The sequence below is a fragment of the Mucilaginibacter kameinonensis genome, assembly GCF_003675385.1.
In the GTDB taxonomy this organism is placed as follows: Bacteria; Bacteroidota; Bacteroidia; order Sphingobacteriales; family Sphingobacteriaceae; genus Mucilaginibacter; species Mucilaginibacter kameinonensis.
Window position 1 is genome coordinate 461372 of record NZ_RCWZ01000004.1, and the last position, 230686, is coordinate 692057.

General features: G+C 45.6%; 180 protein-coding genes (2 of these 180 cut by a window edge). 104 read left to right on the plus strand and 76 right to left on the minus strand.

Going from position 1 to position 230686, the window contains the following annotated elements; all coding sequences use genetic code 11:
- Nucleotides 1-254, minus strand: partial view of a single-stranded DNA-binding protein gene (locus EAH55_RS20145; protein ID WP_121811241.1) — the 5' portion only. Its footprint begins 142 nt before the window's first position; the window shows 254 of its 396 coding nt (coding positions 1-254); it begins with the start codon at nucleotides 252-254; its stop codon lies beyond the left edge, outside the window.
- 639 nt (nucleotides 255-893) lie between these two features.
- Between EAH55_RS20145 and EAH55_RS20150 the strand changes: the two genes are divergently transcribed.
- The 3 genes from EAH55_RS20150 (at nucleotide 894) to EAH55_RS20160 (ending at nucleotide 7975) form a co-directional block, all read left to right on the plus strand.
- On the plus strand, nucleotides 894-1340 hold the full coding sequence (locus EAH55_RS20150) for a hypothetical protein (RefSeq protein WP_121811242.1): 447 nt from the start codon (nucleotides 894-896) through the stop codon (nucleotides 1338-1340).
- A 398-nt stretch (nucleotides 1341-1738) separates the two neighbouring features.
- Nucleotides 1739-4822, plus strand: coding sequence for a CBM35 domain-containing protein (locus EAH55_RS20155; protein WP_121811243.1), 3084 nt, complete (start codon nucleotides 1739-1741; stop codon nucleotides 4820-4822).
- Nucleotides 4823-4921: 99 nt separating this feature from the next.
- Entirely contained in the window at nucleotides 4922-7975 is a 3054-nt protein-coding gene (locus EAH55_RS20160; protein WP_121811244.1) for a lantibiotic dehydratase, read from the plus strand.
- Nucleotides 7976-7979: 4 nt separating this feature from the next.
- Here the strand turns inward: EAH55_RS20160 and EAH55_RS20165 are convergent, their stop codons facing one another.
- Nucleotides 7980-8717, minus strand: coding sequence for a LytR/AlgR family response regulator transcription factor (locus EAH55_RS20165; RefSeq protein WP_121811245.1), 738 nt, complete (start codon nucleotides 8715-8717; stop codon nucleotides 7980-7982).
- Nucleotides 8714-9763 carry a sensor histidine kinase gene (locus EAH55_RS20170; protein WP_121811246.1) on the minus strand — a complete coding sequence of 350 codons (1050 nt, stop codon included), beginning with the start codon at nucleotides 9761-9763 and terminating at the stop codon, nucleotides 8714-8716. The genes EAH55_RS20165 and EAH55_RS20170 overlap by 4 nt, the downstream gene beginning before the upstream one ends.
- Nucleotides 9764-9884: 121 nt before the next feature.
- On the opposite strand from EAH55_RS20170, the gene EAH55_RS31015 reads away from it, so the two are divergent.
- The 3 genes from EAH55_RS31015 (at nucleotide 9885) to EAH55_RS20180 (ending at nucleotide 12253) form a co-directional block, all read left to right on the plus strand.
- Nucleotides 9885-10055: a hypothetical protein gene (locus EAH55_RS31015; protein ID WP_162996972.1), complete on the plus strand. Its 171-nt coding sequence runs from the start codon at nucleotides 9885-9887 to the stop codon at nucleotides 10053-10055.
- A 101-nt stretch (nucleotides 10056-10156) separates the two neighbouring features.
- Complete coding sequence (locus EAH55_RS20175; RefSeq protein ID WP_121811247.1) at nucleotides 10157-11317, plus strand: hypothetical protein; 1161 nt, start codon at nucleotides 10157-10159, stop codon at nucleotides 11315-11317.
- Nucleotides 11318-11419: 102 nt separating this feature from the next.
- Nucleotides 11420-12253 (plus strand): RteC domain-containing protein, encoded by an 834-nt coding sequence (locus EAH55_RS20180; RefSeq protein ID WP_121811248.1) that lies wholly within the window; start codon nucleotides 11420-11422, stop codon nucleotides 12251-12253.
- A gap of 498 nt (nucleotides 12254-12751) precedes the next feature.
- Here EAH55_RS20180 and EAH55_RS20185 read toward each other — a convergent pair whose 3' ends face one another.
- The gene (locus EAH55_RS20185) at nucleotides 12752-13318 is read right to left on the minus strand and encodes an NAD-binding protein (protein ID WP_162996973.1); all 567 of its coding nucleotides are present in this window, start codon (nucleotides 13316-13318) and stop codon (nucleotides 12752-12754) included.
- A gap of 366 nt (nucleotides 13319-13684) precedes the next feature.
- On the opposite strand from EAH55_RS20185, the gene EAH55_RS20190 reads away from it, so the two are divergent.
- Nucleotides 13685-14281: a TetR/AcrR family transcriptional regulator gene (locus EAH55_RS20190; protein WP_121811250.1), complete on the plus strand. Its 597-nt coding sequence runs from the start codon at nucleotides 13685-13687 to the stop codon at nucleotides 14279-14281.
- Between the two features lie 22 nt (nucleotides 14282-14303).
- On the opposite strand, the gene EAH55_RS20195 is transcribed toward EAH55_RS20190, so the two are convergent.
- Together EAH55_RS20195 and EAH55_RS20200 are read right to left on the minus strand one after the other, a co-directional pair.
- Nucleotides 14304-16580: a GH92 family glycosyl hydrolase gene (locus EAH55_RS20195; RefSeq protein WP_121811251.1), complete on the minus strand. Its 2277-nt coding sequence runs from the start codon at nucleotides 16578-16580 to the stop codon at nucleotides 14304-14306.
- A gap of 27 nt (nucleotides 16581-16607) precedes the next feature.
- Entirely contained in the window at nucleotides 16608-17510 is a 903-nt protein-coding gene (locus tag EAH55_RS20200; RefSeq protein WP_121811252.1) for an AraC family transcriptional regulator, read from the minus strand.
- A 670-nt stretch (nucleotides 17511-18180) separates the two neighbouring features.
- On the opposite strand from EAH55_RS20200, the gene EAH55_RS20210 reads away from it, so the two are divergent.
- From EAH55_RS20210 to EAH55_RS20235, 6 genes are all read left to right on the plus strand, one after another.
- Nucleotides 18181-21426 (plus strand): SusC/RagA family TonB-linked outer membrane protein, encoded by a 3246-nt coding sequence (locus tag EAH55_RS20210; RefSeq protein WP_244228271.1) that lies wholly within the window; start codon nucleotides 18181-18183, stop codon nucleotides 21424-21426.
- Between the two features lie 22 nt (nucleotides 21427-21448).
- Nucleotides 21449-23362 (plus strand): RagB/SusD family nutrient uptake outer membrane protein, encoded by a 1914-nt coding sequence (locus tag EAH55_RS20215; RefSeq protein ID WP_121811255.1) that lies wholly within the window; start codon nucleotides 21449-21451, stop codon nucleotides 23360-23362.
- A 17-nt stretch (nucleotides 23363-23379) separates the two neighbouring features.
- Nucleotides 23380-24618, plus strand: a complete 1239-nt coding sequence (locus EAH55_RS20220; protein ID WP_244228273.1) for a DUF4959 domain-containing protein — start codon at nucleotides 23380-23382, stop codon at nucleotides 24616-24618.
- Between the two features lie 20 nt (nucleotides 24619-24638).
- Nucleotides 24639-25850: a DUF4998 domain-containing protein gene (locus EAH55_RS20225; protein WP_121811257.1), complete on the plus strand. Its 1212-nt coding sequence runs from the start codon at nucleotides 24639-24641 to the stop codon at nucleotides 25848-25850.
- A 69-nt stretch (nucleotides 25851-25919) separates the two neighbouring features.
- Nucleotides 25920-27350, plus strand: a complete 1431-nt coding sequence (locus EAH55_RS20230) for an alpha-L-fucosidase (protein WP_162996974.1) — start codon at nucleotides 25920-25922, stop codon at nucleotides 27348-27350.
- 65 nt (nucleotides 27351-27415) lie between these two features.
- A complete protein-coding gene (locus EAH55_RS20235) occupies nucleotides 27416-29728 on the plus strand; it encodes a GH92 family glycosyl hydrolase (RefSeq protein ID WP_121811258.1) in 2313 nt (770 codons plus the stop codon).
- Nucleotides 29729-29886: 158 nt separating this feature from the next.
- On the opposite strand, the gene EAH55_RS20240 is transcribed toward EAH55_RS20235, so the two are convergent.
- A complete protein-coding gene (locus EAH55_RS20240; RefSeq protein WP_162996975.1) occupies nucleotides 29887-32160 on the minus strand; it encodes a tetratricopeptide repeat-containing sensor histidine kinase in 2274 nt (757 codons plus the stop codon).
- 916 nt (nucleotides 32161-33076) lie between these two features.
- Between EAH55_RS20240 and EAH55_RS20250 the strand changes: the two genes are divergently transcribed.
- Nucleotides 33077-33937, plus strand: coding sequence for a sigma-70 family RNA polymerase sigma factor (locus tag EAH55_RS20250; protein ID WP_121811261.1), 861 nt, complete (start codon nucleotides 33077-33079; stop codon nucleotides 33935-33937).
- Nucleotides 33938-34464: 527 nt separating this feature from the next.
- On the opposite strand, the gene EAH55_RS20255 is transcribed toward EAH55_RS20250, so the two are convergent.
- The 19 genes from EAH55_RS20255 to EAH55_RS20345 all read right to left on the minus strand — a co-directional run bounded on the left by EAH55_RS20255 (nucleotide 34465) and on the right by EAH55_RS20345 (nucleotide 65232).
- Complete coding sequence (locus tag EAH55_RS20255) at nucleotides 34465-37254, minus strand: M16 family metallopeptidase (RefSeq protein WP_121811262.1); 2790 nt, start codon at nucleotides 37252-37254, stop codon at nucleotides 34465-34467.
- 18 nt (nucleotides 37255-37272) lie between these two features.
- On the minus strand, nucleotides 37273-38406 hold the full coding sequence (locus tag EAH55_RS20260) for a TlpA disulfide reductase family protein (RefSeq protein ID WP_121811263.1): 1134 nt from the start codon (nucleotides 38404-38406) through the stop codon (nucleotides 37273-37275).
- An 11-nt stretch (nucleotides 38407-38417) separates the two neighbouring features.
- Entirely contained in the window at nucleotides 38418-39791 is a 1374-nt protein-coding gene (locus tag EAH55_RS20265) for a MutS-related protein (RefSeq protein WP_121811264.1), read from the minus strand.
- Nucleotides 39788-41137: a MutS-related protein gene (locus tag EAH55_RS20270; protein WP_121811265.1), complete on the minus strand. Its 1350-nt coding sequence runs from the start codon at nucleotides 41135-41137 to the stop codon at nucleotides 39788-39790. The genes EAH55_RS20265 and EAH55_RS20270 overlap by 4 nt, the downstream gene beginning before the upstream one ends.
- 3 nt (nucleotides 41138-41140) lie before the next feature.
- Entirely contained in the window at nucleotides 41141-43441 is a 2301-nt protein-coding gene (locus EAH55_RS20275) for a Gldg family protein (RefSeq protein ID WP_121811266.1), read from the minus strand.
- A 5-nt stretch (nucleotides 43442-43446) separates the two neighbouring features.
- On the minus strand, nucleotides 43447-44403 hold the full coding sequence (locus tag EAH55_RS20280; protein WP_121811267.1) for an ABC transporter ATP-binding protein: 957 nt from the start codon (nucleotides 44401-44403) through the stop codon (nucleotides 43447-43449).
- A gap of 18 nt (nucleotides 44404-44421) precedes the next feature.
- Nucleotides 44422-45303 carry a hypothetical protein gene (locus EAH55_RS20285; protein WP_121811268.1) on the minus strand — a complete coding sequence of 294 codons (882 nt, stop codon included), beginning with the start codon at nucleotides 45301-45303 and terminating at the stop codon, nucleotides 44422-44424.
- 25 nt (nucleotides 45304-45328) lie between these two features.
- Nucleotides 45329-46840 carry a RagB/SusD family nutrient uptake outer membrane protein gene (locus tag EAH55_RS20290; RefSeq protein ID WP_121811269.1) on the minus strand — a complete coding sequence of 504 codons (1512 nt, stop codon included), beginning with the start codon at nucleotides 46838-46840 and terminating at the stop codon, nucleotides 45329-45331.
- An 11-nt stretch (nucleotides 46841-46851) separates the two neighbouring features.
- Nucleotides 46852-50463, minus strand: coding sequence for a SusC/RagA family TonB-linked outer membrane protein (locus EAH55_RS20295; RefSeq protein WP_162996976.1), 3612 nt, complete (start codon nucleotides 50461-50463; stop codon nucleotides 46852-46854).
- Between the two features lie 339 nt (nucleotides 50464-50802).
- Nucleotides 50803-51969: a FecR family protein gene (locus EAH55_RS20300; RefSeq protein WP_121811271.1), complete on the minus strand. Its 1167-nt coding sequence runs from the start codon at nucleotides 51967-51969 to the stop codon at nucleotides 50803-50805.
- Between the two features lie 141 nt (nucleotides 51970-52110).
- Nucleotides 52111-52686, minus strand: coding sequence for an RNA polymerase sigma factor (locus EAH55_RS20305; RefSeq protein WP_121811272.1), 576 nt, complete (start codon nucleotides 52684-52686; stop codon nucleotides 52111-52113).
- A 482-nt stretch (nucleotides 52687-53168) separates the two neighbouring features.
- Nucleotides 53169-54575 carry an alpha-L-fucosidase gene (locus EAH55_RS20310; protein WP_121811273.1) on the minus strand — a complete coding sequence of 469 codons (1407 nt, stop codon included), beginning with the start codon at nucleotides 54573-54575 and terminating at the stop codon, nucleotides 53169-53171.
- A 66-nt stretch (nucleotides 54576-54641) separates the two neighbouring features.
- Complete coding sequence (locus EAH55_RS20315; protein ID WP_162996977.1) at nucleotides 54642-56264, minus strand: RagB/SusD family nutrient uptake outer membrane protein; 1623 nt, start codon at nucleotides 56262-56264, stop codon at nucleotides 54642-54644.
- A 32-nt stretch (nucleotides 56265-56296) separates the two neighbouring features.
- On the minus strand, nucleotides 56297-59653 hold the full coding sequence (locus tag EAH55_RS20320; RefSeq protein WP_121811275.1) for a TonB-dependent receptor: 3357 nt from the start codon (nucleotides 59651-59653) through the stop codon (nucleotides 56297-56299).
- A gap of 196 nt (nucleotides 59654-59849) precedes the next feature.
- The gene (locus EAH55_RS20325; RefSeq protein WP_121811276.1) at nucleotides 59850-61016 is read right to left on the minus strand and encodes a FecR family protein; all 1167 of its coding nucleotides are present in this window, start codon (nucleotides 61014-61016) and stop codon (nucleotides 59850-59852) included.
- A 71-nt stretch (nucleotides 61017-61087) separates the two neighbouring features.
- Nucleotides 61088-61699, minus strand: coding sequence for an RNA polymerase sigma-70 factor (locus EAH55_RS20330; RefSeq protein ID WP_121811277.1), 612 nt, complete (start codon nucleotides 61697-61699; stop codon nucleotides 61088-61090).
- Nucleotides 61700-62016: 317 nt separating this feature from the next.
- On the minus strand, nucleotides 62017-63687 hold the full coding sequence (locus EAH55_RS20335; protein ID WP_121811278.1) for a protein-disulfide reductase DsbD family protein: 1671 nt from the start codon (nucleotides 63685-63687) through the stop codon (nucleotides 62017-62019).
- 17 nt (nucleotides 63688-63704) lie between these two features.
- Nucleotides 63705-64151: a protein-disulfide reductase DsbD domain-containing protein gene (locus EAH55_RS20340; protein WP_121811279.1), complete on the minus strand. Its 447-nt coding sequence runs from the start codon at nucleotides 64149-64151 to the stop codon at nucleotides 63705-63707.
- A 19-nt stretch (nucleotides 64152-64170) separates the two neighbouring features.
- Nucleotides 64171-65232: a PLP-dependent cysteine synthase family protein gene (locus tag EAH55_RS20345; RefSeq protein ID WP_208644897.1), complete on the minus strand. Its 1062-nt coding sequence runs from the start codon at nucleotides 65230-65232 to the stop codon at nucleotides 64171-64173.
- Nucleotides 65233-65410: 178 nt separating this feature from the next.
- On the opposite strand from EAH55_RS20345, the gene EAH55_RS20350 reads away from it, so the two are divergent.
- Nucleotides 65411-65872 (plus strand): Lrp/AsnC family transcriptional regulator, encoded by a 462-nt coding sequence (locus EAH55_RS20350; protein ID WP_121811281.1) that lies wholly within the window; start codon nucleotides 65411-65413, stop codon nucleotides 65870-65872.
- A gap of 97 nt (nucleotides 65873-65969) precedes the next feature.
- Here EAH55_RS20350 and EAH55_RS20355 read toward each other — a convergent pair whose 3' ends face one another.
- Nucleotides 65970-66548, minus strand: a complete 579-nt coding sequence (locus tag EAH55_RS20355) for a GNAT family N-acetyltransferase (RefSeq protein WP_121811282.1) — start codon at nucleotides 66546-66548, stop codon at nucleotides 65970-65972.
- 150 nt (nucleotides 66549-66698) lie between these two features.
- On the opposite strand from EAH55_RS20355, the gene EAH55_RS20360 reads away from it, so the two are divergent.
- Nucleotides 66699-67637 (plus strand): D-2-hydroxyacid dehydrogenase family protein, encoded by a 939-nt coding sequence (locus EAH55_RS20360; RefSeq protein ID WP_121811283.1) that lies wholly within the window; start codon nucleotides 66699-66701, stop codon nucleotides 67635-67637.
- 139 nt (nucleotides 67638-67776) lie between these two features.
- Here the strand turns inward: EAH55_RS20360 and EAH55_RS20365 are convergent, their stop codons facing one another.
- From EAH55_RS20365 to EAH55_RS20375, 3 genes are all read right to left on the minus strand, one after another.
- Nucleotides 67777-70665 (minus strand): hypothetical protein, encoded by a 2889-nt coding sequence (locus tag EAH55_RS20365; protein WP_162996978.1) that lies wholly within the window; start codon nucleotides 70663-70665, stop codon nucleotides 67777-67779.
- 220 nt (nucleotides 70666-70885) lie between these two features.
- On the minus strand, nucleotides 70886-71851 hold the full coding sequence (locus EAH55_RS20370; RefSeq protein WP_121811285.1) for a hypothetical protein: 966 nt from the start codon (nucleotides 71849-71851) through the stop codon (nucleotides 70886-70888).
- Entirely contained in the window at nucleotides 71848-72108 is a 261-nt protein-coding gene (locus EAH55_RS20375; RefSeq protein WP_121811286.1) for a hypothetical protein, read from the minus strand. Before EAH55_RS20375 ends, EAH55_RS20370 begins: the two co-directional genes overlap by 4 nt.
- A gap of 663 nt (nucleotides 72109-72771) precedes the next feature.
- Here EAH55_RS20375 and EAH55_RS20380 point away from each other — a divergent pair.
- The 15 genes from EAH55_RS20380 to EAH55_RS20450 all read left to right on the plus strand — a co-directional run bounded on the left by EAH55_RS20380 (nucleotide 72772) and on the right by EAH55_RS20450 (nucleotide 85815).
- A complete protein-coding gene (locus EAH55_RS20380; protein ID WP_162996979.1) occupies nucleotides 72772-73350 on the plus strand; it encodes a hypothetical protein in 579 nt (192 codons plus the stop codon).
- A 56-nt stretch (nucleotides 73351-73406) separates the two neighbouring features.
- Nucleotides 73407-73691 carry a DUF4134 domain-containing protein gene (locus EAH55_RS20385; protein WP_121811735.1) on the plus strand — a complete coding sequence of 95 codons (285 nt, stop codon included), beginning with the start codon at nucleotides 73407-73409 and terminating at the stop codon, nucleotides 73689-73691.
- 46 nt (nucleotides 73692-73737) lie between these two features.
- Nucleotides 73738-74052, plus strand: coding sequence for a DUF4133 domain-containing protein (locus tag EAH55_RS20390; RefSeq protein ID WP_121811288.1), 315 nt, complete (start codon nucleotides 73738-73740; stop codon nucleotides 74050-74052).
- Nucleotides 74053-74054: 2 nt separating this feature from the next.
- Nucleotides 74055-76529, plus strand: coding sequence for a TraG family conjugative transposon ATPase (locus EAH55_RS20395; RefSeq protein WP_121811289.1), 2475 nt, complete (start codon nucleotides 74055-74057; stop codon nucleotides 76527-76529).
- Nucleotides 76526-76900: a hypothetical protein gene (locus tag EAH55_RS20400; protein ID WP_162996980.1), complete on the plus strand. Its 375-nt coding sequence runs from the start codon at nucleotides 76526-76528 to the stop codon at nucleotides 76898-76900. Before EAH55_RS20395 ends, EAH55_RS20400 begins: the two co-directional genes overlap by 4 nt.
- A gap of 39 nt (nucleotides 76901-76939) precedes the next feature.
- The gene (locus EAH55_RS20405; RefSeq protein WP_121811291.1) at nucleotides 76940-77623 is read left to right on the plus strand and encodes a conjugal transfer protein TraI; all 684 of its coding nucleotides are present in this window, start codon (nucleotides 76940-76942) and stop codon (nucleotides 77621-77623) included.
- Nucleotides 77610-78302: a hypothetical protein gene (locus tag EAH55_RS20410; RefSeq protein WP_121811292.1), complete on the plus strand. Its 693-nt coding sequence runs from the start codon at nucleotides 77610-77612 to the stop codon at nucleotides 78300-78302. The genes EAH55_RS20405 and EAH55_RS20410 overlap by 14 nt, the downstream gene beginning before the upstream one ends.
- 7 nt (nucleotides 78303-78309) lie before the next feature.
- On the plus strand, nucleotides 78310-78957 hold the full coding sequence (locus EAH55_RS20415; RefSeq protein ID WP_121811293.1) for a TerB family tellurite resistance protein: 648 nt from the start codon (nucleotides 78310-78312) through the stop codon (nucleotides 78955-78957).
- Nucleotides 78958-78971: 14 nt separating this feature from the next.
- Nucleotides 78972-80168, plus strand: a complete 1197-nt coding sequence (gene traJ, locus EAH55_RS20420) for a conjugative transposon protein TraJ (protein WP_121811294.1) — start codon at nucleotides 78972-78974, stop codon at nucleotides 80166-80168.
- 30 nt (nucleotides 80169-80198) lie between these two features.
- Nucleotides 80199-80819 (plus strand): conjugative transposon protein TraK, encoded by a 621-nt coding sequence (gene traK / locus EAH55_RS20425; RefSeq protein WP_121811295.1) that lies wholly within the window; start codon nucleotides 80199-80201, stop codon nucleotides 80817-80819.
- A 1-nt stretch (nucleotide 80820) separates the two neighbouring features.
- A complete protein-coding gene (locus EAH55_RS20430; protein WP_121811296.1) occupies nucleotides 80821-81159 on the plus strand; it encodes a hypothetical protein in 339 nt (112 codons plus the stop codon).
- A gap of 5 nt (nucleotides 81160-81164) precedes the next feature.
- A complete protein-coding gene (traM, locus tag EAH55_RS20435; RefSeq protein ID WP_121811297.1) occupies nucleotides 81165-82280 on the plus strand; it encodes a conjugative transposon protein TraM in 1116 nt (371 codons plus the stop codon).
- Nucleotides 82281-82286: 6 nt separating this feature from the next.
- The gene (locus tag EAH55_RS20440) at nucleotides 82287-83357 is read left to right on the plus strand and encodes a hypothetical protein (RefSeq protein ID WP_121811298.1); all 1071 of its coding nucleotides are present in this window, start codon (nucleotides 82287-82289) and stop codon (nucleotides 83355-83357) included.
- A 9-nt stretch (nucleotides 83358-83366) separates the two neighbouring features.
- On the plus strand, nucleotides 83367-84971 hold the full coding sequence (locus tag EAH55_RS20445) for a hypothetical protein (protein ID WP_121811299.1): 1605 nt from the start codon (nucleotides 83367-83369) through the stop codon (nucleotides 84969-84971).
- 319 nt (nucleotides 84972-85290) lie between these two features.
- Nucleotides 85291-85815, plus strand: coding sequence for a hypothetical protein (locus tag EAH55_RS20450; RefSeq protein WP_121811300.1), 525 nt, complete (start codon nucleotides 85291-85293; stop codon nucleotides 85813-85815).
- Between the two features lie 13 nt (nucleotides 85816-85828).
- Here the strand turns inward: EAH55_RS20450 and EAH55_RS20455 are convergent, their stop codons facing one another.
- On the minus strand, nucleotides 85829-87313 hold the full coding sequence (locus EAH55_RS20455; protein WP_121811301.1) for a restriction endonuclease: 1485 nt from the start codon (nucleotides 87311-87313) through the stop codon (nucleotides 85829-85831).
- A gap of 231 nt (nucleotides 87314-87544) precedes the next feature.
- Here EAH55_RS20455 and EAH55_RS20460 point away from each other — a divergent pair, with 231 nt between their 5' ends.
- From EAH55_RS20460 to EAH55_RS20485, 6 genes are all read left to right on the plus strand, one after another.
- Nucleotides 87545-89389 carry an ATP-dependent nuclease gene (locus EAH55_RS20460; RefSeq protein WP_121811302.1) on the plus strand — a complete coding sequence of 615 codons (1845 nt, stop codon included), beginning with the start codon at nucleotides 87545-87547 and terminating at the stop codon, nucleotides 89387-89389.
- Entirely contained in the window at nucleotides 89373-91331 is a 1959-nt protein-coding gene (locus tag EAH55_RS20465; RefSeq protein WP_121811303.1) for a UvrD-helicase domain-containing protein, read from the plus strand. Before EAH55_RS20460 ends, EAH55_RS20465 begins: the two co-directional genes overlap by 17 nt.
- Before the next feature lie 51 nt (nucleotides 91332-91382).
- Nucleotides 91383-95552, plus strand: coding sequence for an NACHT domain-containing protein (locus EAH55_RS20470; RefSeq protein ID WP_162996981.1), 4170 nt, complete (start codon nucleotides 91383-91385; stop codon nucleotides 95550-95552).
- Between the two features lie 135 nt (nucleotides 95553-95687).
- The gene (locus tag EAH55_RS20475) at nucleotides 95688-96536 is read left to right on the plus strand and encodes a hypothetical protein (RefSeq protein WP_121811305.1); all 849 of its coding nucleotides are present in this window, start codon (nucleotides 95688-95690) and stop codon (nucleotides 96534-96536) included.
- 149 nt (nucleotides 96537-96685) lie between these two features.
- Entirely contained in the window at nucleotides 96686-97537 is an 852-nt protein-coding gene (locus tag EAH55_RS20480) for a restriction endonuclease (protein ID WP_121811306.1), read from the plus strand.
- 31 nt (nucleotides 97538-97568) lie between these two features.
- Nucleotides 97569-98000: a hypothetical protein gene (locus EAH55_RS20485; protein WP_121811307.1), complete on the plus strand. Its 432-nt coding sequence runs from the start codon at nucleotides 97569-97571 to the stop codon at nucleotides 97998-98000.
- A gap of 49 nt (nucleotides 98001-98049) precedes the next feature.
- Here EAH55_RS20485 and EAH55_RS20490 read toward each other — a convergent pair whose 3' ends face one another.
- From EAH55_RS20490 to yhhA, 7 genes are all read right to left on the minus strand, one after another.
- The gene (locus tag EAH55_RS20490; protein WP_121811308.1) at nucleotides 98050-99072 is read right to left on the minus strand and encodes a PIN domain-containing protein; all 1023 of its coding nucleotides are present in this window, start codon (nucleotides 99070-99072) and stop codon (nucleotides 98050-98052) included.
- 66 nt (nucleotides 99073-99138) lie between these two features.
- On the minus strand, nucleotides 99139-99906 hold the full coding sequence (locus EAH55_RS20495; RefSeq protein ID WP_121811309.1) for an HNH endonuclease family protein: 768 nt from the start codon (nucleotides 99904-99906) through the stop codon (nucleotides 99139-99141).
- On the minus strand, nucleotides 99903-101306 hold the full coding sequence (locus tag EAH55_RS20500) for an AAA family ATPase (RefSeq protein ID WP_121811310.1): 1404 nt from the start codon (nucleotides 101304-101306) through the stop codon (nucleotides 99903-99905). The genes EAH55_RS20495 and EAH55_RS20500 overlap by 4 nt, the downstream gene beginning before the upstream one ends.
- A gap of 96 nt (nucleotides 101307-101402) precedes the next feature.
- The gene (locus EAH55_RS20505; RefSeq protein ID WP_121811311.1) at nucleotides 101403-102272 is read right to left on the minus strand and encodes an aKG-HExxH-type peptide beta-hydroxylase; all 870 of its coding nucleotides are present in this window, start codon (nucleotides 102270-102272) and stop codon (nucleotides 101403-101405) included.
- Nucleotides 102272-102871 (minus strand): cyclophane-containing peptide 2OG-Fe(II) oxygenase YhhC, encoded by a 600-nt coding sequence (yhhC, locus tag EAH55_RS20510; protein WP_121811312.1) that lies wholly within the window; start codon nucleotides 102869-102871, stop codon nucleotides 102272-102274. The genes EAH55_RS20505 and yhhC overlap by 1 nt, the downstream gene beginning before the upstream one ends.
- Nucleotides 102855-103985 (minus strand): cyclophane-forming radical SAM/SPASM peptide maturase YhhB, encoded by a 1131-nt coding sequence (yhhB, locus tag EAH55_RS20515; protein WP_121811313.1) that lies wholly within the window; start codon nucleotides 103983-103985, stop codon nucleotides 102855-102857. Before yhhB ends, yhhC begins: the two co-directional genes overlap by 17 nt.
- A gap of 7 nt (nucleotides 103986-103992) precedes the next feature.
- Nucleotides 103993-104181, minus strand: a complete 189-nt coding sequence (yhhA, locus tag EAH55_RS20520; protein WP_121811314.1) for a YhhA family cyclophane-containing RiPP — start codon at nucleotides 104179-104181, stop codon at nucleotides 103993-103995.
- Nucleotides 104182-104507: 326 nt separating this feature from the next.
- On the opposite strand from yhhA, the gene EAH55_RS20530 reads away from it, so the two are divergent.
- Nucleotides 104508-104738: a hypothetical protein gene (locus tag EAH55_RS20530; protein ID WP_162996982.1), complete on the plus strand. Its 231-nt coding sequence runs from the start codon at nucleotides 104508-104510 to the stop codon at nucleotides 104736-104738.
- Nucleotides 104739-104924: 186 nt separating this feature from the next.
- Here the strand turns inward: EAH55_RS20530 and EAH55_RS31020 are convergent, their stop codons facing one another.
- Nucleotides 104925-105065: a hypothetical protein gene (locus EAH55_RS31020; protein WP_162996983.1), complete on the minus strand. Its 141-nt coding sequence runs from the start codon at nucleotides 105063-105065 to the stop codon at nucleotides 104925-104927.
- Nucleotides 105066-105101: 36 nt separating this feature from the next.
- Here EAH55_RS31020 and EAH55_RS20535 point away from each other — a divergent pair, with 36 nt between their 5' ends.
- From EAH55_RS20535 to EAH55_RS20575, 8 genes are all read left to right on the plus strand, one after another.
- Nucleotides 105102-105545 carry a hypothetical protein gene (locus EAH55_RS20535; RefSeq protein ID WP_162996984.1) on the plus strand — a complete coding sequence of 148 codons (444 nt, stop codon included), beginning with the start codon at nucleotides 105102-105104 and terminating at the stop codon, nucleotides 105543-105545.
- Nucleotides 105546-106078: 533 nt separating this feature from the next.
- On the plus strand, nucleotides 106079-106612 hold the full coding sequence (locus EAH55_RS20545; protein WP_121811318.1) for a hypothetical protein: 534 nt from the start codon (nucleotides 106079-106081) through the stop codon (nucleotides 106610-106612).
- The gene (locus EAH55_RS20550) at nucleotides 106566-107402 is read left to right on the plus strand and encodes an SEC-C metal-binding domain-containing protein (protein ID WP_121811319.1); all 837 of its coding nucleotides are present in this window, start codon (nucleotides 106566-106568) and stop codon (nucleotides 107400-107402) included. Before EAH55_RS20545 ends, EAH55_RS20550 begins: the two co-directional genes overlap by 47 nt.
- Nucleotides 107403-107451: 49 nt before the next feature.
- Nucleotides 107452-109182: a DUF262 domain-containing protein gene (locus tag EAH55_RS20555; protein WP_121811320.1), complete on the plus strand. Its 1731-nt coding sequence runs from the start codon at nucleotides 107452-107454 to the stop codon at nucleotides 109180-109182.
- Between the two features lie 4 nt (nucleotides 109183-109186).
- Nucleotides 109187-109912, plus strand: coding sequence for a hypothetical protein (locus EAH55_RS20560; protein ID WP_121811321.1), 726 nt, complete (start codon nucleotides 109187-109189; stop codon nucleotides 109910-109912).
- A complete protein-coding gene (locus EAH55_RS20565; protein WP_121811322.1) occupies nucleotides 109912-110475 on the plus strand; it encodes a hypothetical protein in 564 nt (187 codons plus the stop codon). The genes EAH55_RS20560 and EAH55_RS20565 overlap by 1 nt, the downstream gene beginning before the upstream one ends.
- Before the next feature lie 4 nt (nucleotides 110476-110479).
- Nucleotides 110480-111454 (plus strand): hypothetical protein, encoded by a 975-nt coding sequence (locus tag EAH55_RS20570; RefSeq protein WP_121811323.1) that lies wholly within the window; start codon nucleotides 110480-110482, stop codon nucleotides 111452-111454.
- An 11-nt stretch (nucleotides 111455-111465) separates the two neighbouring features.
- On the plus strand, nucleotides 111466-112308 hold the full coding sequence (locus EAH55_RS20575; RefSeq protein ID WP_121811324.1) for a hypothetical protein: 843 nt from the start codon (nucleotides 111466-111468) through the stop codon (nucleotides 112306-112308).
- 479 nt (nucleotides 112309-112787) lie between these two features.
- Here the strand turns inward: EAH55_RS20575 and EAH55_RS20580 are convergent, their stop codons facing one another.
- The gene (locus tag EAH55_RS20580) at nucleotides 112788-113015 is read right to left on the minus strand and encodes a helix-turn-helix domain-containing protein (protein WP_121811325.1); all 228 of its coding nucleotides are present in this window, start codon (nucleotides 113013-113015) and stop codon (nucleotides 112788-112790) included.
- A 408-nt stretch (nucleotides 113016-113423) separates the two neighbouring features.
- On the opposite strand from EAH55_RS20580, the gene EAH55_RS20585 reads away from it, so the two are divergent.
- From EAH55_RS20585 to EAH55_RS20600, 3 genes are all read left to right on the plus strand, one after another.
- Nucleotides 113424-114005, plus strand: coding sequence for an RNA polymerase sigma-70 factor (locus EAH55_RS20585; protein WP_121811326.1), 582 nt, complete (start codon nucleotides 113424-113426; stop codon nucleotides 114003-114005).
- 842 nt (nucleotides 114006-114847) lie between these two features.
- On the plus strand, nucleotides 114848-116137 hold the full coding sequence (locus tag EAH55_RS20595) for a DNA/RNA non-specific endonuclease (protein WP_162996985.1): 1290 nt from the start codon (nucleotides 114848-114850) through the stop codon (nucleotides 116135-116137).
- A 66-nt stretch (nucleotides 116138-116203) separates the two neighbouring features.
- The gene (locus tag EAH55_RS20600; protein WP_121811329.1) at nucleotides 116204-116491 is read left to right on the plus strand and encodes a hypothetical protein; all 288 of its coding nucleotides are present in this window, start codon (nucleotides 116204-116206) and stop codon (nucleotides 116489-116491) included.
- Between the two features lie 49 nt (nucleotides 116492-116540).
- Here EAH55_RS20600 and EAH55_RS20605 read toward each other — a convergent pair whose 3' ends face one another.
- Nucleotides 116541-117182 (minus strand): hypothetical protein, encoded by a 642-nt coding sequence (locus tag EAH55_RS20605; RefSeq protein WP_121811330.1) that lies wholly within the window; start codon nucleotides 117180-117182, stop codon nucleotides 116541-116543.
- A gap of 228 nt (nucleotides 117183-117410) precedes the next feature.
- On the opposite strand from EAH55_RS20605, the gene EAH55_RS20610 reads away from it, so the two are divergent.
- The 3 genes from EAH55_RS20610 to EAH55_RS20620 are packed head-to-tail and all read left to right on the plus strand — an operon-like array spanning nucleotide 117411 to nucleotide 118901.
- Nucleotides 117411-117911 carry a hypothetical protein gene (locus EAH55_RS20610; RefSeq protein WP_121811331.1) on the plus strand — a complete coding sequence of 167 codons (501 nt, stop codon included), beginning with the start codon at nucleotides 117411-117413 and terminating at the stop codon, nucleotides 117909-117911.
- Nucleotides 117898-118479: a helix-turn-helix domain-containing protein gene (locus EAH55_RS20615; RefSeq protein WP_162996986.1), complete on the plus strand. Its 582-nt coding sequence runs from the start codon at nucleotides 117898-117900 to the stop codon at nucleotides 118477-118479. The genes EAH55_RS20610 and EAH55_RS20615 overlap by 14 nt, the downstream gene beginning before the upstream one ends.
- A gap of 2 nt (nucleotides 118480-118481) precedes the next feature.
- Nucleotides 118482-118901, plus strand: coding sequence for a hypothetical protein (locus EAH55_RS20620; RefSeq protein WP_121811333.1), 420 nt, complete (start codon nucleotides 118482-118484; stop codon nucleotides 118899-118901).
- 598 nt (nucleotides 118902-119499) lie between these two features.
- On the opposite strand, the gene EAH55_RS20630 is transcribed toward EAH55_RS20620, so the two are convergent.
- From EAH55_RS20630 to EAH55_RS31415, 3 genes are all read right to left on the minus strand, one after another.
- The gene (locus EAH55_RS20630) at nucleotides 119500-120978 is read right to left on the minus strand and encodes a catalase (protein ID WP_121811335.1); all 1479 of its coding nucleotides are present in this window, start codon (nucleotides 120976-120978) and stop codon (nucleotides 119500-119502) included.
- Between the two features lie 141 nt (nucleotides 120979-121119).
- Nucleotides 121120-121263, minus strand: coding sequence for a hypothetical protein (locus tag EAH55_RS31025; RefSeq protein ID WP_162996987.1), 144 nt, complete (start codon nucleotides 121261-121263; stop codon nucleotides 121120-121122).
- A 7-nt stretch (nucleotides 121264-121270) separates the two neighbouring features.
- Nucleotides 121271-121393, minus strand: coding sequence for a hypothetical protein (locus EAH55_RS31415; RefSeq protein WP_262707308.1), 123 nt, complete (start codon nucleotides 121391-121393; stop codon nucleotides 121271-121273).
- A gap of 813 nt (nucleotides 121394-122206) precedes the next feature.
- Here EAH55_RS31415 and EAH55_RS20640 point away from each other — a divergent pair.
- Nucleotides 122207-125686: an ABC transporter permease gene (locus EAH55_RS20640; RefSeq protein WP_162996988.1), complete on the plus strand. Its 3480-nt coding sequence runs from the start codon at nucleotides 122207-122209 to the stop codon at nucleotides 125684-125686.
- A gap of 427 nt (nucleotides 125687-126113) precedes the next feature.
- Here EAH55_RS20640 and EAH55_RS20645 read toward each other — a convergent pair whose 3' ends face one another.
- Complete coding sequence (locus EAH55_RS20645; protein ID WP_121811338.1) at nucleotides 126114-126527, minus strand: cysteine peptidase family C39 domain-containing protein; 414 nt, start codon at nucleotides 126525-126527, stop codon at nucleotides 126114-126116.
- A complete protein-coding gene (locus EAH55_RS31420; protein WP_121811339.1) occupies nucleotides 126505-126735 on the minus strand; it encodes a cysteine peptidase family C39 domain-containing protein in 231 nt (76 codons plus the stop codon). The genes EAH55_RS20645 and EAH55_RS31420 overlap by 23 nt, the downstream gene beginning before the upstream one ends.
- Nucleotides 126736-127159: 424 nt before the next feature.
- Here EAH55_RS31420 and EAH55_RS20655 point away from each other — a divergent pair, with 424 nt between their 5' ends.
- The 11 genes from EAH55_RS20655 (at nucleotide 127160) to EAH55_RS20705 (ending at nucleotide 145921) form a co-directional block, all read left to right on the plus strand.
- On the plus strand, nucleotides 127160-128182 hold the full coding sequence (locus EAH55_RS20655; RefSeq protein ID WP_121811340.1) for a sensor histidine kinase: 1023 nt from the start codon (nucleotides 127160-127162) through the stop codon (nucleotides 128180-128182).
- Complete coding sequence (locus tag EAH55_RS20660) at nucleotides 128179-128940, plus strand: LytR/AlgR family response regulator transcription factor (RefSeq protein ID WP_121811341.1); 762 nt, start codon at nucleotides 128179-128181, stop codon at nucleotides 128938-128940. The genes EAH55_RS20655 and EAH55_RS20660 overlap by 4 nt, the downstream gene beginning before the upstream one ends.
- 210 nt (nucleotides 128941-129150) lie before the next feature.
- Nucleotides 129151-130479 carry a TolC family protein gene (locus tag EAH55_RS20665; RefSeq protein WP_121811736.1) on the plus strand — a complete coding sequence of 443 codons (1329 nt, stop codon included), beginning with the start codon at nucleotides 129151-129153 and terminating at the stop codon, nucleotides 130477-130479.
- Between the two features lie 5 nt (nucleotides 130480-130484).
- Nucleotides 130485-131543 carry an efflux RND transporter periplasmic adaptor subunit gene (locus EAH55_RS20670; RefSeq protein ID WP_121811342.1) on the plus strand — a complete coding sequence of 353 codons (1059 nt, stop codon included), beginning with the start codon at nucleotides 130485-130487 and terminating at the stop codon, nucleotides 131541-131543.
- A gap of 140 nt (nucleotides 131544-131683) precedes the next feature.
- Nucleotides 131684-134809 carry an efflux RND transporter permease subunit gene (locus EAH55_RS20675; protein WP_121811343.1) on the plus strand — a complete coding sequence of 1042 codons (3126 nt, stop codon included), beginning with the start codon at nucleotides 131684-131686 and terminating at the stop codon, nucleotides 134807-134809.
- 100 nt (nucleotides 134810-134909) lie between these two features.
- Entirely contained in the window at nucleotides 134910-135929 is a 1020-nt protein-coding gene (locus EAH55_RS20680; protein WP_121811344.1) for a hypothetical protein, read from the plus strand.
- Nucleotides 135930-136775: 846 nt separating this feature from the next.
- A complete protein-coding gene (locus tag EAH55_RS20685) occupies nucleotides 136776-137891 on the plus strand; it encodes a FecR family protein (RefSeq protein ID WP_121811345.1) in 1116 nt (371 codons plus the stop codon).
- Between the two features lie 164 nt (nucleotides 137892-138055).
- Nucleotides 138056-141610 (plus strand): SusC/RagA family TonB-linked outer membrane protein, encoded by a 3555-nt coding sequence (locus EAH55_RS20690; RefSeq protein ID WP_121811346.1) that lies wholly within the window; start codon nucleotides 138056-138058, stop codon nucleotides 141608-141610.
- Nucleotides 141611-141627: 17 nt separating this feature from the next.
- Nucleotides 141628-143004 (plus strand): RagB/SusD family nutrient uptake outer membrane protein, encoded by a 1377-nt coding sequence (locus EAH55_RS20695; RefSeq protein WP_121811347.1) that lies wholly within the window; start codon nucleotides 141628-141630, stop codon nucleotides 143002-143004.
- Nucleotides 143005-143025: 21 nt separating this feature from the next.
- Complete coding sequence (locus EAH55_RS20700) at nucleotides 143026-144540, plus strand: TlpA family protein disulfide reductase (RefSeq protein ID WP_121811348.1); 1515 nt, start codon at nucleotides 143026-143028, stop codon at nucleotides 144538-144540.
- A gap of 157 nt (nucleotides 144541-144697) precedes the next feature.
- Nucleotides 144698-145921, plus strand: a complete 1224-nt coding sequence (locus tag EAH55_RS20705) for an IS4 family transposase (RefSeq protein ID WP_121811349.1) — start codon at nucleotides 144698-144700, stop codon at nucleotides 145919-145921.
- 53 nt (nucleotides 145922-145974) lie between these two features.
- Here the strand turns inward: EAH55_RS20705 and EAH55_RS20710 are convergent, their stop codons facing one another.
- Together EAH55_RS20710 and EAH55_RS20715 are read right to left on the minus strand one after the other, a co-directional pair.
- On the minus strand, nucleotides 145975-146235 hold the full coding sequence (locus EAH55_RS20710; RefSeq protein ID WP_121811350.1) for a hypothetical protein: 261 nt from the start codon (nucleotides 146233-146235) through the stop codon (nucleotides 145975-145977).
- 133 nt (nucleotides 146236-146368) lie between these two features.
- Complete coding sequence (locus EAH55_RS20715) at nucleotides 146369-146833, minus strand: MauE/DoxX family redox-associated membrane protein (RefSeq protein WP_121811351.1); 465 nt, start codon at nucleotides 146831-146833, stop codon at nucleotides 146369-146371.
- 261 nt (nucleotides 146834-147094) lie between these two features.
- On the opposite strand from EAH55_RS20715, the gene EAH55_RS20720 reads away from it, so the two are divergent.
- The gene (locus EAH55_RS20720) at nucleotides 147095-147271 is read left to right on the plus strand and encodes a histone H1 (RefSeq protein WP_121811352.1); all 177 of its coding nucleotides are present in this window, start codon (nucleotides 147095-147097) and stop codon (nucleotides 147269-147271) included.
- A 56-nt stretch (nucleotides 147272-147327) separates the two neighbouring features.
- On the opposite strand, the gene mobC is transcribed toward EAH55_RS20720, so the two are convergent.
- From mobC to EAH55_RS20760, 9 genes are all read right to left on the minus strand, one after another.
- Nucleotides 147328-149265 carry a conjugal transfer protein MobC gene (gene mobC / locus EAH55_RS20725; protein WP_121811353.1) on the minus strand — a complete coding sequence of 646 codons (1938 nt, stop codon included), beginning with the start codon at nucleotides 149263-149265 and terminating at the stop codon, nucleotides 147328-147330.
- Nucleotides 149266-149274: 9 nt separating this feature from the next.
- A complete protein-coding gene (locus EAH55_RS20730) occupies nucleotides 149275-150525 on the minus strand; it encodes a relaxase/mobilization nuclease domain-containing protein (RefSeq protein WP_121811354.1) in 1251 nt (416 codons plus the stop codon).
- Complete coding sequence (locus EAH55_RS20735; protein ID WP_121811355.1) at nucleotides 150492-150902, minus strand: plasmid mobilization protein; 411 nt, start codon at nucleotides 150900-150902, stop codon at nucleotides 150492-150494. Before EAH55_RS20735 ends, EAH55_RS20730 begins: the two co-directional genes overlap by 34 nt.
- A 215-nt stretch (nucleotides 150903-151117) precedes the next feature.
- Nucleotides 151118-151381 (minus strand): hypothetical protein, encoded by a 264-nt coding sequence (locus EAH55_RS20740; RefSeq protein ID WP_121811356.1) that lies wholly within the window; start codon nucleotides 151379-151381, stop codon nucleotides 151118-151120.
- A 195-nt stretch (nucleotides 151382-151576) separates the two neighbouring features.
- Nucleotides 151577-152182, minus strand: a complete 606-nt coding sequence (locus EAH55_RS20745; protein ID WP_121811357.1) for a ParA family protein — start codon at nucleotides 152180-152182, stop codon at nucleotides 151577-151579.
- A 432-nt stretch (nucleotides 152183-152614) separates the two neighbouring features.
- Nucleotides 152615-154168, minus strand: a complete 1554-nt coding sequence (gene pckA, locus EAH55_RS20750) for a phosphoenolpyruvate carboxykinase (ATP) (protein WP_121811737.1) — start codon at nucleotides 154166-154168, stop codon at nucleotides 152615-152617.
- 11 nt (nucleotides 154169-154179) lie between these two features.
- Entirely contained in the window at nucleotides 154180-154317 is a 138-nt protein-coding gene (locus EAH55_RS31030) for a hypothetical protein (RefSeq protein ID WP_162996989.1), read from the minus strand.
- 36 nt (nucleotides 154318-154353) lie between these two features.
- Nucleotides 154354-155211 carry a sigma-70 family RNA polymerase sigma factor gene (locus EAH55_RS20755; protein ID WP_121811358.1) on the minus strand — a complete coding sequence of 286 codons (858 nt, stop codon included), beginning with the start codon at nucleotides 155209-155211 and terminating at the stop codon, nucleotides 154354-154356.
- 3 nt (nucleotides 155212-155214) lie between these two features.
- Entirely contained in the window at nucleotides 155215-156240 is a 1026-nt protein-coding gene (locus EAH55_RS20760) for an NAD-dependent epimerase/dehydratase family protein (protein ID WP_121811359.1), read from the minus strand.
- 427 nt (nucleotides 156241-156667) lie between these two features.
- Between EAH55_RS20760 and fbp the strand changes: the two genes are divergently transcribed.
- The 4 genes from fbp to EAH55_RS20780 all read left to right on the plus strand — a co-directional run bounded on the left by fbp (nucleotide 156668) and on the right by EAH55_RS20780 (nucleotide 161684).
- A complete protein-coding gene (gene fbp, locus EAH55_RS20765; protein ID WP_121811360.1) occupies nucleotides 156668-157684 on the plus strand; it encodes a class 1 fructose-bisphosphatase in 1017 nt (338 codons plus the stop codon).
- Complete coding sequence (locus EAH55_RS20770; protein WP_121811361.1) at nucleotides 157681-158163, plus strand: Lrp/AsnC family transcriptional regulator; 483 nt, start codon at nucleotides 157681-157683, stop codon at nucleotides 158161-158163. The genes fbp and EAH55_RS20770 overlap by 4 nt, the downstream gene beginning before the upstream one ends.
- A gap of 463 nt (nucleotides 158164-158626) precedes the next feature.
- The gene (locus tag EAH55_RS20775; protein ID WP_162996990.1) at nucleotides 158627-160762 is read left to right on the plus strand and encodes a sensor histidine kinase; all 2136 of its coding nucleotides are present in this window, start codon (nucleotides 158627-158629) and stop codon (nucleotides 160760-160762) included.
- Nucleotides 160763-160823: 61 nt separating this feature from the next.
- Nucleotides 160824-161684, plus strand: coding sequence for a universal stress protein (locus tag EAH55_RS20780; protein ID WP_162996991.1), 861 nt, complete (start codon nucleotides 160824-160826; stop codon nucleotides 161682-161684).
- Nucleotides 161685-162188: 504 nt separating this feature from the next.
- On the opposite strand, the gene EAH55_RS20785 is transcribed toward EAH55_RS20780, so the two are convergent.
- Entirely contained in the window at nucleotides 162189-162623 is a 435-nt protein-coding gene (locus EAH55_RS20785; RefSeq protein ID WP_121811738.1) for a DUF983 domain-containing protein, read from the minus strand.
- A 315-nt stretch (nucleotides 162624-162938) separates the two neighbouring features.
- Here EAH55_RS20785 and EAH55_RS20790 point away from each other — a divergent pair, with 315 nt between their 5' ends.
- From EAH55_RS20790 to EAH55_RS20820, 7 genes are all read left to right on the plus strand, one after another.
- The gene (locus EAH55_RS20790) at nucleotides 162939-163526 is read left to right on the plus strand and encodes an RNA polymerase sigma factor (protein ID WP_121811364.1); all 588 of its coding nucleotides are present in this window, start codon (nucleotides 162939-162941) and stop codon (nucleotides 163524-163526) included.
- Nucleotides 163527-163600: 74 nt separating this feature from the next.
- On the plus strand, nucleotides 163601-164704 hold the full coding sequence (locus tag EAH55_RS20795; protein WP_121811365.1) for a FecR family protein: 1104 nt from the start codon (nucleotides 163601-163603) through the stop codon (nucleotides 164702-164704).
- A gap of 334 nt (nucleotides 164705-165038) precedes the next feature.
- Nucleotides 165039-168407 (plus strand): SusC/RagA family TonB-linked outer membrane protein, encoded by a 3369-nt coding sequence (locus EAH55_RS20800; protein ID WP_244228279.1) that lies wholly within the window; start codon nucleotides 165039-165041, stop codon nucleotides 168405-168407.
- 68 nt (nucleotides 168408-168475) lie between these two features.
- A complete protein-coding gene (locus EAH55_RS20805) occupies nucleotides 168476-169801 on the plus strand; it encodes a RagB/SusD family nutrient uptake outer membrane protein (RefSeq protein WP_244228281.1) in 1326 nt (441 codons plus the stop codon).
- Between the two features lie 200 nt (nucleotides 169802-170001).
- The gene (locus tag EAH55_RS20810) at nucleotides 170002-171120 is read left to right on the plus strand and encodes a TlpA disulfide reductase family protein (protein WP_121811368.1); all 1119 of its coding nucleotides are present in this window, start codon (nucleotides 170002-170004) and stop codon (nucleotides 171118-171120) included.
- A gap of 10 nt (nucleotides 171121-171130) precedes the next feature.
- Nucleotides 171131-173923 carry a M16 family metallopeptidase gene (locus EAH55_RS20815; RefSeq protein ID WP_121811369.1) on the plus strand — a complete coding sequence of 931 codons (2793 nt, stop codon included), beginning with the start codon at nucleotides 171131-171133 and terminating at the stop codon, nucleotides 173921-173923.
- 120 nt (nucleotides 173924-174043) lie between these two features.
- Nucleotides 174044-174598 (plus strand): TlpA family protein disulfide reductase, encoded by a 555-nt coding sequence (locus tag EAH55_RS20820; RefSeq protein ID WP_121811370.1) that lies wholly within the window; start codon nucleotides 174044-174046, stop codon nucleotides 174596-174598.
- A gap of 149 nt (nucleotides 174599-174747) precedes the next feature.
- Here the strand turns inward: EAH55_RS20820 and EAH55_RS20825 are convergent, their stop codons facing one another.
- Nucleotides 174748-176016, minus strand: coding sequence for an NAD(P)/FAD-dependent oxidoreductase (locus EAH55_RS20825; RefSeq protein WP_121811371.1), 1269 nt, complete (start codon nucleotides 176014-176016; stop codon nucleotides 174748-174750).
- A 417-nt stretch (nucleotides 176017-176433) separates the two neighbouring features.
- On the opposite strand from EAH55_RS20825, the gene EAH55_RS20830 reads away from it, so the two are divergent.
- Complete coding sequence (locus tag EAH55_RS20830) at nucleotides 176434-177399, plus strand: 3-hydroxyacyl-CoA dehydrogenase NAD-binding domain-containing protein (RefSeq protein ID WP_121811372.1); 966 nt, start codon at nucleotides 176434-176436, stop codon at nucleotides 177397-177399.
- A gap of 90 nt (nucleotides 177400-177489) precedes the next feature.
- On the opposite strand, the gene EAH55_RS20835 is transcribed toward EAH55_RS20830, so the two are convergent.
- The 4 genes from EAH55_RS20835 to EAH55_RS20850 all read right to left on the minus strand — a co-directional run bounded on the left by EAH55_RS20835 (nucleotide 177490) and on the right by EAH55_RS20850 (nucleotide 182699).
- Complete coding sequence (locus EAH55_RS20835) at nucleotides 177490-178995, minus strand: MFS transporter (RefSeq protein ID WP_121811373.1); 1506 nt, start codon at nucleotides 178993-178995, stop codon at nucleotides 177490-177492.
- Nucleotides 178996-179000: 5 nt separating this feature from the next.
- Nucleotides 179001-180071: an HlyD family secretion protein gene (locus tag EAH55_RS20840; protein ID WP_208644898.1), complete on the minus strand. Its 1071-nt coding sequence runs from the start codon at nucleotides 180069-180071 to the stop codon at nucleotides 179001-179003.
- An 8-nt stretch (nucleotides 180072-180079) separates the two neighbouring features.
- Nucleotides 180080-181483, minus strand: coding sequence for a TolC family protein (locus EAH55_RS20845; RefSeq protein ID WP_121811374.1), 1404 nt, complete (start codon nucleotides 181481-181483; stop codon nucleotides 180080-180082).
- Nucleotides 181484-181766: 283 nt separating this feature from the next.
- Nucleotides 181767-182699 (minus strand): sensor histidine kinase, encoded by a 933-nt coding sequence (locus EAH55_RS20850; RefSeq protein WP_162996992.1) that lies wholly within the window; start codon nucleotides 182697-182699, stop codon nucleotides 181767-181769.
- Between the two features lie 792 nt (nucleotides 182700-183491).
- Here EAH55_RS20850 and EAH55_RS20855 point away from each other — a divergent pair.
- Nucleotides 183492-184748, plus strand: coding sequence for an alpha/beta hydrolase-fold protein (locus tag EAH55_RS20855; protein WP_121811376.1), 1257 nt, complete (start codon nucleotides 183492-183494; stop codon nucleotides 184746-184748).
- Between the two features lie 268 nt (nucleotides 184749-185016).
- Nucleotides 185017-186063, plus strand: a complete 1047-nt coding sequence (locus tag EAH55_RS20860; protein WP_121811377.1) for an alpha/beta hydrolase — start codon at nucleotides 185017-185019, stop codon at nucleotides 186061-186063.
- A gap of 214 nt (nucleotides 186064-186277) precedes the next feature.
- On the opposite strand, the gene EAH55_RS20865 is transcribed toward EAH55_RS20860, so the two are convergent.
- A complete protein-coding gene (locus EAH55_RS20865; protein WP_121811378.1) occupies nucleotides 186278-188215 on the minus strand; it encodes a sigma-54 dependent transcriptional regulator in 1938 nt (645 codons plus the stop codon).
- A 17-nt stretch (nucleotides 188216-188232) separates the two neighbouring features.
- Nucleotides 188233-189294, minus strand: coding sequence for a sensor histidine kinase (locus EAH55_RS20870; RefSeq protein WP_121811379.1), 1062 nt, complete (start codon nucleotides 189292-189294; stop codon nucleotides 188233-188235).
- 768 nt (nucleotides 189295-190062) lie between these two features.
- Here EAH55_RS20870 and EAH55_RS20875 point away from each other — a divergent pair.
- From EAH55_RS20875 to EAH55_RS20960, 18 genes are all read left to right on the plus strand, one after another.
- Nucleotides 190063-191991 carry a sigma 54-interacting response regulator gene (locus EAH55_RS20875; protein WP_121811380.1) on the plus strand — a complete coding sequence of 643 codons (1929 nt, stop codon included), beginning with the start codon at nucleotides 190063-190065 and terminating at the stop codon, nucleotides 191989-191991.
- A 55-nt stretch (nucleotides 191992-192046) separates the two neighbouring features.
- Entirely contained in the window at nucleotides 192047-194326 is a 2280-nt protein-coding gene (locus tag EAH55_RS20880; protein ID WP_121811381.1) for a tetratricopeptide repeat-containing sensor histidine kinase, read from the plus strand.
- Between the two features lie 532 nt (nucleotides 194327-194858).
- The gene (locus tag EAH55_RS20885; protein ID WP_162996993.1) at nucleotides 194859-197216 is read left to right on the plus strand and encodes a tetratricopeptide repeat-containing sensor histidine kinase; all 2358 of its coding nucleotides are present in this window, start codon (nucleotides 194859-194861) and stop codon (nucleotides 197214-197216) included.
- Nucleotides 197217-197460: 244 nt separating this feature from the next.
- Nucleotides 197461-198111: an HD domain-containing protein gene (locus EAH55_RS20890; RefSeq protein ID WP_121811383.1), complete on the plus strand. Its 651-nt coding sequence runs from the start codon at nucleotides 197461-197463 to the stop codon at nucleotides 198109-198111.
- A gap of 424 nt (nucleotides 198112-198535) precedes the next feature.
- Nucleotides 198536-200662: a sigma-54 interaction domain-containing protein gene (locus tag EAH55_RS20895; protein ID WP_208644899.1), complete on the plus strand. Its 2127-nt coding sequence runs from the start codon at nucleotides 198536-198538 to the stop codon at nucleotides 200660-200662.
- A gap of 420 nt (nucleotides 200663-201082) precedes the next feature.
- Entirely contained in the window at nucleotides 201083-201838 is a 756-nt protein-coding gene (locus tag EAH55_RS20900; protein ID WP_121811384.1) for an alpha/beta fold hydrolase, read from the plus strand.
- A gap of 432 nt (nucleotides 201839-202270) precedes the next feature.
- Entirely contained in the window at nucleotides 202271-202981 is a 711-nt protein-coding gene (locus EAH55_RS20905) for an alpha/beta fold hydrolase (protein ID WP_162996994.1), read from the plus strand.
- Nucleotides 202982-203025: 44 nt separating this feature from the next.
- On the plus strand, nucleotides 203026-203718 hold the full coding sequence (locus tag EAH55_RS20910) for an alpha/beta hydrolase (RefSeq protein WP_121811386.1): 693 nt from the start codon (nucleotides 203026-203028) through the stop codon (nucleotides 203716-203718).
- A gap of 83 nt (nucleotides 203719-203801) precedes the next feature.
- Complete coding sequence (locus tag EAH55_RS20915) at nucleotides 203802-204602, plus strand: enoyl-CoA hydratase/isomerase family protein (RefSeq protein ID WP_208644900.1); 801 nt, start codon at nucleotides 203802-203804, stop codon at nucleotides 204600-204602.
- A 279-nt stretch (nucleotides 204603-204881) separates the two neighbouring features.
- Complete coding sequence (locus tag EAH55_RS20920; protein ID WP_121811741.1) at nucleotides 204882-205352, plus strand: Dps family protein; 471 nt, start codon at nucleotides 204882-204884, stop codon at nucleotides 205350-205352.
- 110 nt (nucleotides 205353-205462) lie between these two features.
- Nucleotides 205463-206464, plus strand: coding sequence for a type I glyceraldehyde-3-phosphate dehydrogenase (locus EAH55_RS20925; RefSeq protein ID WP_121811388.1), 1002 nt, complete (start codon nucleotides 205463-205465; stop codon nucleotides 206462-206464).
- A 76-nt stretch (nucleotides 206465-206540) separates the two neighbouring features.
- Nucleotides 206541-206837 carry a putative quinol monooxygenase gene (locus EAH55_RS20930; RefSeq protein ID WP_121811389.1) on the plus strand — a complete coding sequence of 99 codons (297 nt, stop codon included), beginning with the start codon at nucleotides 206541-206543 and terminating at the stop codon, nucleotides 206835-206837.
- A gap of 19 nt (nucleotides 206838-206856) precedes the next feature.
- Nucleotides 206857-207609, plus strand: coding sequence for an SDR family oxidoreductase (locus EAH55_RS20935; protein ID WP_121811390.1), 753 nt, complete (start codon nucleotides 206857-206859; stop codon nucleotides 207607-207609).
- A 63-nt stretch (nucleotides 207610-207672) separates the two neighbouring features.
- Nucleotides 207673-208518: an enoyl-CoA hydratase/isomerase family protein gene (locus tag EAH55_RS20940; protein ID WP_121811391.1), complete on the plus strand. Its 846-nt coding sequence runs from the start codon at nucleotides 207673-207675 to the stop codon at nucleotides 208516-208518.
- A gap of 672 nt (nucleotides 208519-209190) precedes the next feature.
- Nucleotides 209191-209769 carry a hypothetical protein gene (locus EAH55_RS20945; protein ID WP_244228282.1) on the plus strand — a complete coding sequence of 193 codons (579 nt, stop codon included), beginning with the start codon at nucleotides 209191-209193 and terminating at the stop codon, nucleotides 209767-209769.
- A 478-nt stretch (nucleotides 209770-210247) separates the two neighbouring features.
- Complete coding sequence (locus EAH55_RS31555; protein ID WP_394339792.1) at nucleotides 210248-210454, plus strand: hypothetical protein; 207 nt, start codon at nucleotides 210248-210250, stop codon at nucleotides 210452-210454.
- 326 nt (nucleotides 210455-210780) lie between these two features.
- Nucleotides 210781-211086, plus strand: coding sequence for a hypothetical protein (locus tag EAH55_RS20955; RefSeq protein WP_121811393.1), 306 nt, complete (start codon nucleotides 210781-210783; stop codon nucleotides 211084-211086).
- Nucleotides 211079-211444, plus strand: a complete 366-nt coding sequence (locus EAH55_RS20960; RefSeq protein WP_121811394.1) for a helix-turn-helix domain-containing protein — start codon at nucleotides 211079-211081, stop codon at nucleotides 211442-211444. Before EAH55_RS20955 ends, EAH55_RS20960 begins: the two co-directional genes overlap by 8 nt.
- Here the strand turns inward: EAH55_RS20960 and EAH55_RS20965 are convergent.
- The 3 genes from EAH55_RS20965 to mnmE all read right to left on the minus strand — a co-directional run bounded on the left by EAH55_RS20965 (nucleotide 211424) and on the right by mnmE (nucleotide 214799).
- Entirely contained in the window at nucleotides 211424-212620 is a 1197-nt protein-coding gene (locus EAH55_RS20965) for a tyrosine-type recombinase/integrase (protein ID WP_244228286.1), read from the minus strand. The two genes, EAH55_RS20960 and EAH55_RS20965, sit on opposite strands and share 21 nt — an antisense overlap.
- Nucleotides 212621-212624: 4 nt before the next feature.
- The gene (locus EAH55_RS20970; protein WP_121811396.1) at nucleotides 212625-213185 is read right to left on the minus strand and encodes a helix-turn-helix domain-containing protein; all 561 of its coding nucleotides are present in this window, start codon (nucleotides 213183-213185) and stop codon (nucleotides 212625-212627) included.
- 246 nt (nucleotides 213186-213431) lie between these two features.
- Nucleotides 213432-214799 (minus strand): tRNA uridine-5-carboxymethylaminomethyl(34) synthesis GTPase MnmE, encoded by a 1368-nt coding sequence (mnmE, locus tag EAH55_RS20975; protein ID WP_121811397.1) that lies wholly within the window; start codon nucleotides 214797-214799, stop codon nucleotides 213432-213434.
- A gap of 227 nt (nucleotides 214800-215026) precedes the next feature.
- Between mnmE and EAH55_RS20980 the strand changes: the two genes are divergently transcribed.
- Together EAH55_RS20980 and EAH55_RS20985 are read left to right on the plus strand one after the other, a co-directional pair.
- On the plus strand, nucleotides 215027-216085 hold the full coding sequence (locus EAH55_RS20980; RefSeq protein ID WP_121811398.1) for a nucleoid-associated protein: 1059 nt from the start codon (nucleotides 215027-215029) through the stop codon (nucleotides 216083-216085).
- An 81-nt stretch (nucleotides 216086-216166) separates the two neighbouring features.
- Nucleotides 216167-216460 carry a hypothetical protein gene (locus tag EAH55_RS20985; protein WP_112569244.1) on the plus strand — a complete coding sequence of 98 codons (294 nt, stop codon included), beginning with the start codon at nucleotides 216167-216169 and terminating at the stop codon, nucleotides 216458-216460.
- A 12-nt stretch (nucleotides 216461-216472) separates the two neighbouring features.
- On the opposite strand, the gene EAH55_RS20990 is transcribed toward EAH55_RS20985, so the two are convergent.
- The 4 genes from EAH55_RS20990 to proS form a co-directional block, all read right to left on the minus strand.
- Complete coding sequence (locus EAH55_RS20990; protein ID WP_244228288.1) at nucleotides 216473-217309, minus strand: TIGR02757 family protein; 837 nt, start codon at nucleotides 217307-217309, stop codon at nucleotides 216473-216475.
- Nucleotides 217310-217327: 18 nt separating this feature from the next.
- The gene (locus EAH55_RS20995) at nucleotides 217328-217735 is read right to left on the minus strand and encodes an SMI1/KNR4 family protein (RefSeq protein ID WP_121811399.1); all 408 of its coding nucleotides are present in this window, start codon (nucleotides 217733-217735) and stop codon (nucleotides 217328-217330) included.
- Between the two features lie 27 nt (nucleotides 217736-217762).
- On the minus strand, nucleotides 217763-218902 hold the full coding sequence (locus tag EAH55_RS21000) for a cystathionine gamma-synthase (RefSeq protein WP_112569242.1): 1140 nt from the start codon (nucleotides 218900-218902) through the stop codon (nucleotides 217763-217765).
- Between the two features lie 144 nt (nucleotides 218903-219046).
- Nucleotides 219047-220519 carry a proline--tRNA ligase gene (proS, locus tag EAH55_RS21005; protein ID WP_121811400.1) on the minus strand — a complete coding sequence of 491 codons (1473 nt, stop codon included), beginning with the start codon at nucleotides 220517-220519 and terminating at the stop codon, nucleotides 219047-219049.
- A gap of 100 nt (nucleotides 220520-220619) precedes the next feature.
- Here proS and EAH55_RS21010 point away from each other — a divergent pair, with 100 nt between their 5' ends.
- The 3 genes from EAH55_RS21010 to EAH55_RS21025 all read left to right on the plus strand — a co-directional run bounded on the left by EAH55_RS21010 (nucleotide 220620) and on the right by EAH55_RS21025 (nucleotide 225146).
- Complete coding sequence (locus EAH55_RS21010) at nucleotides 220620-221567, plus strand: hypothetical protein (protein ID WP_162996944.1); 948 nt, start codon at nucleotides 220620-220622, stop codon at nucleotides 221565-221567.
- A gap of 33 nt (nucleotides 221568-221600) precedes the next feature.
- On the plus strand, nucleotides 221601-223082 hold the full coding sequence (locus EAH55_RS21015) for an OmpP1/FadL family transporter (RefSeq protein ID WP_121811402.1): 1482 nt from the start codon (nucleotides 221601-221603) through the stop codon (nucleotides 223080-223082).
- A gap of 279 nt (nucleotides 223083-223361) precedes the next feature.
- Nucleotides 223362-225146 (plus strand): DUF885 domain-containing protein, encoded by a 1785-nt coding sequence (locus tag EAH55_RS21025; protein WP_121811404.1) that lies wholly within the window; start codon nucleotides 223362-223364, stop codon nucleotides 225144-225146.
- Between the two features lie 201 nt (nucleotides 225147-225347).
- Here the strand turns inward: EAH55_RS21025 and EAH55_RS21030 are convergent, their stop codons facing one another.
- The 3 genes from EAH55_RS21030 to kduI form a co-directional block, all read right to left on the minus strand.
- Nucleotides 225348-226127, minus strand: a complete 780-nt coding sequence (locus EAH55_RS21030; protein ID WP_121811405.1) for a DUF4350 domain-containing protein — start codon at nucleotides 226125-226127, stop codon at nucleotides 225348-225350.
- A gap of 465 nt (nucleotides 226128-226592) precedes the next feature.
- Nucleotides 226593-227408, minus strand: a complete 816-nt coding sequence (locus tag EAH55_RS21035; protein WP_121811406.1) for an SDR family oxidoreductase — start codon at nucleotides 227406-227408, stop codon at nucleotides 226593-226595.
- 31 nt (nucleotides 227409-227439) lie between these two features.
- Nucleotides 227440-228270 carry a 5-dehydro-4-deoxy-D-glucuronate isomerase gene (gene kduI / locus EAH55_RS21040; protein ID WP_244228290.1) on the minus strand — a complete coding sequence of 277 codons (831 nt, stop codon included), beginning with the start codon at nucleotides 228268-228270 and terminating at the stop codon, nucleotides 227440-227442.
- 267 nt (nucleotides 228271-228537) lie between these two features.
- Here kduI and EAH55_RS21045 point away from each other — a divergent pair, with 267 nt between their 5' ends.
- Complete coding sequence (locus EAH55_RS21045; RefSeq protein ID WP_121811408.1) at nucleotides 228538-229152, plus strand: YhcH/YjgK/YiaL family protein; 615 nt, start codon at nucleotides 228538-228540, stop codon at nucleotides 229150-229152.
- 123 nt (nucleotides 229153-229275) lie between these two features.
- On the opposite strand, the gene EAH55_RS21050 is transcribed toward EAH55_RS21045, so the two are convergent.
- A complete protein-coding gene (locus EAH55_RS21050) occupies nucleotides 229276-229794 on the minus strand; it encodes a lipocalin family protein (protein ID WP_121811409.1) in 519 nt (172 codons plus the stop codon).
- 111 nt (nucleotides 229795-229905) lie between these two features.
- Between EAH55_RS21050 and EAH55_RS21055 the strand changes: the two genes are divergently transcribed.
- Nucleotides 229906-230686, plus strand: partial view of an NAD(P)H-binding protein gene (locus EAH55_RS21055; RefSeq protein ID WP_121811410.1) — the 5' portion only. The gene runs 17 nt beyond the window's last position; only the first 781 of its 798 coding nucleotides appear in the window; it begins with the start codon at nucleotides 229906-229908; its stop codon lies off the right edge, out of view.

Here is a 230686-nt window from a genome sequence, read left to right on the forward strand (position 1 = left end):
GCGTTGCCCTCCTTGTCGATCCATGCCCGTGCCCCTACCCGGCCGTACATTTCCACCAGCAGGCCTTTTTTCAGGTATTCGGCTACGCCTGCATTGATCCAGTAGGCGCAATCCACGTAGGTGACCAGTTCCACCCGTTCGCCATCCCTGTTTTTGTAGCTGTCATTGATGGCGATATTGAAATTCACCACTTTTTTGTCCCCTTTAACCTCGCTCACCTGAGCGTCCCCGGTTAACCTTCCTGTCATTTCCATGTGCTTTGGTTTTAAAATGTTTACTATTCCGTTTGCTGATCTTTTTTTGCCCGCCTCCCCGAGAATTTATTTTTCAAAAGAAAAAACGGAAAAAAAGAAAGCCCCAAAGGCGGGCCGGGAATGGCCAAAAGGAAACGGAATAAGTGCCGCAGGCTGAGGCGGCGAAGGAACGGAGCGGCCGAATTATGCCGTAGTCTTTTGGCGGACCTGGAAATATGCTGATGCCCGGGCCAGACCTTAGCTGCCCTTTTTATCCGTTTCGACTGAAAAATAATACAGGACACACCCTGTTCCATTGGAGCCGGAGGCGATCAGGCACCGTTTACAGGAAAGCGTGAAAGATGGGCATTGCTACAGAAAGGCGGGCAAAGGCCAGGCATAAGGGTCCCTCAGTATTATCGCAAAAGGGATAGCAGCGGCATCCCCTGAAAGGGATACAGTGGAGAGCCCGGCCGCAGGCTTTGCCCCTCAGGACAAGGAAGCCAAATTATAAATCGCTGTAACCTCCGGGGCCGCTTTAATTCACCCTGAACCAACATACATGATTTTTAAATCCGTAAAAACCGATCGCCAGACAGTTAAGATGCGGGAGGGCAGCCCAGATTTTGTAACATAGCCGCGAATACTTATTTTTGATAAATGATCATTGAAGAACTGATTCATTTTGACAGGGAGAAATTGAGGTCGGCGGAATCACCGGAAGACAGGTTATTGATGATCAAAGATTTTTTTGCAGGCTTCCCCCCAACCAGCGATGAAAAGCTGGCGTTCATGATCATGGAGTTGAAAACCCGGCAGGCTGAAGAAAGCCCATACAGCTACCGGACGTTCAAGAATCTTCTTTCCGGCTGCCTTCTGCTATCGTTATTTGCCTTAATGCTGTCTTTTTTCCCGACACTCCCGCTTACAGGTATAAAACAGGATCTGCAAAACGCGGTTATCATACAGGTAACGGCCTGGACTATATTGAATGTATATATCCGGTATGCCAGGCAGGCCCGGCCCTATAAAAGGCTGATCCGTACTTTGGAGCTTTATGATGAGGAAAGAGGCGCCTGTCAATACCCCCTTCCCAAATCATCTTAATTAATTGACGGGCCGTCAGGAAACTATGCTGATCTTCCAGGCCGCAACCCTGCCTCATGGAGGTAACCAAAACGGCAGCTGCATCCCCCACCCCGTTTCAGCGCCCAGGGCTAGCCGGAGACCACTCCGGGCACATGGTCGTTTTGTACATCATTTCGTAGCTTTATCCATTTTTTTTAAAAAAATAACGGGTTAGTTTTAACCACTTAGTTACATCGCAGACTGAAATCGCGGTTCCTGCCCTTAAGTTATCACTTTCCAGGTTCTGAATCCGCCGGGACGGGGATCAGGGTAGACTTAACTGTATTCAGGCACAAGTTACCAATTTGAATACCAGGCATTCCTGCGCGTTCACCAGGCGAACCGGGGCTTAAACCAATTATAATAACTCACATACTATGAAACACTGTTACTTTTTCTCAGCGCTTTTGCGTTCCCGCAGCGTCAAACCTGTTATTTTACTATTGTCCGGCATACTGCTCACGGCAGCAAGCAGTTTTGCCCAAACCTGGGTCGAAGCCGAAAGCGGCACCCTTTCAAATGGTGCAGTAGTTCAAAACAATAGTTCGGCATCCGGCGGAAAGCACGTAGGATATCTGGGCGGGACAACAAACGGCACTGTAATTATCCCGGTAACGGTAAGCACCGCAGGTCAATACACCCTATCTGTAAACTATTTCTCAGCAGATCCACGTAACCTTTATGTAACCGTAAACAACGATGCCGCTGTAGTAATCGCATGTAATTCGGGCAGCTGGAGCACGGTTGCTACGGCTACCCTGGTCGTAAACTTACAATCCGGCGCAAACACCGTCAAACTTAATAATAACAACGGGGATTACGCGCCCAATGTTGACAGGATAGGCACCGCGCCCAAATATTACGAATCGGAAGCAGGTACCCTTGCCGGCGGTGCGAACGTACAATCCTGTTCCGCATGCTCCGCCACATCTATTGTGGGGAACCTCGGCACCGGGTCGGTAACCAATACCGTGAATGTGGGCACGGCCGGCAATTATATCCTTACCGTTTATTACGCCACGCAGGATGCCAGGTCGTTTTACGTATCGGTTAACGGGGGGACAGGCAGCGAACTGGCCTGTTTGCCTTCGGGCGGCTGGGCTACTGTGGCATCTGCTACCATACCGGTCAGTTTAAACGCGGGTAATAACACCATCAAATTAGATAATAATGGCTGGTACGCGCCTAATGCTGATAAACTGGGCCTGGCGATCGTTCCCGCGACCATCAAAAACATTAACTTCGGGGGTACTAACCGCATCGAATACAATCTGGCCACAGGCAAATACAATGTTTATTTTAACGGCAGCAAAGTCATCACAGATGCTATAGCCAGGGCGCAATCAAACAATGAACAGTCAAGCCCCAATTATGCAACAAGGACCTATAGTACATCAGCCCTTAACGATGGATTGGGTTCGGGTACCAAACACGTGATTTCCTTATCCGGGAACGGCCTCATCCCCATGCAGCAAACGTTTTACGTTTATAATAACCGCAATTATTTTTATACGGATATTTCACTGAGTGGTACGGGTGCCAACTGTTATTATATGGCCCCGCTGGTATCCACCAATGTGGTTTTGCCCGTCAGCGGTGATAACCGCTTTTTAAAGGTGCCTTTTGATAATGATACCTTCATATCCTATGATGCGCAGGCCCTGAGCGGCGTGAACACGACCAGTAGTGAAGTAACCGCTATTTTTGACAATAACAGCAGGAACGGGATGGTTTTGGGTTCTATTGAGCACAGCGACTGGAAAACGGGGATCAGCGCTGTCGCCTCCGGAACTACCTTATCGCAACTTTCAGTTTTTGGAGGTTTGGCCCAGGAAGCGATCACCCGCGACAAAAAAGGGCACGGGTGGGTTGGCCAGGGCGGGACATATGCCAGATCACCTAAAATGATGGTAGGCTTTTTTAATGACTGGCGCGACGGGATGGAAGAATTCGGCAAATCGAACCGGATAGCTGAACCTCCCTATATCTTTAACTGGACGCAGCCCACGCCTTTTGGCTGGAACAGCTGGGGCTCCATCCAAAGCGGCCTGAACCTGACCAATGCCGAAGCAGTGGTTGATTTTTTTGCCAATAACCTGACAGGGTTCCGCAATGGCAACACCGCATATATTGATCTGGACTCTTATTGGGATAACCTGAACGACACACAGTTAAAGCAATTTGCAGACTACTGTAAATCCAAAGGCCTTAAGCCCGGCGTTTACTGGGCACCATTTGTTGACTGGGGCAAAACAAGCCGGGGAGTAGAAGGCAGCTCCTACAATTATACCGATATATGGGCCAAAGAAAACGGTGCCTACCATGACCTTGACGGGTGCAGGGCCCTGGATCCTACCCATCCGGGCACACAGCAACGCATAGCCTGGATGATAGGCAGGTTTAAAACGGCTGGTTTCCAAATGATCAAGATCGACTTCCTGGGACATGCCGCCATTGAAGCGGACAGCTATTATGACGGATCGGTACATACCGGCATGGAGGCATACCGTAAGGGAATGGAATATTTAACCGATCAGCTGGCCGGGCAAATGCTGGTTTACGCGGCAATATCACCCAATCTGGCGACCGCCCGTTATGCCCACATGCGCCGTATAGCCTGTGACGCGTTTTCTTCCACCAGCGATAGTAAGTATACCTTGAACAGTACCAATTATGGCTGGTGGCAAACCTATATGTACAATTATATCGATGCTGACCACGAGGTCCTGTCAACCGCTACACTGGGCGCAAACCACATGCGGGTAGCATCGGGTGTGATCACCGGCACAGTCATAACCGGCGACAATTTTTCGACTACCGGCCAGTGGACCGGACGTGCGCAAACGCTTTTTCAAAATCAGGACGTATTGGATATCGCGCGCAACGGCGTCGCTTTCCGTCCCGTTGACGGCAATACCGGCACAGGTACAAGCGAATTATTTTCCCGTACGGTTGGCAATTATATGTACCTGGCGGCATTTAACTACGGGACCAGCAGCAAATCCTATTCGGTAAGTTACAGCAGGATAGGTTTACAGAATGGCACCTATACCATGAAAGAACTGTTCGGGGCCACAACTTCAACAATAACAAGTGCCATCGGTTTTACGGTACCTGCCGGCGATGCCGCTATTTACCGCATTTCCTTAGGCGGGAGCTTCGCCGCGGCTGCAAAGCAGGATGCCGGTCAGGCAGTTCAGGGCGATAAACCATCGGCAACAAAACTGATCTGCTATCCTAATCCTGCTACGTCCACCCTGAATGTTGATAACAACTACGATATGGCTACTGTGATGCTGACTGATTTCAATACCGGAGCTACAGTAAAAAAGGCAATGAACGTGAACAGCAAACATTATGAGTTGAATTTAAATGGGTTAAAACCGGGATATTACATTTTAACAGCGACTGACACCAGGAACAAAACGAAAAGTATCAAGATCTACAAAAGACAGGAGTAACACCGGTTAACTATCAAAAACAACCAAACTTTTAACATCATTCCTGAATAGCAGGAACAGAATAATCAGCCCTACAGGTTGCAGGCGATCTTTAGCGTTATGAATTATTATTTTGCAGATACCCTATTACTGCGGATGCCGGCTAAGCACTCATCCGCCTATGATCAGATCGATTTTCAGTCGATACTGGCAGACCCTTTTTTCCGGGCTGCCCTGTACCTGGCAAGCCCGGCGCTTTACGGAAGTTTAAGCCGGAACCGGTCGGACGGAAGCGATCTGAACGAAAAACAAAGGCTGACCATACTCAGATATTTTAACCGCTTCTGTTTCCGGCCAACGCCTTTCGGCCTGTTCTCCAGCGTCTCCGTGATCCGCTGGGGCAGCGAAACCAGGCTTGGGTTTGATGGTTTCAAAGGTTTCAGGGTCATGGTCAACCCGGACCGTGCCTACGTTGCCCGGCTCGGCGCGGTATTGTCGGCAAAATTACCGGAGGGGCAAAACCTGCTGGTGGCCAATCCCACCATATACCGGGCTTTGGATGAATACCGTTTTATAAGGACATTGGTCGATCCGGAAATTATCCACCGGGAATACCTGTTGCAGTCGACTGAGTTCAGCCGGCTGCTGAAAGAGCTCCTCTTTTTTTGCCAAACAGGAAAAACGGTACAGCAGCTTGTGACCATGCTCGAAACTAACGCAGGGTGTTCAGCTGAAGAAGCACGGGATTATGTTGAGTTCCTGAAAGACGCCCAGTTACTGGTCCATGCGCTGAGGGAAAATATCACCGGAGAAAGCTACCTGCAAGTATTGACCCAAAAACTCAAAATGGCCGGTCTTGCCCCATCCGGGAGCTCCATATTTAGTGAAACTTTTAAAATTGCCGGCGATCTTCGGGAAATCAATGAAGCACTTTTTCAGGAAACGAACCATCGCCTTACAGCGTTACTGCCGCGGAATACCGGCCCGGCCCCGCAACAGCACCAGCTGAATGTCATTTTAACCAGGCATATCGACGGAGGAAAACTGGACACGGGTTTGCAGAACGGGATCTCCGACGGTCTTTTCGCACTCAACGCGCTATGTCCGGCCGAAAGGATACCGGAAATGGAACGTTTCATCAAAGGGTTTAAACAGCATTTCGAGGGCAGGTCGGTCCCGTTAATGACCGTACTTGACCCGGAACTCGGTATTGGTTACCAACAACAGGAGACTGAAAAAGATAACCCACTGCTGGAATCCCTGCATATCTATCCCAAATCATCCGAAGGACAACTGATATCGTGGTCCCCGGCCCATCAGTACCTTCTTGACCGGTGGCATACCGGACAGGAAGGTAAAACGGCGGTAATCGACCTGGAAGAAGATGAGTTGTTAAGTATCAGAGAAGCGTCAGCTAAAAACCAGCCCATGGGGCTATCGGTCCTTTTCCGGACCTGGGGAAAAATGATCTACCTGGAAAGCGCGGGCGGCGTCAATGCCCCGGCATTAATCGGCCGTTTTACCGTCACGGATCCTGAAATACGTCAGGCGGCAAGGGAAATGGCCCTGGCGCAGGAAAGAGCCAACCCGCATATCCTGTTCGCCGAGATCCTTCACCTTTCCGGCCCCCACACCGATAACGTCAATCAACGGGAAAATATATGGTCCTGGGACCTGCCCCTGACCGCTTCGTCCACGCAGGGGCCGGCCAGTCAGATCCCGCTTTCGGACGTATTGGTTTCCGTTGAACAGGACCAGGTGGTTCTGCGGTCTGCATCCCGGGGGAAAGCGATTATGCCCAGGCTGACCTCCGCTTATAACCACACGCTGAACAAGCTGCCGCTATTCCGGTTCCTGGCCGATATACCTTACCAATTCGGGCGGTCAGACCTGTCATTGGACCTCCGGCGTTTTTTTCCCGGCCTGAGTTTTTATCCCAGGGTAAAATTCAGGGATACCATATTGTCCGCGGCCACCTGGATCCTGTCCGGACCGGACCTGTCGGAAATCAGGAATGCCCCTAAAGCGGGTTTCTATGCCGCCTTTCAAGCACTGCGTTTAAAAAAAGGACTGCCTGGCACTTTCGCCTTTACCGAAGGAGATCAGCAGCTGGTCATCCATGCGGAAAAGCACGAAGATATCGAGCTTTTTAAAAACATTATCGGGCAGAAGGACCGGGTCCTGGTTAAAGAGTGCTTCACCGAAGCATCTGCCCGCGGGCAGGCAAGGGATTTCGACGGCCGGTATTATACCAGCCAGTTCAACGCCTTTGTCCTGCCTGCCGACCCTGTAAACCTGCCGGCGTTAAAAAAAGATAGTCCTGTGACGGCCAAACAACCGCGCAAATATATACCCGGTTCAGAATGGCTTTACCTCAAAATTTATTCCCCGAAAATCGGGGCAGGAAAACTTTTACTGAGGGTCCTTCCTTTACTGCGGAAACGCTACAGCCATGGACCGATCCGGAAATGGTTCTTTATTCGTTACGAAGACCACGCCCCGCATATCCGCCTGAGGATGCAGATCGATCCTTTGAACGTCACCGAAATTTTGTTTGCCTTCAAGACACAGCTGGAGGACCGGATCCACCATCACGTTTTAAGAGAATACCAGATCGACGTGTATACGCGTGAACTGGAACGCTACAGCGCGGGCGGCATTGAAAATACAGAAACGCATTTCTGGGCAAGCAGCGAGTTGGTGGTTAAATTTCTGAAGCGGCAGGCGAAACAGCCTGCCGCTTCCAATTATCTGCTCGCCCTGGTTTCTGTAACGGAGGTAATCAGGCTCTTTATACCCGGCCCGGAAGAACAGGTTGATTTTTGCTATAGCTCCTACAGAGAGTTCTCGGCAGAATTTACCGGAGAAAATATCCGGGTAGAACTGGACAGGAAATACCGGGAGCTGGCCCCGGACATCCGTACGGCCTGCTCCGGCCATGAATTTTACGATCAGGCCGGGCTCCGGGCCGCTGCCGGCCTGTTTACCAAAAGCCTGCGGCCCCTTCAGCAGGAACTGAACCGCAAAAACGGCGGCACGGCGGCTTTTCTGAAGAGCATCATCCACATGCATATCAACCGCGTGTTTCCCGATAACCAGCGTAAACAGGAAATGGTCACTTATTACCTGCTTTATAAATACCTGCGTTCCGAACTGAAGCGGAAGCAGGTTTAACCGCTTATGGTTTACGGTCAGTTCTGATCAGTTTTCCGTCCATGATATCCAGAAAACGCTTTTTATAATAATCGCCCATGACCAGTTCCTTCTCATTGAGCAGCAGGACGCGGTTCCTTTCGATAACCTTGACATGGTTCATATTCACAATAAAAGAGCGGTGGACGCGGGCAAACAACTGCCGGGGAAGGTAATGCTCAATTTCCCTCATTGTCAGGTAAGTCATATGCTTCTCATTGCCGGCCGTATGGATAATGATATAATTTCCCGCTCCCTCGACATAGATCACGTCCTCCGTTTTTACTTTGACCATCCTTTCCTTCAGCTCGCTCTTGATATTGAAAAATTCGTCCAGTGCCAGTTTATTCCCGCGCCGCGCCTTCTTCATTTTATGTTTAATATTCTGTATAGACCTGTAGAACCGTTCATAATTGATCGGTTTTAAGATGTAATCGTAAGCGGCTTTCTCAAAGGCCTGTAAAGCGTATTCCGGAAAAGCGGTGGTGAATACCACGTTGGTATACAGGTTAACGAGCCCGGCGAGCTCTATGCCGTTCATGCCGCGCATATCGACATCAATAAAGGTGATGTCTGGCGCGCCATCCCTTGTGATTTCCCTCAAAGCGGTTACCGGGCTAAGGGATGAACCGACCAGGTCCAGTTCATCGGTCTGACCGATATACTCCTCCAGCAGCCCGATTGCGTCCGCATCATCATCAACAATATAACAGGTATAACTCATAGAATTATTTTTAAACTGACTATAAACAAACCGTCCCGTTCACCAAAATCAAAGGTAAACCTGCCAGGATAGGCATTAGCTAAGCGCTTCTGCAGGTTTTTAAGGCCCAGGCCACCCTTTTTATAAGGAGAACTTACCCTGATTTTATTGGTAGTTTGAAATGATAATTGATCCTCCACCGCCACAAGGGATATTTTAACAGGCATTTTCCTGTCGCCCAGCTCTCCGTGCTTGATGGCGTTTTCTACCAGCGTGATCAGCAGCAAAGGAATGACCTTTTTACCTGCCAGCCTGCCTTTCCGCCCGAACTGCAGGTAAAAATGTTCCTCCTGACGCAGGCGGCTCAGGTTGATCAGGTTCTCGATCTGTTCTACTTCCCTGCTTAATAAAACCGATTCAGCATCATCTCCCGTTACCAGGGAATAGCGCATCAGTTCCGAAAGCAGCATCACCCCTCTCCCCGCTTTATCAGAAAGCCTGCGGACTGAGGTGTATATAAAGCTTAAAGAATTGAACAGCAGATGCGGACTGATCTGGTTCTGCAGGAATGCGTTCTCAACGGAAATGTATTTATTCTGTAATTCAAGTGCACTGGCGATATTTTTCAATTGTTCCGTCTCCATTTTATGGTTACGGTCCTTAAACCTGATCATATAGCGCATTGCCCAGTAACCGGAGCTGAACCCGATATAAAAAATTTCCCTGAACAGGTTGGCTAAAAAATATGGCTCCCCGAGCAATACGTCAAGGCCTTTTTTCATCCCGGGCATAACGAAATCCAGCGCAGCCTTGCAGATAAAAAACACCGATGCCTCCAGTACGATCAATACGCCCGAAACGATATAAGGCCTGCCGGTCCTGAAAAAGGCATAGTCCAGGACCACATGTGCATGGAAATAAAACAGGCCGATATAGCACAGGTAATAAATGGGAAAATGATACAAAGGCCCGCGCAGGCCCGCTGTAGCGGCAACGGACAATAGCTCATAAAGAATGTAAACAATCCAGCCGACGATGTGGCTGAAAACGATATCCCTGTTCTTCATTTACCTGTTCAGATTGGAACTCCGACAAAATTTCAACTTTCTGCATAGCGCAATTGCCTCCCGGCGTAACAAACTTTACTGTCTTATCCCCGACCGGTAGTTTAGGTCAAAATCAAATGCTATGAAAAACGCCAGGTCAAAAAAACTCAAAAAAAAGATCAGTACAATTTGCGATTACAACAACACCGGTTTACCGGGTAACGGCGGTGACACGACTTCGGGCACAGACACAACTGCCACTTTAACCATCATCACCACGACTATCAATACGGGGTTGATACCCAAAAGATAACAACTTTCAGGAATATTATTAAATATAAATTAAAAAATAATATTAAAATCCTAACCTATAAGCAATTAGATATTCTGATTTAAAACTTAAATTTCGAAACATTGCTTAAGTCTGAATTAATAATACTTGAACAACAGGTCACCGAAATAATAACGGATCATAAACAGCGCAATGGCCTGGCCCCTGGGGAAGAATTTTCCGGCGAGGTAAAGTCCGTTCTCGAAACCTGCACCCGGTTAAAAAAACACTGGATCCAGGATTTGTTCGGACCCGCAAAAGACTATGCGGTCAACCGGTACGTAAAATACCACCAGTCCGGGATTACCCGTTTGTCTGATGCCGTCAGTGAAGCCGCCGGTCTGAAAGATCCGGCATCACTGTCTCTTTACGACGGGGCGCTCGGTGAGTTGCTGAACGGGTTTGAAGACCTGTTGCTCTTTCTTCAAAACAATTGTTATCAGTTTTTTGACAGCGGCTTCAGGATGACTGTTTTTAACGAACGCCGGCAATATAATGATGCTGCCGGGTTTGAAAAGGAATTACGGGCATATAAGGGGCCTGCGATGGAAACCGGGCTTGCCGCCGCTATCGCGGACTCTGTTTCAGGCAAGCTGCAGGGCGCTGCTTGCGAAGGTATATCCTACCGGGACGCGGAACTCCTTACACAGTTGACGCACATAGTCCGGCAACATTTAAACAACGGAAATGAAAATATAGCGGAAAGCCTGCAGGATGCCCTTTACCGTCAAAACCTCAACACCCGGTATTTCTATCATTGGTATACGGGCGCCATTCTCAGTAAAATGGCAGGGGCGGCCGGTAAAAAAGGAAAAGAACAACTGATCATGGAAGAACTGACAAGGTTTTCAGGGGTCTTTGTAAGGCCCGGGAACGCTTTTGAGCCCGGCCTGCCGGCTATAGACCAGCAGGTCGGGGCCTTTTTAAAGGCGCAACTTGGCCACCCGTCGAGGGCTGCAGCACCCGGGGGCTTAAACGGCAACAGCCGCCTGGCGATTGACCTTTCGGTACCCCAGTTTGCCATATTTGTCAGGGTACTTTACCAGTGCGGATGCTTTCCGGTCAGGAACGTTGCTAAAATCGTGCGTTTCTTCACCGCGCATTTCACGACCAAAAAACAATCCGATGTTTCGGCAAAAAGTTTCGCCCGGGCATTTTATGGTATGGACCAGCCCGCGGCAGCTGTCGTCCGGGACATCCTCCGGCGGATGATCGACTACATTGACAAAATTTACTTTCCTTAACCACCTAAAAACCGGAAACTATGGAAAATTGATACAAAGGCTTTGTTAGGTACACCATCCGTTATCTGATGGTGGCAATGCCGGACACCAAAACAGTTCATTATGATTGCGAAATTTTGTGACCGCCTTTTTGCTGATTTAAACAAGGATTTAAACGAGGTAACACTCGAGGAGCACGAGGATATGAGGCGATTGGAAAGATCTGTCCGCTTGTGTTTAAGGTATCTGCAGAAGCTCAAAGATTTCTGCAAAACACACGAGCCGGCAAGCCCGGCGGAGGAGATCAACTTTTTTAAGCACATCAAACCCAAGTTCAAGGCACAGCTGATCTTTTACCAGTCCCTGCTTAATATCGAAAGCCGCAAGCCCGTAGGAAAAGGGGCGACTGTGGCCAAGTATTACCAGAACGAGATCAGGGTGCTGAAACATTTTTTTGAAAGCAACCTCTCCTTTTACCAATACGTCCGTACGCAGGGCTGTTATCTGGATGACTATTATTTTTTACGGGGCACCTACGATATACACCTCGACCCTGACCAGTGTATGATCGATTTTGATCCCGTATTCAGTACAAGCCATGACCATAAGCTGGCGCAGGTCATCGCCCATGAATTGCTGCAACATTACCTCGAACAGGCGCTGCGGACGGTGGGCCGGCGGGAATCCCTGGTACAGGCCGACAACGATTTCCAGGACTTTGACTGGAAGCAAACGAAATGTGCGCTGATCGAACTTATCTACAGCTGGCATGCCACGGAGGCTTTCGGTAAAAAGAGCCTGAAAAGTATCGCCAGGTTCATTGAGCGATCCTTTAATATTTCCCTTGGCAATTTTTATGACACCTACGACTGGTTGTGCGGACGCCCCAGCCCTACGGTTTACATCGATGAAATGAAAGCTGCCTTTTTAATGCGGGTGCAAAAAAAATTAAAATAATAACTGACCAAACGGATCACTAAAGCTCTTGCCCTTACCATCTGACCGTTATAAACCATCCATTTTCAATAGAATATTGCGGCTCCCTTGCCCTACCCGGATGCTTTATCGACAGTTCCGGGAGCTTTCGGTTTGCAGGCCGTACCGGGTGCCATTTTGGTAGCTTAAGCGATCAACGGAAATACCGGCATCACCCTGCCGGGCCTCAGGGGCCATTCATTAAAAGCGCCGGGCACATGCCGCGATTCTGCAGGAGCAGGTGCTGTTTTTACGTCAGCACAAACCGGTTAGAACCGGAACAATCTCCCGGTCCGGGCTACTTACAGTGCATGTGGCTTCTCCGGCCATAAGGCGGAACCAGCGCCCTCGCAAGAAGCCCAAATATAACCACCGGTTGTCCATAAAAAACATTTATCCTGAGGGCAGGACCTTATACCATGTCCCCAATAATGAAACATGGTCACCTTGGCCAACCGGTTTCTTTTCCGGCCGGTCAACCTACGCAGTGTAAGAATTTAAGGAGATCAGAAAGTTCCAATAATTCCGCTCATTGTCCACAAAAGTGATCATTTCAGGGGTTTCGTTTTTTGATAAGTTATCAATTTTCAGTTCAGTGATTACCTCGATATTCATCTTTTTCAATGCAGCCTTCAGTTCCGAATCTATTTTTTCATTTAATTCAGGGATTAAACGCCCTCCGGGCACCGCAATCCAGATCCTCGTATTGAAATTGGTGTAAAAGGTAGCAAGTTCTGCTACCAGTCTTCCGGAACCGATAATCAATATGGATCCGGTTCTTTTTACCCCTGCTCTATTGTCCGTTCCGGCCGGGTCAGCACAAGGGGAATCATGATCAATAAAGTTACCGGAGAGTTTCTCCGCTGTTATGATAAAGACAGCGCTTTTTACGGTCACTTTTTTTTCACCACGCTGAAACTGCAGGGTCTGATTATCAATAAAACGCCCAATCCTGTTGATGCTGTTTTTTTGATGGGAAGTCGGGTCAGAAGGTGCAGGACAGACCTTAATACGGCCCAGTTTATACCCCCGCTGCTTTATTTCCAAAGGGCAATGCAGGTGCGCCGGGGCACCACTGATGAAGAATAAATCGTATATCTCCATAGACCTGTTATATCAGATATATCAATTCGGTTAGACCTGAAATTAAAAAACCATGCCTGCTCTGATCATTGGCGGATGGGTTATTTTCTATTTCTTTATAATTTGTCATAATTGCTTCGGCCACGGGAATCCACTTAAAACCTAACTATATATCGTATATTTGAAAAAAATTAACGATATTTAGTTAAAAAAGACAACAGTCTGTTTTTAATCTTAAGATTAGCGCAGGGCTTTTAATTGATCTGTTTTCCATTGTAAAATTCTTCAATTAACATCAGGCCTATCATACTTTTAACGATCACCGATTGCATGGGTAAGGCTGAAAAGACCAAACAGCATATCATCAATGAAGCTGCCCTCATTTTCAACAGAAAAGGGCTTGCAGATACTACTGTTGAGGACGTTTTAAAGGCTGCCAATGTTGCCAGGGGCTGTCTTTATAACTACTTTGAAACAAAAGAAGCGCTGGCTTTGGAAACGGTTGGCTTTCTTCTCAGAAAAAAAGTTGATAAAAACGCCGAAATTCTCAGCCGTCATAAAACCGCAAAAGAAAACATTCATGCCTACCTTAATTTTTGCAAAAACTCCGCTGATACTTTTATAGCGGGTGGATGTCCGTTATTTAATTTTGCCACGGAATCACACGAGAACAATCCGGCCATTAAAAAACTGATCAAGGACGCTATCGTGGAAACCCAGAAAATGCTTACCGGCGTACTCAGTTCCGGAATCAAATCCGGCGAATTTTCGGCTGACCTGGTCCCCCGTGATTTCGCCATGCGGCTTTACACCATGGTAGAAGGATGTACTGTAGTGTGCCGGGTACTCGAAACCCGTGCCCCGCTGGAAAACGTTGTTAAAAGCATAAAGCTGGAGTTGAATACTTACTGCCTGCCACGCCCCTGATTGTCTGAAACCCCGCAACATATCAACTTTCCTTTCTGCCTGGTTTATCGGATAGCCCCGTCCCCCATAATTTATTGGGCTTGCTCCCCATTATAAACTGCATTTTTCCGCCCGCCCGGATCATTTCATCCGTTATAAACGTGCGGCCATACGGTTTACCGTTCAATTTAACCGACTGAATATAGATATTGTCCTTAGTCCGGTTTGACGTGATCACAAATGTTTTGTGAAATGGCAGGCGGACCGTGGCTTTTGCGAACCCTGGAGAACCAAACATATACACTCCGCTTGCCGGATTAACCGGATAAAAACCTAAACTGCTGAACAGGTACCATGCAGACATCTGGCCGCAGTCCTCATTACCGGCATACCCTTCCGGAGAACTACCATACATTTCTTCAGCTATTTTCGCTGTATAATATTGAGTTTTCCAGGGTTGGCCGGTAAAATCATAAAGATAGGCGATATGATGGCTCGGTTCATTACCATGCGCATATTGCCCGATAAAGCCGGAAGCGTTGTTATTAATTTCGCCCTTGCTTTTAGCTGTAAAGAAAGTATCGAGCCTGGAAACAAAGTTTTCCTCTCCGCCCATCAGATCGACCAGGCCGTTAATATCCTGCGGAACGTACCATAAATATTGCCAGGCATTTCCCTCTGTATAAGGGTTTCCGCCGTTCCCCCCATACTGGAACGGATCAAAAGGGTTAAGCCATTCGCCATGATCATTTCTGGCCCGAAAAAAGCCCGGCCCGGGGTCAAAAAGATTTCGGTAATATTTTGAACGCCCGGAAAAAAAGAGGTAATCTTCCTCCTTACCAAGCTTTTTTGCAAGCCGGGCGACACACCAATCGTCAAACGCAATTTCCAGCGTTAGGGAAACCGATTGGGATTGTCTGTTCTCCGGGACATAACCGTATTTGTTTAAAAGCCGGAATGGTGAACCGGGATGGTCCCGCAGCGAGGAGGCCTTTACCGCGTCGTAAACCTGCATTGCATTGATCCCCGGCAGTCCTTTCATGGCTGCATCGACGAGTACCGGTATGGCATGGTTTCCGATCATACAGTAATTTTCCTGTCCCCAAAGTTGCCATATGGGCAGGTAGCCATAATCTCTATACTGGGATAACATGCTGCTGACGAAGGCTGCCGTCCGTTCCGGCTGTACCAATGTATACAGGGGGTGGGCGGCCCGGAAGGTGTCCCACAAGGAAAACGTACTGTAAAAGCCCCTTGTTGCTTTATGAACGGTGTAGTCGATTGCCGTGTAATCGCCGTTCACATCAGCGTAATTATTAGGCTGGATGAAGGCATGGTAAAGCGCGGTATAAAAGCGCTTTTTCTTTTCACTTTCACCCTCAACGCGAAGTTTGTTGAGTTCAGACTCCCATATGGCATCCGCTTTGGACACGGTGCCTTCAAAGTCCCAGCCCGGGATCTCGGCCATCAAATTCTGCCTGGCGTTTTCGACGCTCACTGTCGAAATCCCGATTTTGGTTAAAAGCCTCGAACCCGCGACATCGTCAAAATGCAATACAGCCCTTAAATCAGTTCCGTTCAGCAGGGATTGATCAATATACTGGTCCCCCCCGTCAAATAAATCGGTCTTCTTGATTTTCCGGTTGAACTCCGCATAAAAATAAATCTTCCTCAATTTTGCCCAGCCGCTGATCACCCGGAACCCGCTGACCGCTTGGTCTCCGATAGCGTGCAGCTGAGCGGCTATGATACGGCAATTAAAAACACCTTTAGGCATGGAATGATCAAGATCCACCACCACTTTCGCGTCCTTTGTTCCGCCGGGGAAAGTGTACCTGTGAAAACCGGAATGCGCCGTAGCCGTCAATTCAACATTGATATTCCAGTCCCGGAGCTTCACCTGATAAATACCAGCCTTCGCGGTTTCTTCTTTATGGGAAAATCTTGAACCGTAACCGCTTGACGGATGCCCGGGGTCTCCTGCCCTGGTTTTTACTTCGCCTAAATAAGGCATAAACAGGATATCGTACAGGTCCGGGGCCCCGGTCCCGCTGAGATGGGTGTGGCTAAACCCGGCGATGTAGTTATCATTGTAGCTATAGCCAGATCCTGTTTCCCAGTTTGGCTCCGCCCTGGTATCGGGGCTTAACTGTACCATACCGAACGGCACGGTGGCACCGGGATAGGTATTGCCGCCTAAACTGCCATGTGCGGCGCCTGTGCCGATAAAAGGGTCGACATAATTTGTTAGTTTTTCGGTCTGCCCGAACGCTGACAGCGCAAGAACAATAGCCGGGACGACCAGAATATTTTTTTTCATGAGGGTTATTTATGGTAAACGTGCAGGTTATGCGCCTGCTTTGGAGGACATTCGGTATTGGCCGGGCGACGAACCGATTAATTGTTTGAATACCCTCGAAAAATAAAAAGGGTCAACATATCCGAGATCCGACGCTACGGTTTTGATTTTATCATTACTCCGGAACAACAACTGGCATGCGCGCTGCATTTTTAACTGATTAAAATAATCAATAGGAGACGAGCCCGTTTCCTTTTTGAACACATAGGCAAAATGGGAAGCAGAGATATGCAGCCGTGCAGACATCTCTTCAACACTTAGTTTTTTATTGATATTCCTTCTCATAAAATTGATCGTTAACGCGATAATATCACGATCAGCTTTTACGCTATCGTTATCATGCTTTTGAGGAAATAAAAGTGTTGCCAACAGGTGGTACAGGCTGAAATTGGCGTTGCAGACCTGCTCAAAACCAAGGCTGCGGTTTAGCGTATCGAACATTTTCTCCCAGAGTTCCAGGCCTTTTTCGTTAAAATGCACAGGCGCGGGCTGGTTCACAGCGTCAAGTTTAAGCGCTTCATTGAAAGCCTGGATAGTGGGCCCCGTAAAATAAAGCCAATGGATGGACCAGGGTGCATCTTTGTCCGCCCAATAATTGATATACTTATCAGTAGCCGGGATCACAATGTACTCGTTCCGGCGCAGTTCGAATTTCCTGTCCCCAAGCACGAGGTGCCCGATCCCCTTAACACAATAAATCAGGATATTATCCCGGCTGCCTGACCTCCATTTCTGACATCCCTGAACAGCTTCCGGGAAGTACCCGATTTCAGTGATATAAATCTTGAATAACTCGGGAGCCATGGCTTTATAACCCTTCAGAAGCTTCCATGGGATTTTAACGGCTTCACGCCTTGCAAAGCCATCGGTTTCTTTTAATTCGCTAAGCATAATCAAAGTTAAATCTATAATTGGTTTTAGACATTACCGTCTATTTTTTAGACAACAATGTCTAAAACAATGCCATTATAGTCTAAATAACAAGCATTTGCAAAATAATTAACATAATTGCAAACCTTTATGATCATTATGCCAATTTCGCATACTTTCAGAATTCAAGGTTATGGCCACCCCTTCTTACCTCCATCTACATCCCTCTGCAGTTGTAAAATGTACACTTAGCGGGGGCCTGAAATGAGCTCCGCCATCCTGCCGGCACCCCAAAATTTTCATCAGCAATGCAGACGAAAAAGTGCAGGGTATCTTAAAAAAAACGGTGACGATTGCTGTTAAAAAATGGCAGGATTATACATTATTTTCCGGGCTTTCTCCATTTTTTCTGCCCCGGCGCGCCTCTACTTTTACAAAACCAATTCTTAAACCTGAAAAGCCTATGATGAAATACATTTACGCTCAACTTTAACGCAACATGGATCCCGGCCCGGAAGGGTTCCCCGGGGATCAAAGTAATTTTTTCGCTGCTTTTACGGAAGGCTGAGGCTTGTATTGCCATAAGATTACCTGACAGGATATTGCACGTCCTCTTGTTTCTTCCGCCAGCCAGTGACTTCTGTTTTACCCACACATTATAAACCACCAGAATAAACATTAACCCCTTTTTATGAGAGAATTCTACAAAATGCTGCGGCACCTGCAGGCGCAGTTATCAAATTGGAAGATGATTAAGACAGTCCCGGTATCTCTCGTGCTGCTGAGCCTGCTTTTTGCCGGACGGGCAGGAGCACAAACGAAGGTCACCGTCGTCGGAGCCGTAGTCGACACCGCTGGCAAGGCTATCATCGGCGCCAATATTTCGCCGGTAAACAAAAAAGGGAACAGCACATCCACGGATGAAAACGGAAAATTCATCCTTGATACAGAAACCGGTGCTGTTCTTAAGGTAAGTTATGTTGGTTTCGTTTCAAAAGAGATAACGATTACCGCCAACCAAAAGAGTTTTAAGATTATCTTAAAAGAAGCGAAAAGCGAATTTGACGAAGTCGTGGTCACCGCTTATAACAGGAAACAGACCCGGGAGGCCCTGGTCGGCTCTGTAACAACGGTCAAGCCGGGCAACCTGAAGATTCCGGCCAGCAACCTGACCAACGCGCTTGCCGGCCAGGTCGCGGGTATTATAGCCTACCAGCCGAGCGGACAGCCCGGCGTTGACAATTCTAATTTTTTCATCCGGGGCGTGACTACATTTGGTTACAAACAAAGCCCGCTGATCCTGATCGACAACGTCGAACTGACTGCGTCCGACCTGGCGCGCCTGAACGTGGACGACATCGAAAGCTTTACTATTTTAAAAGACGCCAGCGCAACGGCCCTTTATGGAGCAAGGGGCGGGAACGGTGTGATCCTGGTAAAAACCAAAGAAGGCAAAGCGGGCAAAGCCCAAATCAATGTGAGGGTGGAAAACTCCTCGTCGCAGTCAGTTAAAAACCTTCAGCTGGCTGATCCGATCACCTATATGAGATTATTTAATGAGGCTACAAGTACCCGTTACCCGCTTAACCCGCTTCCATACACTGAAAATCAGATCATCAACACGCAAAACACCATCAATCACGCACCGGGGAGCAACCCATATGTCTACCCTGCGGTAGACTGGCTGGCCATGCTCTTTAAAAAGCGGACCAGCACGCAACGAGGGGATATGAGTGTACAGGGCGGCGGCGGGGTGGCGCGTTATTACGTTGCGGGGTCCTATGACAATGACAATGGCATCCTGAGGACCGATATCCGGAACAACAATAACAACAATGTGAAATTTCAGAATTATCAGCTCCGGTCCAATGTCAATATCAACCTGACCAATAAAACGGAACTCATCGTGCGCCTGTCCGGCAACTTTAATGAATATAACGGCCCGCGGACAAATGATGCTTCGCTTTCGACCGATCTGTATAACCTGGTCATGCATACCAGTCCCGTTGATTTTCCTGCATATTTCCCTGCCGATTCTGCAAATTTAAAAACTAAGCACATCTTGTTCGGCAACACAGCCGCATCCAGCGGCCTGGGCAATTATAAATATATCAACCCGTATGCGAATTTGCTTTCCGGTCACCAGAATTTCTCCGAATCCAGGATGCTCGCGCAGCTTGAGCTGAACCAGAACCTGGATTTCCTCACCACCGGATTGAATTTCCACGCGATCTTCAGCACCAACCGCTACGCCCGTTTCCAGTCAGAAATGCACTATGACCCGTTTTATTATACCTATGATAACTATGACAAGATAACCAATCAATACACGCTGCACTGGATCAACGACCAACCCGGCCAGGCCAGGGAATACCTGAGTTACTCACCAGGCGCCAGTACGCTGAGCACATTTCTGTACCTGCAGGGCGTTTTGGATTATTCGAGGACCTTTGCGACCAATCATAACATCAGCGCTTCTTTGATCGGGACGCAGCAACAGACCCGGAACGCCAACGCGGGGAGCCTGTTCGACTCCCTCCCCTTCCGCAATGAAACCCTGGCGGGCAGAGCGACTTATTCATACAAAGGCCGCTACTACCTGGAATTCAACTTCGGTTACAACGGTTCAGAGCGCTTCAACGCAAACCACCGATTTGGATTTTTCCCTACCATCGGGGCTTCATGGATCATATCAGACGAGAAATTCTGGGGCGCCCTGTATAATATTTTTGACCGCTTTAAGCTCCGGGGCAGTTACGGACTGGTAGGTAACGACCAGATCGGCAGCCAGCGTTTCTTTTACCTCTCTGATGTCAACCTTAATGGCGGGAACTCGGCAGCTTTCGGGACGAATAACGGCTACTCACATAACGGCGTCAGTATCAATAGCTATGAAAATGATGACGTAACCTGGGAAACGTCCAAACAGACTAACCTGGGTCTTGAATTTACGGTAAAAAAGAAAATAAATGTCATTGCCGAGGTTTACAACAACAACAAATATAATATCCTCCAGAACCGGGGTGTCGTACAGCCGACGCTGGGCCTGGAGGCAGGGATCTCAGCCAACATCGGCAAGGTAAATTCCAAAGGGATAGACATTCAGATCGACGGTTCTCAAAATATCGGAAAGGACTTTTCTTTCGGCTTAAGGGGCAATTTCACCTATTCCAAAAACAAATATACCCAGATTGAGGAACCGCACTGGCTGGAAGCATCCCGGTATTTATTGGGACAACCGCTGAACCGGCAATACGGCTATATCGCTGAAAGGCTTTTTGTTGATGATAATGAAGCGGCAAATTCCCCAAAACAGATTTTTAGCTCAAGCGGCACCCAACCTAAGGGTGGGGATATCAAATACAGGGACCTCAACGGGGATGGTAAAATAGACGGTGCCGACCAAACTTATATTGGTTATCCCACAGTACCTCAGATCGTATACGGCTTCGGCTTAACCACAAGCTACAAGAACTTCGATCTCTCCGGCTTCTTCCAGGGACAGGCCAAGGTGTCTTTTTTCATTGACCCCGCCCGTACCGCACCGTTCATCAAAAGCCCGGATTCCTATTATACCGGGAATACCCAACTGTTAAAGGCTTTTGCAGATGACCATTGGTCTGAGGACAACCAGAACCTGTATGCGCTTTACCCGCGCTTCGGCCCGGACGGGGGCATCATCGAAAACAACAGGCAATCGAGCACCTGGTGGCTGCGCGACGGCAGCTTCCTCAGGCTCAAATCGGTTGAATTCGGTTACTCCCTGCCTGCAAGGATAACCAAAGCGTTAAATGTAAAAAAAGCAAGGATCTATTTCAACGGCCTCAACCTGCTTACCTGGAGCCCATTCAAGCTATGGGACCCGGAACAGGGAGGCAATGCCTTTGCCTACCCGGTTCAAAAGGTATTTAATATTGGTCTGAACGTCAATTTATAGTTAACACAAAAAATTAAAAGAAATGAAATCCAATCATAAATTCATCTTCCTGATCCTGCTGACGGTTTTCTGCCATTCGTGCAAAAAATATCTTGACGTCACTCCCGATAATGTAGGCACCATTGATTATGCGTTCAGAAACAGGAACGAGGCGGAGAATTACCTGTTTACCTGCTATTCACAATTGCAGCGTTATAATCTGCCGCAGTACAATGCAGGTTTCGTTACCTCGTCAGAGATCATCTTCCCCAACAATTTAAGCGACAACTCGAGTATCGATATCACCGGCTTTAACCTGATCAGGGGCTCCCAGAACAGCCAGAACCCGGGACTTAATTTCTGGGACGGCAACAATGGCGGGCAGGCAACTTTCAAGGCCCTGAGGCAATGTAATACCATGCTGGAGAACATAGACAAGCCGGTTGATTTAGGGGCCGCTGAAAAGAAAAGATGGATAGCCGAAGTAAAGTTCCTGAAGGCCTATTATCATTTTTACCTGTTCCGCTTATACGGCCCGATCCCCATCGTGGATAAGAACCTTCCGATCAACGCCTCTACCGAAGAGGTCAAAGTTAAAAGGGCGCCTGTCGATTCGGTTGTCAATTATATGGTCAGGTTACTGGACGAAGCCGCTCCCGACCTTCCGCCTGTTATCCTGAACCAGGCCAAGGAACTGGGCCGGATCACCATGCCGATCGCGCTCGCTGTGAAGGCACAGATACTGGCTACTTCGGCGAGCCCCTTGTTTAACGGGAACCCTGATTATGCGTCCGTTAAAAACAAGGACGGGCAGCCATTGTTCAGCAACACCTATGATGCCGGCAAATGGGACAAAGCGGCGGCGGCATGCCTGGAAGCCATTACTGTTGCCGAAGCCGACGGCGTGAAACTCCACACTTTCCTGCCGCCTGCCAATATCCCGTCCAATCTTACCGACTCCCTTAAAAAAGTGCTGACGATACAGACTTCGGTTACAGAAAAGTGGGATGTAAACACGGAATTGATCTGGGCATTAAACAGCAACTTTGATTATCAAACCTATTGCGGCCCGCGTTTAACGTCCAAGTCTGCCTCTAATATTACCTTCCAGGGAACATTTGCAGTTCCTATTTCAGAGCAGGAATTATTTTACACGGACAAGGGCGTTCCGATTAACGAAGACAAAACCTGGGACTATCAGAACCGGTTTGATATCAGGACCGGCGATGAGGCCAACAGGTTCTACATCGGGAAAGGTTACGAAACCATCAAAGCGCATTTCAACAGGGAACCCAGGTTCTACGCGGATATCGCCTTTGACGGAGGCGTATGGTATGGCAATGGCAACTTCGATCCGGAGGGAGCTTATTACGTACAGGGACGGGGGCCCACTTCGCTGGCCGGGCCGAAAGACAATATCCGGATCAACGTTGCCGGATACTGGCCCAAAAAACTCGTTAATTACTTAACCGTACATGATGACGGCTATACATTGAGCGATTTTCACATGCCGCTCATGCGGCTTGCAGACCTTTATCTTCTGTATGCTGAAACGTTAAATGAACAGGGCAAGCCATTTGCAACCGTAGTGCCTTATCTGGATAAGGTAAGGGAAAGGGCCGGGCTGCCCGGTGTGGTCGAAGCCTGGACCAGCTATTCCAAAAACCCCGATAAATATGCCAGTAAGGACGGTTTGCGTCAAATCATCCACCAGGAACGAAGGATAGAGCTCGCGTTTGAAGGCCAGGCCGGATGGGACCTGCGCCGATGGAAAGAATTACAACAGATCCTGAGCAAGCCCCTTCAGGGCTGGAATGTTTATGAACCCTCGTCCATTAACTATTACCGGCCCCGCACGCTGGTCACGCCGGTATTTAACGTGAGGGATTATTTGTGGCCGATCGCTGCCGACGACCTGATATACAATAACTATCTGGCCCAAAACTTAAACTGGTAACATTTATGCGCTCAATCATGAAGAAAGTTAAAAACATATTACTGTTGCTGTCTTTTTCGATAATGACAGTTATACTATCGTGTAAACGAAATGACGGTTACAATGACCCGGTATCCAAAGACCCGACCAAGCCGGGCGTCGTAAGCAACGTTAAGGTAACCGATTATAACGGCGGTTCATACATCACTTACGATCTGCCGAATTCAGAAAACATCCTGTATGTACTGGCCAGTTATTCCATCAGGAATGGCGTAACCAGAGAAACAAAAGCGTCCTATTACAGTGATACCGTGAACGTCGAAGGTTTTGCCAAAGCGCAGGAATATAATGTTACGCTGTATACGGTCAGCCGCTCCAATGTCAAATCGGACCCGGTGACGGTCAAAGTGCACCCATTGACCCCGGTATACGAGTTAGTCAGACAGGACCTGTCCCTGCAAAGCGATTTCGGCGGCGTCAATGTAAAGTCATTGAACCTGTTTAAAAAAGATATAGGTGTAGTGATCACCGCCTTCAACCAATCAACCCACCAGATGGAAGTCGAGGATCAGCACTATACGAATACGGATACGATTGATTACTCATTACGGGGCTACAGCACCGCCTCCCGCGAATTCGGGGTTTATGTTACCGATAAATTCGGTAACGTCTCCGACACCCTGAAACACACCCTCAGTCCATTGCTGGAGGTGATGCTGGACAAAAGCCTGTTCAGTACTTACCTGTTGCCTTCAGATACACCGATAGGTTATGGATGGGTTACTTCCAATTTATGGGATGGCAGAACAGATGGCAGTTCGGCCGGCTGGCATACCGAGCCCGGCCACACTCCGCCATTCGTGACAACTTTCAACGTAGGCAAGAGTTATAAATTAAGCCGGTTTGTGATCTGGGAACGACCTGACGACGGGCAGATCATTTATTCATTCGCGCATGGGAACCCCAAATTTTTTACGCTCTGGGGATCAAATGCACCGTCTCCAAAGGATGCCAGCCTGCCACTTTCTTCAGCTGTCGGGACCGTGGTGGGCGATTGGATCAATCTGGGGAATTTCCGTTACCCTAATCCGCCCTCAGGGTTACCGCCGATAAGCCATAACGCGGCGGATAATGCCTTTGTACTGGCTGGGGTGAATTTCAATGTTTCCATAGATGACCCCGCGATTCATTTCTTAAGGTTTTCAGTGTCACAAAATTGGGAAAACGGGGACATCGCCCATTTCATGGAAATCTCCCTGTATGGCCAGCCTCAGTAATCATTATTAAAGCAAAGAAAATGAAAAGTATCATCCATGTCTTATCTGGCCTAGCCGGCCTCATCCTGCTGGCAGGCTGCGCGAAGAACAACCTCCAAACCGATTTTAAAAAGTACCTCGGCGATCATGAACTGGTTTATACGGGTGCGGTCGGCAAGGTAATCGTCCAGCCGGGCAACCTTGAAATTGGCTTAAAGTGGAAATCCAGCACTGACCCGAGTATCACCCGGTACATTATCTATTATAACAATAAATCTGATTCCGCCATTGTTGATGTCAGTGCGCCTACCGATTCGATCCGGACCGTAATCAAAGGCCTGTCAGAGTATACGTATTCTTTCACGATTTACTCCGCTGACGCGAAAGGGAACAGGTCGGTGCCCGTGGAGGTCAATAATGCCAAGGTATACGGCCCGGTATATGCCTCCACGCTGCTCAACCGTGGCTATGACGCCGTTAACCCGTATCAGTTGCATGACGACGGGTCCCTGACCCTGAACTTTATTGCACCGGATACCATCAATATCAAAACTGTTATCAACTATACCAACGCAGCCGGGGCGGCCGCGCAGGCTGAACTGCTGCCCGGTGACAACGCCATTACCTTGCCAAGCTATCAGTTGGCCAGCCCGATCACCTACCGTTCGTCATACATTCCTGAACGGGGCGCGATTGATATTTTTTCGGTCGCTGCAGCTGACAACTTTCCCAGAATTTATTCCTATGTACAATGCGATAAGTCCCTGTTTAAGGACGATGCAAAATTACCGAATGATGTGTATGCGGACTATGGCACGAGTTTGAGCAAGCTTTGGGACGGAAGCTCAGGCCCGCAGGCTTACCCTAACATCTTTCATACCAATGACATGCAGCTGCCCCATACATTTACCTTTGATATGGGTAAGATTTATGATAACCTGGGACGGGTCGAAGAAACCGGCAGGGACAGCGAGCATAACCCGATGGATTTTGAAGTGTGGGGTATCGCAGACATCAGCAACGCGGCACCGGTCCTCAAAAGTACGGACCCCGGATGGGGTGCTGAAATGCAGGCAAAAGGCTGGACACTCCTGAAAGAGTGCATCCGGAATGATGACGGCAAACAAGCCGTAAAATTCGATATGACCAGCGGCCCTGTGAACGTACGGTATATCAGGATCAGGGTTATCAAAACCATTGACAACAGCAACCTGAGCAACTGGAGCGAATTAACATTCTGGAATAAGCAATGATCCCAACGTCAGCCGGCGCGGCCGGCTGACGTTTTTTAAATTTCAACCCTACTTAAAACTTTACTATCAATGAACCGCTCTTTTCTGTTACGAATTCCATTTCAACGCCTGCGCGTAATACTGCTGGGTATTTTGTTTTTGAACATGATGCCGGCCAAGGCCCAAAACCGTCCGGAAACGAAGGCCCCGTTATCACTGCTTCAGCAAAAATTTGTTGACCTTCGCTTTGGGATGTTCATCCATTTTAACATTCCGACGTTTGAAAATGCCGACTGGCCGGACCCGGAGGCCCGGGCCTCAGATTTTAACCCTAAAAAACTCGACTGCAGGCAATGGGCAAAGGCGGCCAGATCGGCTAATATGACCTACGGGTGCCTGACCACCAAGCACCACAGCGGCTTTTGCATCTGGGATACCAAAACGACCGGATACAATGTGATGAACAGCCCCTTAAAAAGAGATGTGGTCAAAGAGTATGTTAAGGCATTTCGCGATGAGGGGCTGAAAGTGATGCTCTATTATTCGATTTTAGATACCCATCACCGCTTACGCCCCAATAGTATCCAACCCAGGCATATTGATATGGTCAAAAAGCAAATTACCGAATTACTGACCCATTACGGCCCTATTGAGGCTTTAATCATCGATGGCTGGGACGCGCCCTGGTCGAGGATCTCCTATGATGATATACCGTTCGATGTCATCTATAAACTGGTAAAATCTTTACAGCCGAATTGCCTGCTGATGGATTTAAACGGTGCCAAATACCCTGCGGAAGGATTATACTATACCGATATCAAGACCTACGAAATGGGTGCCGGCCAGCGGATCTCAGCGGAAACAAACAAGATGCCGGCGCTGGCCTGCCTGCCGCTACAGGGCAGCTGGTTTTGGAAAACGGATTTTCCTGCGAACCCTGTGAGGGACGTTAATAAACTGATCGATGAAGTCCTCATCCCCCTCAATAAGGCCAGCTGCAATTTCATTCTAAATGTGGCGCCCAACAGGGACGGCCTGTTTGATGACAACGCCCTTACCGCGTTAAAACAAATCGGGCAGCAATGGAAAAACGACGGGCCTGTTGCGCCGATTGCAGAAACAGGCCCGCCTGTCATATCCCACAACCTTGCGAAACGGGCCCCTGCCAATTCAAGCTGGAGCGACGACTCTAACATCATGGATTTCGGGAACGATGACAATTTCGGGTCATCCTGGTTATCTAACCCGGCCGTAAAAAAGCCCTGGTTCGAGGTCAGTTTAAAGCCGGGCCAGCAATTCAATACGATCGTACTTTTTGAAAACGATCCCCATATCAGGAGATACAAGCTCGAATACCATGACCCAAGCGGATGGAAAACCCTGTTCGAAGGTGAAAATTTAAACAGGTTTAAAATAAACAGGTTTAAAGCCGTGAAGGGAGACAAAGTCAGAATCGATATCGAGAGTTATAACGACCGGCCGACGATCTCGGAAATTGGCATTTATAATAACCCGCTGTAACTATAACCAGCACCAGGTGCCAGCCGCCTGACACAGCCGCCCGGGAGCGGCTTTATTACAGAACTATGAAATACAAACTATCCTGTTTACTGACATCATTGTGTTTATTTGCCGCCTACGTATCAGGCGCCCAATCCCCGGTTGACTATGTCAATCCGTTTATAGGTGCAACAACAGCCAGCGACATTACGGGTAACGGCCTTGGGAAAACCTTCCCGGGGGCCACAACACCTTACGGGCTCGTCCAGGTGAGCCCCAATACGATCACAGGAGGCGACAACGGCTCAGGGTACAGCTACGAACATAACAGTATCGAAGGGTTCGCTTTTACACAGATGAGCGGCGTGGGCTGGTATGGCGACCTGGGTAATTTTCTGGTCATGCCGACAACAGGCAAACTGTATACCTCTGCCGGAAAAATGAACACCCCTGACCAGGGGTACAGATCAGTATACTCAAAAAAAAATGAGTTTGCTAAAGCGGGCTATTACAGCGCGACACTGGACCGGTATCATGTTAAGGCCGAAATGACCGCGGCGCCGCATACCGGGATATTACGGTTTACTTTCCCCGCAAATAAAACATCGAGGATCCAGATAGACCTTGCAAGACGGGTCGGCGGTACGTCAACCCTGCAAAAGGTAACCGTGATCGATGACCACACGATCGGGGGCTGGATGAAATGCACACCGGAAGGTGGCGGTTGGGGCAATGGCGACGGCAAGGCCGATTACACGGTTTATTTTTATGCGCAATTCAGCAAGCCATTAAAGAAATGGGGAGTGTGGAGTGCAGATATTCCGGATGGATGGCCCCGTAAACTGGAAGACGTAAGCAGTGAAAAATATCAGCATTTAATCGCAAACGCCAGGGTAATCCCGGGTACCAGGGAACAGGAAGGCAAGCACCTGGGATTCTATGCCGACTTCGAAACGCGACAGGGCGAGCAGGTTTTGTTCAAAGCGGGGATCTCTCTGGTGAGTACTGCCGGCGCCCGGCTGAACCTGAAAGCAGAAATCCCCGGATGGAACTTTGACGGCGTTTACCGGAATGCCCGCCGCCTCTGGAACGAAGCCTTGTCCAGGATCAGGGTGGAAGGCGGGAGCACTGTACAAAAGAAAATTTTCTATACGGCGATGTACCATACCATGATCGACCCCCGGATTGTAAGTGATGTAGACGGCAGGTACACGGGGGGTGATGGGCATATCTATTCGCCTTCCAATTTTCATAAACGCTCGATATTCAGCGGGTGGGACGTGTTCCGAAGCCAAATGCCGTTGCAAACCCTCATCAATCCGCCCCTGGTCAATGATATGATCAATTCGCTTATCACCCTTGCCGGTGAAAAAAAATCCCCTTACCTCGAACGCTGGGAGTTTCTGAATGCCTACAGCGGCTGTATGCTTGGCAATCCTGCCGTTTCCATGATCACAGATGCTTACGTAAAGGGGATCCGCAATTACAACCTGCCTGAGGCCTATAAATTATGCGTGGGTACCGTGCGTATATTTGGAAATACAGATAAAGGCTATACAAATGAAGACAACAGCATCGCCAAGACACTGGAATATGCTTACGCGGATTGGTGTGTCTCGCGTTTGGCTGAGAACCTGGGGCACCCGGAGGACCACCAAACGTACCTGAAAAGGAGCGGCGATTACCGCAACGTTTTTGACCCGGAAAAACACTGGTTCCGGCCAAGGCTGGAAGACGGCACCTGGGAGGCCTGGCCGCAGGATGGGCGGCTCAGGCAATCTTACGGGTGTATGGAAAGCAACCCTTACCAACAGGGCTGGTTTGTACCACATGATATCAAGGGAATGACCGAACTGATGGGGGGACGGGAGAAAGCTGCCGCCGATTTGGATAGCATGTTCTTAAAGACCCCAGAAAGCATGATCTGGAACAACTATTATAATCATGCCAATGAACCTGTACATCATTTGCCGTTCCTGTTCAACCGGCTTGGCCAGCCCTGGCTCACGCAAAAATGGACAAGGGAGGTTATCAGGCATGCCTACGGCAATTCGGTTGAAGGCCTGGTGGGTAACGAGGATGTCGGGCAGATGTCGGCATGGTATGTATTGGCGGCAAGTGGAATTTATCCGGTTTGCCCCGGGGATACCAGACAGGAGATCAGCAGCCCGCTGTTTGATAAAATTGTTTTCAAACTGGACAACCGCTATTATCGTGGAAAAACGTTCACGATAACTGCTGTTAATAATTCAGAGAAGAACAAATACATTCAAGGCGCGGAGCTGAATGGTAAAATACTGAACAAATGTTATATTGATTTCGACCAGATAACACGCGGCGGGGAACTCAAATTAATGATGGGGCCACGCCCTGCAAAAAACTGGGGGATCCGGAACTAAGCTCTGCCAGGGCCGCCGGCCCCTCCTTTTTTAACAGGCGCGTTATTTTTTATGCTTACCTGATGGGTGGGGCCTTCGTACAAGCCCCACTCCTATCCAGGTCAGGCAAAGCGAACTTCCCAAAAATATCTTTCAGCCTCTTATAAGGGAATAAGGCGCTATGCCGGGCTGCTTATGTAATCCTGATCAATCGCATCTCCGAGTGCAACCTTCACATCATTAAACCCCACACCGATACGCATTCCGTTTGAGCCCTCCATGTCCAGGGTACCCTGTATTTGCCTGACGAGCCCTTTGATCAGGTTCATTCCTAATGAGTTATTGGTTTCTGCCGTCATCACCTCCGGATAACCAACGCCGTCATCAGCAATGGACAGGACGTAATTGTCAGCGGCAACGGCATCCAGGTTTATGCTGATTTTCCCTTTTCCGGTGTCTGGAAAGGCATGCTTTATTGAATTGGTGACGGCTTCGTTAATAATTAGGCCTATAGGTATCGACTTCGCGATATCCAGTTCAACATGCTGAAGTAACAGTTCAAACTTAATGTCTTTAGACGAAATAAAACTATCCTGCAGGTAACTGACCAGTTCCTCAATATAGGCCTTCATATTAATTGTGCGAAGGTTTTCACCCTGGTATAATTTCTGATGGATCAGCGACATGGCCTGTATGCGGGACTGGCTGTTCTGGATCGCATCTACAGCATCTTCGTTTGTCAAAAAGCTTGACTGCCAGTTCAGCAGGCTTATCGTTGTTTGTAAATTATTTTTCACCCGGTGATGAACTTCCCGCAACAGCCATTCTTTTTCCGTTAATAGCTTTTGTTGCCTGTCATTCAATATTTGCAAAGATTCGTTCTGGCTGTTTATTTCCGACTGTTTTAACTGAAGCTTCCGGGCAGTCCGTTTATAAAGCCGGAAGCCGTAATAGGCCAACCCGACGGTCATCAGCAGCAGGAAGCAGACGCAAAACATCAGATTCCGCTGCAGGCTTATCTTTTCATAGTCCGCTTGTTGCAGGGCTTCCTGGCTTTTTAAAAGGGCGATAGACCTTTCCTTTTTTTCCGTTTCGTACTTGACCTCCATTTCTGACATGGCACGAACCTTATTAAGGTTAAAAATCGAATCATTGACCTGCTTATATTTCTGAAACTGGATAATAGCGGCACTGTAATTACCGAAAGCAGAGTCCGTTTTAAACTTAAAGAGATGGATCTGGCGGAGCGCGGAAGGGGTCATGTTTTGCTGCGGGAGCGAAAGCAATACGTTTGTATAATATTGCGCAGTTCTGTACTGCTTAAACTTAAGATAAAATTCAGTTATGCGCTCAAAGGCTGATTCGGTCACCCGATCATCTGAAAACTTAATTACGGTTTTAAGATAATATTTCTCGGCATTTGAAAAATCACCCAGCGCACTGTAGCAGTCCCCATAAACCGTGTTGGCAAAAAACTGTTGCAGGCCCTCATCAGGTCGATGTAAGCGTACGAAACCGTTTAATAAGGCAAGTGCCTCTTTTGGCCTCTTTAAGACGACAAGAACACGGACCAGCCTTGTTTGAACAAAAAACTGATAGTCCGGAGAGGGCGACCTGAAAGTCAGCGCCTTCTTTATATTTTCAAGGCTTTTATCATATTGTCCCAAGTCGAAATAGGTGCCTGCCAACCTGCAATAAAACTCCATTGCCCCGCTCAGGTCACGGTTTTCATTCATGCTTTTTATGGCCTGGATCCTGTAATACAATTCCCTGTATGAGTTCCCATTCAGCCGGTAAACGCCGCCAAGCAAATCGTAGGTATAGGGCAGTTTTTTATAGGGGGTCCTTTTAGATTCAGAAATGACAGCCAATAGTTCCTGCTCCGCAAGGTCGTATTTGCCGCTTTTTAAATCTATATCTGCGATCTCCTTATCTGCGGTCAACTGCTCTTCCGTATGATGCAGTTTTTTGTAAAGTAAACTGGCATGGAAATATGCAGACCGCTGATCGGCCAGTTGTTCCGGGGTAAAGTGCGGCCAAACATCTGCAAACCTCTGCCACGCCTGAGCCTCTTCCCCGATTGCTCCCTCTTGCCGGTAACCGGCAATTGCCTTTAAAAAGAATGTTTTTGCTGTTGCCAGATCGTTGAGTTTACAATAGCTTTCGGCCAACAGTTTCAAACTTTCATTTTCCCATCTGACAGCATATATCTTTTGGCTCAGCCCAAGTGCTCCTTTGATTTTGACCTGTGCGCTGTCAACATCGCGTTTCAGGTCACCGGGCTTTGACAGGTAATACCGGGCGGCATCCAGCTGTTGTTTGATTTTTATGGAATCCTTTATTCTTTGATCAGCCGGTAATGTTCTTAAGGAAGGCCGTGGTATTTCGGTCTGCGAAAATGCGTAAACAGGTAAAATAAAAAATAAAAAACTGACGCGTGATAATCGGACCATATTCATCGGCAACAGATATAAAATCAACTGATCTGCAATCAACTCCTGTTCTTGTTATTTAACAATCCTATATTCTTTTAACCGGCACAAGTGTAAAGCCGGCATTTGCCGGTAAATCTTTTTACATATAATTATCCGATCGCAAAACTGTAACAGGATTTGGTTATTGAATCCACAGCCTCGCTTATCAATACGAAAACAGCTCACTCAAAAAAGCGATTCACATTTGCCCTCCCGGTGTAACCAATTCTGTAAAGCTGTTCCCAACCGGCAATAGAACGATAAAGAATGAACATCTCATTTTTTCAGTTCCTGGTTTACTGTTGATTTTTTGCACAGCGCCGATAGATCAGACAATACCAAAAACAGAACCCATAAATAAATTACTGAAAATCAAATACATATACAGAAACAGAGGCAATTCTTTACTAAATAACATGATTTCACGAAAATCAATGACGGTATTTCGCTGAATGCCCCAATGCAGAAAATAAGTGATCCAATAAGAAGCGAATAAATAAAGTTCAGCAATGATTCGCCACATATAAGACGGGCCATTCAGGTTACCCGGCCAGCTTTCCGTCTTTTCCGAAAGATCATCAAAGGAAAACACCGGCCCAGGGCCCTAGCCTCACAGCCTGTTTATATAAATTCAGGGCCATGATGCTCATCGATAAAACAGCATACTACCGTCTTTTTAAACAAACAGGCAGCGCATCAACGCAAAGGCCCTGGTAACGGGAACGTCTGCCCTGTTTGATTTAAAAACTGCATGTTATTTAGTTGCGAATAAAGGCAAAATCACGATATAACGTTTGATTTAACGCCCAACATTAAAACAACACACTATCAATCAACAATTTACGAAACGGCAAAAAGATTGACTGAAAAGGATAGCAATCCGCTTGAATAAACGATGAAGGAACTAATTATATCACAATCAATCTCAGAGCGACCGGATAAGTCAACTGATCTCTATTTTACAGATATAAAAAAAATTCAAATGATCAGTGGCCAGGACGAAGTTGTTCTGGCGCACCGTATCAAAAATGGGGATGAAAAAGCAGTCATGCAGCTGGTTCGTTCCAACCTGCGGTTTGTGATTTCCGTAGCAAAACAATTTCAGCACCAGGGTGTCTCGCTTGGGGACCTGATCAACGAGGGAAACCTTGGGCTGATCACGGCCGCCAAAAAATTTGATGAAACCAAAGGGTGCAAGTTCATCTCCTACGCTGTCTGGTGGATCCGCCAGGCGATTATTTTTGCCATCGCCGAACAGTCCAGGATGATCCATATTCCATATAACTTTGTGACCCTGAAAAGCAAAGTAGGAAAAGCGGCGCAAAAGCTGGAACAACAGCTTTATCGCCTCCCTTCGTCCTATGAGATCTCCATATTTCTCAATGTGGAGGAAGAAAAAGTGCATGAACTGTACGCTTATGATCGAAAACAATTATATATCGATGCGCCCGTCAGCAGAAACACGGAAACGGCGTTATTGGATACCTTACCTTCCGGGGATTATCTGGCCGATCAGGTAACGATGGAGAGCTGCCTGAAAAAAACGCTCAGGGCAGCGCTCTGCGTATTAAATTCCAGAGACCGGAATATTATTCAGAGTTATTTTGGATTAAACTGTCCTTTTCCTGTGACATTGGAAGATATTGCTGCTCAGTTAGGCTTATCCACTGAACATACGAGACGGATCAAGGATTTCGCACTCGAAAAGCTAAAACGTTCATCATACGGACCTGCCTTAAAGCTGTATCTAACCTGATCCCTGGTTTTCACAACGGTAAAAAACATCAGGCTTCCGGAAAAATAAGTTATGGGTTTCAGCAATTGCCTGGCCGTATTTAAAACCGGTTATTTACCTGGCCCCGTTCTTTAAAGTCACCAGGAAGCCAAAACGTTGATTGTACGGTCTTTTAACAGGCCGTGCAACCAACGTTTTTAACGGGGAAAGATCGTTATGCGTATCCGGAAAAGCTCAGTTTGTCAGGTTCAATCGGATCCCCTGGCCGGACGTTCATCGTGGGATCCCGCTCAACAGGCCTGTAACCTTTGCCGGTCCGCCGTTACTTCACCGAAATGACAGCCGTTCCGGTATGAAATTGGTCCTGTTTTTTGAGTTCCGTCATACCTTTGATCATATTTTAAAACCCTTGCGACATACGTAAGCATTGAGTTCCTTTCCTGAGCTTCTCTTCCGGAAAAAAACGCATTTCAACCAATAATTAAAACACTGGTGATCTATCCGTCACTGCACTTCACACCAGGAAACAGCAAGCCGGCAGGCCTCGTTTACATGCCCGGCTGTTCCGGCATAAGCACTAACCGGATATAATTATCTCCGTTCAGGTATTTTTGCGCCATCGTTTTTATATCGCCGGTAGTCATTCCGGCGATTATATGCTGATACAGGGTAATCTCGTCAAGCGGTGCCGCGTTTTGAATTTGCGCGCTCAGATAACCGACCCAGAATCCGTTGGTCTGTACCTGTGTTTCGATGGTGCGGTGGTCTTCCGCCTTAAATTTATCGAGATTGATCTGAGCCGGGCCGCTTTTCCTGATTTTATCTATTTCGTCAAGCGTCGAGGAGATCAATTTTTCCACATTTTGAGGTGCGCAGCCGAAAGAGATATTCAGGTTAAAACGGGGAGCTGGGTATTTTACGCTTGCAACCTTAACGCCCGGCGAATACACGCCGCTTTCTTCTTCCCTTAACCTTTCATTCAGCCTGATAGCGATAACTTCCTTCAAGGCATCTAATTTGAGGTTATTCTCCATATCGTAATTAAAATCGCCGGAAAAAACCAGGTTAACGGTTGCGCGCTCCTCCGTTCCTTTATAAACGGTAGCGGTTATTTTTCCGGGAGGCGTGGTGATGTGAAGGTCCCTGGCCTGTTCTATCCTTCCATTCGAGGGCAGCGCTCCTAAATACCGCGCCAGCATGGGCCTGACAGAACCTGTATCAATGCTTCCTGTGATAACAAAAGTAAATCCGGAAGCATCCGCAAATCTTTCCCGGTATATTGCAAACGCCCGGTCTAAACTGATCTGATCGAGCTTTTTCTGACTCGGTCCGGTCCTGCGGGGATTATTGCTGCCGAGGATAGCGTTCACCGTATCCGCATAAACCTTTGACGGATCCTCTCCCCTGTTAACCAAGGCTGCTTTAGACCGCGCTATAATCCCCTGAAATTGCAGGGAGTCCTTTCGCGGAGCCGTGAAATAAGCCAAAATTAAACGAAGTGCGGATTCAAAATCAGCAACAGAACTCCCGCCGCTTACACCCTGGGTTCTTTCGTTGATAAAAGGCCGTACATTGATTTGCTTACCTGTTAAATACCGGTTCAGTTCCAAAGTATTGAAATTGCCGGCACCAAAAGATGGAATCAAGTTTGAGGCCGCGGCAGACTGGTATTCAGCGTCGCTGTACAAAGAAGTCCCCCCATCGGAGAACCCGCTGAAAAGGATCTGATCGTTCTTAAAGCTTGTTGGTTTGAGAATTACTTTGACGCCATTACTCAAAGTTAATCTGGTAATATGGAGTTTAAGGTCTTTTTCTTCCTTCACTATTTTTCCGGCGGCCGGCAGCGCACTTAACAATTGATCAGCACTTACAGTTTCCTGATATGCCGGCATGATTTCGCTTTCAGCCTCCCGGACCCATTTCTTAAAAACAGCCTGGGCTGGTACCAAAGCTTTATCTTTTGCCGGGGCGGTGATCAGAACGTCTGTATCGCTACCTTTTGCCTCCATTCCGGCCATCGCATATAAATCAGCCAGCTTGATTCCCGGCAATTCTTTTTGGAGCAATTCATATTCGGCGGCAATACCCGGAGCTGCGGTACCACTTAAAAAATACTGAAGGTATTCCTTCACCAGGCTCTCCGAGGGTGTTTTATCTTTTTCTTTTAACGCGGAGGCCATCCTGCTCATGAAATTGTTTTTTGCCCGGTCCAGCTCGGCTTGTGTGAATCCTGAACGCATCACCCGGGCCTGCTCTTTCCACGCTGCTTTAAACCCGGTTTCCAACTCACCCGGCTTCGCTGTAACGGAAACAGTGTAGCAGTCAAGCCCTCCCAAAAAGGGCTCAATCCCCGCGCTTCCGCGTAAAAAAGGTGGATTCGCCTGACGTTCCAACCCGGAGAAACGGTCCCTGACCATTGTGTTGAAAAGCTCCCTCACGAGGCTTTCCCTGTACTGGCTGGCAGTATGCAGCTGAAGTCCGATCTGCTTATGAATCACTTCGACCGTAGTGGACGTCTGCTCCGGGTCCGTCGCGACAATGAACTGGTTCTTTCCCGTGAGTTTGACCGCATACTTCGTCCGGCTTTGTTCCTTCACGGGGTTTTTCAAATCGCTGAACCTCACCTTAACCGCATTTTCCATGGCGTCAACATTGATGTCGCCGACAATAATGATGGCCTGCAGATCAGGGCGATACCATTCATTGTAAAAATCCCTCAGGGCTTCCGGCTTAAATGTGTTCAGGATCCCGTCGGTCCCGATAGGCAGACGCTGGGCATAACGGGAACCATTTGTCAATAAAGGAAAATAATAAGCCCTCATTCTTTCATCGGCACCTTTTCCCAACCTCTTCTCTTCCAAAACCACCCCGCGTTCCTTATCGATCTCGGCCGGGTCCAGTGTTGCGCCCTGTGCCCAGTCCCGCATAATTTGTAATCCGCGCCCGACTACTACCGGGTCATCGGCAGGCAGCGGCAACTGGTAAACCGTCTCGTCAAAACTGGTATAGGCGTTTAGGTCGGCCCCGAACCGTACACCTGATTTCTGCAGGTAATTAACCAGCTCATTTTTGGGATAATGAACGGTGCCATTGAAACTCATGTGTTCCGTAAAATGTGCAAACCCCCTTTGCTCCTCCGTTTCGAGAATAGATCCAACCTTGTTCGCCAGGTAAAATATGACCCGTTTTCCGGGGTTCTCATTGTGCCTGATATAATAGGTAAACCCATTGGGCAACCTGCCGGTACGCACCGCGGGGTCTAAGGGCAGGTCTTGCGCATGGGCGATACCGCATGCGCCTGCCAGGTAAAGCCAGGCGAAAATATTGCTGATTTTCATAAAATTCGTATCAGGAGGCTAGCGTTTAAATAATGAGGCCAGTTTTTTATTCAACTCATCCCCGCGCAGGTTTTTTCCAATGATTTTACCATTCGGGTCAATCAGGAAATTCTGGGGGATCGCTGTGACGTTGTACAATTTGGCAGCTTCGCTGTTCCAGAATTGTAAATCGGACACCTGGGTCCAGGTCAGGCCATCTGCTTTGATCGCCGCGAGCCAGTCGCTCTTTTTTCCGGGCCTGTCCAGTGAAACCCCTAATACGGTAAAATTTTGGTCTTTATATGCCTGGTAAGCTTTAACAACATTCGGGTTTTCATTTCTGCAGGGCATACACCAGGAAGCCCAGAAATCAAGTAATACATACTTACCTCTGAAACCCGCGAGGGAAACCGGCTGATCATTAACATCATTTAATGTAAAAACGGGCGCCGTTGCACCGATCTCTGTAGCATTTACCGCGGCAAGCGATTTCCCGAGTGATTTCCCGGCCATTGTATTCCTCACGCTCAGGGTAAGTCCGTTGTATAAGGGAAGCACCGTCGCCACATCGATATCCTGTCCGGCTAATTCCGTCAATGCCAGAAGGCTGATATAAGAATCAGGGTTTTGTTTAATAAATTCCCGCTGCAGTGTTTTCCGGTCTCCCATCAGCTTATCTGCCCGCGACTGCAGGTCCCTGATAAAATCCTGGTCCTGTTTTTTTTCCGCAGGGGCTGCAATATACTCGCTGTTAAGCCGGGCAATAGCTTTTTCAGGCACCGCAATAAACTGCTTGTACTTCAGGTTGTCATCATTGAGCCCGGAGCCGCTGATCAACGCTTTTTTTACCGAATCACCCGCAGTCATGTTGATCGTCCCCTTTTCCAGATAGAAGAGGGTAAAATCCGCGGTCCGGTTCAGCTTATTTAATCCGGCTCCCTGGTGATCCAGAATGAGCTGGGCGACCAGCGGATCGGTCAGCGTACCTTTGAATTCAAAATTGCCTTTGACTACAAGTGCCGAGTCCCTGATCACTTTTCCGTCTTGCTTGTAAACGAGGTATGCCTTTTCCGGCGCACTACCTTCCCCGATCTTCGCTTTCAATGTAAAATTGCTTTGGGCCAGCAAAGGGGCCGGCAAAAAAGCGAATGCCGCTAACCATACTTTTTTCATGATGTATCTTCTTATTTAATCTTATTGGTGTTTGTTAATTTTTCAGGGGAGGCATCGGATCGCTGAATTTCATTGATCAGATCGAGAATCCCCTCATTTTCAATGATGGTCATCCCATGCCTGTCTGCTGTGATCCCTTCTTTAAGCCGGTAGCTATATGTAGGCTTTGAAGCCTCCATAACCGTTGGGAGGTAGGCGAATTGGAAATTGGCACACCGGCTACGGAGCTCCTCTCCCACTTCGGTGATATGTGTTGAAATAATAAAAAAGCTATTCCTGTTTTCAGCAAAGGCTTCGCTGATGGCCAGTGTAGCATCGTAGGCATCTTTGACATTGGTGCCTTTGAAAAGCTCATCGAAAATCACCAACAATGTCCTTCCGGCAGCTACATCTTCAGCTACTTTTTTGACCCTGAGTATTTCCGCATAAAAATGGCTGTAGCCAAGCCCGATATTATCGGGGACATTGATCGATGAGTACAGCCCGTCTTTAACTGAAAATACCATTTCATCCGCGGCAACCGGAAATCCCATGTGCGCGAGGTAAAAGGCGATCCCCGCTGCTTTCATCAAGGTGGATTTACCCGCCATATTGGCCCCCGTCAGAAAGACCACGTTAGAACCGGTATCAGATGCCAGCTTATTACCTACTGCATTCCTGATCCCCGGGTGACGAAGTCCGCTGATATGCAGCCTGTTGCTTTCCGAGGGCAGCGCTTCTGGATAACAAAACCCATTTCTTGCTGCGACGGCCGCTACGGCAATGTATACATCCAGCCGGTAGATCAAACTTATCAATTCGGCCATTTGCGCGCTCAGAACGCCGCGGAGCAAACGGTCATACGTGATCAGTTTCGCCAGGGATATCTCCGGGGATATATTATCTTCTTCAATGGCCAACAACAGAGAGTTCCCCAGTATAGCCTTAAATGCCGACAGCGTCTGCGAAAACGGGCCTCCGTCATCGTCCATTCCCCAAATAAAACCCTGAAATTTCCGCAAAGCGGAGACTGTAACTGTCAACGCTTTTTTCAGTGAATCAAAGCTATCGTCTTTTGCTGCTGCCTGGAGTACCTTTTTAACCAGCAAGTTCTTTGAAACCGCCAGGATATTGCGGCTCCCGCCCGAATGAAGGTATTCTTCCATCATGGAAAACTCCTCCTCCTGCACCGGAAAAGAATAGCTCCGGGCAGTAAAGTATTCAAAAATCCCGCTGCGTTCATTAATCTGCGCTTCATTGGTCAAGGGGTTCCGGAACATTTCGTCCAGTAATTTTGCCCCCCCCGGAGTGATGGTTTCATCAAATATCCTGGCAACTGAATTATTTTTATGCCTGCCTGGTATGTTCAGGTCATCAAGCGTCTGTTTATCTGCAAAAGTATTCATGGCTGTTCAGCTTTTGTTTTAGCCTTTCCGAGAATTTCCAGGATGCGCTCATTGTTGATGATCACCATCCCGTGTCTGTCTGAGGTGATCCCGCTTTCTAATTTGTAGGTATATACGGGCCTGCTGCCATCCATTACCGTAGGCAGGTAAACGAAATTGATATTGCTGCAGCGTTCTTTAAGTATTTCTCCCGCCTCGATGATGTGCGTCGAGAGGATAAACGCACAATTTGGCCGTCTGGCAAAAGCGGCTGTCAGCGCAACCGTTCCTTCGCATGCGTCACGGACATTGGTGCCCCTGAAGAGCTCGTCGAAAATAACGAACAGGTTTCTACCGGCAGCGATTTCCTTCGCGATTTTTTTCACACGTAATACTTCAGCATAAAAATGGCTGTTTCCCGACGAAAGGTCATCTGGCAGGTTGATGGTCGTATAAATACCGTCGCGCAAAGCAAACTCCATCTTTAGCGCAGGCACCGGAAAGCCAAGGTGGGCCAGGTAAAGCGCTATGCCGATCGACTTCATGAAGGTAGATTTACCTGCCATATTAGCGCCGGTAAGAAATACGACAGACCCCTCTGGCCCGACACTTAATTTATTGGATACAGGATCGGGCACTTGCGGGTGGAACACACCTTCCAGCAGCAGGTTATTTTGATCTGCTGATAATAGAACGGGGAGTACGAAACGCTGTTCGGTCGCGACCCTGGCCACCGACCGGAAAACATCCAGCCGGTACACCCATTGCAATAAGTTATCAATTTCCTTACGAAATTCAAACCGGAGAAATTGATCTGCGTCCGAGATTTCCTCAAAAGAAAGTGATGACCTGAGCAATCCGGCCCGCAACGGGCCGGACACCGATCTGTCCAACGGACTTAATATTTTCCCCAATTCGCTTTTCAGCACCTCCGGCAGGGCGACTGTGGCTTCATCGGAAATCATTGCCAGGAGATCTTTTATTAAACCCAGGGTTGCCGAGACACCCGCTTTAATATTCCGGTGCCTTGTATCCCCGGCAATAAACGTATATAATTTCCTTTTCAGGCCGAAGGGTTCATCAGGCAACCGGTATCTTTCATCCGTTTCAGCCATATATTGCTCTATCGCGTCAAGTTCACTCCCATGAAAGGGGAAGGAAAAAGGAGCGGCCTGAAAAAATCCCAGCATTGCTATCCGGTAGCGGATAGCGTCCGGATCGTTAAGCGGGTTTAAAAAAACAGCTTCCAGCATCTCCGCCCCTCCACGGGTAGCTGTATGATTGAACATGGTGAATATAGAATTCCCACCCCGTTTACCGATGATATTCAGGTCGTCAAGCGTTTGTTTGTCTGTTTGGAACGCCATTTCTTATTTCCTTTTTCTGCGGATTAATAATACCGTGCCAGAGATCAGCATCAGGCCGGGTATGACAAACAGGTAAATAACCTTCATAAATTTCACCTGAATTGCGGATACCGTTATCAGGTTATCTACCGGTGGCAGGCGCCTGGTATACAGCGGAAATTCGTTGTGCGCAAACCAGCTGAAAACAGCATTCGCAAAATCATAGTTTGCTGTTCTGATATTCGCCTGGTTCAACTCGCCGTTACTCATAAAATCGGCATCGCTGGTAACGATAATACGCTGTTCCTTTTTGCCTATCTTCCTGGTGAGCGCGAGCGCCGTAGGATAAGCACCGGACTGATCGCCGGACTTCGGGTCAAAAGCGAGTGCTGCAGAATCAAGCACCAGTTTCCCGGTGCGGTTCCAGCTCTTCTTTTCAGGAGAAACGAGCAGGGTATCCACTGCAAAACCATTATTCTTATCAAATGCCAAACCGGAAACCGCAGGCATGGATACCGGGATATCGCCTTCATAATCATCTTTCAGCATCGGAGACAGGAGCGCACCGCCTTTTGTGATCTGCGCGGTCACCATATCCGGCGGAAAGTCTTTGCTCGGCTGCACAATGGTTCCTTCCATCAATCGTACGCCCAGCTGTTTTAAAACCTCATTGTTTAATGCTCTCTTGCTGCTTTCGGCCGCGATCATCAGGTTTCCGCCTGCATTGATATAGTTACGCAGCTTCTTCATGCTCACGCTGTCATAACCGGCTCTCCGGTCGGCAATAACAAGCACGGAGAGGTCCTGAGGGATTTCCTGGTCTTTCAGCGCGATGGAATCGATGCTGAAACCACGGTTGATCAGCGAAGACCTGTTTGTTCTTACATTGGTTAATACCTTGTAATCCTTGCTTCCAATTTTATCGATACTCCGTTCATAGCCATCGCTTGCGAACACGATCCTCGGCGGATTGGTCATCAGGCGTTTTAAAGCGGTCGCCACTTCAGTCTCTCCCGGCCAAAAATCGTTATCGTCAAAAACACGCAGGAAGGTTGACTGACCTTTATAGCTGAGCTGCATGACCAGCCGGTTGTGCTCATCCCGCAGGTCAGCCAATTGGTGAACCTCCATCGGGGATTTGAAACGTCCGGGGTCAATCTCCAGGAACCTGGCCTTTTTGTCAAAAATTTCCTTCAGGGATTTTCCCGTGTTCATACCCGTATTAAAGTAGGGGTCAGGAATGGCGTCGTAGTAGTAAACCCATTTTAACCGGATATTTGATTTGAACCGGAGGTAGGGTTCCCAACGGTCCAGTTCCCTGATCCGTTCCTCAGCCGCGGCCCTGCCGTATGTACCGTCAAGCAGGTTGACGTATTCGGTAACCTCAATAGGATCGGCACCGGTTTGCTTCAGCACCTCCTGTGTCTTCTGCTGAAGCGTATTACGTTTAGTGGCGGTGGCATCGTAGTAGCCGATAAATTGCTGCCTGGAGCTGAGGTAGGTCACAGAGATCCCTGAAATTATAATGAAAGCATAACCAGAGATCCTGGCTAACAAACTTCCGGCATCCCTTGCCATGCGGAGTTTAAAAATCGTGAAAGACAGAAAGATGTAAACGATCATCACGAAATAAATAACATCCCTGGTGGTCAGAAACCCTCCGAGCATCTTCACGGTCCTTCCCGGCATCGATAAACTGAAAGTCAAATCCCTCAAAAAATCTTTGTCCTGCCAGAGACTGCCGATATACGACAATAAAGCAAAAACCATAAACGTGGTGACGGCGGCCACGACCTGATAAGTGGTAAGACTGGACATAAAGAGCCCTATGGCAGCATAAGCACAAAGCAGTAAATAAATTCCCAGTAAGGCGGAGAGCAGCTGCATATAACCAAAATGATCAATAGATATCGCGCCACCGATAACAACCAGGGACAACAATCCTATCAGCACCAGATTATAATAGACCATAGCCAGGAATTTACCCAAGACGATCTGCGAGATCGTTAGTGGGGATGAATACAAGAGCTTGATGGTACCACTGCTTGTTTCCCTGCTGATCAGGCTCATGGTCACCAGCGGAATATACAGGTAAAGTGTAGAAAGCAGGTTACTGAAGATGCCCTGCCCATTTTTGGTAAACACGTTGCTGGTCAGGAAAGAGTAGGACATTTTATACCATTCCTGCGAGCGTTGCATACCTTCTATGGCCCCGGTAAAACCATAGGCCACCTGAAAAAACAGCGCGATCATAAGCAACCATGCTATTGGGGAATAAAAAAGCAGGCTCAGTTCCAGACGTGCTATTTGAAGAGTTTTTTTCATAGAAACTATTTGTTTTTATTTTGTTTACCGGATACTTTGGAGAGCTGCGCGAAGGTTTCATTAAGTGAATTTTTTTCTGCCATGATTTCGCTCAGCCGCCAGCCTGACCCCGCACTGGCCAGGACAATTTTTTCCGCTACGGTCTTATCTCCGTTAAAATAGATGCGGGCCTGCTTTTCGGTCAGGAAGTCGACGCGCGCGATACCGGGTATTTCCATCAGGCTGTCGGCTGCGGGGGCCTCTTCCATCGTGACCAGAAGACAATTGGGAGCGATATAGTTGTCGAATGCCTCCATGGTATCAGAAAAGACAATACGCCCGTTTTCAATCATCTTGATATCCTTGCAGAGATATTGCACTTCAGAAAGCATATGGGTAGAAAGGATAACGGCGTGCTCTTCAGCGATATCCCTGATCAGTGCTCTCACTTCGATAATCTGATTGGGGTCTAGACCGTTGGTAGGCTCATCAAGTACGACCAGGCTGGGGCGGTGAATGATGGCCTGCGCAATCCCAACCCTTTGTTTGTAACCGCCGGACAGGTTCCTGATCAATCGTTTACTGATATGGGAGAGGCCACAGCGGCTCTTCGCTTCATCAAGTGCGCCCGGAAGGTTCACCTTTTCAACAGACCTGATCATTGCGCAGTGCGTTAAATATTCATCTACCGTAAGATCGGTATATAACGGTGGCGTTTGTGGCAGAAAACCTATCAATTGTTTGGCTTTTTCCGGTTGTTTCCTGAGATCTATCCCGTTGATATATACATCGCCCTCGGTCTGGGTCAATACGCCGCAGAGAATGTTCATGGTTGTGGATTTTCCGGCTCCGTTAGAGCCCAGTAATCCGGTAATACCATTTTTAACGATTTCTATTTCGATGTCGCGGATGGCCCAATTGGAATTGTAACGGTGCGACAAACCCGTGATCCTGAGAATAGGTTCCTTATTTATAGTGGTCATAAGTCTGTGTTGTACCGTTTATTGCGGTACTGTAAAGTTGATGGTCTTAAAGATTTCGAGGAGGTAAGTGTATTTTTGCATGACAAGCGGATAGCTTTGATATGTTGTCACAAAATCGGAGGACGACAGTGTTAACACCGTGTCCAGGTAAGCCGATAAATCTTCTATGGCTCCGCGCACATCGTAATAAGTAGGCTGTTCGGTGCCGTCGTTCAGCAATCCATAGGTCGGTTTAGGTTTAAAAGGGATGAGCTGTCCGCTTGAAACCCTGCCAAAGGCTGTCTTGCCATAGTAAGCGCTGCTAACTGCATAAAATTTTGCGGTCAGGTTAGGGTCAGCATTGATCTTTGCCGTAAGGATCGTTTTCAGGATATCATTGCGGTATTTTTTTAGTTGTAAGGCATCCATGCTTTTGATTGCAGGTACGTAAGAGATAGCCACCGTATTAAAACCTAAATAGCTGCTTAGCGGCACCCTGACCAATGCCCCGCTGCCGGAAGGATCCGGCGTGAAAGTATAAACCGAATCGGTCAGCAGGATAGAGTATGGCCTTAGAGCCTTACTTAAGTTCGGTACGATCTGTGTTTTTACAAAATCAAGGCCGGCCAGAACATCAGCTTCATTGTGCATATACTTTGCCGTAACCATAGAGTCTATTGTAGTGAGATGGTAACTGAGGTTCAGCTTTTGCAAAGGTGTTTTACTAAGCGTATCACTATACAGTACCGGAAAGCCGGTTTCCTGATAGAACAGGTAAATCTGGTGATCTGCTGCGCTTTGTGGATTATCAAGCCTTGCAAATGGATCTGCGGTTACCGGAGATGCCTGAGGTATGCTTTCTTTTTTACAAGAACACCATACCATCAATGCGGCTATGAGATAAAAGAGGTATTTTTTCATTGTGTCGAATGCTGATTAGGATCGGTTAAAAAGTTCTGTTCTGACGTGCAGGGTTTTGCTTTAATGCCCCCTGGTTAAAAGTAATTGCATCCAGCGGTATGGGAACCAGGTAGTCCGGGTCACCCGGCTGGAGGACGAGACTGGCTTTCAAAAATGGACTTGCACCGTAACTGACGTCTGAATAATTATGAACGATTGTCGTTGTGAAGGGATATGCCGTGTTGACAGCATAACGTTTCAGATCGAACCAGCGATGGCCTTCAAAGCAAAGTTCCCTCCGGCGTTCGTCCCTGACGAAGCTGACCAACTGGGCTCCTGAATAATTTACGGGCACGAAAGTAGATGGATCAAAACGTGATTGACGCAGGGTATTAACTGCGGCATTCGCATCTGCCGTGCGCCCCAGCATGGAAGCAGCTTCCGCCTTGTTCAAATAGGCTTCAGCATTCCGGAGAAAATAGTTGTCCGAGAATATCTCTGTCGGAAACACGTTGTTAGCGCGTGAGCGGTACATTTTTGTATACCGAACCTTCCCGGCTGCATCGGTTTCAAAATACGCGGTACGGCGAAGGTCACTGGTTTCATAAAGGTTCATGAGCGCGGGGCTGGCCTGAAATGATTTGGTGAGCCCATCCCCCATCAGGTAAACCATGGCATTCCCCCCTTCATTAAAAATGGCCTCGGGGTTATCTCTTGAAAAAAAACTGGTCAATGGTTTATAATTGGTAAGGCTGGACAGGGTCGGCCTGCGTGCAATTACTTTATCCGCGGCGGTTATGGCTTCTTCCCATGACTGCATATAGAGGTAAATTCTGCTTTGCAACAGGTTCACAGCGTCGACATTGGCATAATAAATGGATGAAGGGGTTAGTCCTGTAAGGCATTTTTCAGAAGCGTCCAGATCAACGAGCATCTGCTGGTAGACACTGTCGACCGTAGAACGCGTGAAAAATTTATCCTCTACAAACTCCGTTGTTTTCAGGGGCACCCCCATATCCGTTTTAGCGGTTTGTTTATTATAAGCCTGGGCATAAGTGTTTACCAGGTAGAAATAATAATAAGCGCGCAGGAACAACGCCTCGCCCCTGATGCGCTTTAATTGTTCGGGGTTATCATGCAACTGCCCGGCCTGATAAATCATGATATTGGCAGCATTGATTGATTTGTAAACTTTCGGCCAGGTATCATCAACGTAGGGCAGAAATGTTTTGTCGACGCAGGGGTTGGATTGCCAGGTGTAAAACCCGAACACGTCGTCCCTGTTGTCGATATAATAGGGCGCGCTTACAAATTCGGTAATGTCGTCATCCATCGCGTTCAGCCATGGGAAATAAACCGCCGTACCGGATTCTTTAAATGAAGTGCTTGGTGGCGTGGTAAAATGTTTCATATAAACCTCGCCTTGCATCACTTCGTCCATTTTTTGCCAGGTGTCGGCATAGGCCAGGTCCTGCGATTGTTCCTCTAAAAATTTCTTGCACCCGGTTAGTGTAAATGCCATACACCAAATCCCGATATATATAAATGCTTTTCTCATGATCAATTCTTTTAAAATGAAACGTCCAGTGTGATTGAATAGGTAGATCTCGGTGACAATTGTGTATTATCGCCGAAGCCTGCCTGCTCCGGGTCCTGCCCCTCCAACTTTTTGCTTGCCCAGGTATGGACATTGGTAGCTGAAAACATGACCGAAGTCTGCTTGATCCGGAGGCGCCTGGTCAACGCATCGCTCAGGTTATATCTCAGATTAAGCGTTCTGAGTTTCAGGTAATTTCCACTTGCTACCCTGGCGTCTGAATTATCGTACATCTGCCAGATGTTGTCGGCATACTGATAACTTTGCCCTGTTGACCATAGGTTGAGCGTATTGGCATACGCGGCACCGCCGACTAAAGCAGGAATAATTGTATGGGCTTCATCACCCGGTTTGCGCCAGCGGTTTACAAAATCCAGGTTTACATTATTTTCAGGCAGTGGCGCAGAAACCGTAGATGAAACAATGCCGTTCACCGTGTTACTGTATAGTTTCTGAAGCCTGACTTTACTCCCAAGGCTGTAAGTCATATTAAAGCTGAACGAAAACTGTCTGTAACTGAACACGTTCAGAATTCCGCCCTGAACAGTAGGGACCCGGTTACCTGAAGGCACCATTACCTCTTTAACAACTTCATCTAAAGTCATACCCTTGTATTTATCAGCCATCGAGGGATCATTGTTCGCAAAGGTCGGGAGCCCTGTCAGGTGATCCAGTCCGGTAAAATGATAAGAGTAAAAGGTATTACTGGCTTTACCGTCAATGATCTGACTGCCGGTAAGGTAATTATTATAGACGTTAGCGTTAGACTCACCCACATTCTGGCTGTTAACGCTCCTGGCAAGCAGCTTATTGATTACCTGTCCTAATTGCGGATCAATTCGCCAGGTGAAGCCCCCTTTTTTACCATTGGGCCCCAGATTATTGATCGGCGTAAAGCTGAGCGTAACTTCAATACCCCTGTTTTTTACAGTTCCGGAGTTAACTACGTACGATGGAACGCCATTGATATCTGCTACTTCCTTGCTTAAAAAAGCATCACTCGTTGTTTTGTTAAAATAATTTACAGTTCCCTGTACCTTATTGTTGAAAAAACCAAAATCCAGGCCGATATTGACTTCCTTGTTCTTCTCCCATTTCAGGTTCGGATTCGGGTAATATGCGATATTGGAATAATAGGCTTGTGTTATGGGATCTACGGCCCCTTGTTTGATGATCAGGTTGGGCGTTTGATTATCAAGCATATTTCCCTGAAAACCGTAAGATGCTTTCAGGGCCAGCATATTTACTGACTCACTGTTTTTAAAAAAATCCTTATCGATATCCCATCGTCCGGATACAGACCAGGTAGGCAGGAATTTCTCTTTTGCACGGGAACCAAATTTATTGGAAAAGTCCGTCCGTGTATTAAAGTTCACGATATACTTATCGTTAATGGTATAGCTGCTTGAAAAATAAGCAGAGGCCAGGTTCGTCAGTTCATCCCTCACGATATCCATATCACTCAGGTTGGCCCATTGGGCATACGAGGGGTATTTTACCGGATCTATTGCGGCGTAGGTCTCACCACGATCAGGAAGGTACCCCCTCCTGTCTATATTGTAGCCCTTGTAGGTATTGGAAGAAATCTCCCCACCTAGGGTAACATTCAAATTATCCCTGGACGTGGCACCTATCGGGCGATCATAATTTAACTGGCCCCGCACCAAATAAGAATCATTACGCACCTGGTTCGATTTCAATTCCCCGCCAAAAGGCATTAAGCTGGTTGTGGGAGCGGGTGTTCCATATTCGCTTCTTCTGAGGCTGGCTGCATAGAACGTATTTTCCTCGTAAACTGTCTGGTCATTGCTATTGTTGTTGCCGTAAGAAAGCAGCACGGTTCCGTTCAGGTGTGAGCTTACTTTAACATTCAGGTCTGTCAGCAGGTTGATGCCTGAAGTGTTGATCAGGTCCCGGGAATGCTGCATCTCGTTTAAGATGTTAAATTTATAATAGCTCGCCGATGTGGCGCCCGCGCTAAATTTCTGATAGTAGCTTAAACTGCCGTCCTCATTGAAAGCAGGAACAGCACGACTGGTGTTATAAGCGTAAGAAAGTGCATTTACCGACCCGGCCACATAGTCGCTTTTTTGATTGTTGCCACGTAAGGTCATATCCCAGGTCAGGCGAGGTGTAAGGGAAGCGCTCAGCTTGACCAGGGCAGTAAACTGATCAGTTTTGTCCCCCCTGACAGTGCCGCGTTGTGTTGCAGCACCAACAGATGCGTAATAGGTCATTTTATTACTGCCACCCGAAACACTGATGTTGTTTTGCGTGGATATGGCATCTTTTAGTATAGTACCAAACCAATCCGTATTCATAGTTTCCATTTGACTGACCTGGGCCTGAAACTGGTCATACGTGATTTTGCCGGTGTAAAGGTTATTAAGCGCGCCTTCATAGCCTACATAGTTGATGTTACCGCTGTATTCCAGTCCGCTGTTGATAATATCTTTGGAATAATCCACCCGTTGGCGGGAGTTCATCAGGCGGATGTTGTTATCTGTATAGCGTGGCCTTTTGGTTAGTGTGGTTGATTGGTCGAAGTTGATAACCGGTTCGCCTATTTTCCCCTTTTTAGTGGTAATGACGATGACGCCGTTCGCCGCCCGTACACCATACAGCGCGGTGGCCGAAGCGTCTTTAAGTACGTCAATCTGATCGATATCATAGGGTTTAAGTCCCGAGATCGCGTTGCCAAGCCGGTTCACGAAATCCAGGTCATTGATCGTGGACGGGTCAATTCCTACCGGATCGTTCACCACAACCCCATCCACGACCCAGATCGGATCGCGGTTACCGAGAATAGTTGACGTACCCCGGACGCGGATTTTAGGGGATACGCCGATATCTCCGGAATTGTTCAACACAAATAAGCCTGGTATCCTGCCTTCGAGGGCCTGGTCAATTGTAAAGAAAGCCGGGTTGGTGATATCGGCGGCCTTAACAGATGTAATGGCGCTTGTCAGCTTCCTCCGCTCTATTTTTTGATAACCGTTAGTAACCACAACCTCATCGAGACTGGCTACTTTAATTTTCAACCTGACCGTTTTAGGTTCGCGTGTCGCCTGAATTTCTATTGGCTCATACCCGGTAAAAGAAATAACAAGTGTGGCTTTTTCCTCAACATCCAATAAGGTAAAATTGCCTTCTCCATTTGTCAGGACGCCCCGGCTTTTCCCTTTAACGATCACCGTGGCACCTGCAAGCGGGCTGCCGTCTTCGTTTACAACTTTCCCGGTCACCGTAATGACGGCAGGATCAGGAATCTTGGGTGCAGGAACACCTGGTGCCTTTTCCTTGATGATGACGGTCTTGTCATCGATAGTAAAAGTCATTCCTGTGCCGCTGATCAATGCTTTGATAACATCGCTCAACGGCGTGTCCCTAAAATCAATATCAATCAGCTGGCTTGTTTTAAACCGGGAGGTAAATACGATAACATCGTAGCCGGTTTGTTCACTGATTGCCTTGAACACTTTTTCCACTGAAACATTTTTTCCTTTCAGGGTGAGCTTCTGTCCAAATGTCGCGGCGCTGACCTGCATAAGCGCTGCAACCAGAATGAGAACGGTTAGCTTCATGATTAATAGTAATTTATGGGTATAGGCTGGAGGAGCCCACCAATTTCTGGTAGAATTTTTATACATTTACGGGTCTGGTTTAGGCTATATGAAAAGTTGTGAAGCACCTGCATACAGCCAATTAATAAAATATTGGTTACTCAATGTTTTAAACCTGATCAAAGGGCTTCGACCACGAATCGAGGTCCTTTTTTGGGTTTACGGGCCTGTCTAAAAGAAGGAGTCTTTTCTCATCGTTTGTTGCTTTGGTGTTTAAAATCTGTTAATTAAAAAGGGTTATTAAAATATCCGCGCTTCTCGTTTTTGTCCACCTTTACCCTGGTACCAATCATTTTTCGGCTATTGTTTCCTGCTTATAGTGATCGTATTCCCCTCCACTTTGAACCTGACTTTTTCTGTTTTTTCCATGAGCTTCAATATTTTATCGATCCGCTCGTACCTGCTTAGTTTGGCGTATAAGGTTTCTCTCTTCAGGCTTTCATCCTCATAAATAATTTTGGTGTCATACCACCGCGAGAGCCGTTGCATGATGCTGCCCAGATCCTCATTATTAAATAGAAAGTAACCTTCTTTCCAGGCTATAGCGTCGCGGCTATCGACATCATTGACAACAATACCCTTAGCAGATAACATGGATTGCTGGTCGGGACTCAACAGGGTCCGGCTTAATTTTCCGGGCGCAGTGGCGGTATTAATCCTCGGGGAAACCGCAACGCGCCCCTCAAGCAATGTCGTTTTTGTGGTTGCGTCTTCACCATACGCGTCGATATTGAAATGCGTTCCGAGTACCTCAACCTCCTGCATTGAGGTTCGGACCTGAAAAGGATGGTTTTTGTCTTTGGAAACTTCAAAATACCCCTCGCCTTCCAGCTCAACGCTTCTTTTGAGATTCCCGGCAAAACTGGAAGGGAACCTCAGTGAACTTGCGGCATTCAACCAGACTTTGGTGCCATCGGAAAGCTCTACCTGATACATGCCCCCTTTGGGTGTCCGCACAGTTGTAAATAATGTTCCTGAATTTGTCTTTCCGTCTGCTACTGCGGAGTCGCCCAGGGCAGCCCCGTCGTTATAGGCTATGTCACCGGCTTTGATGACTACTCCGGTTTTCTTGCTGCTCAGGTTTATTTTTTTGCCGTTGGCCAGCTCTAAAACAGCAACGTTGCGCCCCGGGCGGATGACGGCGCTATAACCGGGTCGCTGGGGTTTATCCGTGCGGTGTATACTGAAATACAACCAACCCGCACCTGCGACCAATATAACAGCCGCCGCCGAGGCTATTTTTTGCCACAGCACGAACCGCTTCGCGACGGATGGTAAAATTCCGATATGGGCGCTGAGGTTATCCCAGACTTCCAGGTTATCCTCCTGTAGCTCCCGCTCTGTAGGAAAAACTTTACTTTGCTTAAGAAATTCATGGAAATAATATTCAACCAGCTGCTTTTCGTCCTGCGTAGCGGTGCCGTCGATGTATTTCTTTATTAAAACTTCTGCCTGAGATCTGTTCATAGCCCCGAGTTAACATAATTTAAATACATGTCCTTTAACTCGCGGTATTTTCCCGGTTTATTTTAAAATAATTGAAACTTGTTGTTAAATCATCATAATAAGAAAGAAAAAGCAAAAATTTCCGGGGCAATATTCGAAATTTCAGTAAAATAAAAGAAAAGAAAGCATTGAAAAGCCAAGTTTTGGCTTTAAACGGGATGAAGCTTCGCTGATAAGGTTCTGCACAGTTTTTTCCGAAATATTAAGTTCCTCCGCTATTTCCTTATAACTGAAAAACTCCAGTTTACTCATCACAAAAGCGCGGGCCATTTTTGGCGGTAAGGCAGAGATGAGCCTTTCCAGTGTCCTGGCCAGGTCTTTTTCTTCCAGATAGGTCTCCGTGTTGCTGACACCGTTTACCATCGTATTTAAAAATCTTTCCGCGTAACCCGATTTTATTTTTTCACTGGCTGTCTGCTTAAGAAATTTATAGCGCACGGCTGTATAAAGGTAGGCTGAAATCGAAGTCCTGAAATTAGTGGCTGACCGGTTATCCCATAAGGAGATGAAAAGATCCTGAACAATATCTTTGCTGCTATCCCTATCGGCAGTAAGTTTAAAAGCATACACATATAATAAACCGGCGTAACGCTCATAAATCTCAGTAAAGGCATGATGATTATTATCCTTCAGCAGGTCCGATAACTCCAGATCATTTAGTTTACTGTAATTTGCCATGAATCTTTTCTGCTGCCGGGACCCGGTTAAAATGTAGTCTATTTTATTTCTATGATTCCTCCCCTGCCTGACATTTCCGAAACTATCGGAAATGACCAGCTGTGTATGGTACTTTAATTAAATCCGTCCCTGTCCGGGCTGATGGCAGCGGATCACTTGCATAATTGATCAGATGGTTACAGATAAATCGGTCCGACATCATTATGCTGATTTAAACCCTAACCGTTGAAAACCTTTATAAAGTCAGAAAGATAAAAAAAAATGGCGTATTGTTAAAGCATTTGTTAACATCGGTGCAAAAAGTTCATATCATCCTTTGGATCAAACCCCTGATGTACTTCCCCTCAATGTCCGCCTTTATACCTACCCGCTAAGGGGAAAAGAAAAGGGAACACTGATTGAAGTGTTCCCTTAGAAAAACCAGATAAATCATCCGTCAACCCGGAGCAAAGATATCTTTCATCAGATCGCAAGGTCACTATTTATCGCTGATCCGGCTCATTATAAACACCAAACTCTGCAATAGAGGGCGGGGTCTCGTAGCTTTCGATGCTGATCCTTACTTTTTCTGCTTTTACTGCGGCGAAACGGTGTTGTTTAACCCGTTCCTCTTTTTCTCCATGGAACAAGATATTCCATTTATTACCTGTAAAATATTCAAGCTTATATTTTTTGATGTTGGCCTTTCGTTCGAAAATGACCACTTCATTGAAAGTTTGAGGAGACCGGAAATCGACTTCGTACCAAGGATTTTTAATTTCAGGATTAGACTGCCAGGACGACCCGAAATCGTCATCGTTGGCAAAATCCATGATGTTCATATCATCGCTCCAGCTCGAATTGGCTGGCTGATGCTTAGCTAAATTCGAAGCGATGACCGGCGCACCTGTCGGTCTGAAGTCCGCCTTTGAACCATCGCTGTGCCAAAGCCTGCCAATTTCTTTCAACGCTGCTACTGCGTTGTCATCGAACAGGCCATCGCGGTTCGGGGCGACATTTAAAATAAAATTGCAATTCGCTTTATTAAGTGGCAAAAGCGTTTCTTCAACCAGCTTCGCAGGTTCTTTAACCGGCACCGTCAGGAAATCAGTTTTCCAGAACCATGATGATTGCAGCGGAAGGCAGGCCAGCGAAGGCATCTGATTGATGTCTTTGGACATACGCTGACCGGCACCCATTTCATACGTCTTTATATCGGTGTAGTAAAGACCATCCTTAGGGTACTTGGCACCATTGAGGTCCATCAGCACACAATTCGGCTGCAATGACTTAACCAGCTTGTAAATCTGCTCAAACGGAACATCATCATAGGAGATCCTCGACCAGGGTGCATCCCAGCCGTCAATGATGATAGCCTCGATCTGCCCGTAATTGGTAAGCAGCTCTGTCAGTTGTTTTTTTACCATTTCAATATGGGCCGGCTTGATCTCGTTAGGGCGTAATTTATGGTGGGTATCCAAAATAGAATAATACAACATCACTTTCAGACCATTTGCCCGGAAAGCGTCGACGAACTGCCTTACCACATCCTTTTTATAAGGGCTGTGCATCACATTATAATCGGTCGTTTTGGTATCCCAGATACAAAAACCGCTATGATGTTTGGTGGTCAGGCATCCGTAGGTCATGTTTGCGGATTTTGCCGCTTTAGCCCATTGGTCAGCATCAAGTTTTGTCGGGTTGAAAGCTGACGGCGAAGCTTCAGGATCGGGCCAGTCCTGGTTAAAATAGGTCGGTATATTGAAATGGATAAACATACCGAATTTAAGGTCAACGAAAGATTGTTGCAGCTCGCCGAGTGTTTTTTTCGGTGCCTGGGCAAAAGCACCCACGACCAGCAGTTTTAGGATAAGCAGGAAACAGGTGTTTAAAAAGAATCTGATTTTCATTATGGATCTTATTTTGTGTACGAAAGGGCAAAGTAAAGGGCAGCAACAGCCGCTGCCCTTAAATGATTATTTCCAGAGTGGATTCTGCGTCAGTATGCCCTTTGAATCATCTATGGCAAATTGCGGTATAGGCCAAACATAAAACTTAGCATTATTAAAGAAACGTTGCTCGACAACGGTTTTAGGATATTTGTTGATGTGCCCGTTGGCCGTGCTGATATTCGTGATCCCTGCAGAGGCATCAACTGTATAGATTGCGCCCTGCAAAACCTGCTCGCCAATTTTCCATCTCAGCACGTCAAAATAACGCAGCCCTTCTCCTGCCAGTTCGATCCGCCGCTCGTGACGGATGAAATTGCGCATATTGGTTTGGTTCAACGCCAGACCGTTGATGCTGAATGTTTGCGCGATTGTTGGCATACCGGCCCTGGAACGGACCTGGTCAAGGGCTGCTATCACGTCGGCGGCAGGCCCCGCAACCTCATTCTGAGCTTCTGCATAGTTCAGGAGCACCTCCGCGTAGTGAAATGCCTTCCAGTTGTTGACACCGGAACGTACATAATCGTACCTGTCAACATTTTTGCACCATGAATAGCCCGACCTCGATCCCAGGTCACCGCCGATACGGTCGCCCTGGTTATTGAACGGATCGTATTGATTAATATCGGCAAAATAAGGATAAGGGTAAATGTCCCCGGGGCACAATACAGTCTGCCTCAGGCGGGGATCCCTGTTATTATACGGATCTGTAGCCACGAAAGCAGGATCTTTGGTGTAAGGATAATAGCCGTTTTTGCTTTCATAGTCGTTAACCAGTTCAGATGTTGGGTCGAGAATATTTCTTCCGTTCATCAATGCCTGCGATCCCAATATATCACGCAAGCCGTTTTGGTGAACGGAAAGTGTATAGCCAAATGACCAGATATCTTCGGAAGAATAATCCCCATCCTTTTGAAAAAAGTCGAAATAGGTAGGATAAAGCTTGTACAGGTTAAGGTCCATCACCGCTTTAGCAGCCGCAGCAGCGTTCTGATAATCGCCGGCGTACAAATAGATACGTGCTTTTAAAGCCATTGCCGCACCTTTGGTAGCCCTGCCGAGATCAGCACCCGTATAGCTGAGCGGCAGGTCGGCCGCGGCTTCGTCCAGCCAGTCCAATTCTGCCTTCATAATATCGGCTTTCGGTGTTTTGGGAAGATCCGCTTTTGTCGGATCCGTGATCAGGCTATTGACAAAAGGGATATCGCCGTAAAGCGTGGTCATGATGAAATACCGGTAGGCCAGCACGAATTTCACTTCTGCCGTCAGCCTCTTTTTAAGCGCCGGGTCCATACCCGGAACTTTGTCCACATTGGCGAAAAAACTGAAGGCCTGGCGCATCGGTTCATAGCTCCATTCCTTACTGCTGATCGTAGGGTCCTGTGTGCTGTTACCAAAGCGGCGGGTGGTCTGGTCGTTGCTGATGCCATTATCGCTCATCCCTTCGTAATAAACGAAGTTGTCCTGGGGCATATAAGTGTACATCCGGGTGGCGAACATCGTCGCGTCATCTGAAGTCTGCCAATAGGTTTCGTCGGTGATCTGGTTGAGCGGATGCTGATCAAGCAGGCCTTTTTTACATCCTGCCAGCCCCACTGCCATTGCGAAGGCAATGAAAACGGTTATTATCGTATATCTTTTATTTTTCATGATCTTATTTTCAAAATTCATAAACCCAATGATCAGAAGGTTACATTTAAACCAAGGCTGAGATTGCGGACCTGCGGATAGTTTGATCCGTCACCATAATTGGCGATCTCGGGGTCAAGGTTTTTCGGGAAATTCTTACTGGTGATCAGGAACAGATTATCCCCGGTTACAAAGATCCTCGCCGAACCGATTCCCAGTCTTTTGGTCAGCTTCTCCGCGAACGTATAGCCGACCTGCGCGTTTTTAAACCGCATATAGGCAGCTTTAAATAACCACCAGCTGTTGAACTGTCCATTATTGATAGACTGATCTGTACGGAGCACGGGGTAACGCGCATTGGGGTTTGAAGGTGACCAGTAATCCAGCTGCGACTGCAGGATATTGCCGTCCCCGTTAAAGAAGAAAGGCACCTGCGCGCCGCCCTGAACCCGAAGCAGGTTGCTGAATACCCCCTGCATAAGTACAGAAACGTCAAAGCCCTTATAGCTTGCCCCCAGGCTGATGCCATAACGGTAATGCGGGGTTGCCTGGCCAAGGATAACACGGTCATCAGGCGTAATTTTTCCGTCGCCGTTGACGTCTTTGTACTTGATGTCACCCGGGATATCACGCGGGTCCTGTGTGGCATGGTTGGCGATATCATCTTTTGACTGGAACAGCCCTTCAGCCTGCAGGCCGTACCAGATCCAGCGGGACTGCCCGACCAGTAAAGGATTGTCACCCAACTGCTCGGGGGTACCACCGAGGCTCAGGATTTTGTTTCTTGTGTCTGAAAAATTGACCGCAACACGGTAATTCAGCTGACCGATATTATTCTTATAGGCAATATTAAGCTCGAATCCCTGGTTACGCAGGCTGCCCACATTCTGTTGAGGTCCATCTATACCGTAAGATGAAGCAACCTTAGGAACAAGAAGAATACCGGTAGTCTTATCCCTGAACAGGTCAATATTGAAATCCAGGTGCTTGAGCAGCGTCAGGTCCAGACCAAGGTTAACGGTAGTTTTCACCTCCCAGGTAAGGTTTGGATTTGGGGAATTATTATAATAAGTGGTAGTTGAAGCAGCTTTATTGAGCACGTATTTATCCTGCGCAATGGTATTCGCGTACGGATACAGGCCCCCGGCGTTCTGGTTGCCTACCTGGCCCAATGAACCCCTTACTTTCAGAAAATCAACCGTATTCGCCAATGGTTTGAAGAAATCCTCCTCAGAAGCTATCCAACCAGCAGATACGGACGGAAAAAAACCGTATTTCTTATTTTGAAATACCGACGTACCGTCGTAGCGGGCATTGGCTTCAATAAGGTATTTCCCGCTGAAATCGTAATTCACGCGTCCGAACCAGGATCGGATCGCATAAGAGGTTGCGTTGCCGGACACATTGGTCAGGGTGGGATCCGATGAACCGGCATCGATCTGGTCAAGGGAGTTGTTCAGGAAACCGTAACGGGTGATACTGTTGTAGTCATAACGGTCCTGCTCCTGCGAGTAACCCGCCAAAGCTTTAAGGTTATGTTTGCCGAAAGCCTTGTTGTAATTCAAGGTGATCAATGTTGTAGGGTGGGACCTGGAATAATTGGCCTTATAGGCGCTGTTCGGGTTATTATTATAAGATACGATCTGTTCGTCATCATTATACAAAGGATACTTATTATTAAAGCCCGACAGGAAACTGCTCGTGTAATTATAGCCATAAGTGCCGTTCAGTAACAGGTCATCGGTGATCCTGAACTCCGCCAGGAAATTGGTATTGATCGTATTCAGGGTTTCGTTCTGAACCCCGGCTTTCGTCATGATGTCATTGGGCTGGTCGCCTCCGCGGTAAGAACGGTCATGTCCGTCTTTGGTGTAAGGATATTCCGTTACCGGTACGATGTATGACCATTGCAGCGCACTTCCGATACCATAGGAAGGTTGCTGCTTATCTTCTTTCGTTAAAACAGTATTGATACCCAATTTCCATCGTTTTGATACCTGTACGTTCACATTGGCCCTGGTACTGTAACGCTTATAATCCACATTTTTGATCAAACCGCCCTGGTTGAGATAGCCACCCGACACAAAGTAGTCCGCTGTTCCGGACCCTCCTGCAACGCTCAGGTTCTGCTGGTTTTGCAAAGCCTGATTATGCAGAATGTAGGGCAGCCAGTTGGTGCTCGGCAGCTCTCCTGACTTGTATTTCTGCACCAGCTCGGGCGTGAATTTCACCTGCGCCCCGGGGTTATCATTTAGCTGCGCCTGGTTGTACAGGTCTACAAACTGCGGAGCATCGACAAACTTTGGCAACCTTGCCGGGCGCTGATAACCGAATATCGAGCTGTATTGTACAACGGGCTTGCTGTTGAGCTTACCTTTTTTGGTTGTTACCAGTAAAACGCCGCCTGATGCCCTCGCGCCATAAATAGCAGTGGCAGACGCGTCTTTCAGGATACTAACCGATTCGATGTCGTTCGGGTTCAGGTAATCAATGCCGTTGACGGCCATACCGTCAACGATGTACAGCACCGGATTATTTGACAGGGTGCTGTTTCCGCGGATATCAATAGAAGTTGATCCGTAACCCGGATTTCCATCAGTTTGCTGGATGTTCAGGCCTGCCGCTTCACCCTGCAAAATGTTCAGGACGGAAGGAACGGGACGGTTCACTATTTCTTTGCTTGAAACCGTTTCAACCGAGCTCGTAACATTGGCTTTTTGCTGGGTTCCGTAACCTACGACCACAACTTCACTCAGGCTTGCGGATAAGGTGGCCAATGTTACGGTAAGTTCCCGGTGATCGCCGTCAACCGTCAGGGACCGTTCAAAACGGACCGAACCTACCATCGTTACGACAACATAGTAATTACCCTCCGGCACCCCTTCAAACGTAAAATCACCGTTGGCATCGGAAATGGCACCTTTTTCGTAATTTTTACCCTTGATACTGATTGTAGCGCCGGGTAGCGGCTGACCTTTGTCATCAACCACTTTGATATGAAAATTAATGACGCTGAAGATCGAACGGACCTGATCGAACAGCGACGCCCTCTTCCGTTGTACAACAATTGTTTTGTCCGAAATAGTATAGCTAAGTGACAGACCTTCAAACACTTTATCAAGCGCAACATTGAGCGGTGCATTTTCGACCTGTACTGATAGCTTAATGTCAGCAATATCATCCCCATCCTCCCAGAAGAACCGGTAGCCAGTTTCCTTTTGTATTTGTTGAAAGACCTCTGTTATCGGTTTGTTCCTGGCATCAAGCGTTACTTTTTGTGCAAAGCTTTTGGCAGATACTTGTAAGCAGGCGATGGTGATCATTATCATAATGAGTTTCATTACCATCAAAAATTTAAGTACGGTACGTCGTAAATAAAAGACTGGTACCGCACGAATGTTTAAATTCATACTTTTGTACGTTTGGGTTTAATGTGATACATAAAAATCTCTGTCGAATCCTGGCAACTGCCAGTTTAGTAGGGAAGCCCAGACATAGCCGGGGATGGGTTCCAATCACGCCCCGGCTTCTTTTTTTCCCCTCGAATAGTGTGGCATATTATTTTCTCATAGGCTATTACTTATAGGTTTATATTTTATAGGTTGGTTATGGTATCAAGGTAAGCCGGCTGCGGTGATCCGGCCCGGCCGGCTTTTCGACTTTAAAATTCACTTTGCTGATCCTGAGCACATCCAAAACCTGGAGTAAAGTGTAGGACCGTTCTATCGACCCGGAGAATGTCCTGTTTTTGATATCGCCCTGGTAAACGACATCAATATTGTACCAGCGCGACAGCTGCCGCATCAGCGGACGGATCCCGGTGTGGTTAAACACAAAGAGGCCGTCTTTCCAGCCAGCCGCTCCCTCGGCATCCACATTGATAATTTTCAATTTACCGTCCCCGCCTTCAGCCTGCTGTCCGGGAGCGATAGTTACCTGCGCCTGATACCGTTGATTGGATATTCGGACAGATCCTTCCAGGAGCGTTGTGCGCTGTACCTGTTCGTCCGCGTATGCATTGATATTAAAATGGGTGCCGAGTACTTCCACGCGTTCATTGGTGGTGCTGACATCGAAAGGCTTTGCTTTATTTTTTGCGACCTCGAAATAGGCTTCGCCGGTTAGTGCGACCGGCCGTTTATGATCTGAAAAGCGGGATGGAAAAGTCAGTGAGGACATCGCGTTCAGCCAGACTTTGGTGCCGTCCGCGAGTACAACCCGGAATTGCCCGCCAGAGGGCGTGGTCAGTGTATTCATTTCCGAAGCAGCCTGGCCGGTCCCTTTCCCTTCATGGTAACTGATCTCCCCGTTGGCATCCTTAGTAATTTCCAGCCCCTTCTTTAAATATATCCGGCCATTTTTAGCAAGGTTAAGATCAATTCTTTGTCCGCTGGAAAGTGTCAGGACCGCCACATCTTTACCCGGCATCACATCCAGCTTGGAGGACTGTGCTACGTTAAATACGGGCGTCACCCTGAACACAAAAAAGACAGCAGTCATCACCGAAACAACAATAACAGAAACCAGGGCGTTTCGCAATGCCTTCCTGCGGGTCTCCCCTCCATCAGTCCTCTCCCCTGCCGATCTACGTATATTACGAAACATGCCCTCCCTTGCAGCCGCAAGCTGCTCTTTGGTGTACCCGGCTGTAAGTTCAGGATCGCTTTCAAAGGAAGCGTACCAGCGGTCTAACTCACCAATTTCTTCTGGGGAGGCAGTTCCGTTGTTAAATTTCTCGAGCAGGTCTATAATTCTGCGCTGGGCGTCGTTCATTAAGGTGTTTTAACCTAAGTCACTTAACTGCCACGCAGGTGCTAATAAAAAAACATTTTTTTAAAAAAAAATTACAAACGGCTTGCCAGAACGGCAAAAAGACAGACGGCCAGCAGGTCTAACTGGTTCTCACGCAGCTCGCTCCTGAGGTAAGTGAACGCCCGTGTGAGATGTTTTTTAACGGTGCTTACCGAAATCCCCATCCGGTCCGAAATTTCCTGCTGGGACAGGTGTTCAAAACGGCTTAACAGGAAAACTTCCCGGCATTTATCAGGTAATTTAGCGGCGGCCAACCTGACTTTTTCCCGGATTTCTTTCAGGATCATTTCTTCATCCGGCCTCAACGGTGAAATTTGTTTTTGCCGTATGATTTCGTTCAGGTGCGCAAGGTGTACCTGCTGTGACCTGTAGATATTGAACACTTTATACTTGAGGGCCGTTTTAAGCCATGCTTCCAGACTGGTATCAATAACCAGTTCCTGCCGTTTCAGGAAGAGACTGACCATCACTTCCTGGACAACCTCTTCCGCAGCCTCTTTCGACTTCAGGCGCTGATAGGCCGTATCCAATAATTTACGCCAGTAACGATGATAAATTTCTTCAAATGCTGCAAAGTCATCACGTTCGCTTAGCAGCGAAAGCAGCCTTTGGTCGGTAAAGATGGGCAATTGATATTTCCGCATTTGAATTCTGTGCCAACAAATCTAAATCATAATATCCAATTTGAAGGATTTGTTAAATTAAAGTTACAAACCGGATTTTCGTCTGTTGTTTTTTTCATGGCCAACTGGCGGTTAAGGATCTCCGGTAGCTGACCAGTCCGTGCCTAACAGGTATTCCCGGGCTCCCCAAGCGTGAGGCGGACAGGAGCGGCCGGGTCGTTCCCCGGGCGCAGACCGTAAAACAGGAAAAAGCACCCGCTTCAGGAGGTGCTTTTGTTAACTAACTAATAACTGATTTTCAAGAACGATTGAAGACTTGGTGATATCCTGTGTAATAACTAATTGTCAAAAGCCTTTAAACCGCTGCTCAGATAAGCCTGGTAGATACCGGGATCATATTCAGCGCCCCGCGGCTCGGCCAGGGGCGCCTGGGTATCTGGGTTGAGCAGCACATAAAAAGGCTGTGAATTGGAAACGAACCTGCTGGTCTGTAAATAGCTCCATTTATCACCGATAGTTTTGAGTTTCCCTCCTTCGGGGGTAGTTAATTGCTCCGCAGCAGCCAGTTCAGTCTTGTCATCTACATATAGCTGAATAAGCACATACTCCTGCGCCAGTATCTGGTAAACCAGTTTATCCGGCCACACGTTTGCTTCCATTTTGCGGCAGTTTACACAGGCATGCCCGGTAAAGTCGATCATCACCGGTTTATGTACCTTCCTGGCATAGGCCAGCCCCTCGTCATAATCAAAAAACGGATCAAAACCCCGGGGCTTATCGAACAGACCGGCATATTTACGTGGCCCGCCGGTATCCTGCGGCTGCCCCCCGATATTTCCGCCCGGGGCAACTGCCGAAAGATCGAAATCCTGCGTGGCCATCGGGGGCAATAACGCGCTTATCGACTTCAGCGGCGCACCCCATAAGCCGGGCACCATGTACAAGGTAAAGGAAAGCACGGTAATGGCCAGGAACAGACGAGGCACAGAGATCAGTGCCGGCGCACTGTCATGGCTGAACCGGATCTTTCCAAGTAAATAAAAGCCCATCATGGCAAAGGTCACTATCCACAGTACCAGGAAAACTTCCCTGTCAAACAAATGCCAGTGATAGGCAAGGTCGACGTTCGATAAAAACTTGAGCGAAAGCGCGAGCTCCAGGAAGCCCAGTACGACCTTAACGCTGTTTAACCAGCTTCCTGATTTTGGCAGTTTAGTCAGCAAGGCCGGGAACATGGCAAAGACCACGAACGGAATTGCCAGTGCGAAGGAATAACCCAGCATACCTACGGCGGGTCCCAGTAAGGCCCCCGTTGTAGCGGCCTGTACCAGCAGCGTCCCGACAATAGGCCCGGTACAGGAGAACGATACCAGCGCAAGTGTCGCGGCCATGAAGAACAAGCCCGCCATTCCGGATTGATCTGATTTCGCATCCGCGGCATTTACCCAGCGGGACGGCAGCGTGATCTCAAAAGCTCCTAAGAACGATGCCGCGAAAATAACCAGCACAATAAAAAAAGCCATGTTGAATATACCGTTCGTCGCGAGGTTATTGAGGGAGGTTGCCCCGAAGCTGACCGTGATCAGCAGCCCGAGCACTACATAAATAACAATAATGCTTATCCCGTAAACCAGCGCCCTGATCACGCCGCCGCTCTTTTTCTCCGGGCCCTTGGTAAAAAAGCTGATGGTCAGGGGTACCATCGGAAATATGCAGGGCATAAAAAAGGCAGCGCACCCACCGATAAAACCCGACAGGAATATTGCCCATAGCGTCTGATGCTTTTGAGGCGTACCTGCAGCTCCCGGAGCATTACCCGTCTTTTGTTTCCCAGGCGTTTTACTCCCGCCGCCATATCGTGATGTCCCGGTGGCTTTTGCGGCAGGAGTTTTAGTTTCAATAGGGGTAAATTCAATGCCCTTTGCGGATACGGTGTCATGCGCTTTAGCCACAAAGCAAAGTGCAAATGTAAAAACAGTAAAAAGGGTCAATCTTATTTTAAACAACATGTAATCAGACGATATGGTTATTTAACAGGAATACTGAATTCGACTTCATCCGGCGGCAAGCACTTCTGATCGTTGCAGGTCATGTATTCCAGCTTGCCCGTCACTGTTGCCTGACCTGAGCTGAGTTTTATTTTCTGCTGGAATATCACAGCGCTTTCAAAAAAGCTGACATCCATCCCAAACGCTTTCTCCATACGGGTGATCGGTTTAGGTTCAATAGTCCTGCCTGTCAGCATGTAAGCTTTAGACGGCGCGAAAGTAATGGTAGTTTTTACCGGGCCGCCATCTTTTACGAACTGCGAATACACATGCCATCCGGCGTCAATCGTGGCTTTTAAATACACTACCGCTTCCCGGGCATTGATCTTTTTGGCGGCATAGCTCCAGTGTACAGGTTGCAGGATCTGTGCCCGGGTTTGAAAAGAGGCCATTAAAACGACCAGCACAATAAGTAATTTTTTCATATGATGTCTTTGGTTTATTTTATTTAAGCACAGGCCTGTTAAGCCTGCTGATCGGACGATAGGCTTCAAAACTGGTACCGGCAGAGATATAGCCTTCTTTCACCGGTTCGTCCTTAAAGAGGTCTGTACTCAGGTACTTCTTGTTACTGTCTGAAAGGATCGTTACGACCACGGCATCAGGCCCTAAAGTTTCTTTGAGTTTTATAGCGCCGATGATATTCGCCCCTGAAGAAATACCTACGGCCAGCCCCAGCTCCCCGGCGAGCTTCTGCGCCATGATAATGGCATCGCCGTCACAGGACTGCACTACCCAGTCCAGTTCATCAAGTTTCACGATCGCGGGTATAAATTCATCGCTGATGCCCTGGATCCTGTGGCTCCCGACCTTATGCCCCGTAGTCAACGTGGGCGATTCGGCCGGTTCCAGCGGATGGATTTTCATTCCGGGGTTCATGGCCTTCAGGTATTTCCCTGTGCCCATCACCGTGCCTCCTGTCCCCACCCCGGCAACGAAAGCGTCAGGTACAAGCCCGGAATTCTGCAATTGCTGCCATATTTCCGGACCGGTTGTCAATTCATGCGCTTCGGCATTGTATTCGTTTTCAAACTGGCGGGGTAAAAAAAACCTGTCGCTGGCTTCACTCATGGCTTCCGCCAGCCTGATGCTGCCCAGGAACCCTCCCTGGGCCTTACTTACAAGATGAATTTTGGCCCCCATGCTGGTCATGATGTCTTTTCGCTCTTTGCTCAGCCAGTCGGGCATGATAATGATCACCTCGTGGCCAAGCGCCTTACCGATTGCCGAAAAAGCAATCCCGGTATTCCCGGAAGTAGCCTCCACGATCGTGTCGCCGGCCTTTATCCTTCCGAGCCTGTAGGCCTGCATCAGGATATACAGCGCCATCCGGTCTTTCAGGCTGCCGGTAAGGTTATAATGCTCGCATTTTACAAACACTTTACCGGGCTTTCCATGATACAGGTACTGCAGCTCAAGCATGGGGGTATTGCCTACCATGTGCCATAAACTTTCAAACTTTTGTTCAAGTTCGGGGCTCAGGCCATGGCATTCAGACGTGTTCATTGTTTTCAATCATTTACAGCATAAAGTTCAGAATAGCCGATAATAATAACAACGAACCTCTATAAAACCGGAAATTATCCGGAATTTTGGCTTTTTTTTATATATTTTTCTTATCAAGACCATTTTCCGGCCCGGATATTATATATTTTTACAGCTGAAAATCCCCCGTCCGATGAGCATGACTGATTTAGATAATCTGGACCTTGAAATTCTGAGGCTTCTGCAGAAAGACGCCTTGCTGACCAACAAGGAGATCTCTTTTAAAACCCGCAAATCCATCGCGACCATTCATGAAAGGATAAGGCGGTTAAAGGAACAGGGTTATATCGAGCGGTCTGTGGCCATCCTCAACCGCAAAAAGATCAACAAGGGACTGATCGCCTTCAGCCAGGTGCTCCTTAATGACCATACGATAAGTACGCTGGCCAAATTCGAGGAGGACGTCATTAAATTTCCGGAGGTAATGGAGTGTTTTCAGATGACGGGCACCTTTGATTTTATCCTCCGGATAGCGACCAGCGATATGGATGCCTATCACCAGTTTTACAGGCATAAGCTGGCTACCCTGCCTAATATTACCTCCATCCAAAGCTTTTTTGTTTTATCTGAAACCAAAAGCGATACCGCGTATCCGATTTAAACCGGCACCGCTCAAATCAACGGGGACCTGACCGGAAAGCATTTCAGCCCCCCTGCATTACCAGAGAAAAAAGGCGATAACGAACCCTGGATCTTTATTATCCGGCCCGGCGGGCCCCTTCAAGTTCATTGCTCAATTGAGCGAGGTAAAGGTCCTGCAGGCTGTCGAAAGGCCTCTGGTAGGCAAACCCACTATTTTCCAGCGCCCTCCTGGCCGCATGGTTGCTGCGGTTAACCGCAGCGGCGAGCTGCCCGATGCCCCGGCGTTCCAATGCGTTTAAGACCATCGGCAGGATCGAGCTCATCAGCTTCTGGCCGGCAGCTTCCTTCCTCAGGTAAAATTCTATAAAATAAGGATAATGTTCCAGGGTATAATATTCCCTGGACGTGGCCGGAGGGATAATATCAATGATCCCGGTCAGCCGGTGATTGTTTTTTTCAGTAATCAAGTGGACATAGTTCCTGCCGCAATAAAAATTGAGGATGGCTGTTTTCAGCCAGTCCGCCGCGTCAGCGACCGACCTGAGGTGCTTTTCAGGCAGGAAATACAGGGTCTGCCGGTCAGAAAGCAACTGGTGGATCTCCCGGACCAGCAGATCGTGCCGGCCCAGTTCTTCGGGACGAAATGTATGGACTTGCCAATGTTCGAAGTCCAGGCAGATGGGTTCCATCATCATGCGGGCAAAATATTAATCTTATGCCCGCCGCGCAAGATTATTTTTAAACATGCCGCTTGCGCCGGGAACCCTTTTCAACCCGGGAAGCCGCTCATTAAATCTTTAGATTTTCGCCAAAAAAATTAAGTTTGCGACAAAATACCCCCTTCTATGAAAACTCAGATCGCCGTTTTAGATGATTATCAACAAGCTGCATTCAGATTCGCCGACTGGTCCGCCATCCGTGAAAACGCAGACCTGACCGTATTCAGTGACCATATCAGTGACCCGGATGAACTGGTTAACAGGCTGGCGCGATTCGAGGTCCTCTGTGTCATGCGGGAAAGAACGCCCCTGCCGGAACACCTGTTAAAACGGCTGCCCAGGCTCAGACTGATCATTTCGACGGGGATGCGCAATGCGTCCATCGACACCAGAGCAGCTGCTGAACTGGGTATCAGGATCAGCTACACCGGTTACGTAGAAAGCGGCGCACCGGAGCTGACCTGGGCATTGCTGATGGCTTTGTTAAGGCGTATACCCGAAGAATCCAGAAACTTCCGGGAAGGCGGATGGCAGACGACGATCGGCACAGACCTGAAAGGTAAAACGCTGGGCATTGTTGGTTTAGGCAGGATCGGCGCGAAAATGGCCAGGTTTGCCAAAGCTTTTGAAATGAAAGTGATCGCCTGGAGCGAAAACCTTACCGAGGAAAAAGCGCACCGCGCAGGTGCCGAGCTGGTCTCCAAAGAAAGGTTATTCAAAGAAGCGGATATCGTGACTTTGCACCTTGTACTGAGTGACCGGTCGAGGCATACCGTTGGCGAAAAAGAACTGAAGCTGATGAAACCATCGGCTTTCCTGGTCAATACCAGCCGCGGGCCACTGGTAGATGAAACGGCCCTTTTGGCCATCTTGCAATCCGGCGCAATTGCAGGGGCTGCTCTGGATGTATTTGATATTGAACCCTTACCAAATGACCACCCCTTTCGTAGTTTACCTAACGTACTGGCGACTTCCCATATCGGCTATGTAACCGAAGACACTTATAAGGTATTTTACCAGGATACGGTAAAAGAGTTACAGGAATGGCTGAAACCCCATAGGTAACACGGACCGGTACCTACTGAATAAACCTGCCCCTATGTATTACATATATCCATCTCCGTTCCTGCATAACGCTCCGAGCGGATTTACCATAGCAGGCTTCTCTTCATAAGCCTCAGTTCGTGAAGGGAAGCTGCTCAAACTATTTTACCATTTTTCTTTTTACCCTGAAAACCTTAAGTATAGTATCCATTTTTGAAGCAGGTTTAATAGCGTTGTACTGCAAAGCTTCCAACGCGGCATTAGAAATCTGCCAACCCAGAGGCAGTACAGGCCAGAAAGGTTTTTCCTTAAATTTGTACGCTGCCGGCTGAAAACTAAAATAAAAATATCCGTTTCCTGGCTTTGGAAGCCTTCGGTTAATCAGTTCAGCCCTGTCGCTGTTTGCGCTTCCTACGTTGAGGGCTCCCAGGGGAGGACCCAGCGGTTCGTAAAAACTTCTGTCGTAAGCCGGGGATTCTACGTTGGCAATGCTGTTGGGAAGTGAAAGAATATTGATATTTATGTTTCTAAGCGCCTGATGGGTAGCTGCTAACCTCTCCCGTACCCGCTCAAACACTTTAATCACCTGCAAAGACGTTTCACCACCGGAGTTTTCGATGGTGCCGGCATCAGTAAAGTGCCTCCGGTTGTTCCACTTGCCGGTAGGGCTTACATAGGGGAACCTGGCACTCAGGAAACCTGCGGTGCTGAGGCGCAGGTCCCCCCTGCCGGGTATTTCCTGCTCCAGAAAAACAACAGAGGGGAAATCAGCGGTATCCAACGCGACGGGCGCTACGATTCCTTTATTACCGGATATGATGTCATAGGTATTTGAAAATAAAAGCGGCACCTCCGTTTGCCCACCCTTCCACAGGGACCTGAACGGTAACTTCAGGTTAACCGCCGTATCCTGGTTTCGGGTATTCTGCTCCCAATCCATTTCCATCAACCTGCCCCTGTCCGGGATTCCCGACAATCCCAAACCGCCATAAACCATATCCCTGCCCAGCAGGGCGATCACATCGGAGGTCAGATTATCTGTACTGTACAAAGGCCATGACCTGGCTGGATAAAAGAGCGTATCGATCGCAGCATTCTTAAGGTGAGCGTACCGCGAAGCCGTCAGCAACATTAAACCAACAGTGCCGCCGGATGAACCGGAGTACGAAAAGGCGTAATGCTGGAATCCGTATTTATTGGTCATGGCCGTATCCGCACGCATTTCCTGATCCAACCTGCCAAGAACCATAGTTGTCCATATCGTCGCCCTGATCCCCCCGCCGTGCGCATTTACAAAAAACACCGGATAATTCTCATTGTATTTTTTATGATAACTATCAATTTCCGCCTCCCTTGAGATCAGCCAGTTTTCTGTGTATTTGTCCAAAGTAACCATTTGCTTATTACAGGCCGTATCCATATGGTTTGCGTTCCTGCAGTGGGTGGTGTCTGTTAAGACCGCGACACCGTGAAAATTGGTGACGCTCGTTGTTGCTCCGACAAAAGCGATCATCAGCAATAACGTGATCCAGGTCACACCCGTTTTCCTGCCAACGAATATCAGGTAGGTAAAAAACAACAGATAGCCGGCGATCCCAAAAAACACGAATGGCATGGTATAGAACCTGGAACTGTAGATGAAGTTGGCCAGAAAGCCCGGGAAGTTGCAGGCGATAAAAAAAACCAGGCAGGCGAAACCAGTCAGGGTTATGACCGGAGCAACCGGCAAATTTTTGAAAGTATAACTGCAGGTGCGTAAGGTTGTGATGATTAAAAAAAGTACTGAAAAAATAATGAGATCAAGCGCAAGATGAACGATCGCATAAGGCTGGATATTATTTTTATCCATGCCCCATATCAGGACAGGAACGAGCAATACGATCAACGTAATGAAAAACTTCGTCCTATTGATGCGTCCTCCTGAATTCTTATAAAACCGGTCGATCCAGTGGTGCTCCAGCACAATTCTGTAGATCACCAGGATAATGACCAGGATTGCCAGGGGCGGGACACCCGAAAACCAATAATCGATATGATAATTGTCCATTACTTTCAGAATACCGATCGCCGGTATCAGAAATCCTGCCGCACCCAATAAACGGGCGAAATCCACCTGTGGCCTTGGTTTTTTTAAGGCAAGAGGGTTCGCTGCGAAGTCCACCGATTTCAGGAAAAACTGCGCATAATTCATCGGGCCGGTATATTCAAGGATCTTGGGTAAATACCAGCTCAATAAAGCGATAACCGAAGTCGAAAATAAAAATAAAACGACGCCGAATTTATCCGCGTTCAACGAGAGCAGCAGGTCCTGCCCCTGGTCGCTGATATAGAGTACGGCAAAAACGATCAGCAAGGTCAGGACAATCACCCGCCACCTCCAGCCGAGCAGTACCCCTTTTTTCAAAAAATCGGTACTCATTCCAAGCCAGAGCAATGCGAGGCCAAGCCTGACCGATTGCCAGGCAACAACAATCACCACTACTAAGATCAACAACCATTTAATCCGTGCAGGGTAACCGATAGTGCCCGCGTCCGGTAATACCGGATGATGTGGATCCGCATACAGCCGGAGCATCTTTACTGTTCCGAAATCCTCTGCATAATCCAGCAGGCCTGCCAGAACCGTAAAAACCGCAAGCATTATAAATACCCACGCCCACTTTTTATTATAACCTGCAGTCCGGACAAGCCTGGAAAGCATCAGCAATAAGATACCCATATAAAATATGATAAAGCCGTAATCCGCGCTATTTTGCGCTATTACCGTATCCAGGCCCGATATTTTTTGTATCCGGGGGGTATCGGCGTTTTCATAAATCACCAGATTTTTGTACGTGGTACTCCAATCCTTCAATATCCTGTCCCTCTTTAAATTATCAAGATTGGTTTCCCAGGACAAAATCGCCTTGGGTGCATTGGCGGTAATGACCAGATAATTATCTTTTTGCGTCAGCATTGCAGTAGTCAGTAAACCTGCGGCAAATACTAAAAAAAGAGGCCGGAAATTAAATTTGACCCAGTTCAGGAATTTAAGGAATACAGTTTTCATGGCTAAGGTTTCGTTATAATAACGCGATTGCATATATAAATTTCATTCAACACATTCATAGCCAGCAACCAAAGGCACATCTTTCGGTAACTGACTCAGGGGCGGCGGTCTCCTGTTTTCAACTGGGTTGACAGCTATCCTGAAACGCAGCCGGAATGAATTCCCGACTGCTGACAGGTGTCAAACCTCATTCAGAATGATATCTTTACCCTACAGGTATTCAAAATTGAAACTGCATTGACAAACGCCAGAAATGCTGTTCCTTCAAGCCGTTCAGCGGGTCAGAACCGATGTTATAGCTGCCGCCAATGGAAACGGCGGAATCATCAGTACTTACAACGTACAAATTGATCCCTGCTTTAAACAGCTTACTGAAACGTTCCCCGTTATCCGTGCTGTTAACAACGGCATATCTCGCCGAATAGCTTGAAATGAATTCCAGGATCTTTCTCGGTCTGATGACTCTAATCACGGTTTTCCTTACTTTTCTGCCATGTTCCCTGACGGTAATCTCTTTCATTTCCTTACGCTTATTCCATGCAAAAGATGCTGCAATATCCAGCAGAGGCCGGATAAGAGCGCCCCTCGTATGGGTGTCCGATCCCAGGTATTGCTGATATTGTACTTCGACGGAAGGGTCCAGTTGATAAGTATACCTCGCACTATCGAGATAAGCCGGCCTTCCTAAATTAATAATCCCATCTCCATCACGATAGAATGCGAGGTTAAATGTCGCAGTAGCCGAATGTGTAGTATCGATGACGTCTCTGATATACTTCGCATTTGCCGTCATCAGCGGCGTCAGCAAGGTATCCCGCTTAAACTTAAAAACCTTCAGGTTATACCCTATCTGCCAATTATATTGCTTACTGTCTATCGACGTATTCCGGTGAAATTCCCCCACCAGTTTGGAGGTTAGCAGCCCATCACTCAGTTTACCTAAAACTACGGCAGCACCTGCGTCGACCAGCCAGTCGCTCTTACCGTTTCCCGGGAATGAAACAATAACAGATGCAGGGCTTAACTTTCCATCTTCATCCTGAAAGGTCTGCCGCATGGTAAACTTTGAAAAAAAAGGATGGCCAGGAATCGTATCAGCCTTGCTCTTAACCGTATCCCGCCCGGCGGCCAGGCAAAAAAAACCAGAAAGCAACAGATAGACGCTCATGATCATTGCCCTGGTCATGGTACCTGTAATTTATCTTCAACGATTTCAACAACTTCTCCCGCAGTTTTATCCGGATCAAGGTCCCCGTCATCAATACGCTCATCAGCTCCCTGTTCTTTGACATACTGATTTAATTTGCTTTCAAGGGAGCGGCACATGGGGTCATTATAGTTTAATTCCCCAAGCGTCGTACCATCCTCCAGACCTTCGGCACTTCCGGGCAATTTTGAAACTTTAATAATGATCGTTTTTACATCTTTCTCGGTCTGTTCCATGGTTTAAGTTTTTACTTGTTAATTACTGTCAGTGCTGCTAACGATCAAACGAAAAACGATTGCAGCTCTTCCCTGATGCCGGGAAGAAAATCCGGCATGGCAGAACTCAAATCTGTTCGATGCAACTATCGAAGCCTGTAAAGGCTATCGCCAAACTAAGTCTCAGGAAAAAAAAGACAACGCACCAAGTTAATATTCCATTTAAGATTACTAACTGATAATGAGATAAATATAAATATTAAAGTTTGGATAAAAAGAAAATATCTCAAATTAATACCTGGTTAATATTCTAATATTCTCAATCAATCAAACAAGAACTATAGAAAAATATTTTCTTAAATTCTAAATTTTATAACATGAAGTAATTTTCCTAATCAACAACAAACAATGATATCGCGATCAAATTTCCATTCCCTTAGCCCGATATCATTACTAAAAATTGGCTGAATCAACAGGCCTCCTCCTGTAATCAGATCTGCCCGGCATAAATGGAGCGATTCTCCGTGCTGAGCAACGCTCACTGCAAGCTGCACCAGCCGCGTTTTTCGCCACCGTTAAAATAGTCAGGCTCCGACTCGGAGCAACTCGGAGCATTTCGGACAGTTGCTTTGGGAGTTTTGTACTGTCGCCGCAGCAATGGGGCTGCGGTCAAAACTACCGCTTATGTTTCATCAAATCTCATGGGCCGCCTATGGCGCCGGCGTATTACTGACGGCGGCCATCTATTATGCCGTCATCGGGCTGATTTTTTACAAAACCGGATTCCGTAACCTTTTCGACAGGCTCCGGGGCAGAACCCGCTCCAATATCAACCTATCTGCCGGGGACCTTCCTTTACCTGATCACAGTATCGTCGGCCCGACCCGGACTGAGGACGTGGATTATGTGCCCCAGAACGAACTGGTTTTCGGGCCTGCAGAGAGCGCAGACGAAGCCTCGTCATCACCATCACCTTCCGGCACTGCCACAACGGATATTGACCCTCCTGAGGATTATTCCGGGATGATCGCTGAAGTAAAAACATTGGTCAGGGTTGTCAACGAATCCGGGGAACCCAAAGAAAACTTCGAGCTGCTTTTCCGGCTGATCGTCGGAAAATACCCCGAACTGGCCGGCTCGGCGGCGGAACAGCAGGTTAACGACTACATGCTGAACGAAGGCGCAGCAGAACTCCCCTTTCCCCTGAACGAACAGGAACTTAAAACACTATGGTTGAACGAAGATAAACTACAAACCACATGAAAACGAACACCTTAAAATCCATTTCATCGCCACTGATAAAACTGTTCAGGGCAGCAATGGCTCTCATCGGCCTGATCATTCTTTCCATCCGGGAAGCTTCCGCGCAGGACGGTAACGCGGGAATCAACGAGGCAACCACACAGGTGAAAAGCTATTTCGATACGGGCACCAACCTGATGTACGCGATCGGGGCGATCGTAGGCCTTGTGGGGGCGATCAAGGTCTTTAAAAAATGGAATGACGGCGAGCATGACACCGGGAAAGTCGCCTCCAGCTGGTTCGGGAGCTGCATTTTCCTCGTGGTTGTAGCTACGGTGCTGAAATCATTTTTCGGCGTCTGATCGCAGGTATGATATAAAACTGAATTAAAACACTCATCGATTCATTATGGCAATCTATCAGATCAACAAAGGCATTAACCGGCCTATCGAATTCAAAGGGCTGAAAGCCCAGTATATCGGCTATCTCGGCGGGGGCCTGGTTTGCCTGCTGGTACTCTTCGCCGTGCTTTATATAGCCGGTATGCCGGTTTTACTTTGTGTACTCATCATCGTTGCTCTGGGCGGCGCATTGTTTATGCAGGTTTACCGCCTGAGCCACCGTTACGGGGAGTTCGGGCTGATGAAGCGTGCCGCCAGGCGTTACCTGCCCGGGTACCTGAAATTCCGTTCCAGAAAATTATTTTATCATTTATCCCGTTAATCATGGCCATATTCAGCAGCGCAGAACAGGTTTTCCCGATCTTCAAAGTCGAACACGGTTGTATGGTTTCCATGTATGGAGACCTGACCATAGCTTACCAGCTTTTCCTGCCCGAGATCTTCACGCTTTCGGAAGACGATTATGAAACCTACCACCAGGCCTGGATCCGGGCGGTCAGGCTCCTGCCCCGGCACTGTATCCTGCACAAGCAGGACATCTTTGTCCGGAAAACCTATAACGGCGAGCAGGGTCTTCCTGCAAATTTCCTGACGGAAGCAGCGAACAGGCATTTCAGCGGCCGTCCTTTTCGCGGTCATACCTGCTACCTCATGCTGACCCAAAAGGCAGCAGACCGCAAACAGGCCAGTACGGCTTTTTCGGGGATCATGCGCAAGAACATCTCCCCGAAACAGGTCACCGACGAACGGATGCTCCCGGAGTTCCTGGAAAAGGCGGGCCAGTTCGAACGGATCGTGTCCGACAGCGGTTTCTTAAGGCTTGAACGGCTGAACGATGAGCAGATCACCGGCAGCCGCTTAACGGCCGGCCTGCTGGAACAATATTGCTTCCTGACGGGGCCGGACGAAAAACCGGTATTGAAAGATGTGCACCTGAAGGACCGGTTACAGATCGGCGACCAGCACGCCCTTTTGTTTACCCTTGCGGATGCGGAAGACCTGCCGGCCCTGTGCGGCAGCAGGATCAATTATGATCAATACGGTACCGACAAAACAAAATTCCCGGTCGGTTTCGCTACGCAGCTCAACCTGCTGCTGGACTGCAACCACATCTACAACCAGTACCTGTTTACCGGGGATCCCGCGAAAACGCTGAAACAGCTGGAGGCCAGGAAGCTCCGGCTACAGTCCTTGTCCGCTTACAGCAGGGAGAACACCATCGGCCGTGATGCTACGGATGCTTTTCTGAACGAAGCCATCGGCCAGCAGCGCTTACTGGTCAGGGCCCATTTTAATGTACTGGCCTGGACGGACAACAAAGCGGAACTGCAGGACATCAAAAACAGGGTGGGATCTTCCATGGCGCAGATCGGGGCGAGCAGCAGGCTGGAATCCGACGGCGCCGCGCAGATCTGGTGGGCGGGGATACCGGGTAACGCCGCCGATTTCCCGATGAACGATACCTTCGACACTTTCCTTGAGCAGGGCACCTGTTTCCTCAACCTGGAAAGCAATTACCGCAGCGACCCTCCCGGTGAGGGTATCCGTTTCTGCGACCGGCTGAGCAGCAAACCGGTCTTTATCGATCTCTTCGACGCGCCACGGAAAGCCGGGATCACTTCCAACATGGGCATGCTGGTCTGCGGCACCTCCGGTGGCGGAAAAAGTATGACGGTCAACCATATCCTCCGCACGCTTTACGATCAGGGCGCTCATTGCGTGACCGTGGATATCGGCGGCAGTTACAAAGGGCTTTGCAGCCTGGTCGGCGGTTATTATTTCACTTATGAAGAAGACAACCCGATCCGATTCAACCCTTTCTATCTGCCGGAAGGCCAGTTGCTTGATACCGAAAAAAAAGAAACCCTGAAAGCCCTGCTGGTCACCTTGTGGAAACAGGAAAATGAAAGTTTTATACGCAGCGAATATGTCGCCCTATCCAATGCCCTGCAGGGCTATTACCAATACCTGCAGCAGCACCCTGATATTTTCGCCTGCTTTGATAGTTTTTATGATTACCTGGAAAGCGGCTACCGGAAAGCGTTGCGGGAGCAGAAAGTAAAAGACAAGGATTTCGATATCGACAATTTCCTGTACGTACTGCGCCCCTATTACCGGGGCGGCGAATTCGACTACCTGCTGAACGCTGCGGAAAACCTCGACCTGCTGGAGCAGCGCTTCGTGGTGATCGAACTGGATTCGATCAAGGACCATCCCATTCTCTTCCCGGTAGCGACCTTACTAACCATGGAAATGTTCCTCTCCAAAATGCGCAAGTTGAAAGGTGTCCGGAAAGTACTGACCATAGACGAAGCCTGGAAAGCCATTGCCAACTCCGGCATGGCAGGCTTCATCCAGTATGCTTTCAAAACCATGCGGAAGTTCAACGGCATCCCCAATGTGGTCACCCAGGAACTGGACGACCTGATCAGCTCCCCCATTGTCAAAGATGCAATCATCAATAACGCGCATATCAAGATCCTGATGGACATGCGCGGTTTCATGAACAAGTTTGACAAGCTCCAGGACGTACTGGGGATGCCGGATAAAGGAAAAACGCAGGTATTATCGGTCAATAAAGACAACCGGGAGATCTATATCGACCTCGGCGGGCAGGTCATGAAAGTTTTCAAAAACGAACTGTCCCCCGAGGAATACTGGGCGTACACGACCGAGGGCCGGGAGCGGGTGCTGGTGGAGGAATACGCCGAAAAATACGGCAGTGTCGAAAAAGGAATCGAAGCCTTGCTCAGGGACCTGAAAACCAATTCACATAACCCAGTAAAACAACAGACATGAACTATTTAAAATCAGCAGTCCTTGGCTGTATGGCCCTGGCCGTGACCGCCTGTCAATCCACCAGTGACCATACAGTTACTGGCGTTTACGCTACCCGCTACGAAAATGAATACGCTATGGGTAATGACACGATCATTGTCACCGCTTACAACCGATCAGCCCGTACCTACGAAATCGAAAAGCGGACCGGGTACCAGAAGATCCGTCACGGCAAAATCCTGCCAAAGGAATATGCGCACAAAAAGTGGATGGCGCAATATGATCCTGAAAAACAAGTGCTCCAGGAAACCGTATTCGGCAGGCAGCTATTTCTGAACCCTGGCAAAAAAGAACTGACGATGGGCGAAACTCATTACCGGCGCGTGGAGTGATCAAGGGCCAGTCATCATTAAAAAAGGAAGGAGTTCATCATGAAAAAAACGGGAATCATCCTAATCGTAACACTCGGCTTTTCATTGTTTTCGCTGCGACCGGAAAAGGCCCGGGCCCAGATTGCCGCCGCAGATGTCATCAAACTGACAGTGACTAAGGTCATCAAGGCCATCGACCTCAAAGTGCAGCGATTGCAAAACAATACGATCTGGCTTCAGAACGCCCAGAAAGTATTGGAAAACCAGCTATCCAAGCTGAGGCTTTCCGAGATCTCCGGCTGGTCCGGTAATCAGCAGCAGCTATTCAGCGGGTATTACGACGAGCTTTGGAAGATCAAAGCCGGCATTGCTTATTACCAGCGGATCAAAGACCTGACCGCCACCCAGGTGGCCATGGTCGGAGAATACAACAAAGCCTGGTCGCTGCTCCGGCAGGACAACCATTTCAATGCTGGCGAGATCAATCAGATGGAGGCTATTTACAATGGTATCCTTTCCGCCAGTCTCAAAAACCTTGATCAGCTGCTGTTGATCATCAGCAGTGACCGTACGCAGATGACGGATGAACAGCGCCTGGAGCTGATCAACCGGGCTGGCGACCGGCTCGATGAAAATTACAACGACCTGCGCAGGTTCAGTTCAGAAAACAAAATGCTCAGCCTGCAGCGCAGCAGGGACCTGGGTGATACTCAAACTATAAAAGCATTATATGGCATCGATTAAACAGCTCAGGCATAAAGCAGGCAGGCTTGGGCAAAGGGCGCGGGCGCTGCTCCTCTTTTCATTCGTTACCGCTATCGCTTCCGGCATGGCGGCTGAAGCGAAAGCACAGAGCTTCGCGGAATGGTTCCGGCAAAACAGCACGCAAAAAAAGTACCTGCTGCAACAGATCGCCGCGCTTCAGGTTTACGCAGGCTACCTGAAACAAGGCTACAGCGTGGCCCGCGGCGGGCTGGGCTCCATTTCCGGCTCCCTTACTGCTGAAAACCTTTTGCATGGCAGCTACTATAACCGCCTGGCCATTCCGGGACAGGCTGTCAAAGACAACCCGCAGGTTGCCGAGATCCTGGTTTGGCAGCAGGATATCCTCGCATTGCTGGCCAGCACCGGACAGGTCCTGGGTTTAACCCAGGCCGAAAAGGATTATTTATCCGGGGTACGCTCGGCAGTCCTGAAAGACTGCGACCTGCAGCTGACGACGCTCCAGGCGATTATCAGAGACGGGCAAGCGCAGATGAGCGATGCAGAAAGGCTGGCGGGGATCGCCGGAATCCATTCGGCCATGCAGGATAATTACCATTTCGCCGCCTCCTTTTCCGCCCAGGTCAGATCCTACGCCTTGCAACGGGCCCGGGAACATGGCGATGCACTGACAACCAGGGCGCTTTATAATATTAAATGAACCGGTTATGAACAGATCAATAAAAACGCTGGCGCTCGCCTTCATCCTAGCAGCGGCCCTGTTAAAAACAGGAAGGGCAAAAGCCCAGGAGCAGGAAATGCAGCAGCTACTACTGGATATCGAAAAGCTGACGCAGATGAAAAGTATCCTCTCGGACATGAAAACGGGTTACCAGATCTACCAGCAGGGCTACGGGACGATCTCCGCCCTCTCGAAGGGCAATTTCGACCTGCATAACCTTTACCTCAGCGGCCTGCTTGCGGTCAGTCCCGCGGTAAGGAATTACGGCAGGGTAACGGAGATCCTGCTGATGCAGTCCCGACTGGTCAGCGAGTACAAAGAAAAGAGCGGACTGTTCCGAAAAAGCGGCAGTTTCTCCATCAGCGAGCTCAACTACATGGGCACCGTTTACGCCCGGCTTGTCTCCGAAACCCTGAACGACCTGGAGGAACTGACGAACATCGTCACGGCAGGCAAACTGCGGATGTCCGATGCCGAGCGCATCCGGGGAATCGACCGGATCTATTCGGCCAGCTCCGACAAGCTCGGGTTCCTCCGCTCCTTTAATGAACAAGGGATCATACTTTCTCTTCAACGGACGAAGGAGGCCGGCGACACCCGCTCGCTCAAACAACTTTACGGCCTGAACAACTAAAAAACTCCAATCTTATGAAAAATAAACGGACGATTACCGCTTTAGCAGCGGTGGCAGGGATGATCTTTCCCCTGTTTTCCCACGCGGAAGGGCTCGCGGACGATATCCACGGCCTGCAGGGTACGCTCGACGGCGTTTACCAGGACATGCTGCCGCTCTGCGGCCAGCTGATCGGCATAGGCCAGGGCACCGCGGGATTTGGCGCCTTATGGTATATTGCTGCCCGGGTCTACCGGCAGATCGCCAGCGCGGAGCCCATCGACTTTTACCCGTTGCTCCGGCCCTTCGCCCTGGGGCTGGCCATTTTGCTCTTCCCCGTAGTGATCGCGGTCATTAACGGCGTGATGCAGCCAACGGTCAGCGCGACCGGCAGCATGGTACAAAACTCGGACGCGGCCGTCGCACGGCTTCTCCAAGCCAAGGAGGATGCCATCAAAAAGACGAACTCCTGGCAGATGTACCAGGGCGAAGATGGCAGCGGCGACCGGCAGAAATGGTATAAATATACCCATCCCGACGATCAGACCGGCAACAATGAGGGCATGTTCGAGAGTATCGGCAACGATCTCAAATTCGCCATGGCCAAGGCCTCCTATAATTTCCGCAACACGGTCAAACAGTGGATGTCGGAAATCCTCCAGGTCTGCTACGAGGCAGCAGCGCTCTGCATCAACACCATCCGTACTTTCTTCCTCATCGTGCTGGCCATACTGGGTCCGCTCGTCTTCGGGCTGTCCGTCTTCGACGGCTTCCAGCACGCGCTGACCTCCTGGCTGGCCAAATACCTCAACGTATTCCTATGGTTGCCGGTGGCCAATATATTCGGCGCGATCATCGGTAAAGTGCAGGAAAATATGCTGAAGCTGGATATTTCACAGGTGCAGGACACCGGCGATACCTTCTTCAGCTCAACCGATACGGCCTACCTGATCTTCCTGATCATCGGGATCATCGGCTATTTCACGGTCCCCGGCGTGGCCAATTATATCATCAGCCCCGGCGGCAGCCACGGCCTGCTGCATAAGGTCAATACCATGGTCATCAACGCCGGAAATACGACGATCCAGGCCGGTTCAGCTACCGGAGCAAGGATGCAGCAGGGCGCGACCAACCTTGTTAACGCCCCCGGCGATTTTATGAAAGGTTACAACAGCCCAGAACAAGAAGGACAAAAAGGTAATTACGAAGAGAAAAAGCTGTCGGGCCGCTAAGTTATTTATTGACCATCAAACCGAAAGACTATGTTCACCCATCTCAAAAATATCGACACCGCATTCAAACACATCAGGCAGTTCAGCATCTGGCTGACCGTCGCCAACCTGTTGTCAATTCTGTTCTTTATATACAAAAGCGGCCTGGCCGGCGCGGAAGCCCGCAACCGGGTGTATATCCTCCATAACGGAAGACTGCTGGAAGCAGGCGCATCAGAGCGCAGGGCCAACCTCCCGGTGGAACTGCGGGACCATATCAAGAACTTTCATGAAGCATTTTTCGACCTCAGCCCGGACGATAAAGCGATCCAGTCCAATGTGAGCCGGTCGCTCTACCTGGCTGACGAATCGGCCAAGCGGCAATATGACAACCTCCGGGAATCCGGGTATTACAACAACCTGATCTCCGCGAACATCTCGCAGGAACTGACGGTCGACAGCATCAGGCTGGAGGGTAACGACTGGCCATTCACCTTTGCCTGTTATGCCACAGAAAAACTGGTGAGGTCCAGCGGTACAGCCTACCGCCGGCTGGTCACCCGCGGACAGGTAAGGAATATCAGCATCCAGACAGACAACAATCCTCACGGCTTTCTCATTCAGAACTGGGAAATATTATCCAACCGGGACACGACCCTTCAATCACACTGACATGTTCAAGTTCAAAAAGGATACACAAACCGAAACAGTCACCGGGGGCATCGCCGCAGGGATCGCTGACCAGATCCTCAGCCAGCAGCGCCGGATTGCTGCAAAACTGAACAGGTGGGCCGGCCGCTACCGGGCCGACAAACAGAAAAGGTTCTTATGGCTGTTCTGCGCCCTGTTCATGCTCGCCCTGACCACCAGCCTGCTCCTTACCATCCGGATAATCAAGCTGCCCAAACAGGATGGTCACTACCTGCCCGGACACATCGGCCGGGCCTCAGACATCCCGGGCGCAGTTGCGCCCTACCGGCCATTAACCGATTCATCGACTTTAAAAAAATAAACGTTATGGAAAATCAAACCAAGCTGACCAGCCAATCCCCTAACCCTGCCGGGTTGCTGAAAAAAAGAAAGTTTTACCTGGCGGTTCCTGTACTGATCCTGCCTTTCCTCACCATGGCCTTCTGGGCGCTTGGCGGCGGAAAAGATACAGGCAGATCCGCGGCGGCACCATCCAAAGGGCTCAACATGGCCCTGCCATCGGCCCAGTTCAAGGACAAACCCGAAAAAGACAAGATGGCTATTTACCGCTCCGCGGCAAAGGACACATCTTCCGGCGGAAACGGCGTCAGTAAAAGTTTTATCCAGGCGATGGGATTTACCCCAGGGACAGCCGGAACAACGGACAAGGCGAAAACGGCCGTTATCGGCCAGTCTGCATACTCCGCCAGCGCCGACCTGCAATCTGCCCGGATAACCGCCAAACTTGCCCAGATCAACCGGCAACTCAACCAACCGGCCCAGCAAAGCAATTATTCCCCAGCGACACCTGATCCCCAGGTCAGCAGGCTGGACAAAATGATGAAGCGACTGAATACCCCTCCCGCCGAAGACCCGGAAATGAAGCAACTGGATCAGATGCTCAGCAAGATCCAGGCGATCCAGAACCCGGAGCCTGTTAAACCCGCTGTCAGCCCAAAAGAAGAAAACGATTCCGCGTTCAGCGCGATCCCCGCGGTGGTCGACGGGAGACAGAAGGTCATCAACGGCGGCACGGTACGGCTGAAGCTGACCGATACGGTCACGCTGAAAGGGGTTTTACTGCCCAGCGGCCAGCTACTTTTCGGGGCCTGCCAGGTCATCAACCAGCGCCTGCTGCTGCATATCCAGAACATAAGGATCGGCAAAAGTATCCTGCCGACCGACCTGACAGTTTTCAGCCTGGACGGGATGCCGGGCATACCAGCCCCTGAGGCCGAGCTCGGTGAAGCGGCCGGAAGCGGCGCCGGTAACGCTATTGCCGGTATGCAGTTCCTGGGCATGGACCAGTCGCTGGGCACCCAGGCCGCGGCCGGCGGGATAAACGCGGCCAAAGGCCTGTTCAGCAGGAAAGTCAAAAAGATCAGGGTGAAGCTTGAGGACAATTTCGCCGTACTGCTCCGCGACAACACCCATAAAAAATAAAAGTCCATGGAAAAATCCCTGAACCGCGTCCTTGAAGCCTGGAAGAGCTGGGAGGACAAACAGACGCAGATGGAAAAGATTGCCGGCCCCGGCAAGGAGGAAGCCGCCGTGATCCGGCGGTTAAAGCTGGAGCATTTCCAAAAGGCCAGAAATTTGTTAGCCGGAAATTTACGAAAAGATGAACAGCCCTTCCTGCCGCTGATGAACGCAGCCATCAGGAAACTGGAGAAACAGGTCTATCCCAATATCCTGGCCCGGCTGTTCTTCCGGCTGAAGCATGCTTTGTTCGATGCACCCGCGCAGCTCAAAGCCCGTGAAACCGAACGCAGGGAGAACATCGAGAGCCTGAAAGCGGAACTGGTCAAAGCCGGCTTTAAAGATTTCGCGGTCAGACTGGAAGACCGGCTCGACCCGCAATCAGCCAGGCATAGCATAGCGCTGAACAGCCAGCTGGATCAGAACCGCAGCCTGGACGTTAACCTGATCTTTGAAAAAGATGCCAATGACCAGTTTCAATTCAGGGCCATCGCTGCCACTCTCAAAGATCAGCAGGGACAACAACCGGAACGGGCATTTCAGTTCTACATGAACGAATGGCCGGGCCTGAAAGCCGCCCACGTAAAAAACTTGCTGGAAGGGCGCGCTGTCCGGCAGGATTTTACGGATGTCAGCGGCCGGTCGAACAGCCAATGGCTGGAATTACCGGAAACCGGCACCCGGCTTAAAAGATATACCCAGGATTACGGCTACGACCTGGCGAAGGTACTGCATGATCCCCAGTTCGGTCCGCTTCAAAGCCCGAACGGCATGGATTCCCTGATCGGGAAGCTGGAACAGGGGCATATGGTTCCGGTCAAATGGGCCCATGCCAATGGCCAGGAATTAGTTTACATCAAAGCGGACCCGGCCGGAGGCGGCATCAGCATGACCGACAGCATGCAGAAAGCGGTCCGGCCGGAACAACTGAACCAGAAACTGGAAAACCGGCAGGAAAAACAACAGGCAGTCATTAAACATCTCCACCAGCCACAGGAAATCAAACAGCAAAGAAAAAGGAGCCGGGGGATTAACCATTAAATTACAGCCATGGACAGCAGCGTCAATTTTCAGGAATTAAAGGAAGAGCTCAGGGAGCTGGGTTTTTCAGACCCGAGGGTGACCAACCGGGTAGGTGAAATGATCTTCAAACAGGATCATTACGGCTGGGTGATGAGCGACCTGCAGAAACATGGACAGGAGGAATCATACTTTATCTTCGATTTCGGGCGCGGCGACGACGGGCGGCTTAACCTCCTTTATTACGCGGGCCACCTGTCGGTGAACGGGGACCTCGGCAACGAGCGGTTCCAGCATTTCCTGCCCGGTGTCCCAGGGGTGCAGGCACTCCGGCTCCTGGATGAACGTGCCAAATACCCCGAACTCGACTTTAACAGCTGCTATACCCCGCTGAGCCTCAAAGAAGTCAAAATCAGGCTGGAAGCCTTTAAATTACCGGTCCCCCTGGAAAAAAAGCTCCAGCCCATCATGGTCCAACTGACCGAAACTGGTTTTAATGACCCCAATCTATGCAGGGCTCTGCAACAAAAGATCGAAGAACGGCAGGAGCGTTTTTACCTTGAATCGCTTTCACCAAGCGGCCGGCATGACATTCTTTTTACGCTCAATTTTGCGCCTGATACCTCCGGCCAAACCCGCCTGGATAATTACCGCGGCTGTTTCGTATCCCAGGATCCGATTGCCCGGCAAAAGACAGTATCCGAACTTTACCATCCCGCTATCGGTGAGCATTTCGAAGCCGCCGTCAACAAACAACTGGCCACAACACTGCTGGAAACCCGGCCGACCGTAAAACCATCGGGGTATTATTACAATACCCCTCCCCTGACCGATAAACAAGTAACACAACTTTTAAATCAAAATAGTATGAACACACAAAATGTAGAGTTTCTGAAGAACAGCCTGCTGAACCTGGGGTTCGGCGACAAGATCAATGACCTGCTGGAGAAAAAGATCCAGGCAAAAGAACCGGAGTTCGCCCTGCTGACCAGCATGACCTATAACCAGAAAGATGTGGCCTATGCCCTGCACTTCAAGGCCGGAAACGAAGGCGACATGTACTTTTTCAACAAGTTCGATGCCGCCCTAAACAGCAAGCCCGACGAAAAACAAAGTTTCTACATCAATAAAGGCAATGGCATTACGGCCAAAGAAGCCTTTAACCTGATGGAAGGGCGCGCCGTACACAAGACGCTTTTCAATAAAGAGGACGAAAAATACCAGGCCTGGCTGAAACTTGACGACGACAACCTGTCCCCCGGCGGCAATAAGCTCTTCAAGCGCTGGAACGAGAATTATGGCTTCGATGTGGAAAAAGTGCTTTCCGGTAAAGGCATCAAAGAAATGGCGACTGCGGAAGGACAGGAAGCCCTGATCAAATCCTTAAAAAAAGGAAACGCGCAACAGGTCACCGTTGATATCAACGGCAAAGAACAAAAATTCTTCGTAACCGCTAACCCCCAGTTCAAAACCGTGGATGTATTCGATAACAAAATGAAAAAGGTCAAACGGGAGGAACTATTGCAACCGGAACAAAAACAAAGCAACAGCCAAAAACAAGACAACAAACAAAACCAGGGAAAGCAGCAAAAGGAGGAGCTGCCTGCAAAAAAGCAGAAGAGAGTTAAAGTATAAATTCATCACAAGAGACTGTATCATTTGATTTATGATACAGCCTCTTTATTAGAAGTGCGCCCACCTGAACTCGAACCCTGGACCAAAAAATTATGAGCGTAAAATAATATCGTTTCCTTTAGAAGTAAAACCATGTTCATCGGTTTACAAGAGCTAATTTAAACTATCTAGTCCAATGGAAAAGTGATGAAATATGAACCTTCGGTAATCGACAGCCAACTCGATCTTTTTCGACTCACGGCAATCGCATCCACAACCTAGCTGGTATTTTAACGGTCAAAGCTTTCTGCAAAAATCTGATAACATTCATTTTCATATCATGAAAAATATAAAATCGATTGATTCATTACTTGGTGTTAAGCTTGCTGACTGCTACTTTAGAACGCACTTCCCTTTTGATGATGATCAAAAGATTAGATTTAAAATGGGCGTATTCTTAGAAGCCGTTGAGGATCTGGGCCGGCCGAAATTAATACCTCTGGTTAAGGATATCGCTGAAATGCTGATCACAAGCTCAAAAAACAGTGATAAACAAGACGGATTCGATTTAGAAAGGCCTATGAGAACCTTAGCAAGTATTGTTCGCCCATCCGATGAGGACTGGATCTTAAGCAAATTGGGGGAAACTGACTTTGGTCCGGGGCTTGAATTTCCTCAACTTAGGCAGGCAATAGAATGTTTTGCGCGCATCGGAAGCATAAAATCTTTACCATATATACAAAAGGTTGCTATTGAGCATAAAGAAAAAACCTATGTCCCGAATGTATGTCAACTTGCATATGAACAGATCTGTAATCGTGAAAAAACATCGAAGGCAAAGGATATTTTAACGGCCAAACTATAATTAGACTCAGCTCCTATTGAACTTTATCGGCCAAAGTCCCTTCCGAGGGTGGCTTGTTTTCCCAAGGTTCCTGCATGCCAGGAAGTAAAAGCACCGGAATTATTACACTTTTATACCCTTTTGTCATTGGAGCCAAAAATAACCGCTCATTAAAAGATGGCGAGATCAATAGGCGCTCGTTATTTTTTATTTTCAGATTAAGGGTCGTCTCCAGTTCCACAATGCCCAGGGTTTTTAGAAAATATTTATTCAAAGTCTGATTCTTATAATCGCCGGCAAAACGTTCCATCATCTTCTGGAGTAGATACGATCTACCCAGCTCATTCACCTGCTCATCATGCTGTCCCCCTCCCTTCCTCGAATTAACCAAAATAGGATCCGGATGGATTGCTCCTGTCAATGCGGACGGCGACCATTTCATTAAACTAATGTAGTCCGTATAATATGCTTTTTTGATCTTCAGGTCACCCTGTATTTTCATGACCGCTTTGAAAAACCTTTCGTCGATTAGTTCCTGATATTCAGGGGAACCCAGTACCAGCAAAATGACGCTCTCTTTCAGAAACAGTTCAAAAAACCTCAGGGTATGTTTGATCGTGCCATTTCGTAAGTGAGTGCGAAGCGTAAATTTACCGTTTCCGGCCAGGATAATACCAGCATCGGATATTGTCCCAATGGCCTCTCGGATATCTTCTTCAGAGATCTTACCGGTCACCGGCCTTACTTCCTGGATGGATTTCCTGCTGAGCATGTATTTCATGTCAACCGGCCCTTTGGCGACGAGCAAAATCGAAAGCACATATTTAACGACCGAAAGCATGCGCAGGCGTTCGGTCTCTTCGGCGCGCAGATCAACGTAATTGCGATAGACGGTATTTTGCACCACAAGATCTGCCAGCATTTTAGCCGGTCGTGCATCTAATGAACGTCCATCGGCTGAAAATATGGTAAAACTTTCGTCACTGAATACAAGCAGCCAGTAGCAAACTTTCTGGTAGTAAAGTATCTCGCTTTGAATGACCGCCTTCGAAGTCAGGCTTTTTGCTACCATTATCAATTCCGCTACAGGTAAAATATTGTCTTTAGCGCGCAGAGCCCGGAGCAGGTCCTCGCCATCGATGAGCTGAATACCCTCCCCGCAGTTGGACAGATTTTTATAATGCCCATGTACATTGCCGTTAACGCCGTTCAACGCGATAAAACAACCCTGGATATTTTTCGCTTGCCCGTGCTCTTTGGCGTAAAGCTTCCCAAGGAATTTCAGCCAATCAGGGATACCCAAAGGGGTCTTATAAGCTTTACATTCGCAGATCACCTCATGAAAGATAACCTTGGCTACGCCGGGTTGCCGAAACCTCGCGCTGACGTCGATCTCGTCCCCTCCCGCTCCAACTTCGTTGGTAACCACTTTTTCGTATCCGAGATGGCCAAGGATATATTTAGTGAGTTCTTCCAATTGATGGCCCTTATCGTCCGTATTTTTTCCGAGGATGATCATGTCAGGTTTAGCTTATACAGTATATAAAATGTAATATTAAATAAGGGGCTGCGAAAAACCTAAATAATCAATGGCATTCTGCGATGATTAGTCAAAACTGCTAAAAACTGGTTTGATTACACCACAGTTTTTCATTTGGCCGGACGGATAAATGCTTTTCTTATGATGTATAAGGATATGATTTCAAAAAATAAATATCTTTATTCTTGTTTATAGATCTTATCCCTTATTATGTTTTTAGTAAACCTGAAGCTTTGGAATTTCCGAATTTTCGGAAATAACAAACCGTTTGACCTGCTCCGTCCCCACCTGAATCTCACCTTTAATCAAGGTATCAATGTATTAATCGGTGAAAACGATTCCGGGAAAACCGCGATAATCGATGCCATTAAAATCGTTCTAAAGACGCATAGTACAGAATGGATAAGGGTCGAGGAAGAAGATTTTTTCCAGGATTCCGAAAGGTTCAGGATCGAATGTAGGTTTAAAGGCTTCACGGATGACGAGGCCAAATATTTTACGGAATGGCTGGATTGGGAGACTGGCCCAAATGGAGGAGAACCCTACCTGACTGTTTATTATGACGTATCCCGGCGGAACGGCAGGATCATGCCAACGGATATCAAGGCAGGTATAGATGATACGGGCCATGTCATGAATGCAGAAGCAAAGGAGATGCTACGCACGACATACTTGCGCCCGTTGAGGGATGCCAAAAGCGAACTTTCGCCCAAACGTAATTCCAGATTATCCCAGATCCTTTATTCGCACAAAGCCTTTCAAGATAAGAAAAATCACAGGCTGATCACCCTGGCCAAATTACTGAATGAGGAGATCGCTGGCTACTTCAAAGGACAGAGCGCGGACGGTCAAAGCCTTACGTCCGAGAATGACCTACTGGGCAAGGATGTTAAAGAAGTTATAGACGAATACCTGAGGCGGTTTTCTAACAAGTCGACAGAATTTAAAATGACGCGTGCCGAACTCAAAGGTATCCTCGAATCTTTAAGCTTGTTGTTCCAGGATGGCTATAACCTTGGACTAGGTAGCCACAACCTGCTTTGTATCGCCTCAGAGCTACTTCATCTCAAAAAGAACAACTGGGATGGCCTTCGTCTGGGTCTGATCGAAGAGATTGAAGCGCATCTCCATCCCCAGGTACAGTTACAGGTGGTCGAAACACTGAAGGCACATTCCGCCGATATGCAGCTTATCTTTACCACTCACAGCCCAAATATCGGTTCAAAGATTCCCTTGGAAAACCTGATCATCTGCCACGGTGGCAAAGTTTTCCCGCTCCGGAAGGGGACTACCGAACTCGACGACGAAGATTACCAGTTCCTGGAGATATTCCTCGACACGACTAAGGCCAATCTATTTTTCGCCAAGGGGATAATCCTGGTCGAGGGTTGGGCGGAAGAGCTGCTGGTTCCTTCCCTCGCCAAAGCTATCGGAATTGATCTTACAGCCCACGGCGTTGCCATTATCAATGTGGGTAGTACCGCATATCTAAGGTATTCGAAGATCTTTCAAAGGAAAGAGGCCCCGTTGATGGAAATCCCCGTCGCTATCGTTACTGATGTGGATATCAGAACATATGAAAAATCGCAAAAAAAGGATGCCGCCGGTAAACTGGAGCTGGATACTGAGGGAAAGAGCACTTACGTTTACATCAAACGGGATGGTCCGACAGTCGAATCAGAAACCAAAGCCGCGGTTAAACAAAAGGACGAATCATCGGGGATCATTCAGTACTACATCGGTGACAAATGGACCCTGGAATATGCCCTTTACCATTCGGAAGCTTTGCAAGTGTTGTTTAAGGAACTTGCGGAAAAAGTACACAGTAAAACGGACTGGAAAACAGGCTGGGAGGCCAAGCTTGCGGAAAAGCTGATCGAGAAACGGCTTGATAAAACGGAGATCGCCTACCGGCTGGCAAATACGATCAATCAGCACCTCGTCAAAGACCCTGAGCGGCTGCTCTCCCCTTTAAAAGAAATAAACCTCGCCGATAGCGATTCGGATGCTATCGGCTATCTGTTAAAAGCCATTAGACATGCCTCAGGAAATTAAGATCACGGACGAACAGATTAGGCTCTCCGAAGACATTTTACTGCCAGCGTCCCGACATTTTGATAACGAACGGTTGGATTTTATCAAAGATCTGGGAACATTCGACCTGCATGCTGTGCCCGGAAGCGGCAAAACGACAGCTCTGCTTGCCAAGCTGCTTGCCCTGGAGCAACATTTGCCATTTGAGGACGGATCAGGCATCCTCGTTTTATCGCATACCAATGCCGCTGTAGACGAGATCCGAAACAAGATCGGATCCTTGTGTCCTCGTTTGTTCAACTGTCCGAGTTTTGTCGGCACGATCCAAAGTTTCACAGACCTGTTCCTTACGATACCTTATTACAAGATCGTTTACCGGAAAAGACCGGTCAGGATCGATGACGACATTTACCAAGAACACCATCATGTAGATTACGGTTTTCAGAAATGGCTTGATAACCGGCCTGGCGACGGCAAAAAACTTTTGCACGACTATCGCCTGAGAGACGGAGATCAGCTTACATTTAGACGAACCACGGATGCTTTTCCATTCGGGAAGAAAACCAAATCATTCCAAACGATCCTCGCACTCAAAAAGAAGCTAAGAGAAGAGGGTTTCATCTGTTATGACGATGCCTACATCCTCGCCATGGAATACCTCGATAAATTCCCGAGGATGATTAACATTATCAATAAGAGGTTTAAGTATGTCTTCGTTGATGAAATGCAGGACATGGATGCCTATCAGTATGCGCTGTTGGAAGTCCTGTTCTGTCAGGCGCGGGATGTCGGTTACCAGCGGATCGGCGATAAAAATCAATCCATTTACAGCAATGATGATGCGCTGCAAGCCATCTGGGAGGAACGTAGCGTTAAAGAATTTAATGGTAGCCACCGGCTACAGCCCCTGGTTGCGGCGATGGTCGAACCATTGGCCATCAACCCAATCCCCATCAAGGCACAAAAAACGAACGTGGACGGGAGCCCCATCAATATTAACCCTATCCTATTTGTGTATGACAATGATACTATTGAAGAAGTGATCCCTTCGTTTGCTAGAGAGATCAAAAAACTAGCAGACAGCCGACTAATTGACACGCAAACGGAACACACCTTTAAGGCCATTGCCTGGACTACGCAAAAGGATGGCGATGATCGCAACATATTTTGCCTCAACCATTACCACCCCGATTTTTCCAGGGAACAGCAAAAATTACAGATTAATTACCCTTGTCTCGAAAGTTACTTGCATTATTTTACTCCCGGCACAAACAAGCTGGCCTCGATTCGGAAAAGTCTACTGAACGGCCTACTGCGCGTTCTTCGTATCGAAGGTATATCCCACCCACATACCGGGCGAACTTTTTCCAAAAGATCTTTCCTGGATTATTTAAAAATAGAACACCCGGAGTCCGAACCCAGATTTAAACTTTTTGTATTCAAATGTTCTAAGATGGTAGCGGAAGGTCAAATCCCCCAGGCTCTGAGATTTTTCTCCAGAGGAATTGAAGCCTCCCTGCAAAAATTCGGGACGACCATAAAACATTCAAGAGGGTTCATGACCACAAGTCATGAAGGAAAAGCACCAGTCCTGGATACAAGCCCATCTGCCACCACCGTAAATCAATATATCCAGGACGGAATTGTGATCGACGTGGCAACCGTACACTCGATTAAGGGACAGACTCATACCTGTACTCTGTATATGGAAAGCTTTTATCAGGCCAACGTTGGCAAAAAAGGCCAATATGAATCCACCCGGATCGCGGACCAGTTAAAGGGTATCGCAATTGATGAAAAGACACACAAATACATCAAACAGTCCCTGAAAATGGCTTATGTGGGTTTCTCCAGACCTACACATCTCCTGGCATTTGCCATCCACCGTTCGAGATATGACAGCCACTATGCCGGAACGGATATGGTAAAAAAATGGGACGTTAGGGTGGTACATAAAAAATAAAAATATCCCGATCATAAGGGAGGGTTTTACTTCCCCCTTGACAATAAACTGATGAATATTTACCTTACCGTTCGCAGCATTCCTTCTTCAGATCTCATGAAAACCGAAACTAAACCTGAAAACCAACCATTTAAAGAATATTATATTCAACCCATCCTTAATATCGTTGACGAGTTTGCAGATATCAATGATCCGGATGCTTTCAAGCGTTATTTTTACAGACGGGACCTTCCATTCGAGGACCATATTTCCACAATTCTGGAAAGCCGGACCAGTTTTATCATCGGGGAGCCTGGTTATGGGAAAAGCAGGCTTATCCAGGAGCTATGCAAGCATACACCTGGAGATTATGTGCGTTTTGATTGCAGGGACCTTGACCCACAGCAGGGACTTATAGTTGAACAAAACATAAAATACCTTTTTTTTGACGGCCTTGATGAAGTTGCTCCAGTAGCTTTTCTGGGAATACTTGATAGCATCAGGTCGATTATTGCCAGCCGTCCGGATTGTTCGGTTAGTATTGCGTGTCGGACCCATTACCTCGAACGCGCGAAAAGCTATCTCGTTAATTTCAAAGGGGCTAAATATGTACAGGTCACCCCTTTTAACCATACTCAAATCTGGCGATACCTGCTGAACTACTTCAGCAACATAGATATTGCCGATGCTATTTATTACCGGTCCCGCAGTATTTCTGGAACGTCAGTCCTGCAAACACCAAGATATCTGGAGGCATTTGTAAAAGCTGTCCTGAACGAAAATATCAGCCGCGAAGAAATCAGGAACATGGCGACAACCGAGATTTTCGAGCGGGTTATTTATTTCCAGCTCAGGACCGAGCTCAAGAAAGCCAAAGAAAGTGCTGCACCACTGAAAGAGAAAAAGTTCAAGACCACCGTTCGGGAAGTCTTGTCCTATATAAAAGCATCCAATCAACCTAAAGAAAACTCAAACGAGCTTTATATTACGCAACGGGTACTTGAAAAACTGGCCTTCGTAATGGAAGTCTACCAGCGGACCCGGATCACGATGCAGGAACTGGTGACCTTTTTAGATAATACGGAGTCTAACATTAACCTAATATTCCTGCAATACAGCAGCGTGGATAAGTTTATTGAACGCACGCTAAAGAAAACCAATGATACCGTATCCTTTGAGCACAGTTCCTTTCAGGAGTACCTGGCTGCGAAGGAACTGGTACGAATGGGGGACTCTGCACAGGTTATTTACGATCTAATCCTGGAGAAAGACCTACAACTTATTTATCCCAACTGGCTAGACGTTTTGCAGTACGCCATCGAGCTTGATGCAGAAAAAATCGCTGGTGCTTTATGTAATTTCCTGTCAGATAACGTTTCCCGTCAATTTGATGAAAAACTAGTCAATATACTCATGGGACCCGGTATTGAACGGGCCAGTAATATAACCAAAGGCAGACTTTTCAACACCATTTTTAAGCACTACCAGTTAAGCGGCAGGTATTTATACCAGAAAAATGATGCCCTTGCTGTTTTATTTGCCGGGCCGGCAGATATATCCCTTTTGGCTGTCCCGGATTATAAGGACTTCGACACCAATAATATCCGGCAACTGACAAACTTGATCTTAATGATTAGTAGTCTGAATAAAATCGGGGTACTGCCGTCGGAACTTCATGAGTGCTGGAAAACGTTTATCATGGATCATATCCAAAATGGTCAGTTAAAAAACGAATACGAGATCTTATTTTTCGGGCTAGAGCATCTTGAAGCTTTTTCAGAGATCAGGGGGCTGGGCGATTTTATTGTGGGAATGGATGATGGGCATATTGCCGCTTATCTTGATACCCTGTCACGGATCGGACCAGACCAAAGTTTACCCTTTTTCTTAAAAATTGTATCCGGCAGGCCCAACGTAAAGCGCAAAGATCGATTCTTAGATTCCATGAAGACAGAAGCCGGGATCGTCGAAATACTTCAGTTACTCATCAATGATGAGACTGCTCGTTCCAGTATTTTCAATCACCACTCCAGTTCTGTCGAATTTTATTCCTTGCCAGAAAGTATCAGGGAGCTTAAAAGTGATCCCCTTCTTAAACTGATTGAAAAAACGCTTTATGCACTTTCCGGGGATGAAGATTATGTCGACTACCCTAATAACTTGGGGCATCTTATGGAGCGGCTAGTTGCTTATCTCTTGGTTGACAGTAAGAATTTTATGAAGCGGCTGTTACAGCGCCCAAATTTTGAAGAGATTATCCAGGAAACATCTGAGCCCTTTGCTTTAAATATGAGCGAAGCACAATTCAAGTCCCTTTTTCAAGCCCTAAGCAAACAGCGCAGAGGTAATTTCTTATTGACCCGGTTGATCAGTCACTTAAAAGTCACAGGAATTCCTGAAAGAAAAAAACTACTTGATAAACTACGTGCCAGTTACCCAATGTTTTTTCATGAACACAAAGTGTCTCCAAAAGAAATGGAGGAGGCGGAACAAATGGAAAAAGAAAAACTGTACCGACAATTCGAAAAACGGCTAATGAAGGGTACAGCGGACGTGCAACAGTCGGTATATAAGTTTTATTTTGACAACAAGGAGAAATTGCAGGATCTGGTAACGTCCGATGATATCAAAAAAATGACCGACATTGTAAGGTCAGTGGTAGACAGAGTAAAGCCTGAAAGTTTTAAGGTCCGCATAGAAAGGCAAGGCAGTACTGTAAACTATAATGTCAATGATACAAGCTGGTATAATTTCGGGTATTTTCTGAATGCAGCGATAGAGTTTGGAATGGAAGATCTGATAGCACGAAACCGCCGAAAAATTATTCTACATCTCCCCATGATGAATGAAAAAGCAGCTACCGGTTATGGACATCCTGGTAAATTTGCAAAATTGATAGGAACGGTAACGCCGGAAGAGGTATCAGACCTGCTTGCTTTTTGTACAAATCGCAATGATGATTACCTCTACAGCGCAGTTTCAAGCTTTACTGATTTTATTGCGGCCAATCGTTTATACGTTTTCAAACCCATTTTGAAAGAAATGCTCGCTGCTCCGCTACCAGAGATCTATGAAAAAGAAGCTATTCTGAAAGTGATCGGTACATTTTCCGAAAACCAAGACGATATCCTGCTTTTAAAGGCAATAGAAAAGGATTTCGATCCCGACGATGAAAGTAAGTGGAAGCTAGGCAACCTGGCAAATTCTATACTTATCACACAATTCGGGGATGAAGAAAGTATGGGGTGGCGATTTTCGCAATTGAAATCGAGACTTCAGGCTTATCCCACTGATCCCTACTCCCGGGACGAAGGTTTGCGCCCATACCCGGAATGGGAAATTGAATTGGATGACCCTAAATTCGGCAAGTGCCTGGAAGGCATAAACAGCGAATTGATCCGTATGGAAATGGCGGGGCTACTGAGATTCTCACTTGAAGTACGCAGGAATCCTGACTACATACGCTACAGCAGCTATATTCAACGAATTATTTCCGGTTATTTTTCGAGTATCAACTCCTTATCTGTGATCAGAGAGATCAGGTCCATCGTCGATGATCCAAAATATAAAGATACGGCCAATAGCTTCAAAGAATACCTCAGGACTATTGAGATAAACTATACGGGGAATGTCCTATTATACAAAACGATCAGCGAACCCGTAAAAAAATTCAACTATCTGAGGACCAGAAAGTATTTATCCATCGACGATAGCCATGCGCTTGTTGCTGTAGTAGATCTTGCTTTGGAGGACCTGAAAAGCTTTGTGAACGATAAAGGATATTATATGCCCGCAAGACAGCTATCGGGGTCTATTCAACGCGGGGCGGGCAAACCCAAACTTTTCAACGAAGATATACTTCAGAAAACGCTGAAAGTCGAATTGGAGAATAGCCTTTTACGTCGGGGGTTCCGAAATACCGATATACTCCGCGAAGTATCTATTTACGATGATAAGCGCTTGGACCTGTATATCAAATACGGGTTCATCGGGCCTGTGATCGCCGAACTGAAATTACTGCACAATGACGAAATCCAGGATATGACGCGGCGTGCAGTATATAAAGAAAAGCTCATACAGTATAGAAAATCAGTTAACGCCGAGTATATTTATTATATCGTTTTTGATGTAAGGAAACCAGACAGGGCCACCTTCGAGGCCTACGAAGAAATGGTGAGGGAATATCAGGATATCAAAGGGTTGCAGTGTGTATATATCCCCTGCCCCCATCCAGATGATTGAGAGGAATTACATAAGGCCAAGCTGGCATTATTTACTTGAACTCCAGAACGGTGACCGCTGGACAACAAACTGCCAATTTTTTTATATTAGCCGCCTGTCATCTACTTATGCAGAGGGCATTAAACCAAATCTATCATGAGCGAAACCAATTTTTCTATCCTCAATTACAGCCAGCATATCAAAATCAGTGTTAACGAAATAACAGCTTATCAAGATCATCTTCACGCATATCTACAGGTTCCTTTACACTTCATCCTTCGTGTTCTAAACCCCAAAGAGACAGCGTTCGATCTCTTACCGGGAACTTTTCGGCTTTTATTTAACCAGCCTAAGCAACTCCTTTCAGAAAACTATGGCTTGAGGGGGATTTCGGTAAGGCAAATCGAAATGAACTCAGGTTATCTGGTTACCTTCAAGATGGATCAACGGGAAATGCAATTCATTGAGCAGTCAAGAAAAGGGGATTTACAAATGGCACTGGAGATCAATGTCAATGCTATAATTAAAAACAGGGTTGATGCTGGCGATGGAAGGTCCTTTTATTCCAGTGATCACATACACGCAGAAATTGTCGTTGTAAACTTCATAATTCCGCGTTCAATTTGGATAGAAAAATTATTACCTAAAACAGGTTTTCGCAATCTTAAATTAATAGAAATTCCGTTATCGCACTCCAACTTAAAAGAAGCTTACAAAGACATCATTGCTGAATTTGATAAGGCGGAGCATTATTTTAACCTTCACGATTATAACAAATGCGTGGCACATTGCCGACACACGCTGGATGCATTGACCAGGAACCTGAGAAGCATTAAAAATGAAAGCAAGTCTGAAACCGGTTTCAAATGGCTTCAGACCGTTTCCACGGAAACGTTCAACTGGATTGATAAAATTAACCAGTCTACATCAGCTATTGCATCAAAAACACACCTTCAGGACAGTCTGTCGACTTTGGAAGAAACGAGGCAGAATCTATTTATTTAATTATTCTCGGTTTACTCAATTATATCGGCAACCTAGAGAGATAAAAATCCTGTGATTTCAAGGTTGCTTTTGAAATGTTTAGCTTTATGATAATAATCAAGATCGCGAAGCCTTTGTAGCGATCTTTAAAGCTTATAAAAAGCTAAACAATGTCCGATAAAAACGAACTCAGCTGGGAGGATTATGAAGCCATTACCCAATACATTTATGGGGCATTAGGCGAGCAAGATGGCGTCAAAGTAATCGGCTATGGCCGGAACTGCAAGGTCAAAGGAAAGTCCGGGGTAATCTATCAAATCGATGTCCTGACCGAACAGTCTGACGGCGAAAAAACACACCGTACAGCCATCGAATGCAAATTCCTCAATGAAAAGGTCACCAATGAGACTGTCATGAAACTCCAGTGTATCATGGAGGATGCGGGGATCGGAAGCGGGATCATTGTTTGCAAAACAGGCTTTACCCGGGATACCCTCATCTATGCAGAACATAAGGGTATCAAACTGGTCGAACTGTGGGAAGCAGGAGAAAAAGATGAGCACTTTCAAAAAACGGTCGAGATAGGAATATTAAACCTCCATATCAATGCAGTCGTGTCGCGCGGAGTCGCAACCAGCATTGATATCGGCGATAAAATAATCACAATTGCTGATGAACAAGAATTGATCGACATGCACTATGTCCAATTTTCTGATGCCAGCGGTAACACTGTTATACTAGGCGAATTCCTGAGCGAGTTCTCTAAAGAATTACAAAACAAAGGGGAGCTTTTAAAGAGCACAACGATAACCTATCCGCTTAACCGTACATTGTTCTATAAACAACCAAACGAGGAGATTGCATTCGATAAAATAGCCATCACCGGATACATTGCCAAGATCGACAAAAGCTCCAAAAGATCGTTCTACTTGACCGATCAGGTATGGATGATCATGAATGAGCTTTTCGATAAAAGGAAACTTACTTTATCAAAAAGCGGATTGATCTGGAACCTACCTTAATACAATTAAATCGCAAACTAAAGTCAAACACATGAATGATGTTCAAGTTACCTACCAGGGAACATCGATAACAGAAGTTAAGCCTAATATTCCCATTGATGAAAAACATGATTTTAAACACTATATATATTTTTCACCTTTTTTGACAGACATAGATGTTGACTGTAAAACAGCTCAGTTTCAGGTAAACCTTTCAAGTCAATTAGAGGGAACAACCCTCTATTACAGATTTACGACTTTATCCATTTTTAAATTTTACGGATTCTCCGCTGGAGAAGATCAATACGATCTTTTAAAAGACTACGCACAATTTAGTTACCTAAAACACTTCGAGCTATTTAAAGAGAGGTTGTCTGTTGATCTTCATGAACATTTGCGTCAGCAATTGGACATCATCCGTAGTGATCAAGGCGGCTTGAATGCCGTAGAAACCGTGTTATCTATAGCACCAGGCAAATCATAACAGCCTGACTATTAATTGAAAGTTTAGTCGTTTCCGAATTATTCGAGAACTATGTATCGAAATTGTCCCAATCATCACCTAATACCCAGCGGATTGCTGATAACTTCCCATATAGCATCCCGTATTCGAAATCATCTTTCGGTAAAAGGTTCTTTTTACCGACCTTAACCTCTAAAGCTTTTGCTGATTTTTTGGCTCCGTTCCATATTTCTTTTACGATAGTACTTTCAGGATTTTCATCATCCCAGTCTTCCGGATTAACCAGCTTGACCTTGCCTTCCTTGATCAAAGAAGCACGAACTTTATGTCGTGTATACCAAAGCCGATTGGTCAACTCATCTTCCACGCTGGTAAGTTCAGAATAGGGCCTGATCTCCCATGCCATTTCATTCCCAACCAAAATTTCAGAAACAAACTCGGGGTTGAAATTCTGAATGGCTTCGGATAGTTTAATGAAGTATAATGACCGGCCATCTTCAAAATAATCCTGGTAATCAAGATGGGGTATTTTATCGCTACCGGCAACCAAGCTAAAGTCTTTAACATTATGTGTCACAAAAACGAAAGTATCTGATGGGGACTTTGTTCGCTCTTCGGCATAAGTTTCGATAATAAGCGCATCGTCCATACTGTTTTTTGCGCGGTGAAATGGTGCTCTTTTATCAATTGCACGCTGCGCCGCCCTTAATTTAATTGTATCCGCAGTCGGGATGATCTCAGCTTTTGCGAAAAGCTGTTCAATCTTTAATATTGAACGGTCTACGGCCTCATTCAACAAAGGCAGTTTTTGGTTGATCTCACTTAATTGATCAAGAATTGAATTCTTAGTGCCGGGATCTCCAAAATGGTTTACCGTTTCTTTGACACGCGAAAAGATACTGGAAAGGCTTTTTTTACTTTCAGCAATTATCCTGTCTTTATTTCTTTCAAATTCGGTTGTGATGATCTCAGGAACAAGTAGGCTAATTTCTTCGCTGTCCATGAGATATTCCATAACCATGAGCAGCGTTTCTTGCTTGGGGTCTTTTGCAAGGTCTAACCAAACACAAGTGTCAACAAGGAATTTAATCATAGCTTAATCATTAGATAAGGAACAGGTTTAGCGCGTAAATAGGTCAAATACTCATTAAAGTTTTTTTCAATTAAGGTCAACGCCTGATTTGGCTATAAAATCTATAGCAGCTGCTGAAAATTTAGCGGTATATTTCTGTGCGTTAATTAAAAAGGTCTTGGCGCTCTGAACCTCAGCCGCCGGTAGAAAGCGATGGGCTTTAATAATAATGATGCGGGACTTTAAATCATCGATCAGTTCCTTCCGGAAATCGTTAAGTTCAGTTCGGTCTAATCCAACGATATTTATTGTTTCGCTTCCATAATCCGTCTTGTGCTTGACTAATTCATCCTCAAAGTAAATATGATCTCTGGGATCTATTGTTGCGGGGTCTATCAGATAAGGGTCTTCTAAAGTAAGGTCATCATTGTGATTTCTTGCCCTGGTCGATCCAGCCTTTAGCGGGAATAAGTTCCCTTTATATTTTGCCCCATTACATTTTCTGCAACAGAATAGCAGATTGGACCAGGTATAACCCAGCCAATAATATCCAGGCTTTATCAATGCATCTTTTCGTTTTTGTTTGAAGCCCTTTTTCGGGCGGAAGTGCTCCACCGTCCCATCTTCTTCCCGCTGGTCCTTTTCACAAAAGCAGCATTTATTGCCTTGAGCGGTTCGTAAAGCATCTTTTACAGTCGAGTGTCCGTAAATACCATTAAGGATATCAAACTCAATTATCAGATTTTTATAGTTATCGGGATTTGCATCATAGTCCTGGCAATTTTGCAAATTGGTATCTGCACCTTCGTTTAACAGTCGATCCGGTACAGCAACTGGTCTGTCGATCTTTATCATTCCGCAAATTTGATTTCCCCGCTTTGAATCTTGTCATACAAATTGGAGATGAACTCCCGCTTCTTGATCTCTTCTGGGTCTTCTCCTGTCGGCAATTTTTTCAGATTTTCATCGATATCCGCTAATTCAGTCTTTTCCTCATCGGTTAACTTCTTTTTACTGGTCAACTCCCGGCGTCGTAAAATGATTTCATCATATTTTATTCCCCGGGCCGTTTCCAATCCGAATAACTCGCTGGTTAGGATCTGGTCAACCCGCCAGCCATCTAAATTCTCCGGCCTGTTGATGATCTGAAGGTTTTTCTCGTCTTCATTATAGGAAACTACGGCATAGTTAAAGTCCAACGCAGCCTGAACCATCAAAGGACTGTGAGCTGTGGCTATAAATTGTACATTAGGGAAATTTGCAGACAAGTTTTGCATGATGTCCCGCTGCCAGATAGGGTGTAGATGCAGGTCTATTTCATCTATGAGAACGATAGCTGGTTCTTTTAAAGGCTCGTTTGAAACCGCTTGATATTTATTAAAAAGCCGCCAGGCTAGATCTATCGTCCATGATGTTACCGTTTTGTACCCGAGGCTGAAGTCACCAAACGGGATCTTTTTCCCGAATTTCGTGGTAATGACCACGCCACCTTCAGGATCATTTAAGAGCACTTTGGGTGGCAGGATGTCGATGCTGGCAATATCTTCATAATCCGGCAATACGTCGACCAACATCTTTTTAACATCATCAATGAACTTGCTATACTTTTCACGCTCTTTTTCATTGGTACTGCCCAATCTGGCATAATTCAGCGTGTGCAGGATCTCTTCGGTATCATACAATTCACTCCGCTCACTTATAAAGCCAGGTATGGTATCCAGTAATTTACTGTTCGCCAAATTCTGCTTGCCTAAAACCCGTGAAGCGCTATATCCGTATACGATCACTTCGTCTTTGTAAAATACTTCTTTCTTCTCATCGGAGACAAAAGGTTCTACTAATAGTAATTTTCGATCTTTATCCAGACCGATAACCATACTCGTTTCGCAGGTATCCGGAGCCTCGTTCGGAACGGTCCCGAGTTTTTGATTTGCGACGAAATTCCCGTGTATCTCCGCCTTTAATTGTTTATTGCTAAAGCGCGAGACAAGACGTTCAAGCGTTTCGTTCTCTTCATCGTTGATCAGCGGCGAGGGCTTAAGGTCATCAGTATCCGCCATATCATAAGGTAGCGCGGGCTTCATCCACGCGATACATTGCAGCAGGGTCGATTTACCGATACCATTTTCACCCAGGATCAGGGTCCATTTGGAAATTTCGCCATTAGGCTTCCCCATCAGTAATTCGGCAGGTCCGCTAAAGGTTTTTACACCCGTTAACAGCAAGGACCTAATATAAATAGGAGTTACTTTCATATTGTAATGTTTATGAACAACCTTATCGATGAATACCCCGATAAACGCTTTAATTTCTAATTGATGGGTTAAAGTTATTACTTTCTCTGATTGTTATTAATCAAAGTCTAAGCTTTGCAGTTGATCAGCAAGTTTTCTGCCGATCTCTGTTAATCCATGACATTGACAAAAGTTGTTTAAAGCCTGGAAGTCCCCGGCAATATCGGCCATACGGTAGGTTGCGAAATTGTAGTCCCTGTTGTTAAGTTCAGTGTGATCTCTTATGTTTTGAAAAAGATCCCTGATCGCCCGGAAAACGAAAAGGCCATGTAATACACCCATCAGCGGGCGCTGCACATTCCGCCAGGGTGAAAAAAAGGTATCCATACTATCCGGCTTTACTAATTCGATATACTCCTGTATCAAAGTCAATTTTAAATGCATCGCCTCGTGAAGAATACTCTCAGCTACCCGCAGGTCACCATTTAAAGAATCGTCTTCACACACCGACACAAAGATCGTGAACGGCAGATTGGGATGACTGTAACTGGTATCAAATTCAGGCCCCTCAGCCGTTACCACCTGGATGCAATTCACTAATTCAGCGATACAGGCCGCGCATTCGGGAATAAGACCCAAGATATTTAATGCTGCCTTCAATTTGGAAGCGGCCCTGGTGCGGATCAATTCACGGCCAGTTAAGGGGACCAGCCCATGAGCTTCACAAAAATCCGCTAGCTTGGGGTCGGTCTTCTCCAGATAAATGGTATATTGATCGTAGGTGGCTAAAAACTGCTTATCCAGCGACGCGTCCTCGATATCCAAAACGGCCGCGGTGCTATAGTTTTTTCTGTCTATTGAACTGCTCTTAGCGAGCGCTGTATATTTTGCTTCGACCAATTGATGGGTCGATCCGGTTTCCCACAATGGTGAAGGTTTATCCAGAAAAATCCTGACAACCGCCTGAATGGTTTCAACAGCACTCATTAAATGTATAGACTATTAAATGTATAGACTAAGGTATATCTCGTAAAATCATGGACAGCCGATACGGCATGAAAAGAACGGTCCGATATTTCGAAGCCGATCCCTGTGTTATGGAGTGGCCGGATGATCTTGGCCACGTCGGATGGCTGTTTAGAATTGAACAACATCAAATAACCACCTTTTTCGTCCTTCCAATTGTCGTTGATCTGAATGACCAGCCGATGTGTCTCATCTTTGCCTATGAAATCGTTGTGTACGCCCATTTTATGGCCGTCGATCAGTTTATGGGCAGTGATATCGATCACTTTCAATCGGCATCCAAACAGATTATTAAAACGCTCGGCAAGGAATTGCAGGGTATCTTTACTATTTAAAAATCCCAATGGTTCCGGCAACTCAAGGCCGACCAAGCTAAACTCATATTGGGTATAAAAATTGGTCTTGGTGAACGACCAAAGTTTGGTTTTTTCGAACCAGGCCAATAGTTGTTCTGCCTTGTCCGCCGAAAAAGCTTCGGTCACGCTGAAGTGCGGGAACGGATCAGGCTTCAGGGCCGATCCTTGCAGGGGTATATTTTGTATCTCAGGCAACGTTTCCATATAGCTTAGCTAAGGCGGCTTTCATTTCATCAATTAACAACATTTGATCGGCGCAATAAACCGAGGTGTTGTTAAATCCGGTCTCCTTTTTCCAGCGGTGCAAGATCATGCCGCCGCCGCAAAGATCAAGATAAGGGCATTTCAAACATTGTGCATTTGATGGCCTTTGCATCCGGCGGTACTCTTCAAAATCTTTTGAATACAAGAACGCCGACAGCTCCCCATCCTTGATATTTACCGGTTGCCCGAACTGGTCAGCGCCATTGAATGCGCTCTTCAGCGTGTCATTTTTGGTGAGCGTACCATCCGTGTCAATGATCAGGATGCCAAAATCGGTGATGCCCAACCCCTCCTTAGAAACGATACCACCCAATAAAACTTTCAGCATATCGTCCAGTACCCTGATCGGCATAGGTTCGCGGTCAGCCAGGTAAACCTGGAGTAGTTGCGCCATCCAGTTTCCATATTCCGTTGAATAAAGCGACCTTTTGCCAAATGGCAGGCGGTCGTGGTTCCCGTCCTTATACAAAAAGTCTACGCTTGGCGCGCCCAAAGATTTAAAAAAGTAATAGACCTCTGCCGGGTCGGAAAAAGGATCTACGACCGCAAGCAAGCCGGCATTTAAAAAAAGATGGTCGGGATGCCCTTTGAGCAACTGGTAGCCTTTAATTACCTCATCGAAAGTACCGCTTCCGGTGTGGCCAATGCGCCATTGGTCATGGACCGCTTTCGGGCCATCGATACTGACCGCAACGCTCGCCCTAAATCGAGAACAAATATCCAATAGTTCTGGAGTAATCAGTACGCCGTTTGTTTGTATGCTGATCGGAAATTCGTAAGACAAAGAGTTGCGAAGTGTAGCCAATAAGAACTTTAGACGTTCCACACCTAATAAGAAAGGCTCTCCGCCGTGCAGGACGATACTAAATGGTTTGCCCTGGAGATCGGCCACCTTTTTTAGTTCACGGGCTGTAGCACTGATCGTTTCATGGGTCGTGAACTTGCCCTGGCGGGCCCAGTTATCATCTCCCATATGGTAAACATAGCAATACGAGCAATTGATATTGCACCTGCTGGCTACCTTGAGTAAAACGGTATCTATCAGCGCTTCCAAATCCTAATTATCTCCCGCGGTTGTGACGGTTATGCGTTCTGTTGTAAGAGTGAATGCGGTTCTCTTTTTCAAAATCGATCTCGCCGATCAAACGTTTCAGCACTTCGTTGTCCATCTTCGTATGATCGATCACAATTTGCTGCGCTTGTTGCTCTGCGGCTTCGTTTTGAAGGTATTTCTCGTTAGTTTGTTCCATAAAAAGACCTTGATTATCAGGCAAAGTTATCAATAAAAATAGCCTTATTTTTTTTATTTTGTAATGAATTGATTTTAAGAAACTTATTTCTCAGGATGAGCCGATGCCTATACTTACTCCTGAGCATCATTTTAAACACGAGCAGCAGGATGACAATGATCAGAAACAATATCAATTATTTAACTATCAATACTTTAAAATAAGCATCATTATCAAGCACATTGTCAAGATCATCATTTTCGGCACATTCACTATCTTAAAAAATAGCAGCATATTTTGTAAAAGCAGAATTGTCTGCTCTTTTGCTTAATTTTAAAGAAAAAACCATGCTCAATCATCAATTGACCCAGCAACTCAGAAATGAATTTGAAAGTGAAGCAGGAAACAAACTGATACCCGATAATAACCCGACCGAGTTCGCTGTGTTTCTCTATGAAAAGCTTTTAAAAGGCCTCAGTGCCACGCTAAAGGAAGAACTGGCCAAAAGTCCTGAAAACAAGGGTGCGTTGACCAGTTTTCAAAATAACCTGGAACAGAAATTAGGCACCAAGCTTTAACTATGATCCTGTAACCATAATATCATGCCGGCATTTCAACTTAAATTTAACGGAATAGTGGTCATTCAATCACTTATGGCTAATGAACGACAGACCGCTCAAATGCTGTATAATGATATAATCTCCCGCTATTGCGATCTGAAAGGGCATGGAAAGTATTTTTTCAACGTTAGTTCCAAGGCTGATTTACTGCCGCGATAGACCACATCTGCTGGATGGTAGTGAACGGATGATCTTTTTCCTGTCCTGCATTTTGAGATACACGGCAGTCCTGATGGCTTTATGCTCAATAACGGTGAAATTATCCGATGGAAAGAGCTGGAACATTATTGTCGTCTGGTTAATATTAAAACACATAACCAGTTGATCGTTACCCAGGCTACCTGCTGGGGCAGTGAGATATGGACGATGATCGATGTGACAAAACCGGCACCTTACTGGGGCTTTTTAGGAACTAAAGCATCTATTAACAACGATGACCTGTTGGAGGATTTTACCGGTTTTTATGAAAGTTTCCTGACCGCCAATGACTGGGGTGATGCTTTGCAACAGATCGCACTCAATAACAATCGCAGCAAGTACATTTACCTCCATTGCAAAGGGATATTTGAACATTGTATAGAGAAAGACCTGAAAGGCACAACGGTCGATAAATATGCCAAATTCAAGCAACTGGCGGGTCAGACCAAACTACATTTCCCCCAACTAAACCGGGCTGAACGCCGGAAAAAGCTAAAGCAGAATATTGCCACATTGAATCGCGATCAGTCGCTGGTCAATATGAAGCGCATATTCCTGATGTATTGATCACCCGTTCTAATTTATCGCAGCGCCCCGTGTTTTGCACCGATATATCAATCAACAGGCAAAACACGGGGCGTTCCCGGGGCTTCGCATGGCGGAGCCCGCCGGGCAATTGTAAAATTCCCCCTCAGGCCTTAACCATACTTTTTAAGCTACTTTTAAGGGCTGTGTCCTGAAATCTTTGAGGTTTAGAAAAAAACCCCTGTTAAATAATACGCCCTCCCTGAACTGTTGCCACAATAAGGATGCGCCAACGTTGGCGAGTGCCGAGTTGATGAATAAATCCTGCTTGGTGAGGGCTTCGGCCAATGAGCAACTAGGCGCATTATCATTGGTGAATTATAGCGGCACGATGCTGTGATCCACGCCGGGGCTTTTGCAGCAGAGCGAAAATGCCGGAGGCGGCGGTTGGGATCGGCAGGGTTCAGTGCATGGCACAGGAGCGTAGCGCAGCCCGAGAGAGTCTGGGCCGCAGGCACCGCACAGAAAGAAAGGATATCACATTTTTCTTAAATTAGGCTTTTATTTTTTAGCACATGGAACTGACCGTTAAGGATACCGAACAAAATATGGATTACTGGCTGCAACGGCCTTATTTGAGTGAAGCAACCAGATCAATAATGCAAGCGCAGGAGGTATTAATCGTTCCGGAAGAAGACTTACGGGAATATACGACACCATTATTTCCCAGTAACCTGATGGTACTTTATGATGAGCTAAAGCAGTATTTTAAGGTTGAAGCAGCCATCAATGATGAGGACTACCATGAACTGTCGCTGAACAGCAAGGTGCATAAGTATGGTAAATTTGTGGTGATCGCCGTGATCGTGCCGACCTTTGTTACGGTCTTGGGTAATTATATCTCGGATAAACTGAAGCACGAGGACCCGAAAGATGAGATACAACTGGATATAACGGTTCAGGGCGACCAGGGTCAGGCTAAGACCGTTCATTTTAAGGGAACGGCGGATAATTTCAATAAGGTAGCGGAAAAAGTAAAACAGATCGCCCGGGAACAAGAAGATGAACATCGAACAGATACTGCGCACGCCGCAACAACTAAGAAGTAAGGCTGAAACGGATACGATCAACACTTATCTGACAGCGCAACTGGAAAGCGCCATCGCAGCGGCGGATGAGCCTAATGCCAATAAGTGGGCTTTATTGTCTATGATCTTCGAGGCGCAAATGGACTATTTGCGGGTGTATGCCCTTTTCGAAAGCGAAGAATATTATGCAGCCTGGTGCCTGCTGGAGCGCATTGAGATCGCCATTAAAGGGATTTTCCGGCTTTACCAGTTCGTCGAAGACGAGTACCGGATCAAGTTCATCTTCGAATATATACGTAAGCTCCAGTCGCTCTTTCCTTACAAAGTATTTGGCAGCAGTGAATATATCAAAGAGATCGTTCGTTGCGGTATCTGTAATGAACTGGTCACGCTGCGCAAGCGTTGCGGCCACGTGAAGGGGCAGCTTTACATGGGTAAAATGTGCGTGCATGAGATCGAGCAATCTCATTTTGTCGGGATGTCCATCGTTGATGTGCCTTTCAATAAATATTCGGTCATGGGGGTTACCAGTAAAACCGATGACAGTTATCATTACCCGCAGATCGAGTATCTGATGAGTGTCATTGACCATCCATTTAATGAATGGCAAACCAAAAACTACAAGATATTTAAACCCCACCGAGAATATCAAACCGGGCGTAATGAAAAATGCCCCTGCGGTTCCTCCAAAAAATATAAAAGCTGCTGTTTAACCAAGCCGGGAATAGAGACCGACCATACGGATTTTTTGCTGACCTATCCGACCTTAAAAAGTAAATTAAAAATGAACCAGCTCAAAAATCGCAAGTGATTGTTGCCGAAAAATGCTAAACTTGAAGGTCTGAACTTTATTCAATTTTATGCAAACCGGCCAAACTACAGTACGCGGCATTTTCGACGGAAGCCGCATTTTTAACGTACCGATCTATCAGCGTGCTTATTCCTGGGAAAAAGACAACCATTTGCCTTACTTTTTCAATGATCTGGTCAATCAACAGGCAGACCGGCCTTATTTCTTAGGGACATTCCTTTTCCATGAATGCGGCAGATCGGCGGATTTCGAGGTCATCGATATTATCGACGGACAGCAGAGGCTGACCACCATGATCATTTTCATGAATGTGCTGATCAGGGTGATGCAAGCGGCAGGGTCGGCTTTGGCATCTGATCGTACCTATCGCATATTCATTCGTGACGGCGATACCTATAAACTGGAACTCAGTAACGAGGATACTGCTTTTCTGCATCAATATATTTTGGGTAAGGATGACCCTTTGGACGAAGAGATCAACACGCCTTCAAAAAGATTGCTGCTTGAAGCCAAAGGCTATTTTAACAACAAACTGAAAGACCTGCAAGCCGAACAACTGGACAAGCTTTATATCACCCTTACGGAAGCGGAGGCCCTGTTATATACTGTCAAGCAGATCAGCAGCGCTACACAGATATTCGAACTGCTGAACGACAGAGGCAAAAAGCTGACCGACCTGGAATCGATCAAAAGTTTCCTGATGTACAATATGGGATTAGTGGCTGCAAACCCCGATCAGTATATCAAGAATATACAGCAACACTTTGCCGATATCTACCGCCTGATCGAACTGTATGCTATTGATGATAATGATGTGCTGCGCTACCACACCATCGCTTTTGAAAAAGAGTTTGAAGAACGACCGAAGAAGTTCATAAAAAGGAAAATCAGTAAGCTGATCAACGCCGGTAAAAAAGAGGAGGCCAAACTTGTCATTGAACGGTATACCAAATCTTTATTACAGTCCTTCCAGCTATTCCGGAGCATCAAAGACAATACCGTTAAAGAGCCGCTACTCGATAACTTGTTCATGATCGGTAAAGTCGGGCCATATTACCCCGTCATGATGAAAGTACTGAAGGAACAGCCGGCAGACTTTAACCGATTGTTGCAGGAATTAACCAACTTTACGTTTAAGGCCAGTATGTCCAACCTGCGCAGCAGCGGAGAAAGTTATTTTCATACTGACCTGCGCAACGGGCAGGATGTCATCCGTAAGATCATGCTTTTCTCCCGGGATAACTGGTGGAATATTAACGGACGGGTCAAGGCGTCGCTGGCTTATGCGAATTATTATGAGTGGCTTAATAATAACCTGGTCAAATATATCTTGTTCTCCTATGAGAACCACAGGCGTGAAAAAATAGGTTTCCCTTTACTGAGCCGCTCGGATTATCATTCAGATGACAACAGGAAAAAGTTAAACATCGAACATATCACTGCCAAAAAAGCAAAAGGCATCGTTTTCGATGATGATTTCAAGGAAAACTATCTGCATCATATCGGCAACCTGGTCATCGACAGTACCGCCTCAAATTCCAGTAAGAACAATTCCGCCACCGGTGACAAACTCGAACATTTTCAACGGGCACCTATCATGTCGCAGAACGAGATCGACCGGGAAACGATCGACTGGACCGACCTGGAAGCCGTCAAAAAATTCATCACCGACCGTGGCCAAGTACTGAAAACATTCATCGTCGAAGAAATACTGAAGGAAGGGGATGAATTCGCTTATTACCTGCCGGCGCCAACAGCAACCGTAAACCCTAACAGTTAAAGCGATGAACATCATACCATTCAAAGGGCGGAACACCTCGCTGCACAACAAGCTCAATTTCCTGTACAATACCGGTAAGACCTATATTATGGACAACCATATGGCCGCCGGTTGGTGCTGGTTGCAAAAAGTAGATCTGTATAATCAATATCACTTGTTTTATATTGACCGCCATTACAATCTAATGGTCAGCCAGATAGACGAATGGGTAGCGTATCTCCACACGATCGAATTCGATTATCAAGCGGTCAGTATAGAAGAACTTCAGGCTATCCTGTTCACCCGTCCCGACAATCCGGATGGCGGCGCGTTTCCTTTATTTCGGTGGGATAATTATATCACCATCCTTGACCGGCTTTATCCGGCGCTCTGGTCTGATCGGTCTTTCGTTACCCATCGTGATGGCGATATCCCGGACGGTTATGAACTGCATGAGCCGGATTTCGAGGACCTGCCTAAAAACCTGGGCTATTGGCTCGAAAACAAGCGACATAAAAGCGTCCTGAACCTCGACATTGATCATTTTTTCATTAAATACAATCAAAAATACATCCAGCTTTTCACGGACGACTTTATCAAGGTGGTCGCCAAAGAGATCGCATCAGCCTGGGATAACATCGAGGTTTTTACTATCGCATTGAGTCCGGAATGTTGCGGCGGTTGGGATAATGCCGTCCGGGTCGCCAAAGTGATTACCGACGAGCTACAAATAGATTGGGAAATGAAATAATGGAAAGATCAAATGAACCGAGCATAAGCTGGCAGGAACTTGCGCCCCGTGGCTCAGCGTATCCAAGAGAAACGTTCGATAGCTATCTCATTCGTATCCGCCTGAACGAAACTTATGATCATATCCCCGACGAAGTTTTCGAGCAATGGATCTATCCTTTGCACCAGGACGAACAAACGCTTCGGAATTATGCCTGGTTGGATGTCAGTGTATTACGGTTCGATCGGGTTTTCTGGAGTTTTGAGCAATTACAGGGCATTCACCTGATCGACTTATTTGAACCGATGCGCAGGGGCTATGATAACGAATTTGCCAGATTGCCTAAATCGGAAGCGCCTTATTGGGAAACCCACTGTACCTGGCGCGTACCGCCGATCATCGCTGATATCGACAGTCTGCCCAAGCCGTTTCCAAACAAGGCCGAACTTCGCCGGCCTTACCAACTGGTAGAAGGACATTCCCGTTTTCACAACCTGCTGATCAGCCAGCACCAACAATTGCATTTGGCAGCACTGCATCCTGTTTATTTAATGCGCGGCCCCGGACCGCAAAAAAGCACTTAGCCCTATGTCGCAAACCAAACAAAAAGCGCAGCACATCATCGATCAGCTCAAACAGGGCAGATCCGTTGCTGCTTTACGGGTGGAAGATTATCCCAATAAGACGCAATGGCATAATTACTCGGCAAAAGCCTACGAGCTCAACTTACAAGCAGCCCGGAAAGCGAGGGCGATCTTAGAAACCAAACGGCCACATGCCGCCACCTCGAACAAGGATATCCAGGCTATGATCGCCCTGAACGAAAAGCTGGCCGACTATGCCTTATTGATGCCGATCTATTCTACGCTGGCTGATTTTGAAAAGGTTTGTAAACTGGCTAAAAATCTACCAAATTCCGAAGCAGAGGTCATGGATTTTGTGGGATTGTTTACCATGGACTTTAACCGCCGTGTTCATCAAAAGATCGGCCGCTTCGAACATTACCGTTATTTCAAAACTTTCACCAAGCTGATCGATGCGGCGGTGCTGTGTTATTACCGGATGAACTTCATCAGCTGCTACCTGACCCTGGTACCCATCATCGAAGGCATTCTTATTCGCTGGATGGGATATGCAGAAAATGACACCAAGCCGGAATTTGAGGATATACGAAAGTTCTTTAAAAATTCACATGTGCGCCAGCCTTCACCGGGCAATATCCTTTTTCATCAGGTCTACATCAAGGCTTGCGACAAGATACTGAATGAGCACTTCTATCGTCCAACGGACAGCGGTAATTCTTATGCCAACTTTAACCGTCATGTCGCGTCGCACCTGTTGAACGACACGCAGTTCGCTACCCGGCAAAACTGCATGCGCTTATTCCTGCTACTGGATACGATGACGGAGATCTACTATTATGAAAGCCATGAACCCGATCCTCGTTTCAGTTTAAGTAAAGAAGTGGTCACCCCGGATTTTGAGCTGTTCAAAGGTGTTTGGATGTCCAACCTTTACCAAACTGCAGAGCATGTCCTGTTAAAAGACCATATTAATCTGTAAGCCAAGCTATCATGGAAATACTATTCACCAAGGCGCAGATCACGGCCATCGAAGAGGAAGCCAGTTCAAACTTAGCCTTTTACCTAGATACCCGGGTCATTTCCGGCGAAGCCACAGAGATATCCATACTCACCATTTCTGAAAAGCACCAGCTCATTTTTACGGAGGGTAACACGCATACCGGTTTCCGGCACCTAAAAGACCGGCATGCGCAGTTCTCTTACGAGCACTATTGGCAGAAAACACCTGACGGTTATCGTTTAGATGCCCCCAGCAAATTCCATCCGGGCATGATGCCCATTATCGATTATGTTAAGATCGCGGATACCATTTTCCTACCGGAAAACAAGAATGTCACTAAAAACAATCATCCGGATCAATTCGACAAATACTCCGGTACCTACAGTTACCAGAGCGGACCGGATGAAAAATATCACCTGCTGACCTATAAAGACACCCGCATTGTCCATACGCTGTTCCCCGATAAAAAACGTCACAACCGTAAAAGCAGGGTTAAGCTGGGTAGGGGTGTGGTGACCACCAGCTTCAAATTCCCGGAAGGCCACAATGACCTCGTATTACCTTACACCGATAGCTCCGGAAAAACCGCCTATTCTATACTGATCCGCCGTTATTTCCCCCAGGAAATTGAACACCGGTTTATCCAAAAACACGATAACACAGGGGAACCGACCGATCTTTTCCTGATCTATGAAAGCCAATTGAGCGGTTTCGAACGTTTTGACCATGAAGATACCAACTATTTCCAGCACGGGGATATCAGCGAATATGAACAACTGATCAGCGAGATCGATCAAATTTACAAGCAAGGCAAATGGGCGATGAATGATTAAACAACAAGCGGCAGACGGCTATTGAGTGCCTGCCGATAAGTTTCCTGGTCGACAACCTGCCGGTTAGGCAACAAGCCTAAATAATACTCCCGCAGATCAAATGATCATAGCCCCCCTGCACGGAGTTCGCATTCAGTTTAGCCAGCGTAAATTTTCCCATGCCACCGTTCCCCTGAAGGATCGCGCAACGATGCGCACTAAGCGCACTTTGATCTCTCCCACACAATCGCTGCGCCCTATCATGTCTTTAGCCTCAACAAAGGGTATTGCTGTCAAATACTTAGGCAATTGATGATCTTTTGGCTGCACGGCTAAGCTCCGCCTGGGCTCGAACCAGGTACCAAAAGATTATAAGACTTTTGGTTCTTTTATTCCCATACCTCGCTAAGGGTATAATAAATGATGCCAGGGATTGGATTAAAAAGCCCGCAACATAGCGAGGACTTGTAAAGAAAGCCTAACCAAAGGCAACGCCATAATTAGTCTGATGATGTGTTAGGTAATTTAATTCCACCACAAACTTCATTCAATAAGTCGCATGGAGAAATATCAATAGCCAAGGCAATCTTCCAAAGTTCATCTGTCGTCAACTTTGTAGTTAAATTATTGGTTAATTGCGTCAACCGAGCCTTACTAATGCCAGTACGCCTAGATATCTCCGCTTTGTTAACAGATTTTTTAGTTAAATATAAGCCGAGTACCGTCATCAATTCTAAAATTCTTAACCGTTATTTAGAATTAAAGTACATCTGTTTCTTACTTCTAAATAATAATTTTGATTTTGGATAGATTATACGTACACTTGTTTAGAAAATCTATACAATTAATAAAAAACAGTTATATAAAAATATTATAAAATAACTTTACGGATACTTCAAGATACTTTGTGGTACTCGTACTTAGAGTCTCGCTTTAGAAACGTAGGAAATTTCAAAAAGGAAACGAGGAATAAGTGCAAGTGCCCACACCAAAGGTGTGGGCCTGCTTGTTCGTTTCCTGGTCTCCTACGACCTCTAAAGCGGCAGGTGGGTTCCACGCCTTTCGTGTTTCCTGCCTTTTTCATTCGATCTGGGTCATGTAAAAGTAGGCGTTACCTGCCCCATAAAAGGCGATGCATGGTATCATATTCTCACCTTCCTGACATCGAACTGCTCCAACTCCTCAAACAGTCGGACCATTCCGCCTACACCGAGATCTACCACCGATATTTCCACCTGATGTACGTTCACGCTTACAAAAAACTGCGTGACGAAGCCCAGGCTGAAGACATTGTCCAGGAACTGTTCGCTAAGCTTTGGTTTAAGAGAGATTTTATAGACATCGATCAAAACCTTTCAGCTTATCTTTATTCGGCCATCAGGAACAAGATCTTCGACCTGTTCGCCCATGAGAAAGTTAAATCTAAATACCTGGATTCGCTTCAGGATTATGTGCGCTCCGGCCAATCCGTACCTACGGATTCCCGCATCCGCGAAAAACAGCTGCAGGCCCATATTGACAAGGAGATCGCAGCCCTGCCACCTAAAATGCAGCGGATCTTTGAAATGAGCAGAAAGGAAGGACTGAGTCATAAAGAGATCGCAAAGGAGCTCTCCACTTCGGAGAACAATATTTCCACACAGGTTACCAGCGCGCTCCGTATTTTGAGGACCAAACTGGGGCTATTTATTTACCTATTTTTGATGACCAGGTTATAAATCAGTTAAGGTCTTAACTTCGCCACAAAAAGAGAAACTTCCAACCGATGGCAAAAGTGTCGGAACATATTGGCCATTCGAAATATTGACAACCAATAACAAAGATTTTTCAAAAGAATAAATTTGTACTTGTACATGATATTTGGCCATATAGAAATAACATCCGTAATCCGACCATACTTCATTTGATAATTACGGTACTGCCAATCTATTACCGAATAACACCCAGTGATATAGAAAGGACCGGTCCAGCATAAGGTAATACTTAGTCTTATTCCGAAACTTAAAATGGATTCCTAAGCTAGGCTCGAAACAAGAGTCCGTTCACTCCTATGCATATCGTTATTTACTGAACAAATCCCAAACGACCAAGTCCTTGATGTTTTACCTCCCCCAACCGCGTTAAGGATTGACGTGAAAAGCCCGCAGTATGCGAAGCAAGCGAGGACTTGCAACAAAAGCCTGGCCGGAGGCAACGCCACGAAAACTTAAACCATCTTAATTTTGGCGTGTAATCCTCCTCATCATCACCAAGAACAACCCATTTCCGGTTTCAACTAACCCCAAACCCCAAAATTAGCCTCAACAATCACATCAAAAAACATTTACTAAAACCCATCTCCACCAAAACCAATAAAAATATCCCCCATATTTTTTCGATTTGATTCCCCTTTACCTCCCCCCCTCTCCACCAAAACCAATAAAAATACAATCCCTGATATTCTTTTAAATTTCCTTTTATAGCCCTTAACCCTTTTCTTCTCCTCCCTTCCGATCCCCCTTCCATCTTATCCACAAACCTGCACAAATCCGGCCCGTTTTTTAACTTTGGCCCGATGAATATGATCCGTACTTTTCTCCTGTTATCCGTACTTACACTTTCCGCATGGCATAAACCGCAAACCACCGGACTCCTGGAAGATTTCGGCAAGGGCAGTAAAACAGCCTACGCCCCCAGTTCCGTGACCTTCACCAGCGGAACATGGTACCTGACAGACGCGCTGACCGATAAAAACGCCGTCCGTATCAGGAACAACGGCAGGCTTTCCATGACTTTCGATTTTAACGGCGAGGCACGGACGCTTGAGGTCAGCTACGCAGCTTACGGGAGCGATGAGAACTCCGGTTTCCAGGTCTGGTATTCCACCGATCAGGGTAAAAGCTACAGGCAAACCGGTACCCTCCGAAATACGCAGGGAAGCACGGAACAATCCACGACCTTTTCCACGAACATCAAAGGGCCGGTCAGGTTTGAATTACGCAAGGTTTCCGGCGGCAAGAACAGGATCCTGATCAGCAAATTCGCCATCAATGCACCTACGCAGCCCTCAGCGCAAACCTCAGGCAGCTCCCAATCATTGAAAAGCAATTATAACTACGACAACAGCAACCTGCTGCTTGGCAACCCGAGCCATGCAAATACCGACTTGAGTACCCCCGATAATTACCTCATCGACAAAAGCTATTATATCAGCAGCTACAACAGGAGCCGGGGCTGCCCGAATTGGGTGAGCTGGCACATCGGCAAAAATGATTTCGGCAGTGCGGACCGGCAAAACGATTTCCGCCCGGATGCCACCCTGCCCGCAGGCTGGTACCAGGTGGCCGATACGGATTATAAAAATTCCGGCTTTGACAAAGGGCACAACTGCCCCAGCGCGGACCGGACCAGCACAACAGCAGCCAACTCGGCCACTTTTTTAATGGACAACATGATGCCTCAGGCCCCCAATAACAACCAGAAGACCTGGGAGCACCTGGAAGCCTATTGCCGCGACCAGGTCAAAGCCGGCATGGAGGTTTATGTCATCGCCGGGAGCTACGGCTCTGGCGGCTATGGCCGGAGCGGCTATTTTAAAACGATCGCGGGCGGCAAGGTGACGGTGCCTTCGAATATCTGGAAGGTCGTGGTGGTGATCCCGGAAGGCGATCATGACCTGCAGCGCATCAATACGAAAACCAGGGTGATCGCCGTCAATACACCCAACGATAACATTATCACGCCGAACTGGATGAACTATACCTGTACGGTCAGGGATATCGAAAAGGCCACAGGTTACGACCTGCTGTCCGCCCTGCCAAAACCGGTACAGGACGCGGTGGAAACTGTAAAGTTTAAGGGCGGCAATTGATCCGCCGTCCTCGTTGTCATTACTATTTGACAGGGTCAACTGATCCCATCAAACTATCAGGCCATCATGAGCGCCCCGAAAGAGGCCCGGAAGAACGCATTGAACAAGGTATCCTGGACCTCAAAAATAGTAGCGTATAAAAAAAGAAAACTAAACCTTGCGGTAGTGGCTATCTATACGAACGCGGACCATTCGGCTCTTGGCGTTCCGGAGCTTTTCACGCTATTACCGGATACTTCGGTAAAGGCATTATTCAAGGAAATACTGTTCAATGCTGTAACGGGCAAATCGGGCTCCGGGGATTACTACCAGGTAATATGGCACACGATACGTGCCAAATGTTTTGCCAGCTGACTAAGCAGCGTAAATATGCCTGTTGGTATCGGGTTATAATCTAACCGGTTTATTTTTTGACGATATGCGTTGCATCGATCACACAGGCGAGCGCTGCATAACGCAGGGATTCAAAATCAGGAATGTAACTACCTGTATGCAAAACCTCAAATTGCAAAATATGAAGATCGACTACAACGCGAAATAATTTGGCTGTGTCAAATTCTGGCAGCGCAAACAACATCGCCGTTTTATTCGTGTTCAATGAAATATCAGCGATTCCCTTATCACCGTATTCCGCTTTGCAAAAATTTGAGATACAATTTTCGATCTTCTTCAACAATTGTTCCGGACCGGACTGGTTATAAACAGGAAATGCGTAACTATTCTTCCGAAATTCAGCTAACATCAGCCTGTCCGCTTTTGAGAGGCGGGTATAAATTCTGTTGAAATCCACGACGATATCGCTACGGATACCATTCAATGCGGGTGCCATGATTTTCTTTTGGAAGACCATCCGGTATTGGTCGAACCAAACCGCCTTCCCTTTATCATAAAGATTTTGGAGATCAATAAACGATTGGCGGAGACTTTCTGCTTCCTCTTTACTTTCGGGATGATTCCCGACATATATATTCAACCGCTCGAACAGCTGGTTAAATATTTCATTGTTACCTGCACACTCTTCGGCAGAGAATTGATTTGGATCCATAGGAGCAAAATACCGAAAAAGGAGAGGACTTGATTCAATGTGAGTGAAAATCGCTTTCTTTTTAAACTATTGTCAAGCTTTGTTTAAATAGCAGGATCAGCACACTCTTCAGCCTGGAGAACAGTAGTATTCCCAGCAGCCAGATCGTCAATATTTCACTTATAAGTAAAACCATCAGGTTCTCTATATAAATAATTTAGTAAATTTGCAGAATTACTGTATTTTTAAATGAACTTCACATTAGAAAAAATAGAAAGGCTAAGCGGAGAACAGGCATCGGTATATTCCGTGACGCTTGAAGGAGATGATGGCTCACTATTTGAGAAGTTTTTAGAGGAATATACTAATGACTATAAAGAAGAGATCAAAGACCTGGTAACGAGTTTGCAGAAAATAGGCCATAAAACCGGCGCAAGGGCGGATTTCTTCAAAGTCGGGGAAGGGCGGATGAAGGACAATATTGATGCATTATTCGATGAACCTGATCGTAACCTGCGGCTTTATTGTATCAGGTTTGGGCGCGACTGTATCATACTGGGTGGCGGAGGACCAAAATCAACCCGGAGCTGGCAGGAAGACCCCAATTTAAGCAATCAAATGGAAATACTGATGGCTATCGCTGACAGGATCCATAAACGTTTTAAGGAGCGTGATCTACGATGGGCTCCAAACATGCGGGACATTATAGGAGAACTCGATTTTAAGGATAATGACGATGATGAAAATTGAAAAAAAGAGCAAGCGGGACTCAATCATTGACGATGTGCTGGACTCGGTCAGCCCGATCGACGACCGAAAGATAGAGCACAGATTATTACTTGCGGCAAGGATAGCGGACCTGATCGCGGAAAAAGGTTATTCCAAAAAACAATTCGCAGACCTGATGGATAAAGAACCGTCAGTGATCAGTAAATGGCTTGGTGGCACCCATAACTTTACTCAGGACACACTTTCCGAGATCAGTTTCAGATTAGGTATTTCGATGGTGGATTTCTACCAGGAACGGCAAAATCCGGTTGTCTTCCGCTCCACTTTCGATGTTACTCAGGTTACTGGCATTACCAAGATAAATCAGACGACACCATTAGCTTCGTATTATCCTGTTGATGCCGGGTTAATGAAGTTAAATGAACAGCCTTTTGTCTTGGCGCATATTGATCCTTCCGCAGGATGGTTGGATTTGATGGGCGCACGAGCCGTTTGTACCCAGATCACTGCCAGAATAACAGGCCAGGATGAACCAGGCAAATCAAAAAGAAAACGTCACCCGGAAGAAAACACTGTTCGAAAGGCTTAATTATGAGCAAAAACAAAGAGAAATTCAATGCCGACTTCCGACTGATCCAGATCACAGAACGGAGGTTTGATTTCAATGTCCCGGATGCATTCCAGCCAAGGGGCGATTTTCAATACGCTGTTTCCCTGGAAATCAGTATGAATGCCAGCAAGCAAAAGTTTTATGTCGACAATCGGATCGAAGTACGGTCAGAAGTGAATGGCGCTGTGCTTTGTTTGCAGGATACCCGATATTATTTCGAGCTCATCGCGGACAAGGCCATTGATGTATTACCTTCGGATTTACAGATCAGCGCGAATGCCATTTCCCTTTCCACCTCACGAGGGCTGCTGTATTCACGTCTTCGCGGAACGGCGTTGCATAACGCCATTTTGCCGCTTATCGATGCATCCGCTTTTTCGACCAACCAGGTAGGACAGTAAAGTAACCAGCAATTTCTGGATGCCTGAAGAAGCGATTTCCTCAAGTAATTTCACAGCGTTCCATTACCCGTTGACCATGTTAGTCCTTGTTCGGCTGAAGCACCACTACCTGTATCTAATGAGGTACTTTTAAATAGGATCACTAACTTGACAAAGTTCGGATATATCAATCATTTAATTTAGTATTCTTAGTCCAATCAGATGATTCCAAATGCATCCTCCCGTTTTGCTTGAATTAAAAGGTCTTCTATAAGTACACGTACACGCCTTATCGAATCAGTCCTAAAGAACAGATTCCTCCCTTTATTGAACCGTATCCTATCACATCCGCGTTAAAGAATGCCGTTAAAAGCCAGCAGCGCGAAGCAAGCGGGGACTTGCAATAAAAGTCTGGCCGGAGGCAACGCCAAGAACACTCAGATCTTGTTAATTTTAATATATAATCTTCCTCATCATCATCCAGTACAACCCATTTCCGGTTCCGGTCAACTCCTAATCAAAGAACCATCCGCAGCGATCTACACCGATATCAACGCCTACATAAAAAACATCAACCCATATAAAAGGCCGGAGCGTTTATTCTCCGGCCTTTGAAGTATCATAATCTAGGATCGCTAAAGCTATTGACCTCCTCCATGGTCATTCCCAACGCATTGGCCACGCCGGCACCATAAGCCGGGTCTGCCTGGTAGCAGTTCCGGATATGACGGACCTGAATAAATTTCTGCGCGCCGCCGACCGCGGCAGCGGTATTGTTAAACAATAACCTTTTTTTCTCCTCGCTCATCAGGCGGAACAGGTTGCCCGGCTGAGAAAAGTAATCACTGTCGTCTTCCCGGAAATTATAGCTATAGGCATCTCCATGCAGGGCCATAGGCGGTTCCTTGTATTCGGGCTGTTCCTGCCATTCACCAAAGCTGTTCGGTTCGTAGCCCAGGGTAGATCCGTAGTTGCCATCAACCCGCATGGCACCGTCACGGTGATAGGCATGGTAAGGGCATCTGGGTTTATTTACCGGGATGTGCGCATGATTGACACCCAAACGGTAACGCTGCGCATCACCGTAAGAAAATAACCTGCCCTGCAACATTTTATCCGGGGAATAACCCAAGCCCGGCACCACATGGGCCGGATTGAAAGCTGCCTGTTCCACTTCCGCAAAGTAATTATCAGGATTGCGGTTCAATTCAAATTCACCTACCTGAATTAAGGGGTAGTCGCCATGAGGCCAGACTTTGGTCAGGTCAAACGGATGGATGTGATAGGTTTCAGCATCCTTTTCCGGCATGATCTGAACATAAAAGGTCCATTTCGGAAAATCGCCGTTTTCAATCGCGTCATACAGGTCACGCTGGTGGGTTTCGCGGTCATTGGCGATCAGCGCTGCAGCTTCCTCGTTGCTGAGGTTCTCAACCCCCTGCTGGGTCAGGAAATGGTATTTTACCCAGAAGCGTTCGTTATCAGCGTTGATAAAACTAAAAGTATGACTGCCGAACCCGTGCATATGGCGATAGGATTTCGGTATTCCACGGTCGCTCATTACCACAGTGACCTGGTGCAATGATTCCGGGAGGAGTGTCCACCAGTCCCAGTTATTATCCGCACTACGCAGGTTAGTCCTTGGGTCACGTTTCACCACGTGATTCAGGTCAGTAAATTTCAACGGGTCGCGGATAAAAAAGACCGGCGTATTATTGCCAACCATATCCCAGTTACCTTCCTCGGTGTAGAATTTAAGCGAAAAACCACGGATATCGCGCTCCGCATCAGCAGCACCGCGTTCACCGGCGACGGTAGAGAACCGGGCGAACATTTCCGTTTTTTTACCGATCTCCGAAAATAATTTGGCTTTGGTGTAGGCGGTAATATCGTGCGTCACGGTGAAGGTTCCGTAAGCTCCTGAACCCTTGGCATGCATCCTGCGCTCAGGGATGACCTCGCGGTCAAAATGAGCTAATTTTTCCAGGAACCAGAAGTCCTGCATTAACAGGGGGCCTCTCGGACCGGCAGTCATCACATTGTTGTTGTCAGGCACCGGGCGACCGGTCGCGGTGGTAAGTTTTTTATCATTTTCCATATGGTGATTTTTTGTGGCATTCCATTGTTCAACCAGATCAGAAGTTTAGCTGCCGTAAAATGCAGCCGCCGTTTCGATTTCATGGGATCAGGATGCCTTGGTTAATAATGCTTGTTGATTATCGGGTACTATTGAGATATTTTAAGCGGGTGTGGCCGACGCTTTAAGAATCAGTGCTGCAACTTCCGCGTCCTGCGAAGCCAAACAGCATTTCCTGCTTTCAGGTGTATGCTCCTGCGGGCATTGACACGCGGCTGAACAGGCTGCTGTTTCTGTCCGGATCATTAGATCGTTATCTAATGCCGGGTAAAGGTTTGCTTTTTCTTTCCGCGCAGGAAACAGGAATTACATACTGGCAGGGAGGACCATTACCAAATGCGCTGTGGGCCGGCGCAATGCTGAGTTTTTTTTTCATGATGTTCATATTTGATAGCATAAACTGTTTGAGCTTTTGCCGAAAAGCATACCAATTTGATACCCAAATACAAGTCCCTACAAATCAAACACTTAAAAAAAATCAATTTTCGATACTTTACTAAATAGCGTTAAGTCACGATGCTTAAATGATATTTCGTTTATCCCGTAATGTCGGATCTTAACTCAAGTCAGAAGCATCTCCCGCTGTTTCAGTCAGCACACAACGGGAACGAACCAGTATTGAACCGGGCGGGCAACGCCCCGGATTAAAATTTAAGCGTTATTAATTCACGAGATGTTTACTGGTCACTGTTTGGGATCGATAGATTAAAACCACGGCAACATTTGATAACTTCATGGCGGCTTTGATATTAACAATTTTGATATCATAACCCCTTCCGGTATTTCACAGGACTTTACTGTTGCGCCTTCAACAAAATGCAGATAGGCGAGATTGTAGGCGTTCAGTTTTTCAATCAGGAAACCGTAGATACCCATAAGTAGCTGGGCAAATCCGAAGCATTTTTCAGATCCAATACACGTTTTAAGGGACTTAGAACATTTTTCATGATCCATAACTGTGTGTTTTTGAAACCGTTCGTGTCAAGTTCGAGTACCGTCGTGTCTATTATTAATTACAGGAGGTTTGTCTACATACAAAAATCTGTTAGCGAGCATATAATTCAATTTTATATATTCGGGCGAGCCACTGAACTGCTAAAGACGATTGAAGCCATACTTGTTCCATATTACCCTCTTTGACCTAGCCTTGCTGGTCGCAATCATCGTTGGAATAAATTACTCCCTCCTTTTGGGATTCAGCAAGCGCGTTAATCATGCTGCTAATAAGTATTTAGGATTAGCATTGGGGATTATTGTGCTATGGGCGGCGCGAATTCTGGCGATTGACACAGGTCTGGCAGCCATTTTTCCCGGCGGGACTTACATATCGCCATGGTTCTCGATGGCGTTAGGGCCCCTTATTTACTTTTATGTCCTCAAAATAACCCACCCCGAATTTAAGTTCATTTCAAGGGACTTCCTGCATTTCAGCCCGTTGTTGCTGGAGTTAAGTGTTCAGTTGGTATTTGAGCAGTTGAATCTAAAATTGCCGGTATTGGCATTTATATCGGTAATGATCTACTTGTATCTGTCTAACAGATTAATAAAAAGGTACTATCAAAGCCTGAAATTTAACGTAATGAGTGACCGCTACCGGTATCAATTGCGTTGGCTGCATCGCTTGCTAACCATTTTGGGGCTATTATGGCTATTGTGGATACCCTTTACAGCGGTTCATTATTATTATCTATCAGGTATAAGTATTTATTTTCCGCTGTATATCCTGTTAATCGGAAACATCATCTGGATTGCGGTAGTAGCTCATTTAAGGCCTGAGTCCGTAAGGAAGGAAGATGCACTGATTACGAGACCATCACTACCAATAGATCTGAGACAAAAAGGGGCTTGGTTAAAGCGCGTAATGATGGAGAACCGCTATTATCAGGACCCGGAATTAAGTTTAGTCTCGCTGGCTGACAAACTTGATTTGACAACGCACGAATTATCGCGGATTATTAATACCGCTCTTAAAAAAAACTTTAATGATTTCATCAATGAATATCGTGTGGCTGAGGTGGCGAAAAAAATGCAGAACCCTGCTTACAACCATTTAACGCTAACGGGGCTCGCCTATGATTCCGGCTTTAACTCACCAAGCACCTTTCACCGCATATTCAAAGAGTTGAAGGGAAAAACGCCTGCGGAATACAAAAAAGAACTCCCATTTTATAATTTGACATATCAGTCTAAATCTGCTGCGGTAATTTCGAAACACGAGACAACAGGTCAGTGGTCTCACGACAAGCCAAACCGCAGGTATATGTTTAGAAATTATTTAAAGATCGCATGGCGCAATATTATTCGTCACAAAACTTACTCAGCAACAAACATTGCCGGATTAACTGTAGGCTTTGCGACATTTCTGCTTATTTTCCTTGTAGTTCATTATGAACAAAGTTTCGATCAGTTTCATGTCCACAAAAACCAGTTATTTCGTTTAATTCGTGTCCCTCGTGCCACCGCACATGAAAGCTACCGGATGGGTGTGCCGTTTCCAGTCGGCCCGAGTTTAAGGAGCAATTTTCCGCAATTGGCCAATGCAGGAGCTATTGTGCCTGATGAATTTGTGCAGGTTATCATAAAGGATAATGGTAATGGTGCTGTAAAAAGATTCAGAGAAGAACGCGGAATATTTTTCGCTGAGCCACAGTTTTTTGACATGTTTAGTTTTCCGATGGTAGCAGGCGAGTACCGGAACGCTCTCAAAGCACCTGGCAACGTTTTGTTGACGAAGAACATGGGCGATAAATATTTCGGGCATTGGCAGCAAGCTATAGGGAAATTGTTGAGGATGGATGGCGTACAAATGAGGGTGTGCGGTATTTTAAAAGACATGCCTGTCAATACCGATTTCCCGATTAAAGCGGTACTATCCTACGCTACACATCAAAATTATCCAGAACTGAAAAAGTTCATGAATGACTGGGGTTATATTGAAGAAGACAATTACTGCTTTGTGCAATTGAATGAAAGCGATTCACCTGCGCAATTTAAACGCAGGCTTAAGGATTACTCCGATCAATTTATAAGGCCCGTTGACCCGCGTTATTTTCTTTCGATACAGCCACTGAACGAAATGCACTTTGATGCGCGTTACGGAACATTCGACGGCCGCGTTTTCAGCGAAAACCTGATCATTGCGCTTAGCACCATCGGCATTTTTTTATTGATTGTGGCATGTGTAAATTTTATTAATCTTAGCACTGCGCAAGCCGTAAACCGCGCCAGGGAAGTTGGCGTACGTAAGGTAATGGGCAGTAGCCGTCGGCAACTGATTCTTCAATTTTTGGGTGAAACTGCCCTTATAAGTTGTTTCGCATTTTTGATGGCGTTGGTGGTTACCCTGCTCTTTATACCAGCTATCAACAGCCTGCTCGATATCCACCTCACTGCTTCCTCCTTGTACAAGGGTAATATGATCTTCTTCCTTGTGTCTGCACTGGTCGCAGTAATTCTTTTAGCTGGGTTTTACCCGGCCTTCCTGCTATCAGGTTTTAACCCTGCGCGGGTATTTAAAAGTACACTTTCTGCACAGCAAGGCGGTATTTCACTGCGGCGCGGCCTGGTTGTTTTCCAGTTTTTTGTAGCACAGGCCCTTATCATTGTTACACTGGTAATGGTTTCGCAAATGACTTATGTTAATACCGCTGATATGGGTTTCAGCAAGAAAGCTATTTTAAACGCCCAACTACCACAGGACAGCATCGGTCTTGCCAACCAATCCGTTTTACGCAACGAATTGATAAAAATACCGGGTATAGAAAAAGTGAGTTTTGGTTCAGGAGCCCCTATCAGCGGTCGCTGGTTTATGGATTTGCGAACGCCTGACAATGCAGGTAAAGCACCCGATATGGCCATTGCTTATAAAATAACCGACACCGTATTTTTTAACCTTTTTCATTTACAGTTTATCGCGGGCCACCCATACGCTAACTCAGATACAAGCCGCGAATTCGTGGTATCTGAAAATCTTACCCGTAAGCTGGGCTACCGTGATCCTCAGTTCGCTATAGGAAAGAGAGTTATTGTGAATGGGAACAACCGGCCGATTGTGGGTGTTGTGAAAGACTTTCATGTTACTCCGTTACGGTTTAGCATGGTCCCCGTAGTATTGACAACCGATAAGCGAGGCTATGGCATGGTTAGCGTTAAGTTGAATTTGACCCAGGCAAAGACTGCAATAGCGGCCATGGAAAAGCTATGGAGCAAATATTATCCCGATTTCGCGTTCACACACAGCTTCCTCGACGATGATATCAACGCGTTTTACCGGCAGGAAACCCAAATATCACAGCTTTACAAGCTTTTTGCCTCCGTTGCCATATTTATTTCCTGTTTGGGTTTATATGGATTAATAACATTTATAGCCATGCAGCGAAAAAAGGAAATTGGCGTACGCAAAGTACTCGGCGCACCTGCCAGCGCAATACTGATCCTGTTATCACGTGAGTTTACTTTACTGATCGGTATCTCGTTTCTGATCGCGTCGCCCGTTGCCTGGTATTTAATGCATCTTTGGTTACAACAATATGCCTATCGGATCAGTTTAGGTCCTGAGTTTTTTGTGATAACTATAATAGGTTCAATCCTTATTGCATGGGTAACTGTAGGCTATACGGCCCTTAAAGCTGCGCTGACAAACCCAGTACAAAGTTTGCGAAATGATTAACAATTGACTACGACAAATATCAGATCCAACGCAATTGATTAAATACCAACAATTTACCGTTTGGCACATCTATAGTAAGGCATGTATCAAATAATTTACCAAGTAAAACTCAACAATTTAAATATATGAAAATCAACATTTTACAGTATTTTGTATTTTTAACACGATCACAAATCGTTCATATTTTCATATAATTCTAGCGAACATTCGGGGGTAAAACTCCAAGGAAAGCATCGTTCGCCAAGAGTACATTAAATTGCTGATTAACAAGATCTCCAAATTCATAGGTCTTGTTTTGAAAAGGGTGCCAAGCTAATTTTGTTTCACCTTTCTTATTAAAAAAATTATCAAAATAACCTTCAGGTTGCTCTTAATAAAGACCAAAGCACATCAACCGGCCATCAGCCTATCCGCCCACATGTCACCCTTAATGGGAAACGCGCTGAAATTGCCACCTCAGGAGAATGGCAAAAGCACCTTGCAACACAGTTATGACCAACATAATTAAAATTAAGTTGGCGAAACTTCCTTTATATGGGGATAAATAGCCAACGAAATTTTGAAACATTTTGGATTTGCTTCGATTTTCGGCAGGAGCTTTTTGCAGAAAGCCAGCTTGAGGCTGAATGATCAAGACAGCGCCATTTCGATTTGAATCATTAATCCAATTTTTTTGAAAATGAGAATGACTATATTTTTCCAAACCTTTCGCCGGGTCAGCTACATACGCAAATTGTTTGTCCATCTTATAAAGCACGATAAAATGATTATTATCCCAATGGACAATACAAGGAAGCTGAACTTTATCTTTTAACAGATCAAAGCTGATTTTCCACGGCAAGGGTACTCAGCCCAATAGCCTCAGAAGCTTGGCTCAAATCTGAAAAAGACACACCTTCTTTAGAGCTAAAGCATTTTTCACGCAGAAATTGTAAAGTGTAGTATTTGCCGTAATATCTGGCGATCATTCTAAGGCAGGAGGGACCACAATCCATCATGTCCATTTGAGGATCGAATGGAAATTTCTTAAATAAAAAGTTGTTAAACATTAATTGTGCTTTAGTACTGTTTTACTAAGATGTCTTTAAAATGCTTCTGATATTCTTTATTAATCTCCGAAGCATTTTTCGCGCTGAAATTTAATTTCAAAAATGCTCGATTGCGGATGTCAGTGTACCTTATTTTTTCAATTTGCCAACTTCGGTAGTAGATATTATATTGATCTGAATCAGCGCATTAGAGCACTTTTAACGATCCCTGACTGTGCACTTTTCGAACCGCACAGTTTATGGTTCGAGTCCTACTCGGACACATCATATTAAGTCAATCTGTTAAAAACGATCTTTCCTCACACCATAGATATCAAATACGCCCGTCAAACTGCATTAAAAAAAATTGTCCATTTCATTCACATAATTGTCCCGCTCATTTGGCTAATTGGTTTTGAAGCAGAATTTTGAGATACATTTGCATATGTTCAAGAACTACTATCTCAAATGGTACCTGATTGTTACCGGTGTGCTCAGCAGCGCAACAACGCTTAGTTTGCTGTTACGCCATGATAGTTTTAAGGGTGTAAGATGGTGGGAATATCCCGAATATGCATTTCAGCTGGCCGTTATATTATTTGTATGCTGGTCGGTACATGGTTTCTTTTTGCTTCACAAAATCAGAGGGTTAAACAGCTATTCAAAACACATTGTCAGTAATGTTACTGCAACAGTGTTTACATTTTCAATGAGTTTTATACTTTACCACGTGTTACCTAAAAGCACATTAAGGGATAGCGCTGTACCTTTCGATACCTTGTCCGACTTTGTAGTCCATTTCCTTGGTGCCTTTTTGGCAAGCCTGGTATCCTACGTTGTGTTTTACAGTGTACACACTAACTTGGCTTTGCAGAACTCAAAACTTGAAAATGAGATTTTAGAGCAGGAGCATTTACGTGCGCAGCTGATATCATTGCAACAGCAAATCAGCCCGCATTTTTTGTTCAACTCGTTAAGTACCCTTAAAACACTAACAAGTGAACAACCTACCAAAAATTACATTGTGCAGCTGGCCTCGGTGTATCGTTATGTGCTGAATTTCAACCAGCATTATCTTACGCCTTTAAAAGATGAGCTTACTTTTATCCGGTCGTACCTGTTTATCATGACAACCCGTTTTGAAGATTCGCTCCAGGTATCCGTTGATGTGCCTGAAGAACACCTGGCTTACATGATCCCTCCTCTTTCGGTTCAGTTATTAATAGAAAATGCCATTAAGCACAATATGATCTCAGCAGAGCATCCTTTGCAGATCAGCATAAAAACAGACAATACGCCGGCCCTCATCGTATCTAACAATTTGCAACTTAAGAAAATAGCAGAAGAAAGCACCAAAACAGGGCTGAATAATATCACTGAGCGTTACAAGCTGCTGGTTCATAAGCCAATTCATATTGTAAACGACGGAACAAACTTTAAAGTAATTTTGCCGCTTTTAAATACATGAGAGTAGTAATTATTGAAGACGAGAGCAAAACGGCCAAGGAACTACAGCGTATGCTGGAGCACCTGGATAATTCCATACAGATTGAGGCAATACTTACGTCGGTTTCGGCAGGTATTAAATGGTTGCGCTCAAACCCTGCTCCAGAGCTTATTTTTTCCGACATCCAGTTGGGTGATGGGTTAAGCTTTGAGATTTTCCGAGAGGTAAAAACAGAAACCCCGGTTATTTTTTGTACAGCCTTTGATCAATACGCCATCAAATCCTTCGAATCAAACAGTATCGATTATCTTTTAAAACCAATAGAAGAAGACGCCCTCACCAGAAGCCTTGAAAAATACGCGCGCTTAAAAGAGCACCTGGTTGCCAGTACAACCTACACGCGCAACCTGAACAATGTACTTACGCAGATGGATCCCAATTATAAGCAAAGTATATTGGTGCACTACCGCGATAAGATCATCCCGGTAAAAGTGATCGATATTCAGTTCATATATGCATCGGGGGGCGCGGTTTACATCTATCTTCCAAACGATAAAAATTATCCGGTACAATACACTATCGAGCTGCTGGAAACGATGCTGAACCCACAACAGTTTTTCAGAGCAAACAGGCAGTTTATTATTAATCGGGATGCCATTAGCAATATTGAACATTATTTCAACCGTAAGCTATACGTAGCCACAACCTATCCCACTCCCGAAAAAATTGTAATTGGCAAACTCAAGGCACAGCCGTTTTTAAAATGGATTGAGCAATAAACCTGCCGTTTTATTGCAATATTAATACAAAAACTTTACCAAGGTTTCCAGGATCACATCTAGCTTTCCAATCCTGTCCAGTTCATTAGCGGATTTGTCCATTTCATTAGCGGTTAAGGCTACCGCGCCATTAAGGCCCATAGTTTTGCATCATTAATTATTTAGTAACCAATGCTCTTAAGGCATTGTAACTACAGTTTGATGCAGATTATGAAAAAAAATACATTATTGGCTTTGATCTGCCTCCTGCCGCTCCAACTGCTGGCCCAGCAACAATGGAGTTTGAAGGATTGCATTGATTACGGTCTGAAAAATAACCGCAGCAACGCGGTTTATGAAAACGAAAAACGAGCAGCCGATGCGAAGGCTAAAGAAGCGCTGGCCGATTACCTGCCCAAGGTAAGTGTAACCGGAACTTTTGATGATAACTTAAAAGTACAACAATCAATTATTCCGGCGGGAATTTTCGGACCGGATCCGGTTAAAGTGGCTTTTACCCAAAAGTATAATACTAACGGTGTTGCCCAGCTCGATCAAACTATTTATGATCAGGCTTTACTAACCGGGCTACAGGCCAATAAATACAATAAGCAACAGGCCGACCTCAACGTAAAGAAAAACGAAGAGACCATCATTTACGATATCAGCAACGCCTATTACCAGATCTATGTTTACCGTGAACAATTGAGGCTGATGAAAGAAAACCTTGAAACCTACCATAAACAAATGGAGATTTCGCAGCTCCAGGTAAAAAAAGGCGTTACCCTTCAAAAAGACCTTGATAAGGTAACGGTTAACTATAATAACACCATATCGCAGATCCGTGTTGCCGAAAGTAACCTCGCGCTTTCGCAAAACCAGCTAAAATATAATATGGGCTATCCAATCAATACACAATTACCGGTTGATAGTACCTCGAATGATAAGATCAATACGCCGGTTTCCCCTGCTAACGATGGCTTTGCCGTAGGTAACCGTACCGATTATCAACTTTCGCAGGTGAACACCCACCTGTTGGAAATAGATGAAAAGCGGATCAAGGCAGGTGCTCTTCCGCGTTTAACCGGATATGCTAAATATGGTTCGGTAGGTTTTGGTAATACTTTAGGCCCTGCGTTCAGGGATCAGAACGATTACTCGGCCATTGGCTTAAAGCTAACAATTCCGTTGTTTGATTTTTTTAAGCGCAATGCGCAGTACAGCCAGGCTAAATATAAACGGTTAAACGCAGTTGAGAATTTAAAACTGGATGAAGGCAAGTACCAGATGGAGTACGAAAATGCCAACACGAAGCTGGTGAAAGCGCAAGCTAACCTTGATAATGATAAACGCAATATTGAACTGGCGCAATCGGTTTTCAGAACTACCGACCTTCAATTTAAAAAAGGCGTAACCGACCTTACCGACTGGCTAAACGCGCAGTACTCCATCAAAGATTCGCAAAATAATTACCTCAACTCATTGTACAGCTTTTATCAGGCCAGGCTTGATCTGGAAAAAGCCGCAGGTACCCTCAAAACTTTTTACAGCACACTCTAAAACATATGAAACGTAAATATATCATCGGCCTCATCATCGTGGTTTTATTGGCACTGATAATTTTCAAACTCGCATCCAATAAAAAAACGCTCGACAAAAAGAACCAGCCCTCGCAGGATTCGGTAGTGCGGATCCCCGTAAAAGTTGCGGTAGCTAAAGAGCAGCTTCAGGCCCTAAACCTCATCAAAACCGGAACACTGGCACCTTTTAAGGAAGCGAAAGTACTTTCAACAACAGGCGGTACTATCCAACAATTACGCTTTGAACTTGGCGATCATGTAAATGAAGGCCAAATACTGGCGCTAATGGATACGCGTTTAGCCCAGCTCGATCTGCAAAAAGCACAAACCAATGCCGCTAAACTTCACCGCGATCTGGAAACTTATACAGAATTACTGCAGGGACAAGCTGCAACACAGGAAAAGGTTAACGACATACAGCAAAACTACCTCGACGCTGTTAACCAGGTAAATCAGGTAAAAAAACAAATTTCCGATGCCGCCATCAAAGCCCCAACAAGTGGCACTATTTCTGAAAAACTGGTTGAACAGGGTGTTTTTGCAAACGCAGGTACTCAGATAGCCACCATTGTAAATCTGTCACAGGCCAAAGTGCAGATCAACCTGACCGAGGCCGAGGTTTACCAGGTAAAACAAGGCCAGGCGGTAAAGATCACAACGGATGTAAATCCTGATGACGTATTTAACGGCGAGATCAGCTTTATCAGCCCACAGGCGGATGAAACTCATAATTATAAAGTAGAAGTAATGGCTGGTAACAAAGAGGGCAATCCTTTACGTTCCGGGACTTTCGTTTATGCTGATTTCTCCCGTAAAACAACTCAAAATATCCTGCTTATTCCTCGCGACGCGCTTACACAAGGCGTTAAAGATGCGTCTGTTTACGTGGTAGAAAACAACGCGGTTCATCAAAAACAGGTAAAAACAGGGATCGAGCTTAACGGCATGATCCAGATCATGAGCGGGCTTAAAGCAGGTGAAGTTGTTGTTACCTCGGGGCAGATCAATTTAAAGGATGGAGCACAAGTGTCCATCTCCAAATAAAAAGCAATGATGCAAAAGATCAATCTACAGGTTTTATGGCGGGCTTTAATTGGCCTTGTTGTCCTGTTGCTGGTTATCATGCAAACCTGCCTTAAATTGAAGATTACCCAATCAATTCAACTAACTAAAAACGCAGACAGATGTCAATTACAGAGATTGCCGTTAAACGGCCCTTACTCATCATAGTGATTTTTACGGTGCTGTTTATATTTGGCGCCCGGTCATACTTTAGCTTAAACTATAACCTGTTGCCCAAAATAGAAGTGCCTACCGTGTCGGTAAGTACGGTTTACCCGGGTGCCGCCGCCGCGGAGGTTGAAACCTCCGTTACCAAAAAGCTGGAAGACGCCTTTTCATCGGTAGAAGGTTTAGATAAAATTAATTCAACATCACAGGAAGGTATTTCCAGTGTTGTTGTACAGTTAAAAACCGGTACAGACATTGACCAGGCCGAACGCGATATTCAGCGCAAGGCGGATCAGATCCAGAATGATTTACCGGATAATATTAATAAACCTATCGTTAACAAGATTAACCTGGAAGATGCCCCGGTTGTAAAAGCCGGCGTCACTTCAAAACAATCGCCAAAAGAGCTTTATGATTTTGTTGATAAGCAATTACTGCCCCTGCTGCAAAACGTTGCGGGCGTAGGCCAGGTAAATATTATTGGCGGCGATGAGCGCCAGATCCAGGTAAATATCGACCAGGATAAAATGAAGGCTTATGGACTTAGTATCGCTTCTGTAACCAATGCCATAGCCAAAGCTAATCAATCGTTCCCGGCAGGCAGCATCGAAACGCGAAATGAGCAGCAGTCCATCCGCTTTGATGCCAACGTCACCTCAACAGAACAGATCAGCAACCTCATCATTCAGCAACGGCCAAAGGCAGGGAGTATTTATTTGAAGGATATTGGCGAGGTTGTTGATGCTACGGCTAAAACCACTGCCATTAACCATATCAACGGCATTCCATCTATCGGTGTTCAAATTGTTAAGCAAACCGATGCTAATGCGGTTGATGTGAGCAAGCATGTTAAAGAAAAATTTACAGAGATAGAAGCCCAATACAAAGCATCAGGATTGAAATTCACCGTATCATCGGATCAAAGTGTGTACACCCTTAAATCCGCCGACGCGGTTATGGAAGATCTTGGCCTTGCCGTACTGATTGTGGGCGTAGTTATGCTGGCTTTCCTGCACAGTTTCCGCAGTTCCATGTTCGTACTGGTGGCTTTGCCATCATCTATCATCCCTACGTTTATTGCCATGTATTTCCTGGGCTTTTCGCTCAACCTAATGACGTTGATGGCCATGTCATTAGTGGTTGGCATTTTGGTGGATGACTCTATTGTAGTGCTCGAAAACATTTACCGGCACCTGGAAATGGGCCGTGATAAAGAAACCGCCGCGCTGGAAGGCCGCAGTGAAATTGGTTTTACAGCATTAGCTATTACACTGGTGGATGTGGTGGTGTTCCTGCCTATCTCTTTTGCAGGTGGTATTATCGGTTCCCTGTTACAAGAGTTTTCGCTGGTGGTAGTCTTTTCTACGCTGATGAGCTTATTCGTTTCCTTCACGGTAACGCCCATGCTTGCCGCCAAATTCGGCAAAATAGAAACCTTGACTAAAAGCACCTTATGGGGTAAACTAAACCTTGGCTTTGAACACTTTATTGATGTTTTAAAAGAGGATTATGGGAAATTACTTGCCATAGTGCTTCACAAAAAACGCTGGCTGCTCTCGGGTGTTATTGTTCTCATTATCGGCGCGATAACCTTAGTGCCGGCCGGGTTTGTGGGTGCAGCATTTATTCCAAGTGCAGATCAGGGCGAGTTGCTCATTAACCTGGAGCTTGCACCTTCAGCATCCATTTATCAAACCAATATGATAACGCAGCAGGTAGAGAAACTGATCATGAAGCAGCCCGAAGTAGTCAGGACATTTTCAAGTATTGGATTTATAACAGGCAGTGTTGCCGGAACAACCAATAACAGTAACCTTGCCGAAATCACCGTAAATATGGTTGATAAAAAAGAGCGCGACATCACTGCCGAGGAGTTTGGCGGCAAACTGCAAAAAATGTTAAACGCGAAAATACCTGGTGTAAAAATCACATCGTCACCAACCTCCATTACCGGCGGCGCTAATCAGGCCCCTATCCAGATAGCGGTTAAAGGTGTTGATCTGAAAGCTGTACGTAACGTGGCCGAAGCTTATAAAAAGATAGTGGCCAAAGTACCGGGAACCCGCTTTGTTGAACTTTCAGTAAAAGATCAAAAACCTCAGGTTGAAGTAAACCTGAACCGCGAAAAAATGACCTTGCTGGGCATTGATGCCAGCCAGGTTGGCGCGGCGCTTCAAAATGCCTTTAGCGGCAATGATGACAGCAAGTTTAAACAGGATGGCAACGAATATGATATCCTGATAAGCCTGGATAGTTATGACCGCTCGGATATTAACAATGTAAGGAATCTTTCATTCACCAATGCCGACGGACAAACATTCGTGCTCAGCCAGTTTGCTGAAGTAAAAGAAGGACTTGGCGAAAGCGTTTTGCAAAGGATTGACAGATTGGGTTCTATTACTGTAAACTCTTACGTTGTTGGTCGCCCGTCAGGTTCGGTTACTGCTGATATTAAAAAGAAGTTACCAGAGGTTAAATTGCCGCAGGGTGTTTCGGTTGAGTTTTTGGGTGATGCTAAGAACCAGGCCGATGCTTTTGGAAGTTTATTTTTCGCCCTTGGTGTGGCTATTGTTTTGGTTTACCTGATCATGGTTGCCCTTTATGAAAACGCTATATATCCTTTTGTGGTTCTGTTTTCTATCCCGGTTGCTTTGGTGGGTGCCTTGCTGGCCCTGGCTTTAACCATGCAAACATTGAATATATTCTCGCTCATTGGTGTGATCATGTTACTTGGTTTAGTAGCTAAAAATGCCATTCTGATAGTGGATTTTACCAATCATCTCAAGGCACAGGGATATGCTGTTAAAAATGCTCTGATTGAAGCAGGAAAGGAAAGGTTAAGACCTATCCTCATGACCACCCTCGCCATGATATTAGGTATGCTTCCTATTGCCATAGCCAGCGGTGCCGGTGCCGAGATAAAAAATGGCATGGCATGGGTAATCATCGGTGGCTTAACAAGTTCCATGATCCTTACCCTTTTTGTTGTGCCATCCATGTACCTTATTATAGAAAACCTGCTCCTGAAGTTCAAGAGCAAGAAAACAAGCACAAAAACACCGCTTTTAGAAGCTCAATAATTAACATCTACATATGGTTCATTGTTGCCGGGCAAGTGACTAACATCCCTTGCCCGGGATTTGGCTTTGCTTTGTCCAACTGTTTTATTCCGAATCTCCTATGAAAATCAAATTTTATCTTGGCACTATTGTGCTGAGCACCTTATTTACAACCTCATTCGCACAAACCAACCCGTTGACCAGACAACGTATGATCGATTCGCTGAAAATGTCGGCCCTGTCTGATTATGCGACCCGCTATCCTATTTTAAGGCAAGGATCTATAGCTACCGATATTTTAGGCGCACGCACCATAAAAGGCGAGCTTAGTGGTCATGATCTTTACGAAGGCAAAACAAACATCAGCCGTATCAGGGCGGCCTTTAAAATACCGTTGGCAGAGTGGGGTAAAAACACCATAACAGGTGTAGTAAGCTACCAGCAAATCCATTTTGATACCAAAGGTATCACCAGTTACAATCCGGCGTTTTCTACCGCAAACCAAAGCCTGAGCAAATCAACAGTTGGCTTCACAGCTACATTCAGCCGGTTGGATAGTATTTTTAACCACCCGGTAACCTATTCGGTAAGCGTATCCGGACTTACAGATGAGCTCAGCTCCGTAAAAAGGATAAACTACAGCGGTACATTTAATGTTCCGCTTAGCCGCAAGGCTACTTCATCATGGTCGGTTGGTGTCGCGGTAATTATCGATCCGTCATCTGTAGCACCGGTTGTACCATTTGTAAGCTACTGGCATAAATTTAAAGATGCCAACCTTGATCTTTTTGTTGATATCCCTTACCGAGTTGCTTTAAGAAAACAACTATCCAAAAAGAGCTGGGTATTTGCAGGCAGTGAGTTAGGTGGCAGTCTTTTCTTTTTTGATCTGAACCAGCCTTCGTTACCACAAAACAATATATATACATCATTGGATATCAAAACAGGCGCAACCCTGGAATACATGCTGACCAAAAAACTTGTATTCGGTGTTAGCGGAGGAATTTTTACCACTGCCCAGGCCCGCATGTTCGACCACAACGCCAAACCAAACGACTATTTTTTCAGAACATCCAACGGTTCTGCGCCTTATGTAGGTTTTTCGCTTTCATTTTTGCCATTCCTTAAAAGTTTGAGATAACGCAAGCTGGATCTCATAATAGAAATTTCGGCAGATTTGATCGTTTTTTAAATTTTCGAAGCATCAGGGAATAAAAAATTGGGGGGATAGCATGGTTAGGGAACAAAACTTATGTTATTGACTTTGTTCTTTCTTCAGCAGCGCATCGCCAAGTTCCCGCGAAATTGCAATTATAGCCTTCATTTTACCCTTGCCTATCTATTGATGACGATTTGCTACTGACTGCCAGATGTGAAATGGCCTTGTTTCAAACAGAACAACTTAATTTTTTAGTATTTGATCCGGAGAGTTAGCAATGGCATTTGGTAGACACTATATCCGAATTTAGTCGGATCGCCGTCAAAAAAGGAATGGTTGATCAGGCCTTTTTAAAAACGATGAGCAAAAGTCTCTATCCCCTGATTGTGATCGAACAAAAGGTCTTCTGTATCTATACATATGCTTATTTACAAAATATTCCCCAATAAACCGGATTTCTCCATTTCTTAAAACCCTATCTCGCCCAACCGCGTTAAAGATTGACGAGAAAACCCCCCAGCGCGAAATGTAAGCGAAGACTGGCAACAAAAGCCAGGCCAGAGGCAACGCTATAAATACTTAACTCATTCCTGATAAGCTCACCTGCTTGTTCATCTTAATTTTGCTGCCAGGCCGCTGTTTCCGACTCCTGGTTATACCTGTAGGTTAAGTTTTCCCAACGATTTTCATTAACATAAAAAATTATATTCAAAAATCTTCACCTAATCTACATCAATAAAAGTAACAATCTGTTCATTTTTTTTCATTTTCCTCTTACGGTTCCCTCTCCCCTTCCCGTCATATCTACAAACCCGCTAAAAAACGGCCATGGAAAAGGAACAACTCAAAGTACTGTTTAAGAAATACCACGAAGGCACCTGCACCGAGGAAGAAAAAACTTTACTGGAAAGCTGGTATTTACAATATAACGAACATGAGGTTGACCTCCCTGCCCGTAAAATAGCGGCTATCGGCAAACGAATCTTCCGTGAGCTCCCCGGGAACGAATCCTCCTTCCTAAGAATAGGTGTAGTGATCACACTGGCTGCCGTCTTGATCGGGTTATTGATCTCCGTTACCGTAAAACTCGTTTTCGATAACCCATCTGAAAAAAACATAACCGCCGTCCATGATATACCACCCGGGTCCAATAAAGCTATACTAACCCTGGCTGGCGGCAAAAGAATCGACCTGAACCGGGCAGCAAACGGCCGGCTTGCTACGCAAGGCGGTATCCAGATCGTCAAAAACGCGAACGGACAATTAACCTACAGGAACGGAGAAACCACAACTGTTGACGAAACCCTCTCCAATACAATCACTACCCCGAACAGCGGGCAATGGTTCGTTGCACTACCCGACGGCACCAAAGTCTGGCTCAATAACGCCTCATCGTTTACGTACCCCGCTTCCTTCGCCCATCAGAAAGAGCGTATCGTACAACTAAACGGGGAAGCTTATTTCGAGGTCGCCAAAGATAAGGCCCATCCCTTTATCGTCAGGACGGGGCAGCAGGAGATCAGGGTCCTGGGCACCCATTTCAACGTAAACGCCTTTACGGACGAACTCTCGGTAAGGACCACGCTCCTGGAAGGAAGCGTCCGGGTTATGTTGTCGGCCAGGCAAGCCGCGAAAATCCTGAGCCCCGGGCAGCAATCCTTACTGGCCGGTAACAGCCTGACTATTCGCGCTGTCGACCCGCAACAGGCCATCGCCTGGAAAAACGGTTATTTCCGTTTCAATAATGAAAAAATCCAGAGCATCATGCGGCAACTGTCCAGATGGTACGACATCGAAGTCCGCTACGAGGGTCCCGTTCCAACAGAAGCGATGAACGGCAAAGTATCCCGCTACAAAAATATAAGCCAGGTGCTAAAGGCCCTTGAGGCAACCGGAACTGTCCGCTTTAAAGCGGAAGGAAGGAGGGTAACCGTTATGAAGTAATGTTTAACGATCAGTTTAGTTAATTAAAGCCAGGAAACCGGCAGCAACCGGTGACCTGGCTTAAGGCCTGACTACCTAATAATTTATTCAACTATTATTTACCGCGCCGCGCCTCCCCCATCTCGACAATGAACAGGCACGGTGCTTAAAGCCATGCGCAACAAATGTACAGTTTTTACCCTAAAAACCTGGTGCAGCCACCTGGCCGCGCCCCCAAATTCCTGCTGGTTATGAAGCTGACGGTCCTTCTTTTCATCACGGCCATCCTTCAGGTAAGCGCGACATCATTCGCACAAAAAGTCACCTTATCCGAGAAGGATACACCGCTGTCCCAGGTATTTGAAAAGATCAGCAACCAGACAGGTTACGATTTTCTTTTACCGGACGGCATCCTGAAAACCGCCAGGCCGGTTACCATCAGGATCCAAAATGAAGAGCTTGCCCTTGCCCTGAAAAAGATTTTCGAATACCAGCCCCTGTCCTACACCGTCCAGGACAGGATCATCATTGTGTCAGCTCCCCAAAAACAGCCGGTCCCTGATCTGAAAGAAGAAGCGCGCGCCGATTCCCTTATCATTAGAGGCAGGGTAACGGATACGGCCGGCAAGGCCTTGCCCGGTGCAACGATCAGGGCCCGGAACAGGCATGCAGTGCAGGCGGCCTCTGACGGAACCTTTCAGATCAATGCCCGGGGCGGTGACGAAATCGATATCACTTATATCGGCTTTTTGCCTTATTCTTTCAAGGCCGCGCCGGGCATGACTTTTCAAAACATTAAACTCTTACCCGTTTCATCAAAAATCGAGGAGATCAACGTAGTTTCCACCGGTTACCAAACGATTTCAAGAGAACGCGCAACAGGGTCGTTTTCCAAGGTCGACAATGCCCTGCTGAACCGGCGGATCGGAACGAACGTACTCGACCGCCTGGAAGATGTTGTTCCCGGCCTTCTTTTCAACCGGAACACGATCACCACGGGACCGGGAACCGCCAGCCAGAGTTCCATTAATATCCGGGGACAAAATACGATCTACGGCAACGCCAGTCCGCTGATCGTCGTGGACAACTTTCCCTATGACGGCGATATCAACAATATCAACCCGAACGATGTGGAAAGTGTCACCGTCCTCAAGGACGCGGCAGCCGCGTCTATCTGGGGTGCAAGGGCAGGGAACGGTGTTATCGTGTTGACTTTAAAAAAGGGAAAACTGAACGCGCCGGTGCAGATCTCCCTCAGTTCCAATGTCACGGTTGGTGCTAAGCCTGACCTGTTTTATACATCCCAGATATCCTCTTCAGACTTTATCGATATCGAAAAGCTGCTTTTTTCACAGGGCTTTTATGATGGCACGCAGCAGTCACCGTACCATGCCGCGCTGACGCCGGTCGTGGACCTGTTGTACCAGGAAAAGAGCGGGGCGATCTCCTCGGCGGATGCCGGTGCGCAGATCGACGCGCTGCGAAAGTACGATACGAGGAACGACCTGAATAAATATTTTTACCGCAACAGTGTAGCGCAGCAGCATACACTGAATATCAGCGGCGGATCGGACGACCAGCGTTATTTTATTTCGGCGGGTTACGACAAGAACCTGAACAGCTTCAAAGCGAACAGTTACGACCGGGTTACGGTCAATGCCAATAACACCTATTCCTTCTTTCATAAAAAGCTGGAACTGGGTACAGCTGTATATTACACCAGGACCAATTCACAGCCCAATATCAGCCTCTACAACCTTAACTATACCAACGCGCCGAGCTCACCGTTTTACCCCTACGCCCGGCTTGCCGATGACCAGGGCACCCCCCTTCCTGTGGTCAACCTTTACGACGCCAAATTCGTACAGGGCGTGTCCCAGCAAGGGCTCCTCAACTGGCAGTACCGCCCCCTTGAAGAACTGGACCTGATCAATAACCACATTATTTCCGATAGCTACCGCATCAATATAAGCCTCAAGTACCAGGTATTGCCATCGCTGAACGCGGAGGTACGCTACCAGTACGAATATACCCACAGTGACGGCAGGAACCTGCAAAGCCAGGATACTTATTACACCCGGGACCTGATCAATTCCTATACGCAGGTAGCGGAAAACGGAACCCTCACCTACGGCATACCCCTGGGTGGGATCCTGGACCAGTCCAATACAGCTGTCAGGACCTATAATATCCGCGGGCAACTCAACTATGCCCATACTTTTGGTCAGAAAAATGAAATTTATGCACTCGCGGGCATTGAACAGAAGCAATCCGTAACCCAGACGGACGCGAACCGGTATTACGGGTATGACCCCGCGCACGCCACCTTACAACCCGTCGCCTACAATACCGAACTGCCTTTGTTCCTTTACCCCGGCTACACCGGCAGTGTGCCCTTCAATGATTATGAGAACAGGCTTACTGACCGGTACAGGTCATATTTTGCAAACGCGGGTTACACTTTTGACAGGCGTTACCTGCTGACCGCAAGCGCGCGTCTGGATCAAAGTAATATCTTCGGCGTAAAAACAAACCAAAAAGGCGTCCCCCTGTACAGTTTCGGGGCGGGTTGGAATGTAAGCAACGAACAGTTTTACCATGCTGGATGGCTGCCTTACCTGAAATTAAGGACAAGTTTCGGATACAACGGCAACGTATTTAAAGGACTGTCGGCCTATACGACGGCGATACCCTCGACCTCCTATAATTATTTCCCCAACACCGGGCTTCCCTATTCCAGTGTCCAAAACCCGCCCAACCCGGAACTGAGGTGGGAGCGGGTAAAAGTGATCAATATCGGGACCGACTTCAGCAGCAAAAATGGCAGGGTGAGCGGGACCATCGAATATTACCATAAAAATGGCTACGACCTGATCGGCCGCTCGGCATTTGACCCTACATCCGGGATATCATCCTTCACAGGCAATAATGCCGATACGAAGGGGCATGGTTTTGACATTACGGTCAACACCAGGAACCTGGACGGAAAATTCAAATGGCTGACGACTTTTATTTACAGTCACGTAAACGATGTGGTAACGGATTATACCGTAGTGCCCGCAGCCTATTCCCTGACTATCGCACAGGGGATACCCTACCGGGACAAACCGCTTTTCGGCATCTACAGCCGGAGCTGGGCCGGACTCGATCCGCAGAATGGTGATCCCCAGGGGTACCTCAACAACCAGGTAAGCAAAAATTACGATGCGCTTACCAGCGGGACGAATTATGACAACCTGGTCTATAATGGCTCGGCTATTCCAACTTCATTCGGCTCGCTCCGGAATACGTTTTCCTATGATAGGCTTAGCCTTTCTTTTAATATCAGTTACCGGCTGGGCTACTATTTCCGGAAGAATTCCATTTTGTATGCCAACTTACTTACCGGCCTGGGCGGCAGCGGGGATTACGCCCAACGATGGCAGAAACCGGGCGATGAAATGCGCACTTATGTCCCGTCTATGCCGGCGACAGCGGACGGGTTCAGGGACTTCTTCTACTCGACCTCCTCCGCGCTGGTCGCCAAAGGCGACCATATCAGGCTCCAGGATATCAGCCTTGGCTATGACCTCAGCAGGGAGCAGATCAGAGGCCTGCCCTTTTCCATGGTCCACTTTTATGCCTACGCCAATAACCTGGGAATTCTCTGGAAAGCCAACCATTTCGGCCTGGACCCGGATTTCCCGCAAAGCCCTCCGCCCCCCCGGACCGTCGCATTCGGTGTAAAAATTGATTTATAAACCCTTAGCTGATTCAAATGAAAACACAAACATTTCCATATATCATTATCGGCCTCGTCATCGCGTTGTCCGCCTGTCAGAAAGGTTTTCTGGAACAAAAGCCTGACCAGGCCTTGCTGGTCCCGGAGACGCTGACAGACTTCCAGTCCCTGCTGGACAACAGTAATTCGGTCATGAACTATTCGCCATACCTGTCCACCATAAGTTCGGATGATATCTACACGCCTTCCAACGGCCTGGCCGGGCAATCGGTGGAAATTCAAAACAGCTATGTATGGGCACCGGTCATTTTTCAGAGCACAAGCGGAATTGATTGGACCAGGCCCTATCAGCAGGTATTTTATGCCAATATTGTACTGGATGGCTTAAAAGATTTTAAAGGCGCGGCCTCAATAACACAGCTGAACGAGCTCAGGGGGGCGGCATACTTTTACCGGGCATTTGCTTTTTATAACATCGCCCAGGAGTTTGCCCCACCCTATAATCCCGCTTCCGCGCAGGCTGACCCGGGAATACCGCTCCGGCTGAGCTCCGATGTCAATGACAAAACTGTCCGATCTACCCTCCGCCAGACCTATGAACAGATCATTGCTGACCTTAACCAGGCGCATAATCTGCTCCCTGCCAATACGGCCTTCAAAACCCGGCCAACAAAAACTGCAGCGGATGCGTTGCTGGCGAGGGTGTACCAGACCATGCAGGACTATGACCAGGCATTGACCTATGCTAACCAAAGCCTCCAGGGAGGCCCGAAGCTGCTGGACTACAATTCCCTGGCACCTTCCGCAGCCTTTCCGATGCCTGTCGCGCTACGGAACGGCACGGATGAAGTCATCTTTTATGCAGTACTGATCAACAATGGCATGCTCAACGGAACAGCCAGTTTGACGGGCATCGATACCGCCCTTTACAAAACCTATTCCGGCAACGACCTCAGAAAAAAGCTCTTCTTCAACGACAGCGGCAACCATATTTACCGTTTCAGGGGATCTTATACCGGAACCAGCCTGCCATTTTCCGGGCTGGCCACCGACGAACAATACCTGATCAGGGCGGAGTGTTACGCAAGGACAGGCCACCCCGAAGCGGCTATGGCTGACCTGAACGCCCTGCTTCAAATGCGTTATCAAACAGGCTCCTTTATCCCGCTGACTGCAAGCGGCGCCTCCGATGCCCTCGGACAGGTCCTATTGGAAAGAAGGAAAGAGCTGGTATACCGTGACCTGCGATGGACCGACCTCAGGCGCCTGAACCAGGACCCGCAGTTTGCAAAAACACTGGTACGGACCGTCAAAGACCAAAATTACACGTTAGCGCCCAATGATAATAAGTATGTATTCCCGATACCTGACGAAGTCATATCCACCAGTGGGATCCAGCAAAACCCACGTTAATAAACCTTAAATAAAATTTCAATGAAAATTAAACAACAGTTCATCGTGATCTGCCTGATCATGCTTGGCGCACTATCGGGCTACGCGCAGCGACAAACCCCAATAACGAATACCAGCCATGCCGAAAAAACCACCATTATTGAAGGAGAATTCTTAAATGCCGGGGATACGCTGATGGTGGTTGAGCTCACCAGGGAGTTCGGTTCCGGTAATTCCGGCCTGACCGTGGATACGTCCGTTTCCGCACCTACATCCGGGAAACGCTTCAAAATCGTCCTGCCCACGCTCCTGCGGTCGACCTACGTCACACTCACCTCCGGTGCGGCAGGCAATCCCGCGATATTTTTACAATACTACATCGAGCCCGGGGACAGCATCCACGTTGTCTATGATGCCTTGACCAAGAAGGTAAATTATTCCGGACGGGGCAGTTTGAAATTTTGGTGGCACGACAGGATGAATGCGGATGAGCGCCGCATTAGCGACAGCCAGGAACAGGTCAACTCCTACGAGCACCCTGAGCAACACCTGGCCGATTTAGATGAAAAATTAGCTTACCACCTGCATCAGCTCGACCTGATCAAAGACAGGTTGAGCACCAAGGAATATTTCGTCTCAAAGGCCGATGTGATCGCTGCCAACCGGAAACTGGTGTATGATTTTTTCCGTTTTTCAGATTTCGGCAGAAGCTCGGGGAATCCGGAACTGGAAACCCAAATGGACCAGCTTTATAAAGACGGATATTACCAGCGCCCCAAGGATACGATAGATGAAGACTTCCTCCGCTCCTCCGCTTACTATGCTTTATATCTGCTCAGCCGGGAAGAAGCTGATTTCGCCTATCAAAAATTCAATTCGATCCCCCAGGCCCCCTCACTTTATGAACATTTGAAAAAAGGCACGCCGGGCTACCTTCGGGACAAGGTCATCACGGCACACCTGGTCAAGGAACTGGGTTTTTCCCTGCTCAGTGATTCCGTGCTCTCGGATGCAATATTAACGGTTAAAACACCCGTCTATAACCGGTTGCTGGTCCACATTCAGGACCAGTTTGGTAAAGGTAACACCATCAGTACCTTTAATTTCCCGGATAAGGACGGCCGTCTTTTTAGTATGGCCAAATTCCGGGGCAAGGTCGTGTTTATGGACATGTGGTTTACCGGATGTTCAGGATGTATCCAGGTGGCAAAAGCACTCCCGGGCGTTGAAGAAGCATTTAAAAACAATCCAGACGTGCTGTTTGTCAGCCTGTCCATAGACAAAGATAAAAAGGTATGGATGAACAGTATTGATCCCGCACAAACCATCAAAGGCGGCTATACGCATTACACGACGCCTTCAACACTTTACCTGTATACTGCAGGCACCGGCACCAACAACCAGTTTATCAAAAAGTACAATTTAACGAGCAGTTATCCCCACCTGTTATTGATCGGGAAAGACGGCAGGATCATCAGGATGGACCCGACACGCCCGGATACGGAAGGAGGGCAAGGTAAGCTGATCGCTGAGATCAAAGAAGCATTAACCCAATAAAAAAAAGCCGCTTAACCGCACGAATGGTCGGAAGAATATTTCTTCCGACTTTTTTATTTACAGGTTTTTCTTTTTTTATTTAATCATTTGATTATCAAATATTTACTTGTTTTTCTTGTTGATTTTAAGTATATTAAATACTGTAAATCAATGAGAGATGGGTATTTTCAAAGACCACAACGTCACGGTAAAACAGCTCTTAGGCTTCATTCCCGAAGCGCTAATAGCAAATTTGTCGGTCACGACCAAGATCGATCATTATGCAAAGGTTCTACACGGCAACAAATTGTTTTATTTGCTGCTCTATGGCATTTTGGACAATGACAGGCTTAGTCAGCGAACATTAGAAGATACTTTCAACGATTCGGTGTTTAAGATACTTTTCAACCTCGATGAAGATGAAAAGGTACGCCGAAGCTCTATTTCAGAAAGGCTGTCAAAGGTTGACCCTGACTATTTCAGGCAGATATATGAATATATTTACGAGCAGTTTTCCGCAGCTTATACTTTAACGGAAAGAAAACAGTATAACCTGATCCGTGTAGACAGTACAATAGTGAGTCAAACTGCTGGTAAGTTAACTGAAGGTATAGTTAATCCCGGCAGCAGCAAGAAAGCCGTCAAATATAGCCTTGCTTTTGACGGCATACTGCCCGGGCTGTCCCATGTGTTTACGGATCCAAAATATGGTAACGAAGACAATGCATTACCGGAGGTGGTCATCTCGCATGTAAAAAAAGAATCCGGGCATCAGAATATCTATATATTGGACCGGGGGCTTCAATCTACCCGGACAATGAAAGCATTCAGTGAAGATAAAGTAACATTCATCTGCCGTGCAAAAGAGAACAGAAAGTTTGAACTACTCGAGGATCGGATCACCGAAGGACAGGACATGGATATGGGCGAGTCCGTTCTGATTCGGGATAGCATTGTACGACTTTATACAGGCATGCCTGTAATCAACAATCGCGAAAACAAACATTACATAGAGATACTGGTCGATCATCCTTTTCGCCTGGTTATAGTAAAAAGTAAATCTGATCATGGTAAAGAGTACTGGCTGTTAACCAATGAGTTTGATTTATCAGCCAAAGATATCGCACAAGCTTACCGCAGACGTTGGGACATCGAGGTCTTTTTTAGGTTCCTCAAACAGGAACTCAATGTAAGTCACCTGGTTTCCCTTAATAAAAACGGCCTGCAGGTTATGTTATATATGACTTTGATAACAAGCATGCTGGTATTGATCTACAAAAAAGGAAATAAACAAGGCTATAAAACTTCCAAAAGACGTTTTGCAATGGAAGTAAGGGACTTGGCCATTGCTTTGATCGTTGTTCAATGCGGAGGTGATCCAGGGCTCTTTTTCAAAACATAAAAAATGGCCGGAATTTCTTCCGACCATTCGTGGCTTAACCGCGGCTTTTTTTGTTAGTTTAATGTAGCATGCCCTGTCTGGGTCACCGTAATGGCACCTCCTGGGGTAGCCTGGGTCCCTGTACAGTCAAACCGCGCATCGGCGTCACAGCTTACAGTCTTTCCGGCGGGGATCGGTTGCCAGTTATGGGCACCCGGGGTATTGGTGTCGTTGTAAAGGTTGGTTAAAAAAGGTTTGGCGGATACGGTTGCAAAAGCCGATCCGGTGCCTGCTAAAAGGGCGATAGCTGCGAAATTTAATTTTAGACGTTTCATAATGATTATTGTTTAATTAAATAAAAAGCGAAAGCTTGAAAATTGAAGTTTATGCCTACTCTGTTTTCAGGTTTTCGGCTCCGCCTGTGCTCCGCTGGCAGCACTGTGTTATCAGTGAAGCAATGTAGAGAGGTCACTCTTTGCCAATTACGCTCCTTTCCCTGTCGATGAAATATATACCGAGTAGACTCAACAGCAAGAAGAAAACATTGAAGACCAGATGCATTTTCCAGCCCAGCGCCCTGATCACGCCGCCGCAGGAACAGGGGATCCGGCTAAAATAATGGAGCAGCACCAAGGAGATATAGCCGGTGAACAACAGCATCAAAACAGCCGAAATATACAGACCGGGCTTTCTTGTCCGCCTGAATATCAGCATAACGGCAGTCAGTATTTCAGATCCGGGCAGCGTCCAGATCAATAGTGCCGCGACTTCCCGGGGCAGGGTCTGGTTATACATCTGCCTTTTAAAATCTTCGAAACCGATCAGTTTACTGACAGCCGTGTAAATGAAAAGTAACACCAATAAACCGGAAACTGCTTCTACGACAATTTGATAGATCCTGGTATGGGGATTACGAATATGTGGAGTGATCATGCGCTTACATTTGATGAAACAAAGTAAGCGCATGGACGAACGATAAAACAGTGACAAATAGGTTGTAATATCAGGCGTATCATTATTTCATATTTACCTGTTAAACAACAACAACCGCCTGTTTAATTAAAAAACCAAACAGGGGCCGGAAAGTAATCTTGTTATAAACACCCGGTTGTATATACAACCTTTTACTCTCCTTAGTTGTAAAAATGCGGGATTTCAAAGAATTAATTAGTTTTGATCCTTTAAGAAAAAGCAATGGAAAATTTCAACAAGTTAAAAGAAGTGATTGCCGCAGCAGAAGCTGACGCGGCAAGTTTTTATGAAAAAGGTAATAAGGCTGCAGGTACCCGCCTGAGAAACGCGATGCAATCCTTAAAAGTACTGGCGACGGACATCCGTAAAGAAGTAACAGAAAAAAAGAACGCACAATAATTAAAAAAACTGTTTTGGGTCAGTCCGGGTAAAAAATGGCCCGGGCTATTTTGTTTCTATTCCCTATTGCTCAACTCCCTCTGGACGATCAGCTCGATGTCCCTTTTGATCGCGAGGTAATTTTCCATCAGTACCTCCGGCTTGAGCTGCCTGATCTCCGGTAGTTTCTGGTATCTCTCTTCTTCCGCTTTGATCGCCTCGTGGTCATTGATGATCTCGTTATGAAAAACTTTCAATTCGATCTTGTTCCCGGGTTCATCCGCCACCATGCCCACAAACTCCCCGGAAGACAGGGTCGATATTTTAGACGCCGGAATCGCGAAATCCAACTGCATCGATTTGCTTACCGACATATCCTGGCTGTTGACTGTTATGCTTTGTCTTTCCTGCATGATCTTGCCGAACCGCTCGCTTAATTGCCTGGCCGTATCCCCGAAGACCTGCCCGCAGATGACATTACCCACAATATTCATGATCACCTCGGCCTGTTCCCTGCCGTAATCTTTTTTCAGCTGGCTATAATCCTGAACGGCCAGGGTGGTAGCGACTTTGTTTGAGCGCGCTGTGGCGATCAGGCTGTCCATATTGTTGAAGTAAATTGTCGGGAACTCATCAAAGATCAGGTTACACTTCAACTTGCTTTTTTGATTAACCAGTTTAATTGTCCGGGAAATATAAAGGCTCAGCACCGCGCCGTATACCTGCTGTTTCAGCGGGTTGTTACCCATGCAAATGATCTTCGGGGCCTCCGGGTTATTCAGATCCAGGGTAAAATCGTTACCGGACAGCACATAATACAATGCCGGGGATACCAGACGGGCCATGCTGATCTTGGCGCTGGCAACCTGCCCCTCCAACTGATCATAGGCCTCATTTTGCCAGGCAGAGATAAAAGGATTGATCAGCACTTCGATCTCCGGTTCCGTTCTCAGGAGCGCGAACAGGTATTTATAGTCCACCTGGGCCAACTCGATGACATGCGGCAGCGTGCAATACCTGCCGCCTTCGTATTTCCGCAGGAACCAGATCAGGGCAGTTACAAAGTTGATAGGTGATTCTACAAAAAAGTCGCCCTGCTTTTTGATCCATTCGCGGTTGAGGCCGAGCATAAAGGTCCGCGACGACTCCATCGCGTCGGTAATGTCATCCATGCTCCCGGGCTCAATAGGGTTGCAGCGGTGCCTGATCCTGTCAAAATCAATGAACCAGATGGTCGGTTTGACATTGTAATTGCCCGCGTATTTCATCAGCGCGTTATAGGCGATCACCGAAAGGTCGTCGAACTTGAAATCATAGATCAGCATACCGAACCCTTTCCGGATATGCTGCGTGATAATATGGCGCACCACGAAATAGGATTTGCCCCCGCCAGGCCGGCCCGCGATCAGCGTTGAGGCGAAGGGTTGGATCAGGTTGATCCAGCTGCGCCTTTTCTTCCCTTTCAGGCGGTACTGTGCAGGCAGGTTGACGGAATACTCGTTTTCAAGTTTCCGTTCCTCCTGCGGAAAGGTTTCGTTTTCCTTATTAAAGATATCTCCTGCCAGACTGATATGCAACAGGCGTGACAATAAAGAACCCGCGACCAGCATAAAACCATAGCCGAGAGCTGATAAACCCATATACATTATTGCAATGAACACCGGCTTCCCTGACAAACCTAACATTAGGTTGCTCATAAAATACAGCAGCAGACCTGTCAGTCCATAGCCCCAAATGGTCTGTTTACGGATCTTTTCATCCTTTTTCCCTTTACTACCGATCAGGGAAACGAGCAACAGCAGCAGTGCGGCAAGCTTTGCGTAAAGCACCGTTTTAAAAACACCCATCCGGGATATGGGTAACAATACCTTATTGACCAGGGGCCAGGTGAACTGCCAATCAGTAAACGCCGGGTAACAGCACAAATAAAAATGGATGATTAAAATCGTAATGCTTAGCAGCCTGGTAAAATCGATGATCTTCCGTAAGGCCTGTTCGTTTTCTCCGGTTTGCATAATAACATCTTATAAATTCAACCTTTTACGTTTCTTTCTTTTCTTTTTTTGCAGGAACTCCTGAGGAACACCTGTTTGCTGGTTTTCCTGACGCAACAGCAGCTCTAAAAGCAAATTCCCCGCCGGCCCCTGCCCTGATTCGGTAAAACCAGGCCAGCTTAACGTGTTTTTTCCCGGAACTCCGGAAACATTTTCCCGCTGTCCCTCGACACGCGGCTCCGCCTGCAGACGGCTGATAATTCCTGCAGCACTGTACTGCTTACCAAGGTCGCTTCCGTTAAACACGGCTTTAAATTCATGGTCAACAAAGGTTACGCCGTATACCCTGCCATCGTCGTTGCTCCTGACCACCGCCTGAACACCAAGGGCCCGGAGTTGCTTCTGGAGTCCGGCGATAGAACCGCATCCCGGGGCGCTCCGATCGATCTTTTCCCGGAGCCTATCCCTGAACGGGCGCCTCAGCACTTCATTCAGCACAAAGTTTTTCTCCAGCCTGCTCAGCGTCGGCTTGCCGTAGATCGCGCTGGCCTTAATCGGTACGCAGATTTTTTCACCCCTGCTGCCCAGGATGTAATAATGGAGCCCTTTGCGGGCGAACATCACCGAGGCCTTTCCGCCCCGGTCTGCCATAACATTAAACTGATTAAGAACAGCATTGAGTTCCGGCAAGCTGGTAAACTTATAAGTCCGGACAACCTCGCTGACGACATTCGTAACCGCTCTTTTAGATGTCAGTTTGCCATATTGTACTGGAACGAGATCAATCTTTTCCGGCTTCAGGTCCTTATTTTTTGAGCCGGCCTTCACTAAGCTAAACCTGTCCTCTATGTCCTGCCGTGCCTGTTCCGACTGATTTTTTCCGAGATTATGCAAACTGATCCTCCTGCCGTCGGGTTCTATATTGGTAGATACAATATGGATATGGGGATGCCCTGCATCGGTATGCCGGTAAACCAGATAAGGCTGATCTTCAAAACCGATCCCTTTCATATAGGCATCGGCTATGGAAACCAGGGTATGACTGTCAGGCCTTTCGTCCGGATCAAAATTGAGCGAGATATGCACCGTATTGGTTTGTACTCGCAGGTTTTTCCCGGCCTGGTCTTTCAGTCGGTACAGCTTATCATCAAAGGAAAGGTCATGTGCGTCTTTGAGGTATCCCCGGGCCTCAAGCAGGTCCGCTTTCCCCTCCTTCACCTTGCGCTCATTGTAGTTCAGCGCGCCGGTCAGGCTTTTTCCGCTTTTAATTTTTGCAACCATAAGTCCGCGTAATTTTTCATGCGGTCCCGGATCTCGTTCATGGCGGGCTCCAGTTTTCCATGGATAATTTCAAGCAATGACGACCAGAGCCGATGATCCGGGAAACCATGTGCGGCATTGATATTCCTGACGGCCTGGTTGAGGTTATTGCCGATCGGGTTCAGCTCTTTCCGGAGGAGGACCAACTCCTGCAGTAACTCGTCCATAGACTGGTCTCGGGTCAGCACGGTTACCGGCTTGCCCATCAAAAGCGCCCTGTGGTATTCACTCATGGTTTGGAAAGTTGTTTTTCCCAGGCGTGCTTCCAGTATTTTATATTCCTCGGGCTTCAGCCGTATGTTCAGCCAACGGCACCTGTTTTCTGCTTTCTCTTCCATAACAATCCATCATGATCAGACCGACTCCGGAGCGTTTGATCCCCTCCCCCGGACTGACTCCGGAAGGAAGGGCAAGATCCGTTTGTGACACAAACGTACATCTTGCTAACCGCAGAAAAACAGCGGTTTAATCCCTTGCCCAAATTCGCCGGTCATATGCCAATCCTCATTTTTTCACTATCCTCAATTACCTGACGGAACCCTGCAAAAGACGTTTACTTTTCAGGATGCGGTGATCTGGCATCAAGAAAATACGTCAGGGCCAGGATATTGATCGCCTTTAAAGAAAGGTCCTGGTCTACTCCATAGGACCGCATCCGTTTCAGAAGGCTTTTAGGGATCCAGGTATTCAATTGCGCTTCCTCCTCCTTGTCAGCCGGCAGTTCTTTTACCGGCCGGACTTCCTGCACGGGTGTTTTCGCCGGTTCTTTTTTCAATTTATCAGCGAGGCTGCCCAGCTTGTTTTTGTAATCTTCCATGTCGCCAATCCCCTTTTAAATCATTACAACAATGCATCAGGCAGTAACCATTATTGTAATTACATCATTGCATAATTCTGTAAACGCATAATCCTATAAATACATAATCCTGCATTTACAGGAATGCAAATCCCTCCAAATACATATTACTGCAGGTGCATAACTGCATAAATCCACAATTACATGATTACTGATTTATGCGCTGATCAGGTCAACGATTTCGCCGGCCAGCGCGGTAAGCTCATTTTTGGCTTTCACATCGGTCCCGTTAATGACCCCGGTCGTAATCGCGGACCTGGTGATGCTCACACGGTCATGTATCATGGTCACCAATAACGGGGTGCCGAGGCTTTCCAGCAACGCGGTTACATCTCTGGTCACACCAGACCGGGGCTTGACCATATTCAAAACAATCCCGGCTTTCAAGGCCGGGTTTTTAGCCTGCGCGAATCTGATCAGGGCCAGGGTCGCCCGGATAGCCATCACATCAAAGAAGCCCGGCTTTGTCGGCACCAGCACAAAATCTGAAATCAAAAAAAGATCGGCCAGCTTGTTGGATAAATACGGCGGGGTATCGACGATAACGAGGTCATAATCCAGTTTTGGGATCACGCTGACCTGCTCTGCCAATAAAATATCCAAACCCGGAAAATCGTCCCTGACATGATATATACTGCCCTGTAAATCCGAATCGACGAGGGCAACCTTCAATTGGCCGCGAAAACACAAGGCCAGGTTGATGGCTATCGTGCTCTTTCCTACCCCACCCTTCTGGTGGGCAATCGTGATGATCTTTCCCATGTTACATAATTCTAAATTGCTGTAAAAACATATTGATGTAATTCTGCATCTGGAGAATTACATAACAAAGGTTGATATCCGGAGCGGAGAAAAACTCCGATATGATCCGAGGCGGATGAGGATTTTATTTAATGAATATTTTTTGATTCCGGGGAATGTGAATTGCAGGTATTGACAACTTAGGCAACGCCCCGCCTCGATGTTCTCCAGACAAGTGTAACAGCCGCCAATCAGTTAAGCGTTGTCGTTGTGGTCGGTCCTCCGTTTTAGCGCTCTCCTGTCTTTTACGACCGAGAGATATAAAAAGACCCTTAACGGGCCTTTTTTCTTAATAAAATAGAAAATCAACGGTTATAGCGCGGATGTTTTTGCTTAACCATATAAACAGGTTGGACAGATACACCAGTATAAAATCCGGTTACACCAGGCCTGTCAAAGGGATGTACCAGCTGTTTGCGCAGAAGGGGAACGGTTTCTTTCATAGTTTCCTGCAAACTGTGCTAACAGCGAAACCGCCGACCGGTCATAGGCCAAAGCGTCTTCCCAGGTGTCACGCGGATTTAGCAATTCAGCAGGCACCCCGGGACAAAGCTGCGGCACCCAAAGCCCGAAGAGTGGGTGGCAGATGAAAACGACTTCTTCGAGTTCGCCGCCCAATGCGGCAGAAAGCATGGCCCTGGTGTAGGCCAGGGAAATCCTGTGACCGGTTCCGTAGGGTCCGCCGGTCCAGCCTGTGTTGATCATCCAGACTGAGGCCCCGCTCTCTTCAATCTTGGTCCTGAACATGCCGGCGTAAAAATCGGGATGCAGGGGCAGGAACGGTGCACCAAAACAGGAGCTGAAAGTTATCTGAGGCTCCATGACACCAACCTCGGTCCCGGCAACCTTCGCGGTATATCCATTGATATAATAAAACATCGCCTGTTCCGGCGTCAGCTTGCTGATCGGCGGCAAAACACCATAGGCATCGCAGGTCAGAAAAAATATATTTTGCGGTATTCCCGTCACTGAAGGGATCCTGGCATTGGAGATATAATTTAAGGGGTAACTGACGCGCGTATTTTCCGTGATTTCCCGGGATTTAAAGTCGATCCCGTTCGTCCCCGGCAGGAATACCGCGTTTTCCACCAGTGCCCCGGTCCTGACTGCCGAATAGATCTCGGGTTCCCGCTCCTCCGACAGTTCAATGATCTTCGCATAACAGCCGCCTTCAAAATTAAAGACCCCGGCTTCGTCCCAGCCATGCTCGTCATCTCCGATGAGCTCCCTGGCGGGATCCGAACTGAGTGTCGTCTTACCCGTACCGCTGAGCCCGAAAAACAAAGCCGTGTCGCCCCATTTTCCCACATTCGCGCTGCAGTGCATCGGTAGCACGCCATGATGTAAAGGCAGCAGGTAATTCAATATCGTGAACACACCCTTTTTGATTTCCCCGGTATAGCCGGTGCCGCCTATCAGGATCTTCTTATCGCTGAAGGAAACAGCGGTAAAATTGCCTTTCCTGGTGCCATGCCTCAGCGGGTTCGCTTTAAAGCCGGGGGCGTGGATGACCTGCCATTCAGGTTTCATCCCCGAAAGTTCGCCCGGCTGCGGGCTGATAAACATGTTCGCGGCGAAATGACTGGATGCCGGCAGTTCACTGATAATGCGGATCGGCAACCGGTATTTTTCGTCGGCACAGGCGAAAACATCGCGCATCCAGATCTCCCCCTTAAGTTCCAGGTAGGCCAGAAGATCTTTTTCCAGCGCCAGGAAGCATGCTGTTTGCATAGCGTTATTAAACCTGTTCCAGTATACGGTATCTTCCGTTTCGGCATCCCGAACAATAAACTTATCATCCGGTGAACGACCTGTAAATTCCCCCGTACGGATGAGCAGCGCCCCCGTATTGCTTAATGCACCCTCCCCTCTTTCCAGAATTTGCCGAACTAACTGATCGGTGGGTGACTGGTAGTGAACCCTATTTTTCAAGAATGAATAGACCATATCTGTATTTGTTAAATCCAACCCTCAAAATCATCTTTGTACTTCTTTTTAAATTTCCGGTAACGCCGGAAAAGGGAAATAGCGGCCAGACTGACGATAACCAAAGCGATGACGCCTGATATGATGCCTGTTGATAAATGATGTTTCATATCTGCAAAACCTGGTGAAGGATGATGATCGAATCGTTAATTAATATCTGCCGCATCGGTCCGCGTTTTGACAGAAGCTCTAAGTTTATAAATTGCTGTATTTCGCAGCTGCCTGATCCGCTCGGCACTCATGTCCAGCTGTTTGGATATTTCCGTCGGGTTCATTTCATGTCCGCCGGTTATACCATAACTCAATTCGATGATTTTCCGCTCCCGGTCTGACAGGCCGGAAAGAAGTTCGTCCATGACGGTACGCTCCGACTCGGCCATTAATATATGATCGGGCGCCGGCACATCCTCCGGGAGCCGGTCGAGTAAAGTAACATCTTCGTCGCCGGAACGCATGTCATAAGAGAAAGTCCAGGGAGCACTATATAAAGCGTCCCTTATCTGTTCCTTTGATCTTTGTAAATGCTGCGCAAGTTGCTCAGTTGTTGGCTCCCTCAGCGTCTCCTGCTCGATCTCCGCGATCGCCCTGTTGATCCTGGTAATCTCATGGATCTTATTCATCGGCAAACGGATCATCCGGGCATTCTCGATAATCGCGGCGCCAATACTTTGCCTGATCCACCATACCGCGAAAGAAATAAATTTGAGGCCTCTTGTTTCATCAAAGCGTTGCGCGGCTTTGATCAGGCCTAAATTCCCTTCGCTGATCAGGTCGCTCAGCGGCAACCCCTGGTGCTGATATTTTTTTGCCACCGAAACCACAAAGCGGAGGTTGCTCCGGACCAGCCGCTCAAGGGCGGCTTTGTCACCTTGTTTTATCCTTGCACCCAGATTCGCTTCCTCATCTGCGTTAATCAGGCCCTCCCTGTTTATTTCGCTGAAGTAGATTTCAACAGAAGCATTGTCCCGGTGGGCAATATTGGGGGTAATTTGCAGGTTCCGCATATATTAAACAGAAGGGGTGAATACATAGTTATCGATCGGAAAATCGGGGTATTCCTGTTTTGCCATGGACGGCTTCGGCAGGCCCTCGCCTTTTTTCTCAGACAGACGCTCTAACATGTCCGTAGTCATCGTTTTGAGGTCATATTCAGGCCGCCATTGCCAGTCGAGCCGTGCTTCGTCATCCTTAATGCTTCCAGGCCATCCGCAGGCTATCGCGTTCCGGTAATCCGGCACATAGCTGATCCTGAAGTCCGGCAGGTGTTTTTTGATTTCCGCGGCCAGGTCGCAGGGGGCAAAGCTCATTGCCGATAGGTTATAAGATGTCCTGATACTGATCCTTTCCCTGGGGGCATCCATCAATTCAAGGATCGCCCTGACAGCGTCCGGCATGTACATCATCGGGAGGCAGTTATCTTCTTCCAGGAAACAATCATACCGGCCATTTTCCAGTGCCCCATGAAATATCTCAACCGCATAGTCGGTCGTACCGCCTCCAGGTGCAGCAGCATGGGAAATTAACCCGGGAAAGCGGATACTCCTGACATCCACGCCATGTTTTTCAAAGTAATAGTTGCACCAGTATTCCCCGGACTTCTTGCTGATCCCGTATACTGTATTAGGCTCCGCGGCGGTATGCTGCGGGCAATTGTACCTGGGTGCCCCGGGACCGAAAACGGCTATACTGCTCGGCCAGAACACTTTCTCCACTTCATTCGATCCGGCGATCTTCAAAACGGACAGCAGGCTTTGCACATTCAGTTTCCACGCGGTATCAGCCTGCATTTCGCCCTTTGCGGAAAGCATGGCGGCCAGCAGGTAAATCTGTGTTACGCTGCACTCCCGGACCACATCTTTCAGCCGCACATGATCCAGCACGTCAAGACAGATGTAGTTCTTCCATCCCGGAACTTCGGGAAGAATATCGGCCGCAATGATATTTTCAGGGCCATACCGTTTCATTAAGGCCATCGTTAGCTCGGTGCCGATCTGGCCGCAGGCACCAATAATTAGAATCCTGTCTTTTTTCATCTGTTGCTGTTAGGTTTTGCATTAGTAACGCCGTTTAAAGGAGATACCCGGTATCCCATCCTGTCAAATACGGTTTCCCGTCAGTCCGGCTTAATTGGTCATTGGTTTGATGAAAGCGTCGCGGGTTGCACCGTTTTCAGAGGCAAAGGTTGCCGCTTTTGGTCATTAAAACCACAGTACCGCAAGACTTTGGAAAACATGACTGTAAAACCTCATTTTAAAATACATTATGCCTTTTTTAAGACATAAAACTTCGCACTTTCAGGAAAAAGAGCTTTTCAAGACATCCCTGATACACTATCCGAGACCGGAAAAAGCGTATCCAAAACCCGGTTTCATGGCCATAGATTTGCATAAAAAGCACATTAATAACTAAATTGGCTCCACCAGTTAACCAAAAACAAACCGTACAATTTACACTAAGCCAATGTCCAGAGTAGTTACTTTAGGCCAGTTTATCATTGAAAAACAAGCGGATTTCCCTTACGCCAAAGGCGAGCTGTCGCGCTTGCTGCGGGACATTGGGATCGCCGCCAAGATCGTTAACCGGGAAGTAAACAAAGCCGGACTGATGGATATCCTCGGCAAAAACGGAATTACCAATATCCAGGGCGAACAGCAGCAAAAGCTGGACCTTTATGCCGACCAGCAATTTATCTCCGCGCTTAAAAGCGGCGGCGAATGCTGCATCGTCGCTTCAGAAGAAAACGAGGACATTATCAGGCTCGATACAGATGTGTCCAAAAATGCCAAATATATCGTGGCGATCGATCCTTTGGATGGCTCATCAAATATCGATGTCAATGTGCCCGTAGGGACCATATTTTCCATTTACCGGAGAAAATCAAGTGATGGCGGCCCTGGTTTAGATGATGTTATGCAAAGGGGAACAGAACAGGTTGCCGCAGGCTATATTATTTACGGCTCCTCCACCATGCTGGTTTACACGACCGGCAGGGGCGTTAACGGCTTTACTCTCGACCCCTCTATCGGGGAGTTCTGCCTCTCCCACCCCAACATGCAGATCCCGGAAACAGGGACGATCTATTCCATCAATGAAGGCAATTATGTTCATTTCCCACAGGGCGTAAAAGACTACATCAAGTATTGCCAGGTCGAGGATACGCAGACAAACAGGCCCTACGCCTCCCGCTATATCGGCTCCATGGTCGCTGACCTTCATCGCAACCTCATTAAAGGCGGGATATTTATTTACCCGTTGACGTCCGGCGCTCCATCTGGTAAACTACGCCTACTATACGAATGTAACCCGATGGCTTTTCTTATCGAGCAGGCGGGGGGAAAAGCGACCAACGGCCGGGACAGGATACTTGAACTTGAGATCAGTGAACTACATCAGCGTTCCCCAATTTTCATCGGATCAAAAAAAATGGTCGAAAAAGCGGAAAGTTTCAACTTAATCCAACCTGAACAACAATTATGATAAAGACCGAACACCGACTGGATAAAATCGACCTGGGCATTTTGAAATTACTGGAAAAAGACGCCAGGCTTACCCATAAGGAGATCGCCCATTCGCTGAACCTGTCCATTACACCCATTCACGCCAGGATCAGGAAGTTACAGGATGAAGGTTATATCCAGCGCTATACGGCCATCATTAATCACAAAATGGTCGGAAAAGGCCTTATTGCTTATACCCAGGTGCACCTGAGAGAGCATTCCCAGGAAAGCCTGAAAGCATTCATGGACGCTTCGGTAAAGCTTCCTGAGGTAATGGAGTGTTACCATATGACCGGGGCCTTCGACTTTCTGCTCAGGATCGCGATCCGGGATATGGACGAATATAATAAAGTTTTGATTGAGAAACTGTCGAAATTACCTGACGTAGGTAACATGCAAAGCTTTTTCGTGATGTCAGAAGCCAAGCACGAAACGGGATATATGTTCGGGAGTGAATAATCATACACAAGGCTACAAAAGGTGTTTTCCTATTTTTTAAACTGTCCAAAATGATGCATACAATTCCATATGAACCTGGCTGAAAATGCAGGTGGAAATTTGTTACTGAAAAGCGGAATAACATTACGTCAATCAATTAAAATACGAAATACCGTAAAGTTTCAAGATCAAAATCCAAACAACATGCTGATTTATAACTATTTGAATTTTGGTTAAAAATTCGATTGTTTGGTGCTTAACCTAGTATTAAACTCCGTTGAAGATCAGCAGCAATACACTAATAAAAGCGAGTAGTCACGAATCAAAAGGGTCAATCCCCGTTATTTATGTAACCATCTTCACATGCCTGCTGTTTCAAAATGTAGCTTTTTCACAGGACAACATTTTGACGGCTAAGCAATCAGAGATTCTGAAATCTGAGCTACAAAGTAAAAAAACGGACACGGATAAATTCGATAAACTGATGCGGCTAGCCTGGTACCAGGTATTGAAACCGGGGGAGTTAAAAACCGATCTGGACAGCGCAAAAAACTACCTCTCCAACGCCGGTCGGATATTAAAACAATCTCCATCTCCTGACCGGAACGGGTTCTATTACCTTGTCTTAGCAGGATATCAAAACGAAATCGGACAAAAAAGTGTAGCTGATGCTACGCTGGAAAGAGCGATTTCCTATCTGAAGACGGCAAAAGTGCCTGTGCTTTTAGGCACTTCTTATTCTGAACAGATGAACAGGATTCCGCTTTCGGATACAACCGTTCCTAAAAAGCTGCGACTCATTCAACTGGCAGCCGCGGAATTCAGCAAAACCAATTATAAAAGAAAACTTGGGGATTGTATGCGGTTAATGGCCGATCTGAGAATCTATCTGAAAGATGATCCTCAGGCTTTAACAGAACTGGACTCCGCCAAACGTTTATATCAGGAAGCGCGGTCAGGAGATTGGCAGCAATTGTATATGCTGTATTATCAATACTATCGCCGTCAGACCAATTATGAAAAACAACTGGAAAACATTTTAAATGCACTTCGGGCTACCGCCCCCGGAGATCGTTCATTACAGGTAGCGCTCATGAAACATTCAGCTTCCGTAGTCTTTTACCGTTTAAAGGATTATCAGCATAGCTTGAACTACAGCCAAGATGCAATAATGACAGTCCCAATGGGGAGAATCAATGCTGCTCATATTTACGATATGGCATTGTTCAGCATCCGTGCGTTATCAAGACTGGGCCGGCCGAAAGAAGGGCTGCAACTGCTGGACAGATTAGAAAAGGAATATCCCGACGATAATAATTCGCCGATAGGTACCCGCTTGCTAGCCAGGTTACAGAATTACGATGACCTGAAACAAGATGATCAGGCACAAAAATATTTCAATACTCTTACACGGATGATCCGGCAGAAGATCATCATGGAAGATATAAACCTGGGGGAATATTATAATGGAATGACCACCTTTTGTATCAATTCGCGTCAGTTTAATCAAGGTAATGTTTTACTGAACGATTGGAAAAGGATCTTAACAAGGTTACCAAAGAACGCGGCCATGCATATCTCCTATCTTAACCGACGAATCAGATTAGATACAGCAAGGAAAGATTTCGAGAACGCAACGCGTCATTTATCCCAACTAAACGCTCTAAAAGATACCGTATACAATAATACGCGGAACAGGCAGGTGCGGGAAATGGAAATGCAGTACCAGGTAGAGCGCAGGGATAATGAAAACAAGCTTCAGCAACAAAAAATTATCAATTTAACGGATCAACAAAACCTGGAACGGGCAACCCTTAAGGCTGTCAGTACAACCAGGAACATCGTGGTGATCATTTCCATTTTTATCCTGATCATCGCCGGACTGATTTACCGGCAATATGTCTATGGCCGAAAAAGTAATCTCCTTATCGCACGTAAAAACAAATCACTGCAAAGGCTGCTTAATGAAAATGATTTCTTGATGAAGGAAGTTCACCACCGGGTTAAAAACAACCTGCAGATCGTAATATCCCTTTTAAATTCCCAGTCGGCTTATCTGGAAGAAGGCGCTGCACTCGATGCGATTTTAAAAAGTAAGGGCAGGGTGGAATCCATTGCGCTGATCCATCAAAAGCTTTATAAATCCGATAGCCAATCCAGCATTTATATGCCGGAATATATTAATGAATTAGTAGCCTATTTAAAAGACAGTTTTATAGAAGACCAGAAAGTATGGTTCGAAGTTTCAGTTGATGACCTTCAACTGGATGTGGCAGATACTGTTCCAATAGGCTTGATTATCAATGAGAGTGTTACCAATGCGATCAAACATGCCTTCAAATTAAAATCGTCGGATAGCCATCCTGTTATCAAAATAGCCTTGAAAAAAACCGGAAAAGAATTGGAAATGACTATCCGGGATAATGGCAGCGGCTTTATTCAAAAAACATCCAATGAAAACAGTTCTTTCGGATTGCTGCTCGTCAAAGGGTTAACTAAGGATCTGGGAGGAAAATTGTCCATTTACAATGATGGAGGTACAGTTGTGCAATTATATTTTTTGCCATCACTTTTGATCAGCAGCGCCTCACCGACGGAAACTTTAGAAACGCCTGCTTAAGAGATATAACCTTGAATTAACGATTATTTCCATATAAACAATGATCATCAAATCAACTCCTATGAAAAAAATATTGATCCCTATAGATTTCACCCCCTCAGCTGTCAACGCAGCAAAATACGCGGCCGCACTTACGAACGATTCCGATGCCCGGGAAATTGTATTAATGGCAAACGCGCATGTTTCTCAGTTCGAACAGTTTTTTCCTTCCCCTGATTTTTTACCTGCACAACCAGACAGCCAGGAAGAACGCGAGGACTGGCTGATGAATGAATTTGAACAAATCCGGCCGGATTTGAAAAAGGCGTTAAAAGATGGAGTTGAGCTGTATTTTAAAATCTCCCGTTTGCCGCTTCTTTCATCTCTGCAGGAACTGGTAGAGCATGAATCTCCTGATCTGATCGTTATGGGCAGCAATTTTAATGATGAAACAGCAGCATACATTGGAGACCACCTGATCAAAATCGCCAAAGCCAGTACAATTCCGGTGCTGATCATCCCTAAAAAAGCATCCTATGAAGGAATTCGTGAGGTATTGGTACCCTATAATTCAAATAATGCCAATCGGCTGGAATTAGTAACGAAAGCTGATGTTTTTATCAACAAACCGCAATTGATCTTTTTAAAACTAAAAGGAGAGCAGGATGATTTAGTAGAGTTGAAGGGCGGCCTGGATACAGGTCAAAAAAATAACGCCGCTTTTAAAGATTATCATGATATACGGAACCTGAACTCAGATCAGGAACCTTTAGAAGGGATCAGGAGTTTTATATCAGACCACCCAAGTCAATTAATTATTGCAATCCCCGGGGAACACGGTTTCTTTTACCATGTTACACACCACAGCGTTACTGCGGAAATAACGGAAAACTCAAATATACCTGTACTGATTTTGAACGCAAATACTGGATTTGGCGGGTAAGCGGCCAGCCGTAAAGGTTGTCCTGCCGCCCGTCTATTTCCCCAGCTGCGAGTAGCCTCATTAACGTATCGAGGTATTATTTCCAATTACCTGCGATCGCACGAAAGAAATGACTAATTTGTCCAAGTAAGAGAGGGAAACTTAAATAATAAAATATCGGGATGATCTAAAAAACCGGGAAAGGAAAAAAATCTCGGACAAACCGCACTCATTCTCCCAATAGAAATAGGCCGGGAACTTCGGGCAATAATACTGTTAAGTAACCATAAACCGGTTAAAAACGCTAGTGGAGCAAATTTTATTCCGGTGAAAGGTTTTTCGGTGGCTGTGATTGATGAACTGGAAAGACCTGCATATTTACAAAAGTTTTACTGCAGGCTGTTAACCTTTTATCTGTAGGCGATGATCACAGTAAAAAGAAATAACCATTGCAGGCCAGGCCATAATTAATTGTAACTGTAATAAAGCCTGACCGGCAAATTGATTTTATCCCGGCACGGCTTGTTAAATACCCTTCTCGTTTTCCTTTTGTTCGGTCCTCCAGGCTTCAAAGTGAATTCCAGGGGTTAACCAGTAGAGCAAGACCACCCTGGAATACCGGAAATTAAATGGTGCTAAAATAATGCAATTCGCAATTAACAAACCTGAATAAATCCAGGGACTACGGGAGTCCGTTAACACGTAAACGGCCACTACCAATGTAACCATTTCAGCAATATTCAGTGCGTAGCTGGCAAACATCGCGACATAATAATAACCGGGTTCAATTTCGAAATGAAAACCGCAATGCGGGCACTCCGGATTCATCTTCTGGCCGCCGAAATTATAGATAGGCGTGCTAAACATCTTCCCGATCCGGCATTTGGGGCATTTCGCACTAACAGCAGACAAAAACTCCAATGGAGCTTTAAATTTTGTTTTTAGATCAGTGTTTTCCATATCGTCGATTCTAATTTTTATTGATCCGATCGTGAGTTTACAGACCATCGTATAAACCCTGATCGAATGTTGAGATTTAATTAACGCTTATCGTAAGCGAATTCAATGCCTCTTTTAAAACAATTGATGTGCAACACATTACAGAATAGTCTATTTTATTCTTCGACGATATATAGTTAATCGTCTTTGGCTTCAGCGAATTATGTTCAACCATCGCTTTTTTTAAAATGTCAATATCCTTTGTAAATCCAATTGCCGGCCTGAAATGTTGCCTAAACGCAATTGATTTAGTAAATTCGTTTTGAGAAAGTTAACATGCCTGGTCTGAATGTTTTTTCTGATGATGAACTGGTCACCCTGCTGAGAAAGGGTGACAGGGAAGCATTCGCGGAAATTTACAATCGTTATTTTGGATTATTATTCATTTTTGCCAGTCGTAAGCTGAAGGAAGAAGATGCTGCAAAGGATATCCTTCAGGAGTTATTCAGCATTTTATGGGAAAAACGTCAAACCCTTAATTTATCGGGTACCTTGCCCTCATATCTTTATACTGCTGTCAGAAACCGCATCATTGATCGTATTGGAAGAAATAACATCGAGCAGCGATATATACAATCCTTACAATCTTACATTGACAAGGGATATTTTACTACCGACCACAGAATCAGGGAAAAACAATTATCAAAACTCATCGAGGAGGCGATTGACTCGCTCCCGGCCAAGATGCGACAGATATTCCTGTTGAGCAGACGGGAGCACCTCAGCCACAAGGAAATAGCAGAAATGCTGGATATCAGCGAACAAACCGTCAGATCACACGTAAAGCATGCTTTACGGATTTTAAGGCTGAGACTCGGACTATTCGGATATGCTGTTATGATTGTTAAGGTATTTTTAAAATAATTTAAAATTAATTTTACCCCCTGCCCTTCAGCAAATCGTTATGTCATTATAAGCCCAATGGGCACTGATCAGTAATGGCAAAGCATAACGCAAACGAATTATTTGAAAAATACAATGCCGGTAACGCCAGCGACGAAGAACGCGCTATCGTTGAGTCCTGGTTTTTGTTACTGCCAGATGAAAGGCCGGTACCCGATCAGGAAGAAATTTCGGGTGCCGGGAAAGAGGTTTGGGCACAATTGAATGCTGGCCATCAAGTAACAAAGCAGTTATGGTCAAGGCTTGCGGCGGCGGCATCTATCATCATATGTATGTCGCTGGGCAGCTACTTTTATTTCAGGGACCAGGCTCCGGATAGAGTGGCAAGTCATCTCCAGCATGACATCCATCCCGGTCGTAATGAGGCTACTTTGACCTTATCGAATGGTCAAAAAATCAAACTGACCCGTAAGCTTATCGGAAACTTAATGCAGTCGGCTAACGCCATTGTAACTGTAAAAAACAACAACATCTATTATCAAAGCGGAAATAAAACATCCGCTCCGGGCTTTAATATCCTAAGCACCGCCAAAGGGGAAAAGTCCCCCTTTCCTTTGGTATTGCCAGATGGTACAAAAGTTTGGCTAAACGCACTTTCGTCGATTCGTTTTCCAACTGACTTTAATGGCAGAACCAGAGAGGTAATGGTTACCGGTGAAGCTTATTTTGAAGTTGTACACGATAAAAACAAACCGTTTAAGGTAATGGTAAAGAATGAGGTCATTGAAGACATAGGAACACATTTCAACATCAATGCCTACGATAATGAACCCGTATTAAAGACAACTTTATTGGAAGGCCGGGTAAAGGTATCCCGGTCCGGCCAGACACTTTATCTGAATCCCGGCGAATCCGCTAAAGGCAGTGCGAACGATTTGGCTATCGTTAAAGCGGATGTTCAAACTGTGACGGCATGGAAGGATGGTTATTTTAACTTTCATGACGCTGATATTCCCTCTGTAATGCGTCAGATTGCCCGTTGGTATGATGTGGACATACAATACGAGGGCAACATCCCTTCAAGAAGTTTTAACGGAGAACTTGAGCAAAACCTGACATTGGAACAGGTACTGAAGTTATTAAGCTATACGAGCGTTCATTTCCGGATTGAGGGAAAGAAAATTATTGTGACATCATAACACCGAAGAAATCGATTTAATTAATTCTATATGAACAACTAAAACTAATGCTATGCAAAAAAGAAATACTTAACCCACATGATCAGGGTAGCTAAAAAAAAACCGGGCAGTGAGTCGAAGCACAGCCCGGCGATAGTTTGAGCAAACCTTTCCGCCTGGGCGGATAAAACAATCTTGACAAATTGACCTAATTTTAAACTCAAACCAAACAAAGGTAATGAATTTTACTGCTTTATTTAAGGCACAGCACCATGCTTTGCCGCAATCGGAACGAATTCCGATCGCTCCTAATAGAAGTCCCCTCAGATATCCGGTAAAGATTAATGCTATCCTCATGAGAATTAAATTATCTGCTATTGTCCTGGTAATTGCTATGGTTCATGCAAGCGCATCAAGTTTAGCACAGAGGGTGACACTTAATGTTAAAAACGCTCCCATTGAAGATGTGCTGAATGATATCAAAAAGCAAACCGGTTATGTTTTTTTCTATGACCACAATGACCTGAAAGACAAAAAAGTCACTGTTCAAATTAAAGTCGCAACGATTAAAGATGCGTTGAATGCCTGTTTTCAAAACAACGATTTAACTTATACTATTGAAAATAAAACCATAGTTATCAGGAAAACATCCGTATCTCCAACCGGAAAGAACCCATCTGCTAATCATATCCCTACAAGTTTTTCAGGAACCATAACCGACAGTTTGAACAATCCGGTAGTCGGTGCGAACATTATGCTGAAAGGAACCGGATTCGGAACCCAGACAGATGGCAAAGGGGACTTTCATTTTAACGATATTCCACAGGGGGAATACACGCTGGTTATTACGCACGTAGGTTATCAGCGCGAGGAGTACCCAATTGATTGTGAAGGAAAGACATTTACCATGCGACTTTTTTTACATCAGGGCTTATCCCAGTTAGACCAGGTCCAGGTTATTGCTTACGGTTCTGCTACCAAACGTTTCAGTGTGGGGTCGGTTGCTACAGTCTCCAGCATCGACATTGAACGGCAGCCGGTTACCAATCCTTTGTTAGCTTTACAGGGACAGGTCGCCGGGCTTAACGTAACGGCAACAAGCGGTGTACCCGGGTCTCAGGTCCTGGTCCAGATCAGGGGGCAAAACACCCTGACGCTAAGTGCAAATGGTGCGCGGCCATACGACCAGCCATTATTTATTATAGATGGCGTTCCCTTTGCCTCTCAAAATAACAATGTGAGTCAGTTCAGCTCGCTGGCAACTGCCCAATCGTTTCAGGGGGGCATTAGTCAAAGCGGAGGATTTAGTCCTTTTAATAATATTGATCCTTCGGATATAGAAAGTATCAGTATTCTGAAAGATGCCGATGCAACTTCCATCTACGGAACCCAGGGATCAAACGGAGTAATCCTGATCACAACAAAAAAAGGGAAAGTAGGGCCCACCGCGTTTGATCTTAATGTAAAGACAGGATTCAATTCTTATGCACGACCAGTCCAATTGCTGAATACCCAGCAATATTTACAATTGCGGAAAGATGCTTACGCATCTGATGGCATCACCCCCAGCAATGACCCAAATGATTACGATGGCTATGCACCTGACCTGACGATCTTCGATCAGAACAAATTCACCGACTGGAAGAAGGTAATTTTAGGCCGCAACACCAATATGACCGATGTACACGGAAGTCTGTCAGGTGGATCTCCAAGTAATACGTTCATCATTTCCGGAGGATACGGCAGATCCGATTATAACTATCCGGGTAATTTTGCAGATCAGCGGTTTACCATACATAGCAATCTTCATCATATTTCCGATGATAAACGTTTTACCATTGATCTGACTAATGACTACGGGTATGATCAAAATAACTCCGCCGGGTATGGGGGAGCACAGGATATCCTGTTGGCACCTAACCTACCTGACCTGCTCGGGCCAAATGGCCGGTTATTGTGGAACTACAAAGGTGTTGACCTGAGCAGTTATCAGTTTTACAGCTCGTTACAGCAGACAACCAACCTCCAAAACTATAATTACAACGCCAACCTGAGTATTTCCTATAAAATACTCAGCGGCCTGAATTTCAGCGTCAACTTGGGTTATAACCGGAACAACACGACGGAACACCAGGTTAATCCTGCGTCTGCTCAAAACCCCGCTTATGCTTACGCAACTGCAAAGTTTGGTGACAATACCTTTCAGACCCTGAATATCGAACCACAACTGAACTACAATAAGACCGTCGGAAAGCATAATTTTTCAGCCCTTGTTGGTGCTACCTATAAGAAAAACACCAACACCGCCACCCAACAGGAAGGAGACGGATACGCCAACGATCACCTGCTCGGCTCCATTAATGGTGCACCTACGATTTATAACAATGATACTTATAATATTTATCGCTACAACGCAGGTTTTGCTAGGATCAAAGATATTTATAACAACGAATTTATTATCGAACTGACCGGCAGACGCGACGGTTCAAGTAACTTCGGCCCCGGCCTTCAGTTCGGTAATTTCGGATCAATCGGTGCCGGCTGGATTTTTACGGAGGAGAATTTCCTTAAAAACAAATTTCCGTTTCTCAGTTACGGCAAGCTATCCGGTAATTATGGTACTTCCGGGTCGGACGGAGTGGCGGCCTACCAGTTCCAAACTTTATACAGAAGCCTGACTGGTTACCCGGCATTTCAGGGCATTCAGCCGAGCGTGCCTTTAAACCTATATAATCCTGACTACAGCTGGGCATTGAAAAAGTCCCTTAACATCGCATTAGACTTCGGGATGTTCAACAATCGATTGCTCCTGAATGCAACTTATTACAGGAATCGGGAGGGTAACCAATTAGTTGATTATCCGTTACCCATACAATCCGGCATGTCTTCGGTATTAGAAAATTTAGACGCGGTGATCCAGAACAAAGGATATGAATTCTCTCTTTCCTCGACCAATATCCAGTCTAAAAATTTCACGTGGTCAACGAATCTAAATTTTTCCTTCAACCGGAATAAACTACTCTCCTTTCCAAACCTCGAATCTTCATCCTACGCTTATACCTATGCAGTGGGGCAGCCTACATCGATTATTTACGGCTATCGTTACAAGGATGTGAACCCTCAAACAGGCTTATTTGAATTTTATACTAAAGACGGTGGCGTGACATCCAATCCAACCTCTGGACAGGCCTCAACCGGGGGCGACCAGGTACCCATAGCGAACCGTGAAGTAAATTATTCGGGCGGAATCGGTAACAACTTCCGGTATAAACAATTCAATCTCTTTATCTTTTGCCAGTTTTCAAGCCAGGATGCTCCGACTTATCTTGCTACCTTATACGGCTATCCACCCGGAACAATGTTAATGAACGAGCCGCAAGCCATTCTCAATAATTATTGGAAAGCGCCAGGCGATATCAAACAATTGCAGCGATTGTCCAGCAGCTACAATTCGGCATACGTAACTTCGGCACAGGACTTCGCACAATCAAGCGGTGTTCACGCAAATGATACTTACCTGCGTATTAAAAACATCTCGCTTTCCTATACCTTACCGGATGCATTGCTCAAAAAAGTGCATATCAAGGGGGGGAGTATCTATGCCAACGCTCAGAACGTTCTGACTTTTACCAATTATAAAGTTGGCGACCCGGAGCAATTCAGTTCTTATGCATCCTACCCTATTCAGCGTGTCCTTGCATTTGGTTTAAACCTTAAGTTCTAAGAATTATGAAAAATAAGCTCTTCAATCAACATAAAATAGCCTTGTTCTTATTGCTTTTGTCGGGCACAATGGCTTCTTGCAAAAAATTAATTGAGATCCCCCCTAACCCACCATCTGCGATCACCCAGCAGGTTGAGTTCTCGGATAGTACCTCTACCATGACCGCAGTTGCCGGTGTTTACGCATATATCCCTGGCACCGGATTCGGCTATAGCGATGGCAACCTGACTATTTGTACAGGATTGTCCTCTGACGAAATTTCATCTACGATTAATGATGACAGACAACAGTTCTACAGTTATACCCTTACCTCTTTAAACAGCCAGATCGGAACCTTGTGGAGCAACCCCTACCAGGCTATATTCCTCGTTAATTCCGTATTGAACGGAGTTGCCAATAACGGTAACCTGTCGGACTCCTTTAAACAGCAGGTTACAGGAGAGATGGAAGTTGTCCGGTCACTATATTATTTTAATATGGTGAATGAATTTGGCGGACTTCCGCTGGTGATAACCACGGATTACAAGGCAACCTCTCATTTGCCGAGATCTGCGGTTTCAGCAATTTATAACCAAATCATTTCCGACCTAGGTGATGCGCAGAAAAAACTAAAAACCGCGAATCCATCAAACGGCAGGGCGAGGCCTAATATCTATTCAGCTACAGCGTTACTTTCCAAGGTGAATTTATACCTTGGTAACTGGCAAAAAGCATATAATGAAGCGGACTCTGTTATAAAATCAGGATCGTATAATCTTGAACTAGACCTTAATAACGTTTTTCTGGAAGGAAGTGCGGAGGCCATTTGGCAAATACCCGCAAATCAAGGCTATTACGCCACTTCGGATGGGAAAAATTTTGTCCCTCAGGACAGTGGGGATGCACCCAAATACCTGATAACTTCAAACTTACTCAGCGCGTTCGAACCCGGTGACCAAAGACAGGTTAATTGGATTGGTTCCACTTCGATCAATGGTCAAACGCTATATTATCCCTATAAATATAAAAATGTGACCTCTGATGCGCCAAACACGGAAGATTATATGGTGCTGAGATTAGGTGAAATTTACCTGATCAGGGCTGAGGCAGCCGCGCATCTGGGAAATATTTCCCAGGCGATGGCCGACGTAAACGTGATCAGGGACAGGGCCGGTCTCGCGCCTGCTTCCGCCGCCTCGCAGACCGCAGCATTGAATATTGTCATGCATGAACGTCAGCTGGAACTATTTTGCGAATGGGGCAATCGTTGGTTTGACCTCAAGCGTACCGGGACAGCCGGCACCGTACTGGCAGCGGAGAAATCAGGATGGACCACAGACGCCGCGCTATATCCGTTACCACAGGCACAAATACAACTGGACAATCAGCTGATCCAAAATCCGGGGTATCATTAAGGAAAATTTATAAGGCACGCGATTCGGCGAAGCATGTACTGCCCCGGCCCATTCGGGGCACTAAATCACTATTGAGGGATAAAAGTTGATCAAAAGCATGGTCGATAAAATCATCCTGAAGTATTGGTAATGCAACCGCCTTGAAAAATCCTGCCCTATCCCCAATCAATTAATCGTCAATCATATCAAAATTAAAATATATGCAATTAAGGATTTTTCTTGCATTGTGCTTCCTGCCGATAATGACATGGGCACAAAATAGCAAGTTCGTTTTAAATGTCAAAGCCGACCTTCATTCAAAGGTGGCCAAAGCATACCTGATTTACAGGTCAGGTGAGAAAATAATAATCGACTCGGTCCCCGCGAACAACAATCATTTCCAATTAACGGATACACTGAGCGAGCCGGTTATGGCACAGCTGGTATTAGATCACGATGGTGTTGGACTGGATAAGCTGGGCCGGGGCGAAGATCTTCGGGAATTCTACCTTGAAAGCGCAAATATTGATGTTTCCGTCACAGATTCTGTCAGAACAGCTTCGATAACCGGTTCGAAAAGCAATGATGAATACGAATTTTATACCAATTCAGTTGCTGAGGCTGTTAAAGCGATCAATCGAGTATACATGGCGTTTTCGACGGCCCCTGCGGGCAAAAAGAATGATAAAACCTTTATGGATAGCCTACAGACGAAATTGACCGCATCGGTTAATGGGAAACGTGACCTGCAAAAACAATTTATTATCCGGCATCCCGGTTCATATATCAGTCTTGTGGTCATGAAGGCGATGTTCGGAGATGATATAGATGTTACTGTTGCAGGGCCGCTTTTTAAAAACCTATCACCCGAAATACGGCTTAGCCCATCCGGAATTAGCTATAGCGCTGCGATCGATAAGGCCCGGTTGACGGCAATTGGTGCCACCGCCCCTGCATTTACCGCTAAAGATGTTCATGCCAAAACAATCGGGCTTAAAAATTTTCGCGGAAAATATGTACTGCTGGATTTCTGGGCATCATGGTGTCGCCCCTGCCGTGCAGAAAACCCGAATCTATTAAAGGCATACCGCCGGTATAAAAATCAAAGGTTTAATGTCCTGGGAATTTCACTGGACACCAAACAGGAAAGAAAACAATGGCTGGCCGCCATTAAAAAAGACGGCATGCCCTGGAGACAAATAGCCGATCCTGATGTGGTAAAAATGTACGACGTTCATGGGATCCCTCAAAATTTCCTGGTTGATCCCACCGGAAAAATCATCGCCAAAAATTTGCGTGGAGACGAACTGAACAAAGCATTAGCCAATATTTTTAAATAATACCAACAACATGAGAAATAGCATCATTTTAACAATTTTACTCCTGGGCAGTACGATTGCCTCACGGGCGCAGGACCTCCCGCTTGATCCGTCAGTACGCACCGGAAAATTACCTAATGGCTTTACCTATTTCATACGGCACAATGAAGAACCCAAAAACCGGGCAACCATGTTCCTGGTGAATAAAGCAGGGGCCATTCTGGAGGATGAAGACCAGCGTGGACTCGCGCATTTCATGGAGCACATGAGTTTCAATGGGACGAAACATTTTCCGCATAACCAGCTTGTCGATTATCTGCAAAAAGCCGGTGTTCGCTTCGGTGCAGATATCAATGCTTATACCAGCTTTGATGAAACCGTTTATCAATTGCCGATCCCCTCTGATCAACCCGAGTTATTGCAGGGCGGGATCCAGATTTTACGTGACTGGGCACATGAAGCTTTACTGGATCCGACAGAAATCGATAAAGAACGGGGCGTAGTATTGGAAGAAGAGCGTTTGGGCAAAGGTGCCGGTGAGCGGATGGAGCGCGCTTATTACCCGGTATTGCTCAACCAATCCCGTTACGCCTACCGGCTTCCTATTGGACAGGATACGGTTTTAAAAAATTTCACGCGCCCGGTAATTGCCCGTTTTTACAACGATTGGTACCGGCCGGATCTGCAGGCACTGATCGTTGTAGGCGATGTCGATGTCAACCAGATCGAGCTGATGATCAAACAGCGCTTTTCAGATTTGAAAAATCCTGTACACGAACGACCGCGGGTTAATTATGCCATTCCCCTGGAGGGTAAAAATCAGTTTATCGCAGTGACAGACAAAGAGATGACGGCAACGGAAGCAGAACTGCTGATTAAGCACAGGGCCCCTGAATTGAGAACGGCTGCTGATTACCGGCAGCGGATCATTGTTAGCCTTTTTAACCAGATGCTGGCCGGCCGCTATGCAGAGATAGCAAGAAAAGCTGATCCTCCATATATTTCGGGTAATGCCAGGATTACGGAGCTGATCAACGGGATCGATGATTTTAGTGCCACGGTAAATGCAAAACCCGGAGAACTCGAAAAAGGTTTCAAAGCGGTATGGCGGGAAGTCATTCGTATCAAACGGTTTGGGTTTACCCAATCAGAGCTTGAACGTGCCAAAGCTGCCTATCTGAACGGTATGAACAGTGCTGTAAAGGAGAAAAATAAAATTAATTCCGAATCTTACGCGGCGGAATACCAGGCCTACTTCTTAAAGGGAGAAGCCTCCCCGGGAATAGATATAGAGTTCAGCCTGATAAAAAAGGACTTACCGGGTATCACCTTAACAGACTTCAAAAAACTGGTGGCCGAATACATTACGTCAGTTAACAGGGATATTTTAATTACCGCGCCAGAAAAAGAGAAAGACCGGTTACCAGACGAAGCTCAAATACTAAGTTGGTTGAAATCGGTAGAAACAGAAGATATTAAACCCTATCAGGATAAAGTGCTGACCAAGCCGCTGCTGGTTTCAAAACCGGTCGCCGGCAGCATTATAAATGAGCAGTTTGACAAGCGATTTGGTATTACCACGCTAAAACTGAGCAATGGTATGAAAATTTTGCTCAAGCCTACCGATTTTAAAAACGACCAGATCATTTTCGGTGGTTTTGCTCCGGGAGGAACTTCTTTGTACAATGACTCGGTTTATGAATCAGCTTCAAGCGCATCAGGTCTGGTCACCGCAGGTGGGATCGGGAATTATAACATGGATGAACTTAGGAGGTTTCTGACAGGTAAACAGCTCAGTGTATCTCCGTATATCAATGAGCGTAGTGAAGGCATTAATGGCAGTACAAACAATGAAGACCTGGAGACGGCCATGCAGTTAATCTATGCTTATTTCACTGAGCCCCGCAAAGATACAGCCGTATTCAACGGAATTATGATGCGATCAAAAGCAAGGCTTGCGAATAGGTTCAGCGACCCCGGTAGTGTGTTCAATGATACCATCAGTACTTTAATGAGTAACAATAATCCCAGAAGAACCGGTCCGTCAATACAGAAATTAAATCAGATAAATCTTGACAAAGCGTACCAGGTATATCAGGAGCGATTTGCAGACGCAGCAAATTTTACTTTTACGTTCGTCGGGAGCGTAGATCCGAAAACCATTAAACCTCTGCTGGAGAAATATCTCGCTTCACTTCCAGCGACCAACAGTCACGAAACTGCAAAAGATCTGAATATCCACCCGCCTGCCGGTCGCATTTCGAAAACGGTTTATCAAGGCAATGATTCCAAGGCTACCGTCTACCTGGTATTTACTGCACCATATAATTACAACCACCCGGATAACATAGCGATGAAAGCCTTACAGGAGGTTTTAGAAATACGGCTACTGGAACGGTTACGGGAGGAAGAAAGTGGAGTATATACCCCTGGAGTCGAAGTAAACGTAAGTAAGCTTCCTCAGACAAGGTATAGCGTGCTGGTCCGCTTCGGCTGCGCGCCGGAGAATGTCGAAAAAATGATCAACTCTTCCCTGGAAGAGATTAAAAAATTGAAGACGGAAGGCCCCCCTCAGGTAAATATAGATAAATGGCGTTCGGAAGAAAAGAACAGTTTCACGCCCCAGCTTAAGACCAATGATTTCTGGCTGGGATATCTGAATGGGCAGTTGCAATCAGACGAGGATTTTGGTTTTGTTCAACAATATGAAACGCTCCTGAATGGCGTAGGGCCACAGGATATTAAACGGCTTGCCGACAAATACCTCGATGGAAAAAACTACATCAGGATGGTTTTATTGCCCGAAGCTACAGCCGCAAAATAATCCAGTGAGTTAACATATGCACAAAATGTTCTTTAGGCATTCAAGAGTTAATAAATTTTAGCGCAGAGGAGTGCAGGCTGCGCATTTTTTTAAGGAACCATTTACACTAAAATAAACGATATGAACCAGATTTTAAATTTCAGAAAAACGGCAGTTATGAAACTGTTCGTTCTTTCAATACTATTTGCTTTGTTTCCTAAGCCAAGCCATGCTCAGGATGACGATACTACAAAAAAGGTACTCGTGGGAAATATGGCACCCAATTTTAAATTCTTCTTGGCAAAGGATAAAAAAGCGAGTTTGTCCGATTATAAGGGAAAAATAGTACTGCTTGATTTCTGGGCGACCTGGTGTGAACCCTGCCGCCGCGAATTGCCTTTGATACAGAACCTTTATAATAAGTTTAAGAATGACCCGCATTTCGAGCTTTTTGCTTTTGCCCGTGGGGAAGATTGGAACAAGACAATACCATTCAAAGAGCAAAATCATTACACATTTCCGATGCTGCCGGATAAGAACAGGAAGATTTTTGATATTTATGCCCGCGCTGATATTCCACGTATAGTAGTGATTGGAAAGGATGGCAAAGTAATATATACCGATGCGGGTTACGATCCTAAAGGCATGGATGAGCTGATGGCCATATTAACGAATGAACTGAAAGAGGCCAACTAAACATTGATTGTACGGCCGTTAAATCGGCCGTACAATCAATGTTTTTCCTGAAAATTGCGGCATTTGGCGGTCTTGCACACCCTGGGATCACCGTTTGATTATGGCAGGACGCAACGATTGTATAGAAATTATAATAGTCCTCAATCTCATCAGTCCTTTTTGTTACTCGTCTCAATAATCATCCTTAATGCCTGGTCTCTGGTAAAGTAAGCGACCACCCATCTGTAAAACGTTGTGAGACGGTTGGCGGCTGTTGCAAGCGACAACAGGTGGACTGCAAGCCAGGAAAAAAATGCTAAACGGCCTTGAAAATGTTTTTTTGATGGCAGATCGACTACTGCCCTATTCCTGCCGATAATTGCCATACTGCCTTTATCTTGATAGGCAAATGGTCTCAGGCTACCATGACGCCTGGCCGCAATAATATTATTGGCAAGGTTTTTCCCCTGCTGAATGGCAATCTGAGCCATTTGGGGATGTCCGGCAGGGTAAGCGGCTTCGTGTGTTTGTACGCAAGCATCGCCAATCGCATAAATATTCTCTGTTGCCTGGACTTTGTTATATTGATCACAAATGATCCTGTTGCCACGGCCATAAGATTCCGGAGGTAGGCCTGCAAACTTTATTCCGGTTACACCTGCGGCCCATATCAATGTCTTTGTTGTAATTTGATGACCGTCGGCAAAAAATACGGTTTCCCCATCATAGTCTTTAACCTGCATCCCCAGGTGCACGTCGACACCCATGGCCGTCAGCGCGTCAAGCGCGTATAAATGGGTCTTATCGCTCATTGGTTTTAACACGACATTAAGGCCATCAACAAGGAACAGGTGGGGCAAATGACCTTTATCGTACAAATCCGGATGGTCCTTTGCCAGGATATCCCTTTTCATGTCAGCGAGCATGCCGGAGATCTCTACCCCGGTTGGCCCGCCACCCACCACCACAACGTTCAGCAATTTTTCCCGTTCCTGCCGGTCAGTTGTTAATGCTGCTTTTTCAACCTGCCTCAACAAATGATTTTTTAAAGTCAGGGCGTCAGAAAGGGTCTTCATCGGGAAAGCATTGGCCTTTACCTGCTCCATTCCGAAGTAGTTGTTGCTAACACCTGTGGCTATAACGAGGTAATCGTAACTGTAATCTTTTCCATCGATGGTTACTGCATTCTTTTCACTATTGACGAATTCGAGTTCACCCATCAGAAAATGCACATTCTTATACTTTCGTAACAGTTTCCGGAAAGGATAACTGATATTAGGAGAATCCAGAAATCCTGTAGTCACCTGGTACAGCAACGGTGGAAAAAAATTATAATTATTCCTGTCAACGAGTGTGATCTCCAGGCTTTTATCTTTTGCAAGATGCTTGACCAGGTTGATTCCGGCAAAACCTCCGCCAATGATGAATACGTGTTTCATAGTGTTCAGACTTTATGGTTAATGATTATTCATAAAAGCCAAACCGCACACCGTTTTATAACCAACTGAAATACAAAATATTACAAGATTAAACCCTTCGATTTCTTACGACATTTAGTTAATCGTTGAAACTCCCGGCGAATAGTCCATTTCATGTACGCTGTTTGTACCTGATATTTAACGAATAAGAAAAAAATGAAAGTAGAAATAAACCCTACTATCTGTAGAAAAATCGCTGCTGCCACTCGCTGATTGATTTTATTTCGTAAAGAAACAAGCACTCAAATAATACAAAAATCTAATTTACAGACAGTTGTCAAACGGCTTGAAATTTTCATTTAAATAAAACATGGCATCCCGTCAATTCGGGCGAAAATGCCTGACGAAAACCAATGTCAACATTTAAATGATTAACATATGACAACTACAACAAATCCACTAAATGAAAAATCGGGCATGGTGCCTAAGGATGCCAAGGTAACCGTTATCGGTGCCGGCGTTATCGGGATCTCCTGGGCCGGGCTGTTCTTAGCCAACGGTCTGAAAGTTACCGTTAATGATGTCCGTCCGGACCTGGAGGAAAGTACCTTAAAAGGGCTTAACGAACTTAAGCCCTCTCTTCAGGCGCTGGGCTATCAGATTGATCATCTGGAATCGGGCCTCTCCTTCGAAAAAGACCTGGCGAAAGCTTTGGAAGGTGCCGATTATGTTCAGGAAAACGGGCCCGAGAACATCCAGTTTAAGCAGAACCTTTATGTAAACATTGAAGCCGGCCTGAAGTCAGGGGCATTGGTTTTATCTTCTTCTTCGGGTATTCCGGCAACCGTATTTGCAGAAAAAATGAAAGACCCCAGCCGCGTATTGGTAGGGCATCCTTTTAATCCCCCTCACCTGATTCCCCTGGTGGAGATTGTTCCGGGTAAACAAACCAGCGAAGCGGCTATTTCCGATGCTAAATCATTCTACGCCGCACTTGGCAAAAAACCGGTTGTGATCAATAAAGAAGTTCCCGGGTTTGTAGCTAACCGTTTACAGGCAGCAATCTTCAGGGAATGCGTTTATCTGGTAAGCGAAGAGGTTGTCAGAATGGAAAGCCTGGACGATATCGTTTCCAATTCGATCGGGTTGAGGTGGGCAGCTGCAGGACCATTCAAAACATTCACTTTAGGCGGCGGCCCCGGAGGTTTCTCCCATTTTCTGGAGCATTTCGGCCCAGGACTGGAGCAATTGTGGCAGGTACTTGGCAGCCCTCATTTCGACAAAACCACCGTCGATAAGCTGGTTGAGCAGGAAACCAGGGCTTATGGCCAGGTTTTATATGAAGACCTGCAGAAGGAACGGGACAACCAACAATTAGCGATTATGGCCGCTAAAAAACAATAAAAACAGCTCCCTTGAGCAATAAAAAAGGCAATGATGGATATTATCATTGCCTTTTTGACATAAATTAAAATAACCTTATCAGGCTTAACCTTAAGCCGGCACGGAGCCCTTTATTTTTTTCAGCAGGAAATTAATTAACAGGCAGATCATCAAAATCACACCGGCAATTACAACAAACCCGGATAACTCTTTTGAGGCGTTTAACGTTGCCTCGCCCTGGACTCGCCTGATCAACCCGGCCCCGTAACTATGAACATAAAAACTGTTAACGTCCATATGGGACGCCAGGTCATTGACTTGCCTTATTCTTTCGGTGTACAATAGATGAGTGTATATGGCCGTAATGATACCACTTCCAAAAAAATTCCTGATGATGATTACTGTGCCGGAAGCCATAACCAGTCCCTTGATATCAAAGCCCTGTACAGCAAACAGACCTGCTGCGATATAAAGTATCGCCGTTCCAAACCCTTTAAACAGGGATGGCAATGCGAAACCGGCCATTGCGAAGCTATTGGAGAAACTGTTGTACAGCATCATGTAGTAAACGAGAAAGGAAAGGAACCCAAGCATGATCAGCACATCTGTATTCAGCTTAAAATAATACCAGATAAAACAGACTGCACAACCTGTTATAATCCCAGGGATCATATAAAGGGCTACCGCTGAATTGGTTGCGGCATCATAGCCTAATACCCCTCCGGAAAATGCCGTTTGAAAACTACCGGGCAGAAAAACACCTAACAATAGGAAGTAAATCAGTCCTTTCCTGAATGTAGCGTGTTGAAACAGGCCGAAATCATACAGGGGGCTTTTAACCGATAATTGTCGTTTTATAAACAGCAGCATAGTAATTGCCGCAGCTATAAATGCAACAGCGATATTTTTTGATGACAGCCAGTCTTCCACGTGCCCGTTGACTACGGCATAGTTTAAACACAAAAGAGAAGCCCCGAGCAGGACTAACCCGGGATAGTCAATCCCCTTCAAGGGCAGTTTGTTTTTCAATTCATGGTTCTCTACCAATAAAATAACTGACAGAATGCTCAATAATAACAGAACCAGCACTACAATGTAAGCATGCCGCCAGTCATAAAGCGTAGCGATATAGGCGGTCAGCCAGATCAGGAAATTGATTCCGCAAAGCGCGGTAAAATACACGAACGGATAAATTTTCGTGGCATCGAATTTTTTGTTAGCCCATATCAGCATCCAAATCACATAGAGGTCAGCCAGTGCCGAGATCTTACAGAATCCAAGAATAAAACATGCAGCTATGAATACCACAGTATTACTGGTGGTTGCACAAATCAGGTTCGTCAAAAACATCATAATGAACCCAAATAATACGAGTTGCTTGCTGCTGAACCGGAGCTTTAGCCGATAATGAAAGATCAACCCTAACCCCATGCCGATGTAAACGGCGTTATATGCTTCCGTAAAAGATTCTGCATAAACGCCAAGGTTATTAGCGATCAGGTTGGCGTTCCCAAGGTAGACCCCATTTGCGGATAACACACAAAAAAACAATAAAAACAAAACAGGCAACCGGACGTAAGCCGGTACCCATTTATAGAAAAGATCATACAATTCCATGGCTTTCAGTTTTTGTTAAGCCGAACTTCCACGTTCATGCCGGCTTTCAGTAATTCGATATCATCCTTTTTATTCTCATTGGCCGCCAGCCTGATCTTTACGGGTATACGTTGCTGGACTTTCACGAAGTTTCCGGTTGAATTGTCAACCGGTATGGCAGAATAGCTTGCGCCTGTAGCTTCGGAGACTGCGGTCACTTTGCCAACAAGTATTTTATCGTTGAAACCGTCGATGGTTATTTTTACGTTATCGCCGATATGTATTTTACCGATCTGGGTTTCCCGGAAATTAGCGACGACCCATTTGTCATTATTCCGAACGAAGGCCAGCAAGTTCTGTCCTGCCTGAACCAGTTGGCCCTCTTCGACATTGCGACGGCCTGTATAACCGTCATAAGGAGCAGTGATAACCGTATAAGAAAGGTTTAATCGTGCCAGATCAACCGCAGCTTCAGCACGTTTTATATCGGCATCATTAACGGTGATACGTGTCCCTACCTCGTTTGTAGATAACGTGGTGGTGTTACGCTGCTTTTGCAATGCCAGCGTTTGTGCGGCAAGCGCATCGTATTCCGTTTTAACCTGGTCAAATTGCTGCTGGGTAGCGGCGCTGTCCTTGAGCAGGCTTTGATAACGTATATAGTTTTGCCTGGCATTCCAGAGCCGGGCTTTAGATGCCGCAATATTAGCCTCCGTAATTCCGATATTACTTTCGGTGGTGGTCCTGGTGGAAGAGGTAACATTTTTAGCTGCAATTGCGGCTGAATATGATGCTTCCGCCTGTTCCAATGCAATATGGTACTCTCTGTCGTCGATGGTAACCAGGGTATCTCCCTTTTTTACAAATTGGTGTTCTTCAAACCTCACCTTTTTGATGTACCCGGGAATTCTTACATTCACAGGGTTAATATATTCCTGTACTTGTGCATCATCCGTATAAGCCTCGCGGCCAAGGTCGAAATAAGTACTGATACCCCAGCCAATAGCCCCGATAACACAAATGGCTAACAGGCAATTGACAATGATGTTTTTTCTATTGGGAGTGGGATCGGTGATCCCTGGGTTCATGTCGCTCATAGGATAAATTAATTAATGTTGCCGGTGGATTGTAATAGTTGATAATAGGTATAGATCGTGTTAACCTTCGCATTGGTAACCTTTAATTCCGCTTCCAGTTTAGTTGTAGCTGCATCAAGGATATCAGTCAGCAATGCCAATTGATTAAAGTATTTTTTTTCTACAATACGGTAGTTTTCTTCGGCCGCCCCCAGGTCATGTTCATAGGTTCTGAGGTCTTCCTGTGCCTCCGTATACTTTATATAGGCTGTTGATATGGCCACCTCCATTTTCTGTCTTGTCAGGGTTTCTGCTGAAGAAGTTTCTTCCAGCTGGATTTTTGCAGCCTTAATTTTACGGGGCGACTGATAAATGGAAGAGATATTATATTTGAGTGAAATACCAGCCTCCCAGACATTGTAAAAAACATCTTCTTTTGGGTCGCTGTAGGTATATGGCCGCTGCAGGTCGGTGCCTGTAAATAAGCTTAATTCAGGGTAACGGTCACTACCTGCAATTTTCACGTTCAGTTCCGCTACCTTTTTTTGGCTACCTGCAATTTTGAGATCATGATTGCCGGAATAGCCGGATTGTATGAAATAAGACATCGATTGCTGGTCGATCTTTTTCTCCAGCAAGGTGGTGTCCGGAGCCAGGCTATTGGTATCCGGTTGCCCGGTAACCATGTTCAGGTGCCTGTTTTGAATAACGATATTGTCATCAATTTGGCGGATAGCTAATTGCAGGTCGGATATGGTCAAGGTAGTACGCAGTACATCATTTTGGGTAACCATACCCTGTTTTTGCATGGTCTGAATATTCTTCAACCGGTATCTCGCCAGTTTCAGGTTACTTGAAAAAACCTTGCGCTGGTCGATTAAGCGGTAAATGTCCAGATATTGTGCAGCGACAAGGAATTTGATATCAGTGGTGTTCTTATCGACATTCAGCTGAGCGATCTGTTCTTCAATGGTTGATCGGCGAAGATTGTTGTTGACGAGGTTGCCTTTAAAAATAATTTCACCTGCAATTACAGAAAAGTCAGTATACTGATGCGGAATAGGGGCAACCAGGTGTTTGGAAAAACTGGGGGTCCAGATATCGGCGTTACTGATGTAGCCGTAATCAATTTTCGTAGAAACCGATGGTAGTTTATCTAATTCGCGCACCGAAGTGACCTGACGGGCCAGGTCAGCATTTTGCGCAGCTATTTTCAGTTGTACGCTGTTGGCGACAGCCATTTTGAAAACATCCGGCAGGCTCGTAATTTTATTAGACGCAGTATCCTGAGCCGAAACCTGCAGGGACGCAGTCAGTAAAGAGGTAAATAAAAGCCCCCCTTTGAGAAGTATTGCGTAAGTACAAGGACGAAATAATCCCGGTACCCAGCGTTTAAGGTGATGATAACGATTTAAAAATATTTTTTCCTTCATATCTCCGGTTAATTAAGGATGAGCGATAATCCAACGGCCTTCGCGAGGTCACACCAGACCAGGGATGTTCGCCATTTGATGGTCTATTTGCCAACACCATTCCCATTATCAATTAGTTGATTTTCAAGTAATTGAAATTTTTACCTTTTCTATATTTTACGTTATTTAGTTAATCATCCCGGATTATCAGCGAAATTCAGCAACATATCATATTTGGAAAAGGGTCAGGATGGATTGATCAACGGAACACGCTTGTAGTAAATGATTTAATTGTTACGCTTCTTCAAGCAGTAAGCACAGGCAGGGAAAAGAAAAAAGACGAACCACAGTTTTTGTTCCTGATCGCTCTGACCGTCCCCCCGTGGCGTTCCACTATATTTTTTACCAGATATAATCCCAGGCCTTTATTATGACGGCTTTTCTCTTTTGCCGCGCCGCTATAATATTTATCAAAAATCAATTCTTCAGAACCATCCGGAATACCGCTTCCCCGGTCTATCACAGATACTTCAACGTGATGGGATCCATTTACCAAGGCAACGGTAATTGGTGTTCCCATTGGCGAATGGGTCACGGCGTTGGTGATGTAATTGATAAAAACCTGTATGATCTTGAACTTATCAGCTTTGACCAGGCAAGGACTATGGTTTACTTTGACAAAACGGTGGTAACGATGGATCAACCCCATCTCTGTCAAAAGCACATCCACTAACTTGTTCAAATCAAATACGGAAGCATTAAGCTGTTGCTGCCTACTTTTTCCTGACGTAGTAAGGTATTCTTCCATCAGTGTGGTCATGCCGTTCAGGTGCGTTTCCGCGTTCCTTAAAAAATTCACAGCTGCATTATTTTCGTCCTTTGCCAGCATTTTAATGGCCAATTGAGTATTTAAAACAGCAATAGTAAGCGGGTTCCGTAACTCGTGGCTGATTACGGACAGTCCAAAATTCTCTTCGCATACTTTTTGAGAAATATCCTGGACCGTTCCCGCCATCTCCTCTACTTTACCCCATTGCCGTTGTACAGGCATGCCAATAATTTTCAGCCACTTTTCCTCACCATTGGTGAGCGTTACCTGTATAATAGCTTCCAAAGCAGAAATATTGGAAACCGCGTAGCAATAATCACGCATAAGCCGGATGAGATGGTCTTTTCTGATGGTCCGCAACATGACCATTTCATCCCCGTTGCGTCGCGGATTATCGGCGCCTAACATTTTCTTCAAATTGTTACATGCAGACAATTTTGTCCCATTTATGACGATCCGCCAGTGACCACAATCTGATTTTCGGGAACGGATTGTTCTGTTTTGCAGATTTATCAGCGTCGATTGACTTTTTTTCATAATAACGATGACTTAAAAGTGAAATGAATAACATGGAATGCTTGGATCTTTAAGTACCAGTTTTCAATTTACAGACCAAAAATATTTTAGATTGATTGCCAATCTATTACCCAAAACAGGCAAAACCGGCGATCAGCGACATGCCGTTTTTCAACCAAAACACGGCGCTTTGCCGTTAACATCAACCCGATGTTTCCGGATGATTTTTATTTGAAAGAACGGAAAGCTGACAGGAAGAATGGGTTTATGTTTTCAAGAATCAATGAGAAGTAAAACTTTAACAAGAAGCCCCCGGTTTCGATCTCTTTAAAAGAGACTGGTGAACAATTAACACTTATCATTTCGGACAATGGCAAAGGCTCTATTATAGGGTACATTAAAAGCAAAACCCCTTTCGGACTTGACTGGTAAAGGGACTGGCTGAAGACCTTGGCGGAATGCTGGACATTTCCAGCGATAAAAGGGAAGAAGCATCAGATTGGTTTTTAAACCGGGGCAATTAAATACCGACGATAATTCGCAGACTATTTCATCGATTTACTAAATAACGTCAGGTTTCAAAACGAACATTACTTCAAATCACTGATTTCAAATCAATTGACTTAAGGAATAGTCTTAGACAAGAGCTTTAAGATACGTGATAAATAGCATTTTTCTTAACTCATGAGCCATTACCTTTGCAAATCCTTATTTCTCTTGTGTTTTTTTGTAAACCAGGTGTGCGCGCAGTCTATTTCAGATGGAAATATAACAATTGGAAAAGAGGAACGCCTGCACTCAAAGATTTTAAATGAGGACCAGACTTATTGGGTCAGCCTGCCCTTAAACTATGATAATCCAAAGTTTGCCTCAGCCAAATTTCCTGTTATTTATGTACTGGATGGGGATGCAAATTTTGCGACCGTCAGCGCGATGATCCGACAGCTCAGTGTGAGGAATGGGAACTCTATTCTTCCAGAGGCAATAGTGATTGGTGTAATGAACAACCATCGATCCCGGGATTTTACTCCTTACAGTTCATCCTTCTGGTTATATGATACTCCCCCCCCATTTAATCACAGCGGAGGAGGAGAAAATTTCACGACTTATTTGTCTGAAGAATTAATTCCTCATATTGATTCAGCCTATCATACCGCGCCTTACCGGGTATTGATTGGCCATTCTCTTGGCGGATTAGCAGCAACCAATGTCCTGGTCCACCACCAGTCCATGTTTAATGGGTATATTATAATTGATCCCAGTCTTTGGTTTGACAATCAAATCTTTCTAAAAAAGTCATTGGACGTTCTGCGAAAAGGCCAATTCAGTGGTATAAGCTTATATCTTGGCATTGCCAACAACCTGTCGCCTGGTATGGACACCTTACAAATGATGAAAGATACCGCGCGAAAGAATTTGCATATGCGGTCCATATTCCGTTTCAAAAATACCTTACTTAATATTCATGGGAATGGGCTTCGTTTCAAATATCTGTACTACCGAAACGATACACACATGAGTATACCCATGATTGCCGAATATGATGGCCTTCGGTTTTTGTTTGATTTTTACCGCTTACCAGGCAGTGTCGAACAAACATTTTTCGATCCGCAAAATCATGATGACCCGGGACAGGTTATTTCCCGGCATTTTGAAAAAGTTTCCCGGGTATTAGGTTACCGTGTTCTTCCACCCGAAAGCCTGGTAAACCTTTTTGCCAACACCATGCAGAACTATTATCTCCCGGATAAAGCGCTCCGGTTGTACCTACTGAACACACAGGATTATCCGCAAAGTTATGGAGCCTGGGAGAGCCTCGGGGATTATTACGTTCAGCAGAAAAGATATCAGGAAGCTATCCAATCGTACCAACATGCCTTGAAATTGAATGCACCAAAGAAAGTTGAAGATAAGATCAGCGCGTTAGAAAAGGTCAACTGATTCAAACGTTATCCCTTTTGCTATCGCCATCGGTACCGAACTAAGCCATATTTGGTTTATTAAACCGCGGATAAACGGAATGACGCTTTGTCCAGTTGCAATGCATCTATCCATACGCCTGATTTTCAACAAATTCTCACTTTGGCACAGCGAATGAATAGATTTTACGGGATCAACAACAATGGCGGTGTAGATAAGGACAATAAATCAAGGCTCAATTCAGACAGTAGTTTACGGACAGAAAATAATAGAAAATAAATACAACACTATGAAAACGTACATATTAATAAAGAGCGTCGTCCTTACTTGGGTACTTACCTTTGCGTATAACCTGAATGTTCAGGCCCAGGATCTCGACCCCTCTACGGATCCACATATCGATAGCCATATCAGGCCGTTCCTAAAAGCCGTCAACCGAAGTGCCGGTGCTTCACTGGAAAAAATTACTGCTGCTGCTGCCCGCGCTGGTCAGGCCAGATCGCAGGCCTCGGTCAAAGTCGACCTCTCCGGAATTAATGTGAGTGAAAAAACAATTAACGCCGGTGGGCAGGACATTACAATCAATATTGTAAAACCTGCCGATTCCAAAGGCAAACTACCGGTATTCATGTTCTTTCATGGCGGCGGCTGGGTCTTGGGAGATCTCCCGACACATGAACGCCTCGTGAGAGACCTCGTCGTTGAGTCCGGTGCAGCAGCCGTTTTTGTAAACTATTCCCGCTCCCCGGAAGTGCATTTCCCTGTGGCTATCAATCAGGCTTATGCCGCTACGGCCTGGGTAGCCGAACACGGCGACCAAATCGGAGTTGACGGTAAAAAAATGGCGGTCGCAGGAAATAGCGCAGGAGGCAATATAACCGCAGTGGTGGCGCTGATGGCTAAAGATAACCATGGTCCCGAAATTAAACTTCAGATCCTGATGTGGCCTGTAACCGATTCAAATTTCGATGATGAGTCCTATAAAAAATTTGGAACAGGACGCTTCCTGACGAAGAAAGCAATGATCTGGTTCTGGGACAGTTACACAACCAATCAGGATGACCGGGATAATATATACGCGTCCCCTTTACGTGCAACGACAGAACAACTTCGCGGATTACCCCCCGCATTGGTTCAAACAGCCGAAAACGATGTACTAAGAGACGAAGGCGAAGCTTATGCCCGGAAACTTGACGAAGCAGGTGTACCGACAACTTGTACCCGCTATGATGGAATGATCCACGACTGGGGCGCCATTAACCAACTGGCAGAAATACCTGCAACAAGATCAATGATCCATCAGGCTGCAGGGCAACTCAAAGAAGCATTAAAGTAAAGAGGCTTTTCATATTTGTCATGCTGCCTAAATAAAGAGGGATGATACCATTTACATAATCGCCGGATCATCCATCCTTTATCATATATAATATACTGACCGTTTCGTGTAAAACGAACAGACATTCGTTCAATTAAAAGTTTGTATCATTTCTCGGTCCTAAAAGAAAGCTTATTAAGTAACCTTGTTCGTTCGGCTTATGCTAATTGTCTGCTTAAAAATTAAAATAGGATTCGCGTTTAATCCCAAGTTTTTTCATTTTTGAGTTTAATGTACTTGGTGGTAACCCCAGGACTTCAGCCGCACCACCAGCGCCACAAACTTTACCGCTACAACGCTTTAATATGCCTAGGATATGCTCTTTTTCCATTTGCTCCAGGGTTTTCAATTCGACTTCTTTTCTTTCAACCAGTTTTACCTCTTGTTTTATAGTCTCGGGAACCACTACGGAATTGATTTGAGTGCCGCTGGACATGATCATTGAGCGTTGGATCAAATGACCAAGTTCGCGAATATTACCCGGCCAGTCGTAAGATTGCAACTGAGCAAGCGCCGCTGCACTGAACCCGCTGATTTTCCGACCTGTTTCTTTTGCAAAAATCTCCAGGAAATATTGCGCCAACAGAGGGATATCTTGTTTTCTGTCACGTAGCGGGGGAAGTTCAACTGGATATACGTTCAGACGGTAATAAAGATCCAGTCGGAATCGGCCTTCTGCGACCTCCTGCTCCAGCTTTCGGTTCGTTGCCGCAATTACCCGCACATCCACTTTGATGGATTGTTTGCCGCCGATGTGTTCGATTTCCTTTTCCTGTAAAACCCTTAATAGTTTTACCTGGGCTTCGAGCGGCATTTCACCAATTTCGTCCAGGAATATCGTGCCACCGTTTGCCAGTTCGAATTTCCCAATCCTTTTTTCAATTGCACCTGTGTATGCCCCTTTCTCGTGTCCGAATAGTTCGGACTCAATCAATTCGTGCGGCAGCGCAGCACAATTAACCGTTATTAACGGCTTTTGCCTTCTCGGGGATAACTTATGAATGTTTTGGGCTACCTTTTCTTTACCGGTACCGCTTTCTCCATAGATCAAAACAGATATATCTGTCTGGCTTACCAGGGAGATATTATCAAGTACTTTTAATAATTCCGGGCTTTTTCCAATAATGCCATCAAATTTGGTATTGTTAATGCGAATGACCTCCTGTTTGGAATCGCCAACTGCTAAAGGCGCTGAATCCTTTTGAATGATTGCTGTTAACAAGCCGATCAATTGTTGTGATTGCCATAAAAGACTAATGTGTGCTGGTGTAAACCCATCTGGATTTTTGCTGTAAAACATTAAAGCCAAAATAAGTCCATTCGGTAGCGAAATCGGATAGGAAAGTTTTGACTTCAGTTCAAAATGACTGCAAAGTATCCGCTCCCAAGGATCGTCAAACATTACGTGTCGAAATTCCATACCGTTGAAAATGATTCCTTTTTTTTGCGCAGGAAGGGTCGGGCGGTAAGCTTGAAGATCTCGTTTGGCAAGCTTCATACTTTCTGGCAACTGGGTATCCTGAAAATGCTGATATTTTTCGAATTCCTCCCGGATGAAAACAAATTCATGAAGCCCGGGGTCTTTCGTTTTAGGAAACACAACCTTCATTAAGTCGAATGGAATGAACGCCTGAAAAACTCCCGGCAATGCTTCCAGTTTTTCACTGGCTTCGTTATGTGATAGTAGTATATCATGCAGTTGTTTATCCAGCATCTTCCGGCGCATCAGTTCAAACTGCTCGTTTTGCTGATGCTTCTCCATTGCTATTTCCAGCATAATCAGCAGGTCCTTTTGTCGGAATGGCTTTACAACAAAGCCATATGGTTGGGTCAGCTTAGCTTCCTCCAATATTCTTTGGTTCGTATTGGCAGAAATGTAAACAAAGCCGATTTTTTTCTCTGTCAGGTAGCCTGCCAGTTCTGTCCCCTTAGAGCCGTCCTGCAGGAATATGTCAAGAAGTACCCAGGTTGGGTTATATTTATCAACCATCGCCCTGCCTTCGTCTACCGTTGCGGCGATACCGCAAACGTTGTAACCTGCTTTTTTTAGAATCAGACTCAGATCGTTCCCTACAATAAATTCGTCTTCAACAATTAGTATATTTTCTTTCATGTTAATAGGTTATGCTGCTATGCGGACATTAATGTTTTTGTATAAAAATTCACCTCGACTTTAACGCCATTATCATTTTCCAACTTATAAGTACCGCCAAGCTGGCCTGCCAGCCCGGCGATCAGCTTCTTACCAAAAGAATCATCCTCATCTTCTTTGTCGCCTGAAAATCCGACACCGTTGTCACTAACCCCGAGAGTATATTGGCCAGTTACGGTACTGTGGAGTGTAATGCCGACATTTCCTTTGCTATTTCCTGGAAATGCAAATTTCAATGCATTGCTGATGGTTTCATTGAGGATCAGTCCAAATGGCACCGCTTGTGCCATATCAAGCCGTAAGGGTTCCATCTCTACATTGAAAATGACAGTTTCACACCCATACTCATCACACAGGTATTCCAATAAATCGTGGGTGTAGGCAACGATATCAACACTTGAAAGATTCTCCTCCTGGTAAAGTTTCTGGTGAATGAGAGATATCGCATACATCCGGTGCTGGCAATTTTGAATGGCTTTGACAGCCTCCTTATTGGTTAAGAACGACAGCTGCGTATTCAAAAGGCTGATGATGATCTGCAGGTTATTCTTTACCCGGTGATGAATTTCTTTTACAAGCCAGTCCTGTCTTTCGTCGGAGACCTGGAGACAATGTTTTTTTTCCGTCAGGTCATTTTTGAGCGAAATGATCTTTCGGGAGTTCTTAAGGTTATGATAATATAAGGCAACTACTCCTATCAGACTTATGGCAAGAAGGATCATCGGCGCTATACGCAACCAAATGGAAGCAGCCGGTATCATGGCTGGCTGCCTGACTTCACGCTGATCATTAACAGTTGCTATTTTAAAACCAGAATGTCCCCTGCCCGAAGAAATAACCATCAAAACTGGCATTGACTGTTTTGAATCTGTTTGGAAATCAATCAGCCGCCGTCCTGTTCCGAAGCAACAAAACTCGCCTGATACAAAAGTTTTATGGTGGTTGACCGATACCATAGGTATAAACTTTTCTCCTCCTGCCGTTTTAACATACAGTGTGAAGAGATATAATAAACAAAACTTAATTGCAATACTTTTCATGTTATCGGGGGACGCCTCTAATCATTTCTCTTTTACTATCCGTCCTCAGGTATAGCTTTAAACAATCCCGATACCAATTATTTTAAATCATTGTTTTTTAATTAGTTATATATTTTTCCATATCTTTAAAGCAGCGACATGTCGCTTTTCATTGAAATATAAATCCCCTCATTTTTGATCAACAGCTGTCTCGGTGTCGCTTTTAACAGGAGAAAAAGCTGATTCCCAAATGTTATTTAAAATCTTCATGTAATAGATTATTACATTTTAATTCGAGTCCAATAGTTAAAATACTGACTATCAGAAACAAATAAATAAATCAAATGCAATTATTTACGAACTATCGTATTTTGATGAATTGGCGTTACGGCATATGGGCAACTCCGGGTAAAACCGATACCTCTATCTAACCGATAATTTTACCGCGGGTATCTGCGTCATTTGAAAATGAGAAATCTGTTCCTCTCGCTTCAGGTGATTTCATTAGGGAGCAAAAACGAAGCGGCTGAATTGTCTTTTATGGCTAAATCATCCTTACTTTATCCCGCAACCATTTCGCCAATTTACTAAATATCGTTATTGATTATCGACAAAATTTCCACAACAATCTGTATAAAAGACACTTACATAACGGCACAACACTTGGCAATTTAGATAAAAGCCTGTTTCGGAATAAATCCACTATATTGGCTTACGCCGTAAGGAAGTTGTAAGAAGCATTAAACACCCTGATTTACAACACTATGCGAACATCAATAATCCGAGGAAATGGCAACAAGTATATTAATCGTCGAAGATCAGTTTATAGAAGCAAACGATCTGCGGATAACAGTTGAGAATGCCGGTCATCAAGTCTGCGGAATTGCGAAATCTTATGATCAGGCGATGACGCTGCTGGAGAAAATAAGGCCTGACATCGTTTTGCTGGATATATATCTGAAAGGAAAATTGACAGGTTTGGACCTCGCCCTGGTTTTAACTAAAGAAAACATTCCATTTATCTATATCTCTGCAAATTCAAATTTATCTGTACTGGAAGCCGCGAAGGCCACGCGTCCATATGGTTTTCTGGTGAAGCCTTTCCGGGAAAAAGACGTATTGGTGGCGCTGGATATTGCCAGTTACAGGCACAACCATACTGCTGAACTGATCAGTAAGCATGAAGGACTGTTAACCGCGATCCTTAAGCACATCATGGGAGAAAGGCTACCGGCCATGGAAAAAATGCTGATGGTCGTTAAGGCCATTAATCCTTATATTCCTTTCGACTATATTCACTTTGATACAGACTGCAATGGTCCGGACCTTAACCAGGTCTTTTGTTTTCATCGAACCGGTTATGACCAGTATGAATATTGGACAGGGCAGCAGATCCTGAACGATTATGATTTGGGCTATCAAGCCTATATGGACTGGCGCAAAATCATAGCATCTTCTAACAGTACCAAAATTGAAAACGGTCAGGACTTTGAAATAGCCCGTTCCAAATATCCGTTCCTGGATAATATCAGTAAAAAGTTTGGTGTACTCTCCAGGATGGTTTTACCGTTGCTTAATGATGACAAGCACATGAGCATCCGTATGTACAGTAAAGGGAGAGATAGCTTCAAGACCGACCACCAGGAACTGATGAATCCCCTCCGCCCTCTTTTAGCAGTGGTCTTCGGGAAAGCGCAGGATAAGGGAGTCAATACGTCTAATTTGTCGCGGCATACGGATATGGCCATTGTTGAAACCGGAACATTGCTAACGGAGGGGATAGTCGGTAAAAGTCCTAAATTACTCAATGCCCTTGATCAGGCACTACAAGTGGCAAATTTTGATATGTCCGTTTTAGTACTTGGCGAAACCGGTGTGGGCAAAGAAGGCCTTGTACAAGCCATACACCGACTTTCCAACAGAAACAAAAAACCGCTGATCAAAGTAAATTGTGCCGCGATTCCTGTATCTCTGATTGAATCGGAATTATTTGGCCATGAAAAAGGGGCTTTCACCGGCGCTTTTGAACGGCGCATCGGAAAATTTGAACAGGCACATGGCGGTACGCTCTTTTTAGACGAAATTGGTGAAATCCCGCTGGAAGTACAGACAAAGCTGCTTCGCGTTCTTCAGGAAAAAGAACTGGAAAGAGTAGGCGGCCGGACAACGATTAAAGTAGACGTACGTGTTGTCGCAGCGACAAACCGAAATTTGCATGAGGATGTGGCAGCCGGCCGTTTTAGAATGGACCTTTACTACCGGATCAATGTATTCCCGATCTTCTTAGCTCCCTTGCGCGAACGCAAGGAAGATATACCGCTGCTTACTCACTATTTTCTTCAGCAGCATGCCCGTAAAACAGGGACGCCGGTCAAACAAATAACTTCGGCAGTCCTTAATAAGCTGCTCGCATATTCATGGCCAGGCAATATCAGAGAATTATTACATCTGGTAGAACGCCATATCATTCTCAGCAGTTCGGATGTCATTTCAACGATTGAACTGCCTGAAAATATAGTAACCGCGATTGATGACCTCCTCGAAGACAAAGGTTTCCGATCTATTGCCGAAGTCGATAAAGCACATATCATGGCCGCTTTACACAAAAGCAATGGCAGGGTATCGGGTAAAGGCGGTGCAGCTGAAATGCTGAACCTTCCCCCAACTACGCTGAATTCAAAAATGAAGAAATTGGGTATTTCCTGGAAATTCAGATAAGAAATCATCCGGCCAGGATTTGAAAATATGTATTTTAAAAAGACTGATAAAAGTTTTGGTATATCTTAAAGTAAATGCCCTGCTCGTTTTTCTCTTTCTCGCTATATGCTTCCAAACAATCGATGCAAAAGCGCAGAATGCAGATTCCATTGCGCATGATTTCAAGGTACGGATATCAAATGCCGGATCTGATTCTGATCGCATTTCTTTATGGCTTGAACTTGGACAAAAATATAGAGCCCTCTCATCGAAATATCAATATCGTGCTGTGGCTGCCTTTAAAAAAGCGGTGAGCCTCAGTAAGCGCCCCCCTTTCACCAATTCGGAAAATGAATGTTTGCTTCAATTGGCAGTTCAATATGGCGTGGTAGAAAATTTCAGCGCATGCAGGGAAACTTATTCCAAACTGATAAAATATTATCAGGACAGAAACGACTTGAAACAGTGTTTATCTGTCTACGGTGCCCTGCAGTGGCGGTTGCGCATAGGCTTAAAGATCAACACCGGAATGCTGCACGAAGCATCAGCCATATTGTTTAAAGAGAAAGCACTTGCCGTCCAGTTAAAAGACACGCTTCAGGTTATTAATTGCATTAAAGATCTGGGTGATGTAAACCTTAATCTTGGAAATCTAAACATTTCGGAACAATTCTTATTGGACGCCCTTCATCGCTTCCAGGAGGTACACTATCAAAAACTGAGAGATACTTATTTTTTATTGGCTGCAGTATATCACTTAAAAGGCAATCTCAATAAAGAGTTATTTTATTGCCTCGCTATGGTTGATGAGGCCCGCGCAGTAAAGGATACTGTTGACCTGATTAACGGCACCTATAAATTAGGCAGGGTTTATGAAGATTTGGAAATGTTTGAAAACAGTCTTTCTGCTTATCAACAGGAACTGGCACTGAATTCAAATAGAATGGAATTTCATGGTTACGGCACCTACTATCGGATTTGTCTGATTTTAATAGCCCAGCACAAACCATTGGCAGCATTGCGTTTACTGAAGGAAAAAATCGATATGCACCCGCCTATGACGCCAGCCAATCAAAAAATATATTACAGAGCAATGGCTGCCTGTTACCTTAGTCTAAAACGTTTTCACCTGGCCGAATACTATCTTCATAAAATGATTGCAATCGGGTATATTGACTATGGATTAGCGGGTGTAAACTTCGAAATGATCCTACTGGAAAACAAACAATTATGTGAATATTACCTTGCCATAAAAGATTATACCCGCGCCCGGGCTTATTTGAAAATGGCTCTTGCATTTCCTCTGTTCAATGTAAGTGCCATTACACAGCGGGATATGGAGTTTATAGAGTTTAAGATAGACTCAGGCACTAATCATATCAGGTCTGCGTTGAGCCACTATCAAGCATATAAAAGATTAAATGATTCAATTTATAGCGTAAGGACCAATATAGGAGTGGCGCAAATACAGAACATCTATGAAAACTCGCAAAAGGACAAAAATATTCAGCTTCTAAAAAAACAGTCGGTAATTGAACAGGAAAGATACCGAAGAAAGAAAACTACAGGGAATTTTTTAATAGCAAGTATTGGTTTCCTGCTGCTCCTGTTAGCGGTTCTTTATAACCGTTATCTATTAAAACGTCGTAATGTTGTAATTCTTCAGGATAAGCAACAGGAGATTTCAGTTAAAAATAAAGATCTTGAAAAATTACTGCACGAAAATGAATGGTTATTAAAGGAAATACATCACCGTGTAAAAAACAATCTACATACTATTACCGGATTACTTAATTCGCAGATCAGATATCTCAAAGATGAAACAGCCTTGAGTGCGTTGATGGACAGTCAACACCGGGTGAACGCTATGTCGCTTATCCATCAGAAACTTTATAAATATGAAAATTTTGCCAGCATTTACTTGCCGGAATACATAGAAGAATTGACAGATTACCTGGCTGAAAGCTTTAAAACAAAAAGAAGAATTTTGTTTAAGGCGAATATCGCCCCAATTGAACTGGACGTTGTCTATGCGATCCCAGTAGGACTGATCTTAAACGAGGTGATCACCAACGCTGTTAAGCACGCCTTTCCTCACGGTGATAACGATGCCGTTGATATTAAACTTACTGTTTCGGATGACGATGAAATAAAGCTGACCATCGCTGATAATGGTCGTGGAATGCCGGTAAATTTCGAGTTAAGTCGAAACAAATCTTTTGGGATGGTTTTAATTATGGGGTTAGTAGAAGACTTGAATGGCACTTTCCAGTTGCAGAAAAATCATGGAACGAGCATCACCATAATCTTCAAAATCCTTCGCAAGAACGAACAATTTTCAGATCCTGATTTTTAATACTTTTTCCCTGCTATTTATTATGGTACTGGATCCTCGATTTTAGGGAGTGGGCGAAATAGCGTAACACAATACCGTTAATTTACGAAATAACATTATTAATATAAAGACATTTTCGGATAAGCAATTATTATACAGGAAAATATCCAATGGACTACATTTTGGAAGAAACCAAAAGTCACCTGTTTGTATTGTTGACTTTTGTTCTGAATCAAACGGCAATATAGGTCTTGGTCCACCAAACCTGCTTTGCATATATTGCATTCAATGCTTTAAAATAATCTTGAAAAACCTGGTTAAATTAACGAAAATCTCAAAATTTAAGCAGTAAAAAAGCGTATCCTGTCGACGCTGTATCTTGATAAGAAGCATTTTTCTTTTGCCAATGTTTGTTTTTCAAGAAATTAAGTATCATCTAGTTTATACAGAAACATTGGTTTGGAAACAGATCATAAACTTCAGGCTAAATCCATGAAAAAGGTGGCGACAAACCGAATTATGTAAAATCATAATTCACTTAGTGATGTTGCCTATGGCTCAATTTTTTGACAACATATTTTCAAAAAGAATCAAATGGCATTCTGTGCCGTTTAGTTTTCCACCCATTAAATTTATTTATCGGGGCCTCTTCTTACTAATCATATGTACGTTATCAACGACCACTAAGGGGCAGCAACAGGACCCCGCGATAAAAACATGTCTTTCACAGCTAGACACGACCAAAACCGATTCAAACCGAATACAATTGCTGTTAAAACTCGGAGATCTTTACTCGGAATCAACTGCAAGTGACCAGCGTGCGCTTAAATCCTATCTGCAGGCGCTTGCTATCGCCGTCAGGGCAAAATTAAGGGACCAGGAAAATCAGTCATTATTGCATATCGCCATAGAATACAGTAAGCGTAACGATTACAAAAACTGCAGACGTAATGCTGCACAGGCGATAAATTACTATGCTGACAGACATGATTGGACAGAAGCATTAGCAGCGCTTGGTTATTTACGGCTTAATTTTCGTAAATCATCCGACAACCATATTGAATTACTGCATGAAATTATTTGGTGCTGTCAGCAAGAGCAAGCCATTTATTTAAAGTTGGGTGATAAACAGAAAGCAATTCTAAGTTTAAAAGATGAAGCTGATGCCAACCTTAATCTAGGTAAATTAAGTCTTGCTGAAAATCAGCTCTTAAATGTCGTAAAACAACTAAAAGCAATTCATTACCCAAACCTGTACGATACTTACTATCTATTGGCATCGGTAAATGATCTCAAAGGGAACCTCAACAAGGAGCTCTACTACACACTTGAAACGGTAAAAGAAAACCAGGCCTCCAAAGACACGAGTTACCTTGGTTTGTTTTATTACAAGCTCGCACGTGTTTACGAAAACCTTGCGATGTACGATAACAGTATCGTTTATTATAAGAAAATTCTGGCGGGACCAAGCGCAAAAGACTACCACAAACGATATATTACACTGTACCATATATGCCAGGCACTCATCAAGCAAAATAAAGCAAGGGAAGCGTTATTGTTCTTAAAAAAGAACGAGTTGAAAATACCGCCCGAGGCTTCTTCTGAAAAATACATCCAGTACAATTGTTTAGCGATATGTTACGTGGCCTTACATAAGAACGATCTGGCGGAGAATTATTTCCTGAAAATGATCAATGCAGAAAATTTTGATAAATTCTCTGTGGGGGACAAATATGGCAGCCGTTTTATCGATGATATACATGTCGCTGAATTTTACGTATCAATGGGAAAATATGAAAAGGCCGATAAATACATTAAAATGGCCCTGGAAATCCCTGATTTTAATGTAAGCGCCTTACGTCATAGCGATTTTCAGCTCCTTCAATTCAGGGTAGATTCCGGATTGGGGCGTTATGTTCCAGCCATCAAACATTATCAGCTTCATAAACAACTGCAGGACTCGGTTTTCAATGTGCAGGAAGCAAACCAGGTTGCGGATATCCAAACCAAATACGAAACCGAGGCAAAAGACAAAAATATCGTTATCCTGACCAAGGAAAGCCAGTTACAAAAAGCCAGTTTAAAAGAGGCTGCTGCGAGTAGGAAGGTTATACTTGGTGGTACCGTAATGCTGGCTTTGATGCTGGCATTAGGATTTAACCGCTATCAACTCAAACAAAAAAGCAACAAGCAGCTTAAAAAACAGCAAACTATTATCCATAATAAAAACAGTGCGCTGGAACAATTAGTTACCGATAAAGACCGGCTTTTGGAAGATAAAGAATGGTTGTTAAAAGAGATTCATCACCGGGTAAAGAATAATCTCCAGATCGTTATCAGTTTACTCAATACTCAATCGGTTTACATTGAGAATACCGAAGCCCTCGACGCAATCCGGGAAAGCCAGCATCGGATGCAGTCTATTTCCCTGATCCACCAAAAACTATATCAATCCGACAATCTGGCCAAAATCGAAATGGACGAGTATATTGCTGAACTGGTCGATTACCTCGACGATAGTTTCAGTATCGGGATAAACATCGAAGTTGTACAGGAAATTGAACCCATTGCTTTGGATGTTGAACAGGCGGTCCCCATCGGGCTAATTTTAAATGAGGCCGTTACCAATGCAATTAAATATGCTTTCTCTGATCATAGCCCCGGGACTATAAAAATCAGCTTGGAAGAAATTCCGTACAAGGGATTGTCATTAACTATCAGAGACAACGGCCGCGGTCTGCCGGATGCGTTTGATATCACGACGTCTACTTCGCTGGGAATGAGCTTAATTACGGGCCTTGTGAGGCAAATGCACGGAAAACTCTCTATTTACAACGATGAAGGGGTAGTCCTCAGTATATTTATTCCAATCCAGGGAAAACCGGATCAGCACCTGCGGTCACTATCTTAAAATATCGTCAAGCTAAATCAGTTTTACCGGTTCTTCAATACCAAAAAAGCTGCAAACTGCATTTAAATATCAAAAGCCGTAACTATATCTTAAGCGTCCATTCGTTTCACTTCTTAGCCAAATTACGAAATATCGTTAAAAAATAAATTATAAATCATAACAAGTTATTGTATTACAATAACTTATAAAACGGTATCGATTTTCTATTGATGGTAAAATACGTTTACACTATAAATATCTAACGATGACAACTATCAAACTCACTAATGTAGCCGGTATTAAAATTCCGGATAGTAAAATTGCAATCGAAGCCACGCAGCTATTGCTTGACCATGGTACAGAATTTCTCTACAATCATTCCCTGCGGGTTTTTTTATTCGCCAGTCTGAACGGCAAACGCAATAACCTGGACTACGATGCGGAATTATTATACATCAGCTCTGTATTTCATGATCTTGGTTTAACTAAAAAATACAGTAGCCAGGACCTACGTTTCGAAGTCGATGGCGCAAATGCCGCCAGGGACTTCCTGGCCAGTCATGGCATATCAAAAGACGCACAGCGTCTGGTATGGGACACGATTGCCCTGCATACAACTATTGGCATTGCCGAGCATAAAGAAACCGAGGTTGCCTTAATGTATTCAGGAGTAGGGCTCGACGTTATGGGTGAAGGGTTTGAAAATCTTAGCCAGTCGGAAAGAAACGAAATTGTTGCTGCTTATCCCCGCAACGACTTTAAAAAGAAAATTATACCAACTTTTTTTGGTGGCTTTGAACATAAAACAGAGACCACATTTGGCAATATCAAAGCGGATGTATGTGCATTTATGATGCCCGATTTCCACCGGAAAAATTTCTGCGATTGCATATTACATTCACCATGGAACGAATAATTAATGACCAGCCTGACATTAACGATATTTTTGAAGCTGCAAGGACAAACCTTACGGATGAACTGGCACAATGTGTCCCGGTACAATAGATAGCCACGGCTCTACGGCACTAACCATTACATGCTTTTACATATAGCATCTTTATTATTGGAAAGCGGCGCCGCTGAAGAATACAGAATACGAATTTGGCCATCTCGCCCATCTTTTCTGCTACTATCGTGCAATCAGAGATCGTAAAACTTTTGCGGGGAAAGTGGGCAATCCTTTGATCAAAGACAGCTTTGGGAACAGGAAAGGTTTCTCGGCGGAAAAGCTGCTCAGTGCCCTAAGGGCAACAAATATATTGGCCTCCGAAACTTAAAGCTATATCTTTAAGTTTCGGATTTTCATTAAAACTAATTTTTAAATAAGTTCAATAATTCAAATGGAAAATTACCAGGAAATCATCTCTGTTAAGGAACGGCTCTTGGAACTTAGTAAGGCAATTCTAAAAGCCAATAATGAAACCTCTTTTCAGAGCTTGGTTCTTCCTGTTATTAACCAATTGATTAAGATCAGTGGGATATTAGTTGTCGCCAGGGAAGAGAATACCGATTCACGCAAATCGATGTTCTTAAGTTTAGATAAAACCCGGTTACCTATTCCTGAAGATTCAAGGCAGGGCGAACATATGCGTAAATCGTCAGAGGAGGAGATTATTCTCCAGGTACTGCAATCCAAGCAACCAATAATCTGGTCAATGTCTGAACTGATGAAAATGGAACAGCGGCCTGCGTTTCTGACACGCCTTCGAATCAATCAGACCAAGACCATCATGGCAGTTCCGTTTTTCAGGGAAAGTGGTACAGAAGGAGCCGTTTTTTTTCTCAGTGAAAAGACGGAGACATTTAACCCCGCCGAAATAGATTTATCCCAGGAAATAGCAGAATTCATTTCTTACAATATTATTGATATCATTGATTCAGAAAACCGGAAAATAAAAAGCCAGATCAATGCTTTAACCAATTCGTTTTTGACAAATTCGATGTCGGTTAACAACAAGACGGAATTACTCACCTTAATGAAGAAATCATTTAAAGAAATTCCTTTTATTGACGGTGCAGGTTTATTGCTATTTGAGGACAATGATGAAAAGATCACACTGAACCTGATCAAACAGGCTCCCGGAAACCTCTTCGGGAAAGAATGGTCAAATTTCGAAGGGCCGGAAATTAACCGGAACACACCGCTCTACGACCTGATAACAGGCCTCCAAACTTCATCGACATATGCTTACGAAGAAATTTTAAAATTGGGTAAAACTCAATCTTTCCTACTCCCTTTACCCATTTACAATCATAGAGAACTGGAAATCTTTCCCTTTTTTTATGAAGAGAAGATTATCGGTGCCCTGTTTTATTTGATATCGCCTACAGTGGATGAAAGTATTTATCGGGAGGATAGGGATCTTATTCTCGCCCGATTAAACCTATTGTTTCGGGAAATCTTAACCATTGAGCAAGGCGAAAAATTAAAAAATGAATTAAACATCCTGAAACGGATGATGGAAGTTGAGAGCCAGCAGGAAAGCTTGAAAAAGAATGATTTTCATAATTACATCATTGGTAAAAGTCCGGAAATGACCGGCATTTTTCAATTATTGACAAAAGTTGCCGGAACTGAGAGCTCGGTTTTAATTTTGGGGGAAACAGGCACCGGGAAAGAATTAGTAGCTCATGCCGTACATGAGAATTCTCAGAGAAAAGAACAACCATTTATTAAAGTCAACTGTGCTACTTTGCCGGCAAATCTGATTGAAAGTGAATTATTCGGGCACGAAAGGGGAAGTTTCACCGGCGCTTTCGAAAGAAAGATCGGTAAATTTGAGCAGGCTAATAACGGTACATTATTTCTGGATGAGGTTGGCGAACTTCCATTAAATTTACAAACAAAATTACTGCGTGCGCTACAGGAGAAAGAAATTGAACGCATTGGTGGCAAAAATACCATTAAGATTGATATTCGAATCATTGCGGCCACCAATCGCGATCTCTTTCAAGCCATTCAATCCGGAAGTTTCAGGAGCGACTTATATTTCAGGTTGAATGTATTTCCATTGCACCTCCCGCCTCTGCGGGAACGAAAGGAAGATATACCATTATTGGTCAAATATTTTGCAGACAAATATGGCAAGCGTAGCAAATCTGCCAAATATTTCAGCAGTAACGCTATGAAGCAGCTGATCGCCTACAATTGGCCGGGAAATGTCAGGGAACTTGAGCATTTAATACAAAGAAGCGTCGTTCTTTCGAAAGGCCAGGTCATCAATGAGATCTATCTGCCACTTGCTATTAAGGGTGAACTTAATACGCCGCTGATAAATACGGACGTGAAAACTCTTGAGGAAGTTGAACGAGAACATATCCTTAAAGTATTAAAAATGGTTAATGGAAAAGTATCAGGAATCGGCGGCGCTGCGGAGATGCTCAAAATTCCGGCCACCACACTCAGTTCTAAAATCATCAAACTAAAGATCAAAAAAAGCTTTCTCGATCAAACCGACGACCTATAATGAAATCTCATCATCGATCATTATGTGCTGTTGGTATCTGATCGATCATCAGATCTCTCCTGAATAATCCTAGAATGGTTAGCCATTACCGGCAGATCTTACAGGGCAACGAAATTGCGCTGTAGCCCATTACTCTTCACCCACCTACAGCTTTGGACGGCAGCGCGACAGGCACTGCCGTTTTTTATTCAGTAGTTTTTAATGCTCATGAACACCCGCTAGTATTCCCCTTTTATACTCTATCAATTTAACCTGATCATAGCGAAATCCGGTTATACTATTTCGCCGAGAAACGACATATGGCTTAGGTTTAAAACTATTAAAAATCATAATCAACTGACCGATAGTATATTAAATTCTTTGGCACGGGCAATGACTATTATGTATCAAAAACAAATTAAATTTTAAAACATCAAAATCATGAAAACTATCAAACTTCTTGCAATCGCATTATTGTTGATCACTGGTACATTTAATTCTAATGCACAAACAAAAGGTACAAAGCCAACCATCATTTTCGTACATGGCATCTGGGCTGACGGCTCTTGCTGGGCTGAACAAATCACCGCACTTCAGGCTAAAGGTTATGATGTAGTTTCTGTTCAGAACCCACTGACATCACTTGCTGATGATGTTGCAGCGACAAAAAGAGCAATCGATCAGGCAAAAGGCAATGTAATCCTTGTCGGCCACTCATGGGGAGGGTTTGTAATTACCCAGGCCGGTAATGATCCCAAAGTAACCGGCTTGGTTTATGTAGCTGCTTTTGCACCAGATGAAGATGAAACTATCCCATCTTTATCCAAAAATGGCGGCGAAACCGAACTGGCTAAATATTTCGCCCCACAAGGCAGCTTTTTAGCACTGACCAATGCTGGTATCAAAACTGTATTTGCCCAAGACTTACCTGCAAAACAACAAAACCTGGTTTACGCAACCCAAATAGCTGCTAACCAATCATTATTCGGTGAAAAAGGTGGTGTACCGGCATGGAAAACTAAAGCCAACTACTTTATTGTCGCTAAAAATGACCGTGCAATCTCTCCTGATCTGGAACGTTTTGAGGCAAAAAGGATGAATGCCAAAACAGTTGAAGTTGCATCAAGCCACGTTGTGATGTTGTCTCAACCAAAAGAAGTGCTAGCTATAATTGAACAGGCTGCTGCAAGTAAATAAGCAGAACCTGCAATCCGATCTTCTTCTGAAAAACAAATATGTTGGAATTAAGTAACCCTGAAGGAAACTTTTCCAACATATTTTTTAAGGCAAACCTTAAAGCGTTTGAAAAACACCGGTAGCGGTCTCATGACGATTGACAATTGACCGATCGCTGCGAAATAGCATTATCCCATTCCGCCATTTCACTAAATATAGTTAAAAACCGAATGAAACATCTTCTCAAAAACCTGAAAACCAACAAAATAAGATCAGGCATAACAATCGATCAATATTGTCAAAAAACGTTAAAAGCCGACCTGTGGCTGACAAATTCAGATAATCGAATCTCATGTTAAGGCCGGTGCTAAAATTTAAATAACCAATATGTACCAAAGAATAAGCGGAATCAATCTCTTTGTTAACGATGAAGGCGAAGGTAAGCCAGCGCTCGTGTTTCTTCATTTTTGGGGAGGTTCATCAGCAACCTGGGCAGGTGTAATCTCACTCTTAAAGGATAAATACCGTTGCATCAGTTACGACAGTCGCGGATGGGGAAAATCGGATAAACCAGATAACGGCTATCATATAGCTTCACTTGCAAACGACGCTTTGAGGTTAATCGAGGTCTTGAATCTGGATAGTTATATACTCATCGGACATTCTATGGGCGGTAAAGTTGCCCAATACATCGCAGCACAAAAACCTGATGGCCTCAGGAAGCTGATACTTGTTGCGCCATCCCCATCTTTTAGTACGATGCTTCCGCCGGATATAGCTGAAGGGATGAGAACAGCGTACACCTCGCTAGGCCGTATTAACGAAACAATCGATCACGTATTTAAAGTGACCCATATTGACACTGGTCAGCGCAAGGACCTGGTTGAAGGACTGCAAAATCATAATACTTATTCGAGGTTGGGATGGACTGACGTTGCATTACTGGAAGACGTTTCTGACGGCGTTGACGAAATCTCTGTTCCTACCCTGATCATTGCCGGAGAGAACGACATCGTAGATCCCCCCGAGCGATTGGAACAAGAAGTCAAATCATTTATCCCCGGATCGGAAATGGTGACTATAGCCGATGTCGGACATCTGTCCATGTTGGAAAAACCATCCGTTTTAGCGGACCTGATCAGCGCTTTTATCAGAAGGCGCTAACCGATCATTAAATTTTGAATTATTTACACTAACAATATCTAAAAATGAAAACAAACATCAATGTCGTGCTTGTTCACGGCGCATTCGGAGAAGGTTCACACTGGCAATTCGTAATTCCTGCATTAGCAGCTAAAGGGTATACCGTGCGTGCTGTCCAACTTCCGTTGATCACCTTAGCAGAAGATATTCAAAGAACGACAGATATGATTGCCTCTCTTGAAGGTCCCACACTACTGGTAGGACATTCTTATGGCGGCATGGTCATCAGTGGTGCGGGCAACCACCCTAGTGTTAAAGGATTGGTTTACATTGCGGCTTTTGCCCCTGAAGAAGGCGAGTCTGCTTTCGGTTTATTACAGGAACGACCTGCGCCTGCGGGCGCAACGGCGATAGCCCCTGGCCCATCAGGATTATTATATGTTAACTACGATAAATTCCATGAAGCTTTTTGTGAAGGCGTAAGCGATGAACTGGCTTTGGTGATGGCATCCGCACAAAAGCCCATTTCGGGCGAAGCGTTTGGCGGCCCATCCGGCGCACCAGCATGGAAAGAAAAACCAAGCTGGTACCAGGTCTCTGACAACGATAAAATGATCCAGCCTGAAGCTGAAACTTTTTTCGCCGAACGTATCAAAGCAAAGAAAACCATTCATCTGGATGCTGGCCACGCCTCGATGGCATCGCACCCGCAACAGGTAATCGAACTGATATTGGAAGCCGCTGAAGCAATCGCCTAACATCTGACATCTGAAGCCGGGATACTTAAGACTAAGAGGAGTATCCCGGCTTTTCTATTTAATCTCACCTTAATTCGACAATCATGAATACTTCAAAGAAAGTTAACGTTGACAAATCCATACCTGGTTACTGGCAGGTAACCTTATCGAATCCGCCTATTAATGCGATTGACGATAGTATGTATGATGAGGTTTATGACCTGATCGAAGAAATTGAACAAAACCCTGAACTGAAAGTTGTAACCTTTTCGAGTTCAAATCCGGACTTCTTTATTGCCCATTACAGCACAGCCGAACCTCGCAGTCGTTTTGGGAAACCGCAATGGGTGGCTGCTGCCACCAGGCTTGCCGCCAGCAGCGTATTAAGCATCGCAATAATTGACGGCCGAGTACGTGGCGGTGGCTGCGAGTTTGTTATGGCCTGCGATATCCGTTTTGCCAGTCGCGAAAATGCCATCTTCGGGCAGCCGGAAGTGGGAACGGGATTGATACCCGGCGGCGGGGCCTTGCAACGCCTGCCCCTGTTGGTCGGGCGTTCAAGGGCTTTGGAGATTATCCTGGGAGCTGATGATTATGATGCTGAAACTGCCGAAAAATATGGCTGGATCAACCGTGCCTTACCTGCATCCGAACTCAAAAATTTTGTCGAGAATTTTGTAAACCGCATTTTATCATTCGATAAGCAGGCATTGTCGACCTGTAAAAGTATCCTGAACAATGTGGGCTTGCCTGATACAGCTGAACTCCAGGCTACGGAAGATACTTTTTTTACAACGTTTGGATGGGCCGGCGCCCGTGAACGCATGCCCAAACTCATTGAAAAAGGGATCGGTAAGGCCGGGGAATTCGAATTAAACCTAGGCCGAAACTTGGGGAATCTTTAAGCTGATCTGTAAATATTTCAGCGGGTAAAGATGTATAATCATCTTAATAAAGCACAGGAAGTCTCAATCATCCTCTATTGCGGTTACCTATTTGATAAAAAGCGAAATCAAACAAAAGCAACAGACGATTAACTAAATATCGTAATTTATCAAAGGCAATAAAGCCACACACAACTGATAATCAACAACATAAATAAAGGCACAAAGTTAGTCTTTTTCATAGTGCCGGGTAGACAGATAAAAGTGACTACCCATAATATTAACGATAAATTAAAATATATGAAAACCCAGATTGGAATCGACTCAGCTGACCGTGGCGCAGTTGCAGAGATATTAGGCAAACTGCTTGCCGATGAGTTTACGCTTTATTTAAAAACAAGGAATGCGCATTGGAATGTTGAAGGCCCCGATTTTCACACTGCACATTTATTTTTTGAAGAACACTATAATAAATTAGATGAAACCATGGATAGTACAGCGGAACGGATCAGACAGATCGGCCACTATGCACCAGCCACGGTAAAACAGTTCTTACAACTGACCCATTTAAGCGAGAAACTTGGTCAGAAAAATGATTCCGCCGGGTTCATGAAAGAATTACTGGAAGACCACCAATCAATCATTGAATTTATCAGAGGAAACCTAGATCAAGTCATCGAGGAATATCATGATGCCGGCACGAATGACTTTCTTACTGGCATGTTGCGTGAACATGAAGCAATGGCATGGATGCTGCGGGCTCATCTTTAAGCAGTACTAAACGGCTTAAGAAGCCTATGAAAGGATCTTCGAAATCCTTATATAGCCGAAATTTAAACTTACAGAAACCACAAACCTGTTTATAAAAAAAATCTAAATCTATGAAAAAGATAGCCATTTACGGATTTGGGCGCATTGGGCGCCAGCTTCTGCGTATCGGCCTTGACCGCAATCTGGTGATCCCATCGGTTGTTGCAGATGTTAAAGACCATCAAACATTGGCGGCACTCTTTGCCGTAGACACGAATTACGGAATGTGGAATGGAACTGTCGCGATAAATGATAATGGCTTTATTTTAAATGGAAACGAAATAACATATATCGATTCCTCAGCCGGAACTCCGCACTGGGGCGAACTTGGCGTCGATCTGGTGATCGATTGTTCGGGAAGGGCGACTAAACGAGAGGGCGCGCAGGCCCATCTCGATCAAGGGGCCAAATATGTCTTGGTCAGTGCACCCAGTAAATCACTCGCAGATTGTGATGCTGTTTTACTAAAAGGTATTAACCTGGAAAATTTCAACCCGCAGCAACATCGTATTGTGAGCACAGGCAGTTGTACCACTAATGCTCTTGCACCGCCAATCAAAATTATCAGAGAGAATTTTGGAATCGAATACGGTTTCTTTTCGACAGTACATTCTTATACCAATTCGCAATCGCTGACTGATCAGCCGATGAAAGACCGACGGGACTCCTGGGCCGCTGCGGAAAATATCATTCCATCGTCTTCTGGGGCCGCCAAAGCTCTTCAATTCATCTGGAGCGATCTGAACATCACCGGAAAAGCCTACCGCGTTCCGACCAGAACAGGCAGTATCGCTGAATTAAACCTGGTGACGACAAAATCCTGCACTACAGAGGAAATCAATGACGCCTTTAGAAAAGCGACCACGACTGCCAGCTTAAAAGGAGTTATGGATGTATTGGAAGAGCAATGGGCTTCCGCGCGAATCGTAGCCGACCCTCACTCCTCCATCATTGATCTGCCACTAACCGCCAAAATAGGCAACATGATCTCCGTAGCTGCCTGGTATGATAATGAATGGGGATTCAGTAACAGGCTCGCGGAGGTAGCCCAGTACATGATATCGCAGCTATGAGGCGCTGTACAAGCACTTCAGAAAGATCATTATCAATAATTCAATAACAGCAAAAACACTCAAATTATTAACAAAAATGAATGGTCCTAAAGTAATCATACTCGCTGAGTTAATTGTAGACCTTGGTTTTCTGGATGAAGTTAAAGCAGCGGCAAAGAAATCAGTAGCGTTGGCGCTTCAGGAACCCGGTATTGAGCTATTTAAATTAACCTATAATCCGATGTATCCTAACTGCCTTTATTTTTTTGAGGTATACACATCCAAGGCCGCCCATGATGCGCATTTACAAACGCCTCATGCACAGGAGTTTTTTGCATTCTCAAAAGGTAAAATGTTAAATCCGTCTAAATTAACCCATTTGTCGGAGTTCTAATTCCATTAATCAACTACTTATGTCAACACAAAAAATAGCCTTTATCACCGGTGGTAACCGTGGCATCGGCTTTGAAACAGCAAAACAACTTGGAGAATTGGGCTATCTGCCTGTTATCGGCGCCCGTAATCCCGCACAGGGTCAAGAAGCTATAGACAAGCTTAAAACTATGGGAATAAGTGCCCGTTATATTAAGTTTGACGCTACTCTTCGAGAAGATCACCTGAGCGCTTTCGATTATTTCAGTACCCATTTTGACAGGCTTGATATCCTGATCAACAATGCAGGCGCAAGTTTTGAAGGAGATCCGGTATCTGCTTCAAAAATCAAGGATGCCACTGAAAATGTTTCGGAACCGGTACTGCGGGACACCATGGAAGTAAATTTCTTCAACGTTGTATTTCTTACCCAAGCGCTACTTCCACTGATTAAGAAGTCTGAGGCAGGTAGAATTGTGAACGTATCCAGCCGCCTGGGGTCATTGACCACTAAGGCAGATTTCAGCACACCGCTGGCCAGGGTGAATACCTTTGCTTATGATACTTCCAAAACCGCGCTAAACTCATTCACAGTCCATTTGGCCAATGAATTAAAGAATACGGCAATTAAGGTAAACTCTTCCAACCCGGGGTGGGTCAGCACTGCATTGGGTGGAGCTGCAGGCACCTCAACGCCCGAAGATGGCGCTAAAACCAGCGTTTATCTGGCTACCTTACCCGACGACGGACCAACAGGAAAATTTCTTCAATTGGAAGAGGAAATTCCCTGGTAAAACATTCTGAATCCCCGGAGGATCAAAAATTTATTCCATTTAAATCATTTAAAATTAACGATTATGCCGCAAGTAGAAGATTTACCATTGTTCGAAGTATTTGGATTAAGGATTGAAGGAACTGTTTTGTTTGTCGAGATTAATAGCCCGCCGCTAAATCTGATCGGCCCGGCAATGGTAAGGGACCTGGTAAAATTGATCGAAATTCTCGACCGCGGAGAAAGGTTTCGCGTTGTCGTTTTCTCCAGCGGAATCAATGATTTTTTCATACCGCATGTAGATATGACCCAGGTTCAGGAGTATCGGGATGCAGCAGCGGTTTTAGTGGGGGAACCTTCACTTGGTCTGTTGCTGAGGCGCCTCAGCCAAACGAAAGCCATTACAATAGCACAAATCGATGGGCGTGTAAGAGGTGGAGGAAATGAGTTCATTTTGGCATGTGATATGCGTTTTGCATCACGTGAAAAGGCGGCATTCGCTCAAATGGAAGCCGGCTTTGGCGCAGTACCCGGCGCCGGTGGCCTACAGCATTTAACACGGCTGATCGGGAAGGGACGCACGATGGAGGTCATCGCCAGTGCAGCTGATTATGATGCAGATACGGCAGAACGATATGGCTGGATTAATAGAGCACTTCCGGCAAGCGAACTGGAGCCTTTTGTTTACCATCTGGCCCATAGAATAGGAAAGTTCCCGCATCATTCGCTGATTCTTAATAAGGAAAGAATCAACGCCATAACGTTGGCCAATGAAGATGATTTCCGCAAAGATTCAGAGTTATTTGGCGTTGCCGTTAAAGAACCTGAAACTAAATCCAGGGTCACAGCATTAATGAAAATAGGTTTTCAGCAACCTGGTCCAACTGAACTGAACCTCGGCCAGGTACTTGGGGAACTAAGTACCGAATAGATTTTTCCGCGCATTACACCTTCTCTTCATAGCAGTTTCTTCGGCCCATTAGTTGTGATTTGCCTTAACTGGCCTGATCGCCGCAATTGGGCCTTCTTCATTATAGCCTGTAGTATCATTTCATTTACATAGCCGGCATTCACAACATTAAGCTTTTACCCCAACAGGATTGAAGGTTTTACTCTCTTTCGCTGAATAGACCTCAGGTAAAATCAATATAGAAGCTTCCCGGCTCCCGGTGAACGTTATAATGAATCTTACTTTTTACCTGTGATCTCTCTGATCAAATCATTTCCGTCTAGCGAATGGGTAGCGGCAAGTACCAAAATATCACTAAAAAAAATCACCGAAAGCGAAATCATGGCTGACGTATTCGAAAAAAAGCGATATAACGCTGAATGGAATTGCTATTAAATAATACAAATTACTGAATTTCAATACATTAAAACAAAGGCATAGCTTGTGTATAATACATACCAAAGAGCTTAGTAAGCACATTAGAAAAATAAATCGCCATGAAAAAGCAAATATCCAAATCAACAGGGTTCAATCTGATTACCGTCCTTAAGGCACAGTATTTCACACTTTTCCTACGAGGTATGGATCTATTTTACATGCTCTATAAATAATTTCAAATAACATATCCATTTACTATTTAAAACAACAGAAATCATGAAAACAAAAATGACAAAAGCAATCTTGGTTGCAGCACTATTCGGAGCCAGCTTAGGCGCAAAAGCACAAACTAAAACAACCCGGCCATCTGACGGGATCAAATTAAGTGTCGGTGTCGAAACCGGTTTAGGTTTAGGCAATTTTAAGGACACTCATAAAGCCAATCTGGGCGCTTCTGCCCAGGCCGATCTTCCTGTTGCCCAGCAATTTTACTTAAATGTAAACGCCGGTTATGTCAACTTTTTCGGTAAAGACAATGTACTAGGAACAGGATATTCTGCTCCTGATATCCATGTTCTGCCAGTAATGGCGGGCCTGAAATTTTTCCCGATTGAGAATTTGTACATTCAGGCTGATGCTGGTGCTGCTTTCGCACTCAATAAGTCAACGGTGAATTATTCTAATTCCGCAGCATTTCTTTACGTACCTCAGGTCGGTTACCAGTTCTCAATCGGAGGTAAATCATTCATTGATGCTGGCGTTCGTTACGAAGGAACCTCTTCGTTTGACGGAAACTCTGCTTATGGAAAAATCAACCAGATCGGTTTAAGAGTTGCCTACGGCTTCGGTTTATAATTTATCACCGGGTGGCAATTATTTAAACTGTCACCCGGATTGTTATTCTCTTACAATTACTCAATTATCTATAATGGAAACTTTAATTTATTTTTTGACGAGGGTGATTATGGTGGCCTGCCTGATCAAGATCATAATAATCATTGGAACGGCAGAACGAAGTACTACTGACACATCAGATATCTTTTAAACAGGGCGATTTTAGAAGATTTAATCCTACTCGCTACCGGATTCGAATAATTAATAACGTCCATGCCCCAATATATGTATTGGGAAAATTTGTTAACAATGAACAACATGGAACAGAACAACCAGCCGGTTATCGAACAAAAAAAGCCAGGCCTCCTCTATTCGGACAATTCTCCTGAGGTTGCTTTTTGTTGACACTATCGGGTGGCTTTCCGGACGTTTAAACATATATATCGGTCACCTTCATGTATTTGCCAATTCAATGGCCAGAAACGTTGTTTTTATGAGCATGTACTTCGGCGAAGGAAACCCGCAACGAGCACTTATGCGTATCCCATCCATTGTTGCTTTTTTGGTTGGAGTGCTTATCGCCTACCGAAGCCTTAAAATAATCGTTTTGCTTGTTGAGGCAATTTTTTGCGTTCGCGTTCCCAGACCTCTTGCTTGTTCTTTCCATTGCTTTAGTAGTAGCCATGCAAAACTCAAGTTTTTTTAAACTTGAACAATGGGCTCATAATTCAGTTATGGCCATAGGCAATCTATGCTGTATTGCGGAAGAACTCTTCAGAGAAACCATGCAGGCGCTTTCATTTCATCAATGGACTTGCTTTTCAAAGATCACTTGCCGTCCTGGATTTGCAATCCCGACCTGACTTCCGCGTTAAGATTAGGCGTTACTGAAAAGCTGCTTTTTTTCTTGATTAAACACATATTTACCGACATCCGAGTCGGACTAAATCGGAGAACACATAAATATCGGCCCTTAACTTTGCTGAGGATAAACCTTTTTCTAATTATAACAAATTAATAAGCTATCCTGCCATGAGTATACTACCACTATTGCATTTCTTTGAAAAAGCTAAGTTTGATCCAAGGATTTCAGTGACGCATGGCGGTCTTTATGCGGCCATTATTTATTACTGGCAAAGTCTGGATTACCCGGAATCTTTTCGTGTATTTGCAAAAGAATTAATGAAGCTGGCGAAAATTTCCTCATGCACTACTTACCATAAATGTATCAGAGACCTCAATGCTTATGGCTATCTGAACTACGAACCTTCATTCGATCGTAAAGTTGGCAGCCTGATCAGCTTTCCGTCCATTAACCACAATCAGCGCAATGAATAAAATTACTTTTGAAGAGCTGCCTGAAATGGTAGGCAGACTATTTGCCAAATTAGAAAAGATCGAGGCCCTGCTGAAGGGGCAAAAAGCAAATGAACAAGATACTGACGAGATGCTGACCGTCGACCAGGCTGCTGTGTTTCTTGACCTGGCGGTACCTACGCTTTACAGCAAGGTCAGCCGCCGTGAGATTCCTGTATGCAAGCCGGGTAAACGGCTTTATTTCAGCAAATCGGAGCTGACTGAGTACAAAAAAGGTGGCCGTCACCAAACCGTAAACCAAATGCTTGATGAGTACCAGGTGATTCCAAAAGTATTGAAACGTCGCTCCAAACGCTTTTCAGGGGGATACGGACGCTAACTTTTGGTTGATCTCCTTCAGTTCTTTCATCAGCAGGTCTATGATATTAACTTCGCTCAATGTCTTATTACTTAAACTGATCTTGCCACTGGCTTCTTTTTTAACCTTATCGATCAGATGCAGGTAGCGTTGTGTACTTTTCAGGTTTTTCTGCCCCAGCATCCGCATCACCGTATGAATATCGGTTCCCATAATGAGTTGCAATGTGGCAAAGGTATGCCTCAGGCAATGGAAAGTAAAGTTCGTTTTCTGTATTCCCGCACGTGTCAACCATAATGTAAGAAAAGGCTTAAGCCGTGAATACCTGATCCCTCTGAAAACCCGACTGTCAGATTCGGCTCTTACCCCCAACTGACTATGCGCTTCATTGGAAATCGGAAACGTCTCTGCTCCCTCTGTCTTCTCCTGCCTGAACTGTATATAATAATTATCCTCATAGCCTCTAACTTCCGACCATAACAAAGTCTCGATATCCGAATAACGTAACCCTGTCATCGCGGAAAAAAGTGCGGCTCTTGCCATCAGATCATCATCATTTGGTGTGGCGGCTAATTGCTGCAATTCTTCAAGCGTTAGAAATTCCCGGAATACCTCGCGCTCTTTGATCGGCTTCACCTGAGCGTAAAGGTCCTCGGTGATCAGCTTTTCTTTGTATGCTGCTTTAAGCATAGATCTGAACTTTGCAAAATAAGCGACGGCCGTATTTAAAGAGATACCTCTTCCATGACGTCCAACCGACGGGCCCGACAAAATATAGTCGCGGTATTCCTCACAGTAAGCTTCAGTCAGATCGCAGAAGCGGATATGCTTGCCCGCATATCCTTCAAAATAACGCCAGCCCATCTCCCATCCATAGGCATTCGTACCTGACTTTTTTGCGGCAACTTTTTTGAAATAATCGAGAAACTTACTTTGCCGCTGTGCTTTCGCAAGAAAGCCATAGGAGGCGTTTTGAATTTCCAGTGTTCGTTTTGCGCAAATATTTTCAGCAAGCAACATTGTTTCTTTATTATGCGTTTGCTCCAGTTCGGTCTGCGGTTTCGCAAAAATATAAAGGCCCAGAAACTCCCTTCGGGTGAATTGCCTGGTGTCAGGGTGTGGAATGGCCGGGTAGAAATCAAGATATAGTGATTTCCTTCCTTTCCCAATTGTTTTTTTCCTCAATGTCACACTCATAACTTCATTTATTAAATAGTTTATGAATCTCCTTTTTGGGCACATAGACGAACTTGCCCTGCTTTATTTTACGGACATCATGTTTTTTAATAAGTTCGTAAAAAGCCTTGCTCGACATACCGCTTACGTATTCAGCCTCAGCGATGGTATAACAATCACTGATCCGCAGTGGCTTTACCGGAACATCCTGTATCATGGGCTTTACCTTTGGCGGATTGAACAGTTTGTCGATATCTGCACGAAGTATCCGGGTTTTCCTGATGCCCAGGTTAGTTGCCGGTAATCTTCCTGAATTGATCATGTCATAAATCGCCTGCTCACTGCTTTGCAGCAAGGTGGCGACATCACCCACAGTGAGGTAGGACTTAGCCTGGATTTCATTTAGCGGTTTACTTTTAACCAGTTTCATCTCCTCTTCACTTTTGGCGATCTTCCCTTTTCTGACCCTTTGCTTATAACCACGTCTAGCACAATCAGTGGAGCAGAATTTGGTAACCGTCGTCCTGGCTTCAAAGTCCTTTCCGCAATATTGACAAACCCGCTTAACCCTGATATTTGAAGACATCTTTTTTAATATTTATAACTACAAATTAACCTATTTAAGATTAAATAAGTTTAAATAAGCCAAGTTATTTCCCCTTTAAAATATGACGAGGTACAAATTTCAGAACGAGATACAACTGAGGTACAAAAATAAACAAAACAACGCGAAAGAAACAAATGATAACGCAAAGAAAAAACCGCTTTAATCATTGATTAAAAGCGGTTTATCATGTTTTATTATGTAATACTTTGTGGTCTTAAATATGTGTCATTTGCCGATACAAAACTTACTAAATATATTCTCCAGCAAATCATCTGTCGTAACAACCCCTGTAATTTCGCCGAGATAATGAAGCGCCTGTTTAATATCCATCGACAGAAAATCAGAAGTAATACTACCATCAATCCCACCTAACACACGTACCAGGGCTTCTTCAGTTTTTTGCAGGGCTTCAAGGTGACGGATATTTGTTACCAATGTTTCATCACCGCTTAATTGATCTTTTACTGCCGACGAATAGATCTTATGCTTGAGCTCATCGATATGTCGCTTTTCTTTGGCCGATATAATAATAGCCCTATCGGTATGTGGCAGAGCCGATAGTTGTTCAGGATTAAGCAAATCGGCTTTATTGGCTACTACCAACATGGTAATCCCTGGCTTTTGCAAGCTTTCTATATCTTTGTTCAGTTCTTCTATGGTGATTTCGGCGGCATCAAACACATAAATCAACAGGGCCGACTGGCTGATCTTTTCCATCGTTCGCTGCACGCCCATCTGTTCAATCGCGTCGGTGGCTTCGCGGATTCCGGCGGTATCTATCAGCCTGAAATTAATGCCCTGGATATTTAGTACTTCTTCAATGGTATCTCTTGTAGTACCGGGGATATGGCTTACTATGGCACGTTCCTCATTCAGCAGCGCGTTCAACAGGGTCGATTTACCGGCATTCGGTCTGCCGGCTATTACTGTATTCACACCGTTTTTAATAGCATTCCCCAACTCAAACGAATTGATAAGCCGGCCTACGATCTTGGTAATTTCATGAATCAGATTTTTCAACTGATCGCGGTTGGCAAACTCTACATCTTCTTCGGCAAAATCAAGCTCCAGTTCTATCAGGGAGGCAAAGTTTACCAATTGTTCACGAAGGGCTTGTAGCTGGGTACTAAAGCCTCCACGGAGTTGCTGTAAAGCTACTTGCTGCGAAGCTTTTGAATTTGAAGCAATCAAATCGGCCACAGCTTCGGCCTGGCTCAAATCAAGCTGACCATTAAGGAATGCCCTTAGGGTAAACTCGCCGGGCTTGGCTGATCTTGCACCTTTTTTGATGAACAGCTTAATAATACTTTCAACAATATATCCCGAAGCATGGCAGGAGATCTCCAACACGTTTTCGCGGGTGTATGACCGCGGACCAACAAACAATGATACCAGCACCTCGTCCAAAATCAGGTCGCCATCGGCAATACTACCAAAATGGATGGTATGCGATGCTTGCTTGCTCAGGTCTTTACCTTTAAACACGCTATTAGCAATGCTTATGGCATCAGGGCCCGAAAGGCGGATCACTGCTATGGCACCCACCCCATTCGGTGTGGCAAGGGCTACTATGGTATCGGTATTGTCTGTCATCTTTTAGTTGATAGTTAATGGTTCATAGATCATAGCCTAAGCTTGCCTAATTACCAGGGCACAAAGGTCGTTATTTCAGGGATATTTTCCCGCCGGCCAATCACAATCCAATATTTATATGACCTAACTATTAAGAAAACCTCGCTCGTGGCTATGATCCATGAACTATTATCTATGAACTCTCCCCATCAACCTAATGACTAAAAACCTTACCTTCGCAGGCAATTATGGTAACTTTTTTTGAAGCTTCGCTCGAAACTATTTCGGTGCATCATGTTGGTAATCAGTCGCAGGAAGAGATGTATGCACTTTCTGAACAACCTTTGGAATTAAAGGATGATGTAATCCCCAACCTGCTAATGCAATATTTTCTGAAACCTTTTGAAAAGGCTAACGAGGTTTATCACCTGATGCATAGCAGCGGGGATCTGCAACTAAACGAGCTTCACCATTTTGCTACACAGGTGTTTGATGATAACACAAAATTCCACGAGGCATCTGAAAAAATAGCGAAGCATCTATATAAAGTTACCACTCACCCCAACATTAAAGGCGGCGAACTTTATGTGGTTTACTTCAACAAAGTACAAATTGAAGGCAACCCCTTAAATGCTATCGGTATTTTCAAATCAGAAAATAAGGAAACCTATCTTAAAGTCTACCCGGATAAAGGCGGTTTCCAGGTTGATTATGAGCAGGACGCCATCAACATCAATAAATTGGATAAAGGCGTACTGATCTTCAATATTGAAAAAGAGAACGGTTATAAGGTAGTGGTGGTTGATAAAACCAACACCGGACAGGAAGCTGCCCGATTCTGGAAAGATGATTTTCTACAGCTCAAAATTCGTAACGACAGCTTTAACCAAACCAACAATACGCTCGGCATTTACAAAAACTTTATCACCGAAAAAATCGACGAAGAGTTTGAGATGAGTAAAGCTGATAAAATCGACTTGCTCAATCGCTCTATGAAGTATTTTAAGGAGAAGGAAACTTTTGATATGGAAGAGTTTTCAAACGAAGTGATAGGTAACGAGCAGGCTATAGAGTCGTTCAAAAACTTTAAAAACCAGTACGAGGAAGAGTTTGACAGCCCTATCGCTGATAATTTCATCATTTCAGAAAACGCTGTAAAAAAGCAGGCCCGCGTTTATAAAAGCGTTTTAAAGCTTGATAAAAACTTTCACATCTACATTCATGGTGATAAAGAACTGATTGAGAAAGGTTTTGACGATGGCCGGGCAATGAACTATTATAAAGTGTATTTTAAGGAAGAGGCATAATCGTAAAAAATAACAGATTGTAGATAAACCTTTGTTTTTCGTCAGAGTCATACCTGTAACACGAAAAATAAACTTAATCACATGTCTGCCTTAAAAAACGTACTGATAACGCTGTCCTTTTTGCTGATCCTTGCCGGTTGCAGTGTAAAACACTATACCATTGGAATGAGTGAAAGCGAATTTAAAAACTCAGAAAAGTATAACCTCGAGTTGGTTGAAGAAACCTCGCAACATGCTGTTTACAGACGGGTGGCTTCGGCAGACGCACAAATGAAGCCGCTGTCATACCATTACTATTATTTCAATAGCGGCACGCTGGTACGCACGGAACTTATTGAAACGAACAAACCAGACATTGTTTTACTGAGTAAATAAGTGCGCTTATCTTTAAAGCTGCACGCCCCAACGTTCTTCTATCCCTAATCCAAACAAAGCGAAATCGTACTTAACCGGATCATTAGGATCAAACTCACGTAGCCTTTCGGTTAGTTCAACGGCAGTTTGCCAGTCGGATTGTTTACGGTTGATGAGATTGAGTTTACGTGATACCCTGTCTACATGCAAATCAAGCGGACAGATCAGGTCGGCGGGTTTTATACGGTTCCAGATACCAAAATCAACACCATTATCGTCCTTACGCACCATCCAGCGCAAAAACATATTCAAGCGTTTACAGGTAGATTTTTGCGAAGGTGACGACACATGCTTTTTAGTACGATGCGGAAAATCGGGCAAAGAAAAGAAATACGACCGGAAACTATTGAGTGCATGCTCTACAGCTAAATCTTGCTCCCCCCTTAGGGGGCCGGGGGGCAAAAACGCGTCCTCCAACGATTCAAAGCGTTCATAATGCTGCCTGAAAAAAGCTATAAAATAAAGCGTATCCACATCGTTAAACGTGCGGTGTTTAAACTTTAAGAGTCTTTTAAGATCGGACTCTTCATGATTGACAATGAAATCATAAGGCGCGCCATCCATTAAGGCGATGAGTTCCTTACATTTTTTGATAATGGTAACCCGTTGCCCCCAGGCCAGGGTAGCCGCCCAAAAGCCCATGATCTCGATGTCCTGCTTCTGGCTAAACATATGCGGAATAGTCACCGGATCATTCTCAATAAATTCAGGGCGATTGTACTGGGCAACTTTAGCGTCGAGGAAGGCTTTTAAAGCTTCGCCCCCTATCCCCCTAAAGGGGGAATTGTTCTTATCAGATCCCATATCCATGTGCCGAAAAGTTCACATTTAATATATTTCACGTGAACCACTGTTTATCATACCTATTGTTTCTATAAAAGTAAGAGCGATAGGTTCGTGGTCAGTTGAATAATCATTAAAAATGCCCACCGTATTTCTCTTAAAGCCAATAACGTGGCTATTTATTAAAAAATCACAAAAGCCTATAATATTTTTATCCTTGCTTTCGACAAATTCTTCTATAATCCTATCGAGTGACCAAAAAGAAAACATATACTCTTGACATTCATAATCATGAAACCCGTTCACAACAGCATAAAGCGCTTTAAAATCATCAGGAAAGCTAAAACTTAAAATAGTTTCAGCTTTCCCGAAATCCGCGGCAGTTGCGGGTGGGTTCATGTTAACCTCACATTCATCCCAAAACGCAATAGCTTCCTTTATCCAATCCTCCATAAGAAAGTTTTGATTAAAGGCTCCTTTTTAGCTCAGCGCTTGCTTGATATCCTCCAACAAATCCTCAATATCCTCAACCCCTACGCTTAGGCGCAGCAAGTTGTCAACTACACCGGCTTTTTCACGCTCGGCTTTTGGGATGGAGCCGTGGGTCATGCTTACCGGGTGATTGATCAATGATTCAACACCACCCAATGACTCGGCCAGTGAAAACACTTTAAATGATGACGCGATGCGGAAAGTTTCCTGCAGATCGGCATCTTTCAATACAATGGAGATCATGCCGCCAAAATCACGCATCTGCTTTTTAGCTATGTCATGATTAGGATGATCGGTAAAGCCCGGCCAGTAGATTTTTTCAACTTTAGGATGATCTTTCAAAAACTCGGCTATCTGCCTGCCGTTCTCGCAATGAGCTTTCATACGCAGGTGCAGGGTTTTGATACCACGCAGCACCAGGAAGCTATCCATAGGCCCCGGAGTGGCACCACAGGCGTTGTAAATGAACCAAAGCTTTTTGTAAAGTTCTTCGTCGTTCAGCATCAATGCGCCCATTACCACATCGCTGTGGCCACCTATGTATTTGGTTACGGAATGCATTACAATATCTGCCCCCATATCTATCGGGTTTTGCAGATACGGCGAAGCAAAGGTATTATCCACCACAAAAAGCAAATTCTTTTCTTTGGTGATCTTGCCGATGGCTTCCACATCCACAATGCGCATAGTTGGGTTGGTAGGTGTTTCTATCCAAACCAGCTTGGTTTTATCATTTACGTGGGCGCGAACAATCTCCGGATCGGACAAGTCCAGAAAATGGAATTTAACGCCGTAGTTAGCAAATATTTTAGTGAAGATACGATATGAACCTCCGTACAGGTCATTACCGGTAATCACCTCATCGCCCGGAGCAAGCAGCTTCATTACGGCATCGGTAGCACCCATACCGCTCGAAAAAGCCAAACCAAACTTCGCGTTTTCCAAAGCAGCCAAACAATCTTCCAGCGCCTTACGAGTTGGGTTAGTACCACGTGAGTACTCATAACCCTTATTATCCCCCGGCGATTTCTGCCAATAAGTAGATGTCTGGTATATCGGCGTCATGATAGCGCCAGTTGTTGGATCGGGCTCCTGCCCTGCATGTATTGCTTTAGTTGCGAATTTCATAAGCCCCCCAGCCCCCTAAAGGGGGTGTTTGGAATGCGTTTCAATCCCTACGATGAAACCTGTTTACATTAATTATATCCTTTAGGGATGGATACATAAATTTAGCCCTCTACTCCAGCACTCCCCTTTTAGGGGGCCGGGGGGCTAATACGCCCTTGCAAAAAGAACCCTCTGCGTAGAAGGCTTACCGGTAAAAATACATTTACCTTCCTCTTGTTTATTATCCAAAGGTATGCAACGGATTGTCGCCTTAGTTTCCTCTTTTATTTTTTGTTCGGTTTCAGATGTGCCGTCCCAGTGTGCACTGATAAAGCCTGGCTCTTCGTCAAGTACACGTTTAAACTCTTCCCAGGTATCAACCTCTTTGGTATTCCCGGCACGGAAATCGAAAGCTTTTTTGTAGATATTTTGTTGAATCTCCTCAAGCAGGTTTTCGATGACCTGTGCAAGGCCTTCCTGGTTAACAGTTTCTTTGGTTTTGGTATCACGGCGGGCCAGCTCAACAGTACCGTTCTGCATGTCACGGCTGCCAATGGCTACACGCAGCGGCACGCCTTTCAGTTCGTACTCGGCAAATTTAGCACCCGGACGATGGGTGTCGCGGTTGTCAAACTTAACCGAAATGCCTTTTGCCTTAAGCTCCTTGCTCAACGCTGCTACATAAGCCGAAATATTGTCAAGCTCTTCCTGATGTTTATAGATAGGCACTACAACAACTTTTATAGGGGCGATTTTTGGAGGCAATACCAAACCGGCGTCATCGCTATGCGCCATGATCAGCGCACCAATTAAACGGGTTGAAACACCCCATGAAGTAGCCCAAACGTAATCAAGCTTATTTTCTTTATTGGTGAACTTTACATCAAAAGCTTTTGCAAAGTTTTGTCCTAAAAAGTGTGATGTACCGGCCTGTAAAGCTTTGCCATCCTGCATTAAAGCCTCAATACAATAGGTATCCAATGCGCCGGCAAAACGCTCATTAGCTGTTTTACGGCCTTTTACTACAGGCAACGCCATCCAGTTTTCGGCAAAATCAGCATATACATCAAGCATTTGCTCGGTTTCAGCTATAGCTTCCTCAGCTGTAGCGTGCGCGGTGTGGCCTTCCTGCCATAAAAACTCGCTGGTACGTAAAAACAAACGGGTACGCATTTCCCAGCGCATTACGTTTGCCCACTGGTTAACCAGGATAGGCAGGTCGCGGTATGATTGGATCCAGCCTTTATAGGTGTTCCAGATAATAGTTTCTGATGTTGGGCGGATGATCAGCTCTTCTTCAAGCTTAGCTTCCTCATCCACAATAATATTCCCCTCGCCATCATTTTTGAGGCGATAATGGGTTACAACGGCGCATTCCTTTGCAAAACCGTCAACATGGCTGGCTTCTTTACTAAAAAAAGACTTGGGTATTAAAAGCGGGAAATAGGCATTGCTGTGCCCGGTTTCTTTAAACATCTCGTCAAGTACCGCCTGGATCTTTTCCCATATCGAATAACCGTACGGTTTAATGATCATACAGCCCCTAACCGGCGAATATTCGGCCATGTCAGATTTAATTACTAAGTCGTTAAACCATTGCGAATAATCTTCGTCTTTACTAATAACACCTTTGCTCATATTGATTGGATAGAATTTGGACTTGTGTAATTGTTGTATATTGCTGCCAAATTTATAAATTTAAAACTTATTTGACCTTGCACTTTTTACTTACCTGCATATGAAACGGAACATCGCGATAGGAATGTTTATTATCGGTGCCATGGCGCTGAGTTCCTGCTCTACAACCAAGCTTGCATCAAACCAAAGTAATGATGACGTTTATTTTTCTGACGCGCGAGCGGGCGATGAACCTGTTTATGCACAGCAGCCAGCCTACAACCAAACTCCGGCTGCCCAGGATGGGTACAGCGATGACGACGATGACTACTTTTATTATGATGATTATGCTACACGCATAAACCGTTTCAGCTACTTCTCCCCTTTTGGCTATTACGACGACTTTTACTCAGCATATAACAACTACCCTTACTATAACTACGGATTAGGCTACGGTGGCTTAGGCTATTATGGCGGCCCTGGCTATTACAGCGGCTGGGATTTAGGCTATGGCTACGGCGGATACGGTTACGGCTGGGGCCTTGGCTACGGTTATGGTGGCTTAGGTTTAGGTTACGGCTATGGATACGGCGGCTGGGGACACGGCTATTACGGCGGTGGTTACGGATACGGTGGTGGCTATGGCGGTTATTACGGAGGCGGTTATGCTTCATCCGGTACGGCAAGACCTTACCGTGGCAATGGCAATCCGTTTGCAGGTAGCGGCGGTCGCCCTGTTAGCAGCGCCGTTTCGGGCATAGGATATGTTCCAGGAGGCCGTAACAGACCTCTTGGCAGCCGCACAAATACTTACAGTACATATAGTACAGGTAGCAACGGAAGCAACAGCTATAATAATAACACGGGCACCCGTTACGCACGCCCGGCCCGTACAGATGCGGCTCCTACACGTGACTCGCAGCCTGTTTACAGGCAACCACAGGTTGAGCGTGCATCGCAGCCTCAACCGTCATATACACCGGCATCATCAAGCTCAAGCGGCGGCGGCAGTTCACGCAGCACCGGCAGCAGCAGCGGAGGCGGCGGTGGCAGACCATCAAGACCATAAACCTAAATCTTATATCTTTTTTACCTGAATTTTATGAAAATCAAGTATTTACTAAGCGTAATTGCTATAGTAGCAATTACTAAAGATAGCTTTGCGCAATACTCACAGGATGCCATCAGGTTTTCAACCTTTCAAACCGGGTCAACATCACGCATTAAAGCTATTGGCAACGCAGGTACAGCTATAGGCGGCGATCTGAGTTCGATAAGCGGCAATCCCGCAGGTCTGGGCTTTTTCACCCACTCGGAGGTTAGCCTTACACCTGAGTATGACAATTCAAAAATAAACTCAAGCTTTTTTGGGCAGGCAGGCAGCGCAAACCGCAATGATGTAAACATGAGCAATGCCGCTATAGTTTTATATCAGCAGCTTAATACCACACACAAGGATAAAAGCAAAGGCTGGCTAAGTATTAACTACGGAGCGGGTTACAGCCGTACCAACAACTTTTATGAAAACGTTGCATACGGCGGTACCAATCAAACAAGTTCTATTTCTGATTACTACGCTGGTATAGCCAAACGCGAGGTTTCTCAGTACGGCAGCGTTAACCCCAACGGTCTTGACGGCTGGGCTTATGATCATGTATTAATCGATAACTTTGGCCCGGCTACCGATCCAAATTCTTATTCAAGCACCGTAAATGTTCCGGTAAGGCAATTGGCGGGTATTACCCATACAGGTGGTCAGTCGGAATTTAACCTGTCATTCGGTGCCAATTACAGCAATAAACTTTATGTGGGTTTAGGCTTGGCCATTACCGATATCAGGTACAACTCAAACAGCGCGTTCACCGAAAATGGTAACGCCGTTATAACTAATGGCGGTGCCCCTACCGATTTTTCATCAACCTTTTTGCAAAGCCAGGCAACTAAAGGTTCGGGCTTCAACGCCAAACTGGGTATTATTTACAAACCAGTACAGGCAGTACGCTTAGGTTTCGTATTTACTTCGCCAACGTTTTATAATATCGACGACTCCTATACTGAAGGACTTCAAACCCAATACACCGGCGGAACCAGCTACAGGAATGTATCTGAGCCATACCAGTTGAGCTATAACCTGCGTACTCCACTAAAATTAGCCGGTGGTGCCTCCGTTTTCATTGGCAAATATGGTTTTATAAGTGGCGATGTTGAATATATTGATTACACCACTACACATTTAAGCAGCAACGACAGCTATACTGCCGATGGTGATAACAGCGATATCAAGTCACTTTATCGCTCAACAGTAAACCTGCACGTAGGTGCCGAAATTAATGTAAACAGCCTGGTTTATTTGCGCGGCGGTTACAGTCAGCAAGGCAACCCGATGAAAGATCTGGGCAGTGATATTAAAACTGTTAGCGGTGGTATAGGTGTGCACTTTGGCGCTTACTTTATTGATGCTACCTACGCGAGGGTAACCGGCAGACAAACGCTATTCCCTTATGATGTTGGAGCAACCAGTCCTTTCGCCGATTTGAAAAAAACTAATAATAATGCGTTCCTAACTTTAGGATACCGTTTCTAGACCGTTGATCTTTTTGAGTGATTACTCTGATTGCGTTGATCTGTTCAGCCTCCCTTTTTATGAAAAAAGGGAGGCTATTTTTTTTATCAAGAATTCAACATTGCGCTATTGTTAGTGACAACACCAACGACGGCGAAAAATCAACTATCAAAAAACATCTGCGAAATCAACGTAATCAAAAAAGTCAACGGTCAAAATGTGCCATTATCAGCGAAATCAATGCAATCAAAAAAATCAGCGGTCAAATAACTAACTTGCCATTCAAAATTTAAATTGACCATGAATAAAAACCTACTTAAAAGCGCGGGCATACTGATGCTGTTGACTGGTATCGGCTTTAATGCCCGGGCCCAGCAATCTGCCGAAACCAAAGCCTGGGTAGCCAAATCAAACGAGTATACCAAGATCATCATTGATCTGGATAAAAAATATTCGCCCGAATACGGATCATCACAGGGGCTGGCGGAGTACGACAGCGATATTGCCGTACCAACTCTGCAAAACATAATGGCCGAGCGTAAGGATGAGGAGGCCGTTGTAGCCAAACTTACCGAAGTCCTTAAAACCGAGAAAAATACATTTATCCAACAGGATATCAATATCATCATAACCCATCTTAAATTAGGTTTCCGTCAGCAGGATTTTGAGCTGAGCCGCCAGGTACCTTTTCTTAATGCGTCATCAACTGTTTACAGCGGTTTGGAAACCCTGCTTGATGATCAAACACCGGAAGCCCGCCGCCAGGCAGCTGTAATGCGCATCCGTAAATATGCCGGACTTGAAAAAGGCTATAAACCTTTAGCGACTATTTATATGGAGCGCGTTCAACACCAGATGGCAGGTAAAAACATGATCTATCCGTCAAAACAACGTATGGAAACCGACCTGTCGCGTAATGCCAGCATCGTAAGCGGTATTGCAGAGCTTTGCACCAAATACAAAGTAACCGGCTGGGAACAACCTTATGCTACGCTTAAAAAGCAACTGGAAGATTATGATAAATGGGTAAAAGCAAACGTACTGGTAAAGGCCCGTACAGATTTCCGCCTGCCGCCCGAAGAATATGCCATGAATTTAGAATCTTATGGCATTGATATCCCTCCGGCCAAGGTTGCCGAAATGGCACACGCCTTATTCAATGAACTTCAGAATGAAATGAAGCCCATTGCCGAGCAAATTGCAAAAAAACGCAACTTGCCATCAAGCGATTACCGCGCTGTGATCCGGGAGCTTAAAAAAGAGCAAATCCATGGTGATTCTATTATTCCGTTGTATGAGCAGCATTTGAAGGATATAGAAGGTATTATCCGCGAGCATCAATTGGTAACATTGCCAAACCGTCCGGCCATTATCCGTTTGGCTACTGCTGCCGAAACCGCACAGGGCCCGGCCCCGCATATGGTACCGCCGCCATTCCTGAACAATACCGGCCAGCGTGGTGTATTTGTGTTGCCATTAAATATGCCTGCATCGCCCGGCGAAAAAGCGACCGACAAATACGACGACTTTACATTTGACGCAGCCTCATGGACCATCATAGCCCACGAAGCACGACCAGGTCATGAATTGCAATTTGATAAAATGGTAGAAGAAGGCGTATCGCAAGCCCGCGCGCTGTATGCCTTTAACTCAACCAATGTTGAGGGCTGGGGCTTATACTCTGAATACATCACCCGCCCTTATATGCCTTTAGAAGGTCAGCTGGTATCGTTAGATTACCGCCTGCTCAGGGCAGCCCGCGCTTTCCTCGACCCGGAATTACAAGCCGGCAAAATAACCCAGCAGCAGGCTCTTGATGTGCTGATGAACGATGTTGTACAATCGCGCGCGTTTGCCCGTCAGGAGGTTGAACGTTATACCATTAACGCTCCTGGCCAGGCTAACAGCTATTTTTATGGCTTTACCAAAATGATTGCCCTGCGCAAGGATACCGAAGCCGCTTTAGGCAGCAAATTCAACGTCTTGCATTTCCATGATTTTATCCTGTCGCAGGGTATCCTGCCTCCGGCCTTGATCCGCGAAGCGGTTATGAATGATTTTGTTCCGAAAGAGAAAGCTTTGTAAGCGTATTCCTATTTCTACAAACAAGATCGCCGAATAGTTAAACTATCCGGCGGTCTTGTTTTATTCTCCGTGTCATTTCGAAACGAGGAACGAGTGAGAAATCTTATACGCCATGCTTATCCGATCAACAAGGCGTACAAGATTTCTCCTTCGCCCCAAAGCGCTTTCCTCCCCTGCTCTCTCGAAATGACAATTCTTTTTTTACTTCTTCGCCTGTTTCAGCAGCCATTGCGCTACATCATTTGCAGCCTTGTCATTCTCGTATCCAGCGGGTAATCTTCCGTTCACATATTCATTATACAACCAGGGGTCGCCAACGGCTATTACGGTTCCTTTGCCGTATTTGGCCGATGCTATTATAGTTGCCCCTTCCTTGTTTTTGAGTACGGATACGGCAGCACCGCTTAAGCCTATCGAACAGGCATCCTTCATGAAAACTTTGATCGCGGTTTTCAAAACCGGGTTGTTTTTAACATAAACGGCACCATCTTCAAAGTGGGCATCATCAATTACGTGGTTTTGCAGATCATTATTAAAATGCATCCCGAACTTAGCGGCGAGATTATTAAAATGAGGTAGCTCAACGTTAACACTGTCATTGGCCATCATCAGTAACACGCCACCCTTTTTAACCCAGGCTGCAATTTGCTCAATATCATTTTCCTGGATATAGTTAGGATTTGGGCTTTCCTTTTTGGTATCCGGGTCAACAATAATGTAAACCGACGATCCCTTCAGGTTTTCCAATGTCGGCGCAACGCCAAGCGTATCCAGCTTAGCCCCGCGACTTGTAAAAGCTTCACCAAAAATCTTGAAACCGTTGTTATCCGTTTCATCCCACAGGTAATGAAAACGCTCGGGTTGACCGTTTGCACCTTTGTGTACCTCGTGATTAAAATAATAATCGAGGGTTACGGTTTGGGCGTTTGCGGCAAAACCTGCAAGGGTGAATAATGTGATGATTGATGATTTGAGTTTCATTGTAGGTTTATTATTGGGTTAGCTTTCGGTAGGCGTTATTAACTTTTATTATCTGTTTTTCCATGTGTTCAACTTTTAAAGTGTAAACACCCTCACTTATTTCAAAAACAAAACACCACTGATAATCAATAAGTTGAATTTTATAAAAACAGTTACTTTAGCAAAATCGAACACATCAACGCTGACAATCAACAAGTTACATTTAAGCGAAATAAAAAATTGAACACCCGTTTTTCAGAAATTGAACACTCATTTCCGGATGCAATTTTGCAGCTTGTGGCCAGCATTATTACAACAACTATTCCGATGATTTATAATTCCCTCCCTCGGGAGGGGTGCGGCTGGATGTGTGATGCAGGGAGGGGTTTATTCGCTTTGCTAAATGTTTTACATAGCGACGAAACCCCTCCCTACACCCTCCCAGGGGAGGGAATCGCACAGGCCTCTCTTTATTCTTTTTTTTAATTACACCCCGCCAAAAATCGAGAACCCGCCGTCAACGCAGATCATCGAACCGGTTACAAATGCCGAGGCGTCGCTTAGTAGCCATACCAAGGCGCCTTTCAGCTCATCGGCCTGACCAAAGCGTTTAAATGGCGTTTGTTTGATCACCAGCTCGCCGCGTTGGGTATATCCGCCCTCGGGTTTGGTTAGCAGGTTACGGTTTTGTTCGGTAAGGAAAAAACCTGGGGCCAATGCGTTCATCCTGATCTTGTCGCCATGACGGTTAGCCAGTTCAACGGCAAACCATTGGTTATAGCAATCAACAGCGGCTTTACCCATATTGTAGCCTAAAACTTTAGTAATGGCCCTTTTGCTGTTCATGGATGATATATTAACAATGCTGCCTTTACCTGTTTGGGCAATGGCTTCGCCAAAAACCTGTGTAGGGATTAGTGTGCCCCAAAGGTTCAGATCCATCACTTTTTTCATCCCTTCGATATTCATTTTAAAAATATCCTCGTCGGGCTGCAAAACACCTTCGGGCATGTTACCACCGGCGCCATTTACCAGGCCATCTATCCTGCCGAAAGCTGCCAGCAATTTATCTTTAGCGGCCACCAGTTCAGCCTCATTCATCACATCAGCTACCAGGGCAATAGCCTTACCGCCTGCCTGGTTTATCGCGTTAGCACGCTCTTCTGCTACCTGTGCATTACGACCCAGGATACCTACGGCACCTCCGGCTTCAACAATGCCATCAATAAACGCTTTTCCTAATATGCCTGTTCCGCCGGTAACTACTATTACTTTACCGGCTAATGAAAATTGATTATCCACTTAAATTATATTTTTCGGGTTGATTGTATGATTATTTCAGATCTGTTATCGCGATGGCATCCATATCGGTATAATCCAGGTTTTCGCCTGCCATACCCCAAATAAAGCTATAGTTTGATGTACCACTGCCCGAGTGAATACTCCATGGCGGCGATACCACAGCATCATAGTTATCCATAGTGATATGTCTGGTTTCCTGCCCCTCGCCCATGTAATGGAAAATCTTTTGTCCTGCAGGCACATCGAAATAAAAATAAGCCTCCATACGGCGGTCATGCACGTGTGCAGGCATGGTATTCCAAACACTGCCCTCGTGCAGTATGGTTAAGCCCATCACCAGCTGGCAGCTTCTTACACCTTCCAGGTGGATGTATTTATTAATGGTACGCTTGTTTGCCGTAGCTATTGAACCCAGTTCAACTTTAACAGCATCGGCATGGGTAAGCTGCGTTGTAGGGTAAACCGCGTGTGCCGGCGACGATAACAAATAAAATACAGCAGGTACCGAGGCATCCTTGCTTTCAAAAGTTACGCTCTTAGTCCCTTTGCCAATGTACAGGCAATCCAGTTTGTTCATTTCAAAGGCCTGACCGTCGGCTTTTATGACGCCGGCACCGCCTACGTTGATGATGCCTATCTCGCGGCGCTCTAAAAAATATTCGGCGCGTAGGTTTGGGTAGTTTGGCAACTCAAGTGTTTTGCTTACCGGGTTGGCCATGCCTACAATCATCCTATCGTAATGGGTATAGGTACAATTGATCTGATCGGCCTGTACCTGTTTATCAATCAAAAATCGTTCACGTATGGTGGTGGTATCGTAGCTTTTAAAATCCGATGGGTGGACGCTGTGTATTGTTTTCAAAGCAAATGTTGTTTTAGAAGACATTGGTTAATAACTACAATTCTACAACGTTAAAAAGTATTAAAAAAGGTATCCATACCTTATTTTCACTCAAACGTTATAGTTTATCTGCCGTACCTTAGCGCTAATAAAAATTAAACTATAACGTTAAAGTAAATATTTAACGGTTAGTATATTGTTTTATTTATTTAAGCTTGTATAATTGAATGCCTTAACCAGAATCCGTTACCGCGCTGCCAATTCAATAACCGATAAATAATTAAAACTATGAAACATTTAACAACTTATAAAAATATCATGTTGCTAATACTTTTTTCGCTTACAGCTGCGGGTGCTTCGGCTCAACAGCAGGACATTACGGCAAAAAGCGCCAAAACCTGGGTTAAAAGCCGCGTTTGGGCCAATGGCCTTAAACTGAAGTTAAACTCATCAACCAATGATGTGGAGTTTGCAAAACAATACGCTGCAAACAAATCCGCTTGGGATAAAGCGTTTGAATTTCTTCGCGAACGTAACCTCGAAACTATAGAACCAGGCAAATACACTATTGATGGCGATAACGTTTATGCCATGATCACCGAAGGCCCCTCAAAAGAGCCTGAACAGGCAGCTTGGGAATCGCACCAAAACTATATCGACGTGCAGTACGTGATCAAAGGAAAAGAAAAAATTGGCGTTGCACCTATTGAAAGCCTTACTGTAACCAAACCTTACGACGCTGAAAAAGATTTCGCGAATTACAGCGGCGAAGGCAAATATTACACCGCTACTCCCGATGAGTTTTTCCTGTTTTTCCCAAGTGATGGTCACAGGCCTAATATGAAGGTTAATGGCTATGATAAGGTAAAGAAACTGGTTATTAAGGTTAGGGAGATAAAGTAAATTTCCCGTTTGTCATTGCGAGGAGGAACGACGAAGCAATCGCATACTATACAGGGCGGACCTGCATAGCATGCGATTGCCGCGCTTCGCTCGCAATGACATATTTATGTCTCTATTTATTTTTTATACCTGCACCGTTTTCACCAGCTTCCTCACATCAAATCCCTGTTCGGCGGCTTGCACTACCAGCTGGTTATAGATCTGCTCATCCAGTGTTGAACGGCGACTTATTATCCACAAGTAATTTCTGTTAGGATGGCCTACCATGGCGTAGCTGTAATCATCGGCCAAAGCTATGATCCAGTATTTGCCTTTAAAGGGCCATTGAAATTGTACGTCAAGCTTGGCGTTACTTGTTTTATCGGCAACAACGGCACGGCCTTCAACTATTTTTATTTTATTGTCTTTTATACAACGGTTTTTAACAACGATGCTGCCGTCTTTGGCTAAACCATAGGCCGCTGAAGTAAAGGTGCATCCCGATTCAAAACATTGCGGTAAAGCGGCAATTTCAAACCATGAACCAACATATTTTTTCAGATCGACGTAGGGAACAGTTTGCAATGGTTTGCAGCGGGTAGCCTGCAGGGCCAAAGCTGTTAAACCTAATGCTACAGAGGTTGCAATAATCTCTTTCTTCATAAAACATTAACGCCCGGTATGCCCAAAAAGTTTAAACCAAAAGCACATTAATGGCAGTCAAACACCATATCATTATTTAATTACCTTTGCGCCAAAGCATTATTTTACAACATGCCCGGTATAACAAACATCAGTATTTTAGGCTGCGGCTGGTACGGCAGCGCATTAGCAAAAGCTTTGCTTGCCAGTGGTATGCAGGTAAAAGGCTCAACTACCTCGGCAGTTAAACTTGACGACCTGGCGGCCATGGGCATCAAACCTTACGTCGTTAACTTTTTGCCCAACCAGGAGATATATGATGCTGATTTTTTTAACTGCGAGGTTTTATGGATAGCTATCCCGCCTAAAACCAGAGGTGGCGAAGGGTCTATCTTTTTGGAGAAAATAAAGAGCATCATCGACGCTATAAAACGCCATCAGATCGAAAATGTGGTATTCATCAGTTCGACCGCAGTTTATGCCGATAGCAATAAGCATGTAAATGAACAAACCGATCCTCAGCCTAATACAGAATCAGGGCGAATATTATTGGAAGCCGAAAACCTGTTCCTTGCAGAGAGCGGATTCAAAACAACCATCATCCGCTTTGCCGGCTTGATTGGGCCTGCCCGTAACCCCGGTAGGTTTTTCGCGGGTAAAAAGGAGATCCCTAACGGGGATGCTCCTGTAAACCTCATACACCTTGATGATTGTATCGGGATAAGCAAAGCTATCTTGGCTAAACAAGCTTTCGGATATTTATTTAACGGATGTTCGCCCGATCACCCTGCTAAGGCTGATTTTTATACCCGCGCGGCTATGGATTCGGGGTTTGAAAAACCTGAATTTATACGTGAGCTTAACGAATGGAAAATTGTGGATAGTTTGAATACCAGTGCGATCCTTGATTATC

Bases quoted from the DNA above. Each gene is read 5' to 3' on its own strand.
- EAH55_RS20150 (WP_121811242.1), top strand. From the start codon at position 894: ATGATCATTGAAGAACTGATTCATTTTGACAGGGAGAAATTGAGGTCG.
- EAH55_RS20155 (WP_121811243.1), top strand. From the start codon at position 1,739: ATGAAACACTGTTACTTTTTCTCAGCGCTTTTGCGTTCCCGCAGCGTC.
- EAH55_RS20160 (WP_121811244.1), top strand. From the start codon at position 4,922: ATGAATTATTATTTTGCAGATACCCTATTACTGCGGATGCCGGCTAAG.
- EAH55_RS20165 (WP_121811245.1), bottom strand. From the start codon at position 8,717: ATGAGTTATACCTGTTATATTGTTGATGATGATGCGGACGCAATCGGG.
- EAH55_RS20170 (WP_121811246.1), bottom strand. From the start codon at position 9,763: ATGAAGAACAGGGATATCGTTTTCAGCCACATCGTCGGCTGGATTGTT.
- EAH55_RS31015 (WP_162996972.1), top strand. From the start codon at position 9,885: ATGAAAAACGCCAGGTCAAAAAAACTCAAAAAAAAGATCAGTACAATT.
- EAH55_RS20180 (WP_121811248.1), top strand. From the start codon at position 11,420: ATGATTGCGAAATTTTGTGACCGCCTTTTTGCTGATTTAAACAAGGAT.
- EAH55_RS20190 (WP_121811250.1), top strand. From the start codon at position 13,685: ATGGGTAAGGCTGAAAAGACCAAACAGCATATCATCAATGAAGCTGCC.
- EAH55_RS20195 (WP_121811251.1), bottom strand. From the start codon at position 16,580: ATGAAAAAAAATATTCTGGTCGTCCCGGCTATTGTTCTTGCGCTGTCA.
- EAH55_RS20200 (WP_121811252.1), bottom strand. From the start codon at position 17,510: ATGCTTAGCGAATTAAAAGAAACCGATGGCTTTGCAAGGCGTGAAGCC.
- EAH55_RS20210 (WP_244228271.1), top strand. From the start codon at position 18,181: ATGAGAGAATTCTACAAAATGCTGCGGCACCTGCAGGCGCAGTTATCA.
- EAH55_RS20215 (WP_121811255.1), top strand. From the start codon at position 21,449: ATGAAATCCAATCATAAATTCATCTTCCTGATCCTGCTGACGGTTTTC.
- EAH55_RS20220 (WP_244228273.1), top strand. From the start codon at position 23,380: ATGAAGAAAGTTAAAAACATATTACTGTTGCTGTCTTTTTCGATAATG.
- EAH55_RS20225 (WP_121811257.1), top strand. From the start codon at position 24,639: ATGAAAAGTATCATCCATGTCTTATCTGGCCTAGCCGGCCTCATCCTG.
- EAH55_RS20230 (WP_162996974.1), top strand. From the start codon at position 25,920: ATGAACCGCTCTTTTCTGTTACGAATTCCATTTCAACGCCTGCGCGTA.
- EAH55_RS20235 (WP_121811258.1), top strand. From the start codon at position 27,416: ATGAAATACAAACTATCCTGTTTACTGACATCATTGTGTTTATTTGCC.
- EAH55_RS20240 (WP_162996975.1), bottom strand. From the start codon at position 32,160: ATGGTCCGATTATCACGCGTCAGTTTTTTATTTTTTATTTTACCTGTT.
- EAH55_RS20250 (WP_121811261.1), top strand. From the start codon at position 33,077: ATGAAGGAACTAATTATATCACAATCAATCTCAGAGCGACCGGATAAG.
- EAH55_RS20255 (WP_121811262.1), bottom strand. From the start codon at position 37,254: ATGAAAATCAGCAATATTTTCGCCTGGCTTTACCTGGCAGGCGCATGC.
- EAH55_RS20260 (WP_121811263.1), bottom strand. From the start codon at position 38,406: ATGAAAAAAGTATGGTTAGCGGCATTCGCTTTTTTGCCGGCCCCTTTG.
- EAH55_RS20265 (WP_121811264.1), bottom strand. From the start codon at position 39,791: ATGAATACTTTTGCAGATAAACAGACGCTTGATGACCTGAACATACCA.
- EAH55_RS20270 (WP_121811265.1), bottom strand. From the start codon at position 41,137: ATGGCGTTCCAAACAGACAAACAAACGCTTGACGACCTGAATATCATC.
- EAH55_RS20275 (WP_121811266.1), bottom strand. From the start codon at position 43,441: ATGAAAAAAACTCTTCAAATAGCACGTCTGGAACTGAGCCTGCTTTTT.
- EAH55_RS20280 (WP_121811267.1), bottom strand. From the start codon at position 44,403: ATGACCACTATAAATAAGGAACCTATTCTCAGGATCACGGGTTTGTCG.
- EAH55_RS20285 (WP_121811268.1), bottom strand. From the start codon at position 45,303: ATGAAAAAATACCTCTTTTATCTCATAGCCGCATTGATGGTATGGTGT.
- EAH55_RS20290 (WP_121811269.1), bottom strand. From the start codon at position 46,840: ATGAGAAAAGCATTTATATATATCGGGATTTGGTGTATGGCATTTACA.
- EAH55_RS20295 (WP_162996976.1), bottom strand. From the start codon at position 50,463: ATGAAGCTAACCGTTCTCATTCTGGTTGCAGCGCTTATGCAGGTCAGC.
- EAH55_RS20300 (WP_121811271.1), bottom strand. From the start codon at position 51,969: ATGAACAGATCTCAGGCAGAAGTTTTAATAAAGAAATACATCGACGGC.
- EAH55_RS20305 (WP_121811272.1), bottom strand. From the start codon at position 52,686: ATGGCAAATTACAGTAAACTAAATGATCTGGAGTTATCGGACCTGCTG.
- EAH55_RS20310 (WP_121811273.1), bottom strand. From the start codon at position 54,575: ATGAAAATCAGATTCTTTTTAAACACCTGTTTCCTGCTTATCCTAAAA.
- EAH55_RS20315 (WP_162996977.1), bottom strand. From the start codon at position 56,264: ATGAAAAATAAAAGATATACGATAATAACCGTTTTCATTGCCTTCGCA.
- EAH55_RS20320 (WP_121811275.1), bottom strand. From the start codon at position 59,653: ATGAATTTAAACATTCGTGCGGTACCAGTCTTTTATTTACGACGTACC.
- EAH55_RS20325 (WP_121811276.1), bottom strand. From the start codon at position 61,016: ATGAACGACGCCCAGCGCAGAATTATAGACCTGCTCGAGAAATTTAAC.
- EAH55_RS20330 (WP_121811277.1), bottom strand. From the start codon at position 61,699: ATGCGGAAATATCAATTGCCCATCTTTACCGACCAAAGGCTGCTTTCG.
- EAH55_RS20335 (WP_121811278.1), bottom strand. From the start codon at position 63,687: ATGTTGTTTAAAATAAGATTGACCCTTTTTACTGTTTTTACATTTGCA.
- EAH55_RS20340 (WP_121811279.1), bottom strand. From the start codon at position 64,151: ATGAAAAAATTACTTATTGTGCTGGTCGTTTTAATGGCCTCTTTTCAA.
- EAH55_RS20345 (WP_208644897.1), bottom strand. From the start codon at position 65,232: ATGAACACGTCTGAATGCCATGGCCTGAGCCCCGAACTTGAACAAAAG.
- EAH55_RS20350 (WP_121811281.1), top strand. From the start codon at position 65,411: ATGACTGATTTAGATAATCTGGACCTTGAAATTCTGAGGCTTCTGCAG.
- EAH55_RS20355 (WP_121811282.1), bottom strand. From the start codon at position 66,548: ATGATGATGGAACCCATCTGCCTGGACTTCGAACATTGGCAAGTCCAT.
- EAH55_RS20360 (WP_121811283.1), top strand. From the start codon at position 66,699: ATGAAAACTCAGATCGCCGTTTTAGATGATTATCAACAAGCTGCATTC.
- EAH55_RS20365 (WP_162996978.1), bottom strand. From the start codon at position 70,665: ATGAAAACTGTATTCCTTAAATTCCTGAACTGGGTCAAATTTAATTTC.
- EAH55_RS20370 (WP_121811285.1), bottom strand. From the start codon at position 71,851: ATGACCAGGGCAATGATCATGAGCGTCTATCTGTTGCTTTCTGGTTTT.
- EAH55_RS20375 (WP_121811286.1), bottom strand. From the start codon at position 72,108: ATGGAACAGACCGAGAAAGATGTAAAAACGATCATTATTAAAGTTTCA.
- EAH55_RS20380 (WP_162996979.1), top strand. From the start codon at position 72,772: ATGTTTCATCAAATCTCATGGGCCGCCTATGGCGCCGGCGTATTACTG.
- EAH55_RS20385 (WP_121811735.1), top strand. From the start codon at position 73,407: ATGGCTCTCATCGGCCTGATCATTCTTTCCATCCGGGAAGCTTCCGCG.
- EAH55_RS20390 (WP_121811288.1), top strand. From the start codon at position 73,738: ATGGCAATCTATCAGATCAACAAAGGCATTAACCGGCCTATCGAATTC.
- EAH55_RS20395 (WP_121811289.1), top strand. From the start codon at position 74,055: ATGGCCATATTCAGCAGCGCAGAACAGGTTTTCCCGATCTTCAAAGTC.
- EAH55_RS20400 (WP_162996980.1), top strand. From the start codon at position 76,526: ATGAACTATTTAAAATCAGCAGTCCTTGGCTGTATGGCCCTGGCCGTG.
- EAH55_RS20405 (WP_121811291.1), top strand. From the start codon at position 76,940: ATGAAAAAAACGGGAATCATCCTAATCGTAACACTCGGCTTTTCATTG.
- EAH55_RS20410 (WP_121811292.1), top strand. From the start codon at position 77,610: ATGGCATCGATTAAACAGCTCAGGCATAAAGCAGGCAGGCTTGGGCAA.
- EAH55_RS20415 (WP_121811293.1), top strand. From the start codon at position 78,310: ATGAACAGATCAATAAAAACGCTGGCGCTCGCCTTCATCCTAGCAGCG.
- traJ (WP_121811294.1), top strand. From the start codon at position 78,972: ATGAAAAATAAACGGACGATTACCGCTTTAGCAGCGGTGGCAGGGATG.
- traK (WP_121811295.1), top strand. From the start codon at position 80,199: ATGTTCACCCATCTCAAAAATATCGACACCGCATTCAAACACATCAGG.
- EAH55_RS20430 (WP_121811296.1), top strand. From the start codon at position 80,821: ATGTTCAAGTTCAAAAAGGATACACAAACCGAAACAGTCACCGGGGGC.
- traM (WP_121811297.1), top strand. From the start codon at position 81,165: ATGGAAAATCAAACCAAGCTGACCAGCCAATCCCCTAACCCTGCCGGG.
- EAH55_RS20440 (WP_121811298.1), top strand. From the start codon at position 82,287: ATGGAAAAATCCCTGAACCGCGTCCTTGAAGCCTGGAAGAGCTGGGAG.
- EAH55_RS20445 (WP_121811299.1), top strand. From the start codon at position 83,367: ATGGACAGCAGCGTCAATTTTCAGGAATTAAAGGAAGAGCTCAGGGAG.
- EAH55_RS20450 (WP_121811300.1), top strand. From the start codon at position 85,291: ATGAAAAATATAAAATCGATTGATTCATTACTTGGTGTTAAGCTTGCT.
- EAH55_RS20455 (WP_121811301.1), bottom strand. From the start codon at position 87,313: ATGATCATCCTCGGAAAAAATACGGACGATAAGGGCCATCAATTGGAA.
- EAH55_RS20460 (WP_121811302.1), top strand. From the start codon at position 87,545: ATGTTTTTAGTAAACCTGAAGCTTTGGAATTTCCGAATTTTCGGAAAT.
- EAH55_RS20465 (WP_121811303.1), top strand. From the start codon at position 89,373: ATGCCTCAGGAAATTAAGATCACGGACGAACAGATTAGGCTCTCCGAA.
- EAH55_RS20470 (WP_162996981.1), top strand. From the start codon at position 91,383: ATGAATATTTACCTTACCGTTCGCAGCATTCCTTCTTCAGATCTCATG.
- EAH55_RS20475 (WP_121811305.1), top strand. From the start codon at position 95,688: ATGAGCGAAACCAATTTTTCTATCCTCAATTACAGCCAGCATATCAAA.
- EAH55_RS20480 (WP_121811306.1), top strand. From the start codon at position 96,686: ATGTCCGATAAAAACGAACTCAGCTGGGAGGATTATGAAGCCATTACC.
- EAH55_RS20485 (WP_121811307.1), top strand. From the start codon at position 97,569: ATGAATGATGTTCAAGTTACCTACCAGGGAACATCGATAACAGAAGTT.
- EAH55_RS20490 (WP_121811308.1), bottom strand. From the start codon at position 99,072: ATGATTAAATTCCTTGTTGACACTTGTGTTTGGTTAGACCTTGCAAAA.
- EAH55_RS20495 (WP_121811309.1), bottom strand. From the start codon at position 99,906: ATGATAAAGATCGACAGACCAGTTGCTGTACCGGATCGACTGTTAAAC.
- EAH55_RS20500 (WP_121811310.1), bottom strand. From the start codon at position 101,306: ATGAAAGTAACTCCTATTTATATTAGGTCCTTGCTGTTAACGGGTGTA.
- EAH55_RS20505 (WP_121811311.1), bottom strand. From the start codon at position 102,272: ATGAGTGCTGTTGAAACCATTCAGGCGGTTGTCAGGATTTTTCTGGAT.
- yhhC (WP_121811312.1), bottom strand. From the start codon at position 102,871: ATGGAAACGTTGCCTGAGATACAAAATATACCCCTGCAAGGATCGGCC.
- yhhA (WP_121811314.1), bottom strand. From the start codon at position 104,181: ATGGAACAAACTAACGAGAAATACCTTCAAAACGAAGCCGCAGAGCAA.
- EAH55_RS20530 (WP_162996982.1), top strand. From the start codon at position 104,508: ATGCTCAATCATCAATTGACCCAGCAACTCAGAAATGAATTTGAAAGT.
- EAH55_RS31020 (WP_162996983.1), bottom strand. From the start codon at position 105,065: ATGTTCCAGCTCTTTCCATCGGATAATTTCACCGTTATTGAGCATAAA.
- EAH55_RS20545 (WP_121811318.1), top strand. From the start codon at position 106,079: ATGGAACTGACCGTTAAGGATACCGAACAAAATATGGATTACTGGCTG.
- EAH55_RS20550 (WP_121811319.1), top strand. From the start codon at position 106,566: ATGAACATCGAACAGATACTGCGCACGCCGCAACAACTAAGAAGTAAG.
- EAH55_RS20555 (WP_121811320.1), top strand. From the start codon at position 107,452: ATGCAAACCGGCCAAACTACAGTACGCGGCATTTTCGACGGAAGCCGC.
- EAH55_RS20560 (WP_121811321.1), top strand. From the start codon at position 109,187: ATGAACATCATACCATTCAAAGGGCGGAACACCTCGCTGCACAACAAG.
- EAH55_RS20565 (WP_121811322.1), top strand. From the start codon at position 109,912: ATGGAAAGATCAAATGAACCGAGCATAAGCTGGCAGGAACTTGCGCCC.
- EAH55_RS20570 (WP_121811323.1), top strand. From the start codon at position 110,480: ATGTCGCAAACCAAACAAAAAGCGCAGCACATCATCGATCAGCTCAAA.
- EAH55_RS20575 (WP_121811324.1), top strand. From the start codon at position 111,466: ATGGAAATACTATTCACCAAGGCGCAGATCACGGCCATCGAAGAGGAA.
- EAH55_RS20580 (WP_121811325.1), bottom strand. From the start codon at position 113,015: ATGACGGTACTCGGCTTATATTTAACTAAAAAATCTGTTAACAAAGCG.
- EAH55_RS20585 (WP_121811326.1), top strand. From the start codon at position 113,424: ATGGTATCATATTCTCACCTTCCTGACATCGAACTGCTCCAACTCCTC.
- EAH55_RS20595 (WP_162996985.1), top strand. From the start codon at position 114,848: ATGATCCGTACTTTTCTCCTGTTATCCGTACTTACACTTTCCGCATGG.
- EAH55_RS20600 (WP_121811329.1), top strand. From the start codon at position 116,204: ATGAGCGCCCCGAAAGAGGCCCGGAAGAACGCATTGAACAAGGTATCC.
- EAH55_RS20605 (WP_121811330.1), bottom strand. From the start codon at position 117,182: ATGGATCCAAATCAATTCTCTGCCGAAGAGTGTGCAGGTAACAATGAA.
- EAH55_RS20610 (WP_121811331.1), top strand. From the start codon at position 117,411: ATGAACTTCACATTAGAAAAAATAGAAAGGCTAAGCGGAGAACAGGCA.
- EAH55_RS20615 (WP_162996986.1), top strand. From the start codon at position 117,898: ATGATGAAAATTGAAAAAAAGAGCAAGCGGGACTCAATCATTGACGAT.
- EAH55_RS20620 (WP_121811333.1), top strand. From the start codon at position 118,482: ATGAGCAAAAACAAAGAGAAATTCAATGCCGACTTCCGACTGATCCAG.
- EAH55_RS20630 (WP_121811335.1), bottom strand. From the start codon at position 120,978: ATGGAAAATGATAAAAAACTTACCACCGCGACCGGTCGCCCGGTGCCT.
- EAH55_RS31025 (WP_162996987.1), bottom strand. From the start codon at position 121,263: ATGATCCGGACAGAAACAGCAGCCTGTTCAGCCGCGTGTCAATGCCCG.
- EAH55_RS31415 (WP_262707308.1), bottom strand. From the start codon at position 121,393: ATGAAAAAAAAACTCAGCATTGCGCCGGCCCACAGCGCATTTGGTAAT.
- EAH55_RS31420 (WP_121811339.1), bottom strand. From the start codon at position 126,735: ATGTTTAACAACTTTTTATTTAAGAAATTTCCATTCGATCCTCAAATG.
- EAH55_RS20655 (WP_121811340.1), top strand. From the start codon at position 127,160: ATGTTCAAGAACTACTATCTCAAATGGTACCTGATTGTTACCGGTGTG.
- EAH55_RS20660 (WP_121811341.1), top strand. From the start codon at position 128,179: ATGAGAGTAGTAATTATTGAAGACGAGAGCAAAACGGCCAAGGAACTA.
- EAH55_RS20665 (WP_121811736.1), top strand. From the start codon at position 129,151: ATGAAAAAAAATACATTATTGGCTTTGATCTGCCTCCTGCCGCTCCAA.
- EAH55_RS20670 (WP_121811342.1), top strand. From the start codon at position 130,485: ATGAAACGTAAATATATCATCGGCCTCATCATCGTGGTTTTATTGGCA.
- EAH55_RS20675 (WP_121811343.1), top strand. From the start codon at position 131,684: ATGTCAATTACAGAGATTGCCGTTAAACGGCCCTTACTCATCATAGTG.
- EAH55_RS20680 (WP_121811344.1), top strand. From the start codon at position 134,910: ATGAAAATCAAATTTTATCTTGGCACTATTGTGCTGAGCACCTTATTT.
- EAH55_RS20685 (WP_121811345.1), top strand. From the start codon at position 136,776: ATGGAAAAGGAACAACTCAAAGTACTGTTTAAGAAATACCACGAAGGC.
- EAH55_RS20690 (WP_121811346.1), top strand. From the start codon at position 138,056: ATGTACAGTTTTTACCCTAAAAACCTGGTGCAGCCACCTGGCCGCGCC.
- EAH55_RS20695 (WP_121811347.1), top strand. From the start codon at position 141,628: ATGAAAACACAAACATTTCCATATATCATTATCGGCCTCGTCATCGCG.
- EAH55_RS20700 (WP_121811348.1), top strand. From the start codon at position 143,026: ATGAAAATTAAACAACAGTTCATCGTGATCTGCCTGATCATGCTTGGC.
- EAH55_RS20705 (WP_121811349.1), top strand. From the start codon at position 144,698: ATGGGTATTTTCAAAGACCACAACGTCACGGTAAAACAGCTCTTAGGC.
- EAH55_RS20710 (WP_121811350.1), bottom strand. From the start codon at position 146,235: ATGAAACGTCTAAAATTAAATTTCGCAGCTATCGCCCTTTTAGCAGGC.
- EAH55_RS20715 (WP_121811351.1), bottom strand. From the start codon at position 146,833: ATGATCACTCCACATATTCGTAATCCCCATACCAGGATCTATCAAATT.
- EAH55_RS20720 (WP_121811352.1), top strand. From the start codon at position 147,095: ATGGAAAATTTCAACAAGTTAAAAGAAGTGATTGCCGCAGCAGAAGCT.
- mobC (WP_121811353.1), bottom strand. From the start codon at position 149,265: ATGCAAACCGGAGAAAACGAACAGGCCTTACGGAAGATCATCGATTTT.
- EAH55_RS20730 (WP_121811354.1), bottom strand. From the start codon at position 150,525: ATGGTTGCAAAAATTAAAAGCGGAAAAAGCCTGACCGGCGCGCTGAAC.
- EAH55_RS20735 (WP_121811355.1), bottom strand. From the start codon at position 150,902: ATGGAAGAGAAAGCAGAAAACAGGTGCCGTTGGCTGAACATACGGCTG.
- EAH55_RS20740 (WP_121811356.1), bottom strand. From the start codon at position 151,381: ATGGAAGATTACAAAAACAAGCTGGGCAGCCTCGCTGATAAATTGAAA.
- EAH55_RS20745 (WP_121811357.1), bottom strand. From the start codon at position 152,182: ATGGGAAAGATCATCACGATTGCCCACCAGAAGGGTGGGGTAGGAAAG.
- pckA (WP_121811737.1), bottom strand. From the start codon at position 154,168: ATGGTCTATTCATTCTTGAAAAATAGGGTTCACTACCAGTCACCCACC.
- EAH55_RS31030 (WP_162996989.1), bottom strand. From the start codon at position 154,317: ATGAAACATCATTTATCAACAGGCATCATATCAGGCGTCATCGCTTTG.
- EAH55_RS20755 (WP_121811358.1), bottom strand. From the start codon at position 155,211: ATGCGGAACCTGCAAATTACCCCCAATATTGCCCACCGGGACAATGCT.
- EAH55_RS20760 (WP_121811359.1), bottom strand. From the start codon at position 156,240: ATGAAAAAAGACAGGATTCTAATTATTGGTGCCTGCGGCCAGATCGGC.
- fbp (WP_121811360.1), top strand. From the start codon at position 156,668: ATGTCCAGAGTAGTTACTTTAGGCCAGTTTATCATTGAAAAACAAGCG.
- EAH55_RS20770 (WP_121811361.1), top strand. From the start codon at position 157,681: ATGATAAAGACCGAACACCGACTGGATAAAATCGACCTGGGCATTTTG.
- EAH55_RS20775 (WP_162996990.1), top strand. From the start codon at position 158,627: ATGCGGCTAGCCTGGTACCAGGTATTGAAACCGGGGGAGTTAAAAACC.
- EAH55_RS20780 (WP_162996991.1), top strand. From the start codon at position 160,824: ATGAAAAAAATATTGATCCCTATAGATTTCACCCCCTCAGCTGTCAAC.
- EAH55_RS20785 (WP_121811738.1), bottom strand. From the start codon at position 162,623: ATGGAAAACACTGATCTAAAAACAAAATTTAAAGCTCCATTGGAGTTT.
- EAH55_RS20790 (WP_121811364.1), top strand. From the start codon at position 162,939: ATGCCTGGTCTGAATGTTTTTTCTGATGATGAACTGGTCACCCTGCTG.
- EAH55_RS20795 (WP_121811365.1), top strand. From the start codon at position 163,601: ATGGCAAAGCATAACGCAAACGAATTATTTGAAAAATACAATGCCGGT.
- EAH55_RS20800 (WP_244228279.1), top strand. From the start codon at position 165,039: ATGAGAATTAAATTATCTGCTATTGTCCTGGTAATTGCTATGGTTCAT.
- EAH55_RS20805 (WP_244228281.1), top strand. From the start codon at position 168,476: ATGGCTTCTTGCAAAAAATTAATTGAGATCCCCCCTAACCCACCATCT.
- EAH55_RS20810 (WP_121811368.1), top strand. From the start codon at position 170,002: ATGCAATTAAGGATTTTTCTTGCATTGTGCTTCCTGCCGATAATGACA.
- EAH55_RS20815 (WP_121811369.1), top strand. From the start codon at position 171,131: ATGAGAAATAGCATCATTTTAACAATTTTACTCCTGGGCAGTACGATT.
- EAH55_RS20820 (WP_121811370.1), top strand. From the start codon at position 174,044: ATGAACCAGATTTTAAATTTCAGAAAAACGGCAGTTATGAAACTGTTC.
- EAH55_RS20825 (WP_121811371.1), bottom strand. From the start codon at position 176,016: ATGAAACACGTATTCATCATTGGCGGAGGTTTTGCCGGAATCAACCTG.
- EAH55_RS20830 (WP_121811372.1), top strand. From the start codon at position 176,434: ATGACAACTACAACAAATCCACTAAATGAAAAATCGGGCATGGTGCCT.
- EAH55_RS20835 (WP_121811373.1), bottom strand. From the start codon at position 178,995: ATGGAATTGTATGATCTTTTCTATAAATGGGTACCGGCTTACGTCCGG.
- EAH55_RS20840 (WP_208644898.1), bottom strand. From the start codon at position 180,071: ATGAGCGACATGAACCCAGGGATCACCGATCCCACTCCCAATAGAAAA.
- EAH55_RS20845 (WP_121811374.1), bottom strand. From the start codon at position 181,483: ATGAAGGAAAAAATATTTTTAAATCGTTATCATCACCTTAAACGCTGG.
- EAH55_RS20850 (WP_162996992.1), bottom strand. From the start codon at position 182,699: ATGTTAGGCGCCGATAATCCGCGACGCAACGGGGATGAAATGGTCATG.
- EAH55_RS20855 (WP_121811376.1), top strand. From the start codon at position 183,492: ATGAGCCATTACCTTTGCAAATCCTTATTTCTCTTGTGTTTTTTTGTA.
- EAH55_RS20860 (WP_121811377.1), top strand. From the start codon at position 185,017: ATGAAAACGTACATATTAATAAAGAGCGTCGTCCTTACTTGGGTACTT.
- EAH55_RS20865 (WP_121811378.1), bottom strand. From the start codon at position 188,215: ATGAAAGAAAATATACTAATTGTTGAAGACGAATTTATTGTAGGGAAC.
- EAH55_RS20870 (WP_121811379.1), bottom strand. From the start codon at position 189,294: ATGAAAAGTATTGCAATTAAGTTTTGTTTATTATATCTCTTCACACTG.
- EAH55_RS20875 (WP_121811380.1), top strand. From the start codon at position 190,063: ATGGCAACAAGTATATTAATCGTCGAAGATCAGTTTATAGAAGCAAAC.
- EAH55_RS20885 (WP_162996993.1), top strand. From the start codon at position 194,859: ATGGCTCAATTTTTTGACAACATATTTTCAAAAAGAATCAAATGGCAT.
- EAH55_RS20890 (WP_121811383.1), top strand. From the start codon at position 197,461: ATGACAACTATCAAACTCACTAATGTAGCCGGTATTAAAATTCCGGAT.
- EAH55_RS20895 (WP_208644899.1), top strand. From the start codon at position 198,536: ATGGAAAATTACCAGGAAATCATCTCTGTTAAGGAACGGCTCTTGGAA.
- EAH55_RS20900 (WP_121811384.1), top strand. From the start codon at position 201,083: ATGAAAACTATCAAACTTCTTGCAATCGCATTATTGTTGATCACTGGT.
- EAH55_RS20910 (WP_121811386.1), top strand. From the start codon at position 203,026: ATGAAAACAAACATCAATGTCGTGCTTGTTCACGGCGCATTCGGAGAA.
- EAH55_RS20915 (WP_208644900.1), top strand. From the start codon at position 203,802: ATGAATACTTCAAAGAAAGTTAACGTTGACAAATCCATACCTGGTTAC.
- EAH55_RS20920 (WP_121811741.1), top strand. From the start codon at position 204,882: ATGAAAACCCAGATTGGAATCGACTCAGCTGACCGTGGCGCAGTTGCA.
- EAH55_RS20925 (WP_121811388.1), top strand. From the start codon at position 205,463: ATGAAAAAGATAGCCATTTACGGATTTGGGCGCATTGGGCGCCAGCTT.
- EAH55_RS20930 (WP_121811389.1), top strand. From the start codon at position 206,541: ATGAATGGTCCTAAAGTAATCATACTCGCTGAGTTAATTGTAGACCTT.
- EAH55_RS20935 (WP_121811390.1), top strand. From the start codon at position 206,857: ATGTCAACACAAAAAATAGCCTTTATCACCGGTGGTAACCGTGGCATC.
- EAH55_RS20940 (WP_121811391.1), top strand. From the start codon at position 207,673: ATGCCGCAAGTAGAAGATTTACCATTGTTCGAAGTATTTGGATTAAGG.
- EAH55_RS20945 (WP_244228282.1), top strand. From the start codon at position 209,191: ATGAAAACAAAAATGACAAAAGCAATCTTGGTTGCAGCACTATTCGGA.
- EAH55_RS31555 (WP_394339792.1), top strand. From the start codon at position 210,248: ATGTACTTCGGCGAAGGAAACCCGCAACGAGCACTTATGCGTATCCCA.
- EAH55_RS20955 (WP_121811393.1), top strand. From the start codon at position 210,781: ATGAGTATACTACCACTATTGCATTTCTTTGAAAAAGCTAAGTTTGAT.
- EAH55_RS20960 (WP_121811394.1), top strand. From the start codon at position 211,079: ATGAATAAAATTACTTTTGAAGAGCTGCCTGAAATGGTAGGCAGACTA.
- EAH55_RS20965 (WP_244228286.1), bottom strand. From the start codon at position 212,620: ATGAGTGTGACATTGAGGAAAAAAACAATTGGGAAAGGAAGGAAATCA.
- EAH55_RS20970 (WP_121811396.1), bottom strand. From the start codon at position 213,185: ATGTCTTCAAATATCAGGGTTAAGCGGGTTTGTCAATATTGCGGAAAG.
- mnmE (WP_121811397.1), bottom strand. From the start codon at position 214,799: ATGACAGACAATACCGATACCATAGTAGCCCTTGCCACACCGAATGGG.
- EAH55_RS20980 (WP_121811398.1), top strand. From the start codon at position 215,027: ATGGTAACTTTTTTTGAAGCTTCGCTCGAAACTATTTCGGTGCATCAT.
- EAH55_RS20985 (WP_112569244.1), top strand. From the start codon at position 216,167: ATGTCTGCCTTAAAAAACGTACTGATAACGCTGTCCTTTTTGCTGATC.
- EAH55_RS20990 (WP_244228288.1), bottom strand. From the start codon at position 217,309: ATGGATATGGGATCTGATAAGAACAATTCCCCCTTTAGGGGGATAGGG.
- EAH55_RS20995 (WP_121811399.1), bottom strand. From the start codon at position 217,735: ATGGAGGATTGGATAAAGGAAGCTATTGCGTTTTGGGATGAATGTGAG.
- EAH55_RS21000 (WP_112569242.1), bottom strand. From the start codon at position 218,902: ATGAAATTCGCAACTAAAGCAATACATGCAGGGCAGGAGCCCGATCCA.
- proS (WP_121811400.1), bottom strand. From the start codon at position 220,519: ATGAGCAAAGGTGTTATTAGTAAAGACGAAGATTATTCGCAATGGTTT.
- EAH55_RS21010 (WP_162996944.1), top strand. From the start codon at position 220,620: ATGAAACGGAACATCGCGATAGGAATGTTTATTATCGGTGCCATGGCG.
- EAH55_RS21015 (WP_121811402.1), top strand. From the start codon at position 221,601: ATGAAAATCAAGTATTTACTAAGCGTAATTGCTATAGTAGCAATTACT.
- EAH55_RS21025 (WP_121811404.1), top strand. From the start codon at position 223,362: ATGAATAAAAACCTACTTAAAAGCGCGGGCATACTGATGCTGTTGACT.
- EAH55_RS21030 (WP_121811405.1), bottom strand. From the start codon at position 226,127: ATGAAACTCAAATCATCAATCATCACATTATTCACCCTTGCAGGTTTT.
- EAH55_RS21045 (WP_121811408.1), top strand. From the start codon at position 228,538: ATGAAACATTTAACAACTTATAAAAATATCATGTTGCTAATACTTTTT.
- EAH55_RS21050 (WP_121811409.1), bottom strand. From the start codon at position 229,794: ATGAAGAAAGAGATTATTGCAACCTCTGTAGCATTAGGTTTAACAGCT.